The following is a 230,686-nucleotide window of genomic DNA, read 5'->3' on the forward strand; positions in this document are numbered from 1 at the left end:
GCGGACAGCCTTGAGCCAATGGAACGTCAGGGCGACGACGAGTATCCATCCGAGGACGAGGCCGATTCCGGGGCCGCTGCCGACGGAGTCGGCGGGCAGGGTCTGACGAGACCAGATGGACAGCATGCCGAAGACCGATGCCACTCCGGATCCGGCCAGTGCGATCCAGGCGAGGGCCCAGATTCGGGTGACGAGTGCGAGGACTGACATGACCACGGCGAACACGAGCACGAGCCAGACGTAGATCCGCGAGGGCAGTGCGATGGCGTCGGCGACGGCGGCGTCGTTTCCGGACAGTACGTCGAATCCGTTGACGGCGCCGGTGTGGGGCAGGGCCAGCGACAGCAACAGAAGCATCACCAGCGAGGCGACGACGACGGCGCGCACACCCGGGTCGATCTCCGAGTCGATCTGCTTTTCGGCTCGGTCGTAGTCCGGGGCCCGGTAGTCGTCGGTTGCGTGCTCGGGGTTCTTGTCGGCGTCGGTCATAGTGCGCATCCTGTCGTGGCGGGCAGCGGGGCGGGGGCGCCGATGGACGGCAACCCCAATCCGACGCCGATGGGTGCCGTCTTCGGCACGGTTCCTCGTTCGTAGGCATCGCCCGCGGCGGTCCGGCGGTGCGATGCGACGCCTGCGTCGGCGATGAGGTGATAGGGCGCGGCTGCGGTGATGGTGGTCGTCACCACGTCGCCCGGGCGGATTGCGGCGAGCTGTTCGGCTTCGCCGCTGAAGTGCACCAACCGTCCGTCCCGTGCCCGGCCGCTCTTGCGGTGGGTGGCTGCGTTCTTGCGGCCTTCACCGGTCGCGACCAGGATCTCCACGCCGGTGCCGATCAGCGCACGGTTCTCGCCGAGGACAATCTCCTCCTGCAGTGCGATCAGGCGGTTGTATCGCTCCTGCACCACTTCTTTGGGAATCTGCCCGTCCATGTCCGCGGCCGGTGTGCCCGGCCTCTTGGAGTACTGGAAGGTGTAGGCGTTGGCGAACTTCGCCCGGCGCATGACCTCGAGTGTCTGTTCGAAGTCCTCTTCGGTCTCGCCCGGAAATCCGACGATGATGTCGGTGGTGATCGCGGCGTGAGGCATCGCTGCACGCACCTTGTCGATGATTCCCAGGAACTTGCTCTGGCGGTAGGACCGGCGCATCGACTTGAGGATCCGGTCGGATCCGGACTGCAGCGGCATGTGCAGTGTGGGGCAGATATTGGACGTCGACGCCATCGCCTCGATGACGTCGTCCGTGAACTCGGCCGGATGAGGTGATGTGAACCGGACACGCTCCAGCCCGTCGATGGCTCCGCAGGCTTTCAGCAGAGCGGCGAACGCTCCGCGATCACGGGCCAGAGCCGGATCGGCGAACGACGCGCCGTACGCGTTGACGTTCTGACCGAGCAGTGTGACTTCGAGGACGCCCTGGTCGACGAGAGCCTGGACTTCGGCGAGAATGTCCCCCGGCCGTCGATCGATTTCCTTGCCACGCAGCGCGGGCACGATGCAGAAAGTGCAGGTGTTGTTGCAGCCCACGGAGATCGAGACCCATCCCGCGTACGGGGACTCACGCTTCGCCGGAAGGGTCGACGGGAACGCCTCGAGCGATTCCAGAATCTCGACCTGGGCTTCGTCGTTGTGTCGTGCGCGTTCGAGGAGGACGGGGAGGGATCCGATGTTGTGGGTGCCGAACACCACGTCCACCCAGGGAGCTTTCTTGACGACCGTGTCGCGATCCTTCTGAGCGAGGCATCCGCCGACGGCGATCTGCATCCGAGGGTTGCGCCCCTTGGCGGGCCGAAGCATTCCCAGGTTGCCGTAGAGCTTGTTGTCCGCGTTCTCGCGAACTGCGCACGTGTTGAAGACCACCAGGTCTGCGTCGGTCCCCGAGTCGGCCGGCACGTAGCCCGCCTCTTCGAGGAGTCCGGCGAGTCGCTCCGAGTCGTGCACGTTCATCTGGCAACCGTGCGTTCGTACCTCGTAGCTCCGAGCCTCGGACCGTGTAGCTTCTTCGTTCAACATCGACACACACCAGACTAACAGCGCCGTACCTCGTGCTCTGCGACGCCGGCGCGCATCGGGCCATGTCACACGTCACTCGGCACCTGGGGCGATACCGACCATCAGTAAAGTTTCCATTACATAATCCGAATCAGCGGGTGAAAACCGGTGAAGACGAGCAAACTACGAATAGGGTTCTGCTCTATGACGCACGCCACCGACGCGCCGGCTTCCGGTGCTCTTGCCGATCGACCCCCCATGATCTCTCTGAAATCGGTAGACAAGCATTTCGGTGATCTGCACGTTCTCAAGAACATCGATCTCGAGGTTCCCGCCGGACAGGTCGTCATCGTTCTCGGACCGTCCGGTTCCGGAAAGTCGACCCTGTGCCGAACGATCAACCGCCTCGAGCCCATCGACTCGGGGACCATCGAGGTCGACGGGTCCGTACTTCCCGCCGAGGGGAAGGCTCTTGCTGCCCTGCGCGCCGACGTGGGAATGGTGTTCCAGTCCTTCAATCTGTTCGCGCACAAGACGATTCTCGAGAACGTCATGCTCGCCCCGCAGAAGGTCCGCAAGCTCAAGAAGGACGAGGTACGCAAGTCCGCTCAGGCGCTTCTCGAGCGTGTCGGAATTGCCAATCAGGCCGACAAGTATCCCGCTCAACTCTCGGGCGGACAGCAGCAGCGTGTGGCCATTGCACGGTCGCTCGCAATGAACCCCAAGGTGATGCTGTTCGACGAGCCGACCTCCGCGCTCGACCCCGAGATGGTCAACGAGGTTCTCGACGTGATGACGTCCCTGGCCAAGGAAGGCATGACGATGCTCGTCGTCACGCACGAGATGGGCTTCGCCCGCAAAGCAGGTGACCGCGTCATCTTCATGGCCGACGGCGCCGTCGTCGAGGACACCGATCCCGAGACGTTCTTCACCGCCCCCGAATCCGAACGTGCCAAGGACTTCCTCGGCAAAATCCTCGGCCACTGACTCCGCTCGAAACACTGACTCCGTTAGAAACACTGACTCCGCTCGAAAACATCTTGACTCGAAACGCTCTCTCTGCTGGAACATTTCGCAGTACCAACCTCTGGAGGAACACAGTCGTGAAAATCAATCGCACACTCCGCGTCGCAGCAGGAATCGCAGCGCTCGCTGTCGTGGCCACCGCATGTGGTGGCAACGAAGAGCGCAGTGTGTCGTCGAGCGCGGAGGACGGCAACCTCATCGTCGGCATCAAGTACGACCAGCCGGGTCTCGGCCTGCGCAACCCCGACGGCACTTTCAGCGGCTTCGACGTCGAGGTCGCCAAGTACGTTGCCGGTCAGCTCGGTGTGTCCGAGGAGAACATCGAGTTCAAGGAAGCCCCGTCCGCTCAGCGCGAGACGCTGATCCAGAACGGCGAGGTCGACTACGTCGTCGCCACGTATTCGATCACCGATACTCGCAAGGAGAAGGTCGGTTTCGCCGGACCGTACTTCGTTGCAGGACAGTCACTGCTCGTCACGGACGCCAACACCGACATCACCGGTCCGGCATCGCTCGAGGGCAAGCGTCTGTGCTCGGTGTCCGGATCCACCCCCGCACAGAACATCGCCGACGAGTACCCCGGCGTTCAGCTGCAGAACTACGACACCTACTCCGCGTGCGTCGAGGGTCTGCGCAACGGTGCGATCGATGCCGTCACCACCGACGACATCATCCTCGCCGGTTACGCCGCCCAGTACCCGGGTGAGTTGAAGGTCGTCGGCGAGCCGTTCACGACGGAGAACTACGGCATCGGCTTGGCCAAGGACGACACCGAAGGCCGTAATCAGATCAACGACGCCATCGAAGAGATGATCTCGAGCGGCGCATGGGAGCAGGCGTTCAACGACACCGTCGGTGCGTCGGGGTACACGCTTCCGGCCGCGCCCACCGTCGACCGCTACTGACGCACCACCTACCTGCGGGGGCATCCGATCGTTCGGGTGCACCCGCAGGTGAGTCCGCTCCAGCCGATTGGACACCCCTGCCTTGAACCTATTGAGCAAGTACGGCGATCAACTCGTCGACGCGTTCATCATGACGATCAAACTGACGGTTCTGTCCGCGATCGGCGCCTTGATCCTCGGCACGATCATCGCCGCGATGCGCGTGTCTCCGATTCCTATCGCGCGTGCCATCGCGACCGGTTACGTCACCGTCTTCCGCAACACTCCTTTGACGCTGATCATCCTGTTCACGTCGTTCGGTCTGTACCAGACCATGGGCGTCGCCCTGGCTCCGCAGGATTCGCCGACGTTTCTCGTGGACAACAACTTCCGCCTGGCTGTGCTCGGTTTGAGCATCTACACTGCGTCGTTCGTCGCGGAGTCGCTCCGGTCCGGTATCAACACCGTCCCGGTCGGACAAGCCGAAGCCGGCCGTTCCCTCGGCATGACCTTCACCCAGAACATCACGATCATCGTGCTACCCCAGGCATTTCGTGCGGTGATCGGCCCGCTGGGCAGCGTGTTGATCGCGTTGACCAAGAACACCACCATCGCGTCGGTCATCGGTGTCGCAGAGGCGTCGTTGTTGATGAAGACGATGATCGAGAACGAGGCCGCCATCTTCGTCGTCGGTGGAATCTTCGCCCTCGGGTTCGTCGTCCTGACGCTCCCGACCGGACTGCTGTTCGGCTACCTCAGCAAGCGATTGGCGGTGAAGTGATGAGTGACGCCGTAGCCGTTCTCTACGATGTTCCCGGCCCCAAGGCCAAACTCCGGTACCGAATTCTGTCCGGTGTCGTCCTACTGGTCTCGCTGGGCATCGCCTACCTGATCTATCTCGCGCTCGATTCCAAAGGTCAGCTCACCGCGGACAAGTGGGACCCGTTCCTCGAATCCACCACGTGGACGACCTACCTGTTACCGGGCATCCAAGGGACGCTCGTAGCCGCAGCGCTGTCGATCGTGTTGGCGCTGATTCTCGGTGCGGTTCTCGGCATCGGGCGGCTCTCCGATCACCGCTCGGTACGCGTGATCAGCGGCGTCATCGTCGAGTTGTTCCGCGCCGTTCCCGTGCTGATCCTGATGATCTTTCTGTATGCGGTCTACGCCGAGTACGAAGTCTTCAAGGTCAAGTACCTGGCACTGGCCGCCGTGGTCACGGGCCTGACCCTCTACAACGGATCCGTCATCGCGGAAATCGTTCGTGCAGGCGTCAACTCGCTGCCGAAGGGTCAAACCGAAGCGGCGTCCGCCCTCGGCATGCGCAAGGGCCAGGTCATGAGTTTGATTCTGCTGCCGCAGGCCGTCACCGCGATGCTGCCCGCGATCATCTCCCAGATGGTCGTGGCATTGAAGGACTCGGCTCTCGGCTACCTGATCGGATACGTCGAGGTCGTCCGTGCCGGCCAGCAGGTCGGTGCGTTCTACGGCAACTACCTACCGTCGCTGATCATCGTCGCGATCATCATGATCGTGATCAACTCCTTGCTGACGAAGCTCGCGACCGTGGTCGAGGGTCGGATGCGACAGAAGAAGCGTAAGACCGGCGGTACCGTCGTACCGGCGGCCGACTTCGGCGGAGGACCCGCAGGCGCCGCCTGACCTCGCGTCGATCGGATACAAGACGAGGCCCGCAACACCATCGGTGTTGCGGGCCTCGTGTGTTCGACGGGATGCGCTGGTCACGGGTGGACGATCACCCGAGATCATCACCGTCGAAGTCTTCGGTTTCGGCTCCCAGACGGTCGAGCTGTTCCTTCACGACCGCAAATGCCATTCCCTGCGAGTAGCCGCGACGCGCAAGCATTCCAACGAGTCTGCGCACCACCTTGTCTCGCTCGGACCGCGCATCGGGACTCCCCGGCTCCGGGAGAGACATGGTCCGACACTTCTTCCGTACCAGTTCACTGGCGCGCTCGCGCTCGTCTTCGACATCGATCTGATCGAGTGCGATGCGAGCGAGGTCGTCGCTGACGCCCTTGGTGCGCAGTTCCCGACTCAGGACGTGTTTGCCTTTGCCGGAATACGTGTGCCGGGAATGCACCCACTGCTCCGCGAACGCTGCATCGTCGACCAATTTTGCTGTGGTCAGCCTGTCCAGCACTGCCGTTGCGACAGCGGGGGTGAATCCCTTCTTCGCCAAACGCGTTTCGAGTTCATGTCTGCTGCGTGCTCGGTCGGTCAGCAGCCGAAGGCAGACATCCTGCGCCTGCGCTTCGGTGCCACCACCTTCGCCTGAATCCACCGACAACTACCCAGACTTAGAACTCGACGGGCGCGGCTTCGTCGGTGGCCGTGACGTCGGCCCCGATCTGCAGCTTCTCCATGATCTTCTTCTCGATTTCGTCGCGGATGTCCGGGTTCTCGAGCATGAACTTACGAGCATTTTCCTTGCCCTGCCCGAGCTGATCGCCGTCGTAGGTGAACCAGGAGCCCGACTTGCGAATGAACCCGTGCTCGACGCCCATGTCGATGAGCGAGCCTTCACGGCTGATGCCCTTGCCGTACAGAATGTCGAACTCTGCCTGCTTGAACGGAGGCGCAACCTTGTTCTTCACGATCTTCACACGTGTGCGGTTGCCGACTGCGTCGGTGCCGTCCTTCAACGTCTCGATACGGCGAACATCGAGGCGAACGGACGAGTAGAACTTGAGTGCCTTACCGCCGGTGGTTGTCTCCGGGGAACCGAACATGACGCCGATCTTCTCGCGCAACTGGTTGATGAAGATGGCCGTGGTGCCGGAATTGCTGAGCGCACCGGTCATCTTTCGCAGCGCCTGGCTCATGAGGCGAGCCTGGAGACCGACGTGACTGTCTCCCATTTCGCCTTCGATCTCGGCGCGCGGCACGAGCGCAGCGACCGAGTCGATGACCAGAATGTCGAGCGCACCCGAGCGGATCAGCATGTCCGCGATTTCGAGCGCCTGCTCACCGGTGTCCGGCTGCGAGACCAACAGTGCGTCGGTGTCGACGCCCAGTTTCTGTGCGTAGTCCGGGTCCAGCGCGTGCTCGGCGTCGATGAACGCGGCGATACCGCCGTTGCGCTGCGCGTTGGCAACTGCGTGCAGTGCAACGGTGGTCTTACCCGAGGACTCCGGGCCGTAGATCTCGACGACTCGGCCACGCGGCAGTCCACCGATACCGAGCGCTACGTCCAGGGCGATCGACCCGGTGGGAATGACGGCGATCGGCTGACGAACCTCGTCACCGAGCCGCATCACCGATCCCTTGCCGAAGTTCTTGTCGATCTGCGCTAGTGCGAGATCGAGCGCTTTGTCGCGATCGTATGCAGGCATCGTGATCTCCTTGAGTGGTCTGTATCCGTGTGGTCTGTATCGGTGCGGTCTGTCAGCGTGGTTCGTAGTTCAGCGTGTTGTCGGTAACCGTAGAGCCACCCACCGACACGTTCGATCCAGCCGCACTCGACGAGCCCAACCGAATGACACCCAGCATAGGCGAACACGTGTTCGATTGCGTCATCCGACACGCGGAAAGGCCGAGAATTGTCACCAGCGACTACGCGGCACGTCGAACTCCTTGCACAAAGCGCGCCAGACCTCACGCGGATCGACCCCGGCCTCTATCGCCTCGGCGCCGGTGAGCCCGTCGATTCCGGTGATGACGTGATCGACCAGGATCGAGTCACCCCGAATCTGGCCGAACTCCTCGACGAGCAGTTCACGGAATTCAGTCAATCGCACCGCACAACCGTACCGAAACCGTGTCAGGCGAGAGCAGCGCGGCACACCTCGACCGCATCGTCGACGTCGTGCGCGCCTGCCGCAGCGTCAGCAGCAGCGCGGGCGTAGGACGGGCCCTCCAACACTGCCCGCACGGCGGATCCGATCGACTCCGGGGTCGGCGGACGAACCACGATGGCGCTTCCCTGACGCTCGGCGCGGTTGGCCAGCTCCCATTGATCCCCGCCGCCCGGGACCGCGACCACCGGAACACCGTGGATCAGAGCCTTCGACAGGAGACCGTGCCCACTACCGCACACCACGACGTCGGCTGCGCGCAACAGCGCGTCCTGACGCCCGAGACCAGCTACGGCCCACGTCGGCAACGACGACGGAGGGTCGTCGAGTATCGACGCCACCACGCGAGTACCGCTGCCCTGCATTCCTTCCAACGTCATCTCGAGCATTCCCACCGCTCCGGTGAACGCCGTCGACGGCGCCACCATCACGACCGGACCGTCGCCGGGCGGAGGTTCGAGAACCTCGTTGGTCGGCTCCCAGTGCAAAGGGCCCACGACATGCGCCTCCGACGGCCAATCCGGCCTCGGGACTTCGAGAGCGGGGATCGTGGCGATCAGTCTGGCCTTTGGCCCCGGATCCTCCGCGGGAAGTCCGATACCGACCCGAGCCGCACTGCGCTGCGCTCGGCCTTGTGCGATCGACCGTCCGGTCGCGGCGCGCATCATCCGATCGCGAAGCCTACCGCGGAATCCGACGCCACACGCGAGACCACTTCCGATGGGCGGCAACCCTTTCGACGGCGAGTACAGCGGGTGAGGTGAGAGCTCCACCCAGGGAACACCGAGTTTCTCGGCCGCCATACCGCCTCCGGCAGTCAGTATGTCGGAGACGACGAGATCGGCCGATACAGACCGAAGATCCGGAAGAAACTCCGTCGCGACGAATGCGGCGCGCGAGTGAATTCGCTGGCCCGCGTCCATGTCGTCGTCCTCGGGCCGCGGAGCGAGACCCTCGAGCAACCGGGTGTCCACTCCGGCTGCCCGCGCACCGTCGATCCACCTGGAACCGGTGAACAACACCGGCTCGTCCCCCGCCTCGACGAACTTCAGGCACAGAGCTATCGCAGGAAAAGCATGGCCTGGGTCGGGGCCTGCCACTACCGCTACGCGCACGGGTTCAGCGTGCCACAGATGTTCACCGACGCGTGTGCAGGAACTTCTCGAGCGCTCGCTCCGCGGAGTCCACGGCTCGCGCCCGATCGACGTCCACCAGCCCGATCCTCGTGCGTCGGTCGAGGAGATCGCCCACGGACCGAGCACCCTCGTACTGCACCGAGAAGGCCAACTCCGCCTCACAGATGTCGATCCCCTCCGCTACCGGTGCCCACCCACCAGGCATCCGGTCCGCGAGCGCTCGAACGAGCATGGCGTCGGCACCGAACCGCCGGACCACGGACACCGGGGCGTCGATGGCATCGAGGGTCTGCTGCGTCGCGGCCCCCACGAGCGGAATCGATGCCGTGCGCGAAGGTCCGAGCGTCTCACCGAGAGCCGTCGCCACCACGTCGACGGCCTGCTCGGCCATCAACCGGTACGTCGTCAGCTTGCCGCCGACCACACCGACGGGTCCGGCACCGTCGTCGAGCACGGCGTGCCGACGGGACAGGTCGGCCGAAGCGCCGTCACCCGAGGCCAGCAGCGGACGCAGCCCGGCGAAGGATCCGATGACGTCGGCGCGCGTCGGCGCCGGGTCGACGACGGTGCCGAGAACTGCGAGCAGGAAGTCCACCTCCGTGTCCGAGGCGACGGGGACATCCGGTACCGGGCCCGAGGTCGCCTCGTCGGTCAATCCGACGTACACGCGGCCGAGCGGCGCTGGAAGTGCGAACACGAAGCGGTTGCGCTCACCGGGTATCGGGATGGTGAGCGAACAGTTCAGCCCGCCGAACGTCGAATCGTCGAAGACCAGGTGCGTCCCGCGGCTGGGACGCAGGGTGATTCGGGAGTCGATCTCACCAGCCCACACCCCTGCGGAGTTGACGACGATCCGCGCCCTGATGCGAGTACTCTCTCCGGACTCGGTATCGGTGATCCGAGCCGACGTTCGGTCCACGTCGGATGCGCCGAGTCCGGTCAGGACGGAGGCCCCGTACGACGCGGCTGTACGCGCAACGGCCACGACGAGTCGGGCGTCGTCGACCAACTGCCCGTCCCAGGATCGTGCGCCGCCGCGCAGTCCGCGACGCCGAACAGTGGGCGCGGCGTCGACCACGCTGCCTGCTCCGATCAGATCTGCGCGTGGCAGCAACGCCGCGGGCGTCCCGGCGGCCGCTCTGAGTGCATCTCCTGCGGCCTGCCCAGCCCTGATCACGACGGCATCGACCCGAGAGACCGACTCGTGCAACGGAATGATCGTCGGGAGGCGCCGAACCAGATGCGGCGCTGTACGGGTCATCAGGATCCCGCGCTCCACCGCACTCTCGTGGGCGATCCCGACGTGGCCCGACGCTAGATACCGCAGGCCGCCGTGGACCAGTTTGGAACTCCACCGGCTCGTCCCGAACGCCAGATCGTGCTTCTCGACGAGAGCAACGCTCAGCCCGCGCGACGCCGCGTCGAGTGCAACGCCTGCACCGGTGACGCCGCCACCCACGACCAGAACGTCGACAACATGACCGTCCCAGAGCTTTTCGAGATCGTGTTCACGTCGAGCGCCGTTCAGCGCCGAACTGCCGGAGGGGGCCGAACTGCCGGAGGGTCTCACGGACCAGCCGGGCTGAGGTACGCGTCGACGGCGTAGGAGACTTCCGCGATCAACTCGTCACCGGGAATGCGCTGCGCGACCATGTTCGCCGATTGAACTGCGGACTGGACCATGAGAAGAACGACGGTCGCCAGATGAATCGTGTTTCCTGGGCGGATCGACGAGTCCCGTTGCCCTGCAGCCACGACGGGTGCGAGCGCGTCGATGATCAGCGACTGACTGGTGCCGAGCCGGTGGAGGATGTAGGTGGACAGGATGTCCGAGTCGGACTCGATGATCTTGACGAACAGCGGATGTGAACGCACCTTGTCCGCCACATCGCGTGCGGCGGAGGACACCTGTGGTCGGACAGGAGCGTCGAGATCGAACGACGGCATGACCGAACCGATCTCACGCGTCAGCAACGACGACACGACGGCCCGTGTGTCCGCCCAGCGCCGGTAGACCGTCGGCCGACTGACCCCGGCACGTCGAGCGATCTCGGCGAGAGTGGTGCGCCGGACACCGTGTTCGAGGATGCAGGAGCGCGCCGCGTCGAGCACCTGATCTTCGACGGAGGACGAATCCTTCACGGCAGACGAGCCTGCAACGGACTGGTCACTCACTGTCGGCACCTCGCTCGGTGGCCTCGAGAACTGATAACCGAGACCGGGTTACAAATATGCAAGCTGTGTAACACTATAGATCATGCAGGAACATCCCCCGGTGGAGCTGCCCGGCGCGTCGCCCTCGACGATGGTCTGGGATGCGTGGGGAACCGCTGAGAACAAGCGCGTTCTGCCGTCCGAGGTTCGAGACCTGCTGCAGTCCGCGCTGGGAATCTCCCCCGCACCGGATCGGCCCGAGCGGGAGGTTGCTCCGGTGCGGCTGACTCGGTCGCGCCTGACCGACGACCGACGCCGCGGTTTCGAGGACATCGTCGGTGCCGCATACATTTCCACCGACGACGATGTTCGACTTCGGTATCTCGGCGGCAAGAGCACGACCGATCTGCTGGCCCGGCGCCGCGGCGGGGTGCAGCACGCCCCGGACGCAGTCCTCTTCCCCGCGGATACGCAGCAGGTGGAATCCCTCCTCCGGTACTGCAGCGACTTCGCGATCGCCGTCGTTCCGTTCGGCGGTGGCACCAGCGTCGTCGGCGGAGTCGACCCGGTCCGCGAATGGTTCGACACCGTCGTCACGGTCAGCACACGTCGACTCGACGCACTGACCCATCTCGACGTCGAATCTCGCACCGCAACGTTGCTGGCGGGAGTCACCGGCCCGGAAGCCGAGGAGATGCTCGGCCGTCACGGCCTGACCCTCGGTCATTTCCCGCAGTCGTTCGCCTTCGCCAGCATCGGAGGATTCGCCGCGACGCGGTCGTCGGGCCAGTCGTCCTCGGGATACGGTCGTTTCGACGACATGGTCGAGGCGATGACCGTCGTCACCCCCGTCGGCACGACCGTCTGCGGACGAGCGCCTGCGTCGGCGGCGGGACCGGACCTGCGGCAGATCTTCCTCGGTTCCGAGGGCACTCTGGGAATCGTGACGTCGGTGACCGTACGAGTGCGGCCGATCCCTCGGTACACCGAGTATCGGTGCTGGCATTTTCCGGACTTCGCCTCCGGTCTCGAGGCACTGCGGAAGCTGTCGGTGGCACCGGGCAGACCGACGGTCGTGAGGCTGTCCGACGAAGCCGAATCCGCCATCGACGCCGCGCTGGCGGGACGGGCCGGGCAGGACGCAGAGCAGGGCGGGTGCACCGCCGTGGCGACGTTCGACTGCCCCGACGGCACAGCCGCCGCGATCGACGCTGCCGCGGCCGCAGACGTGGTGGTGATCGCCGCCGGCGGACGTGTGACGGACCCCGAGGGTGCCAGGCGATGGGAAGCGAAACGTTTCGATTCGCCCTATCTGCGTGACGCGCTGCTCGACGCGGGCGCTCTGGCCGAGACTCTCGAGACAGCGACGAGCTGGTCGAATCTGAGCGCGGTTCGCGCCCGGGTCACCACCGCTCTCGTCGAGGCGCTCACCGGGCTCGGCACTCCTCCGATCGTGATGTGTCATGTGTCGCACGTGTACGCCACCGGTGCGTCGCTGTACGTCACGGTGGTCTGCGCGGCAGCACCCGATGCGACGGCTCAGTGGACTACGGCGAAGCGTGCAGCGACGGCAGCCATCGTCGACAGTGGAGCGACCGTCACACACCATCACGCCGTGGGCCGCGACCACCGATCATGGATGCCCGACGAGATCGGACCTGTCGGGTCTGCTGTCCTTCGAGCAGTGAAGGTCGCCGTCGATCCCGCGGGAATTCTGAATCCTGGCAAACTGATTCCGTGACTGTCACGGTTCTGACGAACCCCACTGCAGGCCGTGGGCGCGGAGTCCGCGTGTCCACCGCCGTCGTTGCACGATTACGCGAGCGAGGCGTCGACGTCGTCACCATCGAGGGCAGAACTCCGGGCGAAGCACTCGATCAGGCCAAAAGAGCGGTCCGCACCGGGACCGACTGTCTCGTGGCCGTCGGGGGCGACGGACTGGTCAACCTCGCTCTGCAAGCAGTCGCCACGACCACGACCCCGCTGGCTGTCGCCCCTGCCGGGACGGGCAACGACTTCGCTCGCCTCGTCGGAGTCCCGCTGGACGACCCGGTGGCGGCGGCGGACATCGTCATCGACGATCGACGCCGATCGCTCGACCTCGGGCGGGTGGGCAACAGATGGTTCGCGACCGTCCTGTCGAGCGGATTCGACAGTCTGGTCACCGAACGCGCCAACGGGATGAAGTGGCCGTCCGGCCCGTCGAAGTACAACATCGCAATGCTGTTGGAATTGAGCCGGTTTCGGACCATCAGGTACTCGGTCGAGCTCGACGGACACTCGTCGGACATCGATGCGACGCTGGTGACGGTCGGTAACGGCCCGTCCTACGGGGGCGGTATGGCGATCTGTCCCGGCGCCGTCGCCGACGACGGACTGTTCGACGTGACCATCGTCAGAGCCTCCAGCCGCAGTCGGTTGGTCCGCCTCTCCCCCACGTTGTACAAGGGCACGCACGTCGACCTTCCCGATGTCGAGACCCACCGCGCGGCCCGGGTCCGCCTCAGCGCTCCCGGGATGGTCGCGTACGCCGACGGGGAGAGGTTCACTCCGTTGCCGGTGCAGATCGACTCGATCCCCGGAGCCGTCACCGCCCTCGTGGGAACTACAGCTTGGTCAGATCGCGCTGATCGCCCGCGGTGATCGCCTTGACCAACCAGTAGATGCCGAACACGATTGCCGCTGCCACCGCCACCCAGAACAAGCCCTTGATCACCGTGCCGAGAACGGCGAACGCGAGCCAGACCAGGACGATGATGCCGAGAACTTTCCAGAACATGTGATTCCCTTTCCTTGGTGTGCTTCCGATCCTGGCATGCCGTGGACGCGAAAACACCACTCCAGCAGGGAGTTCAGGGAAAGATGGGGGAATACCCTTAAGTCTCGGAACGCGCACCCGAGGGCGCGGAAGCCTCAGGAGTGCCGGCCTCTGATCGCTGCCAGTTCTGCGAGCGCGCTGGCCCACCCCTCGAGACGATCGGTGGCAGACAACAACTCGGCTTTGCGTAGTTCCACCGCACTGCCGGGCAGGCCGCCCGGGCTCGTCAGACGTGCGGCTGCGGCGACGAGGTCCTCGAATTGGTCGACGCCCTTGTCCAACTCGACTGCGGCCGACGAAATGGTGGGCGACAGGTGCGAGGCAGCTCGGGCGCTTCCCTCCGCCGCACGTTCCAACGACGAGATGTCCGCAGCCATGTCGCGCAGCGTACGGGCGGCGGCGTCGGCGACGTCCGTGATGTCGGATACCTCTGCCGAGTCGACGAACTCGGACCGAGTGAGGATCCCCACCAGCTCGTACAAGCTGTTCTGAGCGCCCACGAGCCTGCGCACGGGTTCGTAGGACGCGGACGACTTGGGCGGCAGCGTCGCTCTGCCAGGACGCGCTGCTGGAAGGGGCTGCGCGCGTAGACGCCGGTAACGACCGAACGCCAACACCGCCGGGACGGCGAGGACGGCCGCGCCACCTCCGCCGGCGAGCAATGTCCACTCGGGAGCCGAGGCAACGGCCAGACCCGCGGTCGACGCGGCGGACACACCGGACGCGCTACCCAACCACGTGCCCCGTCGACGAGCTCGCTTGATCCGTCGGAGATGTTTCTGCCGGGGATCGTTCCATCGACCGACCGCGTCGACGGCGGACTCGACGGACCGTCGAGCCGTGTCGGTGGCTGCACGCACCATCGACACGGACTCGGACACGGGCATGGCCGACCACTTTCGTGACCGGCCATGCTGTTCGTTCGTCACGAGCTACTGGTTCTGTGCCGGGGGCTCGGGGGTGGCGTTCGGAGCCTTCTGGATCGACGGCTTGGGCGCCGCTGCGGAATTGCCGGAAGGAAGGGAATCCCCCGCCATGGATGCGCGGATCTGCTCCAGACGGCTGTGTCCGGCCATCTGCACCGACGCCTGCTGGACCTCTATCATCCGACCGGACACGGAGTTCTGTGCAAGCTCGGCGGAACCGAGTGCATCTGCGTAGCGACGCTCGATCTTGTCGCGGACCGCATCGAGGCTGGGGGTGTTGCCCGGCGCCGACAGCGTGCTGTCCATGGAGCGCAGCGATTCGCTGACCTTCTCCTGCATCTTGGCCTGTTCGAGCTGGCTGAGAAGCTTGGTGCGCTCGGCGACCTTGGCTTGCAGCGCCATCGCGTTCTGCTCGACGGCCTTCTTGGCCTGCGACGCTGCCTGCAGCGACTGATCGTGCAGGACCTTGAGGTCCTCGACGCCCTGCTCGGCCGTGACGAGCTGTGCGGCGAACGCTTCGGCGGCGTTGGTGTACTGCGTTGCCTTGTCCACGTCACCGGCTGCCGCGGCCTGATCTGCCAACGTGACAGCCTGACGGGCGTTCGCGTTCAGCTTCTCGACCTCGTCGAGCTGACGGCTCAGCTTCATCTCCAGCTGACGCTGGTTGCCGATCACCGAAGCAGCCTGCTGGGACAGCGCCTGGTGCTGCCGCTGCGCGTCCTCGATGGCCTGCTGAATCTGAACCTTGGGGTCGGCCTTCTCGTCGATCTTGGAATTGAAGAGGGCCATCATGTACTTCCAGGCCTTGACGAAAGGATTAGCCATGGGTTGATCCTGCCTCCATATCGAGCGCCGGGTTCGCGCATAGGGGGTCAGCTGAGGTGTACAGCGACCGTCGAAGAACTGCCAGTGACACGAGAATACTGGTCTGGTCGGTTTGTCGTGAGTGTCGATTCCACCCTAGCGGTACCAAGCCTCATGTCTGCCGATCAGGCAGCGGCAAGAGCACGCGCGGGCGCAGGAATGACAACGCGAGTGTCGTCGGCAATCCGAGGCGACGCGGCGTCCACGCCTGCTGCCGCATCCACCCCCACGGCAGCATCCGCATCGGCGGCACGGGCTGCAAGCGTCGATTCCGACAGCGACTCGCTGACGTCGCTCATGACGTCGGCGAGGGGGACGGCCAACGCGTCGCAGATCGCGTTGAGCAGTTCACTCGACGCTTCCTTGCGGCCGCGTTCGACCTCGGAGAGGTAACCGAGGCTCACCCGTGCGGTGTTGGAGACCTCGCGCAGGGTCCGGCTTTGCGCAACGCGAGTGCGCCGCAGACTGTCGCCGAGTGCTTCACGCAATAGCAGCGCCATCTCGCTCCTCCTCGTTCTTCGTCATCTGTGATTCTTGTTCATCTGTACGTACGGGGCGTTCATCTTCAGCTACAACGAAGGACCGTGCTCGATTGGTTCCCGACCCTATACGGCCGTGTTCTCGATTACCCGTCGAAGCACCGACGACACACCTTTTCGGACCGTATTTCGAGCGAGGGCTACGTCAGCCCGGCTCAGGGGGTCGGTCACGAGGTGACGCCTCGCCTGAGCCTGATTGCCTGGACGATGTAGTCGAGGCCCGTGTACACGGTGAGCACGACGGCGGCGCCCATCAGTGTCACCGACACGAAGCGCACGTCATCCGGGAGAGGGAACAGATAGAACCCGATCGCGAAGCTCTGCACCAGGGTCTTGATCTTGCCTCCCCGCCCCGCCGGTATCACGCCGTGACGGATCACGATGAACCGGACGAGCGTGATCCCGATTTCGCGGGCCGCGATCACGATGGTCACCCACCAGGGCAGGTCTCCCAGAATCGAGAGGCCGACGAGGGCCGCGCCGATGAGGGCCTTGTCCGCGATGGGATCAGCCATCTTGCCGAAATCGGTCACCAGTCCGTACTTGCGCGCCAGCTGGCCGTCGATTCGATCGGTGATGGCAGCCACGGCGAACACGACGGTTGCCGCGATTCGCCACGTCGTGTCGTGACCGTCGCCGGCGAACAGCACGACGAGGAACACGGGGACGAGCGCGATGCGGAGAACAGTGAGGACGTTGGCGATGTTGAGGATCGGGACGACCTCGGTACTGCCGGTCGCAGAATTGCCGTGCGGCAACTGCGGCGTCGGTGGTACGCGTTCGGTCATGCCGTACCGATCCGTCGAAGTGCGTGCTGTCGAAGTGCGTGCTGTCGGAGTACGTGTCGGCACAGGTGTCCCGGTAGTGCGACGGCGAGTTCGGAGACGGACACACCAGAAGAATATCTGCTCACCTGTTGGCTACTGTTCACCACATGACTTCTGCGCCGAACCGGGCGAGTCGAGACGATCTCGACACCTCCTCGGACCCAGCCTCGAACACCGCACAGTCTTCCCACGGAGGCGACGATCTGGTGATTCGACGAGCACGGACGTCCGACATCCCGGAGGTCAAACGGCTGATCGACATCTACGCGGGCAAGATTCTCCTCGAGAAGAACCTGGTGACCCTGTACGAGGCGGTCCAGGAATTCTGGGTCGCGGAACGCGCGGGCACGGTCATCGGCTGCGGCGCGTTGCACGTGTTGTGGGCCGATCTCGGCGAAGTACGCACAGTCGCGGTCGACCCGTCGGCCAAGGGACACGGTGCGGGCCACCTGATCGTCGACAAGCTCGTGCAGGTCGCCCGCGAACTGTCGTTGCAGCGTCTGTTCGTCCTGACCTTCGAGATCGACTTCTTCGCCCGGCACGGGTTCGTCGAGATCGACGGCACGCCGGTCACCGCGGAGGTGTACGCCGAGATGTGCAGGTCCTACGACACCGGTGTCGCGGAGTTCCTCGACCTCAGCTATGTGAAGCCCAACACACTGGGCAACACCAGGATGCTGCTGTCTCTCTGACAGGATTTCATCGTCCCGCAGTTCGAAGACGAAGGAATCTCACATGGCACTGTTCGCCGTCCACTACACCTATTCGCCCAGCACCACCGACGGCCGCGACACCCACCGCGCGACGCATCGTGCGTGGCTCGCCGATCTGCTCGAGCAGAACGTGCTGGTGTCGTCCGGTCCGTACGTCGACGGTAGCGGCGCGCTCATCATCGTGGAGGGAACCGACACCGCGTCGGTGGCCACGCTGTTCGAGCAGGATCCGTTCGCCGTGGAGAACCTCGTGGAGACGTCCACGATCGTCGAGTGGAAGCCGGTCATGGGCGCCCTGTCCTGACACTGCGTCAGGACCCGCACGCTCCGCGTGCTCGGCACCCGGTGACGCGCCGTCAGTCCTCTGCCGGTGCGTCGTCCGGGTCGCCGCCCCTGATCGACCACAGCAAGCCGTCGAGCTCGTCGGGCTTGATCAACACCTCGCGGGCCTTGGAGCCTTCGCTCGGCCCGACGACGCCACGATTCTCCATGAGGTCCATCAACCGTCCCGCTTTGGCGAATCCGACGCGGAGCTTGCGCTGCAGCATCGATGTCGACCCGAACTGGCTGGTGACCACCAGCTCGACTGCCTGCAGCAACACGTCGAGATCGTCGCCGATATCCGGGTCGACGTCCTTCTTGTCCGACGCCTTGGCCGCGGTGACCGTCTCGTTGTACTCGGGCTCCGCCTGGTTCTTGGCGAAGTCGACGACGGCCGAGATCTCCTCGTCGGTGATGAACGCTCCCTGCAGCCGGGTCGGCTTGCCGGCACCCATGGGCAGGAACAACGCGTCGCCCATGCCGATGAGCTTTTCCGCACCCGCCTGATCGAGGATGACCCGCGAGTCGGTCAACGACGACGTCGCGAACGCCAGACGTGACGGCACGTTGGTCTTGATCAGACCCGTCACGACGTCCACCGACGGCCTCTGCGTGGCCAGCACCAGGTGGATGCCGGCAGCACGCGCCTTCTGGGTGATGCGGACGATCGCGTCCTCCACATCGCGGGGCGCCGTCATCATCAGGTCGGCCAGTTCGTCGACGATCGCGAGGATGTACGGGTACGGGCGGTACACCCGCTCGCTTCCCAGCGGTGCGGTGATCTCGCCCGAACGCACCTTCTTGTTGAAGTCGTCGACGTGGCGCACCTTGTTGACCTGCATGTCCTGGTAGCGCTGTTCCATTTCCTCGACCAACCACGCCAAGGCTGCCGCGGCCTTCTTGGGTTGCGTGATGATCGGGGTGATGAGGTGCGGAATGCCCTCGTACGGCGTCAACTCGACCATCTTCGGGTCGATCAGAATCATCCGAACCTCGTCGGGCGTGGCTCGCGCCAGCAACGACACGAGCATCGAGTTCACGAAGCTCGACTTACCGGAACCCGTCGAACCCGCGACCAACAGGTGCGGCATCTTCGCCAGGTTCGCGCTGACGAAATCGCCTTCGATGTCCTTGCCGAGGCCGATCACCAGAGGATGGTGGTCCTTGCGGGTCGACGGAGCGGTGAGCACGTCGGCGAGTCGCACCATCTCGCGGTCGGAGTTGGGCACCTCGATACCGACGGCGGACTTGCCGGGGATCGGGGCGAGCAGTCGGACGTTGTCCGTCGCGACTGCGTACGCGATGTTGCGGTGAAGGGCCGTGATCTTCTCGACCTTGACGCCCGGTCCCAGCTCGACTTCGTAGCGCGTCACCGTCGGACCGCGAGTGAATCCGGTGACGGCTGCGTCGATCTTGAACTGTTCGAGGACCTCGGAGATGGCCTCGATCATCGCGTCGTTCGCTTGACTGCGGGTCTTCGGCGGATCGCCGTCGATCAGCAGTGACAGCGACGGCAGCGTGTAATCGCCGTCGACGACGCGGTCGACGACGATCTTGTCCTCGTCCGCGGCGGGCTTCGGCTCGGCCGCCTTGACGACGGGCTTGGGCCGGGGCCGCGGTGGCGTCGGCGCCGTCGGTGGCTCGAGCGGAAGTTCGGGTTCCGACGCGACCGGTTCGATCACCTCGGTCGGCAGTTGCTCTGCGGCGGGCTTGCGGGCGCGGGATTTCTTGACCGGGATGTACTCCTCGGTCGGGTAGTTGCCGTAGGGGTCTCCACCGAGATGCCCGGCAGCGTTGTCCACGGGGTAGCCGTCGGCGTCGAAGGCCGCCGCGTCGTAGTCCCCGTATCGACCGTCGCCGTAGTCGTTGTCGCCGAACTCCGAACCGTAGTCGGCCGGGTCGTAGTCGCCGTACTCGTCACCGCGGCTGTCGGTCCCGAACAGCGACCGGAGGCGATCCGGAACGTCCCGCACGGTTGTCCCGGTCAGAAGCAGTACGCCGAACAGACCGGCCAACAGCAGCAATGGCACGGCCAGCCACACGGTCAGACCGTCGGCGATCGGTCCACCTGCGACGTACCCGACGAATCCTGCCCCCGACGCGCGACCCTCGGCGTCCGTCGGCGACCCCGCCGCCATGTGCCAGAGACCGAGGATCGGGAGAACCAGCAGGATCGAGCCCAGGACCAGTCGCGGACGGATGTCCGGATTCGGTTCGGTCCGCATGAGCAGTACGGCCACGCCGACACCGAGAACCGGCACGATGTATCCGGCGTCACCGACGATCGCTCGGACAGCTATCTCGATCCACTCGCCTACCGGGCCGCCGGCCGAGAACCAGACTGCCGCGGCAACGACGACGCTGACGGCGATCAAGCCGAGAGCAAGTCCGTCACGGCGATGACCGTGCTCGATGTCCTTGGCCTTGCTGACCGTACGGGTGGTGGCCCCTACCCCCCGGGCAGCCATCGACCACCCGGACGACATACCGCGCCCGACGGCGGACATCACTCCAGCCGACTTCTTCTTGGGCGGCCGCCTCGATCCCGATCCGCGCGGCGGCGCATTCCGTGGCGCTGCGTTTCTCGGCGCCGCCTTGCGGGGCGCTGTCGGCTTTTTCGGCGTGGTCACCGTGCGTGCGGTTCGCCCTCCGGACGGCTTGCGTGATCCCCCCGAAGCACGCGATGTCGACGAACCTCCGGCGCTGCCGGCGTTCGAACTCCGTGTGCTGGTCTTTCCTGCCATGGCCCCTAGGTTAGTCGCAAGGGCCCCTTCGAAACCATCCGCAACACGAGTAACAGCCCGTCAGAAACTTCGATCCAAGCCTTCGACGGCCTCGACGGACGACGCGTTTCCGGTCCTGTCGAGGTGAACCTCGCTTCGCCCGAACGCGTGAAGCAGCAGCTCCGACGGCCGACCCACCAGCACGACCTGTTCTCCCCCGCCTCGTTTCACCGTGACCGAGCGTCCGTCGAGGGTCTCGAGCACCACGCCTACCGGCGACCGCCGATACGCGAGGCGTCCCACGACCGTCGCGAGCCTCCACAGACGATTCTGGAGATCGGCGGACAGCAACCTGGGCGACCATCCGGACTGGGCGCGCCGGACATCCTCGTGGTGAACGAACATCTCACCGACGTTGACCAGGGGGTCCAGGATCTTGAACGGCGACCACACCGGTGGCCCGGCCGCGATCTCCGCCACGAGTTCGGAGAACGGCCGGCGTGCCACCTCGTTCTGAACCTTCTGCGTGTAGGAGTCGAACAGCGGCAGGAGTATCCCGGGCGCCGCATCCAACCTCCGCTCGCGGACGACGAGATGGGCCGCGAGATCCCGCGTCGTCCAGTCGCCGCACAGCGTCGGCGCGGACTCACCCGCTGCCGTCAAACTCAGTACCAGTTCTGCGCGTTCGTGCTGTGCAAGGGTCACATCGATCCACCGTACGTGCCCGCTGCCCTGCGCGGCCGTCACGGACCGTAATCTCGGATCGGTGCCGATCTCCGAAATTCTCGTCATTCTCGTTGCCGGCTTCGGCGCAGGTGCCATCAACGCCGTGGTGGGATCGGGGACGCTGATCACGTTTCCGACTCTGGTCGCTTTTGGTTACCCGCCCGTCGTGGCCACGATGTCGAACGCAATCGGGCTGGTCGCAGGGAGCGTATCGGGTACCTGGGGCTATCGACGGGAGCTCGCGGGTCAGTGGTCGCGGCTGCGATGGCAGATGCCTGCGTCGTTCTTCGGTGCGCTCGGTGGCGCGTGGCTGCTGCTTCACCTGCCCCCGTCGGTGTTCAGCGCTGTCGTTCCGGTTCTGCTGATCGGCGCACTCGTCCTGGTGGTGGCGCAGCCGAGCATCCAGGGGTGGGCCAGACGGCGTTCCGAGGCGGCGGGAGTCGCGGTGGACCACGTCAGCCGAACGAAGCTGACCCTGCTCACCATCGGGACGTTCGTGGTGGGAATCTACGGCGGCTACTTCACCGCAGCGCAGGGCATCCTCCTGATCGGCGTCATGGGAGTCCTTCTACCGGACTCGATGCAGCGCATGAATGCCGCCAAGAACTTGCTGTCGCTCATCGTGAACGTCGTCGCCGCGGTCACCTACACCATCGTGGCGTTCGACGACATCAGTTGGGCCGCGGCAGGATTGATTGCAGCTGGATCTCTCGTGGGCGGATCCGTCGGCGCACGCTACGGCCGGAAGTTGTCCCCGTGGGCGCTGCGGATCACCATTGTCGTGATCGGCCTCATCGGCCTGTGGCGGTTGCTGGCCTGACGCGTCCACGCGTCAGACCAGCAAGCGCCGGTGCAGATCGTACGAAGTGTCGTACGACGCTACTTCTGGCCGACCGCCATGACGGTCGGGACGATCATCGGCTTGCGACGGTACTTGTCGGCAACCCACCGACCGACCACGCGGCGAACTGCCTGCGCGATGCGGTGGGTGTCGGTGACCCCGTCGGACGCCAGTCTCTGCAGTTCCGCTTCGACGAGCTGAGCCGCTTCCTTGAGCGCAGCCGGATCGTCGGAGAAGCCGCGACCGGACACCTCGGGAGTCGTGATGGCACGGCCGGTCGTCGAATCGACGGCCACGGTGATGGCGATGAATCCACCCTCACCGAGCACGAGGCGGTCGGACAGGGTCGAATCGCCGACGTCTCCGACGGACAGGCCGTCGACGTAAACGTGACCGACGGGCACCTGACCGACGATGCGGGCCAGTCCGTCGACCATGTCGACGACGACGCCGTCCTCGGCCAGAACGACACGGTCCTCGGCGACACCGGTGGCTTTGGCGAGTGCAGCGTTGGCGCGCAGGTGTCGCCATTCGCCGTGCACGGGCATCGCGTTGGTGGGGCGCACCGCGTTGTAGAGGTAGAGCAGCTCACCCGCGGATGCGTGGCCCGAAACGTGGACCTTGGCGTTCTGCTGGGTCACGACGGTCGCGCCGCGCTTGGCGAGGCCGTTGACGACCGCGAAGACGGAGTTTTCGTTGCCGGGAATCAGCGACGACGCGAGAACCACCAGATCATTGGCCTTGACGTTGATCTGACGGTGCTCACCACGGGCCATGCGCGACAATGCCGACAGTGGCTCGCCCTGTGAACCGGTGGAGATCAGCACCAGGCGATCGTCGGGGAGCGTCGCTGCGGTGTCGATGTTCACCTCCAGGCCGTCGGGCACCCGCAGGTAGCCGAGATCCTGGGCGATCTGCATGTTCCGCACCATCGACCGACCGACGAATGCGACGCGACGGTTGTATCGCTCGGCGACGTCGATGACCTGCTGGATGCGGTGCACGTGGCTCGCGAACGACGCGACGATGACTCGCTGCTTGGCCTTGCCGATGACGGTGTCGAGTACGCCACCGATCTCACGCTCGGGCGTGACGAATCCAGGCACCTCGGCGTTCGTGGAGTCCACGAGGAACAGATCGACGCCCTCGTCGCCCAGCCTGGAGAAACCTGCGAGGTCGGTGAGTCGGCCGTCGAGCGGCAGCTGGTCGAGCTTGATGTCGCCGGTGTGCAGCGCGAGACCGGCGTCGGTGCGGATCGCGATGGCGAGCGCGTCGGGAATCGAGTGGTTGACGGCGAAGTACTCGCATTCGAAGGGCCCGTGCTTGGTCTTCTGGCCTTCGATGACCTCGACGAGGTTCGGGCGCAGGCGGTGCTCGCGACATTTGGCTGCGACCAGGGCCAACGTGAACTTGGAGCCGATGACGGGCAGGTCGGGCCGCAACCGGAGCAGGAACGGGACCGCGCCGATGTGGTCTTCGTGGCCGTGGGTGAGGACGACGGCTTCGACGTCGGCCATTCGGTTCTCGATGTGCCGGAAGTCGGGCAGGATCAGGTCGACGCCTGGCTGCTGGTCCTCGGGGAACAGGACGCCGCAGTCGATGATCAGGAGTTTGCCCTGATGCTCGAACACGGTCATGTTGCGACCGATCTCACCGATTCCGCCGAGGGCGACGATGCGGAGGCCCTTGAACGGGGCCTTGGGCGGCGTCCCGAGGCGGTCGGTCGGATCGACCTCACGGCGGGTGTCCGGGCGCTGTGTGCGCGCGGAATTCTGCACCACAGGTTTTCCTGCGGATTTGGCAGGCTGCGCCGGCCGTTCCGCAGGGGGGCCCGCGCTTCGGGTTGCGCGGCCTCGTGAACGTGCTGGTCTACTCATACAAGGACTCCTGCTGCCCGCAGATCTGCTGCGAGCAATTCGATTTGGTCGATGCTCGGTGGCACCTGGGGAAGTCTGGGATCACCGACGTCGAGTCCGATGAGGCGCAGCCCGGCCTTGGATGCGGTGACGCCACCGAGGCGCGCTACCGATCGAATGACGGGGATGAGGCTTGCGTTGATGGCGCGGGCGCGGGCGACGTCGCCGACCATGAACGCGGAGTGCAGTTCCCGCAGGCGTGCGGGAACGAGATGTCCGATGACGCTGACGAATCCGGTGGCACCGACGGACAGCCACGGCAGATTGAGCGGGTCGTCGCCCGAGTAGAACTGCAAGCCGGTGGTCGCGATGAGCTCCGCGCCCGCGTTCAGGTCGCCCTTGGCGTCCTTCACCGCGATGATTCTCGGGTGCTCGGACAGGCGACGCAACGTGTCCGTCTCGATGGGTACGACCGACCGGGGTGGAATGTCGTACAGCATGACGGGCAGGTCGGTCGCGTCGGCGACCGCGGTGAAATGGGCGTACAGCCCGGCCTGAGGCGGGCGCGAGTAGTACGGCGTCACGACGAGCAGGCCGTGCGCACCTGCGCGCGCGGCGTCGCGAGCCAGTTGGACGCTGTGCGCCGTGTCGTTGCTTCCGGCACCGGCGATGATCCGTGCACGATGGCCCACCGCGGCGATGACGGCCCGCATCAGTTCGAGCTTCTCGTTCTCGGTGGTGGTCGGCGACTCTCCGGTCGTGCCGGCCAGAACCAAGCCGTCGTGGCCTTGCTCCACCAGGTGGTGTGCCAACCGGACTCCGGCGTCGACATCGAGCTTTCCGTCGGCCGTGAACGGCGTCACCATTGCGGTGAGCACCGTGCCGAACGCCGGTAGTCCTCGAGGAGCGGCATCACCGTATGTCATGGTCAGAAAGGCTACCCGGTACGCGGAGCCCTACCTGCCGGTGGGACGGGAGTTCACTTCCGTGGCGTGGCATCACACCTCGGTGACGAACGGACTGTGCGCTACTTCCGAGCCGTCGGGCAGCGTCGCGATCTCGTAGTCACCGAACACGTCGGGTGCGACGGTGGTCAGTTGCCGCAGGCATTCCACGGCGACACGGCGAATTTCGACGTCGGCGTGCTCGGATGCGCGCATCGCCACGAAGTGACGCCAGGCTCGGTAGTTACCGGTGACGACGACCTTGGTCTCGGTGGCGTTAGGAAGTACCGAACGCGCGGCCTGCCGAGCCTGCTTGCCACGTAGAGCGGCGCCGGCCACGCCGTCCAACTTCTGTTCGAGTGCGCCGAGAAGCTCGACGTATGCTGCCCGGCTCTGTTCCGTCGCCTCCAGGAAAAGCGCTTCCAGCTCCGGATCACCGTCGATGGCCGGAGGCACGATCACCTTGGCCTCACGCTCGGGTACGAATCTCTGCGAGAGCTGGGAGTAGGAGAAGTGCCTGTGACGGATCAGCTCGTGGGTACACGAGCGCGAGATCCCGGTGATGTAGAAGCTCACCGACGCGTGCTCGAGAACGGAGAGGTGGCCGACGTCGAGCAGGTGCCGGAGGTAGGACGCGTTGGTCGCGGTCCGAGGATTGGGCTTGGACCAGCTCTGGTAGCACGCCCGGCCCGCGAACTCGGCAAGCGCTTGGCCGCCGTCGGCGTCGGTCTCCCACGGAATGTCCTCCGGTGGCACGAAATCGGTCTTCGCGACCAACTGCACCTTCAGTGACACCGTCTTCGACACGTCGGTTTTCCTTTGCTCGAACTGCACCGATACACCCGAACACTATCGATGCGTCACACTGACGCCTTGCATGACACCATTTCTGACGCCACAATGGCGTCATGGAACTCGACACGTACACCTCGTCCCTTCGAGCCGATCTACTTGCCGCGGCAGCGCTCGGCGACGAACACACCAGGAAGACCGCCGAGGCACTCGGATCCGCGGCGCAGGCGTCGGCCAGGCTCATGCTGCTGCAAGCACTGTCCGACTTCGCCGACGAGGTCACCGCACAGCTGAACGGCCCGACGGTGCATGTGCGCATCGCCGGTACGCAGGCGGTAGCCGATGTCACCGTGGCACCCGACACCGGCACGCCGGACGATCGCGCCGCCGCCGAGGACTATCCGACGATGGACGACGTCACCGGCGAGATGCGCCGGGTGACGCTGCGGGTGGTCGAGCAGGTGAAGGAACGCGCGGAGGAAGCCGCATCGATGAACGGCGTGTCGCTCAACTCGTGGCTTTCGCAGGCAGTTCAGGGAGCGCTGCGTGATCAGATGCGCAAGGACCGCCCCTTCTGATTCACGGTCGTTCGCGCCACGCCCGTTCGAAGGGCAGCCGCCAGGCGTTGGGTGCGATCAGCTGGTGGATTGCGTTGGGCCCCCACGATCCCGGTGTGTACTGACGAACCGGGGGCGGATCCGCGAGCAGCGGCGCGGACACCTCCCACAGTCGTTCGATCCCTTCGGCCGTGGTGAACAGCGTGTGATCGCCGTGCATGGCGTCGAGTATCAGCCGCTCGTAGGCTTCGAGTACGTCGCCGACGCGCTCGGTCTCGCCGATCGCGAACTGCATGCTCAGCTTGTCCAGACGCATGCCGGGGCCCGGGCGTTTGCCGTAGAACGACAAAGACACTTTCGAGGCGTCGGCCAGGTCGAACGTGAGGTGGTCGGGGCCGTGGGCGCCGACACCGGACCCGGCAGGGAACATACTTTTCGGTGGCTCGCGGAACGCGATCGAGATGATGCGCTGGCCTTCCGCCATGCGTTTGCCCGTCCGTAGGTAGAACGGCACTCCGGCCCAACGCCAGTTGTCGATCTCGCACTGCAGCGCGACGAAGGTGTCGGTGTCGGAATCCGGCGACACTCCGGGTTCGGTCAGGTAACCCGCGTACTGTCCGCGAACCACCTTGCGGGGATCGAGCAGCTTCATCGACCGGAACACCTTGTTCTTCTCTTCACCGATCGCGCGTGGTTCGAGGGCCGTCGGAGGTTCCATCGCCATGAACGCAAGGACCTGGAACAGGTGCGTGACCACCATGTCCTTGAAGGCGCCCGTCGACTCGTAGAAGTTCGCGCGTCCGTCGAGCGCCAGCTTCTCCGGGATGTCGATCTGGATGTGGTCGATGAAATTACGATTCCAGATAGGTTCGAACAAGCCGTTCGCAAATCTGAACGCCAGAATGTTCTGTGCCGGTTCCTTTCCCAGGAAGTGATCGATCCGGAAGATCTGGTCCTCGTCGAACGTCTCGTGCACGGTGGCGTTCAGTTCGATGGCACTGGCCAGGTCGGTACCGAAGGGTTTCTCCATGATGATGCGAGACCCCTTGACCAATCCTGCCGCGCCGAGCATCTCGACGACGGCCAGCGCGGCCTTCGGTGGCACGGACAGGTAGTGCAGCTTCCGAGTCCCCGGTCCGAGTTCCATCTCGGCGCGGGCGACGGCCTCGGCGAGCGCCGCCGGCCCCGCCTTCTGGGATACGTAACTGAGTTTTCCGGCGAATTGCCGCCACTGCTCGTCCGACACTTTCCGGCTGGAGAACTCGTCGATCGCTTCGAGCGCCATCTGCCGGAACTCGTCGCTGGACATCTCCTCGAGCGAGGTCCCGACGACGCGGATGCGCGGGGCGAGATCGGACAGCGCCAGGTGCATCATTCCGGACAGCAGCTTGCGTTTGGACAGATCACCGGTGGCACCGAAGAGCACCACGACCTGCGGAGGGAGTTCACTCTTGGGCGCGGTGGCCGACGTCGTCACAGTGAAGATAGTGGCACCGATACTCCCATCTCGCAGGCCGAGGCGCTGACCCTCGTCTCAGAGCGCGCGGGAGAGTGCACCCACGAGGTCCCCGCGTTCACCGACCACCACCGATTCGAGTTCGAGCCATTCGGCCATCTCCCGCAAGTGCGGAACGAGTCGATCGGCGATGGGTCCGGGATCGCGGTCCCCTTCGACGAACGCTCCGAGGACCTGCAGTTGCGACGCCGCACGGTCGCCCTTCAGGTCGACCCTGGCCACGAGGTCCCCGTCCATCAGGAACGGGAACACGTAATACCCGTGCACTCGCTTGTGCTGGGGTGTGTAGATCTCGATGCGGTAGTGGAAATCGAAGATCCGCTCGACGCGGGGACGAAAGAAGATCATCGGGTCGAACGGGCACAGTAGCGCCGATCCTGTTGCCGCTCTGGGGGTTCTGGCATCGGCGTGGAGGTATGCCGTCGCTCCCCAGCCCCGGACCGCGACAGGTTCCAGTGTGCCGTCCTCGACGAGATCGACAATGGCGGCCTTCGTCTGCTTCTGAGACAAGCGATAGTAGTCACGGAGATCGGGCTCCGTTCCGATTCCGAGCGCCGACGCCGACTGTGCGACCAACTGCCGTACGGCGTCGGGTTCCGACACCACCTGCGCTGCAACATGTTCGGGTACGACACGCTCGACCAGGTCATATCGCCGGACGAATCCGCTGCGGGTGGCGACCGACACCACACCCGCAGCGAACAGTTGCTCGACGACCACTTTCACGTCACTGCGGTCCCACCACGGGCCTTTTCGACCGGGACGCGGAGAGTCGAGGACTCGCTCGATGTCCCCGGCGCTCGACGGCCCCGCATCTCTCAAGACATCCAGGATGTCCTGCGACAGAGACGGATTACGCTCCAGAACGGTGTGTGCACCACCCCAACGCCCGTGCGCGTACAGCTCGGTGCGCCAGCGAAACAGTGGCCAGTCCTCGACCGGCACCAGGGCGGCCTCGTGCGCCCAGTACTCGACGAGCCTGCGCGGCCTTCGCGCGGTGTCGGTCCACGCCGCGGCGTCGAGCACCGATCGGTCGTACTTTCCGACCCGACTGAACAGTGGCGCGTAGTGGGCACGGACGAGCACGGACACCGAATCGATCTGCAGTAACCGATTTCGTTCGATGACCGTGTGCACCGCCCTCGACGACGCGCCCCGCTCCGTCACACGATGGGGGGACGCCAGACCTTGAGCCGCCAGGGCCGTACGCTTCGCCATCGCGGCACTCATCTCGCGCATGGCCCCACCCTGCCACGAAGGTCCGACAGATCGGTCAGCTCCGCCAGCCGTGCGTCCGGGCGAGGTCCTCCATCGTCGACACGAGCTGCGACAGGCCTGGTTCCTCGATCGGAAAGTGCCCGCATCCGTCGAGGTACACCAGAGTCGTGTCGGCGGCGATGCGCTCGAGGAATCGAACACTGATCTCCGGCGGAGTCCACCGATCCTCGGCGGGATGGACCAGTGTCACCCGGGGACCGCGGTACGTCTGCGGCGGCGTGTGCTCGAACGAGAAGAAGCTGCTCAGAAAGCCGAGGGGTACCGACACTCCCCCACCCAACGGATCGGATGCGCACAGCGCCGACAACTCCGGATCGGCGCTCATGTTGTCGATGTCGATCAACCATCGGATCGGTAGCCTCGTACGGCGGGACAGCCGAGCGCCGAGCTTCAGCAGCGCCGGTGACGGTCCGCCGAGGAAACCGAACCGCGCTGCCGCCGAACGCGCCTGTGGGTCGGACGGGTCGAGCAGACACGTCGCGACGACATCGGCGACCTCGCCGGTACGCGCGGCGACCTCGTAGGCCAGCATGCCGCCCATGCTGGCGCCGAACAGCACCAGCGGCCTCGGATCTCGTCGTCGTTCCGCCAGGACGAGATCGCACATCATGTCGATCCAGTCCTCGTACGTGACGCTTCCCGGATCCGGGACTGCGGTGCGGCCGTACAACGGCATGTCGGGAAACAACACTTCCGCTCCCCGGGTTGCCGCCAGCGCCGCGAACGGCCACAGCGCACCGGAATGTCCGCCCGCGCCGTGGACGGCGAGTACCTTCAGCGGCGCGTGCGCGTCGCCGGCACGGACGATGTGAACGTCGGAGTCGCGCCACTGCCATCTCGTCGAGACCGGCTGTTCGTTCGGCCGATACTTCTCGGGCAGGAACCTCGCATATCGGTCACCGGTCACGCGTGCCAGACTAGGCGAAAGACCCAGTCAGTTCATCAGAGTCGCGGCCACGGTTGCGCCGAGTTCGTAACACTTCTCCCGCGCAGTTCTGTCCACCGAGGTGATCCGGAGCGGTTGGGTGACCTTCTCCAGACTCCATCCGGTCGCGATCTTCTCGACAGCGGAAGTGGCACCGGCCGTGTCGTTGTTGCCGTGGACCCACAGCCCGTAGGGCCGACCGGCAACTGCGCCCAGGCACGGGTAGTAGGTGGTGTCGAAGAAGTGTTTGAGCGCCCCCGACATGTATCCCAGATTCGCCGGTGTTCCGAAGAGGAATCCGTCGGCTGCGAGAACATCCGGCACTGTTGCTGCCAACGCGGGCACGACCCGGGTGGTGACATTCTCGATGGCGGGGTCGGCTGCACCGGCGAGGACGGCCTCGAGCAGCTCCCGCGTCGGCGGCGACGGCGTGTGGTGCACGACGAGGAGGGTTGCCATCAGTTCGGGGTCGCCGTCATGACGAGGATTCCTGGCGCTCGAGCGCGACAGCTCGCTTCATGGTCTCGCGCGCCCGACCTCGGTCCCCCGCGTAGTCGTACGCCCTCGCCAGTCGGTAGGAGTTACGCCAGTTGTCCGGGTCCTTTTCCCATTCGGCCTTGATCGTCTGGAACAGCTCGTCCGCTGCCTCCCGGGAGATCCTGCCCGAGGGCATGCGCGGCAGGTCCGTCACGTCCAGTTCGAGGCCCTCGTCGTCGACGCGTTGCGCCAGGTGCTGATGGTCGAATCCGGCTTTGAGGGTTGCCCCGACGATCCAGACGCCGATGATCGGGAGGAGGAGCACTCCGATGCCGAGCCCGATGTTGACCGGTCCGCCCGTCTGGACGAGGGAGATTCCGCGGGTTCCGAGAAGGTAGAAGTAGAACCCGAGAATCAACACCATCACGCCGATGGTCAGCAGGACTTTCGTCGCTTTGTTCATGGTCTTACAGATCGAGGAAGGAATCGAGTCCGACGGTCAGCCCCGGCCGTCCGGCGATCTCGCGGACCCCCAGCAGGACGCCCGGCGCGAACGACGTGCGATCGAGCGAGTCGTGACGGATCGTCAGTGTCTCGCCGAGGGTGCCGAGCAGAACTTCCTGATGCGCGACCAGACCGGCGAGCCTGATCGAGTGGACGCGAACTCCGTCCACCTCGGCGCCGCGGGCACCGTCGAACTCCACCGTGGTGGCATCGGGGCTCTTCGGGGTCCCTGCCTTCGCGCGTGCTTTCGCGATGAGTTCCGCAGTGCGATAGGCGGTTCCCGAGGGCGCATCGGCCTTGTTCGGGTGGTGCAGCTCGATGACCTCGACCGAGTCGAAGAAGCGTGCGGCCTGCTCCGCGAAGCGCATGGTAAGGACTGCTCCGATGGCGAAGTTGGGGGCGATCAGCACACCGGTCCGAGGCGAGGACCCCAGCCACTCCGTCACCGACGCGAGCCGTTCCTCGTCGAACCCGGTCGTTCCGACGACGGCGTGGATTCCGTTCTCCACGAGGAACTGCAGGTTGGGCATGACGACGTCGGGATGAGTGAAGTCGACGACCACCTGGGTGGCCGAGTCGACGAACAGCGAGAGCGGGTCACCGGCGTCGACGGTCGCGACCAGGTCGAGGTCCGACGCAGCCTCGACAGCGGCGCAGATCGCCTGGCCCACCTTGCCGCGGGCACCCAGTACGCCGACTCGGATAGGTGCTTCTGAACTCACGTCTGCTCCACTCTCTTCTCACCGACACGATTGGTCGTGTGAAGCCTACTGACGACCTGCGAACGCAGACCACTCAGCTGCCGAAGAGATTCTTGGCTTTGAGGATCAGCTCGTAGAGCCCGTAGACGAACGGCACGGTCACCCACAGCCAGGCCACGATCATGACGGTGTGCTGACGTGTCGAGTTCATGCGTCGACCTCCGGTTCGTGGTACTTCGAGTTCACGGGCTTGATCAGTTCGTTCGCGACGAATCCGATGGCGAGCAGGGCGATCATCACGTAGAACGCCGGTAGGTAGCGGCCGACCTGACCGTCCTCTCCGGCGTCGGCGATGGCGTTGACGATCAGCGGACCGAGGACACCTGCGACCGACCACGCCGTCAGCAACCGACCGTGGATGGCGCCGACCTGGTAGGTGCCGAACATGTCTTTCAGATACGCGGGCATCGTCGCGAATCCCGCGCCGTAGAAGGACAGAATGAGCAGCGCCGAGACGAGAAACAGGACCTTGTTGGAGTTGGTGAACAGTGCGATGTAGAGATACAGCAGCGCGCCGACGCCGAGGTAGAGGCGGTAGATGTTCTTGCGGCCGACCAGGTCGGACACGGACGACCACACGAACCGTCCGATCATGTTGGTCAGCGACAGGAAGGCCACGAAACCGGCTGCAGCAGCCGCAAGTGATTCCGGGGAGGTGGCGTCGGGAAAGAAGTCCTGGTAGATCCCCGACGCGCGCTCCAGAATGCCGATTCCCGCGGTCACGTTGAAACACAGCACGATCCACAGCAGCCAGAACTGAGGCGTTTTGACCGCGTTCGCCGCCGACACGTTGTGAGTCGCGACCAACGGAGACGACGCCGAGGGGTTCCAGCCTGCGGGTTTCCAGTCGTCGGCCGGCACTCTGATCAGGACGACCCCCAGCGCCATGAACACGGCGTAGCCGACGGCCAGCACCAGGAACGTCTGTGCGATCGACGCGTCGGTGAAACCACCGAAGCCCGAAAGCAACTGGGTGGTCAACGGTGACGCGATGAGGGCACCGCCACCGAAGCCCATGATCGCGATACCCGTCGCCATCCCTGGCCGGTCCGGGAACCATTTGATCAGCGTCGAGACCGGCGAGATGTACCCGATGCCGAGTCCGATGCCGCCGACGAACCCGTACCCGAAGATCACCAGCCAGAACTGGTCGAGGCTCATTCCCAAGGCGGACAGCAACAGTCCGCTCACGAAGAAGATCAGGGACACGGTCATCGCCCAGCGGGGCCCGTTCTTCTCCACCCTGGTGCCGAAAACGGCTGCGGACAGACCGAGCATGACGATGGCGAGCTGGAACGGTATGGCCGTGACCGTGCCGCTGAGATCCATGGCGGTGGGTGCGGAGATGGCGTTCTTGAAGACGCTCCACGCGTATGCGGATCCGATCGCCAGATGGATCGACAGTGCTGCGGGTGGGATGAGCCATCGGCTCCATTCCGGGGTGGCAACGATGCGTGATCGTTCGAGTATCGCGAGAGTCATCGAGATCCCTTGTTCGGTGGCAACTAGTACAACTTTCCACTGACTTGGGTGAGTCAAACATCACACCCCGGGGGCCGATCACACCGGGTCCGACCGACGGCGCTAGCGTCCTGAAGGTGAGTGACGAAACCGGTGCCGTTCTCCGAGCGGATCACGTCGACCTGGTTCGAAACGGTCGCTTCCTGCTGCGCGACGCGTCCGTCAGCATCGCCGAAGGCGAGCACTGGGTATTGCTCGGCGCGAACGGCGCAGGTAAAAGCACGTTGTTGAGCCTTCTCGGGGCGTTCGTTCATCCCACGCACGGCACCGTGCACGTCCTCGGGCATCGGCTGGGTCGGGTGGACATGCGCGAACTCCGCACGCACATAGGCCACGTCGACCCGCGTCTGAACATGGAACCGTCACTGACACTGATACAGGCCGTGCTCACCGGGCTGACGAACACTCCGGATCTGATCCCCCGATGGTCGCCGTCGGACGGCGAGATGTCGCGCGCGCAAGGCCTGATCGAGTCCCTCGGCGTCGAGAACCGATCCTCGTCACCGTGGTACACGCTCTCTCAAGGCGAGCGGGGACGCGCACTCATCGCACGCGCACTACTGGCCGACCCCGCGCTGTTACTGCTCGACGAACCCGCCACCGGACTCGACCTCGCTGCACGCGAACAGCTTCTGACCGCGGTCGACAGTTTGCGACGCCAACACCCCTCGCTCGCAAGCATTCTGGTGACGCACCATCTGGAGGAGATCCCGACGTCGACGACGCATGCCGTCCTCATCCGGGACGGTCGGATCACGGCGAGCGGGGCCGTCGACGAGGTGATCACCACAGCCAACATCAGCGCGTGCTTCGATCACCCCATCGAGATCGACCGTCGAAGCGGCCGGTGGGTGGCAACCGCCGTTCAGAACGTGATCACCTGACGGATGGCTTTGCCGTCGGCCAACTCGTCCATTCCGCGATTGACGTCGGCCAGCCCGATCCGTGAGCTGATGAGCTTCTCCACCGGAAGCCGTCCCTCGCGCCACATCTGGGCGTAGAGCGGGATGTCCCGCGACGGCACCGCCGAGCCCAGGTAACTGCCGATGATCGTGCGTGCTTCGGCGACGAGACCCAACGGGGAGATCGACGACCGGGCGTCGGGCGCGGGTAGTCCGACGGTGACCGTCGTACCGCCGGGAGCCGTCGCCGCTACCGCGGCTTCGAATGCACGCGCGTTGCCGGCCGCCTCGATCACGATGTCGGCCTTGACGCCGCGTTCTTCTCGCTCTGCGGGCGAGAACGTCTGTGTTGCACCGAGTTCACGGGCGACGGCCAGTTTGTCCGGCACACCGTCGACGCCGATCACCTCACCTGCCCCCACCGACACGGCGGTCAGGATCGAGGCCATTCCGACGCCGCCGAGCCCGATCACCATCACCGATTGCCCCGGCCGCGGTCGGCCGGCGTTGAGCACCGCCCCTCCTCCGGTGAGTACCGCGCAGCCGAGCACTGCCGCGACATCGGCCGGGATGTCGTCGTCGACAGCGACGACGGACTTGCGACTGACGACGGCGTGGGTCGCGAAGCCGGAGACGCCGAGGTGGTGTTTCACCTCCGACCCGGCTCGGTCCAACCTGGCTCCACCGCCCAGCAGGGTGCCGGCGTTGTTGGCGGCACTGCCCGGGATGCAGGGCATCTGGCCGTCGGTCAGACATCCTGCGCAATCTCCGCATCGCGGCAGAAACGTCATGACCACTCGGGTCCCGACGGGCAGATCGTCGACACCGTCCCCGACGGTCTCGACTCGGCCCGCGGCCTCGTGGCCGAGCAGCATCGGTACCGGGCGAACTCGGTTGCCGTCGACGACGGACAGGTCCGAGTGGCAGAGCCCGGCTGCTTCGATCCGCACGAGCACTTCCCCCGGACCCGGTGGAGCCAGATCCAGCTCGGAGATGGAGATGGGCTTCGACTCGGCGAATGGCCGTGGTCGTCCGATTTCCTCGAGAACTGCGCCGCGGATCTTCATTCCCACACTCTAGGTGAGCGGAAATGCGCGCCCTGCCCTACTCGAGTACTCACAGGGGAAGGCGGGGCCGCAGCAGGTGCGCGACCAATCCGGTCCAGCCGGTCTGGTGGGACGCTCCGAGCCCCTCCCCGGTGTCGCCGTCGAAATACTCGTTGAACGTCGGGTGCACACTCCACAGAGGGTCGTCACTGGACTCGATGCGATCCCCGTCGGCCGGTCGTTTCCCGTCGACGGGCCGGAACAGAGCAGCCAGACCGTTGTCGATGAGATCCGCGGCGTCGGTCAGGGTGCAGTGGTTCCCCGACCCGGTGGGAATCTCGATGGCGAAGGAGTCGCCGTAGTGCCGTCCGTACGCCCGCAACTTGTCGGCCAGCAGGACGTTGACCGGGAACCAGATGGGCCCGCGCCAGTTCGAGTTGCCGCCGAACATCCCGGTGCGGGACTCCCCCGGCTCGTACTCGATCGACAGGCTCCGGCCGTCGATCTCGTACGTGACTCCGTCGCGGTAGGAAGCAGACAGTGAACGTATGCCGAACCGCGACAGGAACTCCTCGGAATCGAACATTCTGGCCAGCACACGCTTGAGACGCTCCGGTTCGACGAGCGAGAGCAGCACCCGTACTTCGTCTCCGTCCTTGCGTGCGAGCAGAGGACTGATCATCTCCGGCCTGCGTCGCTGCACCCACCGGAGCCGCGCCGTCAGGTCCGGGCACTCGTCCTCCACCCACGACGGAATCTCCGTCGCCCCCAGGATCGGCAGAAGGCCCACCATCGATCTCACGCGCAGCGGGACAGCGTCACCCTCGGGCGGAACGAGGACGTCGTAGAAGAATCCGTCTTCCTCGTGCCACAGCGAAATATGCTGCGATCCGAACGATTTCACAGCTTTCGCAATCGACAGGAAGTGCGCGAAGAACTTGGTCGCCACGTCGTCCCAGGCACTGTCGTGCCGCGCGAGCTCCAACGCGATCTTGAACATCTGCTGGCAGTAGAACGCCATCCAACTGGTGGCATCGGATTGCTCGAGCCGGAACCCCGGCGGAAGAGGTGCGGATCGATTGAACAACCCGATGTTGTCCATCCCGAGAAACCCGCCCTCGAAGATGTTCGATCCCTCGGAGTCCTTGCGGTTGACCCACCAGGCGAAGTTCAGCAGCAACTTGGTGAACACGCGAACCAGGAACTCACGGTCCCGGTAACCGTCGATCCGATAGACGTGCCACGCTGCCCATGCATGTACCGGCGGGTTGACGTCACCGAACTCCCATTCGTAGGCGGGCAGTTGGCCGTTGGGATGCATGGACCACTCGCGGCACATGAGCACGAGTTGTTCCTTCGCGAAATCCGGGTCGACGTGCGCGAGCGGAATCGTGTGGAACGCAAGGTCCCACGCGGCGAACCACGGATACTCCCACTCGTCGGGCATCGAGATGACGTCGGCGAGAGCAAGGTGACGCCAATGAGTGTTGCGACCACCGGGACCCCGACGCGATTCCGGTGCAGGCTCGCCCACCCGGTCGCCTTCGAGCCATTGTTCGACGTCGTAGCGGTAGAGCTGCTTGGTCCACAGCAGACCCGCGTAGGCGCGTCTCGCCACGTGCCGATCCTGCTCGTCGAGTTCGGGTCCGATGACGGTGGAGTAGAACTCGTCCGCCTCGGCACGTCGGTCCGCCACGACGGCGTCGAATCCGCGTCCGAATGTCTGCTCGTCGGGAATCCTCGTCGAGAGTCGGAGCTTGACCTCCACCGTCGCACCGGATGCGATGTCGTCGAACGAGAACCAGAACGCCGACTTCGTGCCGGACTTCTCCGGGTTGACCGCCTCCACGTCACCACCGACGACACGTCGGCCGATTCCGTCCTTGCTGAACGCGGAGCGGTTCTCCTGACCCCACAGTTCGGCCGCGTTGGTTTCGTTGTCGCAGAACAGGACTTCGGGGTGGCCCTCGGCGCTCAGATAGTACTTGCCGAGGAATCCGTGCTCGGCCTCGACGGCAGTCACCCCACCGACCTGCAGTTCCGGCGCTTCGACGGCCCGGAGCATCCCGGCCCTGTCGTCGCGGCCCCACGCCCAGGTGTTGCGTAGCCACAGATGGGGAAGCAAGTCGACCGACGCCGCGTCCGGTCCGTGATTGGTGATCGAGATGACGATGCACATGTCGTCCGGCGACGCCTTGGCGTAGGTCACCTGGACGTCGAAAAAGCGGTTGCCGTCCAGAATTCCGGTGTCGGACAGTTCGTATTCGCGTTCGTCTCGCCCGCGCGCCGCGTTCTCCTCACGCAACTGCCGGTACGGATATTCCGCGTGCGGATAACGGTAGAGCCACTGCATCCAACTATGGGTCGGAGTGCCGTCGACGACCCACCAGTACTCCTTGGCGTCCTCGCCGTGGTTCCCCTCGCCGTTGGTCAGCCCGAACAGCCGCTCCTTGAGAATCGGGTCCTTGCGGTTCCACAATGCGAAGGCGAAGTTGAGAAAGCCGAAGCGGTCGCTGATTCCGCCCAATCCGTCCTCGCCCCAGCGGTAGGCCCGGGCGTGCGCCTGGTCGAAGGGGAACGACTGCCACGCATCGCCGTCGGCCGAGTAGTCCTCGCGCACCGTCCCCCACTGTCGTCCCGCCAGGTAGGGACCCCACTGGCGCCACGGGCCCGACACACCGGGCGATTCGGCAAGGCGTGAGTGTTCGGCGGTCGAAGGTGTGTCAGCGTCGTCGGTCACGCGCCCAGTCTGCTATCTCGACGTCACGGACGCACGCCGACGTTGCTCGCGAGATATCCCACACGTCGCTGAACCGCTGCGATCTCGCGGACGCCGTCTCCGAGCACACTACGTTCGATCGCGGAGAGCTCTCCCATGACGAGTACGTCTCCCGGCGCAAGGCCTGCTTCGAGCTGTTCGATCTGATGTCCCAGCCGCAGGCGCTGCAACAGAGTGAACACCTCGGTCAGAATGTCGACGTCGCGATCGGCCAGAAACCCGTTTCCCGACGCCGCCGCCAGTCTCGCCGGGGTGGACGCGGAGGCCAGCCCGACGGACAGGCCGCCCCACCGCGCAAGATTGACGATCGGCGTGATCGCGTGAGCCTTGAGATCGAACGTGCCGCCTCGTCGTGCCAGTACGTCACGCAGCGATCGAAGCCGGGCACGCCCGGCCAGTGCGTCGCGCAGTTGAAGTCGAAGCGCGTCGGGATGATCCGCGGCCATCGTGCGGTACACGTCGGGCACCGTGTGCAGTTCGGGATTTCCCCACACCACTCGCCCGTCGACGAGTAGAGACGACATGATCAGGCCCGAATCCGACGACGGATTGCCCCGGTCACCGAAGGGGTTGCTCAGCCAGTGTCCCGCCGCGGATTGCCATTGGGTCGCCGATCTCGCAAACCTCGGCGAGCTCGCCACTGCACCGTTCGAGTCGGCCGGTAGACCGCATGCGGCAAGGGTCAGATGCACTCGCGCAGCGAGGTCCATCAGCGCGGTGTCCCGGGTTCGCCCTCCGCCCGACGGATCGGGCAGTAGATCGGACCAGGACAGGGCGCTGTCCACGTCCGAGGACGGCATCGCTTCCCGACGTGCGACGCTGCCGAGCGTCAACCATGCGACGTCGGACCGCGGAACTTCGGGGTCTGTTCCCCGCTCGAGCTCGAGCGCGCGTCGGACGACGCTGTCCAGGACGACCGAGAGGATGGCGCTCACCGCAGTCGGTTCCGTCCCACCACGGAACAGGTCGATCGCGAGACCGGGAATTCTCCGAGCAGCGTCGATCAGCTCGCCCGTGGTCGTGGCAAGCGCAACCGATCGTCGCAGCACGAAGCTCCGCCGGGTCGACGCCGCATGCAGTTCGGAGTCCTCGATGACGCCGATCATCTCGCCTCGCCCCGACAGCACCGGCATGTGCCGCAGACCTCGATCCAGCATGTCCACCAGCACGGTGGCAGCTAATCGGTCGGCGGTGACGGTCTCGGCAGGTGCGGTCATGACGGCGCAGATCGGTGTGTCGACGCCGATGTCGGCGGCGACGACTCGGATGCGGAGATCGCGGTCGGTGAAGATCCCGTAGCGGCCACGGCCCAGCTGCACCAGTACGCACGATGCCCCGCGTTCGGTCATGGCCCGCACTGCGTCGCGAACCGTGGTGTCCGCATCGACGACGATCGCTGGACCGGACACCAGGTCGCCGACGGTTCTGCGTGTGGTTCGGTCGGTCGGACCAGCCACAGCCGCAGTGGCGGTGGTCACCGCCTCGGCAAGGAACGCCAGGCCCGCGGGTTCGGAGAACAGCGGGCGCATGAGCGTCCCGGGCAGCTGGACGACGACGCTCGGTTCCGTCGTACGAGCGACGAAGCCGAACGTCGATCCGGTCAACATGGCCGAGAACCCGAACACACCGCCGACGTCGACCGTGTCGACGGGAACGGCCGTGAGCGCCGTGTCGTCCGGCTGCAGAATGACGACCCGACCGCGTCGGACCACCCACACCGAATCGACGTCGCGCATGTCGACGTCGAGAATGATTGCCCCGGTGGGGTACTCGACGCTCCGGGCCTCGGCGCTCAGCGCGCCCAATTCTCCGGGCGTCGCGGTCCGGAACGGAGGGTAGCGGGCGAGGAAGTCAGCTGTGTCGTCCACGGATCAGGTCCGCGCATTTCTCTGCCATGGTCATGACGGTGATGTTCGGGTTGACCGAGGGCAACTTGGGCATCGCCGATGCATCCACCACACGCAGGTTGCGTACGCCCTTGACCCTCAATTCCGGGTCGAGCACCGCCGTGACGTCTGCGGCGGACCCCATCCGTGCGGTGCCCGCCGGGTGATAGACGGTGTTGTGTGTCTTGTGCACGTACTCGAGCAGGTCGTCGTCGGTCACGGCGTCGGGTCCTGGAGCGAGTTCACGTTCGATCCAGGACGACAGCGGCCCTCGCGCGGCGATCTTCCTCGCCAGCTTCAGGCCGGCGAGCATGACTGCGTCGTCGTGTCCGTCCGGGTCGGTGAAGTATCGGGGGTCCACTTTCGCGCGGTCCCGGAAGTCACGGCTCCGTAGGCGTACCGTGCCCCGCGACCGGCCCTGAGTCACGTTGGGAGTCAGACAGAATCCGTTGTCGGTCGTCGGGTATCCCCAGCGGAGGGTGTTCATGTCGAACGGGACGCTGCCGTAGTGCATCATGACGTCGGGGTAGTCGAGGTTCGGTTCGGTCGCGGCGAAGATACCGATTTCCCACCACTGCGAGGACGTCGTCACCATGGGCCGTGACGCTTCCCAGAAGACGAGGCCTTCGACGTGGTCGTCGAGATTTTCACCGACACCGGGCGAGTCGACTCGCACATCGATTCCCATGGAGCGCAGATGATCCGCGGGTCCGATGCCGGACAACATGAGCAGTTTCGGTGTGTCGATCGCGCCTGCTGTGACAATGACTTCGCGGCGCGCGGTGATCGTGTCGTACCCCGTCAGATCAGGTCGTTGGCAGCGGATCCCGGTTGCGGTGAGTGCGTCGTCGATCAGAATCTCGCTGATCCAGCTGTGAGTCCGAACCTCGAGATTGGGGCGTGAGTCCAGAATCGGATGCAGATACGCGTGTGAGGTGGACATGCGCGTGCCGTCCTCGCCTGCGTTGATCTGAAACCACCCGGCACCGTCGATGACGGTGTCACCGCGGTTGAACTGCACGGTGGGCAGACCGACCTCGGCAGCGGACTCCAGAACCGCTGTCCCGCAGGGATCCACGGGAGGAATGTCGCGGATGCGCACGGGCCCGTCGTGACCGCGTCCGGTGTCGTTGTTCTCCACTCGCGCCACCAACGGCAGCACGTCCTTCGCTCCCCACCCCGTTGCGCCCGCGGCTTCCCAGTCGTCCAGCGTCTGCGCGGGCGGGTGAAATGCGATGCAGGAGTTGTGCGACGAACACCCTCCGAGCACTTTCGCCCGGGCATGGCGCATGAAACTGTTGCCCCGCTCCTGTGGTTCGACGGGATAGTCCCAGTCGTAACCGGAATCCAACAGGTGCATCCACTGCGACAGGTCGAGAATGCTGTCGTCGCCCACATCGGACGGACCAGCCTCGACGAGGCACACGGTCACGGACGGATCCTCGCTCAGTCTCGCTGCGAGAACACACCCTGCGGTACCGCCTCCTGCGATGACGTAATCGAATGCCGCGTCCGTCACGACGGACTCCTCTCCTCACCGGTGGATGCATGTGACTTCAACGTACCGATGTGGCGACGACCCGTCGTTCCGTACCAGGCCAGACCCAGCACCAGAATCACACCGATGTAGACGAACGCACCCCACGTGTTGTACCAGGGACTGCCGTACACCGCGACGCGCGGCCACGCCAGATTCAAGGCCATGCCTGCTCCCCAGACGACGGCGACCAGATTGACGATCAGGCCGGCTCTGCCCATCGTGAAGTAGCCGCCGGGTTTCAGGTCCTTCGGTGGCCATTCTCCTTTGAACCGCTTGACGAGCAGCGGACCGGTCACCATCAGATACGCGAGGTAGATCATGATGATCGCGATCGACGTCAGCACCGTGAAGATCTGCGGCTGACCGACGTTGACGACGAGGATCGCGATGGCCAGCACGCCGATCGTCACGGCAGGCACGACCGGAGTCTGGGTCTTCGGATTGACCTTGGCCAGGCTCTCGCCGAACGGCAATGCGTTGTCGCGTGCCATGGCGAACGTCAGACGGATCGCTGCGGTGTGGACGGCCAGTGAGCAGACGACGACGGCGACGACGATGCAGATCAGGAAGACCGTGCCGAGGGGACCCCACATCACCGATTCGACTATCGACTGAAGACTTCCCTCGGGGCTGCCGAGCGAGGGATCCTCCAGGTCGGGGGCTGCCATCACCGCGAACACGAGAATCGCCCCGCCGATGACGAACGACGCGAGAATGGCGCGCAGAATCGCCTTCGGTGCCGTCCGTCTGGGCTCGACGGTTTCCTCGCCGAGCGACGACGCGGTGTCGAATCCGTACATGACGTAGCCGGACGCAAGAGATGCGACGAGGAACGCGGCAAGGAAGCCGCCGCTCTCACCTGCTCCGTATCCGTTGGTGGAGAAGAAGACCTCGGGGCCTCGTGTGATGTTGGCCGCGAGAATGACGGCGATCAGCACTGCGGCGATCAACTCGATGAACACACCGGCACTGTTGATCATTGCCATCAACTTGACACCCAGCGCGTTGATGGTCGTGGTGATCGCGATCATGATTGCGCCCAACAGGACTGCGTTGGTCGCGAAATCGTTGTCTCCGCTGCCGTCGCCGATGATCTGGAAACCGGTCCAGATTCGCGGAAGATTCAATTGCAACGCGAGAACCACGGCCGACAGCGTGACGATCGACGCCGTCAGCATCAACCAGCCCGCAGACCACCCCACGATGCGCCGCCCCAGGAGCTTGGCCCAGTTGTAGACCGATCCCGCGACCGGATATTTGGCGGCGAGCTCCATGAAACACAGTGCGACGCAGAGTTGCCCGACGAACACTGCAGGCCACGACCACAGGTAGGCGGGCCCGGCCGTACCGAACCCGAAGTAGAACAGCTGGAACGTGCCGGTCAGAATCGATATGTAGCTCACACCTGCGGCGAAGCTGGCGAACTTTCCCAGACTTCGATCGAGCGATTCCTTGTAACCGAAATCGTCCATGCCGCTGTCGGAATCGACTGTCATACTCGTACTGCCTTTCGTCCGGCAGAACTCGTGGAATCTCAGGGGGTGCTGAACCACCCGGCCGCCGTGGGCGAGGTGTTGTGCCAGATATGCTTGGCTTCTTGATATTCGGACAATCCGGACGGGCCCAGTTCTCGACCGTTTCCGGATCGTTTGAATCCGCCCCATTCGGCCGCAGCAGTGTAGATGCCGAAGTCGTTGAGCCACACCGTTCCGTGCCGCAATCCGCGCACCATACGTTCGCCCCGCGCACTGTCCGACGTTCGGACACCCGCCGCGAGACCGTAGTTCGTGTCGTTGCCGAGACGCAACGCGTCCTCCTCGGTCGTGAAACGCTCAACAGTGAGTATGGGCCCGAACGTCTCGTCCTGCACGATTTTCATCGAGCGATCGCATCTGTCGAACACCGTGGGCAGAAAGAAGCTGCCGGCAGCAAGGCGCGGATCCTCGGGCCGTCTGCCGCCGACGACGAGCTCGGCACCTTCGGAAATCCCCAGTTCGACGAAGCCCTCGATCTTCTTCAGCTGCGCCTCCGACACGAGCGGTCCGGTCTCGGAGTTCTCGTCCAGGCCCGATCCCATCGTGATGTGGCCCGCGCGTTCGGCGAGTGCAGCGACGAATCGGTCCGCTACCGACTCCTCGATGATCAGCCGGGTCCCGGCAGAACACACCTGCCCCGAGTGCAGGAACACCCCGGTCAACACATGATCCACGGAGTTCGCGAACGCGTCGTCGTCGACGAGTGCATCGGCGAACACGATGTGCGGGTTCTTTCCGCCCAGCTCGACGGCAACCTTGGTCACGTTCGCGGCCGCCGCCGCCAGGATCGTTCGGCCCGTCGCCAGTCCCCCGGTGAACGAGATGAAGTCGACGTCCGGATCGGTCGTCAACGCCTCACCGAGTACGGCCCCGCTTCCCTGCACGAGGTTGACCACACCCGCAGGCACCCCTGCCTCTTCGACCAGTTTGGCGAACGCGATGGTGCTGAGCGGGGTCACTTCGCTGGGCTTGAGCACCATCGTGCACCCGGCCGCCAGCGCCGGTGCGATCTTCCAGGAGATCTGCAGAAGCGGATAGTTCCACGGCGCGATCATGACGCACACACCGATCGGCTCGTGTACGACGCGGCTGAGAATTTCGGGCCGTCCGACGTCGACGAGCCGGTCGCTGTGCACCGCCGCGAGTTCCGCGTAGTACCGGAACACCGATGTCACGTCGTCGATGTCGATTCGGCTCTCGGCCAACGTTTTACCGGTGTCGACGGTTTCCAGGTGCGCGAGTTGCTCCTTGTCCCGTTGCAGGAGATCCGCGATCGTACTCAGCAGCGCTGCCCGCTCGGAGACAGCCGTTGCCGGCCAGGCGCCGTCGTCGAAGGTTCGACGCGCCGCCGTGACAGCGTCTCGCGCGTCCGCGGGCGTCGCTTCGTCGACGACGACGACAACGCGTCCGTTCGACGGATCGACGATCTCCCGGGTGCCCCCGTCGGACGACTCCGTCCATCGTCCGTCGATCCACAACGACGGGCGCAGATTCGCTGTGTCGAGTGCTTCGTTTCCGGAGGTGGGCACGTCGGACTCCTTCTCGCTGACCGGATGACTCGTGATCAACCGTAAGCCCGCGAGGGGTCTTCGTGTGCCAGTGCCGTCAGGAGCAGGCTGCGAGCACCCGTGCGACGTCGACGTCGTCGAGTGCCGCGGGAGGATTACGGAGCAGAATTTCGCGCAGTCGGCCGACGAATGCCTGACGACTGACTCCGAACTCGTTCAACACGTCCTCGCTGGGCCCGTCGCCGTGCGGAAACTGGGCTGTCACATGATCGTGCATGGGCTTCCTCGCAGCTCGTCCGGGGTTCAGGGCTCCGGTGCGGTGCCTAGTCGGGGGTCTGCGGCACCGCGCTCCGGAGTTGCATGGTTAATCAGTCCAACGACTCGAACCGTTACACATCGATACTGAATGGAACGCAGGCATGCAGGTAGCGTGCACGTCATGGCCATCATTCACGCCGCAGAGTTGACGCCGAGCAAGCGCGACGCTCTCCGCGCCTGGCTACCGTCGCGTCCGTGGACGAGCAGCACGGATGTCGACATCCTCGGCGCGTACAGATTCGACGATCCCGCCGGTGCCGTCGGGATCGAGACATTCTTGATCTCGACCGGCGGCCGAGTACTGCAGGTCCCGCTCACGTACCGCGGCGCACCGTGGCCCGGGTCCGACGACGCCCTCGTGACGACGATGGAGCACTCGGTCCTGGGAACGAGATGGGCGTACGACGGTGTGGCCGATCCGGTGTACGTGACCGCGCTGGTAACTGCGATCCTGACCGGTGGAACCGAGGCCGCCCTGGTGTACGACTACGAGGAGTACGACTACGAGGCTCCGCCGGAGAAGCGGGCCGTCACCACCCGAGTCGTCGGCACCGGAACCCCGGGCACCCCGGTACCTGCCTTCGACTCGGTGTCGTCGATCGATTCCGACGACTCGACGACGATCACCGCCGGGGCGACGCGCATCGACCTCGTCCGTGTCGTCGACACCACTCGATCGACCGCAGCCGGCCCGTCCCTGACCGGCATCTGGCCCGGCCAGTCCGAGCCCGTCGTCCTGGCCTGGATCAGGCCGCACGAGGATTGACAGACGAGTACGGACTCGTTGTCGGACAGAGGTTTACCTAATTCTGCCGAACCGTACCCACGGCGATGGTTCGGACGTAGCATCGCTCACGTGACCGCCTCGCTGCGCATCCTCGTCTACAGCAGCAATGCGCACACGCGCGCCGACGTCACCTCGTCCATCGGACGACGCCCCGATCCATCGCTTCCGGATGTCGAATACCTCGAGGTCGCGAGCGAGCCCATGGTGGTGCATCACCTCGACGCAGGCGGTATAGACCTTGCGATCCTCGACGGAGAGGCAGCGCCGGCCGGCGGGATGGGTGTCGCCAAACAGCTGAGGGACGAGATCGAACACTGCCCGCCGCTGGTCGTTCTCACCGGTCGACCCGACGACAGGTGGCTGGCCGAGTGGTCCGGCGCCGATGCTGCGGTGTCGCAACCCCTCGACCCGTTCGTTCTGACGAGGGCAGTGACGGATTTACTGCGCACGTCGTCGAAATCTGTCGGTCACAACTGATTTCCTTCGCCGACTCGTGACGGCGCAAGATCAACTTTTCGACCGACACGCCGATCCGACTGGCCGAAAACCGAGACAAGTCGGGGCATCGCACCGGTAGGCTGTGTTTCAGCTCACAATTTCTGTTGGCTAAGGACCTCTTGGTCGGCAGAACTCCTCATTTGCTCACAAGGCAGGCACGGAGAGGCGACACAGGTTGAACCAGTACATCCCCATTCTGGTCCTGGGCGCTGTCGCAGTCGCCTTCGCCCTCGTGTCCGTCGTCATCGCAGCAGTTGTCGGGCCCAAGCGCTACAACCGCGCCAAGTTGGATGCCTACGAATGCGGAATCGAGCCGACCGCGCAGCCGATGGGAGCTGGTCGATACCCCGTCAAGTTCTACTTGACGGCCATGCTGTTCATCATCTTCGACATCGAGATCGTCTTCCTCTATCCCTGGGCTGTTCACTTCGACGCGCTCGGCATCTTCGGTCTTCTCGCAATGGGCATGTTCATCGTCAGCGCCGCCGTCGCGTACGCCTACGAATGGCGTCGAGGCGGCTTGAGCTGGGATTAGTCCGCCGATCGCGCGCCGAACAACAAGAAGGGTCCGACATGGGTCTCGAAGAGAAGCTCCCGAGCGGCTTTCTGCTGAGCACGGTGGAGGGGCTCGCCGGCTACGTTCGCAAAGGCTCGCTGTGGCCCGCGACGTTCGGACTCGCGTGCTGCGCGATCGAGATGATGGCCACCAGTTCGGGGCGGTTCGACATCGCACGTTTCGGCATGGAGGCGTTCCGCGCATCCCCTCGGCAGGCCGACCTGATGATCGTCGCCGGACGGGTCAGCCAGAAGATGGCACCGGTTCTTCGGCAGATCTACGACCAGATGGCCGAGCCGAAATGGGTTCTGGCAATGGGCGTGTGTGCATCCTCGGGCGGGATGTTCAACAACTACGCCATAGTCCAGGGCGTCGATCATGTCGTTCCGGTCGACATCTATCTGCCGGGCTGTCCGCCGCGGCCGGAGATGCTGCTCGACGCGATCCTGAAACTGCACGAGAAAATTCAGGAGATGCCGCTGGGCGTCGACCGAGAGACGGTAGCGCGTGCCGCCGAGGAAGCCGCATTGAACTCCAGGCCGACGATCGAGCTGAAGGGACTGCTTCGATGACGGTGGACAAGCGCGGGATGTTCGGCGTCCGCGGGACGGGCGACACCTCAGGGTACGGGCGGCTCGTGATACCGCCGCTGGTTCAGGGCAGCACCGAGCGGCCGTACGGAGGATTCTTCGACTCGGTCGCAGACGAACTCGCCTCCGCACTCCGAGACGACTTCGGTGTCGAGTTCGACGCCGCCGTCGAATCCGTCGTCGTCTTCCGCGGTGAATTGACCCTGCACGTCCGGCGCGAGCACCTGCGCGCAGTGGCGAGCACGCTTCGAAACGGTCCCGAGCTACGGTTCGAGATGTGCTTGGGCGTCAACGGCGTTCACTATCCACAGAACACCGGCCGGGAACTTCACGCGTGCTATCCCCTGCTCTCCATCACCCACAACCGTCGTGTTCGTCTGGAAGTGTCGGTGCCGGAATCGGATCCGCACATCCCGAGCCTCGTCGGTATCTACCCGACGAACGACTGGCACGAACGCGAAACGTTCGACTTCTTCGGCATCGAGTTCGACGGACACCCGTCGCTGACACGCATTCAGATGCCCGACGACTGGGTGGGTCATCCCCAGCGCAAGGACTATCCATTGGGTGGGATTCCCGTCGAGTACAAGGGCGCGAGCATTCCCCCACCCGATCGACGGCGGGAGTACAACTGATGACGGACACAGCAGGCCACGACACGTCGGCCCCTCCGGAGAAATCCTTCACCGTGTCCGGGCAGGACTGGGACGACATCGTGGCGGCAGCCGCCGACACGTCGACGTCGTCGGAGGAGCGGATCGTCGTCAACATGGGTCCGCAGCACCCGTCGACGCACGGTGTACTGCGTCTGATTCTGGAGATCGAAGCCGAGACCGTGACCGAGGCCAGATGCGGGATCGGCTATCTGCACACCGGGATCGAGAAGAACCTCGAGTTCCGAAACTGGACCCAGGGCGTCACGTTCGTCACGCGCATGGATTATCTGTCCCCTTTCTTCAATGAGGCTGCATATTGTCTGGGTGTCGAGAAACTCCTCGACATCACCGACGAGATTCCCGAGCGCGCGACCGTGATTCGCGTTCTGCTGATGGAACTCAACAGGATCTCGTCGCACCTCGTCGCGCTGGCGACGGGCGGGATGGAACTCGGCGCCGTGACTGCGATGCTGTTCGGATTCCGCGAACGAGAACAGATCCTCGACGTGTTCGAAACCGTCACCGGCCTCAGAATGAACCACGCGTACATCAGGCCCGGTGGTCTGGCGCAGGATTTGCCCGAGGGAGCGATCCAGAAGATACGCGATCTGCTGAAGACACTGCCGTCCGGATTGACCGACATGTCGAACATGTTGGACGACAACAGGATCTGGAAGGCTCGAACCAAGGGTATCGGTTATCTCGACCTCACCGGATGCATGGCGCTCGGGATCACGGGACCGATGCTCAGGTCCACCGGGCTGCCCCACGACCTACGCGTGTCGCAGCCGTACTGCGGTTACGAGAACTACGAGTTCGATGTGTGCACCGATACCGGGTGCGACGCGTACGGCCGCTACATCATTCGGGTCGCGGAGATGCGTGAGTCGTTGAAGATCGTGGAACAGTGCCTCGATCGGCTCCGGCCGGGACCGATCATGATCGACGACAAGAAGATCGCGTGGCCGGCCGACCTCTCCGTGGGGTCCGACGGAATGGGAAATTCCGCGGACCACGTCCGGGACATCATGAACACGTCGATGGAATCGCTGATTCACCATTTCAAGCTGGTGACCGAGGGGTTCCGCGTTCCGGCCGGGCAGGTCTACGTTGCCGTCGAGTCGCCGCGCGGCGAGCTCGGCGTGCACATGGTGAGCGACGGCGGAACTCGGCCGTTCCGGGTGCACTACCGGGATCCGTCGTTCACCAACCTCCAAGCCGTGGCAGCGACGTGCGAGGGCGGGATGGTTGCGGACGTCATCGCCGCCGTCGCCAGCATCGATCCGGTGATGGGCGGTGTCGACCGATGAGCGAGAAGGTCCACCTTCGACTCCGAACCCGCCCGGCCCCGTACCCGGACGATGTCCGGGTCCGCCTCGACGAGGACGCCAGGGCGATCATCGCGAGGTACTCGCCTCCGGACGCGCCGAACCCGGCGATGGCACGGTCGGCGCTGCTGCCGTTGCTCCACCTCGTGCAGTCCCAGGACGGGTATGTTTCCCCCACCGGAATCGAATTCTGCGCCGAGCACCTCGGGTTGACGGGTGCCGAAGTCACAGCCGTGTCGAGTTTCTACTCCATGTATCGGCGCGAGCCGACGGGCGACTACCTCGTCGGCGTCTGCACCAACACTCTGTGTGCCGTGATGGGCGGAGACGCGATCATGGACGCTCTGCGCGAACACGTCGACCCCGCCGATCCGGCCGTGACGCTCACGCACATCGAATGCAATGCGGCGTGCGACTACGCGCCGGTCGTCATGGTCAACTGGGAGTTCTTCGACAATCAGACACCGGAATCCGCTCGTGCACTGATCGATTCGCTCCGCTCCGGCAACGAGGTGGTTCCCACCCGTGGTGCATCGTTGTGCACGTTCCAGGAGACGGAGCGAATTCTCGCCGGTTTCCCCGACCAGCGGCTCGGCGCCGTGCACGCGGGTGGACGTGCGGGCGCGCCGACGCTGGCAGGTCTGCGGTTCGCTCGCGAGCACGGAATGAACGCGCCGACTGCGGACGAAGTGCGAGACAGTGGAGCCGCCCCGTTGGGCTCCGAGCAGGCCAACGCCGCCGAGACCACCAAGGACAAGCCCGCACCTGCACCGACGGAATCGGTTCCCCCCGAGAAAGGACCGTGACGTGGCGCTGACCCCTGTCCTGAGCAGTTACTGGGACGACCCCGAATCATGGACCCTCGAAACCTACGGACGCCACGGTGGCTACGACGGCCTCCGCCGTGCACTCGAGATGCCCGCGGCCGACGTGATCGCCACGGTCAAGGACGCGGGACTTCGGGGCCGTGGAGGAGCCGGATTCCCGACGGGGATGAAGTGGAGCTTCATCCCGCAGGGTGACGGCAAGCCGCACTATCTCGTGGTCAACGCCGACGAGTCCGAGCCCGGCACGTGCAAGGACATGCCGTTGCTTCTGGCGACGCCGCAAGTCCTGATCGAGGGAATCGTGATCGCGGCGTACGCAATTCGGGCGCACCGCGCCTACATCTATCTGCGAGGCGAGGTCGTCCCCGTGCTTCGACGTGTTCAGGCTGCAGTCGAGGAGGCCTATGCCTCCGGGTATCTCGGCAAGGACATCCTCGGCAGCGGATTCGATCTGGACGTCGTGGTGCACGCGGGCGCGGGCGCGTACATCTGCGGCGAGGAGACGGCTCAGCTGGACTCGCTGGAGGGTCGACGTGGGCAACCTCGACTACGGCCGCCGTTTCCTGCGGTGGCAGGTCTGTACGCGTGCCCGACGGTGGTCAACAACGTCGAGTCCATCGCGAGCGTCCCGTCGATTCTGCGCAACGGTGTCGACTGGTTCCGGTCCATGGGCAGCGAGAAGTCCCCGGGTTTCACGCTGTACTCGTTGTCGGGGCACGTGACGACTCCCGGACAGTACGAGGCTCCGCTCGGCATCACACTGCGGGAGCTTCTGGACTACGCGGGCGGTGTGCGCGAGGGTCATTCGCTGAAGTTCTGGACGCCAGGCGGGTCGTCGACGCCGATCTTCACTTCCGAGCATCTCGACGTTCCGTTGGACTACGAGGGCGTCGGTGCAGCCGGATCCATGCTGGGCACCAAGGCATTGCAGATATTCGACGAAACGACGTGCGTCGTACGTGCGGTACGGAGATGGACGGAGTTCTACGCCCACGAATCCTGCGGCAAATGCACGCCGTGCCGCGAAGGAACGTACTGGCTCGTGCAGATCTACGAGAGGCTCGAAACCGGCCGCGGAACGGAATCGGATCTCGACACGTTGCTCGACATCGCGGACAGCATTCTCGGCAAGTCCTTCTGTGCCCTCGGCGACGGCGCAGTCAGCCCGATCACGTCGTCGCTGAAGCATTTCAGAGACGAGTACGTGCAGCACATCGGCGCATCCTGTCCGTTCGATCCGCACCGCAGCACGCTGATGTCCGCCGAACTGACAGCGGGAGGGCTTTCGTCATGAGTACCTCGGTGGACACCGTCACCGTCAGCATCGACGGCCAGGAAATCCAGGTCCTTCCCGGCACCCTGGTGATACGTGCCGCGGAGCTGATCGGCATTCAGATTCCCAGGTTCTGCGACCACCCGCTCCTCGATCCGGTGGGGGCCTGCCGCCAATGTCTCGTCGAGGTGGAGGGCCAGCGCAAACCGTTGGCGTCGTGCACCACCATGGTGACCGACGGCATGATCGTTCGCACTCAGCTGAGCTCGCCGGTTGCTGCGAAGGCGCAGAAGGGCGTGATGGAGCTGTTGCTCATCAATCATCCGCTCGACTGCCCGGTGTGCGACAAGGGCGGCGAGTGCCCCCTGCAGAACCAGGCGATGTCGGCAGGCCGGTCCGAGTCACGGTTCGTCGAGGAGAAGCGCACGTATCCGAAACCGATTCCGCTGTCCACCGAGGTGCTGCTGGACCGCGAGCGGTGCGTGCTCTGCGCGCGGTGCACTCGATTCTCCTCGCAGATCGCGGGCGACCCGTTCATCGAGCTCGTCGAGCGAGGGGCGCTGCAGCAGGTCGGCATCTACGAGAACGAGCCGTTCGAGTCCTATTTCTCCGGCAACACCGTGCAGGTCTGTCCGGTCGGGGCACTGACCGGAGCGGCGTACCGATTCCGCGCTCGGCCCTACGACCTGGTGTCGACTCCGAGCGCCTGCGAGCACTGCGCCAGCGGGTGCGCGCAACGTACCGATCATCGCCGCGGAAAAGTGTTGCGCCGCCTGGCGGGAGACGACCCGACCGTCAACGAGGAATGGAACTGCGACAAGGGACGGTGGGCGTTCACGTACGCCACCGAGCCCGACAGGTTGACCACTCCGCTCGTGCGCACGGCAGACGGATCTCTGGAACCCGCGTCGTGGTCCGAGGCCATGGCAGTCGCGGCCGCGGGACTGAGCAAGGCCGATCGAGTGGGCGTGCTCGTCGGCGGCCGCGCAACCGTGGAGGATGCCTACGCGTATTCGAAGTTCACTCGGGTCACGTTGCGCACGAACGACATCGATTTCCGTGCTCGTGCACACAGCATCGAGGAGGCCGAGTTCCTCGCCTCGCATGTCGCCGGCGCCGACACGAACGTCACCTACGCGCGACTCGAGAACGCTCCCGCAGTGGTCCTGGTCGGATTCGAGCCCGAGGAAGAATCGCCCATCGTCTTCCTCAGACTGCGCAAAGCCGTCCGCACGAAGGGTCAGAAGGTGGCGGCCGTCGCGCCGTTCCTGTCGGCCGGGACGTGCAAGCTGGGCGCGTCGTTGATTTCCTGTGTGCCCGGCCAGGAGCCCGCGGCGCTCGCCGACCTCGGAGATCTGCCCGAGGGCAGTGTGATTCTGGTCGGCGAACGAGTGGCGGACACTGCTGGCGGCTACACGGCGGTCGTCGCCGCATCGCAGGAAACCGGTGCTGCCCTGGCCTGGATTCCTCGACGGGCAGGCGATCGTGGTGCGCTCGACATGGGAGCGCTGCCGACCCTTCTTCCCGGTGGGCGACCTGTCGGCGACGCAGGCGCGCGAACGGACCTCGCCGAGTTCTGGGGCACGACTGCAGTGCCCGACTCCGACGGGCTGGACACGACGGGAATCCTCGGCTCGGCGAGGTCGGGCGGCGCACTCGTGGTCGGCGGCGTCGAGCTCGCGGACCTGCCCGATCCCGCCGCCGCAGCAGCGGCGCTGAACAGCGCATCGTTCGTGGTCAGCCTCGAGATCCGCCACAGCAGCGTCACCGAACATGCGGACGTGGTGTTCCCGGTCGCTCCGGTGACCGAGAAGGCAGGGACCTATCTGGACTGGGAAGGCCGCTCGCGTTCCTTCGAGGCAGCGATTCCCGATTCGCGGTCGCTGACCGACGGCCGGGTACTCCATGCACTCGCCGCCCAGATGAACGCGCCCATCGGCCTTCCCGACGTCCAGAGCACGCGCAGCGAGATCGACAGGCTGGGATCCTGGACGGGCGCGCCTCCCCCAGCGCCGAGCCACGATCCATCTCCGGCCCCGACACCGAGCGTCGGCGAAGCCGTTCTCGCCACCTGGAGAATGCTGCTGGATGCCGGCCGCATGCAGGACGGTGAACCGCATCTCGCCGGTACCGCGCGCACCCCGGTGGTGCGGCTGTCCCCCGGCACGGCGGCAGAGATAGGCGTCTCCGAAGGTGATCCGGTGACGGTGTCGTCGGGCGGGGGATCGATCACCCTCCCGCTGGCGATCACCGACCTACCCGATCGGGTGGTGTGGCTGCCGATGCGCTCGACCGGGTCCGAGGTCAACTCGGCACTCGGAGTAGGCAACGGCGCCGTCGTCCGTGTCGAAGGCGCGTCGTCGTGAGCGGGACGTTCGGGACGGACCCGTGGTGGCTCGTGGTCGCGAAGTCGCTGGCGATCTTCGTCTTCCTGATCCTGACACCGCTCGTCTGCATTCTCGTCGAACGGAAGGTCATGGCGCGTATGCAGAACCGCGTCGGACCGAACCGAGTAGGGCCGGGCGGAATGCTCCAGAGCCTCGCCGACGGCGTGAAGCTGGCGCTGAAGGAAGGGATCGTCCCCAAGGGCGTCGACAAACCGATCTACCTTCTGGCTCCGGTGATCGCGACGGTGCCCGCGTTCATGGCCTTCGCCGTGATTCCCTTCGGACCCGAAGTGTCGATCCTCGGCCACCGGACTGCCCTGCAGCTGACGGACTTTCCGGTCGGAGTCCTGTACATCCTTGCCGTCACATCCGTCGGTGTGTACGGAATCGTGCTCGCCGGGTGGGCGTCGGGTTCGACGTACCCTTTGCTCGGAGGGTTGAGATCCACCGCGCAGGTCATCTCGTACGAGATCGCGATGGGCTTGTCCTTCACCGCGGTTTTCCTGTACGCGGGCACCATGTCGACATCCGGAATCGTTGCCGCACAGTCGAACACGTGGTACATCTTTCTGCTGTTCCCGTCGTTCGCGATCTATCTGACGTCCATGGTGGGTGAAACCAACCGCGCTCCCTTCGACCTTCCCGAGGCCGAGGGTGAGTTGGTCGGCGGATTCCACACCGAGTACTCCTCCCTGAACTTCGCGATGTTCATGCTCGCCGAGTACGTCAACATGGTCACGGTGTCCGCACTCGCGACAACACTGTTCCTCGGCGGATGGCATGCACCGTTCCCGATCAGCCTGTGGGACGGCGCGAATGCCGGGTGGTGGCCGGTTCTGTGGTTCACGCTGAAGGTGTGGCTCTTCCTGTTCGTCTTCATCTGGCTGCGAAGCACGTTGCCGCGACTGCGCTACGACCAGTTCATGAATCTCGGCTGGAAGGTTCTGATCCCGATCTCGTTGATCTGGATAATGCTCGTGGCCACCGTCCGCGCGTTCCGCATCGAAGGATACGGATCACTGGCTGTCGCGCTGGTCGTCGTCAGCGCCGTCGTGGCTCTGTCGGTAGCGGTCTTCGTCCGGCGCCGGTTGCACCGCGAGCCGGACGAGCCGTCCCCACCGTCCACGCACGACGAACCGTTCGATCCGTTCGCCGGCGGTTTCCCCGTCCCGCCGATGCCGGGACAGACACTGCCGACACCAGTGAAGGAGCGCAGCGATGCCTGAATTTCTCGGTCCGGTGGCAGGTTTCGGTGTCACGTTCTCGACGATGTTCAAGAAGCCGGTGACGGAGTTCTATCCCGAGGACAAGGTGCCGACCGCTCAGCGTTACCACGGCAGGCACCAGCTCAATCGTTACCCCGATGGCCTCGAGAAGTGCATCGGGTGCGAGCTGTGTGCTTGGGCGTGCCCGGCGGATGCGATCTACGTCGAGGGCGCGGACAACACCGACGAGGAGCGCTGGTCCCCCGGTGAGAGATACGGGCAGGTCTATCAGATCAACTATCTCCGCTGCATCGGATGCGGGCTGTGCATCGAAGCCTGCCCGACGCGCGCGCTGACCATGACCAACGAGTACGAGTTGGCCGACGACAACCGCGCCGACCTCATCTACGAGAAGGACCGCCTCCTCGCGCCGATGGAGCCGGGCATGGAACCCGCGCCACATCCCATGGCCGAGAACACGACTGCGGCCGACTACTACCGGGGGACGATCCGATGAGCACCGGAACCGCCGAGGCCGTCCAGTTCTGGCTGCTGGGCGGATTGGCGGTACTGGGTGCGATCGCGATGGTCTGCGCCACCAAAGCCGTGTACTCGGCTCTGTTCCTCGCGGTCACGATGATCATCCTGTCCGTGTTCTACATCGCGCAGGGCGCGGTGTTCCTCGGCGTCGTACAAGTCGTCGTCTACACCGGCGCGGTGATGATGCTGTTCCTGTTCGTGTTGATGCTCGTCGGGGTGGACTCGGCGGACTCGTTGACCGAAACGCTGAAAGGTCAACGGCCTGCCGCGATCGCCGCAGGCATCGGCTTCGGGCTCGTCGTCATCGGTGCGATCGGCAACGCATCGGTGGAGAGCGGGCGACCGGACTTCGTCGGACTCGACGCCGCCAATGCGGGCGGCAACGTCGAAGGCCTCGCCGAGCTCATCTTCGTTCGCTACCTCTGGGCGTTCGAACTCACCGGTGCGCTGCTGATCATCGCCACGGTCGGCGCGATGATCCTCGCCCACCGTGAGCGGTTCACCGAGCGGCAAGGTCAGCGCGAGCTGTCCGAGCAGCGCTTCCGCGACGGCACTCACGTCACGCCGATGCCGAGTCCCGGAGTGTATGCCCGGCACAACGCCGTCGACTGGCCCGCGCGTCTGCCCGACGGGTCACCGTCGGAGCTGTCCGTCAACCCGATGCACCGCGGTCACCGGGACGGTGAGATGTGAATCCCGAGAACTACCTGTATCTGTCGGTCCTCCTCTTCACGATCGGTGCGGCGGGTGTTCTGTTGCGCCGCAACGCGATCGTCGTGTTCATGTGCATCGAGCTCATGCTCAACGCCGCCAACCTCGCATTCGTGACGTTCGCCCGGATGCACGGCAATCTCGAAGGCCAGGTCTTCGCGTTCTTCACCATGGTGGTGGCTGCAGCCGAGGTGGTCGTCGGCCTCGCGATCATCATGACCATCTTCCGTGCCCGCCGCTCGGCCTCGGTCGACGACGCCAACCTGCTGAAGAACTGACATGGACGCCATCTGGCTGTTGCCGGCGCTGCCGCTGCTCGGCGCTGTCGTGCTGCTCGTCGGAGGCCGGCGAACCGATCGATGGGGACACGCGCTCGGAACCGTCATGGCCGCGGTGTCCTTCGGATTCGCCGTGGTCCTCTTCGTCGACATGCTGGGCCGGGCTGCAGACGACAGGGCCGTGACCACCACGCTGTTCAGCTGGGTTCCCGTCGAACAGTTGCAGGTGGACTTCGGCTTTCGCCTGGATCAACTGTCCATGTGCTTCGTACTTCTGATCACCGGTGTCGGCACGCTCATTCACGTCTATTCCATCGGGTACATGGCGGAGGACCCGGACCGGCGACGGTTCTTCGCGTACCTGAACCTCTTCCTCGCCGCGATGCTCCTCCTGGTGACAGCCGACAATTTCCTCGGACTGTACGTCGGCTGGGAAGGTGTGGGTCTGGCGTCCTACCTGCTGATCGGGTTCTGGCAGTACAAACCGTCGGCGGCGACGGCGGCGAAGAAGGCCTTCGTCGTCAACCGTGTCGGAGACATCGGACTGATGGTCGCGTTGATGATCATGTTCGCGAACTTCGGAAGCGTCTCGTTCACGGACGTCTTCTCCGGTACTGAGACTGCGTCCAGCGGAACACTCACCGCACTGGGCTTCGTTCTGCTCCTCGCAGCGTGTGGAAAGTCGGCCCAGGTGCCGCTGCAGTCGTGGCTCGGTGACGCCATGGAAGGCCCGACGCCGGTGTCGGCGTTGATCCACGCGGCGACGATGGTGACCGCCGGGGTGTATCTGATCGTCCGATCCGGACCCGTCTTCGAAGCAGCCCCCGCCGCGCAGACCGCGGTGATCGTCGTCGGTGCCGTGACACTGCTGTTCGGGGCCGTCATCGGTTGCGCGAAGGACGACATCAAGAAAGCGCTGGCCGCATCGACGATGAGCCAGATCGGCTACATGGTTCTCGCTGCCGGCCTCGGTCCGTCCGGCTACGCATTCGCGATCATGCTGCTTCTCGCCCACGGATTCTTCAAGGCCGGACTCTTTCTCGGTGCCGGTTCGGTGATGCACGGCATGAACGACGAAGTGAACATGCGCAAGTTCGGCGGCTTGAGAACCGTCATGCCCGTCACGTTCGTCACCTTCGGTCTGGGTTACCTCGCGATCATCGGTGTTCCCCCGTTCTCGGGTTTCTTCGCCAAGGACAAGATCATCGAAGTCGCGTTCGGTGCCGGTGGAGTACAGGGCGCCGTGCTCGGAATCGTCACGCTCCTCGGTGCAGGCCTGACCGCGTTCTACATGACCCGAGTCATGGTGATGACCTTCTTCGGCCAGAAGCGCTGGGAGCCCGGCGCGCACCCACACGAGTCGCCGTCGACCATGACCGTGCCGATGATCGTTCTGGCGGTGGGTTCGGTTGCGGCTGGGGCCCTGTTCACCGTCGGTGGCGCGCTGACGCACTGGCTGGAACCGGTCGTCGGCGAGGCCCAGGAAGCGCACGTCGTACCCGCGTGGCTGGTGACCGTGATGGCACTGACGGTCGTGGCCGTCGGCGTCGGGCTCGCGTATCGCCGCTACGCGAGAACTCCCGTACCGCCGATCGCGCCGACACCCGTCACCGCGCTGACGGCTGCCGCACGAGTCGACCTGTACGGAGACGCCGTCAACGAAGCGTTCCTGATGCGACCGGGTCTGAAGCTGGCCGAGGCCGCGCAGCGTTTCGACGACGTCGCCGTCGAGGGCGGAACCCGCACTCTTGCGGGCGGGCTGACGTCGCTGTCCGCTCGCATTCGTGGCACGCAGACCGGGTACGTGCGCTCGTACGCTCTGACGATGCTGGCCGGTACGGCGGTAGTCCTCGCGATGATGGTGGCGGTGATGGTGTGGTGACTACTCTTCCGTGGCTGACCGTGTTGTGGCTGCTTCCGGTGGCAGGTGCTGTCCTGACCCTGATTTTGCCTCGTACGAGGCCACAGCTCGCGAAGGTGTGCGCGCTCGCGACCTCGCTGCTGACTCTGGCGGTCGCAGTGGTGTTGTTCGTCGGCTTCGATCCGTCCGGTGACGAATTCCAGTTCGTCGAATCCCACTGGTGGATCGAGTCGTTCGGAGCTCGATACGAGCTGGGAATCGACGGCATCGCTCTGGTGCTCGTCCTGCTGACCACGGTCCTGCTTCCGATCCTGCTGGTAGCCGGATGGAACGACCCGCGCGTCGGGCAGTCCACGCACGTCTATGTCGCATCGATTCTGATCGTCGAGTCGATGGTCCTGATGTCCTTCTGTGCCCTCGACGTGTTGCTGTTCTACGTCTTCTTCGAGGCCATGTTGATCCCGATGTACTTCCTCATCGGAGGATTCGGCGGACCGGGACGCGCCGCCGCGGCCGTGAAATTCCTGTTGTACAACCTCGTCGGCGGTCTGGTGATGCTGGCTGCGGTCATCGGACTGTACGTCGTGGCGGGAACCTTCTCGTTCCGTGAGATCGCCGACACCGTTGCTCTCGGCGACCTCGGCGTCACCCCCGGAGTTCTGAACGCGTTGTTCCTCGGGTTCATGTTCGCTTTCGCCGTCAAGGCACCCCTGTGGCCGTTCCACTCGTGGCTACCCGATGCCGCCGTCGAATCCACCCCTGCCACAGCCGTTCTGATGATGGCCGTCGTGGACAAGGTGGGCACGTTCGCGATGCTTCGGTATTGTTTGCAACTCTTCCCCGAGTCGTCGTCGTACTTCGCGCCGGTCATCGTCACTCTCGCGGTCGTGGGCATCGTCTACGGCGCCGTACTGGCGATCGCGCAGACCGACGTGATGCGTTTGATCGCGTACACGTCGATCTCGCACTTCGGCTTCATCATTCTGGGAATCTTCGCCATGACCAGCCAAGGCCAGGCCGGTTCCGCGTTGTACATGGTCAATCACGGAATCTCCACGGCAGCACTGTTTCTCGTTGCCGGTTTCCTGGTCTCGCGTCGCGGCACCCGCGTCATCTCGCACTACGGTGGCGTCCAGAAGGTCGCACCGGTGCTGGCCGGCACCTTCCTCGTCGCCGGTCTGGCCACTCTGTCGCTACCGGGGCTCGCACCGTTCGTCAGCGAATTCCTGGTACTGATCGGCACGTTCGCGAAGTATCACGTCGCTGCCGTCGTGGCATCGATCGCGCTCGTGCTGTCCGCGATCTACATCCTGTGGCTGTACCAACGGGTCATGACGGGACCACGCCGCGCCGAGAACGACGGAATGAAGGATCTCGTACCGCGTGAACTCGCCGTGATGGGCCCGCTCATCGTGCTGCTCGTCGTACTGGGCGTGTACCCGAAGCCCCTGCTGGACATCGTTTCTCCTGCTGTGCAGTCGACAGTGACCACCGTGCAAGGCATCGACAACGTGGCCGACGTGCCGGAGGGACCCCGATGAACGACTCCGTCCTGACCGCGCCGAGCATCGAGTACAGCGTTCTGTCACCGATGCTGATCGTCTTCGCCGCAGCTGTTCTCGGCGTACTCGTCGAGGCGTTCGCACCGAGTGCCGCCCGTCGCCGCATCCAGACGACCCTCGCCCTGACTGCGACGACGGGGTCGCTGGTAGCGGTCGTCGTCCTGGCCGTGTCCGGCTCCAGCTCACCCGGCACCCGGGCCGTGATGGGCTCGGTCGTGGTCGACGGACCCTCACTGTTCCTCCAGGGCACCCTCCTGCTCGTAGCCGTGCCCTCGTTGCTCATGGTCGGGGAACGCTCACTCGAACGCACCCGGGTGGACTCCTTCGCCCCGCAGGCCTCCACCGTTCCCGGAAGTCTGTCCGAACGCCAGGCAGGCCAGGCAGGCGCGGCGCAGACGGAGGTGTTCCCGCTGACGATGTTCGCGATCGGCGGCCTTCTGCTGTTTCCCGCGTCGAACGATCTGCTCACGATGTTCGTTGCCCTCGAGGTGTTCTCGCTACCGCTGTACCTGATGTGCGGGTTGGCCCGTCGGCGCAGGCTCCTGTCGCAGGAAGCCGCGATGAAGTACTTCTTGCTCGGCGCGTTCTCGTCGGCGTTCTTCCTGTTCGGTACCGCGATGCTGTACGGGTACGCAGGCTCGCTCGAGCTCGGCCCCATCGGTGCTGCCATTGCTCTCGGCGACGGCAACGACGTGCTGGCCGTGCTCGGTACTGCACTCGTCGGTGTCGGCTTACTGTTCAAAGTCGGTGCGATTCCGTTTCATTCGTGGATTCCCGACGTGTATCAGGGTGCACCGACTCCGATCACCGCCTTCATGGCCGCCGCGACGAAGATCGCCGCGTTCGGTGCCATGCTCCGCCTGTTCTACATCGCACTGCCGGACCTGCGCGACGACTGGCGACCGGCGCTGTGGGCCGTCGCGATCGTCACGATGCTGGTGGGCGCTCTGCTCGCGGTCACTCAGACCGACATCAAACGGATGCTCGCGTACTCGTCGATCACCCACACCGGCTTCATTCTCACGGGCGTCGTCGCTCTGGACGCCGACGGGTTGTCCGCGACGATGTTCTATCTGTTCGTCTACGGGTTCAGCACAGTCTCGGCATTCGCCGTCGTCACCGTCGTGCGCGACGGCAACGGCGAGGTGACCGAACTGGCGCGATGGGCCGGCATCGGTCGTCGCTCCCCCGCGATCGCCGCCGTCTTCGCGTTGCTGCTGTTGTCGTTCGCGGGGATCCCGCTGACGGCTGGATTCGTCGGTAAGTTCGCAGTTTTCCAGGCTGCGGCCGGCAGCGGCGCGACCGCCCTCGTCGTCGTCGGGGTGCTCAGTAGTGCCATCGCCGCGATCTTCTACGTCCGCGTCATCGTTCTCATGTTCTTCGCCGAGCCCGTGGCCCCCACGAACGACAGTGACGACGGTGGGAGTCCCACCGTCGTCACTCCGGGTGTCGCAACAGCCGTGGCCATCGGCTTCGGCGTCGTCACGACTGTCGTTTTCGGTGTGTTTCCACAACCGCTGCTGGATCTCGCCGCGGGCGCGGCGGTCTGGTGAGTCCTACGGCGCCTTGACCGCCAGGACCGAGACCGGCGAGGTCAGCAGCAGACGCTGACTGACACTGCCGAGCAGGGCCTTTCCGACCCGGCTGCGCTTCCTTATTCCGATCACCAGACGCGTGACGTCGGGGAACACTTCCAACTCGTCGAGAACGGCGGCGACAGGGTCGCGGTCCTCACGCCCCTCACGTTCGACGACGGTGACCTTGCAGTCTTCCGGAAGCACGGAGAGGTCGAGCTTTCCCAGCGTCAGGTTGACCGCGATCAGATCGGTGCCGAGAAGCGCCGCCTCGTCCGCCGCGGCGGACAGCGAATGGATGCCCTCGGGGCTGTCGGTCACTGCAACCAGAACTGACATGAAATTACCTCTCTCGGTGTAGCGAACCTCTAGGAGTATTCCTTGCGGAACCGGTCTTCCAGTTCTTCCAGCGACTGACCGCGTGTCTCGGGGACCTGCGTGTAGATGAACACCAGCGCCAGGAGGCCGAGTACCACGAAGATGAAGAACGTCGGTGCGATCCCGAGGGCATCGACGACAGGCGGGAACAGGAGCGCCACAGCGGCATTCGCGATCCACAGCGCGAAGACACAGACACCGATCGCGAAGCTGCGGATCTTCAGCGGGAAGATCTCCGCCAGCATGAGCCAGACCAGAGGTCCGATGGTGCCCTGCATGCAGAAGACGAACAGCACGACGAAGACCAGGATGAAGTACGCCTTGACCGTGCCGTCGGGAAGCAGCAGTGCAGAGAGTCCGACCAAGAGATGGAACGTGGTGGTCAGAGCGAAACCACCGAGCAGCATCTTGCGACGATCCACCTTGTTCATCAGGTACAGGCCGACGGAGATACCGAGAACGCTGAACAGTCCGTTCAGGATGTTCGCGACGATGGCCGCGTTGGCGGAGAATCCGGCGTCACCGAGCAGCTGGGTACCGTAGTACATCACCGAGTTGATGCCGGTGAACTGCTGGAAGACACCGAGCCCGACGCCGATGTAGATCAGACGACGAATCCAGCGGACGGAAAGGTCGGTTGCACCGCCGGTCTTGGACAGCTTCTCTTCCTCCGCGAGCCGGTGGACCTCAGCCATTTCGGCTTCGGCGCGTTCGGGAGAGCGCACCTGCTTCAGGACCTCGAGTGCCTCGTCGTCGCGACCCTGCAGCACGAGCCAGCGCGGACTCTCGGGCATACGGAGCATTCCGACGAAGAGAACGATCGCGGGTGCAACGGCGACGAGGAGCATGAAGCGCCATACCGAGTCGTGTTCGCCCCAGACGTTGAAGATGATCGCGTTGATGATGAAGGCTGCGAACTGTCCGCTGACGATCATGACTTCGTTGCGGGTCACGACGCTGCCGCGCCGTTCGGCGGGCGAGATCTCGGAGAGGTAGACCGGCACCGTGGCCGACGCACCACCCACGGCCAAGCCGAGGATGAAGCGGAACAGCGCGAGAACCTCCCACGTGGGGGCGAGCACACAGCCGAGCGTTCCCACCATGAACACGATCGCGAGGAGGAGGATGTTGTGGCGACGTCCGAACTTGTCCGAGAGTCGGCCTCCGACGAGAGCGCCGATGGCGGCACCGAAGATCAGAATGCTGACGACGAAGCCCTCGGTGAACGTGCTGAGACCGAGGTCCTCCTTCAGGGGCTCAAGCGCTCCGTTGATCACTCCGGTGTCGTATCCGAAGAGCAATCCGCCGAAGGTCGCGATCACCGCGATGATGCCTAGCCGATGACTGTGTGTTCCTGCTGTGTCCGGTGGGAGAACTGCACCGGTCGATCCGTCACTACGGGTCATCTCGATCCAATCTTGTGTGCGTCCGAAGGAGTGTTCCTGCGACCGCATCCGATTCCTTGTACGTATGTCTTTACATATTTCTAGCCTGCTGAGAACTGGATCACAAGTTCCTCCTTCGAGGAAACTACTCACTGAATCGATCCGACCTGGGCCGACAGTATCGACTTTTGCCTGCAGCTACGCTGCGAATGTGCAACATGAAATGGCGAATTCCGCGCCGCCCACGCGTCGTCCTCGAGGTTGGCGAGTGGCCGCGGCCATCGTTGCCGCCTGCTGCGTACTGATCGGTGCGACGGGCGTCGTCGCCTACTTCACCGACACGCAGAACAGGTACGTAGTGGGGCTGGCGTCGTTCGCGCCGATCCTCATGGCGTTCTCCTTGCTCGGTATCGCCGCTGCCGCGGTGTCCCGACGCTGGATCCTGGCAACGGCATCGACCGCCGTGGCGGTGACGGCGTCGGCGCTGCTCGCACCGGTGTACATCGCAAGCGACCGAGCGGAGGCCGACACATCCGGCCAGGGGCAGGACATCGACGTTCTGCAAGCCAACCTGATGCTCGGGCTGGCCGATGCGGGCAACGTGCTGGACCTCGTCCGGTCACACGACATCGACGTCTTCACCGCACAAGAACTGACGTTCGACGCAGAGAGCGCGCTCGACGCCGCCGGAATCGCCGAGCTGCTGCCGTACCGCTACACCAGGCCGACACCGGGCGGCGGCGGAGGTACCGGCATCTTCAGTCGATTCCCGATCTCCGGAGAGCGCGAGCTCCCGGTGTTCACTCTGTCCAACCTGGCGGTCGATCTGGACGTCGGTACCGACGACCCCGTCCGTGTCTACTCGGTCCATCCGGTACCGCCCTACCCGTCGCCGACCCCACTGTGGGCATCGGAGATGGACATGCTGCGATCCGAGGTGTCGACGGCAACGTCGATGTCCACCGTGATCGTCAGCGGCGACTTCAATTCCACCAGATCTCACAGCAAGTTCAGGCACATCCTCGACGCCGGGTACGAGGACGCAGCGGACACCACGGGTAGCGGCTTGATACCGACGTACCCCACCGACAAGTCGTATCCACCTGTCGTCGGGATCGACCACGTCCTGACCCGTGGCGCACACGCCACCACACTGGAACGAGTGGCGATCGTCGGGTCGGATCATCACGGATTGATCGCCCGGATCCACGCACGATGATCGTGTTCGATCGCCGTTTCCAACCGATCAGTATCCTCGTCTGATTAGATAAACTGTCAACTATCTGCGGGTCGGTCATGTACGGGATGTAGAGGTCCTTGGAATGAGTTCGCTGCACGAGTGGTGGTCGCAACGGACCGACTACGTGTGGAACGTCGCCTACTCGCAGAGCCACCCGATCCTCCGCCAGAGTCGCGTCGCAATCGGATTGTGCTGTTGGTTCTACGGGCTGATCTGTCTGCTCGCGATCGCCACGCCGATCGTCTCCGACCATGTGGACATCGCCGTGATCGGAACGTTCGGGGCCAGTTCGGCAGTCGTCGGCTGCCTGTGGATACGCGGACCCTGGCCGACCTACCGGCACTCCTTGCTCTTCGTTGCGTTCGCCGAGATCGGCGTCGCCAGCGTTTTGTTCAGCATCGACGACAGACCGGTCGCATTGCTGTGTGCAGCATTGTTCGGCGTCATGGGCCAGTACGTCTCCGCGTACCACGACACGACTGTTTTCGTCGCACACCAGGTGTGGGCATTGTGCACCTGCGCCGGTCTGTACGCCCTGGCGATCTCCTACTCCGACGCCGATTTCGCGCAGATGACGGCGTATCTCATCGTTCTCGTCATGGTTCTGGTGTCGTCCCCTATCCTCACTCAGGCGTACCTGACGTTTCTCAAGAGGGATGCCGCCGTCGCACACTTCGACCCGTTGACCGGCCTGCGGAACCGTCGCGGACTCGACTCGGCTGTCGGTGTGATGGCCGACGGAGCAGCGGGCGTCGCGGTCCTCGTCGCAGATCTGGACAACTTCAAGGCGGTCAACGACGGATTCGGTCACAGCTTCGGCGACGATGTTCTGCGCAAGACAGCCCAGGCCATCAACGCGAATTTTCCTCTACCGGCCGTGACCGCTCGCACCGGCGGTGAGGAATTCGTCGTGGTCTCCGCCGGACCGCTGTCGGAGATGTCCCGGGCGGCCGAAGCGCTGCGCAATGCGATTCCGGCCTGCAATTCCGCAGGCGTGACCACCACGAGCATCGGCATCCACTATCGGGAGATCGCGATCCAGGCCGTCCCCGAACTACTCGACGAGTTGCTCGACAGCGCCGACACCGCGATGTACCGAGCCAAGAGCCACGGCGGCAACTCGGTGGAGATCGACGTCTACGACGGTGACATCAGGACCGGTTCCTGATGGCATCATGAGCGAATGAGTTCCAACGATCTCTTCGGAGGCCCACGGAGATTGGCGGCTGTCGTGGCTGTCATCGTCGTCGTCGCACTTCTCGCTCTCGGAGCCACTCTTCTCGTTCGCCATCTCCTCGGACCACCGGAAGGTCCGTCGCCGTACGACACTCCTGCGTCCTCGGAGGTGTCGACTCCGTGACCGAACCGGACCGCGCGCATCGACAGTTCGCGTGGACGGTTCGGTTCGACTGGGGCACCTCGGGCGCATCGGCAATCGCTTCCGGCGCGGACGTTGCCGTCGTCGTCGACGTTCTGTCGTTCACCACCACGTTGACCGTCGCCGCCGATGCCGGTACCGCGGTGGTGCCCTGGGCCGTCGGGCAGGATTCGGCCGCCGAGTACGCCCGCCGCACCGGTGCCGTCATGGCGGTACGGCGGCGCGATGCGGGCCAGGGCGACATCAGCTTGTCCCCGGCCACGCTCCGATCGGGGACGCCGCCACACCGGCTCGTGCTGCCGTCGCCGAACGGGTCGACGATATCCGCGCAGCTGGCTTCGGAAGTACCGGTGTGTACCGGGGTCTCGCTTCGCAACGCACCGGCTGCGGCGCAGTGGATCGCCGCGACCACCGATACCGACGCCGTCGTTGCGGTGATCGCCGCCGGAGAACACTGGCCGAACGGTGCCCTGCGACCGAGCGTCGAGGACCTGTGGGGAGCTGGATTGCTCCTCGCGGAACTGGCCGACAGGCGCCCGGACTGCAGTCTGTCGCCGGAGGCAGAGATGGCCCGCGACGCGTGGAAGGCCGTGTCCGGTCGGCTCCCCCACGCTCTGGCCGAATCGGCGTCAGGACGCGAACTGATCGACTCGGGGTACGAGATCGACGTCACGATCGCTGCGGAAGTCGGCTCCTCGCGATCCGTGCCCGTACTGACGTCAGGAATGTTCGTCGACGCGGCATCGCACGACGACGCTGTGTGACCGGCGCAACATTTCACTGTCCCGCCCGAGCCCCGGAACTGCGAAAACGTCGACGACGTGCGGACACGAGGCTGTCCGTTATTTGGTCTTTGATACCCGATCACGGATCATACGAGCGTGAGCATTCCGAACGTCGCCCCGAAGACGACCGTTGTCGTACCCACGTACAACGAACGCGAGAACCTCCCGAAGCTCGTCGAGCTTCTCGCCGGTCTGGAACTCGAGAACCTTCATGTGCTCGTGGTCGACGACAACTCCCCCGACGGCACGGGCAAGCTCGCCGACGAACTCGCCGAGACAGGGCCTTTGCCGGTGACGGTTCTGCACCGCACCGAGAAGAACGGGCTCGGCCGGGCGTACGTGGCCGGCATGAGCCGCGCACTCGACGACGGTGCGGACATCGTCGTCCAGATGGACGCGGACCTGTCCCACCCCGCCGACGTCATCCCCACGATGGTGCGCACGCTCACGACGACGGACGCAGCCGTTGTACTGGGTTCGCGCTACGTCCCGGGCGGCGCCGTGGCCAGCGATTGGCCCTGGCATCGGAAGGCACTGTCTGCATGGGCCAACTTCTACGTCAACGCGATTCTTCGGTTGAAGGTCAAGGACGCGACCGCGGGCTTCAAAGCCTGGCACGCTGCGACGCTGCGGGCGATCGACGTGAAGTCGGTCGAGAGCAACGGCTATGCGTTCCAGGTGGAGATGAACCACCGCACCGTCCGACGCGGCTTGAAAATCGCCGAGGTCCCCATTCGCTTCGAGGAACGCAACGACGGCGAATCCAAGATGAGCCTCGCCGTGCAGCTCGAATCCGCAGCCGTACCGTGGAAGTTGCTCTTCGGAGTCAGGCGGCCTTGACCTTCGCCGCGTAGGTGTCGACGTACTCCTGGCCCGAGAGCTCCATCAGCGAGTACATCACCTCGTCCGTCGCGGACCGCACGACGGCGTGGTTGCCCGCGTGCTCTCGGTATCGAGCGAAGTCGATGGGCGCGCCGAACTTCACGACGATCTTCGCCGGTCGCCACATCTTGCTGCCGACCGGATTGAATTTCTCGGTACCGAACATGACCACGGGAACGACGGGCGCCCCGGATTCCAGCGCAACTCTCGCCATTCCTGTCTTCCCCTTGTACAGCCTGCCGTCCGGAGACCTCGTCCCTTCGGGGTAGATGGCCCATATTCCGTTGTCGGCAAGTATTTTTCGTGCTGCAGCCAGGGCTGGATCGCCCGCCCCTGCACCGGAGCGGTCGACGGGGACCTGACCTGCACTCGTGTAGAACCAGCACAGCACCCGACCCTTGAGGCCCGATCCCGAGAAGTACTCGCTCTTGGCGATGAAACGGATTCTGCGCCTGACGACCAACACCAGGAAAAACGAGTCGACCACCGTCAGGTGGTTACCCGCAAGAATGACGGGGCCGGACTGCGGCAGATGCTCCATGCCCTCGATGCGTGGTCTCCCCAGCAATCGCAGAACAGGGCCGATCAGAACGTATTTGAACATCCAGTACCACATGAGCGGTGCACTCCCTCGAGTCTGCCGAAAACAACGAGTCGTGGACATCGTCTCCGTCCATAGTAGACACTGTCTACTATGGACGGGCACGAAACGCCCGCCGCGCGTTTGATCGACGCGGCGGAGACGCTGTTGGAGACCGAAGGAATTTCAGGGGTGACGGTCCGATCCGTCGCACGGGCCGCGGGACTGTCGCACGGCGCACCACGGCGCTACTTCCCGACCCTCGCAGCTCTGCACGCAGCCGTAGCGCAGCGGGGCCTGCACGACCTCCGCCGGAGAATCGAACTCGAAGTAGGCGCCAACACCGACCCCGCGCCGCGATTGAAGGCCGCGGCCCTCGCCTATGTGCGCTACGCCGTCGAACGACCCGCCATGTTCGCACTCGTGTTCCGTCACGACGTTCTCGCGAACTCGGGAATGCATCTTCGCGGAACGTCGTTGCCGCTGTTCGCGTTCGTCACCGACCTCGTCGAACCGTTGGCAGGCACCGACGCTCACGTCCGAGCAGTACAGGTTTGGACGGCGGTCCACGGAATCGCTGCGCTGAGCTCGACGACCGCACTGTCGGTGGTCACCGAGGTCGACTCGACCGCTCTGGTGAATGCAGCGGTCGAGTCGATCGTCGACGCACGCCGAAGCGACGCCATCCGAGCCGACGAGAATCAGCCGGCTATGGATTTCACCGACGCGGGCAGCTGACGGACGCTCGTGTACGGGCCGACCACCGCAGCACCGAAAGGCCGCGACAACAGGACCCGAGCCACGTCGCGCACCTCGCTCACGGTCACCTGATCGATCCGGGCCAGGGTCTCCGAGATGTCCCGATGATTGCCGTAATTGAGCTCGCTGCGGCCTATCCGGTTCATCCGTGACCCCGAATCCTCCAGCCCGAGGACGAGTCCGCCGCGCAACGAGCCCTTCGCTCGCGCGCACTCCTCCTCGGTGATGCCGTCGGAGGCGACCTGCGCGAGAACCTCACGCACCACCGTCGTCACCTCGGCGAGGTTCTCGGGCTGACACCCGGCGTACACCGAGAAGGCCCCGGAATCGGAGAAGGTGTCCACCGACGAGTAGACCGAATAGGCCAGCCCGCGCTCTTCACGGATCTCCTGGAACAGGCGCGACGAGAGCCCGCCTCCCACAGCCGCATTGAGTACGGACAGCGCCCACCGGTGTCCCTCGTGCCTACCGAACGCGCGCACCCCGAGCGACAAGTGAGCCTGTTCGCTGTCTCGTCGTTCGAAACGAAGTTCGGGACGATGACGAAGTCTCGCCAGACCGTCGCGCCGGGGAGCAGGCTTGACGCCCTTGTGCAGATGACCCGCGAATGCGCGTTTGACCAACGCCACCGCCTGGCGGTGATCGACGTTGCCCGCCACCGCCACGACCATCCGCTCCGGTGTGTACCGACGCGTGTGGAAGGAACGCAGCTGAGCGCGCGTCATGTCCTCGATGGATTCCACGGTCCCGATGACGGGCCGGCCGAGCGGATGATCACCGAACATCGCCTCGATGAACAGATCACCGAGGAGATCCTCCGGATCGTCGTCGCGCATCGAGATCTCCTCGAGAACGACCTGACGCTCGACGTCGACATCACTTGCACGACAACGCCCGCGGAGGACGACATCACTGACGAGGTCGATTGCCAAACCGAGATCGTCGTCGAGGACGTGAGCGTAGAAGCACGTGCTCTCCTTCGAGGTGAACGCGTTCAGTTCACCGCCGACCCCGTCCATGACCTGAGCGATCTGCAACGCGCTCCGCGTCGGCGTCGACTTGAACAGCAGATGCTCCAGGAAATGAGCGGCACCGGCCACCGACGGACCCTCGTCCCGCGAACCCACGCCCACCCATACACCGACCGACGCCGACCGAACTCCCGGCACGAACTCGGTGACCACACGAAGACCACCGGGCAGCGTGGTGCGTTCGACACCCAGGTTCTGCCCGGCGGGATCCGAAACGGCAGAACGGTACGTCCCGTAGGAACGTACCGTTCTGCCTTGTTGCTTCTTACTCAGCGTTTGCCTCGGCAGGTGCGTCGGCCGGAGCCGAATCGGACGAGCCTGCAGCAGCTGCTCCCTCTTCCTCGACGGGAACGAGGCTGATCTTGCCGCGGTTGTCGATATCGGCGATCTCCACACGAAGCTTCGATCCGACGCTCACGACGTCCTCGACCTTGTTGATGCGCTTGCCGCCGCCGAGCTTCGAGATGTGCACCAAGCCGTCGCGGCCGGGAAGCAGCGAAACGAATGCACCGAAAGCCGTTGTCTTGACGACGGTTCCGAGGAAGCGCTCGCCGACCTTCGGCAACTGCGGATTGGCGATGGCGTTGATCTTGTCGATCGCGGCCTGAGCGGACGGACCGTCCGCTGCACCGACGTAGACGGTGCCGTCATCTTCGATCGAGATGTTGGCGCCGGTCTCCTCGGTGATGGAGTTGATCATCTTGCCCTTGGGTCCGATGACCTCACCGATCTTGTCGACGGGAACCTTGATGGCCGTGACACGAGGTGCGTACGGGCTCATCTCGTCCGGCGCGTCGATGGCCTCGGCCATGACCTCGAGGATCGTGGTGCGTGCGTCCTTCGCCTGCGACAGCGCGCCTGCCAGAACCTTCGACGGGATTCCGTCGAGCTTGGTGTCCAGCTGAAGTGCCGTGACGAAGTCCTTGGTACCAGCGACCTTGAAGTCCATGTCGCCGAAGGCATCTTCGGCGCCGAGGATGTCGGTCAGTGCAACGTAACGGGTTTCGCCGTCGACCTCGTCGGACACCAGGCCCATGGCGATGCCCGCGACGGGAGCGCGCAGCGGCACACCGGCATTGAGCAAGGACAGCGTCGACGCGCAGACCGAACCCATCGAGGTCGAGCCGTTGGAGCTCAGCGCCTCGGAGACCTGGCGGATGGCGTACGGGAACTCGGCCTGGCTCGGCAGAACCGGCAACAGCGCGCGCTCGGCGAGCGCACCGTGGCCGATTTCGCGACGCTTCGGCGATCCGACGCGACCGGTCTCACCGGTCGAGTACGGCGGGAAGTTGTAATGGTGCATGTAGCGCTTGGACGTCTCGGGTCCGAGCGAGTCGACCTGCTGCGCCATCTTGACCATGTCGAGTGTCGTGACACCGAGGATCTGCGTCTCGCCGCGCTCGAACAGCGCCGAGCCGTGGGTACGCGGAATGATCGCGACCTCGGCGGACAGCGAACGAATGTCGGTGACGCCACGGCCGTCGATACGGAAGTGGTCGGTCAGGATGCGCTGACGCACCGACTTCTTGGTCAGCGCGCGGAACGCGGCACCGATTTCCTTCTCACGACCCTCGAACGAGTCGGAGACCTGCTCGAGTACCTGAGCCTTGACCTCGTCGAGCTTGTTCTCGCGCTCGGCCTTGCCTGCGATCGTCAGTGCCTCGCTCAACGGGATCTGAGCTGCATTGGCGACGGCGTCGTAGACGTCGGACTGGTACGGCGGGAACAGGGGGAAGTCACCGGTCGGCTTGGAGGCCTTGGCGGCGAGCTCCTGCTGTGCGGTACACAGCGCAGCAATGAACGGCTTCGAGGCTTCGAGCCCCTCGGCCACGATGGATTCGTTCGGTGCCTGTGCGCCGCCCTCGATGAGCTCGATGACGTTCTCGGTGGCCTCGGCCTCGACCATCATGATCGCGACGTCGGCGTCGGCGCCGGAGCCCGAGACGATGCGTCCCGCGACGACCATGTTGAAGACGGCCTTCTCGAGCTGCTCGACCGTCGGGAACGCGACCCACTGCTTGTCGATGAGCGCGACACGCACACCACCGATGGGGCCGGAGAACGGCAGGCCTGCGATCTGCGTGGACGCGGATGCCGCGTTGATGGCCACGACGTCGTAGAGATCGGCCGGGTTGAGGCTCAGGACGGTGATGACGACCTGGATCTCGTTGCGGAGACCGTCGACGAACGTCGGGCGCAGCGGCCGGTCGATGAGGCGGCAGGTGAGGATGGCGTCGGTGGAGGGGCGACCCTCACGACGGAAGAACGATCCGGGGATGCGTCCGGCGGCGTACATCCGCTCTTCGACGTCGACCGTCAGCGGGAAGAAGTCGAACCCTTCGCGCGGGCTCTTGCCTGCCGACGTGGCGGACAGCAGCATGGTGTCCTCGTCGAGGTAGGCAGCGACGGCGCCGGATGCCTGCTGGGCGAGGCGACCGGTCTCGAACCGGATGCTGCGCTTGCCGTAGGTGCCGTTGTCGATGACGGCAGTTGCTTCGTAGACGCCTTCTTCGACGTCCAGGTTGGTGGTGTCTGTCATTCTCTTCTTCTCGTCCTCTCGTCTTTGCCGTGCGCGCACCGACGGACCACTGGCCCCGCTGCCATGTGCAGGCAGGGCTGCGGTCGCTGTTGCTCGGGGGCGGCCATCGATCGAAGCCCTGGGGACGAGAGCTTCGTCCGCCAAGGCCACTACCGAAGACCGACACCCTGGGTGCATCGGGCGATCACGGCGATGTGCGAACACCCATGTGTTCGCTTGTCTTGCTGGCGTGCCAAACACAGATAGCCAACGAGGAACAGTCTAAGCACTGCCTCGTTGGCTACTGCATATTTCGAAGACGGCCCACTTTCGCGGGCGCGTCGGCGCCGATGTTATCGACGCAGTCCCAGACGCTCGATGAGCGAACGGTACCGGGTGACATCCACCTTCGCGATGTACTTCAGCAGGCGACGACGACGTCCCACCAGCAGCAGCAGGCCGCGGCGGGAGTGGTGGTCGTGCTTGTGCTTCTTCAGGTGCTCGGTGAGGTCGGTGATGCGCTTGGTGAGCATCGCGACCTGCGCCTCGGGCGAACCGGTGTCGGTCGGGTGCAAGCCGTACTCGCCGAGAACGGCCTTCTTCTGTTCGGTGGTCAATGCCACTGGTACTACTCCTGATCACTGACGTCCGCGGGAAAGGAAAGCGGCGCAGCCACCACGGACCGCAGCATGCACCGAGAAGGCAGCCTACCAGGAGAGGCAGCCGGTCACGAAAGTCGGTCGGTCAGGGCGGCGCGGGCCTTCTCCGCGTCCCGACCCATCTCCTCGATCAAGTCGTCGATCGATTCGAACTTCTCCATTCCGCGAATCCGCTCGACGAAATCGACCGCGACGTGCTGTCCGTAGAGGTCACCGTCACTGTCCAACACGAACGCCTCGACCGTCCGGGTCCGACCCGAGAACGTCGGGTTGGTGCCGACGGACACGGCAGCACGGTGACGTTCACCCGGAGTCACGGTGCCGATGACCGGGCCGGGACCGAGCACGGTGAACCACGCCGCATAGACGCCGTCCGCCGGGATGGCCGAATACATCGGCGGCGCGACGTTCGCCGTCGGATATCCCAGTTGGCGTCCGCGCCCGTCACCGTGCACGACGACGCCCTCGACGCGGTGAGGACGCCCCAACGCCGCAGCAGCCGCGGACACGTCACCCGCGTCGACACACGAACGGATGTACGTGGACGAAAAGGTGACCGCATGCTCGGCCAGAAGATTGACGCCGTCGACGGCGAAACCGGATCGGTCGCCGACCTTGCGCAGCAACTCGACGTTGCCGAGCGCCTTCTTGCCGTAGGTGAAGTTCTCCCCCACCACGACCTCGGCGACATGCAACCGCTCCACCAGTATCTCGTGGACGTAGCGCTCCGGCGTCAGCTTCATCAGTTCGGGAGTGAACGGCATCACACAGAACACGTCGATGCCCAATTCTTCCGCCAGCTCGGCCCGACGCGTGAGCGTCGTCAGCTGCGCCGGATGCGTTCCGGGCCGCACCACTTCCATCGGGTGCGGATCGAAAGTCATGAGCACACTGGGTATTCCACGCTCCTCGGCCGACGTCACCGCACGGCTGATCAACTGGGCGTGACCACGGTGGACGCCGTCGAATACGCCGATCGTGAGAACACAACGACCCCAGTCGGCAGGTACATCGTCGAGACCTCGCCATCTCTGCACGAGGAGAAGCCTACGGCCCGCGTCGGCGTGGGTCACTTCCGGATGGACATGTCGCGGCGAACAGCAGTGGACAAACCTGCAAACACTCTGCCAAGATTTCGGCGTGCCGAACTTATTTCTTCGACGCATCGCAGCCGTCCTGCTCGGCGTTGCGATTCTGGCGGGCTGCGCCCGCTCCGTAGGCGACGACGAACCGATCATCGCCGACGACGGGCGCCCGCTCGTCCTCACGACGTTCACGGTGCTTGCAGACATGGCACGCAATGTCGCCGGGGACCACCTGCGCGTCGAGTCGATCACCAAGGCCGGCGCCGAGATCCACGGATACGAGCCGACGCCGGGAGATCTGCGGACGGCAGAGGGAGCCGAGCTCATTCTCGACAACGGCCTGGGACTCGAATCGTGGTTCGAGAAGTTCGTCGAACGAGTTCCCGCACCGCACGCCGTCGTCAGCGCTGGTGTCGAGCCCGTGTTCATCCGTGACGACGCGTACGCCGGGAAGACCAACCCACACGCCTGGATGTCTCCCGTCGTCGCCGAGACCTACGTGGACAACATCGCCGCGGCGTTCGTGCGCCTCGATCCGGCCAACGAGTCGGACTACCGCGCCAATGCCGAGAGCTACAAGCTCGAATTGCGCGCTGTCGGCGACGAGCTGAAGCGCGATCTCGATCGGCTGCCCGCCGAGCAACGTGCCCTCGTGTCGTGCGAGGGTGCGTTCAGCTATCTCGCCCGGGACTTCGACCTGCAGGAGGCCTACCTCTGGCCGGTCAACGCCGAGCAGGAAGGCACGCCGAAGCAGGTGGTGTCCGCGATCCGGTTCGTCGAGGACAACGACGTACCCGCGGTGTTCTGCGAGTCGACCGTGTCCGACAAGGCACAGCTGCAGGTAGCCGAGGACACCGGAGCACGCTTCGGCGGCAAACTGTTCGTCGACTCGCTCAGTGGTCAGGACGGTCCCGTACCCACCTACCTCGACCTTCTCGCATACGACGCTCGCACCATCACCGACGCACTACTCGGAAAGCCGGAATGACCACCATGACACCAGCACTGGACATCGTCGGAGTCTCCGTCGCCTACCGTGAGGTGACCGCGCTGAGCGACGCCTCCCTCACCCTCGAATCCGGCCGCGTCTGCGGCCTCGTGGGCATGAACGGATCCGGCAAGTCGACCCTGTTCAAAGCGATCATGGGCGTCGTCCGACCGAACACCGGATCCATTCGAATCCATGGAGGGGCGCCCGCCGCCGCCCGCAAGAACGGGACGGTCAGTTATGTCCCGCAGAGTGAGTCGGTGGACTGGACGTTCCCCGTCAGCGTCCGAGACGTGGTGATGATGGGTCGCTACGGGAAGCAGAATTGGATGCGCTCACCACGTGCACGGGATCACGACGCCGTCGACGCCGCCCTGGACCGAGTGAACCTCACCGACCTCGCGGATCGCCAGATCGGCCGACTGTCGGGCGGCCAGCGCAAACGAGCGTTCGTGGCGCGAGCCATCGCCCAGGAGGCGTCACTCCTGCTGCTCGACGAACCGTTCGCAGGGGTGGACAAGCGCACCGAGGCCACCATCACTCGGTTGCTGAAGGAAATCGCGGCGGCCGGCTCGACGATCCTCGTCTCGACGCACGACCTGCACGCTCTCCCGGATCTGTGCGACGAGGCCGTCCTGCTTCAACAGCGGGTCCTGATGCACGGAGATCCCCGAGAGGTTCTGAAACCGGACAACCTGGCATTGGCCTTCGGCGTCTCGACCACATCGGAAGCGAGCTGACCATGGTTCTCGTCGACATCATCGTCGAACCTCTGCAGTACACCTTCATTCAGCGTGCGCTGCTCGTGACGGTCGTCGCATCGATCGTGTGCGCGGTGTTGAGCTGCTGGCTCGTGCTGATCGGATGGTCGCTCATGGGCGACGCCGTCTCGCACGCCGTCCTTCCCGGCGTGGCGCTGTCCTATCTACTCGGCGCACCGTTCGCGATCGGCGCACTGCTGTTCGCACTGATCGCCGTCGGAGCGATCGGCGTCGTCCGCAACACCACCTTGGTGAAGGAGGACGCCGCGATCGGGGTGGTGTTCACCACTCTGTTCGCGCTCGGTGTCGTGTTGATCTCGAAGTTTCCGAGCCAGATCGACCTCAATCACATACTGTTCGGCAACCTCCTCGGAGTGTCACGCGGCGACATGTGGCAGGTGATCGTGCTCGGCGGTCTCGCGTTCGGCGTGATGGTCGCCAAGCGCCGGGACTTCACGCTGTTCGCGTTCGACCGCACGCAGGCTCAGGCCGTCGGCATCTCCCCGACCGTGCTCTCGGGTCTGATGTTGACGCTGCTCGCCCTCACCACCGTCGTCGCGCTTCAGGCCGTCGGAGTGATCCTCGTGGTCGCCATGCTCATCACGCCAGGCGCCACCGCGTACCTGCTGACCGATCGCTTCGGGCGGATGCTCGTGCTCGCGCCGACCATCGGCGTCGGCTGCGCCGTGGTGGGCATCTACGTCAGCTTCTACCTCGACGTGTCGTCAGGCGGCATGGTTGTGCTGGCACAGGGACTGGTGTTCCTGCTCGCGTACCTGTTCAGCCCGAGCCAGGGTCTGGTGACTCGCGCGGTGCGCAGGCGCACGGAGGTCGCGGCCTGAACGCGCCGGAGGCAACGTGTCATTTCCGAGTGGATTGCCTAAGCTCGCTTTCGTGGCGGAAAGAACCGGTGAACCTATCGCGGCCGAAAACGTGCAACTGTCGGCCGTTGCACAGGACTACCTGAAGGTCATCTGGACAGCCAGCGAGTGGAGCGAGGACTCGGTCAGCACCAAGATGTTGTCGGAGCGCATCGGAGTGTCCGCATCCACGGTGTCCGAGGCAATCCGCAAGCTGGCCGACCAGGGCATGGTCGACCACGCGCGCTACGGCGCGATCTCGCTGACCGAACGCGGACGCACCGCGGCGATCGCGATGGTGCGTCGTCACCGCCTGATCGAGACCTTCCTCGTTCGCGAACTCGGTTACGGATGGGACGAGGTGCACGACGAAGCCGAGATCCTCGAGCACGCGGTCTCGGATCTCATGATGGCGCGGATCGACGCCAAACTCGGCTTCCCCGAACGCGATCCGCACGGCGACCCGATCCCGTCCGTCGACGGCGACATCGCCTCACCGGAAGCAACGCGCCTGAGCGACTACGTGGACGGGCAGTGTGGCCGCGTTGCCCGCATCTCGGATTCCGATCCGGCGATGCTTCGCTACTTCGACTCCGTCGGTATCACCCTCGACCTGTCGATCACCGTCGTCGAGCGCCGTGACTTCGCCGGAACGGTCGCCATCGAACTCGGCAAGACCGAGAGCGCAGGCCCGATCGACCTCGGCCAACGGGCCGCCGAGGCGATCTGGATGATCCCCGCCTGACGACGGTGCCCTACAGGCCGCGCAGTGTCGCCGGCCTCACGACCATCACCGAACTTGCACGCTTGCCCTTCTCCTGCAACAGGGCGATGGTGTGACCGGTCGGATCGATCGCCGCATACACCCCCGACAGACCGATCGGATCGAGCCACCGCCCCTGGCTGATCGACTCTGCTTCCTCCGCACTGATCTCACGGTGCGGAAACGCCGTCCTCGCGGCCTCGTCGATATCCAGGCTGACCGACGGTGATTCGGCAAGGTCCTCCAGCGTGCGCGCATGTTCGAGAGTGAAGGGACCGACTCTCGTGCGGCGCAGCACCGTCAGGTGGCCACCCACCCCCAGCGCGTCGCCGAGATCACGCGCCAGAGCACGCACGTAAGTTCCGGACGAACAGTCGACCTCCACGTCGAGATCGACGAAACCGCCGTCCGGCACGTCCTGTCGGCCCACGACATCGAACCTCGTCACCGTCACTCGCCGTGACGGAATCGTGAAGTCCTCGCCGGCCCGCACCAACTTGTGCGCGCGCTGACCGTCCACCTTGATGGCGCTGACACTGGACGGGACCTGATCGATCTCACCGGTCAACACGGCCACGTGCCGAGCGACCGCCTCGTCCGTCACTGCCGACGCGTCGACGTCGAGGACGGTGTCCCCTTCGGCGTCATCGGTGGTCGTGGTACGCCCGAGCCGGATGGTCGCGGTGTACGCCTTGGTCGTCAACGCCAGCAGACCGAGCATCTTCGTCGCCCGTTCGATTCCCAACACGAGCACCCCCGTGGCCATCGGGTCCAAGGTCCCCGCATGCCCGACCTTGCGGGTGTTCAGCAACTTTCGGCACGACGCGACCACGTCGTGGCTCGTCACCCCGGCTTCTTTGTCGACGATCAACAACCCGGCGCCGACGAGGCCGGACGACAACTTCCCACGTGCAGACACGGGAGTTCATTCTGCCAGGAGGCAGGTCAGGTCACTGCAATCGCCGTGACGATCAGTCCGTCGGAGACGAGCCATCTACCGTCGAACGAGCTCAGCGGGGGTCCACTGATCGTGGTGCCCGGCACCAGAAGGTTCGAGTGGAACGTTCCGGACAGATCGGTTCCCGTACCCGTTCGCTCGAACGTGATGTGGGCGTCCTCGAATCCGAGCCATCTGCCCGTCAGCGGCTCCCACGCCTTGTAGGTGGCTTCCTTGGCGCAGAACAGAAGCCGATCCCAGTGAAGACTGGAATCCGCCCCCGACAGCCACTCACGTTCCTTGTCCAGGCTCACGGCATCGAGAACCCCGTCGGGTAGAGGGCCGTGAGGTTCGGCGTCGATACCCACCGAGCGGATCTGCAGGGCGTGCGCCAGGACGGCACCTCGATACCCGTCGCAATGCGTCAGCGAGCCGACGACACCCTTGGGCCATTGCGGCGCACCGGACTTGCCGCGCAGGATCGGAGCCGGCTCGACACCGAGCTTGTCCATCGCAACGCGGGCGCAGTGACGGGCCGACGTGAATTCACGCTTGCGTTTGTCCACCGCCTTCGCCACGAGCGGCGCCTCGAGCGGATGCGGTTGCAGCCCGGGCGGATCTTCGAAGAGTTCTGCAGCGACGACACCGTTCGGCAGGATCGACTCGATCACTTGTTCGCCCTCATCTTCTCTACTTCCGCCTCCATTTCGGGAGTCACCGTGAAGTGACCGCCCCATTTGTTCAGCGTGCCCTCGGGGTACTCGGGAACCGGGAGAATCTGACGCAGCACGTTCGACGGCAGACCACGTCGCTGCCACTCTCGCGGGTAGCCGACGGACACCTCCTCGAACCGCACCCCGTCGTAATATGTCGTCCGCGGAATGTGCAGATGCCCGTAGACCGAGCAGATCGCGTTGTAACGGGTGTGCCAATCCGCGGTCAGCGTCGAGCCGCACCACAAAGCGAACTCCGGATAGAACAGAACGTCGGTCGGCTGCCGAACCATCGGGAAGTGATTGATCAAAACCGTGGGAACGGAAGTGTCGAGCGCGTCGAGTCGTGCACGAGTGCTGTCGATTCGAGCCCGGCACCAAGCGTCCCTGGTGGCGTACGGCTGGGGCGAGAGAAGGAATTCGTCCGTTGCGACGACGTTCTTGTCCCGCGCGATCTTCAGTCCGTGCTCCTTGTCGATCGCACCTCGCGGCAGAAACGAGTAGTCGTAGAGGAGGAACATCGGTACCAACGTCGCCGGTCCCCCTTCGCCCTCCCAGACCGGGTACGGATCCTCCGGTGTCACGACGCCGATCTCGCGACACAGGTTCACCAGGTACTCGTAGCGTGCAACGCCGTGGATCTGAACCGGATCCTTCGCCGTGGTCCACAACTCGTGATTTCCCGGCACCCAGATCACCTCGGCGAACCTGCTGCGCAGCAGTTCCAGCGCCCATCTGATGTCGTCCGTCTTCTCGGAGACGTCACCGGCGACGATGAGCCAATCCTCGGGAGACTCGGGATGAATGTCCTCGGTGACCGGCCGATTACCGCGGTGGCCGACGTGGATGTCGCTGACTGCCCAGAGCTTGGCTGTCACAGGCCAGAAGTCCTTCCGATCACGGTGTGGTTGCGTCCTCGATGCAGAACCAACGCGTGGTTGACCCCTGCCATTCCTGATTGTCCCCTGCCACTACCGGCGACGCGCGCTCGACCCACGGCGTCGGCCGGATGCGAGAATCGGACACATGGGAAACAAGAGCGCGCTCCGGGCGGGTCTGATTCTGTCGGTCATGGCCGCGTTCCTCGCCGGAATCGCCTCCGACAACTTCGTGACCGGGTTCGCGATCACCGCGGTCGTCTGCATCGTCGCGTTGCTCGCGGCTCACTTCGCCGCGCAGAGGGTGATCTCCCGACGAAACCGATGATCGACGCAGTGGATCCGCATCTGCTGGTCTAAAGTCTCATTCATGCCGCAATCACGGATTCGGGTACGCGACGCCGCCGCCCTGCTCGGCGTGAGCGACGACACGGTGCGCCGATGGATCGACAGCGGAGCCCTACCCGCAGGCAAGGACGAGGCGGGCCGCAAGGTCGTCGACGGCGCCGTGCTCGCCACGTTCGCCCGAGACCACGCGTCGCCGCCGCCGGACCCGACGGGCACCGAGAGTTCGGCGCGGAACCGGTTGGTCGGACTCGTCACCAAGGTCACCTCGGACACCGTGATGAGCGAAGTCGAAATGCAGTGCGGACCGTTCACCGTCGTCTCGCTGATGAGCACGGAATCGGTACGCACACTGGGGCTCGAACCGGGGAAGATCTCCGTCGCCGTCGTGAAAGCAACCACCGTCATCGTCGAAGCGCCCTGAACAGGCCATTTCTCGTGGAGGAAGACCATTGAAGCGATCACTCGTCACTACTCTCGTCGCAGTCGGATCGTGCGCCGCACTTCTGTCCGCATGCTCGAACGCCGACGATTCGGACGCGCTGATGGACTCGACCGAGCCCACCAGCGCGTCCGAATCTTCGTCGGGATCCGACGTCACCGGTGACATCACCGTGTTCGCAGCCGCGTCACTGAAGGCCACGTTCACCGAGCTCGGCGAGACGTTCGAGGCCGAGCACCCCGGCGCCACCGTCGAATTCAATTTCGCCGGATCGTCCGACCTGGTGAACCAAATCGCTCAGGGCGCTCCCGCCGACGTCTTCGCCTCGGCCGACACCAACAACATGACCAAGGCGGTGGAAGGGAATCTCGTCGACGGGGACCCGGTGGACTTCGCCACGAACACACTCACCATCGTCACTGCTCCGGGCAACCCCAAGAACGTGACGTCGTTCGCGGACCTCGCGAACCCGGACGTACTGACGGTCGTCTGCGCACCCCAGGTTCCATGCGGAAGTGCCACCCAGAAGGTCGAGGACGCTACCGGAACCACGATCCCCGCGGTCAGTGAGGAGTCCGCCGTCACCGACGTACTCGGTAAGGTCACCTCGGGCCAGGCCGACGCGGGCCTGGTCTACGTCACGGACGCCGCGGGCGCCGGCGATCAGGTCACCGCGGTCGAGTTCCCGGAGGCGTCGGGTGCCGTCAACACCTACCCGATCGTGGTGCTGAAGAACAGCGACAACGCCGCCACCGCAGCCGCATTCGAAGCCCTCGTCACCGGAGAGCAGGGCCGGAAAGTTCTGGCCGAGGCAGGATTCGCCGCACCGTGATCTTTACGCGCCGCGGGAACGACGTCCGACTCGGCCTACCGGGCTGGATCTTCGTCCCCGCGGCAGTCGGCGCAGTGTTCGTGGTCCTTCCACTCGTCGCGATTCTCCTTCGAATCGAGTGGACCGACTTCGTTCCGCTCGTCACGTCGGAGTCGTCGCGGACGGCCCTGCTGCTCAGCATGAAGACCGCCGCGATCAGCACGCTGCTGTGCGTCGTGTTCGGAGTTCCGATGGCGCTCGTCCTCGCACGGACGGAATTCACCGGTCTGTCCGTCCTTCGTGCGCTGGTCTTGCTCCCCCTCGTGTTGCCTCCCGTCGTCGGCGGGATCGCCCTGCTCTACACGTTCGGTCGTCTCGGATTGATCGGTGAACATCTCGAAGCATGGGGTATCTCGATTGCCTTCTCGACGACGGCAGTGGTCCTGGCGCAGACGTTCGTGTCTCTGCCTTTCCTCGTGGTGAGCCTCGAAGGCGCACTGCGGACTTCGGGCCGCGACTACGAAACAGTGGCCGCCACTCTCGGTGCCAAGCCCACCACGGTGCTGCGCCGGGTCACCGTTCCGTTGGTGTTGCCCGGCCTCGTGTCCGGCGCGGTTCTCGCATTCGCCCGTGCCCTCGGTGAATTCGGTGCCACGCTGACGTTCGCGGGATCGCTGGAAGGAAGAACGAGGACTCTGCCGCTGGAGATCTACCTCCAGCGTGAAACCGATGCCGACGCTGCCGTCGCACTGTCCCTGCTGCTGATCGTGGTCGCCGCCGTCATCGTCGTCGCAGCACGCGGTCGCCGGGTCGCCGGCGCATTGTGAGGGGGCCTGTGCTGTGAGTTCGATACACCTGAGCGCCGACGTCGCCGCCCGCGGCGTGGACATACAGTTCGACGCCGACGACGGCGAGACGGTCGCTGTCCTCGGGCCGAACGGAGCAGGCAAGTCCACCTTGCTCTCGCTGATAGCAGGCCTGCTCAGACCGGATACAGGACGTGTCGTGCTGGGGCCGGACGTCGTGACCGACACCAGCACTGGGACATTCGTCCCCGCTCATGCACGTGGCGTGGCGAGCCTTACGCAGAAGCCACTGCTGTTTCCGCATCTGTCGGTCGAGGCCAACGTCGCGTTCGCGCCGCGCAGCCGAGGAGCCGGGCGACGTCAGGCGCATACGACGGCCCGTACGTGGCTCGGCGCGGTCGACGCGTTGGAGCTCGCCGACCGCCGACCGAGAGGGCTCTCGGGCGGACAAGCCCAGCGAGTAGCCATCGCACGAGCGCTCGCGGCCGACCCGCGGGTTCTTCTTCTCGACGAGCCGATGGCCGCCCTCGACATCGACACTGCGCCTGCGGTGCGCCGCTTGCTCCGCACCGTCCTGCGCGAGCAGAGACGCACCGCCGTCGTGGTGACCCACGACCTGCTCGACGCACTGGCACTCGCGGACACCGTCGTCGTCGTCGAGAAGGGAAGGATCGTCGAGCGGGGCCCGACGACCGAGGTACTCACCGCGCCTCGCAGCGCATTCGCCGCCAGGATAGCCGGGGTGAACCTGGTCGCCGGGACCGCGGACAGCGCAGGCTCGCTGACGACCGCCTGGGGTTCGACGGTCCACGGTCACGGGGAGTCCGTGGCCGGCGGTGCCGTCGCCGTGTTCGCGCCGTCGTCGGTCGCCGCCCACATCGAAGCCCCACATGCAAGTCCGCGCAACGTCTTTCCGGTGACGATCGCCGAGATGGACGTCCACGGCGCCACCGTTCGACTACGTGCGGCCAAGCATTCGGACGGCAGCCCCGGCATCGCCGCGGATGTGACGCCTGCTGCCGTCGCGGAATTGCACCTCGAACCTGGGATGGACGTGTTCTTCGTCGTCAAGAGCCAGGAAGTGACGATTCATCCGGCCTCACGCTGAATGTCGGCGCCGACCAGTGCCCACTTGCCGGACAGTGTCCTCACCACGACCGCGATCATGCGCAGGGTGACGAACACGCCGAGCCCGAACCAGATTCCGCGCAGTCCCCAGTCGAAGGCCAGGGCCATCCAGATCGCGGGTAGGAATCCGATCAGAGCGCACGCCAGTGTGGCCGTGCGGAGGAATGCTGCGTCGCCTGCGCCGAGGAGCACCCCGTCGAGGGCGAACACCACACCGGCGATCGGAACGATGACGACGAAGATCCACCAGATCGAGTGCATCTCGGCCACGACGCCGCCGTCCGTAGTGAATAGAGCCGGTATCACCGGACGTCCTACCGCGAACACGCCCGCAAGGACCGCGGCGAAGATCGTGGACCACACCGTCAGTCGCCATCCGAGGCGGGTGGCACCGCGCACATCCCCTCTACCCAGCGCCGCGCCCACCAAGGTCTGCGCGGCTATGGCAAGAGAGTCGAGCGTGAGGGACACCAGGTTCCACATGTGCAGGACCACCTGATTGGCGGCGACCGACGCGGCACCGAATCTCGACGCCACGGCCGCGGCCGACAGGAAGCACGCTTGGAATGCCAGGCTGCGGAGGACGAGGTCGCGACCCAGTACCAACTGTGCGCGCATGATCGACCACGACGGTCGCAGCGGCACGCCGGAACGCACCACCGCGGCCACGAAGAACGCGCCCGACACAGCCTGGCCGACGACGTTTGCCACTGCGGATCCGACGAGGCCGAGATCGGGGAACCCCGCGAGTCCGTGCACCAGCAGTGGGCACAACACAGCGGACAGGCCGAGCCCGACCAGGACGAATCGAAGAGGCCTCACCGTGTTCTGGACACCACGCATCCACCCGTTCCCGGCAAGTGAGACGAGAATGAACGGCACGCCGAGCACCGCGACGCGGAACCACTGCACTGCCTGGGCCGTGATGTCGCCGCCGCCGCCGATGACGGTGAGGATCGGTACGCACAGCATCTGCATGACGCCCACGATGACTGTTCCGAGTATCAGTGCGAGCCAGGTCGCCTGCGCGCCCTCGCCCACGGCGTCACGTTCACGACCCGCTCCGTGCATGCGGGCAGCGCGGGCAGTCGTGCCGTAGGACAGGAACGTCAATTGGGTACTGACCTGGGCCAGTACCAGGCCGCCGACCGCCAGCCCGGCAAGGGCCGCTGCTCCGAGCCTACCTACGACAGCCGCATCGAACAGCAGGTACAACGGTTCCGCAGCGAGAACACCGAGCGCGGGAAGCGCAAGCCCGAGTATCCGACGAGGTGACGCATCCTGGGAGGCGTCGACGTCACCCGAGGGCATCTGTCAGAGTCTCGATCACGTCCGATTTCGAGCCGAAAGCAGTGAAGCCGGCAGCGTTGCGATGGCCGCCGCCGCCCAGAGTTGCTGCCACCGCGGACACGTCGACCGATGCCTTCGACCGAAGCGACACCGTCCATTCGTCGCCCGCCTGCTGCTTCAGTACCGCCGCTACTTCTGCCTCCGTAGTGGTTCGGACGATGTCGATGACACTTTCGATCTCCTCGGACCGAAGCCCTTCGGAGTTCTCACGAAGGATCGCCGCGTACACCAGGCCACGACCGCCGACTGCGTCGGGCACCAGCGTTGCCGAACCGAGGACGGAACCGAGCATGGGCAGCCAACCGAAGGGATGACTGTCGAGAAGTTTGCGTGCGATGGCACCACCGTCGATACCCGTCGCGAGCAAGCGCTCGGCCAGCAGATGCGAGCCGGGACGGACCCACCGGAACGAGCCTGTGTCGGTCACCAGGCCCGCGAACAGGCAGTGCGCCAACTCGGCATCGATGTCGACGTTCCAAAGATCGAGAAGGCGGGTGATGACGGCTGTCGTGGACTCGGCGTCGGCATCGACCACGTTCAGCGATCCGAATCGAGTGTTGGAACGGTGATGGTCGATCACCAGGGACGCGCGCGCCGAGTCGATCCGACTCGCCAAGCTACCGAGACGCTCGCGGCTGCCCGCGTCGACCGTCACCACCAAGTCCACCTGAGACCGGACTTGGTCCGACGGGACGAGCAACTCGCACCCAGGCAGCTCGTTCATGGACTCGGGAAGCGTGTCGGGGACGGCGAACGACACCTGTACCGGGACGCCTCGGCGATGCAGGACCAGAGCAAGGGCCAAGCCGCTCCCGATCGTGTCGGCATCCGGGTGCACGTGGCAGAGCACGGTCACGCTCTGCGCGGTTTCCAGCAAGGACACAGCCGAGGTGAGCTCGGTCTCCACCGACTCGATGCCGGGTGTCGTCGTCACGTCGATCAGTCCAGGTCGGCGTTCGGGTCCGACGATGCTTCGCGCGGAGCCTTGTACGGATCCGGGTCACCGGCCGGCTTGGCGGAGGCTGCGACCCTGGCGACTTCGCTGTCCGCTTCGCGCGCGCGGGCGAGCAGTTCCTCCATGTGCCGCGCCGTGTCCGGAACGGTGTCCGTCACGAACGTCAACGTGGGGGTGAACCGCACTCCTGTACCTGCGCCGACCTTCGACCGGAGAACGCCCTTCGCCTTCTCCAGACCGGCGGCTGCACCCTCGAGATCAGGTGCGGTGTCCAGGTCCTCACCCATGACGGTGTAATAGATCGTCGCATCGTGCAGGTCAGCCGTGACCTTGCAGTCGGTGATGGTCACGAACGCCAACCGCGGGTCCTTGACCTCGTGGTCGATGGCCGTCGCAACGATGGCGGCAATTCGCTTGGAGAGCCGCCGAGCTCTCGCCTGATCCACCATGAACTCCACGCTCCTCACACACGGTGCCCGAGTCAGTCCTCGGGACCGAAGATTCTTCTTCTTACTGCCAACAATTCCAGATCGTGACGTTCGGCGACGTGCCGCTCGCATTCGTCCAGCTTGTCGTGCAGACCGTCGACATCCGATCCGACCGCGGCTATACCGAACAGCGAGCGCCGAAATCGGTCACGTTCACCCGTCTCCGCCGCGGACACACCGAACCGCTGCAGTTCCGACAGGACCGGTTCCACGGTCGACCGCTTGTCGGCGAGCGAACGTATGTCCCCCAGCAGTACGTCCAGCTCCAGAGCACCCAGGTACACGAGGCCTTCCTTCGATCGGTTCGCGTGAGACGCTCCGGCGGCGGTACGTGTGCCGTACCGCCGCCGAAGCAGAACTCAATGCAGTGCCACTCCCCTACTCACCACTGCCACCAGTGACCACGTCACTAGTCGCGAGGCTTCTCACGAAGCTCGTACGCCTCGATGACATCTCCCACCTTGATGTCCGAGTACGTCACCGTGAGACCACATTCGTATCCCTCGCGCACCTCGACCGCGTCGTCCTTCTCGCGGCGAAGCGAGGAGATGGTGACGGTCTCCGCGACCACTGCGTTGTCACGCAGCAACCGAGCCTTGGCATTGCGACGGATCGTACCGGAGGTGACGAGGCAACCTGCGATGTTTCCGACCTTGGAGGAACGGAACAGCGCGCGGATTTCGGCCTGACCCAGTGCCACCTCTTCGTAGATCGGCTTGAGCATGCCCTTGAGGGCCTTCTCGATTTCGTCGATCGCCTGGTAGATGACGGAGTAGTACCGGATGTCGACGCCCTCGCGGTTGGCCAGCTCGGTGGCCTTGCCCTCCGCGCGCACGTTGAAGCCGATGATGATCGCGTTGGATGCCGACGCCAGGTTGACGTTGGTCTCCGTGACGCCACCGACACCGCGGTCGATGACGCGCAGTTCGACTTCGTCGTCGATCTCGATACCGAGGAGAGCCTCTTCGAGGGCCTCCACCGTTCCGGAGTTGTCACCCTTGAGGATCAGGTTGAGCTGCGAAGTCTCCTTCAGAGCTGCATCGAGATCGTCGAGGCTGATGCGCTTGCGACTCTTCGCGGCGAGCGCGTTGCGCTTGCGTGCGTTGCGTCGATCGGCAATCTGACGGGCGATGCGGTCCTCGTCGACGACGAGGAGGTTGTCGCCTGCTCCGGGCACCGAGGTGAAGCCGACGACCTGAACCGGCCGCGACGGCAGTGCCTCGGTGACATCGGCACCGTGCTCGTCGACCATGCGACGAACACGTCCGTAGGCGTCACCCGCCACGATCGAGTCGCCGACGCGGAGCGTTCCGCGCTGGATGAGCACGGTCGCCACCGGTCCACGACCGCGGTCGAGGTGTGCCTCGATGGCAACACCCTGAGCGTCCATGTCCGGGTTGGCCCGCAGGTCGAGAGCAGCATCCGCCGTCAGCAGCACCGCTTCGAGGAGGGCATCGATGTTGGTGCCCTGCTTGGCGGAGATGTCGACGAACATTGTGTCGCCGCCGTACTCCTCGGCAACCAGTCCGTACTCGGTCAGCTGCTGCCGGATCTTGTCCGGGTTCGCGCCTTCCTTGTCGATCTTGTTGACCGCGACCACGATCGGTACATCCGCAGCCTGCGCGTGGTTGATGGCCTCGACCGTCTGCGGCATGACGCCGTCGTCGGCCGCGACGACCAGGATTGCGAGGTCGGTGGCCTTGGCACCGCGAGCACGCATGGCCGTGAAGGCCTCGTGACCGGGGGTGTCGATGAAGGTCACGAGACGCTCGTTGCCTTCGAGCTCGGTCAACACCTGGTAGGCACCGATGTGCTGCGTGATTCCGCCGGCTTCGCCCTCACGAACGGCCGTGTTGCGGATCGAGTCGAGCAAGCGGGTCTTACCGTGGTCGACGTGGCCCATGACGGTGACCACAGGAGGACGCTGTTCGAGGTCTTCCTCGCCACCCTCGTCCTCGCCGTAGGTCAGGTCGAAGCTGTCGAGCAGCTCGCGGTCCTCGTCCTCCGGGCTGACGACCTGGACGACGTAGTTCATCTCGCCGCCGAGCAGTTCCAGCGTCTCGTCGTTGACCGACTGAGTGGCCGTCACCATCTCGCCGAGGTTGAACAGGGCCTGCACGAGTGCCGCCGGGTTCGCGTCGATCTTCTCCGCGAAATCGGACAGCGACGCACCGCGGGCAAGGCGAATCGTTTCGCCGTTGCCGCGTGGCAGCCTGACGCCGCCGACGGCGGGCGCCTGCATGGAGTCGTATTCCTGCCTCTTCTGACGCTTCGACTTACGTCCACGCCGAGGAGCACCACCTGGACGCCCGAAGGCACCGGCTGCTGCACCGCGCTGGCCTGGACGACCGCCACCACCTGGGCGACCGCGGAATCCGCCTGCGGGAGCTCCACCTGCAGGAGCACCACCGGGCGCGCCGGGTGCGCCGCCGCCGCGGTAGCCACCGCCACCACCCGGACGACCGCCTGGAGCGCCGCCTGGGCGGCCCGGGCGACCTGCTGCAGGTCCCGGACGTGCCGAACGAGTAGGCATTGCACCCGGGTTCGGGCGCGGAGGCATGGAACCGGGGCTCGGACGTGGGCCACCCTGGCCCGGAGCCGGACGGGGACCGCCCTGGCCGGGTGCCGGACGGCTACCCGCCTGGGGCGCAGCCGGGCGAGGTCCACCCTGACCGGGTGCCGGACGACCGCCGCCGGGGCGAGGTCCGCCCGGTGCGGGGCGCGGTGCCGGACGCTCGGCCGGAGCCGACGAGTACGGGTTGTTGCCGACACGGGGCGCCTTGGGACCGGGCTTCGGGCCGGGTGCGCCCGGCTTGGGTCCTGCGGGAGCCGCCGGCGCAGCAGACGCGGCTGGAGCCGCCGGTGCTGCGTTCTCGGTCGCCGGAGCCTGCGCCGCGGGGCGAGCAGGAGCCGGAGTGGGACGCGACGGCGCCGGAGCAGCCGGGCGTGCCGGAGCGGACGGCTGGGGTGCCGACTGCTGGGGTGCCGACTGCTGAGGGGTGCTCTCCGGAGCCGGAGCCGATGCCGCCGGAGCGGACGGGGCCGGAGCTGCCGGGCGTGCCGCGGGCTTCGGGCCCGGACGGGGTCCCGCACCGGGCTTGGCGGACGGTGTCGGCTTGGGCGAGCCGTTCGACGCGCCTGCGGCGGGAGCCGAGTCCGATGCTCCGGACGGAAAGGATTCACGAAGTCGACGCGCCACCGGCGCCTCGACGGTGGATGATGCGGACTTCACGAACTCGCCCTGCTCCTTGAGCCGTGCGAGTAGTTCTTTACTGGTGACACCGAGTTCTTTGGCCAACTCGTGCACGCGGGCCTTGCCTGCCACTGCTCTCCTCACTGAGAGGCCGAGCGAGGCATGGTGCCCGCACGACCTCGGGTTATCTCCGATGGACGTTCATCGTTGGTGCTTCACGGTGTGCTCATCAGTGCTGTTGCCTGTTCTTCTCGACGGGTGTAGCTCTGCATTCACTGCTCTGTATTCGGAGCCACCGGTCCCTCGGTGTCTGCCTCCACACCGTTTCCGATGAAGGCTTTCACCGCGGTCACGTCGACCACTCCTTGTACTCGTAGTGCTCTGCCGAATGCTCGGCGTCGTTCCGCATTGACCAGACATTCCGAGACGGGATGCAGCCACGCGCCCCGACCTGGAAGCCTGCGGTGGACGTCCGGGACGATCACGAATTCCGAGGAATCCGAATCACCCGTCCGACCGACCACGACTCGCAGCAGATCGACTGCCGGAACCCGCTCCTTGCATCCGACACAGGTGCGCACCGGCAGACGTGTAGGCGTCGAACCGGTGCTCCCATGACGGAAGGGCGTGGAGTTCAATTCCGAACCACCGACTACTCTACCGCTGTATTGCCCCGAACCCCGCATTCTGTCTTTACCCGCTGGTCGCCTCGGGTGCCACGGCAGCGTCGCTGCGGATATCGATTCTCCATCCGGTCAGACGGGCAGCCAATCGAGCGTTCTGCCCTTCCTTGCCGATCGCCAGAGACAGCTGGTAATCGGGGACGATGACGCGTGCGGCACGAGCGGCCGCGTCGACCACCGTCACCGATACAACCTTCGACGGCGACAGAGCATTCCCGACGAAGCGGGCGGGGTCCTCGTCGAAGTCGATGATGTCGATCTTCTCCCCCGCCAGCTCGCTCATCACGTTGCGCACACGCTGACCCATCGGACCGATGCACGCGCCCTTGGCGTTGAGGCCGGACACCGTGGAGGTCACCGCGATCTTCGACCGGTGACCGGACTCGCGAGCGACGGCGATGATCTCGACGGAACCGTCCGCGATCTCGGGCACCTCGAGGGCGAACAACTTGCGCACGAGATTCGGGTGGGTTCTCGACAGAGTGATCTGAGGTCCACGGTTTCCGCGCGCGACGCCCACGACGTAGCACTTGATGCGTTCACCGTGCTCGTACGACTCGCCCGGAACCTGCTCGGCGGGAGGCAACAGTCCGTCGGCGCCGTTGGCGTCGCTTCCGATCCGGACGATCACGGTGCCTTTCGCGTTGGCACGCGTGTCTCGCTGGATGACGCCGCCGACGATCTCGCCTTCGTGCGTCGAGAATTCTCCGAAGGAGCGCTCGTGCTCGGCGTCACGCAGACGCTGGAGAATGACCTGGCGAGCAGTGGTCGCTGCGATGCGGCCGAATCCCTCGGGAGTGTCGTCCCACTCCGAGATCGTGTTCCCGTCCTCGTCGATCTCCTTGGCCATCACCTTCACCGAGCCGCTCTTGCGGTCGACGTCGATCCAGGCGTGCTGCTGATGACCTTCCGTGTGGCGGTATGCGGTCAACAGAGCGGTCTGGATGGTCGAGATGACCGTCTCGATCGAGATACCCTTGTCCGCCTCGATGGCGCGCAGCGCGGCAATGTCGATATTCACTTGTCGGACCCTTCTTCCGGTTCTTCCACGTTCACGGTGTTCTCGGCGTCAGCCGGCGCCGGCCGGCCGTCCACGACACCGCCCGCCAATTCCATCTCCTCGGGCTTTGGCCGCGAGAATTCCACCTGCACAACTGCTTTCACGACGTCCGTCAGCGCCACCCGGCGCGTCGACAGAACACCCTTCGTCTTCGTCACGACCGTCACGACGCCCGTGTCGAGTGCGCCGATCCTGGCGTCGAACTTCTCGTCCGGCAACTCGATCCGTACCGCTCGACCCCGTGCCCGACGCCAATGCCGTTCCAGCGTCAGAGGTCGGTCGATTCCGGGAGTGGTGACTTCGAGTGTGTACGGCGCCTCGCCGAAGTCCGACACCCCGTCGAACACGTCGGAGATCTCACGGCTGAGCGACGGCAGAGTGTCGAGATCGATTCCCTGTTCACGGTCGACCATGATCCGAACGGCACTGTGCTTGCCGGCTGCGACGACGGTGACGTCCTCGAGGTCGAAACCGTGTGCGTCGATCAGGTCGGACAGGAGCTCGACGACCCTCTCCTTGGACGGAACAGGCATCGTGGTGTGCACTCCTCGTGAAGTTGTGGGCGGATCGGTTCCTCAGACGGTGAACGTACAGCCTAGCGCCCATCGCGGCGGCCCGTGACCAGGTGCGGGTGCGCACCGGCAAAGTGAGACCTGGCAGCATGGACGCGTGCTGACGCCCGCGCTATCTCGCCCACTCACACGTCGCGCGTCGTTTCGACTGGTAGCGGGGGCGGCCCTCGCGGCGGCCGGGCTCACCTCGGTCACGGCCTGCACGCCGGGCGAGGACACCGCCGAGACGGTGGACACACTCACCACCCACCTGCGGCAGGCTCGTCAGGACGCGCGATCGGCCGCGGCACTCGCCGCCTCGATCCCGGATCGTGCTGCTGCACTGTCGGTCGTGGAACTCGAGCGCACCGCGCATGCCGACGCATTGGCGACGGAGATCGACCGCGTCGCAGGCGGGTCGACGACCACGCCTGCGACCTCCACCACGACCGATGGCCCGACTCCGACGTGGGACGAACTGGTGGCGGCCCTCACCGATTCGGCACGCAGCGCCGCTGATTCGGCACGCAACGAATCCGGCTTCCGCGCCGGCCTGCTGGGATCGATCAGCGCCGCGTGCACGACCTCGGTGAAGGTGGTGTTGGCGTGAACGAACTCGGTGAAGAGCAGCAGGCGCTCGTCGATGCGCTGGAGGCCGAGTACGCCGCGGTGTTCGCCTACGGGATCGTCGGGGCATTTTCCAATCCTGCGCGGGCGGAACTGGTGGCGACCTACGCGGCGGCTCATCGGGCGCGACGTGACGCCACCATCGACGCGTTGACTGCGGCGAGCGTCACCCCGCCGCAGCCCGCGACCGCGTACGCGACGCCGTTTCCGGTGACCGACCCCGTCACCGCGGCCCAATTGGCGGCTCAGGCCGAGGCGGACACGTCCGTCGCGTGGCGCTCGGTGATCGAGCGCAGCCGGTCCGGCCCCACGCGCGAGATCGGAATCACTGCACTCACCGAAGCTGCGCTGCGACTTGCGAACTGGCGGACGATCCTGGGAGTGGTTCCGTCGACGGTGGCGTTTCCGGGTCAGCCGTAGGCGTCGTCGCGCCGATGCCCGAGGGCATGAACAGTGCGGCCAGAATTCCGACCGCGACTGCTGCGGCGCCGACCAACAGCGCGGGCGCCAGCGCATCGGTGTATCCGGTGGGAGTCAACGATCCCCCGCTGCCCAGGAAGACCGCTGTGAGAACAGCGATTCCGAGCGCGATACCGATCTCGCGAATGGTCGAGTTGGTGCTGCTGGCCGTGGCGTGATCGACGTCGGCCATGTCGGTGAGCACCGCCGTCGCCGACGGCGCGAACGTGAGGCCCATTCCGATTCCGGCCATGGCCAGGGCGGGAACCATGCTGATGTACGTCGTTCCCGGTTCCAGTATCGCCGCCATCCACACCAAGGCTCCGGACTGCAACGTCAGACCTGCGACGAGCAGCGTCCGTAGACCCAGCCGGGGTGCCAACACACCTGCGAGGGGTGCCACGATCATCGGGGCAGCCGTCCACGGCAACGTCCGCAGTCCTGCTTGGAACGGTGTGTATCCCATGACGATCTGCAGATACTGAGACAGAAGGAAGACCGCGCCGAACATCCCCAGAGTGAACGACACACCGATGATGTTGGCGACGGAGAAACTGCGAGAGCGGAACAACCGAAGTGGAACGACCGGATGTTCCGTCGACCTCTGACGTAACACGAACGCCACCATGGACACCGCCGATCCGACGAACGAGAGAAGCACCGTCGTCGAGGCCCAGCCGTCCTCGTTTCCGTGCACCACCGCCCACACCAGCAGGAAGACACCCGCGCCCGCGAGCAGGATTCCGACGAGGTCCAGCGGCTGACGATGTCCGTAGGACTCCTTCAGCGCCACGAGGGCGAGTGGCACCGCGACGAGTGCCACGGGGACATTGATCCAGAAGATGGCCTCCCACGAGATGCCGTCCACGACCGCGCCGCCGACGACCGGACCGAGCGCGACACCGAGACCGGACACTCCGCCCCAGATCCCGATGGCCAGTGCACGTTTCGCGGCGGGTACGACTCCGGCGAGGAGCGTCAGCGACAGCGGCATGATCGCGGCGGCTCCCACGCCCTGAATCGCTCGGGCGGCGATGAGCATCGCCGGTGTCGTCGCAAGTGCGGAACCGATCGAGGCGATCGTGAACACGGCGATGCCCCCGAGGAAGACGTTGCGGCGGCCCCACCGGTCGCCGAGCGTCGCGGCCGCGAGCATCAACGTCGCGAAGCTGAGCGTGTACGCGTTCATGAACCACTGCAGTTCTCCGACCGAGGCCGACAGGTCTGCCTGGATCACCGGGAGCGCACTGGTCATCACCAGGTTGTCGAGGGTCGCCATGAACATCGGTAGCGACGCGGCGAGAATCCCGACCCAGATCGGAATTCGCCGTTCGGTATCGATCCGTGGCGGAGCTGTCTTCGTGGACATGAGAAAGCCTCCGAGTTATGTAAGCATCGAATGATTACTTGGATCGGAACGCTAGTTATCAACTGATAACCTGTCAACATGCCAGCGCCGAAGACCACCCGCATGGACGCAGCCGATCGCCGTGAATTGGTGCTCGACGCTGCCACTCGAGCATTTGCCCGGGGCGGCTACGCCGGAACCAGCACCGACGCCGTCGCCAAGGAAGCGGGCGTGTCTCAGCCCTACGTCGTCCGGATGTTCGGCACCAAGAGCGAATTGTTTCGCCTCGTGTTCCAGCGCGCGATCGACGGGATCATGCGCGCGTTCGATCGCGTTCTCGACGAGTCACCGTCGGAGTCCGACGTCTGGCCCGCACTGGGTCGGGCGTACGCGGCTCTCGTCACCGACCGAGACCTTCTGCTGGTCATGATGCACGGTTTCACCGCGAGCACCACACCGGAGATCGGGACCCAAGCGCGTGACGGCATGTCCGCGATCTACACCCAGATACGCGGACGCACCGGGTGCACGCCCGACGAGGCCCGCGACTTCATCGCGCACGGCATGTTGCTCAACTGCCTGCTGGCCATCCAGGCAGTCGAACACTCGACCGAGGAGTCTCCCCTCGCCGAACTCGCCGATTGCGCGTTCGGGCCGAAGCTGGCCCAGTTCGTCAAGACCTCGGGCTAGGGCCGCATCTCGTAGACCCCGTCGTACGCCAGAACCTCACCCCACACCGCGTCGAATCTCGCGGCGTTCACGACGGGTTTGCGCAGCGCGCCGACAGCCCATGCCTGTTGCGCCTCCGTCGAGGACGGCTTGCTGTACAACGCAACGGCATACGCAGAGAAATCGCGTACCTGAAAGTCGAAGATCTGATCGAGAACTTCGGTCGACACCGCGTCCGCGCTCTCGAGAATCAAGTGACCGTAGACCACGAGCGAGAACAGATGCCCGACGTTCAGCAGGAAATCGAGATCACGCTGCTGCTCCTCGTTGGGCGCCGACTCGGTCAGAAACTGCCTGAACGCCAACACCTGCTCGTAGAAACGCCCGACGTTGGGCACGGCCGAGTATTTCTCGTACACGGGCACCCAGTCCTGGAACCGGACCTTGCTCGCGCCGCGCGCCGGTCCCTGAGCGAAGAAGAAGGCGTCGTCCGACGCGTCGTCGCGAACCTCGACCGCCGGAAACTCCGTGGGCGCGAACATGTACGCCGGCATGAACTTGAGCATCAACGCCACGTTGACGTGGACCGTGCCTTCGAGTTTGGGCAACGTACCGATCAGTTGCGCCGCCTCCCTGAAGTACGTGTTCTTCTCGTACCCCTTCGCCGCGATGACGTCGTGCAGTGTACGAACCACGGTTTCGCCCTCCGACGTGACCTTGGCCTTGGTCATCGGATTGAACAGGAGATACCGACGGTCCTCCGCCGACGCGGATCGGAAGTAATCGAGGGCACGAGCGCTGAACAGTTTCATGGCGATCAGCCGCGCGTACGCATCGACGAAACTTGCTTTCACGTGCGGAAATTCGGTGACCCGGTTGCCGTAGAGGATACGATTGTGCGCGTGGGTGATTGCCTCGTGAAAGGCGTGCTCGCAGATGCCGATCGACCCCGTGCACAGGTTGAACTTGCCCACGTTGACGGTGTTCAGCGCCGCGGAGAACGCGTCGGCGCCGGTGTGCAGAATGTCCTCGGCACGGACCGGGTAGTTCTCGAGCGCGAACGTGCTGACGAACATCTGACCGTGAACCACGTTGTCTCGCAACACGTATCCGTCATGGCCACTGTCCGCAACGAAGAAGACGTACGCTTCGGGACCCTCGACATCGGTGCGACGACCGAACACGGACACCGTCCCTGCCACATTGCCGTTGCCGATGTAGTACTTCTCGCCCGACGCCGTGAACTCGACCCCGTCTCCCCCGCCCGGAGCCAGAAGCATGTCGGTCGAATAGACGTCGGCACCGTGTGCCCGCTCGGACAGACCGAACGCGGCGACGCCGCCCTCGTCCAGCAACGCAGCGGCCCGACGCTTGGCTGCGTCGTTGTCGCTCATCCAGACAGGACCCAGCCCGAGGACGGTGACCTGCCACGCATACCAGTAGGACAGGCCGTAGAAGCCGAGGATCTCGCTGAGCACCGCGTTGCGCGACGCATCCCACCGCTTGTTCGGATCACCGTCCGCATACGCAACAGGCGTGCAGAACGTGGCGAACAGCTTCTCCTTCGCGACGAACGCGAGGAAGTCCGCCGTCCAGACCGCGTCGAGGTCGTCGGAGAGCAACCTCGCCTTACCTCGATCCTCGAACCAGTCGATCAGAGACCGAAGTTGCCGCGCTGACTCGTCGTCGAGTGTCGACGTGTCCAGCTTCGTGGGATCGAACAAAGAAACCTGCGACGCCATCGTTATCTCTCCCTGGTCGGTTAGCTAGAAGCTACCAGCGAGTAACCGACCAGGGTGGCGAATCAGTCTCTACGGCGAACAGCCTTCACGATCTCGGCAGCGGCCGTCGCCTTGTCCAGCTCGACGCTCTCGCCGGTGAAGCGGTCGCGCATCTCGACCTTGCCGTCGGCCCATCCTCGGCCGACGACGACCACCAGAGGCATGCCGAGCAGCTCGGAGTCCTTGAACTTGACGCCGGGCGACGCTTTCCTGTCGTCGAACAGGACGTCGAGTCCCTGCAGGTTCAACTCCGACGCGATCGCCTCGGCACCGTCGCGCGCAGCCTCGTCCTTGTTCGCGATGACCAAGTGAACGTCGTACGGCGCGATCTCCGCAGGCCAACGCAGGCCCTTGTCGTCGTGCATCTGCTCGGCCACCACGGCTACGGCACGCGTGATACCGACACCGTAGGAACCCTGTACGAGCCGCACCGGCTTGCCGTTCTCACCGAGAACGTCCACTGTGAACGCGTCGGTGTACTTGTAGCCGAGCTGGAAGATGTGGCCGATCTCGATTCCGCGCGCGCTGACGAGCGGTCCGCGTCCGTCCGGCGACATGTCACCGTCGCGCACCTCGGCCGCCTCGATGGTCCCGTCCGGAGTGAAGTCGCGGCCGGCCACGAGGTTCGCCACGTGCTTGCCCTTGACGTCCGCGCCGGTGATCCACGACGTTCCGTCGACGATCCTGGGGTCGACGAGATACCGAACACCGTTGGCCTGCAGGCCACGAGGCCCGATGTACCCCTTGACCAGGAAGGGGTTGGCCTCGAAGTCCGCGTCGGTGAGCAACTGGTACTCGGCGGGCTCGAGCGACGCCTCGAGACGCTTCTCGTCCACCTCGCGGTCTCCGGGGACGCCGACGGCGAGCAGTTCCCACTCACCGTCGGGCTGGCGCACCTTGAGCAGAATGTTCTTCAGCGTGTCAGCGGCGGTGACGGTCCGGCCGAGATCTGCACTGTTGGCCCAGTCGACCAGTGTCGCGATGGTCGGGGTCTCGCCGGTCTCGTAGTCGACCGCCTCGGGCTGACCCTCGATGGGCAGCGAGTCCGGGCGGGCGGTGGTGACGGCTTCGACGTTGGCTGCATAGCCGGACTCGATGCAACGAACGTAGGTGTCCTCACCGACCTCGCTCTCGGCGAGGAACTCCTCGGAGGCACTGCCGCCCATCGCGCCGGACGTGGCCGCGACGATGACGTACTTGATACCGAGCCGCGCGAAGATGCGCTGGTAGGCCTCGCGGTGGGCGTGATAGGACGCCTTCAACCCGTCCTCGTCGAGGTCGAAGGAGTACGAGTCCTTCATGATGAACTCACGACCACGCAGAACGCCTGCGCGGGGACGCTCCTCGTCGCGGTACTTGTTCTGAATCTGGTACAGGGTGACCGGCAGGTCCTTGTAGGAGTTGTACTCACCCTTGACCGTGAGCGCGAACAGTTCCTCGTGCGTCGGACCGAGCAGCATGTCGTTGCCCTTGCGGTCCTTCAGCCGAAACAGCGCGTCGCCGTACTCGGTCCATCGATTGGTGGACTCGTACGGTTCACGAGGCAGCAGGGCAGGCAACGAGATCTCTTGTGCGCCGATCGCATTCATCTCTTCACGGACGACGTTCTCGATCTTCCGGAGCACCTTCAGACCCAGCGGCAGCCACGAGTAGACACCCGGCGCGATACGACGGACGTAGCCGGCACGAACCAGAAGCTTGTGGCTGTCGACCTCGGCGTCGGCGGGGTCGTCGCGGAGGGTACGAAGGAACAACTGCGAAAGACGGGTGATCACGGGGTACGAGCGTAGTCGGTGCCCAGCGAAACGGTAACGTTGCTCCCCGTGCTCATCCTGCTCCCACCTTCCGAAACCAAGTCCGACGGCGGTGTGGGATCACCTCTCGACCTCGACGAGCTGTCGTTGCCGGATCTCACCCCGTTGCGGCAGAAACTCGCGGATGCCCTGGTCGAGTTGGCTGCGGACGTCGAGGCCTCGAGCGCAGCCCTCGGACTCGGTCCGACCCAGGCCGACGAGATCCAGCGCAATGCGGCGCTGTGGACGTCGCCGACCGCTCCTGCTCTCAGCCGCTACACCGGCGTGCTGTACGACGCACTCGACGCCGGTTCGTTCACGCGTGCAGGCCGCGCCCGGGCCGCGGCACGCCTGTGGATCGGCTCCGCCCTGTTCGGAGCGGTGCGCGCGACCGATCCCATCCCGTCGTACCGCTTGTCCGGCGGGTCGAAGATTCCCGGATTCGGCACGCTGCGCTCACTGTGGAAGCCGGACCTGACCGAGGCACTTCTGGCCGAGGCCGACGATCTGGTGGTCGACCTTCGATCCGGGACGTATCAGCAGCTGGGTCCGGTCCCAGGGGCGGTCACGGCGACCGTTCTCACCGAGAAGCTCGACGGCACCCGGTCCGTCGTCAGCCACTTCAACAAGCACCACAAAGGCCTGCTGGCGCGCGCACTGACGCTGACGACCGCCGAACCGAAGGACGTCAAGGGAGTGGCACGGGTCGCAGCGAAGTCCGGGCTTCGCGTAGAGGTCGCCTCGCCGACCGAGTTGATCGTGCTCACCGAATGAACCCGGTTCCTTCGCTGCTGCGGCAGGGCGCCGACGCTTCGTACGGCCGCAGCAAGGACCTGCGACTCGTCGACGACATCGCCGACCGGTTGATCGCGCTCGACGAGTTCGACCCGCAGGCACTCGGGTCGCTGGCGCTCACCAACATGATCCAGACGATGTACGAAGCAGGATGGCAACCGTTCGACCTGCTGCACATCGTGCGACGCCAACAAACCGTCGCTGTGTCTTCGCTTGCGGCAGCGGCAATTCTGCACCAATCGGATCTGACCGACGCCGACGACCGTGCGCCGCAGAGCTGGGTCGATCAGCTCTCGGAGATCTGTGCCGCGTATCCCAAAGCTGCGGCCCGAGTCGAAGCGTCTCCGAGCTTCCTGGCGGCACAGTTGTCGGCGAGCGGAAAATCGGACTACATCGCTGCCAGTGATCAATGGATCGCGGTGCTCGCGCTTCTGGGGCAGTGGCAACAATTGCCGAGATGGCCGCAGATCGGGCCGCTGCCCTCACAGTGGCCACGCAAGCGTGCTCCTCGCATGGACCGCGGCGTGACGACCGGTGAATCACCGAACGGCAAGGTGCTCGGCAGGATCCGCGGACTGCTCGCGAAGGCGGACGCCACCGACTTCGAAGAAGAAGCCGAGACCCTGACCGCCAAGGCGCAGGAACTGATGACGCGGTACTCGATCGACTCGCTGCTGTTGACCGAAGGCAACGTCGACGTGATCAGCCGTCGACTCCACGTCGACAACCCTCATGCACCTGCGAAAGCACAGCTGCTGCACGCCGTCGGCGACGTCAATCGGGTCAAGTCCATCTGGGATCCCGAGTTCGCCGTCGCTACTCTCGTCGGCTCCCCCGTCGACGTCGAGCAGACCGAACTGCTGTTCACCTCGTTGCTCGTCCAGGCGACGCGGGCACTGTCGCACTCGCCGAAAGCCAAGCGACGCAAAGGGGCTGCATCCGCAGCGTTCGGCAAGGCGTTTCTGTTCGCCTATGCCGTCAGGATCGGCGAGCGTCTCGCCGACGTCGGCGCACTCGCCCTCGAGGAGGCGACAGAACAGTCGGGAAGCCTGCTCCCGATGCTCGCCACACAGACTGCGGCCGTCGAAGAGGAATTCGATCGGTTGTTCCCCAACGTCAGGGCGATGCGGGGGCCACGACTCGACGCCGAAGGATGGCACTCCGGCCAGGCTGCCGCCGACGAGGCCCATCTGTCGTAGCCGCGCCGATTCCCGCCGAGTAGTTCCACAACCATTCGATCGGCCCACGTCGGTGGCGCCGCAGCCACAGGTGTGCGAACAGGCTCACGATCGACACCGTCACCACGTAGATCGCGACCGTACCGAGGACCTTCTGCGCGGGCGAATCGAGTTCGGCCGCGATCCCGAACCCCCACCCGTAGCACAGAATCGAGGCCACCACGTTCTGGAGAACGTAGCTCGACAATGCCATCCGTCCGATCTCGGTGAGCCGCGCGGTCACGAATCCGTCGCGATCACCGCGAAGGTACAAGCCGGCCACGAATGCCAGAATCCCCAGGGACACCAACGGTGCCGTCAGGTATCGAGACACGATGATTCCGAGGTCTTCGCCCACCAGTCCGAGCGCGAAATCGACAGGCAGCGCGACCGTTCCGAGAACCATCATCCGCCGTCGGAGAATTCTCCCCGATCCGGACAACACTCCCGCGCGAAACAGGCTTGCCCCCAACAAGAACAGTGCAAACGACATCGGAAGAATCAACACCGTCTCGGAGCGGAACACTACTGCGTTGTCGATTCGGAACACCACCAGATCCCAGAACGAGCCGTCCGCATACGGATTGGGCTGGAGCGGTTCCGTCGATGTACCGTTCGGTGCTGCGGCCAGCAGCGCTGCGATCGCCGAGATCATCACGACGTGCACGCCGGCGGCGCCGATCATCCACCGCCGCTGAGCACGTTCCCCTCCGACGAGAACGTACGCGACGACGAAACCGGTGACGGCATACCCCATCAGCACGTCGAACTCGGTGAACAGCAGGAAGTGCAGTAGCCCGTCGACGAAGAGCAGTGCCGCCCGGATGAGGTATCGACCCGGCCACGGTTCCCCTCGCGTCGACGCCGATCGCTGCTGGATCGCAAGCCCTATACCGAACATGACGGTCAGGAGACCGAGGAACTTGCCCTGCGCCAGCTGTTGCAGAATTCGTTCGGCCAGGCCCCACCCACCGTCACCTTTCCCGACACCGTCGAGATATCCGACGAGCCCGGATCCGCTGGTGAAGATCCAGACGTTGGTGCCGAGCGTGCCTGCAATCGCGATGCCGCGCAACACATCCAATGATCGATACCGTTCGAGGGCCGCCATGGTTCAACGGTAACGACATCGATGCGTTCATCGCGTCCTCCTTTCGACGGACCCCGAAGGGAAGCAGCCCACGCGGTTCCGCTCGGTGCACTCGGCACAATGGACGAGTGCACCACACTCTCGACGACGTCATCACCCGCTCGACGGAACTGCTTCGCGCGAAAGATCTCGCCGGCATGTCCCAACTCGTCGCGGACCTGCCGCCTGCCGACGCAGCGCGGATTCTCGAACGTACGGACTCGGCCGAACGCGCGGTGCTGTACCGATTGCTGCCGAAGGATCGCGCACTCGATGTGTTCGAGCAGTTCGACGCATCGGTCCGCAGCGAACTCGTCACCGCGCTGCGAGACGACGACGTCGTCACCCTCTTCGCCGAACTGGATCCCGACGATCGCGTCGAACTCGTCGACGAACTTCCCTCCAATGTGGCGCACCGGTTGATGCAAGGACTTTCACGGACGGAGCGTGAGCTCACCGCGCCGATGCTCGGCTACGCGAAAGGGTCCGTCGGACGACGGATGAGCCCCGAGTACGTCCGTGTCCGCCCCACCACGACGGCGGACGAGGCCCTGGCTCAGGTGCGGGCGATCGGAGCCGGTGCCGAGTCCGTCTATCTGCTTCCGATCACCGACGACAGCCGACGGCTCGTCGGCGTCGCGACGCTCGCCGACGTTGCCACCGCCGACCCCGCGACGGTCGTCGAGAACCTCTCGACGAGCCGGCCCGTCGTCACGGCCGACGTCTCCGCCGAGGAAGCCGCCCGTTCGTGCCTCGACCATCGAAGCCCAGCCGTCGTGGTCGTCGATTCGGAGAATCGCTTGATCGGCATCCTCACCATCGACCAGGAATCACGCATTCTCGAAGATGCCGAGGACGAAGATGCGGCTCGTGCCGGCGGCACCGAGCCTCTACGCCGGCCGTACCTGGCCACTCCGGTGCTGAGCATCGTGCGATCGCGTGTGGTGTGGCTGCTTGTCCTCGCGCTGTCCGCCATTCTCACCGTGCAAGTACTCGAAATCTTCGAGCATGCGCTGGCTGCGGTGGTGACGCTCGCACTGTTCATTCCGCTGCTCACCGGAACCGGTGGCAACACCGGATCCCAAGCCGCCACCACGGTGACTCGTGCACTTGCCGTCGGCGACGTACGCCCACGCGATATCGGCGCGGTACTGTTCCGCGAAATTCGCGTGGGCGCAACGATGGGCGCGATGCTCGGAACGCTCGGATTCGTGATCGCAGGCCTTGTCTACGACTGGCATCTCGGCCTGGTCATCGGATCCACCCTCCTCGCGATCTGCACTCTGGCAGCTACTGTCGGGGGCGCGATGCCACTGTTGGCCAAGAAGATCGGCGTCGACCCTGCCGTGTTCTCGACGCCGTTCATCTCGACGTTCTGCGACGCAACGGGATTGATCGTCTACTTCGCGATCGCGAAGCTCGTGCTGGGCGTCTAGGCCGCTGGGGTGTCTAGGTCGATTGGGCGTCTTCCTGCGCGGCCTGGGCCTGGGCGACCTGTTGGGGGGTGAAGCGAATGAAGAATGCCGCGAGACCTGCCACGACGGCGAGGATGGAGCAGCAGAAGAGCGCGAACATGTAGCCCGAGCTGAGGGCGCCGAGCTGAACTTCGTTCATCAAGGTCGCCGGGCCTGTGGTGCCCCCCAGTGACAGCGTGCGGGACGTGACCAGCGCGCCGACGATCGCGAGTGCCACCGGGCCGCCGAGTGTCTGCGCGACGAGGGCGATGGCGGTCAAGGGGCCGATTTCGGTGGCCTGCACCCCGGCGATCGCGCACAGTGGAAGAGGGATCGACGCCATGCCGACGCCGAATCCGATGCCGATGACAGGGAAGAAGATGCCGGGGAAGTACGACGAATCGGCGTCCATGGTGGCCACCGAGAACAGAAGCCACCCGATCATGATCAACGCACCGGTCATGACCAACCATCGCGGTTGAATACGTACGACGAGTTGAGAGGTGATGAACGCGGCAGCGCCCAGTCCGAAGGCGAACGGAACGAACGCGAGGCCCGCCGCCAACGGGCTGTAGCCCAGGATGTCCTGAACGAACAGGGCGACGAACGCGGCCAGGCAGAACATGACGCCGCCGGCGAAGAAGATCGCCACGAAGGTGGCGACTCGGTCTTTGCTCGCGAACAGAGAAAACGGGAGCAGCGGGTTGTCCGCTCGGCGCTCGACGACGAGGAACAGACCCAGCAGGATCAGACCCGCGACGAGCGAACCGACCACCAGTGGACTGAGCCACCCCAGTTCGGTGCCTTCACTGAGCGCGAGGACCACACCGGTACAGCCGAGGGTGCCGAGTATCGCTCCGGGGAAATCGAGGGCCAAGCGGACGCCTGCGGTTTCCTTCAGTGACACCACCGCGAGGATCACGATCAGGATGCCGATCGGCACGTTGATCAGAAAGATCCAGCGCCAGGACACCTGAGTGAGCGCACCGCCGATGATGAGTCCGGCGATGGAACCGACACCGGTCATCGCGGCGTAGATGGCGATGGCCTGATTTCGCACCGGGCCCGGTGCGAAGGTCGTCGCCACGAGCGCAAAGGCCGTCGGCGACGCCACTGCCGCACCCACGCCCTGCAGTGCGCGCGCGGCCACCAACGTCGCTTCGTTGACGGCGAGCCCGCACAACAGCGACGCGATGGTGAACAGCACGACGCCACCGAGGAACATCTTCTTGCGACCGAACGCATCGCCGAGGCGCCCGCCCAGAAGCATGAGGCCGCCGAACGCCAGTGCGTACGACGTCAACACCCAGTTGCGACCCGCGTCGCTCAATCCCAGATCCGCCTGCAGCGGCGCCAAAGCCAGATTGGCCACCGTCCCGTCGAGAACCACCATGAGCTGCAGTCCGCTCAGAACAATGATCGCCAGACCGAATGCCCTGGTGGTGACCGGGTAGACGATCTGCGTCGTGGGCGCTGCGGGCTGCGTGTGATCAGGCACGGGGGTTCACGTTACCGAGAGTTCACAGAAAAACCAGCAACGGTTCCGATTACGACGATCGCAGGTGGACGTATGCCCTCGTCCTTGACCTTCTGGGCCACTGTGGAGAGGTCCGCCCGTACCTCACGTTGGGTACGCATCGTCCCCTCCTGGACCACGAGGACCGGCGTCGACGCGGCTCGTCCGCCGTTCATCAGCACCGCCGCGAATTTGTCGATCCGCTCGACGGCCATCAGGAGCACGATCGTGCCCTTGAGTCGCGCCAGTGCGTCCCAGTCGACGAGAGAGTCGGGGTGGTCCGGCGCGACGTGTCCGCTGACGACGACGAATTCGTGAGTCACACCTCGATGCGTCACCGGCACGCCCGCAGCGGACGGCACGGAGATCGCACTGGTGATTCCCGGCACGACGGTGACCGGGATTCCCGCGTCGGTGAGAGCTTCGAGTTCCTCGTAACCACGGCCGAAGACGTACGGGTCCCCGCCCTTGAGCCGGACGACGAACTTCCCTGCCTTCGCTCCGTCGATCAGCGCCTGGTTGATCGCCTCCTGGGCCATCGCGCGTCCGTACGGAATCTTCGATGCGTCGATGACCTCGACGTGTGGGCCGAGCTCGGCCAGCAACTCCGGCGGCGCGAGTCTGTCGGTGACCACGACGTCGGCATAGGTCAACAGACGACGCCCGCGAACGGTGATGAGGTCGGGATCACCCGGGCCGCCGCCGACGAGTGCGACGCCGGTGTGCGGGGCGTGTGCGGCGTCGGTGACGACACCGGACTGCAGAGCTTCGAGCACCGCGGTCCTCACCGCAGCCGACCTACGGTGCTCTCCCCCGGCCAGCACACCGAGCGTGAGTCCGTCGTAATCCGCCGACGCCGGGGTGACCGCGGTGCCGTCGCGCGCGACGTCCGCGCGAACGCAGAAGATTCTGGCCCGTTCGGCCTCGGCGACGATGGCCGCGTTGGTCTCGGCCTCGTCGGTGCACGCGATCGCGTACCACGCGTCCGCGATGTCTCCGTCGCGATAGTCCCGCAGGTCCAGCGTCACCTGACCAGCCGTCGCCCAGCCCTCCACCGCGGGTGTCGCCTCACGAGTGATGACATGAACCACCGCACCCGAGGAGATCAACAACGGCAGCCGACGCTGCGCGACAGTGCCACCGCCGACGACGACAACACGCCGTCCGGACAGATTCAGGCCGACCAGATAGGGAGAATCGGTCGCGTCGGACTCACTCGATGTGGAGACATTCACGGTACGAAACGCTACCGCGTTGCCCTGGGTGCTCGCTCCCGCAGGCCTCGCGGGCGCTCGACCCGTGTTTCGTCCCAGACGGGCTCACTCGATTCGCGGACCTGCCCGTCGGATCCGAAGACGAGGAACCGGTCGAAGCTGCGCGCGAACCATCGGTCGTGGGTGACGGCGACGACCGTTCCCTCGAATGCTGTGATGGCGTCCTGCAGCGAGTCCGCGGACACCAGGTCGAGGTTGTCCGTCGGTTCGTCGAGGAGCAGCAGGGTGGCGCCGGACAGTTCCAGCAGCAGGATCTGAATCCGTGCCTGTTGCCCACCGGACAGGTTGTCGTACAACTGCTCTGCGGCGAGTGACAGGCCGTAACGATCGAGTGCACGGCTCGCGGCTTCGCGACCCATTCCGTCACGGTGCTCGTTGCCGAGATGCAGGATGTCCAGCAACGTCTTGCCGTGGAGATCCGGCCTGCTGTGAGTCTGCGCGAACAATCCTGGCCGCACCCGCGCACCCAACACGGCGGTGCCGCTGTGCGGTACGGGCGCGATCTCGAGTTCCTGGACCGGGAGGTGCTCCCGCTCGGGGTCGGTACCGCCCGCCGCCAGCAGCCGAAGAAAGTGCGATTTGCCGGATCCGTTGGAACCGAGCACGGCCACCCGATCACCGAACCAGATCTCCGTGTCGAACGGCTTCATCAACCCGGTCAGCTCCAGTCCGGTACACACCAGCGCGCGTTTCGCGGTGCGCCCACCGTGCAGCCGTACCGTCACCTTCTGCTTCAGGGGAACCGCCTCGGGAGGGCCCGCGTCCTCGAACCGCGTGAGCCTCGTCTGCGCTGCCTGATAGCGAGCGGCGATGCCGTCGTTGAACTTCGCTTTCTCCCGCAAACGGAGAACGAGCGCCCGCAGTTTCACTCGTTCCTCGTCCCAGCGGCGGCGAAGTTCGTCGAGCCGGGCGTTCCGGTCCTCGCGCGCGTCGTAGTAAGTGGCGAAGCCTCCGCCGTGGACCCAGGAGGTGGCCCCGTTGAATCCCGGTTCGAGAGTGACGATGCGGGTGGCGGCATTCGCGATGAGCTCGCGGTCGTGGCTGATGAAGAGCACGGACTTGTCCGACTCACGAATCGTCTTCTCCAGCCACCTCTTACCGGGAACGTCCAGGTAGTTGTCCGGTTCGTCGAGCAGAAGCAACTCGTCGGAACCGGCGAACAACGCCTCGAGCACGACACGCTTCTGCTCGCCACCGCTCAGAGTCGACACATCACGCCACTTCGCGACGTCGAACGGTGCACCGAGCGCCGCCATCGTCACCTTGTCCCAGAACGGTTCCAGATCGTATCCTCCGACATCGCCCCAATCGGACAGCGCAGCAGCGTAGTTCATCTGCGTCTTCTCGTCGTCCGCCTCCATCATCGCGTTCTCGGCCTCGTCCAGAGCCTCGGCGGCTCGGCGCACCGCGAGCGAGGACACCGACAGCAACAGATCCAGAACCGTCGTTCCGCCGGCTCCACTCCCGACCCCACGGGTCGCTCCGCCGGCTCCACTCCCGACCCCATGGGTCGCTCCGCCGGCTCCACTCCCGGCCCCACGGGTCGCTCCGCCGGCTCCACTCCCGGCCCCACGGGTCGCTCCGCCGGCTCCACTCCCGACGAACTGACGCATGACTCCGAGCGCACCCGATCGGGTCACGGCGCCGTCCTCGGGCTCGATATCGCCGGAGACGATGCGAGTCAACGTGGTCTTGCCTGTGCCGTTCGGTCCGATCAACGCCATCTTGGCGCCGTCACCGACACGGAATCCGACGCCGCTGAGAAGCTGCCTGCCGTCGGGCAGGAAGTAGTCGATGTCGGTCAGTTCGAGGTGAGCCACGCCGACAAATCTATGTCAGGGAGTCAACGTCATTTTTCGAGTGGTGGTCAGGGTCTGTCGGCCGACGGGATCGACGTGCGCATGCTCGACGCTCACCCGCGCCGTCTCCCCCTCGGTCGTGAGAAGCATGACGCCGTTGTCGAACCACGGCCCGGCCTCGGCTTCCCAACTCACGTCGGGCGGCGGCACCTTGGCTCCCCGTGCGAGCGAAGCCAGTACCCGCGCGGCCGGACGTTTGATCGCCAGCCGGTTCACGGCACGAATCGGTAGGTTCAGCGGGTTGCGGAACGGCGACATCGTCAACTGGTACGTCGCCGGAACGTCGCCGCCCACCCCGAACTCGGCTCGCGCGACGTACGAGCAGTGCACGTCGCCGGAAAGCCACATGATGCTGGCGGGTGCGTCGTCGCTTCTGGAGATCTCGCGCACCAGCGTCGCCATGTCCAGGAACGACTTTCCGAACGCGGCCCAGTGCTCGAGATCCAGGTCGATTCGGAGCTTCTCCCCTACTCGCGCCGCGAGCTTGCCCCAGCTCCCCTGTGCCACAGCCTCGTTCCACTGTTCGAGATGATGCAGTGCGGGCAGCATCAGATACGGCAGTGACGAGCCGAAGAGCAGGTGCCGCGGAGACTTCTCGAGCGCTCGTTCCCTGACCCACGCCCACTCGACGTCGTCGACCATCGCGCGCCGGCTCGGATCGAGGTCACGCGAGCACCGGGAGTCGATCATGATCAACCGAGTGTCACCGAAGTCCCGGTAGAAACTCCACCGGCCGGTCTCGGGCACCTCGTCGACTCGCAGCGAGAACTCGCAGAGCAGGCGTTCACGATCCTCGTCGGTCGCAGCGGCCTTCACCTGTGCGTACAGCTCGTCCCGACCGAGCTCGTCGGGCGAGAGATTGCCGAGGTGCTGATACACCCAGTACGACGAGAACGCACCTACGACACGGTCCTTCCACCAGGGCCTGGTCTCGATGTCGGCGCGCCACGACGCCGACGAGTTCCAATCGTCACGCAGGTCGTGATCGTCGAGAATCATGCACGACGGCACGCTCGCGAGCAGCGTCCTGACCGGCTCGACTCCCCACGACTCGTGGTAGAGCCACGAGTACTCCTCGAAGTCGCAGATCTCGTCGGCCGCGTCGGTGTCGCGGGCACTCGCCGGACCGTCGCCCGCGGCTCGTCGAGCGCGCAACTTCTCGATGATCTCCGGCGACGGGTCGTCGGCGTAGACCTGGTCGCCGAGCAGGAGCAGCGCCTGCGGCCACTCCTCCGGTCCCTGCCCGGCCATGCGGGTGCCGAGGCCCGCGAGCGCATCCGCGCCGATTCGCTGTAGGGATTCGTCGCTGTAATTGTCTCCGCGCCTGCAGGATCCGAACGCGAAGGTCACCGGACCGTGCCGGTCGATGGTATGAATCGCCGCGGTTGCACCCGGTTCGGGCCAGACGACGCGGCCGTCGAACGTCGAGTCGTAGGTGATGGCGGTGTCGGCAGGCAGATCGGTGAGCGCGACGAGCGCGTAATGGTGACCGTGAACGCCCCACGTCGAAGCCTCACCGTGCACACCGGTGTCGGTGGTCACTCGGACGGTCCCCGGCCGGTCGAACTCGAACCAGAACGTTGCATCGTGCGCACCGACATAGCGGACGAGAGGACCGAGTACGAGCGGTGAAGACGTCATCGTCACCACGATGCCCTGAGTCCGCTCGACGCGCCACTGTGGCCGGTCACAGCAGCGCTGCAGCGACCGTCACACCCCGGGCACTCGTCTTCGCGAGTACGAGGCGTCCTTCGGTTGCGCGCAGCGCCGCCGCCTCCGCGACACTGGGCGTTCCGGTGGCGGCCCGCGTCCGAGCGGACGGTTCGGTGACCGTCACCGCCGCAAGTTCCTCCGCGGACCACAGGTGCAGCGTCACACCGAGGGACTCGGCGACGGGCAGCATCTGAGCGTCCTTCGACTCCAGCGTGGACAACGCCACGATCGTGAACGTCGTCGGTACGACGTCACGCAGGACGGCGAGGCAATCCGCCACCGACGCCGTCGACGTCGCTCCGATACCCACGACCACGTGCGTGGCCGCCGGCGTCACGCGCCCGCTCTGGTCTCGTGGGTACGCGCGGCGGCGAACGTTGCGCAGGCACCGACGAAACGACGGACCGACTCCGGGCTGCCCGCCGGGTGCGTGTGCAGGTACGACGCGTGTACACCGCCGCGCACGAATCCTTCCTGTACGAACGCCCGATCCGCTGCCACGCTGGGGTTCCGCCACCCCCACGCGGAGTGCAGGTCGGTCGAGGGCGCCTGATCCACGAGCCTGGTCCGATGGAACTCGTGCCCGCTCACTCGTTGCCCGGCGTCGAACAGAACGGACGTCTCCAACGCCACCGCATCGCGATAACCGAGAGTGAGCGACGTGCCGAAACGTGCTTCGATGTCGAGCACTCCGGCCATCGAGTGCCCGTCGAGTTCGCGCGCCAGGTACAGGAGCCCGGCGCATTCCGCGTGGATCGGAATGCCGCGGTCTGCCGCGGCGCGGACGTCGGCGAGCAACGCGGTGTTCGACGCCAGCTGTTCGGCGTGCTCCTCCGGAAAGCCTCCGGGGACGACGACTCCGGAGGTGCCGTCGGGCAGCCCGTCCGTCAGTGGGTCGAACACGGCGACATCGGCTCCCGACGCTCGGAGAAGTTCGATGTGTTCGGCGTACCCGAAGGTGAAGGCGGGCCCTCCCGCCATCGCCACCACGGGACGGGTCTCGTAGTGCCTGCCCACCTCGCCCGCGGGGTCCCACGGTAGATCCTGCACCGCCGAGCGGGCCAGTGCGACGATCGCGGCGTAGTCCACGTGCGCGGCGACGAGGTCGGACATCGCATCGACGGCCGCCCGTGCCCGGCCTCCGTGCTCCAGCGCGGTGATCAGTCCGAGATGCCGGGACGGCACGGCCAGTTCCGCCATCCGGGGCAGCGACCCGAGAACCGGCACGCCGACACGTTCGCACGCTTGACGGAGCACCTCCTCGTGGCGAGGACTTCCCACTCGGTTCAGGATCACGCCGCCGATGCGAACGGACGTGTCGAACGTCGAGAACCCGTGCAGCACAGCGGCCAGACTCTGACTGTGGCCTCGTGCGTCGACGACCAGTACGACCGGCGCACCGAGCATGGCTGCGACGGCGGCCGTGGAGCCCTCGGCTGTGGCGGCGCCACCACCGGACATGTCGATCTTGCCGTCGAACAGGCCCATGACGCCTTCGACGACGGCGATGTCGCAGCCCGCGCTTCCGTGTCGATACAGCGGACCTATCCGCTCGGCGCCGACCATGACCGCGTCGAGATTGCGGCCCGGAAGCCCGGTCGCAAGTGCATGATAGCCGGGGTCGATGTAATCGGGGCCGACCTTGAACGGTGCGACACGACGCCCGGCGCCACGCAGCGCACCCATCAAACCCGTTGCCACCGTGGTCTTCCCGCTCCCGGATGCCGGGGCGGCGATGACGACGGCGGGAACGGAGGTGGTCACCATTCGATTCCGCGTTGGCCCTTGCGGCCCGCGTCCATCGGATGTTTGATCTTCGCCATTTCGGTGACCAGATCGGCCGCGTCGATCAGCGCTGCAGGTGCATCGCGGCCGGTGATGACGACATGCTGATTACCCGGCCGACTCCGAAGCACGTCGACGACCTCGTCGACGTCGACCCATCCCCACTTCAACGGATACGTGAATTCGTCCAGGACGTAGAACCGGTGCGTCTGCTCCGAGAGTCTCCGCGCGATCTCCGCCCACCCGTCGGCAGCGGCTGCAGCGTGGTCCACCTCGGACCCCTTCTTTCGGGTCCAGGACCAACCTTCGCCCATCTTGTGCCATTCGACAGCGCCGCCGACACCCGAAGATTCGTGGAGTTCGCCCAGCATCGTGAAGGTCGCTTCCTCACCGACCTTCCATTTGGCGCTCTTGACGAACTGAAACACACCCACGTCGAAACCCTGGTTCCACGCGCGTAACGCCATCCCGAACGCAGCGGTCGACTTCCCCTTGCCCGGCCCGGTGTGCACGGCCAGTACCGGTTGATTGCGACGCTGCCGGGTGGTCAATCCGTCCTGCGGTACCGATCCCGGAAGCGGAACTCCCTGAGGCATGCTTCTCGCCTTCCTACGCGGCCGCACGTACGACGGCGGCGACGCGCTCGGCCGACAGATCGGCCAGACGGACGTACCCGCCCTGCAGGTGGCGGGCGAACTCGGCGGCCAATCCGAGCCGAACCATCCCCGACTCGCAATCGACGACGACGGAACCGATGTGATCACCCGCGATGCGGGATGCCGCTGTGCGCGCGCGACCCACCGGATCCGGTCCGCCCGTCGCGCGCCCATCGGTCATCGCCACCACGAGGGCACGGCGCAGCGGGTCGCGAACCTTCTCACGCAGAACAACGTCGCGCGCCGTGACGAATCCCTGAGCAAGCGGTGACCTGCCGCCGGTCTTCATTCTTCGCAGTCGTGTCGCGGCGACGTCGACGCTCGACGTCGGGGGCAGCACCAACTCGGCGTCCCGACCGCGAACAGTGATGACCGCGACCTTGTCTCGTCGCTGGTACGCGTCACGCAGCAACGACAGAACTGCACCGGTGACCGCGGAGAGACGATCCCGTGCCGCCATGGAACCGGATGCATCGACGACGAAGACGATGAGGTTGCCTTCGCGGCCCTCACGCACCGCACCCCGAAGGTCGGACGGCTGCAACACGAATCGGCCGGACTGTCGACCTCGCGCGACCTGAGACTCCGCGGCAGCGAACAATGTCCCCACCAGGTGTAGTCCCTCGCCCGGCTCCGTCGTCGACCGCACGACGCGTCCCTGCGGGGAGCGCGCCCTGGACCTGCGACCCGGGGCTCCCTCCCCGACGCCGGGAACCTCGATCGATCGCGCACGAAACTTCTCGCCGGGTGTTGCGGCGTCTCGCTCACTCGCCTGTTTCTCGGGGGCGTCGGGCTTGTCCGTCGACGACGTGCCGGTCTGTGGCCCGGGATCGGGCTGCGGTTCGCCGCCACCGTCGTCTCCGCCCCCGTCGTCTCCGCCACCGTCTCCACCTCCGTCGTCGTCGGGTCCTGGATCCGACTCGGCGGAGGACTCCGCCTGCTCGGCGGCATCCCGCATCGCGTCGTCGAGGGCCGACTCGTCGATACCCGGTTCGTCGAAGGGATCTCGCCGACGCCGGTGCGGCAGTGCGAGTTCCGCGGCGACCCGGACATCGGATTCGTCGACGGCGTCGGCGCCGCGCCAGGCGGCGTGCGCCGTGGCCGTGCGAGCCACGACCAGGTCGGCTCGCATACCGTCGACGTCGAAAGCGGCACAGAGAGCGGCGATTCGGCGCAGCTCGGTGTCGTCGAGCACCACATCGGCCAGCGCCTCGCGTGCATGCACGATCTTCCGTGCAATCTCCGCGTCGGAGTCGGCGTACTCGGCCGCGAACTCCTCGGGATTCCGTTCGTAGTTCAGGCGGCGCCTCACCACGTTCATCCGGGTGTCGACATCGCGGGACGCGGTGACCTCGACCGCCAGTCCGAATCGGTCCAGCAGCTGAGGCCGAAGCTCTCCCTCTTCCGGGTTCATGGTCCCGACGAGCACGAACTGCGCTAAGTGCGAATGAGATACACCGTCACGCTCGATGTGCACGCGGCCCATCGCGGCCGCGTCGAGCAGGACGTCGACGAGGTGGTCGTGCAGCAGATTGACCTCGTCGACGTAGAGCACTCCACGGTGCGCCGCCGCCAGCAGACCCGGCTGAAACGCGCGTTCACCGTCGCGTAGCACTTTCTCGAGATCGAGCGAGCCCACCACTCGATCCTCGGTTGCACCGACGGGCAGCTCGACGAGTCGTGCAGGCCTGGTGACGCCCTCGTCGTCGACGGCAGGCAGCAGCGCTGCCAATGCCCGGACGACGGTGGATTTGGCGGTCCCCTTCTCGCCGCGCACCAACACACCACCGATGCCGGGGTGGACTGCGCAGAGGATCAGGGACAACCGCAGCTGCTCCTGACCGACGATCGCACTGAACGGATAGCCGGGCTGCTGCACGAGAGAACTCCTTCGTCCCGGCGGACTCCGCGCCGGAGAGGTGACGAGCCCGCCGATCCGGCGGGCGTACTGCGAAGTTGTGCGGTGATCTGACTTCGGTGCTTCGGCCCCTCGGGACCGAAGCACCTACACAGTGGCGGGACCGTGCCTGATTCACACAGGACTTCCCCGCATCAACTCCCTGGTCGTCGAACGACCGGTCCGATTACGCCTCGCTCCATGGAGTTCCGCCCCCACGACGCATGGGGGTGTGCGGAATTCCGTCCTCGAGCACTTCCTCCCCGTCGGGCAGGAATCCGTGCTTGGCGTACATGTCGACGAGGTAGCTCTGTGCATTGATGCGGCACGGTGCCGAACCCACCTCGGCGAGCGCTGCGCGCAGGATGCGAGTGGTGTGGCCCTGCCCGCGCGCAGACCGCTGTGTGCAGAGCCGACCGATGCGGAACGCTTTCTCGCCGTCGTCGTGCTCTTCCAGCAGGCGCAACGTGCAGACGACCTCGCCGTCTCGTTCCAGCCAGAAGTGCCGGGTCTCGGAGAGGAGGTCTCGACCGTCGAGCTCAGGGTAAGCGCACGCCTGCTCGACGACGAACACCTCGACACGCAACTTCAACAGGTCGTACAACGTCTTGTTGGACAGGTCCAGAGCCCAGGAACGCTTCAGGGCAGCAGCTTGCGTAGTCATCAGCTCTTGCTATCACACGCCGCTGGGCTGTGCGACCTGGGTGGTCTGCCCGAGTTCGAGGCGAGCCGACGTCCAATCGAAGACCTCGCGGAACAACGCCCGGTCCTCGGCGAGCTTCTTGCCGAGCGAGGGCACCATCTCCTTCAGCTTCGGCTGCCAACCGTCGTAGCGGTCACCGAAGCAGCGCTGCAGCACGTCGAGCATCGCCGGCACCGCGGTGGACGCACCCGGCGACGCGCCGAGCAGACCCGCGATGGAGCCGTCGGCCGCGTTGATGACAGCCGTTCCGAACTCGAGCACTCCGCCGCGACCCTTCTTGCGAATCACCTGCACACGCTGACCGGCCGTGACGAGCTCCCAGTCCTTACCGACGACCTGGGGCGCGAACTCACGCAGGGTCTCGACGCGATCGGCTGCCGACTGCGCGAGCTCGCCGACGAGGTACTTCACCAAACCGAGCTCGGTCACACCGACGCCGAGCATGGACATCAGGTTTCCCGGCTTGACCGAGCTGGGGAGATCCGTGAACTTGCCCTGCTTCAGGAACTTCGGCGACCACCCTGCGTACGGGCCGAAGAGGAGTCCGGGCTTACCCCCGATGACGCGTGTGTCGAGGTGCGGCACCGACATCGGCGGCGCACCGACGGACGCTTTGCCGTACACCTTCGCCGAGTGCTGGGCGATTAGGTCCGGGTTGGTGCAGCGCAGCCATTCGCCGCTGACGGGGAACCCACCGAAGCCCTTGATCTCGCTGATCCCGGACTTCTGCAGCAGATGCAGAGCACCGCCGCCTGCTCCGACGAAGACGAACTTGGCGTTGACGGTCTTCTTCTCACCGGTCCGCAGGTTCGCGATCTTCACGTTCCACGTGCCGTCGGACTGCTTGGTGATGTTGGTGACGTCGGTGCCGAAGTGGACGGTGCCCCCGGACCCGGAGATGTAGTTGAGCAACTGACGGGTCAGCGCGCCGAAGTCGACGTCGGTGCCCTCGTCGCTCCAGTTCAGAGCGACAGGGTCGGAGAAATCGCGGCCCCCGCCCATCAGTGGCAGCCGCCGGGTGAACTCGTCCGGACTGTCGATGTACTCCATGCCCTCGAACAGCGGGTTCGACGCCAGTGCGTCGTACCGAGCGCGGAGGTACTTCACGTTCGACTCGCCGTGGACGAAGCTGACGTGAGGAATGGGGTTGATGAAGTTCTTCGGGTCGCTCAGCACGCCGGATTCGATGCTGTGCGCCCAGAACTGACGCGACACCTGGAACTGTTCGTTGACGTTCAGCGCCTTGGCGATGTCGACGGAACCGTCTTTGTTCTGCGGGGTGTAGTTCAGCTCACACAGAGCGGAGTGGCCGGTGCCGGCGTTGTTCCACGCGTCGCTGCTCTCGGCAGCGGCCGCGTCGAGTCGCTCGTACACGTCCAGCGACCACTCGGGTTCGAGCTGCTTCAGCAAAGCCCCGAGGGTGGCGCTCATGATTCCGGCGCCGACGAGAACCACGTCGGTCTTGACCTGCTGTTCTTTTGACACTGGAGAATCGACTTCCTTGTCCGTGAGTTCTCGCTCGGCGACTGACTGCTTCGACTGTTCAACTTTTCGGTGGCGGTTACGTTACCCGTCCGTACGTACCCGATTCGACGCGCCTGAAAAGCCCTGCTCCGATTGTGCTCCTCGTACGCCGCCCGACGCTCCTACTACAGTTGTGATCTGTGACTACCTGGGTGCCCGATGTCCTCGGCGACGGCTACGAACAGACCACCATCACGCTCGGCGACGACCCCGACGGCGAGGGGACGGTCGAAGCGACCCTCGTGCGGTATCAACCGTCGGGGACGGATTCTGCTCGTCGCGCGGTGATCTACGTGCACGGGTACACCGACTACTTCTTCCAGCAACACCTCGCCGAGCATTTCGCGGCCAAAGGATTTGCGTTCTACGCGCTCGACCTGCGTAAATGCGGACGTTCCTTGCGCGAGGGACAGACGCCGCACTTCGTGACCGACCTCGAGATGTACGACGCCGAACTCACCGAAGCTCTGTCTCTGGTTCGCCAGGACACCGGAGGCGGGTCGGTACTACTGACCGCACACTCCACCGGAGGACTGATCCTTCCGCTGTGGCTGGACAGGCTCAATCGCAGGAGCGGCGGGACAGCCGCGCAGGGAATCGACGGAGTCGTGCTCAACAGCCCGTGGTTCGACCTACAGGGACCGTCTGCGATCAGAAGCGTCGGAACGACCGCGATCGACGTCATCGGCCGGGTGAAGGCGAAGACTCCCGTGCCGGGCACCGGCCTCGACACCTACGGCGTGTCGCTCGCCGCGTCGGAGCAGGGCGAATGGGAGTACAACCTCGACTGGAAGCCGCTGGCCGGGTTCCCCGTCACGTTCGGCTGGATCCGAGCGATCCGGCACGGACACGCGACACTGCACCGCGGCCTCGACATCGGCGTTCCGTCGCTGATTCTCCGCTCCAAGGTCACGCATTTCTCGCGGAAGTACAGCTCGCAGACCGACGCGGCCGACGCCGTTCTCGACGTGCGTCAGATCGCACGGTGGGCCGGATGCCTCGGCGACCGGACCACCATCGTTCCCATCGAGGGGGCTCGTCACGACGTCTTTCTGTCCAAGGAGACGCCCCGGAAGCAGGCGTTCGACGAGATGAACGAGTGGATCGACTGGCTGTACCGCAGCGCCCACATAGACCGCGAATCCGGACAGAACCACAGCGAGATCGGAACCATTCGATGACCACACCCGAGCACTTCGACATTGCGATCATCGGATCGGGGTCGGGAAACTCCATTGCCGACGAACGCTTCGCCGACCTGAAAGTCGCGTTGTTCGAGGAGCATTCGCCGTTCGGGGGCACCTGCCTCAACGTCGGGTGCATTCCCACCAAGATGTTCGTGTACGCCTCCGAGGTCGCACAGACCATCCGTGATTCCTCGCGTTACGGCATCGACGCGTCGATCGACAAGGTGCGCTGGCCGGACATCGTCGACCGCGTGTTCGGCCGCATCGACCCCATCGCCGCCGGAGGCAAGGACTACCGCGAGAACGGCAGCCCCAACGTCACCCTGTTCAGCAGTCACGCCACGTTCGTCGGTCCCCGCACGATCGACACCGGAACCGGCTCGGTCATCACGGCCGATCAGGTCGTCGTCGCCGCCGGGTCCCGTCCGGTGATTCCCGACGCGGTCGCCGAGTCCGGCGTCCGCTACTACACCAACAGCGACGTCATGCGGCTCCCCGAGCTCCCCGAGCACCTCGTCATCCTCGGATCCGGCTACATCGCAGCCGAATTCGCTCATGTCTTCGGCGCACTCGGTTCGAAGGTGTCGATCGTGGCCCGCAAGAACGCCTTGCTGCGCGGGCTGGACGTCGACGTGTCCACCCGATTCACCGAGCTGGCGCAGCGAAGCTGGGACGTCCACCTGGACTCGGGCGAGGTGTCCGCAGTCTCGGACGGCGAGCGCGTCGGCCTCGAGCTGAAGGACGGAACCCGTGTGCTGGGCGACGTCCTGCTCGTCGCCGTCGGGCGTGAGCCCAACGGCGATCGACTGGGCGCGGAGGCAGGAGGCATCGAGCTCGACGACGAAGGACGGATCGTCGTCGACGAATTCGGCCGCACCACCGCAGACGGCGTGTTCGCCCTCGGCGACGTGTCGTCGGAGTACCAGCTCAAGCACGTCGCGAACCACGAAGCCCGAGTCGTTCAGCACAACCTCCTGCAGCACGAGTGGAACGACACCTCGTCGCTGCGTGCCTTCGACCACCGATTCGTCCCCGCCGCGGTGTTCACGCACCCTCAGATCGCCGAGGTCGGGCTCACCGAGGAGCAGGCGCGCGACGAAGGGTTCGACATCGCCGTCAAGATTCAGGACTACGGCGACGTCGCATACGGCTGGGCGATGGAGGATCGCGACGGATTCTGCAAGATCGTCGCAGAGAAGAAGACGGGTCGAATTCTCGGCGCCCACGTCATCGGTGCCCAGGCTCCGACGGTGATCCAACCACTCATCCAGGCCATGAGTTTCGGCACCACCGTCTCCGACATGGCACGAGGCCAGTACTGGATCCACCCGGGCCTGCCCGAGGTGGTCGAGAACGCGCTCCTCGGCCTGGACATCTGATTCGTTAGGTCACCAGGGGCTGGTGCGCAGCACGATCTCCGTGGCGAGCTCGGCCGACGCGGCCGAGGGAATGTTGTCCACACCGTCGAGTCTGACGACACGGAAATCGCCGTAGACGAGGCGGCCACTGGCGTCGGCCCCCGGCGCCTTGGTCGACCTGCCGATCACGAGTGTCGTCGGGATCTCCACGGCCGGGCAGTCGGCTGCGCGCACGGTTCCGTTCTCGTCGGCGATGGCGGGGTGGGTTCGGTCGCACACCACCAGTGACGTGAACTTTCCGAACGTGCGTGCTGCGAGGCCCCAGGCCAGCTCCGCGCCCACTCCGCTGCCGACGAGGTGCACCCAGGGCAACCCGAGTTCGGTCAGCAACTCGAGCACTCCATCGTGGTCGAGCCCGTCGATGTCCTCCACCGCAACGGTTTTGAGGTCCGAGTTGTGCAGCCGCTCGGCTACGCCGTCGTACACATCGGGGGCATCGCCTGCGTCGGGGAGCAGCAGCACGACGTGCCGCGATTCCGGACCGGCGATGCGCAGGGTGCAGCTCCCGCCGCGGGCTGCAACGTGCTTGTGATCCATGGGATACGACGCTACTGCACCCCGATGCCGCCGATCCACAACGGACCACTTTGCTCCTCGCTGTTGCGTTACCCCGATCCGGGTTCTATGGTTAGTTACATGAGTAACGAACCACTTAACCACCCGGGCTCATGGAGCTCGCACTGATGGACGAAGGTCGCCCGCTCTTCATCCAGATCGCCGAGATGGTGGAGAACTCGATCATCGACGGCGGACTCGCCGAGGAGAGCCAGGTCCCCTCGACCAACGAGCTGGCTGCCTTCCATCGCATCAACCCCGCAACCGCAGGCAAGGGTCTGGCCAAGCTGGTCGCCGACGGAATCCTCTACAAGAAACGAGGGATCGGCATGTTCGTCACCACCGGCGCCCGCGACGCATTGAGATTTCGTCGCCGAGACGATTTCGCCGATCAGTTCATCAGACCGTTGGTCACCGAGGCACGCAAGCTCGGCGTGACCGTCGACGAACTCAAGTCCATGCTCGACAACTGGGAGGAAGCACCATGAACGCCCGTCACGACCTCACCGTGGTCGACGACACTCCAGTCATCGCTTCGGTCCGCAACCTCACCAAGACCTACGGGGACTTCACCGCAGTCGACGGTGTCGACTTCGACCTGCACGCCGACAAGATCTACGGTCTGCTCGGTCGCAACGGCGCAGGCAAGACGACGGTCATGCAGTTGCTCACGGCGCAGAATCGCCAGAGCGCGGGCACCGTCGAGGTGTTCGGGATGCCGCCGTTCGAGAACGGCGCGGTCTCGGCCGACGTCTGCTTCGTCAAGGAAAGCCAGAAGTACCCCGACGACTTCAAGGTCCGTCACGTACTCACCTGCGCTGCACGGCTTCTCCCACACTGGGATCAGGCCTTCGCCGACGACCTGGTCCGCGATTTCGACCTGCCGCCGTCGCGCAAGGTCAAGAAGCTCTCACGCGGTATGACCTCCGCGCTCGGAATCGTCATAGGGCTGGCGTCACGTGCACCGCTGACGTTCTTCGACGAACCGTACCTGGGACTCGACGCTGTCGCGAGACACATGTTCTACGACCGCCTGTTGGCCGATTACGCCGAGAACCCGCGCACGATCGTGCTGTCGACCCACCTGATCGACGAGGTGAGCGACCTGATCGAGCACGTGCTGCTGATCGACAAGGGGCGGATCGTCATCGATGCCGACGCCGACGCTCTACGCCACAGCGCATTCGTGATATCGGGCGCCGCGGACGCCGTCGAGAAGTTCGTCGCTAATCACACCGTGCTGCACCGAGAGTCACTCGGGTCCATGGCCAGGGTCAGTATCGACGCTGCCCTCACCGACGCGCAACGAGCACACGCATCCTCGCTCGGCCTCGCCGCCGAACCACTGTCGCTGCAGCAGTTGGTCATTCGGAACACCACCGCGTACGGCCGGGGCGCCTCCCTCACATCCGATCACGCCACCAAGGAGTCGGTCTCATGAAACGAACGTTCGACGTCGCTCGTCTGCACACGGTCGCATGGCCGCTGATCATCGGCTGGCCTCTCGGAATCCTCGCCATCTCGTTCGCCATCTGCTACGTCATCTTCGCGTTGATACCCACCACCGACAGCGACTACAACTTCACCGGTGCGCTGTTCTCGATGTACGGATTTGCGGTGGGGTTCTATCTGCAGGCCGTGACCCAGACGTTCCCGTTCGCGCTCGGAATATCTGTGACCAGACGCGAATTCTTCTCCGCCACGGCACTCGTCGGCGTCGTTCAATCTGCAGTACTGGCGACCGTCGTGTGGATTCTGTCCGCCGTGGAATCCGCCACCGGAGGCTTCGGCGTCAAACTGCGCATGTTCGGAATCGTCCGATACGTGACGGACAATCCAGCCGTGCAGTGGTTCGGCTTGTTCGCGACGCTGCTGCTCGTCGCCGCGATCGGATTGTTCCTGGGAGTCGCCTATCAGCAATACCGAGTGAACGGAGTCCTCGCCATCGGCCTGGGCACCGTCGTCCTCGTCGGAGGTGGCGCCATCCTCGTCACATGGCAACGCTGGTGGCCGCAGGTAGGACGGTTCTTCCTCGACACGCCTGCGCTCGTACTGCTGGGCGTCGTACCTCTGGTTCTCGCCGGACTGTTCGCGGTCACCGGCTGGGCAGGGTTGCGGTCGGCAACACCCTGAAAAAACGTCGGCACTCAGGCGTCGACGCCTCGCTCGATGACACCGAGCAGGGCGTCGACGTCGACGTTCTGCTCGACGAGATCCGCCAGCAGATCCAGTTGTTCCTGACGAAGCTGCCCGACGCTGGTGGCCGGCGACACCGTGAACCCCGACCGCCCGGAGAGTCGAGCCGCCCAGCGCAGAAACTCGCGACGGAAGTGGTCGGACTCGAGCACTCCGTGCCAGTGAGTACCCATCACCGACCCGCGCACACTGCCCTCGGATGTACCGTCGGCGTACGTCAGCAGCGGCGAATCGCCGGTACGTACGACGCGGCCGTGGTGAATCTCGTAGCCCGACACGGCCGAATCCGCGAACCGAGCCGACGAACCCTCCACACGTGCCAGCACCTTGTCCGCACGGAATTCGACGTCGAGATCGAGAAGGCCCAATCCGTCCACCTTCTCGACGTCGGATTCGATTCCGTCCGAAATGGTCTGCCCCAGCATCTGATACCCGCCGCAGATGCCCAGAACGGGCCGACCGGTGCGGCCACGTTCCTCGAGCGCCTCCGCCAGACCTGTCCTGCGCAACCACGCGAGATCGGACAACGTCGCCTTGCTTCCCGGCACGACCACAAGATCGGCGTCGGGCAGCCGCGACGGCTCCGTCACCCACTGAACCGAGACGCCTGGCTCGCATGCAAGCGCCTCGACGTCCGTCGTGTTGGATATGCGGGGCAGCCGGATCGCCGCCACCCGCAGCCATTGCCCGCCCACCGGACGCGACGGACGCCCCACCGGCGCGTCGGCAACCACCCCGAGCGAATCCTCGGCGTCCATCCACAGTTCTTCGCAGTACGGCACGACACCGAACGTCGGCCTGTCCGTGAGCGATCGAAGTTGGTCCAGTCCCGGCTGCAGCAACGCCGGATCACCTCGGAACTTGTTGATCACGAACCCCTTGATCAACGCCTGATCCTCGGGCGACAGTACCGCGACCGTTCCGTAGAGATGAGCCAGCACTCCGCCGCGATCGATGTCGCCGATTATCACCACCGGTATCGAAGCAGCGGTGGCCAGCCCCATGTTCGCGAGATCGGTTGCACGTAGGTTGATCTCCGCAGGCGACCCCGCACCCTCGCAGATCACCACGTCGAAATCGCGGCGAAGGGACTCGAGCTCGGCGGCGACGACAGTACGTAAGGCCTGCCGGTGCTCGATGTACGTGGACGCGGACACCTGCGCCACCGCGCGTCCACGCACCACCAACTGCGACGTCCGATCACTTCCCGGTTTCAGCAGAACCGGATTGAACCGCACGCTCGGCTCCAGACCGCACGCCGCAGCCTGCAGTGCCTGCGCCCGCCCGATCTCCCCGCCGTCGAGCGTCACCACCGAGTTGTTGGACATGTTCTGCGCCTTGAACGGCGCCACGGACACACCGCGACGCGCCAACATCCGGCACAGGCCCGCCACCAACACACTCTTGCCCGCATCGGACGTCGTACCCGCAACCAGTAGCGCACCGCCCAGAGTCGTCACAACCCGAACTTCGTTCCGCAGGCGCTGCTCGGAGCCTTCACAACGAGGTTCGTTCCGCAGGCTCCACTCAGAGCCCTCACAACGAGGTTCGTTCCGCGGGCTCCACTCAGAGCCTTCACAACGAGGTTCGTTCCGCAGGCTCCACTCACGGCAGAGTGAGAATTTCGCAGCCCGTGTCCGTGACGACGAGGGTGTGCTCGAACTGCGCGGTCCACTTGCGGTCCCGTGTCACCACCGTCCAGCCGTCGTCCCACATCTCACCGTCGATGGTGCCCAGGTTGATCATCGGCTCGATCGTGAAGGTCATGCCCGGCTCGATGATGGTCTCCACCGACGGCTGGTCGTAGTGCAGCACCACCAGGCCGTTGTGGAACGTGGTGCCGATGCCGTGGCCGGTGAAATCCTCCACGACGCCGTAACCGAAACGATGCGCGTAGGACTCGATGACGCGGCCGACGACGTTGAGCGCGCGCCCCGGCTTGACTGCCTTGATGGCACGCATCGTCGCTTCGTGCGTGCGTTCGACGAGCAACCGCGCCTCCTCGGAGACGTTCCCGGCGAGGAATGTTGCGTTGGTGTCCCCGTGAACACCGTCGATGTAGGCAGTCACGTCGATATTGACGATGTCACCGTCCTGAACGACGGTGGAATCGGGGATGCCGTGGCAGATCACCTCGTTGAGGGACGTGCAGCACGATTTCGGAAATCCCCTGTAGCCCAACGTCGACGGGTACGCACCGTGGTCGATCATGTACTCGTGCGCGATGCGGTCGAGTTGGTCGGTCGTCACACCGGGTGCAACGGCTTTACCCGCTTCCTGGAGCGCGCGAGCGGCGATGGTGGACGCGACCCGCATCTTCTCGATCACCTCGGGCGTCTGAACCCACGGCTCGCTGCCTTCGTTCGCAGTCGGCTTCCACGCGTACTCCGGTCTTTCGATCGACGCGGGAACGGACAGAACCGGTGATACGACACCCGGCACGAGTGGCTGGCGCGGCTTGCTCTCGGCGGTCACAGACATGCGTCCAGGGTAGTCGGTGAGCCTCGAACCCGATCGTCACGGCCCGATACCCCACCCGCTATGATGCAGGTCACAGGACCCCGAGGAGCCCGACGTGTCGACCGACGAAATGCCACGCCCCCGCACACGTGACGGCGTTCTTCGTCCACGTGACGGGGATGCGCTGCGTGCCGAACTGAGGCACATCGCCGACGCGTCGGGAGTCCCGGTCGTGTTCGGCGGTGAAGTCGACTCGCACACACTGTGTCTCAGCCACTTCCACGGCACCAGAACACGAGGTCTCGACGGACTCGTCATTCCGAGCAGGTCCGGCCTCGGCGGCCGAGTGCTGGATCAACGTCGTCCCGCCGCGGTCAGCGACTACCGAGCGTCGATGTACATCACCCACGATTACGATCAGCCGGTCCTCGGCGAGGGTCTGCAATCGATTCTGGCTGTTCCTGTCGTCGTCGCGGGAGCGTCACGGGCGGTGATGTACGCAGCGATCCGAGAACGCGGACCCATGGGCGACCGCGTGGCGGACAGCATGATCCGCGCATCGAAGCGGCTGGCGCAGGAAATCGCCGTCCGCGACGAAGTCGACCGTCGGTTGCGCCTGATGGACAGCGTCGCCGCACACCCCGCTGCGCCCTCGACGTCGGCGACGGAGACCCTGCGCGAGATCCACGCCGAATTGCGCACCCTATCGGGATCCGACATCGACGAAACCGTGGCAGCACGGCTCGTGGAACTGTCCGACCGCATCGCAGGCTCGTTGCGCGGTCCCGACGTGGAATCGGACGTGACACTCTCCGCTCGCGAAACCGACGTTCTCGCGCAGATAGCACTGGGCTGCACCAACGCGGAGGCAGCCGCGAGGCTGTCACTCAAGCCGGAGACGGTCAAGTCCTACCTTCGGTCGATCATGAGCAAGACCGGCACGCGCACACGCCACGAATCGGTGGTCGCCGCACGCCGGTTGGGCCTTCTCCCCTAGTAACCGGCGGGCAACTGCTCGAACATCTGGCGCGTGACCGCCACCGCGTTATCCGAGCTACCGCCGCGTACCACCAGGGTCGCGAACGCCAGATCACCTCGGTAGCCGACGAACCACGCGTGCGATCCACCGTCGACCTCGGCCTCACCCGTCTTCCCGTAGACCTCCCCCTGGTCGGCGATCCGCTCGGCCGTTCCGCTGGTCACCACCGAGCGCATCATGCCGCGAAGACCGTCGACCATCGCAGGTTCGATCTGCGGGTGCTCCCCCTCGATCGTGGTCTCCCGACCGACGATGAGAGTGGGCACCGGCGTCGAGCCGTTGGCCACCGTCGCCGCCGCCAACGCCATGCCGAAGGTGGACACCACCACCTTGCCCTGGCCGAAACCGTCCTCGGTGCGCTGCACCAACTCCTCGGCCGGCGGTACCGAACCGGAGTCCGTCGGCAGTCCGACCACGTCGTACTCGGGTCCGACGCCGAATTGCGACGCCGCCACCGTCAACGCGTCCGGCGCCATCTCGCTCGCCAACTTCGCGAACGACGTGTTGCAGGAGCGCGTGAACGCCGTTCCCATGGAGACGTTTCCGAGCGAGAACTCGTTGTAGTTCGGGATGCTGCGTTCGCCGATCTCGATGCGACCGGGGCACGGAACCGTGGTCTCCGGGCCCGCGAGCCCGTTGGAGATGGCGGCACCGGCAGTGATGATCTTGAAGGTCGATCCCGGCGGGTACAGGCCGGCGGATGCAACGGGTCCGTCCCTGTCCGCTTCCTTGTTCTGGGCGACGGCGAGAACGGCACCGGTCGACGGCTGGATCACCACCATCATCGCCTGTTCGGCGCGTGCATCGACCGCGTTCTGTGCCGCGACCTGGATGTTGCGATCGAGACTGATCGAGAACGACGGCGCGGGTTCGGGCGGCGTGTCGGTCAACACGTCGATGTCCACGCCGTTCCGGTTGACCGTCACCACACTCCACCCGGCCTTGCCGTCGACCTCGTCGATGACGGATTTCTTGACCTGGGAGACCAGGTCGGGAGCGAAGTCCCTGTCGGTGGACAGCAGATCCGATTCGTCCGACGCCGATACTCCCGACAGTCCGGAGAGTGCCGCCGCGACTGTTCGATAGTCCTCGTCTCGGAGCAGCGCAACCGGGTACGCACCGTCGACGGACGTCGCGGACTCGACGATGCTCTGCGCCGAGATGCTGGAGTCGAACGGAGCGAGAAGGCGGGCGAGGTTCGTGGCCGTCGCGACGATGTTGTCCGACTCGTCGGCGGTCACCTTGATGCGATGCACGACGCCCGGAACCAACACGTCGGTGCCGGAGCGCTCGTTCACCCGCGCACGCGGCGGTGCCGTCGACCGCAGAGCCATCGTCTGCGTTTCGCCCAGGCCTGGATGAATGTCGGTGGAAGTCCACCGCACACCCCACTGCCCGTCGGTGCGTCCCATACGGAGTTCACCGTCGTACGTCCACACCCGTTCCTTCGGCAGTTGCCACTCGTAGGTGTAACCGACGGTGGCCGTGTCCCCGTCGACGCGAACCGAAGTGGTTGTGGCATGCAAAGATTCAGCTTGCAGGTTGTTCCATGCATCCGACAGCGCGGCGGACGCGACGTCCGGACGGTCGGTGTCCGCGGCCGCGGCGTCGATGTCCTGGGAAGAGAACGCATCGAGGAATGCCTGCGCCGCAGGCTCGGGTCCCGCCGGGCTCGGCGTGCACGCCACTGCAGATCCCGTCACCACGACACACGCAGCCGCGACCACGAGGCAACGACGAAGACCCGAGAATTCCATTGCGCCCATCGTAGTTCGGCGACGCCCGGGTCCCCGGCAACGAATCGCTGTCAGTCGAGAAGGACCGTCGTGAACGTCGCAACCTGAGTGAGGCCGATCCGCGCGTACGCACGACGGGCGGGGAAGTTGAAACTGTTGACGTAGAGGCTGGCCACGCGCCCGCTCCGCACCACCGCGTCGACGACGGTTGCCGTTCCCGCCGACCCGAGACCGCGGCCTCGGTAGAGAGGATGCACCCATACGCCTTGGATCTGGCCCACGGTGGCCGAGCGTGAACCGATCTCGGCCTTGTACACGACCTGGCCGTCCTCGAAACGCGCCCATGCCCGGCCCGCGGCGATGAGACTTGCGATCCGACGACGGTAGCCACGGCCGCCGTCGTTGGCACGTGGATCCACACCGACTTCCTCGATGAACATCGCCACAGCGGCCGTCAGGTAGACGTCGAGTTCGTCGGCGCGCACCAACCGGACTTCGGGGTCCGGTGGAAACTCCGAGAGTTGTGACGTGGCGAGGAGCGGTTGCTCGCTCCGCAACTCACGCGGCGCTCCCCAGTCGGCTTCCAGCATTTCCCACAGCGGAAGCGTCAACTCGGCGCGCCCGACGAGCGAGGAACACATACGTGGGCCTCGGCAGGCGCGGTCCGCGAACGACCGCAGATCGTCGACGTCGCCGAGCAGTGGAACCAGGTTGGCACCGTAGAAGCACAGAGACTCCTGCGGTCCCCCTCGACTCCACATCTCTCCGTGGAACGACCGTGGGTCGAGCCCGGATTCCTGCACACGCGCCGCGATCATGCACGTGGCAATGGGATCGGCGTCGAGCACACGGAGAACACTGGCAGTGTCCTTGTTGCTCAGTGGCTTCGCGCCGAGGAGCTTGAGCACCGTCCGTCACCTCCCGAGCTACGCGCGTCCACCGTCATGGACATAGATTGCCAGATCGACGCATGCATCGGGGACTTTACGGGTGGGACATTCGGCCCCACTTCGAGTGGTTACCCGACGGTGACGACCGGCGCTCCCGAGTCGGCGCCCTCACCCTCGTCGAACTCCTCGGCGATGCGCATCGCTTCCTCGATGAGCGTCTCCACGATCTGGGCCTCGGGCACGGTCTTGATCACCTTGCCCTTGACGAAGATCTGGCCCTTGCCGTTTCCGGACGCCACACCGAGATCCGCGTCGCGCGCTTCACCCGGACCGTTGACGACGCATCCCATCACGGCGACGCGCAGCGGGATCTCCATACCTTCGAGACCCGCGGTGACCTCGTCGGCGAGCGTGTAGACGTCGACCTGCGCGCGACCGCAGGACGGGCACGACACGATCTCGAGCTTGCGTGGCCGCAGATTGAGCGACTGCAGGATCTGGTTTCCGACCTTGATTTCCTCGGCGGGCGGCGCGGACAGCGACACTCGGATGGTGTCGCCGATGCCGCGCGACAGGAGCGACCCGAACGCCACGGCGGACTTGATGGTGCCCTGGAACGCCGGCCCCGCCTCGGTCACACCGAGGTGAAGCGGGTAATCGCACTGCGCCGCCAACTGCTCGTACGCCGCGACCATCACGACCGGGTCGTTGTGCTTGACCGAGATCTTGATGTCACCGAAGCCGTGCTCCTCGAACAGGCCTGCTTCCCACAATGCGGACTCGACAAGCGCTTCGGGGGTTGCCTTGCCGTACTTGTCCATCATCCGCTTGTCGAGCGATCCGGCATTGACGCCGATACGGATGGGGATGCCTGCATCGCCCGCGGCCTTCGCGACCTCTTTGACTCGGCCGTCGAATTCCTTGATGTTGCCGGGGTTCACGCGGACCGCCGCGCAGCCGGCGTCGATCGCGGCGAAGATGTACTTGGGCTGGAAATGGATGTCCGCGATGACGGGGATCTGGCTCTTCTTCGCGATGATGGACAGCGCATCCGCGTCGTCCTGTGTGGGGCATGCCACACGCACGATGTCGCATCCGGACGCCGTCAGCTCGGCGATCTGCTGCAGGGTCGCGTTGATGTCGTGAGTCTTGGTGGTGGTCATCGACTGCACCGAGATGGGGTGGTCGCTGCCGACACCGACGGTGCCGACCTGCAGTTGACGAGTCTTACGGCGAGGTCCGAGTACGGGAACCGGCGGTGCCGGCATTCCCAATCCGACTGACACAGTCACTTCGTTGCCTTCTTCCGGTGAGCTTCACCCATGAGTCTACTTAGAACAACTGGATCGGGTTCACGATGTCTGCTGTGAGCGTCAGCAACATGTACGCGCCGCCGATCACGATCACCACGTAGGTGACGGGCATCAACTTCATGTAGTCGACCGGTCCGCCGTTCGGCAGCCCGCGTCTGTTGCGGAAGAAGTTGCGGATCCGCTCGTAGATCGTCACCGCCATGTGCCCGCCGTCGAGTGGGAGCAACGGCAGCAGATTGAAGATGCCGAGGAAGAAGTTCAAACTCGCGAGCAGCAGCACGAACACCGGCCACATGGACCGCTCCACCAACTGTCCACCGATCACCGACGCACCGACCACGCTGATCGGAGTCTCGGCGTCACGCTCACCGCCGGTGATGGATGTCCACAGATCCGCTACCTTGCTCGGCATCTGCACCAGTCGATGCGCGGTCTCGACGAACATGTCGCCAGTGAACGCGAACGACGCGGGAATCGCGGCGAGGGCGTTGTACTGGGTCGGCAGGAACCGTTCCATCGACACTCCGACCGCGCCGACCGTCGCCGACCGTCGGCCGGTTTCCGTACCGTCGGACACCCAGCGCTGCACCTGCTGGACCTGGACGGGGAACGTCAACTCGGCGCCGTCACGTTCGACGACGAAGGTCGCTGTGCCGGACAGAGGCTGGGTCGCCGCGACGACGTCCGTGAACTCGGGTGTCTCGGTGCCGTTCACCGACACGATGACATCGCCCTGCCGAATGCCTGCCTGGAACGCCGGGCTAGGTCCGCTGCACTCCGGGAAAGTCAGATCGTCGTTCTGCGTCGGCGGAACGCACTGCATCTCCCCGACCATCGCGCCGGCCGGCGGGTTCAGATTCGGTAGTCCCCACCCGACGGCCAAGGTGAAGATCAGCACGAAGCCCAGAACGAAGTTCATCCCGATGCCGCCCATCATGACGACGAGCCTCTTCCAGGTCTTCTGGCGGTACATGGCACGGTCGATCTCGTCGGGAGCGAGTTCGTCGATCGCGGTCATGCCGGCGATGTCGCAGAACCCGCCCGCCGGAATGGCTTTCAGGCCGTACTCGGTCTCACCTCGACGGAACGAGAAGACCTTGGGACCGAAACCGATGAAGAAGCGGCGCACCTTCATTCCCGTCGCGCGGGCGGTCCACATGTGCCCCGCCTCGTGCAGCGCGATCGACACCGTGATTCCGAGGGCGAACAGGATCACCCCGAATACGAACACCATCCGGCTCAGTCCTTCTGGTTCAGGAGTTCGCGGGCGTGGGCGCGGGCCCACGAATCTGCAGCGAGGACGTCACCGACGCTGGTGGGTTCGGAGGTCCACTGCCCGGTGCCTGCGTCGAGTACCTGTCCGACCGTCTCCACGATCTGCGGGAAATCGATCCGTCCCGCCAGGAATGCTTCGGCAGCAACTTCATTGGACGCGTTGTAGACCGCCGTCATGCACCCACCGAGCACCCCGGCTTCGCGGGCGAGTTGAACCGCGGGAAACACCCGGTCGTCGAGTGGCTCGAAATCCCACGTGAACGACGTGGTGAAATCGATCGCTCGAGCCGCGTCCCGCACGCGGTCGGGCCATCCGAGGGCGAGCGCGATGGGCAGGCGCATGTCCGGCGGGCTGGCCTGAGCGATCGTCGACCCGTCGAAGAACGTGACCATCGAATGGACGATGGACTGCCGGTGAACCGTCACGTCGATGCGGTCGTACGGAATGTCGAACAACAGATGGGTCTCGATGAGTTCGAGCCCCTTGTTGACCAGCGTTGCCGAGTTGAGGGTGTTCATCGGCCCCATCGACCACGTCGGGTGTGCAGCGGCCTGCTCCGGCGTCACCGATTTCAGTTCCACCTCGGACCATCCCCGGAACGGGCCACCCGAGGCGGTGAGGATCAGGCGATCCACTTCCGCCGCGCGGCCTCCGCGCAGACATTGAGCCAGCGCGGAATGCTCGGAGTCGACGGGCACGATCTGGCCGGGAGCGGCCGCGGACGTCACCAGCGAGCCGCCCGCCACCAGTGATTCCTTGTTGGCGAGGGCGAGCGTTGCACCCGACTTCAGAGCGGCCAGGGTCGGTTCGAGGCCGCGCGACCCCACCAGCGCGTTCAGCACGATGTCTGCCTGCACCGATTCCACGAGGTCTGTCACAGCTCGGTCGCCCGTGAGAATGTCCGGCAGGTTCAGCTCGGCGCCGGCCGTGGGGTTCGCCACCGCGACGGAGTCGACGCCCGTGGCGTCGATCTGCCGACGCAGCACGTCGATGTTTCCGCCCCCGGCCGCAAGCCCCACCACCTCGAACTTGTCGGGGTTGGCCGCGATGACGTCGAGCGCCTGGGTCCCGATCGATCCGGTACTACCCAGCAACAGCACCCTCTTGGGTCTGCCCGACGGTGAATCTTCGACTCGCAGTGGCTCTGGCACTCGTCCATTGTTCCTGATCGTGTCTGAGAGTTCGCTATGCGTGTGCCGTCCCTAAGCTGACACCGTGCCGTTGCCGACCCTTGTGACCGATCTGATCAGCTACGAACTGCTGTTGTCCGTGGCAGAACTCGGCAGCATCGGACGCGCCGGGGAGGCCCATGGAATGTCTCAACCGGCCGCCAGCTCGCGGCTGGCAGCTCTGGAGCGACGAGTGGGCGTGCCACTCCTCGAACGGACGCCCCGCGGCGCCACCCTCACCGCGACCGGAGAACTGGTGGCGAGCTGGGCCGAGCGCGTCGTCGTCGAAGCCGCGCGCCTCGCGACGTCCATCGAATCACTTCGGACCGACCGGAACAGCCACGTGAGAGTCGCGGCCAGCCTCACGATCGCCGAGTACCTCGTCCCCCGATGGCTGATCACGCTGCGCGCTCAGGAGCCGTCGGTCACGCCGTCGCTGTCGTCGGGCAATTCCGCCGATGTCTCCGCCGCCGTTCTCGCCGGCCGCGCGGACATCGGTTTCGTCGAGAGCCCCGACGTGCCCAACGGACTCGAGCACTGCGACATCGCGCACGACGAGCTGGTCGTGGTCGTCGCCCCGGGCCACGAGTGGGTGGGCCGCTCGATCACCGCACGAGAACTGGCGTCGACGCCGTTGGTCACCAGAGAACCCGGCTCGGGCACCCGCCGCGCCCTCGAACGAGCGCTCGAGAGCACCGACTCGGCCCCGCCGTTGCTCGAAGTGTCGTCCACCACGGCGATCAAGGCCGCGGTCGGGGGCGGAATGGCGCCCGCAGTGCTCAGTTCACTCGCCGTGTCCGCCGAGCTGGCGGCAGGCACGCTGGTCCGCGTCCGCACGGACGGGCTGGATCTGCGCCGCTCCCTCCGTGCCGTGTGGCCCACGGGAACCCGCCCGAACGAGCCGTCGTCGACGTTGGTGACCATCGCCATAGCGGCCACCGAGTCATAAGCCGAGGTTTGGACGCGATAGGCAATCGACGTCTACCGTCGCCGCCCACGGCCGGGCACCGTGAGTGTCATGACCACGATGCTCCTCGCGAACGTACCCGCCACCCGACGAGGTTCCGGCGCCTCCACCGCGATATTCCGAGACGTCACCCCGAATCTGTTCACCACGGTGATGGGGACGGGCATCGTCGCCACCGCGGCGGCGACGCTCCCCGTCCAGTTCGTCGGGCTGCGGGTGTTCGCGACGATCGTGTGGGCCTCGGCTGCGTTCGTCATGATCGCGCTGACGGTCGCGCTGGCCGTCCACTGGACCGTGCACCGCGTGCACGCCCTGGCTCACGCGGCGAATCCGGTGACGGTGCAGTTCTACGGCGCTCCCCCGATGGCTCTGCTCACTGTCGGTGCGGGCGCGGAACTTCTCGGCGGCGACATTCTGGGCAACGCGACGGCGACGGCCGTCTTCGCGACGTTGTGGACGGCCGGGACCGTGCTCGGGGTCCTCGCCAGCGTGACTGTTCCGTACCTCATGATCACCACGCACGACCACACCGACGTGGCTGCTCTACCAGCGTGGTTGATCCCCGTCGTTCCTCCGATGGTGTCCGCGTCCACCGGCGCGTTACTACTCCCGCACGTCGCACCCGGCCAGGGGCGGTCGGCCATGCTCGTCGGGTGTTACGCGCTGTTCGGGCTTTCGCTCGTCGTCGGCATGCTGACCGTGGCCCTGGTGTACGGGCGTCTGCTCCACCGCGGTGCACCCGCTGCTCAGGCCGCCCCCACGATATGGATCACCCTCGGGATCGTGGGCCAATCCGTCACGGCGGCAGTGCTTCTCGGCAACGACGCAGCGCTGGTGTTCACGGGCGACGACGCGACGATCGCCACAGGTCTACGGGTGTTCGGGATTGTCCACGGGCTGGTGATGGGCGGCTTCGGAGTGTTCGTGTTCGCCCTCGCCGCGGCCGTGACAATGCGCTCCCTGCGTCGTGAACCAAGCTTCTCCATGAGCTGGTGGTCGTTCACGTTCCCGATCGGAACGTGCGTCACCGGCGCGACCGCGCTCGGCGGCGCTCTCGGCTCCGCAGCTGTCGACGCCGTGGCCGTCGTCCTCTACGTGGTGCTGGTCTCTGCCTGGGCGGTGGTCGTCGCCCGCACCGTCTGTTCCCTCACGTCCACCCGTGCGCCGCGGGAGGGTGCTCGGCGATCCAGTGCCGGGCGATGTCGACACGTCGAGCGATCCACACCTTCTCGTGCGACTGGACGTGGTCGAGGAAACGCTCCAGCGCCCTGATGCGGGCCGGACGTCCGACGAGTCGGCAGTGCAACCCCACCGACAGCATCTTCGGTGAACCGGCTTCACCCTCGGCATACAGAACGTCGAACGCATCGCGGAGGTGCGCGAAGAACTCCTCCCCCGTCGAGAATCCACCGGGCGACGAGAAACGCATGTCGTTGGTGTCGAGCGTGTACGGGACGACGAGGTGGTCCACGGTGTCCGACCCGCGATCCACCCGGGCCCAATACGGCAGGTCGTCGGCGTAGGAATCCGAGTCGTACAGAAATCCTCCGTGCTCGACGACGAGCGACCGGGTGTTGGGTGAGTCGCGGCCGGTGTACCACCCGAGCGGAGCCGATCCCGTCAGCTCGGTCAAGATCTCCATGGCTTCGGCCATGTGTTCACGCTCGACGTGCTCGTCGATCAGTTGATAACCGATCCAACGCAATCCGTGACTCGCGATTTCGTGCCCTTGTTCGACGAAGGCGGCCACCGCGTCCGGATTGCGCTGCATCGCACGGGCGACGGCGAACACGGTCAACGGCAGTCCGCGACGCTCGAACACACGAAGCACTCGCCATACGCCGGCACGAGATCCGTACTCGTACAACGACTCCATACTCATGTGCCGGTTGGGAAACGCCTGAGCTCCGATCATCTCGGACAGAAAGGTCTCCGATGCCGTATCACCGTCCAGAACGTTGTTCTCGGACCCTTCTTCGTAGTTGAGCACGAACTGAACGGCGATCCGTGCCCCACCCGGCCACCGCGGATCAGGAGGATGCGCGCCGTAACCGACCATGTCGCGCGGGTAGGGCACACGGGAGTGGGACAGTCGTTCCGAAGTCACGAAAGTCGAGTCTTCCAGCAATCGCGCCGCCGCGCCGAGGATACGGACCCTGGTGGCTACGACGGACGGTCGTATGCAAATATTGACGAAGACGAGCGCGCCTGCCGACGGCGTGAGACATGACCCGAGAGGATCGACCGGTGGCACAAACCGAGCTGAACCCCGCTTCGTACGACCCGGTCGAGTACACCCACGAGGACATCGCCGAGGTCCCGTCCGCCGAGTGGGGATGGAGCGGTGAGTCCGGCAAAGCCATGCGCATCGCGGCGATCGTCGTTGCGGCCATGCTGCTGTTCATGATTCACGGCAACCACACGGGCCTGGTCGAGGACCTGTGGCTCATCGGCTTCGCGATCGCGCTGGTCGGCATCGTGGTGCGCGACGTGATCGTGCGCCGCAAGCCTCGCTGACGAACTTCCCAGGTCTTCCTTCGTCGCAGGTCTTCCTACTTACGTCGAATGCCCGGTACGACTCGAAGTCGTACCGGGCATTCGCGTTTTCGGGAAGCAGCGCGCCTAGTTCTCGGCAGCGAGCTGCCCGCACGCAGCGGCGATTTCCTGCCCGCGAGTATCGCGGACCGTGCAGGACACACCTTGGGCGATGACTCGTCGCACGAATTCACGCTCGACGTCCTTCGGGCTCGCGTCCCACTCGCTGCCCGGCGTCGGGTTGAGCGGAATCAGGTTGACGTGCACTCGCGAACCCAGTGCCTTGTGCAGCTTCTTGCCGAGCATGTCGGCCCGCCACGGCTGGTCGTTGACGTTCTTGATCATCGCGTACTCGATCGACACACGGCGACCGGTTCGGTCTGCGTAGTAGCGAGCCGCCGACAGGACCTCGGCCACGGACCACCGATTGTTCACCGGCACCAAGGTGTCGCGTAGCTCGTCGTCGGGAGTGTGGAGCGACACTGCGAGGGTCACCGACAACCCCTCGTCGGCGAGCTTGCGGATCGCCGGCGCCAGTCCGACGGTCGACACGGTCACCGACCGCTGGGACAGACCGAGCCCGTCCGGCGCGGGCGAGACGATCTTGCGGACGGCTGCGACGACGCGCTTGTAGTTCGCGAGAGGCTCGCCCATACCCATGAACACCACGTTGGACAGCCGGCCTTCGCCACCGGCGACCACGCCGTCACGCAGATCCGCCGCCGCCGAACGCACCTGGTCCACGATCTCGGCTGTGGTCAGGTTGCGGTCGAGACCACCCTGTCCCGTTGCGCAGAACGGGCACGCCATTCCGCAGCCCGCCTGACTGGAGATGCACAGTGTCGCGCGGTCCGGGTACCGCATCAGGACACTCTCGAGCAGGGTGCCGTCGTTCGCCTTCCACAGCGTTTTGCGTGTGTCGCCGTCGTCGCACGCCAGGTGTTTGATCGGCGTCAACAGTGTGGGGAACAGGTCGGCGCCGACCTTCTCACGCACAGCGGCGGGAAGGTCCGTCATCTTGCTCGTGTCCGCTTCGAGGCGGCTGTAGTAGTGCCTGGCCAACTGGTCGGCACGGAATGCAGGCAATCCGAGTGCCTTCACCGCGTCCTTGAGGCCGTCACGATCGAGATCCGCCAGGTGACGCGCAGGCATTCCACGCTTCCGATCCGCGAACACCAGCGGAAGCGCGGCCCTCGTCGGTGTGGACGTGCCCTCGGCCGAGTCCGGCGAGGGAGCAGTCCCGGTAGCAGCGTGTGCGTCGGAAACGGAAGCGGAGTCACTCATAGTGCCTCCAGTGTCCCACTCCTGCGCACCGACGCCTATTCAGCACGGTTCACCGTCGCCGCCGTCCGTTTCCAGCTCGATGCGGAGGGGTAACCGAATCGACAGCAGATACGCGTGCATTCCCGCCTCGCGTACGAAAGGATCGAACAATGTCCACACCAGCAGGAGATCGCAACGACGGCTCGTTTCCGGACGCGTCGGCACCGTACGAGGACTCGGGTTCGTCGGCGATCACGACGCCGGATTCGGACCAGCACAGCGCACCCGATCCGGAGGCCGTTCGCGATACGAGACCTGCCGTCGGGACGGCGCCGGACGGTATCGCGCACACCAAAGCCGCAGCTACGTGGACCGGCCTGGTGGTCGGCGCGATCGTACTGGTGATCCTTCTCATATTCATCTTGCAGAATCTCGACGCCGTGCCTGTGGAAATATTCGTGTGGACGTTCGAGCTTCCGCTCGGCGTGAGTATGTTGCTGGCCGCGATTGCCGGTGCCCTCGTGATGGCCCTGGCGGGCGGAGTCCGAATTCTTCAGATTCGGCGTGCGGCAAAACGCAAATAACGGATCGAACCGGTGAACAGTATGCACACAAGCTGGCGTAGTCGAACTGAATCGATAATGCTGGTAGTGCCCGATTTCACCACAAGGAGCCTTTTGTGACCACTTTCATGGAGACACCCGTGACGTCTGGCGTCGCGCCCGAGCGTGCACGCTCGTGGCTGTTGGTACCCGCCACCAAACCCGACACGTTCACCGCAGCCGCCGAGTCCGAAGTCGATGCCGTCATTCTCGACATCGAGGACGCCGTGGCACCCGGCGCGAAGCCCGCCGCCCGCGACGCTGTCGTCTCCTGGCTGGAAGCCGGAAACTCCGCCTGGGTACGAGTGAACGACGCGACCACGAGCTTCTGGGCCGACGACCTCGCCGCCCTGTCCGGCCTGAAGGGCCTCGCAGGCATCATGCTGGCCAAGACCGAAAGCGGAAGCCAGGTCGAGGCAACCGCGTCGCGCCTGGCCGAGGGAACGCGCATCCTCGCACTCGTCGAATCCGCCATGGGTCTCGAAGCAACACCCGAGATCGCGCGCGCGGACTCCACGTTCCGGCTGGCGTTCGGCAGCGGCGACTTCCGGCGCGACACCGGAATGAGCGACGAGCCCCTGGCCATGGCGTACCCACGTTCGAGGCTCGTCGTGTCGTCACGAGCGGCACGCCTCCCCGGTCCGATCGACGGTCCAACCCTTACCGCGAACGAGAGCATCCTCTCGCGCGACTCGGCCCTGACGGTGTCGATGGGCATGACCGGCAAACTGTGCATGCACGCCGAGCAGGCTCCTACCGTCAACCGTGAGCTCGCACCGTCGCCGTCCGACGTGACCTGGGCCGACGAGGTCGTCGACGCACTCGGCGCCGACGGAGCACGAGTGAAGGACGGCAGCGACCTTCCACGTCTCGCCAAAGCGTTGAAAATTCGCGACGCCGCCGAGATTTTCGGAGTTCGCGCCGGGTGAGCCGAACGGTCAGGCCAGTTCGATGCCGGCAGGTTTGTGCCGGACATGGACCCGGTACCTGACATCGAAGCCAAGGCCAGGGATGCTGCGTGCAGCCCTGGCCGCTGTGCGTCGGGTGAACTCGATCCCCAGAACCTCCCGCATCGTCCGGCGATCCGAGAACTTCCACCGGGTGTCGACACGCGTCAACGCGAATCCTTGCGCCTCGAAGAATGCTTCCACGGCGCTGCAGTTGTACTTCGGCAGGTCGGCGCGCATCCAGTCTCCGTAGGGCGACGACGAGACGTCGAGATCCACCACGACGAGACTTCCACCCGGAGTGAGCACTCGCAGCGCTTCGGTGATCCCCGGCCCCGCCCCGACGCCGAAGAAGTAGGCCGTTCGGGCGTGCACCAGATCCACGGACGAGTCCGGCAACGGTAACGATTCCGCGTGACCCGCGACCACCTCGACGTTGTGCAGGCCGCTCACTCGTGTCGCAGCCGCCTCCCGGAGTGGCTCGTGCGGCTCGACGCCGATGACCCGACTCGCGTCGGCCGCGAAGTCCGGCAGATGGAATCCTGTTCCGCATCCGACGTCGACCACGACGCGGCCGGCCCAAGGAACCACCGCACGCAGATACCGTGGGATGTTTCCGTCTGCGTCCTGCGCCAGATTCTCCGCCTCGTAGATCTCCGGCCAGTGCCAGATGTTCGGGCTGGGGATGGTGCGGGGATCCGTCACAGCAGGATCGCGAACACCAGCCACGCTACGAAAGCCGACGGAAGCAACGAGTCCAGACGATCCATGATGCCGCCGTGACCCGGTAGCAGCGTACCCATGTCCTTGATCCGGAGATCGCGCTTGACCTGAGATTCGATGAGGTCGCCGAGCGTACCCGTCACCACGAGCACGACGCCGAGGAGAACGCCGATCATGGAGTTGGCGTCGAGGATGAGTGTGACCGTCAGAAGGCTGCCGATCACGCAGAACAGTAACGACCCGGCCAGACCTTCCCAGGACTTCTTGGGACTGATCGCCGGGGCCATCGGGTGCTTGCCGAACAGCACCCCGGCAACATATCCGCCGACGTCGGAGCAGACGACCGCGATCAGGAACACCAGAACCCGTCCCGCACCGTTCTCTTCCAGCACCATCAGCACGGCGAACGAAGCCAGAAGCGGTAGCCAGCAGGCCACGAGAACGGTGACGGCGAGTTCGCGCAGGTAATTCTTCGGTGCCGATCCAAGCCCCTGCTGCAGCAGCAGCCAGACCATGCACACCAGCACGGTCGCCGCCGTGGCACTCAGCACACCCGTCGTACCCCACGGCCATCCGGACCAGATGATCGCTTGACCACCGGCGATGAGCGGGATACGCGGAACCAGAATGCCCGCCTCACGAAGACGCTTGGACACCTCGTAGGTCGCGACCGCCAGCGCGACGGCGACCACTCCTATCCACACCCGCGGCGCGAACACCATGATCAGGATCAGCGATATCCCCAGACCACCACCGACGCCGATGGCGGCGGGAAGATTACGGCCGGCCTTGCCGGGCGACTTGGCAGCTGCACTGCCCGTACCGTTCGGGTCGGGTGCGGCAGACCCCAGTGGTCGTTCCGTACCCGCCACGACGCTGTCTCCTTGCTTCACGTGTTCCACTTCGGTTCCGCGAGGACCCGACCTCCGCAGCGCGGAAGGTCAGACCTCCATCAAATCCGCTTCCTTACGCTTGACGAGCTCGTCGATCGCGGCGGTGTACTTCGACGTCGTCTTGTCGAGCTCGTTCTCGGCCCTGACGACCTCGTCCTCGCCTGCCTCGCCGTCCTTCTGGATGCGCTTGAGCTCTTCCATGGTCTTGCGTCGGACGTTGCGGATGGACACCTTGGCGTCCTCGCCCTTGCCCTTGGCCTGCTTGACGAACTCGCGGCGTCGTTCCTCCGTCAACTGGGGCACCCCGATGCGGATCAGGTTGCCGTCGTTGGTGGGGTTCACGCCCAGGTCGGAGTTCCTGATCGCGGTCTCGATGGGGCCGAGCTGAGCAGCCTCGTACGGCTTGATGACGACGAGCCGAGCCTCGGGGACGTTGATGCTCGCGAGCTGGGTGATCGGGGTGGGCGCCCCGTAGTACTCGACGACGATGCGATTGAACATGCCGGGATTCGCGCGGCCGGTACGGATGCCCGACAGATCGTCGCGGGCGACGGTGACAGCCTTCTCCATCTTTTCTTCTGCGTCGAAGAGCGCTTCGTCGATCACGGTCTGTCCTCCATAGTTCTTGCCGGCATCCCGGCTCCTCGTTCGTCGGTCACGTCGTTCACGACTTGACCAAAGTACCGATGCTCTCGCCTGCAACCGCACGCGCGATGTTGCCCTGCGTCAACAGGTTGAACACCATGATCGGCATCTGATTGTCCATACACAGGCTGAAGGCGGTGGCGTCGGCGACCTTCAGTCCCTTCTCGAGCACCTGCCGATGCGTGATGGAGTCGTACATCGTTGCCTCGGGATCGAGCTTCGGGTCGGCGGAGTACACCCCGTCGACGGCCTTGGCCATGAGCAGCACTTCCGCGCCGATCTCGAGTGCACGCTGAGCGGCCGTGGTGTCGGTGGAGAAGTACGGCATTCCCATCCCGGCACCGAAAATGACCACTCGGCCCTTCTCGAGATGACGCCGTGCGCGTAACGGGAGGTACGGCTCCGCCACCTGCCCCATGGTGATCGCGGTCTGCACACGGGTCGCGACGCCCTGCTTCTCCAGGAAATCCTGCAGTGCGAGGCAGTTCATGACCGTACCCAGCATGCCCATGTAATCGGAGCGCGAACGATCCATACCGCGTACCTGAAGCTCTGCTCCGCGGAAGAAGTTTCCACCGCCGATGACGACGGCTACCTGGACGCCCGTGGAGACCACTTCGGCAATCTGTTCGGCTACGTTGTTGACGACATCCGGGTCCAGGCCGACCTGGCCTCCTCCGAACATCTCACCACCCAGCTTCAGCATCACTCGCTTGAATCCGGGGCGGTCGGTGGCGGGATCGGTCATTGCTCTCCTCGGTTCTCGCCTTCTCGAATGCGCACGGTGAAAAAGGCACTTCGAAGCACCTACGGTCTCATCCTGCCCTATCGGCAGCGTCGCGGGCGACACCGCCCACGACGCGTCGGCACTCGGCCACGCCGGTCCCGACACGGACGATGCCGCCCGCTCGACGTGTGTCGAGCGGGCGGCATCGCAGGTGACCGATTTCGTCGACTCACGAGAAGTCGATCAGTTCGCCCCGACCTCGAAGCGTGCGAAACGCACCAGCGTCACGCCTGCCTCGTCGAGGATGGCCTTCACGGACTTCTTGGAGTCCTGGACCGAGGACTGCTCGGTCAGCACGACGTCCTTGAAGAATCCGTTGACACGGCCTTCGATGATCTTCGGCAGAGCCTGCTCCGGCTTGCCTTCCTCGCGTGCGGTCTCCTCGGCGATACGACGCTCGGACGCGACGATCTCCTCGGGAACCTCGTCACGCGTGACGTACTTGGCCTTGAGTGCGGCAACCTGCATGGCTGCGCCGCGAGCGGCCTCGGCTGCGGCTTCGCCCTCGCCGGTGTACTCGACGAGAACGCCGACGGCGGGGGGAAGATCTGCGCTGCGCTTGTGCAGGTAGGTGGCCACGGGTCCGTCGAAGGACACGACGCGACGGATCTCGAGCTTCTCACCGATCTTGGCCGAGAGCTCCTGCAGGGCGGTGTCGACGGTCTTGCCGTCCAAGTCGAGTGCCTTCAGCGCGTCGACGTCGGCGGGCTTGCCTTCGGCGGCAACAGCGGCGACGGAATCCGCGAACGCCTGGAACTCCTCGTTCTTTGCGACGAAGTCCGTCTCGGAGTTGATCTCGACGAGGACGCCACCCTTGGCGACGACCAGGCCTTCGGCGGTGGATCGCTCGGCGCGCTTGCCGACGTCCTTCGCGCCCTTGATGCGCAGCTGCTCGACGGCCTTGTCGAAATCTCCGTCGGTCTCGGCGAGTGCGTTCTTGCAGTCCATCATTCCGGAGCCGGTGAGCTCACGGAGCCGCTTGACGTCAGCGGCGGTGTAGTTCGCCATGTTGAGCGAGCCTCCTCGAATGCTGTGGGTATGGGTCGTCACGCGCGAAGGGCCCTGGGCGGGGTGTATCCCCCGGCCCAGGACCCGTTCGATCAAGCCTGTGTTGCAGGTGCTTCCGCAGCAGGCGTCTCGGCCGGAGCCTCGGCAGCTGCTTCCTGCGTAGCCTCGGCAGCGGGCGAAGCCTGAGCGAGCTGCTCGAGCTCCCACTCGGCGAGGGGCTCGCCTGCGCCGACCTCGGGCTTCGCGTCGGTCGAGGTGTTCTGGCCCGCGCGAGCCTGGACACCCTCGGCCACTGCAGAGGCGACGACCTTGGTCAGCAGGGCTGCGGAACGAATTGCATCGTCGTTGCCCGGGATCGGGTAGTCGACGACGTCGGGATCGCAGTTGGTGTCGAGGATCGCGATGACCGGGATCTTCAGCTTGCGAGCCTCACCGACGGCGATGTGCTCTTTGTTGGTGTCGACGATCCAGATGGCCGAGGGAACCTTGGCCATGTCACGGATACCACCGAGGGTGCGGTCCAGCTTGGTCATCTCACGCGTGAGCATGAGAATTTCCTTCTTGGTGCGTCCCTCGAAGCCACCGGTCTGCTCCATCGCCTCGAGCTCCTTGAGGCGGAGAAGGCGCTTGTGGACCGTCTGGAAGTTGGTGAGCATGCCACCGAGCCAGCGCTGGTTCACGTAGGGCATTCCCACGCGGGTCGCCTCGGCGGCGATGGACTCCTGCGCCTGCTTCTTGGTGCCGACGAACAGAACCGTGCCACCGTGAGCGACGGTTTCCTTGACGAACTCGTACGCCTTGTCGATGAAGGTCAGAGTCTGCTGCAAGTCGATGATGTAGATGCCGTTGCGGTCGGTGAAGATGAATCGCTTCATCTTCGGGTTCCAGCGACGGGTCTGGTGTCCGAAGTGTGTGCCGCTGTCGAGCAGCTGCTTCATGGTTACTACAGCCATGGCTGAATAACTCTCTTTCGATTGCCGGTTGACGCAGAGTGCCGTGTGACCTCTGCCCTGGCGACCGCTGGCTGCCGGACCCGCTCGCATCGATGCGGGACCGCCGACAACCGGTTACGAAGTACGTGCCACCGAGGTGGATACTTGCGTTACGCGGACGCGCGAAGTCGACCCGTGCAGGCACAGGTCGCTCACACAGTGTACGACGTCCGCGCCCCTGGTCATAACCGGCCTCCGACGACAGTCGCATGCGAGCCTGTGGACGAAGGATTTCGCTATCCACAGGCAGAGCCTCACGGCGTCGGTCGGCGCTGCCCTGTCGTGCACGCTGAAGCGATGCGAAAACTCGTCGGTCGTTCAGCGACAACTCTTCTCGTCACCATCGCCCTCGTGGTCGCCGTCCTTCCACCGGTAGGCGCAGCGCCGGCCCGTGCCGGCGGCACGGGATTCACGTGGCCGCTGGCACCCCGCCCGCACGTCCTCCGCGCGTTCGACCCACCCGAGCACGACTGGTTACCCGGTCACCGGGGTGTCGATCTCGCGGGCGTGGACGGACAGAACGTTCTGGCTGCAGGCGAAGGAATCGTCGTCTTCGCCGGAACCGTCGCGGGCAAGCCCGTGGTGTCTCTCGATCACCCGAGTGGCCTGCGGACCACGTACGAGCCGGTGCGTGCGGCGACGTCCGCGGGTACCCGGGTCGGACGCGGCGACGTGATCGGGGTTCTGGAAGCGGAACACCCCGGCTGCGATGCAGCATGCCTTCACTGGGGGGTGCGTCGCGGACGCGACTATCTGGATCCGACCGTCCTCGTCGAACGTGCACCCGTCCGGCTCAAGCCGCTGACGTCCTAACGCCAGCTCGGTCCGGAATGACGGCCCGACGCAGCGGGGAAATCATCCGCGACCATTGCCGCGAGTTCGACGAAGGCAGCCCTGGTCTGAGGTCGCAACAGATCGAGGTCCACGACAGCGCCCTCGGCCAGGTGCTCGTCGAACGGCACGACGAGCACGGCACGACACCGTTCCAGAAAGTGCTGGGTCAACAAGTTCATGTCGACGGCAGACGAACCGGGACGGACCGAACTGATGACGACGACGGTGCGCTCGACGAGGTGGCCGTACCCGTGCAGCTGCAGCCAATCCAGGGTGGCGGCGGCGCTCCGAGCACCGTCCACGGCCGGTGAAGACACGAGCACGAGCGCGTTGGCGAGCTGAAGCACACCGTTCATCGCCGAGTGCATGATCCCGGTACCGCAATCCGTCAGAATCAGGTTGTAATACACCTGCAGCATCTCGATGACGGACCGGTAGTCCTGCTCGCCGAACATCTCCGACGCGGCAGGATCACGTTCTCCGGCAAGGACTTCCAACCGACTGGGAGCCTGCGACGTGTGTGCACGAATATCCGAGTACCGGCGGATGTTCGGCGCGTCCGCCAACAGATCGCGCACGGTGGACGACGTCTGCCTCGGAACCCTCTCGCCGAGCGTGCCGAAATCCGGATTCGCGTCCACGGCGATCACACAATCCCCGCGGAGCGACGCGAAGGTGGCACCGAGACCCAGCGTGGTGGTCGTCTTGCCGACGCCGCCCTTCAAGGAAAGGAAGGCGATGCGGTAGTCACCGAGCACGGGCTGCCGAATGCGTTCCACCTGGTTGCGGTAGCGCTCCTCGGCAGTCGACTCGCCTGGATTGATGACGCCGCCGGTGAGCCGGTGAACGCCCCGGCGCCACCCGGAGGTGGACGCACGTTTGGGTCGGCGGAGCAAACTGTCTGGGGCGAGATCCTGACTGGTCGGCTGAAAGCGAGGGTCGTGCGGCTGGCCTCCGGGGAACCCACCGCGATCGCGGTCGTCGGAAGTACCGGCCGGGCCCGGCGCCCACGGCGGGGTCCATTCCTCCGGACGCGGGGTGCCCGCGGACGGTCTCGCAGCGGGCGGTCTGTCAGCGGGCGGCGCAGGTGCGTCGGGCTGGGACGGCGACGTGAACCTGGGCGGCGCGGGCTGCCGTTCCGAACCGCGCGGAGTCTGCCAGGGCGGCGCTTGACGTTCCCCGTTCATCGACGTCCCGGTGAACGGAGCCTGGTGAGCGGTGCGTACCGGCTCGACGGGCGTGGTGCTGGGTCGAGCTGCACCGTTCGAGCCGGTCTGGGCACGTATCGACCACGCCGCCGATGCGCCGTGCGTGTGCTCGCGGTCCACGGTCCCCCCGTCTCCACAATCATGGGCATGTTCTGTGTCACTCACGGCAGTGCCGGAAGGACACCGGATATCCGAACACGACATCTCTTCGAGCCCGGAATACTTCGCAAGCGGTCTGTTTCCTACGACGCTACCAAACACTTGCGAATCAGCATGTGGCAGCGCTCACGCGGCGAGCAGGTCACGCCCGCGGATGCGCCCTGTCGTGGACCGCGCGCAGACGGTCGACCGACACGTGGGTGTAGATCTGAGTGGTGGCGAGTGACGAGTGCCCGAGAAGTTCCTGCACCACCCGCAGGTCGGCTCCCCCTTCGAGAAGATGGGTAGCTGCAGAATGCCTCAACCCGTGCGGGGCGAGGTCAGGTGCACCCGGCACGGAGGCCAGGACCTCGTGCACGGCCGTGCGGGCCTGACGCGGATCCAACCGTCCCCCACGACGTCCCAGCAGGAGCGCGCCGCCGGACCGCTCCGTGGCGAGCTCCGGGCGTCCGTGCGCGAGCCACTGGTTCAACGACTCCGCCGCCGGCCCACCGAACGGCGCGGACCGCTCCTTGTCCCCCTTTCCGATCACGCGGACCACCCGACGCTGATCGTCGACGTCACCGATGTCGAGTCCGCAGAGCTCGCTGACGCGGATTCCGGTGGCGTAGAGCAGCTCCACGACGAGCCGGTCCCGCACGGCGATCGGATCGAGTTCCTCGGCTCCGACCTTCGCCCACGACATCGCTTCGTCGGCTTGGTTCTGCTTCAGAACGGACGGAAGATGCCTCCCTGCCCGGGGGGCCGACAGTCGCAGCGCTGGATCCGTGTTCATTCGGCCTGTTCCGACGCACCAGGCCGTGAAGGATTTCGCCGACGACGTCCGTCGAGCCAACGACGTTCTGGCCGCCCCGCTTCGGGCCTGCGAGGCCAGCCAGGATCGAAGCACCTGCAGGTCGAGCCCACTCAGTTCACTCGTCTCGTTCACGCCGACGACGTAGTTCAGCAGCGATTCGGCGTCGCGCAGGTAAGCACGGACCGTGTGCGGCGAACGGTCGCGACCCAGTGTCAGATACTCCGCGTACTCGTCGAGATGGACTCTCAGAGTCGTCGGCAAGGCATCCATACCCGTAAGACTCTCCGCCGCGGCGCCCGTCGGCAAGCGGACGCGCGGGCGTCAGGCAGATGCGCCGGACTCGGCCTGAGCCAACTCGCGCTTCCACTCACGGAACTTCTCTTCGGTCCGTCCTCGACGCCAGTACCCGGAGATCGACGCCCAGTCGGCGGGCACTCCGCGTTCCTTGCGGACGTATCCACGCAGGTTGTGCATCACGGCCTGCGCCTCGCCGTGAATGAAAACCTGGGCGCGGCCCGGCAACCACTCCGTCGATTTCACGGCCTCGATCAGCGGAGCGTTGTCCCCTGCCTTGTCGTCCTCCACCTCGTTGGACGGGGCGCCCCGATGCACCCAGGTGACGTCGACGACGGCCAGCGTCTCGAAGTAGATCTCGTCCTTGCGGTCTGCGACCTCGACGAACACCTTGGCAATCGCGTCCTCGGGAAGCGATTCGACCGCCGCGGCGATCGCCGGGATCGCGGACTCGTCACCGGCGAGTAGGTGCCAGTCCGCCTCGGGCTTCGGACGGTAGGCCCCGTTCGGGCCGTACACACCGATCTGTTCCCCGGGCTGCACGCGTGCTGCCCATGGACCGGCAACACCCTCGTCACCGTGCACGACGAAGTCGATCGCGATCTCGCGCTTCCGAGTGTCGACCGATCTGACCGTGTAGGTCCTGAGCACCTCGTCGTCACCCTGAGCGAAGATCAGCTTGACGTAGGAATCGGTGAAGTCGGTCGGCGTGAATCCGTCGAAGCCCGGGTCGCCGAGGTAGACCCGATGCATGTGGGGCGTCAAGGCCTCGGTACGGAGGACGGTCAGAACAGTTTTCTCGCGTGCCACGTGGTTTCAGCCTTTCCGAGCTGTCTCGTGCGATCGGTGAGTAAGTATTACCTAAATAGGCTACCGGTCCCGACGTCGTCATGGCCGCACCAGCCGGAACCAGCCGGTGTCGTCACTGGAGACGAAACCCTCGAGTTCGAGCAGCGGCAGCACCGATCGCACCTTCGCGACGGGCACGGACGATGCCTCCGACAACTCCTGCGGGGAGCGCGTTCCTGTTGCGGGCAGCGCTTCGTACACCAGCAAGGCGTTGTCGGACAACGCGTCGAGGTCACGAAACATCGAGGGACGACCTTCTCCGACTTCCCCGGACGGCCCGGCTTCGGCCACGACGTCGTGGGCGTCGGCCACGAGGCGCGCCTCACCTTCGCGAATCATCCGGTGGCACCCCTTGGACGACGCGGAGGTGACGGGTCCTGGCACCGCCAGCACCGGCTTTCCGAGTTTGTGCGCCCAGGCTGCGGTGTTGCGTGCACCGCTCCTCCACCCCGCTTCCACGACGACGACCGCGGATCCGAAAGCAGCGACGATCCGGTTGCGTGAGAGGAAGCGATGGCGAGCCGGGGTAGTACCGGGCCCGTACTCGCTGATGACCGCACCACTGTCGGCGATCCTCTGCAGCAACCTCGAATGCCCCGATGGATAGGCACGGTCGACGCCGCAGGCCAGTACGGCGACCGTTCTGCCGGACACGCCGAGGGCAGCACGATGCGCGGCTGCGTCGATTCCGAACGCGGCACCCGACACGATGGTCCACCCGTCGACGGCAAGATCGCCCGCGATCTCGGCGGTGACGTGTTCCCCGTATGCCGTCGCCGCTCGGGTGCCGACGATCGAGACGGCCCGCTCCACGAGTTCGTCGACGGGTGTGGCGCCGAGGACCCACAACGCGCACGGCCCGCACCGATCGGCACCCTCGCCGAGTCCGGCGCCGTCGAACGCCAGCAGTCGCCACATCGGCCATTCCGGATCGTCCGGAGTCACCAATCGTCCACCCAGTGTGTCCATCAGGTCCAGGTCGGCGGCTGCCGTGTCGACGTGCGACCGCACGGCGAGCCGCTCACCCAACGCGCCGCCGACGACCGCCGCTCGAGCCTCCTCGGGTCCGGCGGACAGCGCGAAGTCCAGCAGCGGACGGTGTGGGCCCTGCGCGGCCCGAGACAGGTACGCCCAGGCCAGTTTTCGCGGATCGTGCGTCCTCACGAGATACCCCTGTCCCTGAAATCCAATGCCGCTCCTACTTCTTCCAGGCCCGGCGCGTCGCTCCCCGCGAGATCGCTGAGCGTCCACGACACTCGAAGTGCTCTGTCGGCCCCTCGCGCCGTCAACGATCCGGTGCGCAGGGCGCGTTCGAGAGGTCGCAGCGCGGCGTTGCTCAACCTGAACTTCTGCCGCAGTGCGGGCCCGGGTACCTCGGCGTTGGTCGTCCATCCGAATTCACGCCATCGCTCCGCTGCGGCGTCTCGCGCACCCGTCACACGTGATCGAACCGCGTCGGTCGACTCGCCCACGTCGTCCACCAACGCACCCGTCGCCACCGCCTGCATCGCGATGCGTAGATCCACCCGATCCATCAGAGGCCCGGAAAGTTTTCCCAGATACTTTCGCCGAATCGTGGGTGCGCAGACACAGTCGGCACTTCGGGCGGGCGCACACGGACATGGGTTGGCCGCGAGAATCAGCTGGAACCGTGCAGGGTAACGAGCAACTCCGTCGCGTCGCGCGATCCGGATCTCCCCGTCTTCGAGCGGAGTTCGCAGCGCTTCCAACGTCTTCGCGCCCATCTCGGCGCATTCGTCCAGGAACAACACTCCCCTGTGTGCGCGGCTGACGGCGCCGGGTTTGGCCATTCCCGTGCCACCGCCGACCAGCGCACTCACGGTGGTCGAGTGGTGAGGTGCGATGAACGGCGGCGCCGTGATCAGCGGCCGATCCCCCGTCAACGTTCCTGCCACCGAGTGGATTGCCGTGACCTCCAGCGACTCCGCATCGGTCAGCGGAGGAAGGATGCCGGGAAGTCGTTGCGCCAGCATCGTTTTGCCGATACCCGGAGGACCGGTCAGCATGATGTGGTGCGCGCCTGCTGCGGCGACCTCCAGTGCCCACCGCGCCTCCTCCTGCCCCACGACCTCGCTCATGTCCGGGTACACGGCATCGTCGCTCGGCACCGACGGAACACCCCGATCGAGCACCGTCTCGCCGCGAAGCCACGCGACGACCTCGGTCAACGACGACGCGCCCAGAACCTCGATTCCCTCGACCAGACTGGCTTCGGCCAGTGCGGACGACGGTACGACCACCCGTTGCCACCCGGCCCGTTCGACGGCCATGACGGCGGGAAGTACTCCGCGCACGCCTCGTAGTCGACCGTCGAGCGCCAACTCCCCGAGAAAGACCGCACTTTCCGAGGATCGCCGTGGGATCTGCTTCGCCGCATCGAGAACCGCCAGAGACAGTGCCAGGTCGTACACGGATCCGACTTTCGGCAGCGTCGCCGGCGACAACGCCAACACGACTCGCGTGTCCGGCCAGGTGGCACCGGAGTTGCTGACCGCGGCCTTCACACGGTCCCTGGATTCGTTCAGTGCCGTATCCGGCAGCCCGACGAGGTGAATTCCCGGCAAGCCGCGTCCGATGTCTGCTTCGATCTCGACCACTTGACCGTCCACGCCGCTGACGGCCACCGAGAATGCGCGCCCCAACGCCATCAGAACACCCCGCGCAGATGCGAGACCGCGGGATCACCGTCGTTGCTCATCACGATCGCGACCACATCGAACCGGATACGCACCCATGGGCCGCCGCGTTCGTCGAGCCATGCGAGAGCCAACCGTCTGATTCGCTGCTGTTTGGTGTAGGTCACCGACTCTGCGGGAGTCCCGAATCCGGTACCCGACCTCGTCTTCACCTCGACGAAGACCGTGACGTCCCCGTCACGGGCGACGATGTCGAGTTCACCGTGTCTGCACCGCCAGTTTCGGTCGATCAGCTCCATCCCGTTGTCGACCAAATGCAGCGCGGCCAAGGCCTCACCGCGCGCCCCCAATTCCTGATTCGACACTCGTCCCCCTCGCGGTCGTCGGTTCGCCGAGTGGGCAGAACCTGATGGAACGATGCACGAAGGGACGATCGACGGAACGGTGAATTCCCACGTCGAATTCTGCCCTGTGGAATTCACGAGAACTGTGGATGACGGACGTGCCCGAGACCGAGATACTCGGGATAGTGTCGGTCTCGAATGGTAAGGCCGAACGCGGCGCCGAATAGTGCCCGGACACGACGATGCCCCCGCTGTTGCACAGCGGGGGCATCCGAAAGACACCAGGTGGCGACGCTAGTGCGCGGCCTCGTACGCAGCCTGAACGTCCTGGCTGATTCGTCCGCGAGCACTCACTTCGTGACCGTTCTCCCGCGCCCAGGCTCGGATGTCCTGAAGATCGGTCTTGGCGCGGGAAACGGACCCGGATCCCTTACGAGGTTTACGACCGGACACCTTTTCTGCGTGCTCGATCCAGAACGCAAGTTGTTCGTGAAGTTCGTTTGCGTGCTTCAGGTTCAAATCGATCCGGTACTGGTTGCCACCGATTCCGAATTCGATGGTTTCCCCTTGCCCCTCTTTGATGACCGATCCGTCGACATCATCGATCATTTGGACGAGAGTCTTGCGCGCCATGTCCGAACCTCTAACCGTCAAAGGAATATGCTGATCGATTCTTTTTACCACCGTGTATCGCCGGTTTCAAAAGAATGAGGGCGATTCACAGCACGGTGTCAGGAAAGGAGAAATCGAGATCGTCACGCGTTTTACGCATAGAATTCTTCGATCTGTTGCACCACAACGCAATCCGACATCGAACGAAACTGCACGCGATCTAGGGATCGAGTAACTGCCAAGCGACCTGACCGACCACCAAGCACACCGCAGCGACGCCGATCAACTGCGCAACGACCATTACGTTCCGTCGGCGCCGACGGCGGCCGAAGAGGTACACGATCGCCGCGAGCACCAACAACCAGACGGTGACCGACACCGAATGGCCCCGCTACTCGGGCAGCCGGAGGTCCGGCTTTTCGAGTTCCTCGATGTTGACGTCCTTGAACGTGATCACCCGGACGTGCTTGACGAAACGGGCCGGGCGGTACATATCCCACACCCAGGCGTCGGACATACGAAGTTCGAAATAGATCTCACCGTCCGCGTTGTGCGGAATCAGCTCCACCGAATTGGCGAGATAAAAGCGTCGTTCGGTTTCCACGACGTAGTTGAACTGCCCGACGATGTCCCGGTACTCCCGGTACAACGAGAGCTCCATCTCGGTTTCGTACTTTTCGAGATCTTCGGCACTCATCGGTTTTCTCTCATCCTCGTTCTTGCTCGACGTCGAAGGTTCATCATCGCGCACTCCGCTCGTCCAGGTCCATTCGGCCCAGCACGGATGCAACCGCGTCGGCGCCCCTCTTCGCTGCGGACACGTTCGCGTACGACATTCGATGCTCAGCGCACGGGCCGAGCTCGGTCATCGCTGCCGCATGAACCTTCGTGCTGTATCCCTTGTGCACCGCGAAACCATATCCGGGAAACCGCGAGTCCATGTCGACCATGACCCGATCCCGGGACACCTTGGCCAGGACGCTTGCCGCGGCGATGCAGGCGGCAGTCGCGTCTCCGCCGATCACCGGAAGCGATGGAGCCGGCAGGCCCGGCACCCGGAACCCGTCGGTCAACACGTAACCGGGAGTCGTTCCCAGACCTGCCACGGCGCGACGCATCCCCTCGATGTTGGCGACGTGGACGCCGATCCGATCGATTTCCTCGGCCTCGATGAACACGACACTCCAGGCGAGGGCCAACCGGGTGATCTTGGGGAACAGTTCCTCGCGGCGTTTCTCGGTCAGCTTCTTCGAATCGTTCAGGTCGGCCAGCGACGCGTACGGTTTGGGGCCCAGGATGCAGGCTGCAACGGTCAGCGGACCCGCACACGCGCCTCGACCCGCCTCGTCGACGCCCGCTACCGGTCCCAGACCGCCTCGATCGAGGGCCGACTCCATCGTTCGTAGGCCCGAGGACCTACGAATGACAGGGCGGGGTGGCCACGGCGGGCGGCCACGCGATCGACTGGTACTGACCATCGGTGCTGTCGGCTCACTGCCCCTGGATGTCCGGGGAGTCCAGGGTCCCCCAGCGCGAGGGTGGAAGTGCGATCAAGAACGCCTTGCCGATGACGTTGTCGACGGGAACCGTGCCCATCAGTTCGTCGGATACGTGAAACCTGGAGTCGGCGGAGTTGCTTCGGTTGTCTCCCATGACCCACAGGTTGCCTTCGGGGACCGTCACCGCGGGGAAACAGCGTCCGGATTTCAATTCGGTGTCACACGTCAACGTCCCTGGTGTGAACGGGAAATCCATTTGTACGTACGGCTCGTCCAACGGTTTGCCGTCGACGAGAACCCGTCCCTGATCATCGCAGCACTCGACTGTTTGGCCACCGGTCGCGATGACTCGCTTGACCAGATCGTTCTCGTCCGGAGCCACTATGCCGATGAGCGAACCCACTTCCTGGGCCCCGCGGACGATCGTGTTGTCCGATCGCGTGGACACGAAGTCGCTGTTCCACGAATCCGGCCCACGGAAGACGACGACATCTCCTGGTTTCGGATCGCCGAAGCGGTAGCCGATCTTCTCCACGACGATCCGGTCCCCGGTGCATCCGGCACAACCGTGCAGCGTCGGCTCCATCGACTCGGAGGGAATCAGATACACGCGTGCGATGAATGTCTGCAGCAGAAAACTCAGGACCAGAGCGACCAGAACGAGGATCGGCAGTTCACGCCAGAACGAACGCTGCTTCTTCTTTTCCTTACGGGGTGCAGTCGGCTCCTCGGAGCGCGACTCGGATCGATCGTGTGGATCCTGCGGGGCATCTGACACCGCACCAGATTAGCCGCACCCGGTTTCCGCGATCGACCGGTACACCGAAAGCACGACAGCCGCACCACCCCTGACGGGGCGATGCGGCTGTCGTGTCAATACGGCCGGACGCGCTTACTTCAGCGCTTTTCCTTGATCTTGGCGGCCTTGCCACGCAGATCGCGGAGGTAGTACAGCTTGGCGCGACGAACGTCACCGCGGGTGAGGACGTCGATCTGCGCGATGTTGGGGCTGTGGACCGGGAAGGTGCGCTCTACACCGACGCCGAACGACACCTTACGAACGGTGAACGTCTCACGAACGCCACCACCCTGGCGGCGAATCACGACGCCCTTGAAGATCTGCACGCGCTCTTTCGAGCCTTCGATAACCTTGACGTGCACGTTGAGCGTGTCGCCGGGGCGGAAGTCAGGAATGTCGCTGCGCAGCGACTGCTTGTCCAAGAAATCCAGAGTGTTCATCGGTGTGGCCATCCTTGCGTTCTTCGCACGAGTAGAGGAACCGAGCGGTACCGCACGTTCGGAAAGAAATCCGACTACACGGAACTCGGCTGGTTCGTACTCCGATTAGGTCTGTGCCTGGTACAGGCAACCCGACCATTGTGCCAGACCACCGACGGTAACGCGAAATCGCCTCGGCGACCGCCGGCGGGCGTTCCGGTGTCACTCGGTCGGGGCAGGCGCCGCCTGAACTGTCCGGTCCAGTTCGTCCTCCGTCGCCGCGAGCGCGTGGTCGATGCTGGGCTTTCCTGCCACCAGATCCTGCAGGTAGATCTTCGCGCGAATCGCCGGACGACGAATGGTGCGTTCTCGCCGCAACGAGCGTTCCATCTTCCGGGGTCGGCGGGTGTAACGCCACCGCGCCCACGGCGAGCCCGGCCTGCCCAGACGAAGGGCGCCGACGAACAGGATGGGAGCGAAGAACAACCCGATCAATCCGGTCCAGATCTTCCCCTTCGCCAGCACGACAGCGCACAGTGCGAGATGGGCCAACGCCAGTGCAACGAAGCCCGCCCGGACCACCGGGTCGGCGTCCGCGCGGATATCGGCGATGTTCAGCAGCGCAAGCGGGTGAAAACCGAGCAGCAGCAACCCCGTCCCCGCGACGGCGACGAACACGGCGTCGACGGACGCTCGGCCCTGCTCGGACCAGTAGACGTCCTTCAGATAGAACACCAGCGCGAACTCGTCGAGAACGAGTGCAGCGCCCACGCCGAACAGGGCTGCGAGGACGGCTCCCGTCTCCCGAGTGCCGTCCTCGAACACCGCAACGAGCGAGATGCCGGACACGAGCATGAGCACGATCCCGAAGACGACGTGGTGGATGTGCTGGCCCCCGGGAGTGATGTTGCCCGGCCACCACTTCACCTGAGCCCGAATCATCCTGACGCTGAGCCTGATCAGCAGAAACCCGGCGAGGAAGCCGAGGAGGAAGCAGAGCAACGGCAGTCGTCCGTGCGCGACGATCTCGCGATCCAACCAACTCACCGCTGCATCGTGCTCCTCGTGGACGGGCGTGCCACCCGTCGCATGCTACTTACCGAATCCGGCCTTGCGCAGCGCATCGGCCATCGACCCACCGGCAGGCGCGGCGGCCTGCCGTCCACCGCGGTTCTCCCGCCGGGGCTGCTGACGCCGGTCCTGGCCGTCACCACCGCGTGGAGCGCCCGCGCCGCGGGAACCACCACCGCGGGGACCACCGGTGCTGCGCGGCTTGTCCTTAGCGGACGCACCCGGCTCGTCGTCGAGGCGCAGACTCAGCCCGATGCGCTGGCGCGGAATGTCGACCTCCATGACCTTGACCTTCACGACGTCGCCGCTCTTGACGACTTCCCTGGGGTCCTTGACGAAATTGTGCGACATCGCGGAGACGTGAACGAGCCCGTCCTGGTGCACACCGACGTCGACGAATGCGCCGAACGCCGCAACGTTGGTGACCACGCCCTCCAGAGTCATCCCGGGCCGAAGATCCGCGACCTTCTCGATTCCGGCCGCGAAAGTGGCCGTCTTGAATTCGGGGCGCGGGTCACGGCCGGGCTTCTCGAGTTCGGTGATGATGTCGCTGACGGTCGGGATTCCGAACCGGTCGTCGGCGAAGGTCCGTGGGTCGAGTCCGCGGAGCAGCGACGTGTTGCCGATGACCTCGCGTACGCCGACTCCTGCCGAATCGACGATCTTGCGCACCACGGGGTATGCCTCGGGGTGGACACTCGAACGGTCGAGCGGATCGTCCCCGCCGGAGATACGGAGGAAGCCCGCGCACTGCTCGAATGCCTTGGGGCCCAGGCGCGCAACATCCTTCAGTTTGGATCGGCTGGCGAACGGACCGTGTTGATCGCGGTGCGCCACGATACTTTCCGCCAAGGACCCGGCGATGCCGGACACACGGGACAACAGCGGCACCGAAGCCGTGTTGACATCCACACCCACCGCGTTCACCGCGTCTTCGACGACGGCCCCTAGCGAGCGCGCGAGAAGGGACTCGGAGATGTCGTGCTGATACTGGCCGACACCGATGGATTTGGGATCGATCTTGACCAGCTCGGCCAGCGGATCCTGGAGACGACGCGCGATCGACACCGCACCGCGGATGGACACGTCGAGCTCGGGAAGCTCGCTCGATGCGTAGGCCGAAGCGGAATAGACCGACGCGCCTGCCTCGGACACGACGATCTTGGTCAGACCTGCCGCCGGGTACTTCGCGATCAGCTCCGCCGCCAACGAATCGGTCTCGCGTGACGCAGTGCCGTTGCCGATGGCGATGAGCTGCACGGAATGCTTGGCCGCCAACGCTGCCAGGGTGGCCAGAGCCTGATCCCACTTGCCCTGCGGCTTGTGCGGATAGATCGTGTCGTAGTCCACGACCTTTCCGGTGGAATCCACGACGGCGACCTTGGTTCCGGTGCGGAACCCCGGGTCGAGCCCCATCGTCGCGCGGTTGCCTGCCGGTGCCGCGAGCAACAGGTCCTTCAGGTTGGAGGCGAACACGTCGACGGCGTCCTTCTCCGCGGACTGACGCAGTCGCATGCGAACGTCGATCGCGAGCGTCACCACGAGCTTGGTTCGCCACGCCCACCGGACGGTGTCGAGCAACCAGCGGTCCGCGAGACGACCACGATCCGCGATGCCGAACTTCGCGGCGATTCGACCTTCGTACACCGTCGGGACGCCGGGGGCCTGCTCCTCCTGCTCAGGTTCGAGGCCGAGCGAGAGCACCTCCTCCTTCTCTCCACGCAGTGCAGCGAGAATGCGGTGCGACGGCAGGGTCGTGAACGGCTCGGAGAATTCGAAGTAATCGGCGAACTTCGCGCCCTCGTCTTCTTTGCCCTTACGCACCGTCGAGGTCAACTGACCACGGGTCCACATGAGTTCACGAAGCTCACCGACGAGATCGGCGTCCTCGGCGAACCGCTCGACCAGAATGGCCCGCGCACCGTCGAGTTGCTCGGTGTCGAACGACGCAGGATCGGTGTCGGGGTTCGAGATGAGTGCGTCGGCGACCGGTTCGTGGCCGGCTTCGCGAGCGATCTGAGCCTTGGTGCGCCGCTTCGGCTTGAACGGCAGGTAGATGTCTTCGACACGGGCTTTGGTCTCGGCGAGCATCAACGACTGTTCGAGCGCCTCGTCCAGCTTTCCCTGCGAGCGAATGGACTCGATGACTGCGTCACGACGCTCGTCGAGCTCACGCAGGTAGCGCAGGCGCTCTTCGAGTTGCCGCAGTTGCGCGTCGTCGAGCATGCCGGTGACTTCCTTGCGGTACCGGGCGATGAACGGGACCGTCGATCCGCCGTCGAGAAGGTCCACCGCTGCGGCGACCTGACCCTCGCGGACGTCGAGTTCCTCGGCTATGCGCTTGTTCACAGTTTTCAGAGCAATCGTCACGGCGCACGACCCTACAGCTAGTGTGGGACATGTTGTTCGACGGACCAGTGTGGGAGAACTCGAGATGTCCAGGCCGATGCAAGTCCTGGCAGTTTCCTGCGCCGCACTCGTCGCCGCGATAACGGTTCTGTTCTCGGGCTGCAGCGTCCCCGAGGACTCGGCCGTCAGCGGCACCCCGAGCACGAGCGAATCACCATTTCCCGATACCGAGGTCGTCGACGACCTCGACCTCGACTCCCGCATCCCCGAAGCACTCCGTTCCTCCGCCGAACGCGGCGCCGACGTGGACTTCGCGTTGTTGGATCGCGTGACCGGAGAATACTTCGCCGCCGGTGACACCGAACAGATCGAGACGGCGTCGGTGTCGAAGCTCTTCATCGCGGACGACGTACTGAAGGGCGCGGAACTGGCAGGCGTACCGGTCGCCGCCGACGACCTGGAGGCGATGACGACGATGCTCGAGTCGTCGGACGACAACGCCGCGAACACCCTCTGGTACAAGTACGGCGCGGGTGACATCGTCACGCGCATCGCGCAGCGATACGGGCTGACCGTAACGGCGCCGCCGTGGGACGGCCAGTGGTGGAACACGACGACGACGGCCGCCGAACTCGTGCGCTACTACTCTGCGGTGCTCGACGGGTCCGGTGGGCTGTCCCCCGCGTCGACCTCGCTCATGATCGGCCTTCTCCGCGAGTCGACTCCCGTGGCCACCGACGGTTATCACCAGCATTTCGGCATCGTGGACGGACTTCCCGGTGAGCCGGTGCACGCCATCAAGCAGGGGTGGATGTGTTGCATCGCGGATCGCTGGCTGCATCTGTCCACCGGCACCGTGGGCGTCGACAACCGCTTCGTGGTGGCCATGATCTCGCGGGAAGAGATCCACTACGACGACGACATGGATCACTACCCCGATACCGCCGTGGTGGACGTGACCGACGACAGCAGCGCTCAGCATGCGCGTGACACACTCACCGGGTTCGTGACGATGTTGTTCCCGGACGGGAAGGTCGACTGACCGGGCTTCTACAGGTCGGACTGCCCGTCCGAATCGGCGAGCAGGTCCGGTCGTCGTTCCCGCGTCCGGGCAAGGGACTGCTCGCGCCTCCACGCCGCGATTCTGGCGTGGTCACCGGAGAGCAGAACGTCGGGGACGTCGTGCCCTCTCCACGTCACCGGTCGCGTGTAGCTCGGCCCTTCCAAGAACCCGTCGGAGAACGAATCCTCCTGATGGGATTGTTGGTTTCCGAGTACGCCCGGCATCAGTCTCACGACGGCTTCGCTCATGACGAGCACGGCGGCCTCACCGCCGATGAGCACGTAATCGCCGATGCTCACTTCCTCGACGCGTACACGCGTCGAGGCTTCGTCGAATACCCGTTGGTCGATACCCTCGTAACGTCCGCACGCGAACACCAGATGCTGTTCCCGAGACCATCTTTCGGCTGTGCGCTGCGTGAACGGCACGCCGGCAGGGGTGGGAACGACCAGAAGAGACTCCGGCGTCAGAACGTCGTCGAGCGCATCACCCCACACCGTGGGCTTCATGACCATTCCCGGTCCACCGCCGTACGGAGAATCGTCGACGGCCTTGTGCACGTCGTGGGTCCAGGCGCGCAGATCGTGCACATCGACGGACACGAGACCCTTGTCGATTGCCTTGCCCAGCAACGCTGTTCGAAGCGGCTCCAGATACTCCGGGAAGATGGTCACCACGGAGAGGCGCATCACGGCTCCGGATCCAGCAAACCCTCGGGTGGATCGATCACGACACCGTCGGTCAGTGATACTGACGTGACGATCGCCGCGACGAACGGGACCAGAATCTCGGCGCGGGATCCGTCGGCCGGTGAGATCGACAGCAGCTCTCCCGCGGCGGAGTGGAGCACTTCCTTCACCGTCCCGACCTCGGTGCCGTCGACGTGGCGGACCGACAGTCCTTCCAGTTCGTGGTCGTAGAATTCGTCCGGATCGTCGGACGGGGGCAGGTCGTCCGACTCGACGAAGAACAGGGTGCCGCGAAGGGCATCGGCCGCCGTCCGGTCCGCGATGCCCTTCAAGCGCAGCAGAAGCCGCCCGGAGTGTTCCCGGGCGGCTTCCACTGTGTAGGACATCGTGTCGGTTCGGTTACGTGGTGCACGTCCGCGAAGCTCCGAGCCGACGGCGAAGCGGGCATCGGGATCGTCGGTGCGAACCTCGACGACCAGCTCCCCTTTGACGCCGTGCGACTTCGCCACACGACCGACTACGAGTTCCATCGTCGGTTCTTATTGATCGGTGTCGACGACGTCGACGCGGATTCCGCGTCCGCCGATACCGGAGACGAGCGTACGCAGCGCGGTGGCCGTGCGGCCGCCGCGTCCGATCACCTTGCCGAGATCGTCGGGATGCACGTGCACCTCGACGGTGCGCCCGCGGCGTCCGGTGATCAGCTCGACGCGTACGTCGTCAGGATTGGCGACGATGCCGCGAACGAGATGTTCGACGGCATCGGCGACAACTGCACTCACTTCTCAGCAGCCTCGGCGGCCGGCGCGTCTGCCGTCTCGGTGGCAGCGGCGTCGTCGGCCTTTGCAGCGTCGTCGGCCTTGGGGGCCTTCTTCTTCTTGGCCGTGGTTGCGTCACCGAGCGGCTCGGCGTCGGCCTGAGCGAGTGCTGCGTTGAACAGGTCCAGCTTGGACGGCTTGGGCTCTGCGACGCGCAGGGTGCCCTCGGCGCCGGGGAGGCCCTTGAACTTCTGCCAGTCACCGGTGATCTTCAGCAGAGCCTCGACGGGCTCGGTCGGCAGAGCACCGACGCCCAGCCAGTACTGTGCGCGCTCGGAGTCGATGTCGATGATGCTGGGGTCCTGCTTGGGCTCGTACTTGCCGATGGTCTCGATCGCACGGCCGTTGCGGCGGGTGCGAGAGTCGGCGATGACGACGCGGTAGTGCGGGGTGCGAATCTTGCCGATACGCATGAGCTTGATCTTGACAGCCATGAAGGTGAAGCCTCTTTCGTTGTGGTCACGGCGCAATTCAGCGGTGCGCACGGACTGCGCACCCGGTTTTGCGTTGATGGGGGTGTTGTGACCGCCGTACGGTACGTAACCGGTGACGGGCGAACAGCGTCTTATTGTGCCAGACGCGCCCCGATGTCGGTTAATCGGTGTCAGGCGACGAGCAGAATCGCCAGCGCAGGGAGCGCATTGTTGGTCGAGTGGGCGATCGTCGACGACATCACCGAGCCGGATCTCATGCGTGCGATACCGATGGCCAGGCCTCCCCACACGAGAATCACGAGCCGCCATCCCTCCCGGTGCCAGAGCGCGAACGCAACAGCGGTGACGACGAGAATCACCCACTTGTTTCCCAGCCACGCACCCCGCATCGGGGGTACACGCCGTTCGAGAGCGCCCCAGGCCATGCCGCGGAACATCACCTCCTCACAGAACGGTGCACCGAGCCAGATCCACAGAGCCAGAACGATTTTCCACGTCGGCGACAACACCCCGAGCCCGGCGAGGGGCACCTGGTCCCCCAGGTCCGTCTGCGACAGAACGACCAAGGCCAGCACGATCGCGCCCGCCAACGCTGCAAGACCCCAGATCAGACCCGTTCTGAGTTGGTTGCCGAACTCCGTCGCGGAGGTGGGAAGGCCGAAGTCGACGACGGGCCCGTTGCCGCGCCTCCAGCTGATCGCGAGCGACAACGTCAGGGCAGCCAGGCTCGGAAGCATGATCGCCATCACGTAGACGCCCGGCACGTCGGTGTCGAACACCAGGGGCGCGAGAAGGAAGCCCGCGAGGTTGACGAGCAGTACCGTCGATGCCGCCGGGATTCCCCACCGACCACGCGGCCGTCGGCGCGCGGCGGCCTCCTCGGCTCGCCAGTACGAGGCAGAACCGGAACTGTCGTGGTGCACCGCATTCATCGGTGCCATTCCCGTCCAGCTGGGCTCGCCGGTCCGGTCGGGGCCGGTGCGCGGGTCGGGTCCGAAGGGTGATGTCACGCTGGGCGCTTGGTCGGAATTCCGCGCAATACGATCACGTCGGGCGAGGACAGTACATCCGGCCCGGTTCGTGGGTCCTCGGAGTACACGAGCAGATCGGCCGGCGCCCCGTGCTCGAGACCGGGGTGGCCGAGCCAGGTCCGCGCGTTCCAACTGGCAGCGCCGAGTGCGTCGGTGGGAGACATCCCGATACGGGTGAGTGCATGGACCTCGTCGGCGATCCGGCCGTGCCGAATCGATCCGCCTGCGTCGGTGCCCGCGAAGATGGGCACACCCGCGTCGTGCGCGCGACCCACCGTGTCCGCGACGCGAGAATGCAGGTCGCGCATGTGGCGTGCGTACACCGGATACTTCGTCGCGGAATCGGCGATCGACGGAAAGGTCTCGATGTTGACGAGTGTCGGTACCAGCGCGGTCCCGTGCTCGACCATCATGTCCACGGTCTCGTCGGTCAGCCCGGTCCCGTGCTCGATGCAGTCGATGCCCGCACCGATCAACCCGGGCAGCGCATCCTCACCGAACACGTGCGCGGTGACGCGTGCACCCTCCTCGTGGGCGGCGTCGATCGCTGCCTTCAAGATCTGTTCGTCCCACAGCGGGCGCAGATCCCCGACACTGCGGTCGATCCAGTCCCCCACGAGCTTGACCCAACCGTCCCCGAATCGGGCTTGCTGACGGACGGCGTCGGGTAACTGCGATTCGTCCTCGATGTCCACCGCCAGACCGGGGATGTACCGCTTCGGCGACGCTATGTGCCGTCCCGCCCGAATGATTCGCGGCAGGTCCTCGTAGTCGTCGAGGACACGCGTGTCCACCGGTGATCCGGCGTCGCGCAACAGCAGAGCCCCCACGTCACGTTCGGTGCGGGCCTGCTCGATCGACCCCGCCAGATCCTCGTGGCCGCCGCCGTACTTGATGCCGACGTGGCAGTGCGCGTCGACCAGCCCGGGAAGGATCCAACCGTCGTCCGCAAGCGTGTCGGCTCCCGCGACGGGCTCCGACGACACCGCGCCGTCGACTATCCAGATCTCGACGAGGCTCTCGGACGGAAGTGCCCGTCCTCGTACCCGATACGCGGCCACGGCCGATCTACTTCTTCGGCAGCTTCAGCTGTGACAGGTCGATGCCTTCGAGTCCCGGAGGAAGCTGGTCGAGCCCTTTGGGCATGGACGACAGGTCCGGCATGCCCGCAGGCATACCTCCGGGCATGCCCGGGAAGCCGCCGCGGATCTTGGGCTGAGTCGGCCCCCGACCGCCCTTCTTGCCTTTCTTGCCCTTCTTGTTCCTGACCTGCTTGCGCGCGCCCGGCATGCCCATCCGGCCTGCCATGGCGGACATCATCTTTCGAGCTTCGAAGAAACGATCGACGAGTTGGTTGACGTCGGAGACCTTCACGCCCGAGCCGTTGGCGATACGCAGACGACGTGACGCGTTGATGATCTTGGGGTCGGTGCGCTCCTGCGGCGTCATGCCGCGAATGATCGCCTGCACTCGATCCAACTGCTTCTCGTCGACGTTGGCCAGTTCTTTCATCTGGCCGGCGCCGGGCAGCATGCCCAGGAGATTGCCGATGGGGCCCATCTTGCGAACGGCCATCATCTGTTCGAGGAAGTCGTCGAGCGTGAGCTGGCCGGAGCCGATCTTGTTGGCCGTGGCCTCGGCCTGCTCGGCGTCGAAATGCTGCTCGGCCTGCTCGATCAGGCTGAGTACGTCACCCATACCGAGGATGCGGCTGGCCATGCGGTCGGGGTGGAAGACGTCGAAGTCCTCGAGCTTCTCACCGGTCGACGCGAACATGATGGGCTCGCCGGTCACCTCGCGGACGCTCAGTGCCGCGCCGCCGCGTGCGTCGCCGTCGAGCTTGGTCAGTACGACACCGGTGAATCCGACGCCGTCCCGGAAGGCCTGCGCGGTGCTGACCGCGTCCTGGCCGACCATCGCGTCGAGGACGAACAGTGTTTCGTCCGGCTGAACCGCGTCGCGAATACCCGCGGCCTGGTTCATCAGGTCGGTGTCGATACCTAGGCGGCCTGCGGTGTCGACGATGACGATGTCGAATTGTTTGGCGCGAGCCTCGGCGACGCCTGCGCGTGCGACCTCGACGGGATCGGCTGCCGAGATGCCGAGCGCGTTCTCCCCGCCGCCGATGGACGTTCCCGGGTGCGGCGCGAACACTGTTGCGCCTGCTCGTTCACCGACGATCTGCAGCTGGCTGACTGCGCCCGGGCGCTGGAGGTCGCACGCGACGAGCAAGGGTGTGTGCCCCTGGTCCTTCAGCCACCTGGCCAGCTTGCCCGCCAGCGTGGTCTTACCCGATCCCTGAAGACCGGCGAGCATGATCACCGTCGGCGGGGTCTTCGCGAACTGCAGGCGGCGGGTCTCGCCTCCGAGGATCCCGACGAGTTCCTCGTTGACGATCTTGACGACCTGCTGCGCAGGGTTGAGAGCACCCGAGACCTCCGCGCCCTTGGCGCGCGTCTTGATGCGGGTGATGAACTCGCGGACGACGGGCAGAGCCACGTCGGCCTCGAGCAACGCGAGCCGGATCTCACGGGCCGTGGCGTCGATGTCGGCACCGGAGAGCCGCCCCTTGCCCCGCAGGTCCTTGAGGGTTCCGGTCAACCTGTCGGAAAGGGATTCGAACACCGATTGCACTCCTGAGCCGATAGCGAGTATTAGCCGACAGCGGGTCGAGCCTGCCGCCCCGCCACGTACGTCGCACCCAGCCTAGCGCCCGCGGCGGTGAGGCGTGGACAGCGCGTGCTCGGTCAAGCGTTGCGCGCGGTGTCGTTCCACGTGACGGACACTCCCCGCGTGGCCAGCCAGACGGACGGATCGGTCTTGATCCCGGATGCGTCGTGCACCTCGAAGTGAAGGTGCGGGCCGGTGGACTGGCCGCGATTTCCGACCGTCGCGATCTGCTGACCTGCGGCGACCTGCTGCCCTTCGGCGACCTCGTAGGTGTCCACGTGGCCGTAGACCGTCTCGGTCCCGTCGGCGTGCAGCACTTTGACCCACAGACCGAAACCGGACGCAGGTCCCGCGGCCGTCACCACTCCGTCGGCGGCTGCGAGTACCGGCGTGCCGATCGGGGCAGCGATGTCGATCCCGCCGTGGTGCGTACCCCAGCGCTGACCGAACGTGGAGGTCAACACTCCGGACACCGGCTGCACTGCTTTGTCCTTGAGAGGTGCAAGCCCCTGCAGCAGATCCTGCGCCGCGGCACCGACATCGGGAAGACCCAGTGCGGGCAGATCAGAGGTGTCCGGGATCTCGACACCCGGCGGCAACTGGAAGCCCTCCGGAATCAGGTTCTCCGGCAATTGAACTCCGGCGGGCAACTCGAAGCCCGCGGGAAGCAGATTCTGCGGAATCCCGAAGGCTTGACTCGCCGCGGGGGCGTCGGGCAGCGGAGCCGGAGCCGCCGTGGCGGTCCCGGTTCCCAGTTGCGCCGCACCGGCGACGATCGCACCTGTTGCGGCGACGATGGTCGCCGTCTTGATTCCCGAATCCTTCGAATCGTCCTGAGCTCTGTGACGCCCGCGTGGTGTCGTCGAATCTGTCGTGGTCGGAACATAAATGTTCGACCGCCGGTGGGCTCCCACAGTCAGTACCTCATCAGTCGTCGGCGAGGCATGGAAAAACGCCCCGAGCAGGGCTGTTTCGCATGCATTGCGCTCTCGTTCACAAGTTGTTCCTGTGGCGAGAAACGTAACAAAACGATCTCGCCCGCAGACACCGTAACCGAATCTTTATGAAAACTCACAAGCGCAGTCGGAACGGCGCGTCGATCGGTACGCCGGGTCAGGTTCCTTCCGGCTTTTCCGGAGGTTTCGGTGGTTCCGGAGCGGGGACCACCGCGAGCAGCGCTCGCTCGATGTCCTCCCTCGTCGCCCGCGTGTCGGTTCCCGACAGATCGATGCAGAACGCATCGACGACGGACGTACCGAGCGTGGCCACCCGCGCCCATCTCACGTCCGCGCCCAGCTTCTCCAACGCAGTCGCAAGACGGCACAGCAGCCCGAGCCTGTCCTCGGCTCTGAGCTCGAGCACCACCTGCCCCGAGTCCGACCCGTCGAACCACAGCACCCGCGGAGGCGCTTGCGCGTACACGACAGGAACTGCCGAGTCGTCCTCCGGCTCGGTCGACTCCCCGGCCCGATCGTCCAGCGGAATCGGCTGAGCGTCCCGTTCCTTGGCATCGAGCAACGCGATCAGGTCCAGTTCACCCGCCTGGGCACGAATGATCTCCTGACGCAGCAGCCCAGCTTGAGGCGGCGTCCCGAACAGCGGCGCGACGGCGAACGAATTGACCGCCGAACCGTCGTGACTGCCCAGCGACGCCGACAGCACGCGCAGCGAGTGCAGCGCGAGCACACCGGCAGCGTCGGACAGCAGACCCGGTGTGTCCGGAGCGACGACGGTCACGACATAGGTGTGCATACCGTCGGTCGGCTGCAGATCGACGTGTACGCCGCCCTTCTCCGCCAGAGCGATGTGCGCGGGATCGAGCGGGTCGGGCGTCGGCAGGCTTTCGCCCGCCATCACCATGCGGCATCGGCGCACGAGTTCCCGGATCAACGACGCCTTCCAGTCACCCCATACTCCGGGCCCGGTCGCGAGGGAATCGGCTTCGGCGAGTGCATGCAGCAGTTCCAGCAGAACCGTGTCCGCACCGAGAGTGTTCACGACGGTCTCCACCGTCGCCGGGTCGTCGAGGTCGCGGCGGGTCGCGGTCTCCGGAAGGAGAAGGTGATAGCGAACCATTGCACTGAGCAATGCGACGTCCGACGGCCACAGCCCCAGCCTGTTTCCGATCTGCGTGGCGAGTTCCGCGCCGACCACACTGTGGTCTCCCCCGCGTCCCTTTCCGATGTCGTGGATCAAAGCGCCGAGCACCAGAAGATCCGGGCGAGCCACCCGTGTCGTCAGAGCACTTGCGTACGCGGCGGTCTCGACGAGGTGCCGATCCACCGTCCAGGTGTGCACGGCGTCGCGGGGCGGAAGATCCCGCACCGCACCCCATTCGGGAATCAACCGACCCCACAACCCTGTTCGGTCAAGCGCCTCGATCGCGGCAATGGCGCGACGTCCGGAACCGAGCAGAACGAGCAAGTCGTTGAACGCTTCCTTCGGCCACGGCTCGCGCAGTTCGGGGGCGCTGTCGGACAATCGATTGAGCGTCGACGCCGACATCGGCATCCCCGTCTGCGCCGACGCGGCGGCCACTCGCGTGATCAGTCCGGGATCCTTCCCCGGACGTGCATCGCGCGCGAGCACCACTTCACCTGCATGCTCGACGACTCCCTCGTCCAGCGGGCGACGGACCGGTGCGCGGCGCAGCCGCGAGAGCCCGCGTCGTGGAAGGGAGTTCCCCGCAGTACGCAAACCCACGTCCACGGAATAGCTGATGGTTCGGGCCGAGTCGCTGAGAACGCGCGCGAGATCGAATCGATCGCCGATACGCAACGCGGCACCGATCTCGTCGGCGTCCTGTGCCCGCAGTTGATCGCGCGCTCGACCGGCGACACGGTGAAGTTCGGTGCGGACATCGAGAAGTCGACCGTGCGCGAAGGCCAGTCCGCCGCCGGGAGACGACGGGCCGAGACCGGGCATACCGTCGGTCAGTTGCGCGATGGCGAGGGCGTCGAGGAGCTGGACGTCGCGGAGCCCGCCCCGGCCACTCTTGAGATCAGGTTCGGCGCGGTGGGCGATTTCACCGCTTCTGGACCACCGCGAGGAGGTCTGGGTGATGAGTTCGTCGAAGCGCGACCGAATTCCGGTACGCCACTCCCTACGTACCCCGCCGATCAGCAAATTGCTCAGTTCCACGTCACCGGCGATGTGACGAGCTTCGAGCATCCCGAGCGCCGCGGTCATGTCCGTCGCGGCGACCTGCAGTGCCTGCGGCACCGTCCGCACGCTGTGGTCGAGCTTGATGTGCGCGTCCCACAACGGATACCAGAGTTTGTCGGCGACCTCGGCGACGATCTCGGGGCTCATGTCGTCGTGCAGCAGAATCAGGTCGAGATCGGAGTACGGAAGCAGTTCGCGCCGCGCGAGGCCACCGACAGCCACGATCGCGAATCCCGAATCGGGTTTGATTCCCAGCTCGGATCCCTTGGTGGTGAGCCAGAACTCGTGTAGATCGACGAGGGCTTGCCGCAGCGAGGGCGCATCGAGTCGACGGTTGCGTGCCCCGCCGTCGAGCAGCTGTTTCCTGGCGCGCGCGAGGTCGGCGGCCGCGCCGGACCTGTCGTTCGACGCCGAGCCCTTCGGTGTGGAGCCCTTCGAGACCGACGGCCCCGATCCCCCGGCGTGAGCCGAGGAATCGAGGCCGCCTGTCCGAGACCCGTGTGGGTCAGAGCGCATCGGCGCCACGTTCTCCGGTACGCACTCGGATGACCGAGTCGACCGGCGAGACCCATACCTTGCCGTCGCCGATCTTGCCGGTGCGAGCGGCTTCGACGATGACCTCGACGACCTTCTCGACCGCCGCGTCGTCGACGACGACCTCGACGCGCACCTTCGGAACGAAGTCCACGGAGTACTCGGCGCCGCGGTAGACCTCGGTGTGGCCCTTCTGGCGCCCGTATCCCTGAACTTCACTGACCGTCATGCCAAGCACGCCGGCCTGTTCGAGGCCCGTCTTGACGTCCTCCAGCGTGAACGGTTTGACGATTGCCGTGATCAGCTTCATTGTTCTGCTTCCCTTCACAAGCTCTTGATGTGCCCGGTTGCATGCGGAGCGAGGGTTCTCGCTCTTATCTCTACCTTGTCAGGCGAAGTCGTACGCGGTCTCGGCGTGTTCTGCCTCGTCGATTCCGTTGGCTTCTTCCTCGTCGGACACACGCCACCCGAGCGGCTTGAGAGCAAAGGCGATGACCGCGGTGACGATGGCGGTGAAGATGAGTGCGAACAGCGCGATCACGATCTGCACGACGAGCTGCTTGTAGTCACCACCGTAGAACAGGCCGGTCTCGGAACCGAGGAAGCCGATCGCGATGGTGCCCCAGAGGCCGGCGACGAGGTGCACGCCGACGACGTCGAGCGAGTCGTCGTAACCGAACTTGAACTTCAGGCCGACAGCAAGTGCGGAGAGGACACCTGCGATGACGCCGAGGATCATCGAGCCGACAGGCGTGAGTGCTCCCGCGGCGGGGGTGATGGCCACGAGGCCTGCGACGATGCCCGACGCGGCACCGAGGCTGGTGGCGTGTCCGTCGCGGATGCGCTCGGTGATGAGCCAGCCTGCGATGGCGGCCGCGGTGGCGGCAGTGGTGTTGACCCAGGCGAGTCCGGCTGCGCCGTCGGCAGCGAAGGCGGAACCGGCGTTGAAGCCGAACCAACCGAACCACAGGAGTGCCGCACCGAGCATGACGAACGGGAGGTTGTGCGGCCGGAAGGCGATCTTGCCGAAGCCGATGCGCTTGCCGATGATGAGGGCCAGGACGAGGCCTGCGATGCCGGCGTTGATGTGAACGACCGTGCCTCCGGCGAAGTCGATCGGCGCGACCGAGGCAACCAGTCCGCCTTCTCCGTCGTCGGTGGTGCCGAAGATCTTCGCGGCGAGCCCGTCCTCGGAGCCCGAGAGCAGTCCGCCACCCCACACCATGTGTGCGAGCGGGAAGTACGCGAGGGTGACCCAGATACCTGCGAACGCGAGCCACGTTCCGTACTTGACGCGGCCTGCGATGGAGCCGGAGATCAGGGCGACGGTGATGATCGCGAAGGTGACCTGGAATGCAACATCGATGATGTTGGCGTATCCCCACGCTCCGGCGATGAAGTTACCGTCGGCGTCGGTGATGGAATCCTTGAGACCGAAGAACTCGAAGGGGTTGGCGAACAGGCCGCCGATGTCCTCGGTTCCGTACGACATCGACCATCCCCACAGGAAGTAGATGATCGCGACGACGGTCATCGACCCGAACGACATCATCATCATGTTCAGGACGGATTTCTGCTGCGACATTCCGCCGTAGAAGAACGCCAGGCCCGGCGTCATCAGCAGCACCAGTGATGCTGCGATCAGCATCCAAGCGGCGTTGCCGGAGTTGGCCAATACATCCTCGGGACTCACGTACACCCTCCATTTCTCCTGCGCTACCGGTCGGTGCGCCGTCAAGAACAAAGAGTGGTTTTAAGAAGTTTCATCGATGACACTCTGGTGTTTCGCTCATGTGAACGCATCGGCGAAATCTGTTGCCAATACGTTTCGTCCAGGCCATTCGTATTTTTCGCAATCCCGCGCTCACCCGATTTCGGACGGCGTGAGCCCTCACGCGGTCCGAAATCAGGGGGCGGAATCAGCCGAGCAACGCGTCGACGAATGCCTCCGGCTCGAAGGGCGCGAGATCGTCCGCACCCTCGCCGAGACCGACGAGTTTCACTGGCACACCGAGCTCACGTTGCACCTGGAAGACGATGCCGCCCTTCGCCGTACCGTCGAGCTTGGTGAGCGCGACGCCGGTGATGTTCACCACTTCTGCGAACACCCGGGCCTGGGTCAACCCGTTCTGGCCGACGGTGGCGTCGAGCACGAGGAGCACGTCGTCGACCCGCGCGCGCTTCTCGATCACGCGCTTCACCTTGCCGAGCTCGTCCATCAACCCGGACTTGGTGTGCAACCGACCCGCCGTGTCGACCACGACGACGTCCACGCCCTGCTCGATACCCTTGGTCACGGCATCGAACGCGACTGCGGCCGGATCAGCGCCTTCCTTGCCCCGCACGACGTCGGCACCGACTCGCTCGGCCCAAGTCTGCAACTGGTCCGCAGCGGCAGCACGGAACGTGTCCGCCGCGCCGAGCAGAACTCGACGACCGTCCGCCACCAGCACGCGCGCAAGCTTGCCCGTCGTGGTCGTCTTACCGGTGCCGTTCACTCCGACCACCAACAGAACCGCAGGGGTTCCTTCGTGTGGCAGGGCCTTGATGGAGCGATCGAGCTCGGGGCGCAGCTGAGACACCAGAATCTCCTTCAGCAACGCCCGCGCGTCGGCCTCGGTTCTGATGCTCCTCGCTGCCATCTGCTGCCGCAGTGCCGTCATGATTTCCTGCGTCGTGGTCGATCCGAGGTCCGCGATCAGCAGCGTGTCCTCGACCTCTTCCCACGAGTCCTCGTCCAGGTCTCCACCGCCGAGCAGGCCCAACAGGCTCTTGCCCACGGCGGACTGCGACCGTGACAACCGGCCGCGAAGTCGATCGAGCCGCCCGTCGGTGGGCGCGATGTCGTCGAGGACTCGGCCGGCCGGCTCGGGCTCCGGTGTCGGCTGGGGCTCCGGTGTCGGCTCGGGCTCCGGTGTCGGCTGGGGCTCCGGTGCCGGCTCGGGCTCCGGTGTCGGCTGGGTCTCCGGTGCCGGCTCAGGCTCGGGAGTCGGCTCCGGCGTCGGCAGTGGCTCGGGTGACGGCTCGACGACTGGTTCGGGCCTGACGACGGGCTCGGGTCTGACGACGGGCTCGGGCTCGGCGGTTGCGGTGCCCTGGCTGAAGGAGAATCCACCGCCCGCCTTGTACCCACCGGAACGGTCTTTCTGCTCCTCGATCGTCGGGGTGTCGGACGACTTCAACGAGACACGGCGCCGACGGGACAGCACCAGCCCGGTGACGAGTGCGACGACAAGGACGGCCAGAACGGCCGCGAGGATGATCCACGCTTGGCTACTCACGTGTCCATCTTGTCAGGGCGGCGGGCTCTTCGAGTGCGCGGGCGTGCGCTGCGCCACTCCGTCAGGGGGTGGGCGCGGCCGCTGTTTCCTCGTCCGGCGCGGTCACGCTGCCGATCGTCTCCACACGGTCGCGGTTGAGCCGCTGCGAAATGACGGTCGTGATGCCGTCGCCCCGCATCGACACTCCGTAGAGAGCGTCGGCCACCTCCATCGTCGGCTTCTGGTGGGTGATCACGATCAGCTGAGACTTCTCCCGCAGTTGTTCGAACAAGCCGATCAAGCGCCGAAGGTTGGTGTCGTCGAGTGCGGCCTCCACCTCGTCCATGACGTAGAACGGGGACGGTCGGGCACGGAAGATCGCCACCAGCATGGCCACGGCAGTCAGGGACTTCTCGCCACCCGAGAGCAGCGACAACCTCTTGACCTTCTTGCCAGGCGGACGTGCCTCGACCTCAATTCCGGTCGTGAGCATGTCTCCGGGCTCGGTCAGGATCAAACGTCCCTCGCCTCCCGGAAACAGCTTTGCAAAGACCTGCGTGAACTCCCGCTCGACGTCGAGCCAGGCATCGGTGAAGACCTGCAGGATGCGCTCGTCGACGTCCGCGACGACGTCCAGCAGATCCTTCCGAGCCGATTTCACGTCCTCCAACTGGGTGGACAGGAAGTTGTAGCGCTCCTCCAGTGCGGCGAACTCCTCCAGTGCGAGGGGGTTCACCTTGCCGAGAGTCGCCAGGTCACGTTCGGCTCGCTTCGCTCGCTTCTCCTGAGTGAGGCGGTCGAACCGCATCGGGGCCGGTGCGACCACTTGCTCACCGCGTTCCTTCGCGGCTTCGTACTCGGACATCTCCAGCTCGGTCGGCGCGAGCGCGACATCGGGTCCGTACTCGGCGACCAGATCGTCCAGGCCGATTCCGTGCTGCTCGAGAATCGTCGACTCCAGCTGTTCGATGCGAAGCGCCGCCTGCGCACGCGCCACCTCGTCACGGTGAACGGCGTCCGTGATGGACGCCAACTGGCCCTGCAGTGCACGGACCTGTTCTTTGACGCGTTCGAGTTCTGCCGTGGTGTTGGCGCGCTGTTCGGCCAGTTCGTCCCGGCGGGCTGCGGCGGCTGAGACGACATCGGCGAGTCGGGTCGCCACCCGCTCCCCTGCCGTGGCAACCGATTCCGCGACGGCAGCGGCGTGACGTCGAGCGATCATCTCCCGTTCCGCACGGGCCCGAGTCTCGCGCTCGGCCCGCGCCGCGCGACGCAAGGAATCGGCCTTTCCGCGTAGTGACTGAGCTCGTTCCTCGGCGGTGCGTACGTTCAGCCGTGCCTCCACCTCGACCGATCGCACCTCGGCCAGCGCTGCAGCTGCTGCCTCGCGCGCGTAGGTGGAGTCCTCCGAGTCGGGAGCGTCGGACGATTCCGACTGCTCGTCCTCGGCAAGACGGAGACGTTCCTCGAGCTCGGCGAGTGCCTGCAGCGCGTCCTCGCGACCGCTCTCGGCCTTGGCTCGCTGATCGGACAACCGCGCGGACTCCGCGTGCGCCGATCTCGCCAGCTGGCCCAACCGGCCGAGTTGTTCGTAGACCGCGGACATCGCCGCGTCGGATTCGTTCAACGCCGCCAGTGCCTGCTCGGCGGACTCACGCCGATCGGACTGCTCTGCCAGTGCACCCGACAGCGCTGCTTCCAGTTCGGCGGATCGACGTTCCGCTGCGGCGAGTTCGACGGTCGACGTGTCGATCGCTGCCTGCACTTCCAGCGTGCTCGGTCTGCGGTCGGATCCGCCCGACACCCAGCCGGAGTCGATGTAATCGCCCGCAGTGGTCACGGCGCGGACACCGGACACGGTGCCCATGACCGACTGCGCGTCGTCGAACGACGAGACGATCACGACGTCCCCGAGCAGCGACTGCATGGCCGACGCCAGCGGCTCGGGGTAGTCGACCACGTCCAGTGCCCACCGCGCACCGTCGGGCAGGACCCCCGGCTTCGGGCGCTCGGCCGAACCCGATTCGAAGACCAGCACGGCGCGACCGCCGTCGGCTTCGTGCAATGCACGGACCGCGTCGCGAGCGACCTCGTACGAGTCGGCGAACACTGCGTCGGCGGCGGGCCCCATCGCCACGGCGACGGCCACGTCGAACCCGTCTTCGACGGTGATGCGCTCGGCCAGTAGCCCTGCAACGCCGGCCTGGCCGCGAGAGGTGAGCCAGCCCGCGCCGTCCTTGCGCTCGAGCCCCATGGTCAGAGCTTCGATGCGAGCCTGGTACGACGCCACTTTCTTGCCTGCGACACGGTCCTCGTTCTGCAATTCCGTGACACGAGCGTCTGCGCTGCGCAGCGCGGCGACGGCGCGCTCGTAGTGCGTGTCGAGGCTCAGCTCACTCGCGTCGAGACCGGAGATCTGGTCCTGGACGCTTTCGAATTCTTCCTGTGCCCGGTCACCTCGTTCGCGTGCCTCGTCGATCGCGACGGAGAGCCGGGCGACTTCGGCGTCGATGGATTCCGCCTTCGTTCGGAAAGTGTCGACCTGGCCCGACAACCGCGCGAACCCCTCACGACGGTCGGCGACGGCACGAACGGCCGCCATGTGTGCTCGTTCGGCCTCCGCGGCGGCGGACTCGCGCTCGGCCAGTTGATCGCGTGCCACTTCGAGATTTTCACGAGCGATCTCGACGGCCTCAACGAGCTCGAGCTCCTCCTCCGCCACGCGGTCGGCCTGTTGCTCGAGTTCGTCGGGATCCTGACCGCGGCCTCCTGACGGAGCCGAGTCGAGATGGCGGGCGCGCTCCTTCGCGATCCTGATGGTCGCGTTGACGCGCTCGGACAGCGCAGACAGCTGAAACCAGGTCTGCCCGGCAGCCTCGGCGCTCGGCGTGAGTCTCGCTACCGACTGTTCCAGTTCACCGAGCGCGACGTTGCCTGCTTCCAGGGTGTCCTGGACGGCTGCGTACTGTTCCCGCGCGGCGGCTTCGTCCTGCGTCTGGTTGGCGAATTCCTCACGGCGGGCGACCAGATCGTCCGCCGCGAGCCGCAGCCGCGCGTCGCGCAGGTCGGCTTGCACGGTCTGGGCTCGTCGGGCGACCTCGGCTTGTCTGCCGAGCGGTTTGAGCTGACGCCGCAGCTCGGCCGTCAGGTCCGTCAACCGCGCGAGGTTGGCCTGCATGGCATCGAGTTTGCGTACGGCCTTTTCCTTGCGCTTTCGATGCTTGAGGACACCAGCGGCTTCCTCGATGAACGCACGTCGGTCCTCGGGACGCGATTCCAGGATCGCCGCCAGACGACCCTGTCCGACGATAACGTGCATTTCACGTCCGATACCCGAGTCGCTCAGCAGCTCCTGTACGTCCATGAGGCGGCACGAGTTGCCGTTGATCTCGTACTCACCGGCACCGTCGCGGAACATGCGCCGCGTGATGGAGACCTCGGTGTAGTCGATGGGAAGTGCGCCGTCGGAATTGTCGATGGTCAACGTCACCTCGGCACGACCGAGCGGTGCGCGCCCGGATGTGCCGGCGAAGATGACGTCTTCCATCTTTCCGCCGCGTAGTGCTTTGGCGCCCTGCTCGCCCATGACCCAGGTCAACGCGTCGACGACGTTGGACTTACCCGACCCGTTGGGTCCGACCACGCAGGTGATTCCCGGTTCGAATCGAAGAGTCGTCGCCGAAGCGAAGGACTTGAAGCCCTTCAGCGTCAGACTCTTGAGATGCATGGCGTTTGACAGTACCGGGTCGCACCGACGCGCGGGCACACGCACATCGCGTCACACGCGCGTCGGATCACCCCGGCGCGTCAGCGTTCGACGAAACCGATGATTCCGCCCCGGGGCGGGTCCCAGCTCTCGACGACGAGCGAGACCGACCCGGGCGTCGCGCCGCCGCGGAGAAGTGCCAGCAAGCTCTCCAGCCGGTCTCTCGGGCCTTCCGCGACCACCAGGACGCGGCCGTCGGACTGGTTGGTCGCCGATCCGATCAATCCCAGCTCGAGTGCGCGAGATCGCGTCCACCATCGAAATCCGACGCCTTGCACGTGTCCATGTACCCAAGCCGTCAATCGCTGGTCCGTCACGGCGTCAGCTTTCGCACGGATCCGTCGAAGCTCGTTGCGTACAAAGAATTGTCGTCCCAGCCCGGTCCACCGAACTCCACCGAGGACGTGAGCGGCACACCTGTGCCGACCACGCACGACGAACCCGTGGCGGGATCGACACGCAGAACGCGTCCGGCGAGATTCTGAGCCAGGTAGATCATGCCGTCGGGCCCGACGGTCATGTCGTCCGATGCAGTGAACGGACCGAACCCGTCGACGGGCAAGATTCTCGCCGGGCCGGCTGGATCGTCGACGTCGAGTGCGGTGATGCGCAACGACGGTTCGAACGTGTCGGCCACGTACAGCGCGTCTGCGTCCACCGCGATGCCGTTGGCGGTGCCGAGGTCGGTGCGGACGACCGACGGCACGTGCGGTGAGGCCGACGGAACGACGGTCAGACCTGTCGTGAGTCCGAGGTTGCGCGTGGTGAACAAAGTTCCGTCGTCCGTCCGTGCGAGACCGTTGGGCATCACGAGACCGGCGGCGTACGTGGAACGGACCCCCGACGACAGGTCCAGCATGTCCACGGTGCCGTCCGGCGTGTCGAAAAGACCTGCTGCGGTGCCGTTTCCGGTAGTGAAGTACAGCACCGAGCCATCGACGACCAATCCCCCGGGCGACGTCACGTCGTCCACGGCGACGGACCTGAGGCCGTCCTGCGAGAGCGCCTGGATCCGCCCGGGACCGAGAGGGGACGTCTCGGACAGGTACATCGTGCCGTTCTCGCCGAACGCGAGGTTCTCGAGCATGCCGTAGCCGGTGGCCACGGTACTGACCGACCACTCCGTGCACGCAGGCGCTGCGCTCGCGGCGGGAGCGGTCACCAGCAGTCCTGCGGCCAGCGTGCCTGCTACTACCGCAGCCCCGACCGTCGTGTCAGGCGTCCACACGTCAGTGGTCGATCTCGATGGCGAGACCGACCGTGGTGCCGGCCTTCAGGGTGCGACCGACGGTGCACACCCTGTCGATTGCGCGTTCGACGACGGTCAGGAGGCGTTGCTGAGCCTCCGGATCCAGTTCGCTCAGGTCGACCTTCAGGATCTCGTTCAGCTCCGGATACAGCTCGTTCTCGCGGTCGGCGGCACCGGATACTTCGACGGTGGCGTCGTAATTGTCGCCCAGTCTGCGGGACAGCGGCAGATCCGAGCTCATTCCGGTGCAGGCCGCGAGTGCAATTTTGAGCAGTTCGCCGGGCGTGAACACGCCGTCGACCGACTCCGATCCGATCAGAACCTCGGCACCGCGTGAACTCTTGCCGGTGTATCGGCGGGTTCCGGTGCGTTCGACCCAGAGTGAAGTAGGAGTGCTCGTCTCAGCCATGAGAGCCGATTGTAGGGGCCTAGCTCACCAGTCGGGTCGTGCGCGGTCGAGGTTGGCACTTGGGGCAGCTGTACGAGCTGCGGTTCATGAACTTCTCACGACGGATGGGGCTTCCGCACCGTGAGCACGGCAAGCCTTCCTGCCCGTACGCGTCGAGGGAGCGATCGAAGTATCCCGATTCGCCGTTGACGTTCACGTACAGGGCGTCGAACGACGTTCCGCCCTGCGCCAACGCTTCGCCCATCACGGCGTGCGCTGCAGTCAACAACCGACGCAACGCCGGCCTGCTCAAGGTCTCGGCGATTCGGTTTCCGTGAATCTTGGCCCGCCACAATGCTTCGTCCGCGTAGATGTTTCCGACACCGGACAGAACGGTCTGATCGAGGAGCGCTCGCTTGATCTCGGTGTGTTTGCCTCGCAGGACGTTCACGACCGACTCCGCGTCGAACAGCGGATCGACCGGATCCCGGGCGATGTGCGCGACCGGTTCGGGAACGATGGTCCCGTCGACATCCGTCAGTGGTGCAATTGCCCAACCCCCGAACGTGCGCTGGTCGACGAAACAGAGATCTGCCCCGTTGTCCAGGCGTGCGCGGATGCGAAGGTGCTTCTCGTCCGGCACCGTCGGTGGCTGTACGAGCATCTGACCGCTCATTCCGAGGTGCACGACGACGGCGATGTCGCATGGTTCGAGAGGAAGCCACAGATACTTGCCACGACGCTCGACGGCCGCGATGCGACGTCCGCGCAGCTGTCCGACGAAATCCCGTGACCCGGGGAGGTGCCTGCGAATCGCGCGTGGGTGCAGCACGTCGACCGATTCGATCGTGGAGCCGACCACGTGCGCGGCCAATCCGAGTCGGACTACCTCGACCTCGGGAAGCTCAGGCATTCACGTCGGGGTCGGTGTCGGTGTCGACGGACAGTGCATTCCAGGCAGTGCTGGCCGCCTTCTGCTCCGCTTCTTTCTTGTTGCGGCCGACACCGACACCGAGTGCACGGCCACCGACCAGAACGGTGGCGGTGAATTCCTTGTCGTGATCGGGGCCGGTCGACGAGATCTCGTACGCAGGTACCCCGAGCGACTGTTCTGCCGTCAGCTCCTGCAGGCTCGTCTTCCAGTCGAGTCCGGCACCCAGTCGCGGTGCCCGCTCGAGCAACTCCGCGAAGAGTCGGAGAACGACTTCCCGCGCGGTGTCGATACCGTGCTGAAGGTGAATAGCACCCAGTAGCGATTCCATGCCGTCGGCCAGAATGCTCGCCTTGTCTCGGCCGCCGGTCTGCTCCTCGCCCTTGCCGAGCAGGAGGTGTGCGCCGAGACCGCCGTCGCCGAGGCCGCGCGCGACCTCGGCGAGTGCATGCATGTTGACCACGCTCGCTCGGATCTTCGCGAGCTCACCTTCGGACTTCGCCGGGTGAGCCAGGTACAGCCGCTCGGTGATGGTCAGGCCGAGGACGGAATCTCCGAGGAATTCGAGTCGTTCGTTTGTGGGCAGACCTCCCCGCTCGTACGCATACGAACGGTGTGTCAGTGCCAAGGTGAGGAGTGATTCCTCCAGAACAACGCCGAGAGCGGCGAGGAGTGACCCTCGGTCGTCCTCGCCGCTACCGGCTGTTGCACTCTTCTTCGTAGCTGAGCTACGTACAGCTGGGCTGCTTTTGTCGATCACAGCGCGTCCGATCCCGAGAAAGATCAGACTGCTGCTGCGACCTGGCGGCCCTTGTAGGTGCCGCAGGACGGGCACGCAATGTGGGGCAGGGTCTTCTCGCCGCAACCACGGTTGGGGCAGGTGACGAGGGTAGGCGCAGTGGTCTTCCACTGTGCACGACGCGACCTCGTGTTGGAACGCGACATCTTGCGCTTCGGGACAGCCACTTACTTCTCCTCGACTTCGTTGTTCACAAGTTCTGTGCTCGGTTCTGAATCCACGCCAAATTTGGCTGCAAGACCAGCCCAGCGAGGATCAAGTATGTCATGACTGTGGCCGGATTCCGCAATCGCCAGGCGAACGCCGCATTCGGGGCACAATCCCTCGCAGTCCTCGCGGCAGACGGGGTGCAGCGGAAGCTCCAGCCCGACGGAATCCACGATGACCGGTTCGAGGTCGATCCGATCGTCGAGAACGCGGTGAATCTCGTCCTCGTCGGTCGTTTCTTCCGTGACGCTGTCCGGATAGGCGAACAGCTCGGTGAGGTACAGATCCACCGAACCGGTGACCGGCTCCAGACAGCGGGTGCATTCGCCCGCAGTGTCGGCGCGGACGGTGCCGGTCACCAGCACGCCCTCGGACACTGCTTCGAGCCTCAGATCGAGTTCGACGGGAGTACCGGCTTCGATTGCGATTGCATCGAGTCCGATTCGGGTCGGCGCGGCCACCGTGCGCTGGATCTCCTTCATCGACCCCGGCCGACGGCCGAGGTTGTCGATATCCAGAGCGAAACCCGAGCCCGCGGAGGAACTGGGGGTACTGCGACGGGTAGACACAACGATTCTTTCTTCTCGAAAACATGGGAACGACATCACGACAAGTCGTCACCTACTACCGTCGAGACGGGAGCGGGCAACCACTCAACGATACGCACGCACGCATATGTGGGCAAACTCGGGGGCGATCACGCCCCGACCGAAGTCCGATTCAGGCCCGATTCAGCGGCGTGGTCGACGAAAGTCGTCCGCCGTATCGGATCCGTAATCGGGGACCCCGGATCCGGTACGCAGTTGCTGACGACCGCGCCCGACGGATCGGATGGTGCCGGTGAGGAACTCCTCGAATTCCGCCAGCTTCGTGTCGACGTACACGTCGCATTCGCTGCGCATGCGGTCGGACTCGGCGTGGGCGCTGTCTATCACCCGTGCGGACTCGGCGTGCGCAGCCTGCACCACCTCTGTCTGTGCGACGAGTCGTGCCTGCTCCTCGGTCCCGTCGGCGACGGACCGATCGTAGGAGGCCTGGCCGGCCTCGATCATGCGATCAGCCTCCGACCGTGCCCTGCTCGTGAGGGCGTCGTATTCCTGCTGTCCCTGCTCGACGGTACGTTCGGCAGAGTCGGTGGCGTCGTCGACGAGCTGTTCCGCGTGCGCCTTCGCTTCGGCGACCATGCGATCGGCCTGAGCTTTGGCGTCGGCGAGAATGCGGTCGGCAGAGTCGCGAGCATTCTCGACCGTGTCCTGCGCCTCGTTGTTCGCGGACGTGACGGTCTTCTCCGCCGTCGCCCGCGCGTCGCCGACCAACTTGTCCTTGTGGTCGAGAACATCCTGGGCGTCGTCGAGTTCTCCGGGAATGGAGTCGCGAACGTCGTCGAGAAGTTCCAGCACATCGCCACGAGGTACGACGCAGCCGGCAGTCATGGGAACTCCGCGCGCCTCCTCGACGATGGCAACGAGTTCGTCGAGTGCCTCGAATACGCGGTACACCGCCCACCCCAATCGTCTAGGTACTTCTAGGTACTGGCCGTGGTCGGTCCAGTGACTGCCAGTTTGCCTGGTGATCGCCACGTCTGCGAAACACCGACGTCGGTGTGTCGCTCGATGTGGGCGGCGCGGCCGCACGTGGCGGCCGCCGTGCTCACTCGGCCGCGCGCTCCGCGATCCTGGCCAGCAATCGTGTGTGCACGTGCTCGGGCACCATGTCCGCGACGTCACCGCCGAACGTCGCCACCTCCTTGACCAACGAGCTCGACAAGAAGCTGTACGTCGGGTTGGCCGGGATGAACAGCGTGTCGACACCCGAGAGCTTCTGGTTCATCTGAGCCATCTGCAGTTCGTAGTCGAAATCGTTCGCTCCGCGCAGTCCTTTCACGATCGCGGTGTACCCCTGCTCCTTGGCGTAGTCCACCAGCAATCCGTACCACGACGCGATCCGTACGTTGTCCAGATGCGCTGTCGCTTCGGCGATCATCTCGATGCGCTCGTCCACCGTGAAGAGTCCACGCTTGCTCTTGTTGATCATCACGGTCACCACGATCTCGTCGAACTGCGCTGCAGCTCTTGTGATGACGTCGAGGTGACCGTTGGTCACCGGGTCGAAGGATCCAGGGCACACCGCTCCAGTCATGGCTGCACGCTATCACCGGCGGGTTCGTCGTCCGTGGTGGCGATCTCGATGCGCGTCTCGCCGTATTTCTTGACCTTCGCCGGCAGCAACCCAGGGGGCCACACGGTTTCGGCCGAGCGACTCGATCGCTCGAGGACGACGACGGCGTCGTGTGCCAGCCATCCTCCCTCCACGAGGGCTTCGAGCATGTGTCCGACGGCGGCGTCGGTCACCGCGTAGGGCGGGTCGGCCAGCACCAGATCGAACGCGGTGTCCGCCGACCCTGCCAACACCGACGCGACCGGCGCACAGCGGACCGATGCCCCGGCGATTCCCACCGCTGCGGCGTTCTCACGGGCCACTGCCGCGGCACGCGCGTCGGACTCGACCAGCACCACTTTGTCGGCCCCGCGGGAGAGCGCTTCGAGTCCGAGCGCTCCGGATCCGGCGAACAGGTCGAGCACCGAGGCGCCCTCGAGATCCATTCGGGCACCCAGTGAACTGAACACCGCCTCGCGCACTCGCTCCGATGTGGGGCGAGTGCCGCGAGGCGGCACCTTCAGCTTCCGGCCTCCCGCGATGCCTGCGACGATCCGAGTCATCCACGGGAGTTTACTCATCCGGCGTTCACGGCTAGTCCGCCGAATCACCGCCGATGACGATGAGTAGGTCGCCGCCTTCGACCTGCTGGACACCACCGATCGCGAGCCGCGAGACGACACCGGCCTTGGGAGCGGTGATCGCCGCTTCCATCTTCATGGCCTCGATCGTGGCGACGACGTCGCCTGCTGAAACGTTGTCGCCCTCGGACACCGACAGCGTCACCACTCCGGCGAACGGTGCGGGCACGTGACCCGAGTTGGCTTTGTCCGCCTTCTCGACCGACGGAACGTCCGAGCTGATCGAGCGGTCGCGGACCGACACGGGCCGCAACTGTCCGTTCAGAATGCACATCACCGTGCGCATTCCGCGCTCGTCGGCGTCGGATATCGCTTCGAGACCGATGAGCAGCTCCACGCCCTTCTCGAGCTTGACTCGGTGCTCCTCGCCCTGGCGCAGACCGTAGAAGAACTGATTGGCGGACAATCTGGAAGTGTCGCCGTACTTCTCGCGGTGCGCAGCAAGCTCGGCGGTCGGACCGGGAAACAGCAAGCGGTTGAGCGTGTCTCGGCGCTGCGCCGAGGTTCCGTCCAACGCCTTCTCGTCCTCGGCCGAGACGGGGGTTTCCTCCTTGGGCTCCGACCGTCCCTCCAATGCCTTGGTCCGCAAGGGCTCCGGCCAACCACCGGCAGGTGTGCCGAGCTCGCCGCGCAGGAAGCCGACGACCGAGTCGGGGACGTCGTACTTGCGCGGATTCTCCGCGAACTCCTCCGCCGAAGCGCCCGCGCCGACCAGAGCGAGCGCCAGGTCGCCGACGACCTTCGACGACGGGGTGACCTTGACCAGACGGCCCAGCATCCGGTCCGCCGCAGCGTAATTCGCCTCGACGGTCTCGAACCGGTCGCCGAGACCCAGCGCGATCGCCTGCTGACGGAGGTTGGACAGCTGGCCTCCTGGGATCTCGTGGGTGTACACACGGCCGGTGGGCGCCGGGAGTCCGGACTCGAACGGCGCGTAGACCTTTCGCAGCGCTTCCCAGTAGGGTTCGAGATCGCACACTGCTTGCAGATCGAGGCCGGTGTCGTACTCGGAATGTGCCGCGGCAGCGACGATCGCGGACAGCGCGGGCTGACTCGTCGTACCTGCCATCGCGGCGCTGGCACCGTCGACCGCGTCGGCTCCTGCTTCCCACGCCGCGAGATACGTCGCCAGCTGACCACCAGGGGTGTCGTGCGTGTGCACGTGCACCGGCAGATCGAAGTTGGACCGCAGCGCCGTCACCAGAGTCTTCGCTGCCGGGGCTCGCAGCAGACCAGCCATGTCCTTGATGGCGAGCACGTGCGCACCGGCGTCGACGATCTGCTCCGCGAGCTTCAGGTAGTAGTCCAGCGTGTAGAGCGACTCGTTCGGATTCGACAGATCACCGGTGTAGCTCAGCGCCACTTCCGCTACGGCCGTTCCGGTTTCACGGACGGCGTCGATGGCGGGACGCATCTGATCGACGTTGTTGAGCGCATCGAAGATCCGGAAGATGTCGATACCGGTGTCGGTGGCCTCGGCCACGAACGAACGCGTCACCTTCTCCGGGTACGGGGTGTACCCGACGGTGTTCCGCCCGCGTAGCAACATCTGCAGCGCGATGTTCGGTACCGCTTCGCGCAGCGCTGCGAGCCGCTCCCACGGATCCTCGTGCAGGAACCGCAGCGCCACATCGTATGTCGCTCCGCCCCACGCCTCGATGGACAGCAGTTCCGGGGTGGTGCGTGCCACGTAGGGCGCCACCATCAACAGACCCGACGTGCGCACGCGAGTGGCGAGCAGCGACTGGTGCGCGTCACGGAACGTCGTGTCGGTGACGCCGACGGCCTTGCGGTTACGCAGGTCCCGGGCGAAGCCCTCGGGTCCGAGCTCGAGGAGACGCTGGCGGCTGCCGTCGGGAATCGGTGCCGAGAAATCGACCTCGGGCAGCTTGTCCTGGGGGTAGACCGTGGAGGGCCGCTCTCCGTGCGGCTTGTTGACCGTCACGTCGGCGAGGTACGTCAGGATCTTGGTACCGCGGTCACCGGATGTGCGGGCGGTCAACAGCTCCGGGCGTTCCTCGATGAACGAGGTCGTCACCCGTCCGGCCGTGAAGTCCGGGTCGACGAGCACGGCCTGCAGGAACGGGATGTTGGTCGCGACGCCGCGGATACGGAATTCGGCGACGGCCCGACGCGCACGCGCGACGGCAGTGTCGAAATCGCGTCCTCGACAGGTGAGCTTGACGAGCATCGAGTCGAAGTAGGCACCTACCTCGGCACCGAGGGTGGTGCCGCCGTCCAAGCGAACACCCGCGCCGCCCGGTGTGCGGTAGGCGGTGATGCGGCCGGTGTCGGGGCGGAATCCGTTGGCTGGGTCTTCGGTGGTGATGCGGCACTGCAGCGCGGCGCCGCGCAACGCGATGTTGTCCTGGCTCAGGCCCAGATCGGCCAGGGTCTCCCCCGACGCGATTCGGAGCTGGGACTGTACGAGGTCGACGTCGGTCACTTCTTCGGTGACCGTGTGCTCGACCTGGATTCGCGGGTTCATCTCGATGAAGACGTGGTTACCGCGGGTGTCGAGCAGGAACTCCACCGTTCCCGCGCAGGAGTACCCGATCTCTTTCGCGAAGGCGACGGCATCCGCGCAGATCTTCTCTCGAACACCGTCGGGCAGGTTGGGCGCGGGAGCGAGCTCGATGACTTTCTGGTGACGACGCTGCAGGCTGCAGTCGCGCTCGAAGAGGTGGACCACGTTGCCCTGGCCGTCGGCGAGGATTTGCACCTCGATGTGGCGCGGATCGATGACGGCCTGCTCGAGGAAGACAGTGGGGTCGCCGAAGGCGGATTCGGCCTCACGAGCAGCGGCCTCGATCGACTCACGCAACTGAGCAGGCTCGGCGACGCGGCGCATTCCGCGGCCACCACCACCGGCGACTGCCTTGACGAACACCGGAAACGTCATCGATTCCGACGCCGCGACCAACTCGTCGACGTCGCTCGACGGCTCCGACGACGCCAGCACCGGCAGGCCTGCACGTTTGGCGGCCGCGATGGCCCGTGCCTTGTTGCCCGTCAGCTCCAGCACCTCGGACGACGGACCGACGAACGTGATGCCCGCCTCGGCACATGCGGCCGCCAGATCCGGATTCTCCGAGAGAAAGCCGTAGCCGGGGTACACCGCGTCGGCGCCGGAGCGTTTGGCGGCAGCGACGATTTCGTCGACGGACAGGTACGCGCGAACGGGGTGACCCTTCTCGCCTATCTCGTATGCCTCGTCGGCCTTCGTCCGATGAACCGAGTTACGGTCCTCGAACGGGAAGACGGCCACGGTAGCGGCACCCAACTCGTACGACGCGCGGAACGCACGGATGGCGATCTCACCGCGATTGGCAACCAACACTTTGGAGAACATTGGCCAAACCTACCGCCGAAGATCACCGCCGATGGGCAACCCGTCTCGAAATGTGGGATGAAAAGCCCAACTGCAGCATCTGAAACGGTGCAGTCCCGAAAATGCCGGAGCTCGTACCCCTCCGATCCGGCTCCGTTTCAGGATTTGTCGAGATACTCCGCTCGGTCCGATCGCCACGCGGACTTCATCATCGACGCGATCCCGGGATGGCGTTCCAGGTCGGGATCGCCGTCGAAGATGGTGCGCGCGCAGGAGTGCGCGTCGTCGATGACGTCCTCGTCCTCGATCAGTGACAGCAAGCGCATGCTGCTGACGGTTCCGGACTGTGCCGCACCCAGGACGTCGCCTTCCTTACGAGTTGCGAGGTCGAGATTGGCCAGTTCGAATCCGTCGTTGGTCGAGGCCACGGATTGAAGACGGGAGAAGGACTGCCCGTGCGGACTGAGCTGGCTGATCATGATGCACAGACCTTGGTGGCCGCCACGCCCGATTCGGCCGCGGAGCTGATGCAACTGGCTGATCCCGAAACGGTCCGCGTCCTCGATGACCATGACCGTCGCGTTGGGGACGTCGACGCCGACTTCGACGACCGTGGTGCACACGAGAACGTCGATCTCGCCTGCATTGAATGCGGACATGGCTGCGTCCTTGTCGTCCGGGTGCATACGCCCGTGCAGAAGGCCTACTCGGAGATCGGCCAGGGGCCCGGTGCTCAGCAGCTCGTACATCTGAAGCGCCGACTTGGTCTCCGGGAGGTTCGGACCGTCCGTCATCGCGCTCCTGGTCCGTCTCTTCTCCAGCTGCTTTTCCTCGTCGTCGCCGATTCGCGAGCACACGACGTAGGCCTGCCTGCCCTGGGCGACCTCCTCACCGATGCGTTGCCATGCCCGATCGACCCACGCAGGTTTCTCTGCGGAGGAGACGACACTGCTGACGATGGGGGAACGTCCGCGCGGCAATTCGTCGAGGATCGAGGTCTCCAGGTCGCCGAGGGACGCGAGCGCGATGGTGCGCGGAATCGGCGTCGCCGTCATGACGAGCAGATGCGGACTGATGCCGTCCTTCGCCTTACCGCGCAGCGCGTCGCGTTGCTCGACGCCGAAGCGGTGCTGCTCGTCGACGACGACCATGCCGAGATCCATGAACGACACCCGGTCCTGGATCAAGGCGTGGGTTCCGATGACGATGCCCGCGTCACCGGTCACGACGTCGAGCAGCGCCTTCTTCTTCGCCGCCGTTCCCATCGACCCGGTCAGCAACGTGACCCGGGTGGCGAGGTCGTCCGCACCCAGTTCACCGGCGCCCGCGAGGGTGCCGAGCATCGAGGTGATCGAGCGCGCGTGCTGAGACGCGAGAACTTCGGTCGGAGCCAGCAGTGCGCACTGATGGCCTGCGTCGACCACCTGCAACATCGCCCGCAGCGCGACGATCGTCTTTCCCGAGCCGACTTCACCTTGCAGCAGCCGCGACATGGGGTGCCCACCGGACAGGTCGGCGGAGATCTCGCCGGCGACCTTGCGTTGACCCTCGGTGAGGGTGAAGGGCAGCCGACGCTCGAACTCGGCTGCGATCCCGTCCTCGCGTGCGACACATACCGGGGCGGTCCGGGTCGACACGTCGCGCCGCCTGGCGGCGAGTACCAATTGCACCGCCAGTGCTTCGTCGAACTTGAGGCGATCCCTGGCGTGCTTCTTCTCTTCGACCGAATCCGGAAAGTGAATCCAACGGAGCGCGGTGTCCAGGGAGACCAGACCTCGCTCGGCCAGCACGACGTCGGGAACCGGGTCCTCGACCGGGGCAAGTCTGTCGAGAACCCACCGGACGCCCCGCATGAACGTCCAACTCTCGACGTCCTTGGATGCCGCGTACAGCGGTACGAAACTGCGCTCGAAGATCGTCATGTCGACACTGCCGGAGTCGTCGACGGCGCCCCGCGCCACGCCTGCCAGCGCGCCGCCGCCGACGATGCGACCGGAGGGAACGACGGCTCCGTCCTCGTCGTCACCGCCGAGGATCACGTAACCGGGGTGCGTGAGGTTCCACTTGCGGCCGAAATACTTGACCTTTCCCGAGAACATGCCTTTTTTGCCGGGCAGCAGCACGTGCTTCAGCTTGTGCGGGCTGAAGAACGTCGCGTCGATGACCTGCCCTTCGGCGGCCAAGGACACCGCGAGGAATTGGCCTCTTCTCGCTTTCATGTCCTTCAGAACCGCGGAGGTGATGGTCGCGACGATGGTGATGTGCTCACCCTCGGGCGGCTCCTTCTCGGTGAGCTCGGCGCCCTGGGTCATGTACCGGATCGGGTAGTACCTCAGCAGATCTTCGACGGTGTGCAGGTCGAAGTGCTGGGCGAAAGGTTCGGCGACCTTCGTGCCGAGGACCGCGTCGAGGCGATCTGCCATGTCCACCATCGTCGTTACCTACCCGACCCTCTCTCGTTCACTCCACGCCCAACTGGACCACGTCGCCGGGTTGCCCTCCCGTGTAGAGCATCACCTCGACCCCGGGGTGCCGATCCGCGACATGGCGAGCGAGCACATCCACGACGTCGTGTTCTTCGTCGCCGGTGCCGGGCGCACCGCGCAGCATCGTCACCATCTCACCTCCCACCGACAGAAGTTGGTCCAGCAGTACTCGTCCGGCAGAGATCACATCTGCGCCGATCACGACGACGTCGTGTCCGACCAGACCGAGGCCGTCACCGGGCTCGCACGTCCCCACCCAGGTCAGAGACCGTTCTTCGGCAATCCTGAGCGAAGCCCACCGAGTGCCCGCTGCAGCCTCGGACATCGCGTAGGCATCGTCGACGGCCGCGCGGGCTGGATTGTGCACGGCGAGCGCGGCCAACCCCTGCACCATCGACGACGACGGCAGCATCAGGACCTCCTTCCCTGCCGTGCGGGATGCGATGGACACCGACACCAGTTCCTGGGCGGACAACGCGCCGTTCGGCAGAACCAGCACCTCGGTGTGCGGGGCTCCGACGATTGCGGCACACAGTTCCGCCGGACCCACCTCGGCGGTGTCGCAGCGCAGTACCGCGGCTCCTTCGACGCTGTACAACTCTTCCGCTCCGTCGCCTGCGACGACCGCGAGAATGTCGCGTCCGCGGACGCCTCCCGGGTGGTCACCGTCGGTTCCGTGGCTGTCGGCGTGGGAACCCCCTGCGTCGAGTACCTCGATTCGAACGTTCTGCAGTTGCCCGAACTGCAGTCCTGCCTCGACTGCGAGGCCTGCATTCGCCGTGTGCACGTGCGCGGTCCACGATCCCGCGCCGTCGCCTGCGACCACGACCGAATCGCCGAGTTCGCCGAGGGCGGTGCGCAATCTCGGCACATCGTGATCGTCCATACCGCGGATGGAATAGAGCACTTCGAAACCCAGGGCGGGCCGTGCGAGGCGATGTACGGGGACGACCGTGGCGTCGACAGCAGGTCGCACGGTTCCGAGCTCGGTTCGGTGGTATCGCCGACGCGTCACCTCGGTGCCGGTCACGATCGACGCGAGCGCGTCGAGCATCACGACGAGACCGAGTGCACCCGCGTCGACGACTCCGGCGACGTCCAGGGCAGGTAGTTGGGTGCGGGTTGCCTCCAGAGCCGACGCCGCGGCCTCCGATGCGCTCGACGCGACCGCCTCCAAGTCGCCGGGCGGGCGGGACTGCGCTGCCGTCGACGCAGCCGCGAGGACGGTCACGATGGTGCCTTCCATCGGAACGCTCACCGCTTCGAGAACCAGGTCTCCCGCACGGGCCAACGCAGCCTGCACTCCTGCGCCGTCGAGGGCACCTGCGGCGCACTGCTCGGCGACCGCCCTCAGCACCTGGGACACGATGACACCGGAGTTTCCGCGCGCCCCGGACACGGCTCCGCGGGCGAGAGCCGCGGCCGCCTCGGACAGCGTGGCGTCGGCTCCGACGGTGCGCATGCACTCGACGGCCGAGCGGACGGTGAAGACCAGGTTGGTCCCGGTGTCCGAATCGGGGATCGGGAAGACGTTGAGTTCGTTCATCTCGTCACATCGATCGCTCAGTCCGTCGACGCACCGATAGGCCCACTGCTTGATCAGGTCGACGGTGAGCTCGGTGTGCGGTCGACGAATCCGGCCGCCGGACTGCTCACCCATCTGCGCCGCTCCCCCGATTTCGCCTGCTTCGTCCCGAGCAACAGTAGACTCGAAGTACCCGCGAGTGCCGGTCAGGCACCGACGGTGGGCTGGCGGTTTGGTTAATCTGCACCGCGCCGCTATTCTTGCAGGGTTGCCCGATGAGGAGCGGCGTGTTCTTGCACGTCGAGGTTCGTCGGGCGTACGTCCCACTGTTAACGATCAATCATCTATCAAGGAGTTCGCGACTATGGCTGCCGTCTGCGACGTATGCGCCAAAGGGCCCGGCTTCGGTAAGTCGGTCTCGCACTCGCACCGACGGACCAACCGTCGTTGGAACCCGAACATCCAGACCGTTCACGCCCAGGTTGCCCCCGGTAACTCGAAGCGTATGAACGTCTGCACCTCGTGCCTGAAGGCCGGCAAGGTGGTTCGCGGCTGATTTCAGCCCCCGAGCAACGAGAGAGCCCCCGCCACCGAAATCGGTGGTGGGGGCTTTCTCGCGCGGTGAGAACTTGCGCCGAGAACGTGCACCGAGAGGACGTGGACCAACAAGTGCGGATCCACCCACCGCGATGTATGTGGACGAGCACGGCCGCGTTACAGTGCGAAGCGTGATCGAAACCGAAAGTACCGGCCACGTGGAACTACTCGACGGTGTACTGCACATCACCGTGGCGACAGACGCTGCAGGTACCTCGCTGGACGGCAACGCCATGGTTGCCGGTGCGGACGCACTGCATGCTCTCAACTCCGGTGAGCTTGCTGCGGGAAGCGTCCTTCTCGTCGGCTCCGGGAAGAATTTCTGCGCGGGTGGAAACGTCCGTGCTTTCGCTTCCGCGCCCGAACGCGGCGCGTACGTGCGCACCGTCGCCGACGCGTTCCACCGCTTCGTGCTCGAGCTCGCCGCTGCCACCGTGCCAGTCGTGGCCGGAGTCCAAGGCTGGGCAGCAGGCGCGGGTATGAGTCTGGTGTGTCACGCCGACGTGGCCATCGGCGGCCGCGCCACCAAACTTCGTCCCGCCTACCCCGGCATCGGGTTCACTCCCGACGGCGGACTGACGTGGACACTTCCTCGCATCGTCGGCCCGGCACGAGCACGCGACATTCTGCTGAACGATTCGATCCTGAACGGAGAGGAGGCAGTTCGCCTCGGCATCCTCAGCAGGCTCGTGGGTGACGACATCATCGGAAGCGAAGCCGAACGTCTTGCACGAACCCTCGCGGCCGGGCCGACCCAGGCGTTCCGCGGAACCAAGGCATTGCTTCAGAACTCGGAAACCAACACTCTCGCAGAGCAACTGGAAGCCGAAGCCGCATCGATCTCGGCTGCTGCCGACGGACCGACGGGACGAGAAGGAGTGGACGCGTTCGTGGAGAAGCGCCGCCCCGACTTCAGCTGAGGCAGAGCACCGTCACGGCAGCGCCCAGTCGATCGGCTCGTGTCCGGCTGCGTCGAGTATGTCGTTCACTCGGCTGAACGGCTTCGAGCCGAAGAAACCGCGGGAAGCGGACAGCGGAGACGGATGCACCGATTCGACGACGGGTGTGCGGCCGAGCATCGGCTTCAACGTAGCCGCATCTCGGCCCCACAGGACTGCGACCAGTCCGGCCGAGTCCTTCTTCTCCTCCCGTTCCACCAGCGCTCGTATTGCCTGCTCCGTCACAGGTTCCCAGCCCTTGCGGCGATGCGACGCCGCGGCACCCGGCTCGACCGTGAGCACACGGTTGAGCAACAACACTCCCTGATCTGCCCAGGGGGACAGATCACCACTGGTGGGAGTCGGCAGACCCAGATCTTCCGAGTACTCCTTGAAGATGTTGGCGAGACTTCGCGGTACCGGCCGAACATCCGGCGCCACCGAGAAGCTGAGCCCGACGGCATGTCCGGGCGTCGGGTACGGATCCTGGCCGACGATCAACACTCGAACGTGGTCGAAGGGTCGAGTGAAGGCCCGTAGAATCTTCTCACCGGACGGCAAGTACGAACGGCCGGCGTCCATTTCGTCTCGGAGCCACTGTCCCATGCGGGCGATGTCGTCCCGCACCGGATCGAGCGCTGCGGCCCATCCGGGGTCGACGAGGTCCTCGAGTGGCCGTGCTGTCATCGACATCTCCTGTTCTCGTGTGTCCCGCTGTGTCCTCCGTCGACGGGGGTCAGGCACCGAAGCTCGACCACCCGGCGGTGCCGGCGAACGGTACCCCGTCGACGGTGACGCGCTGAGTGGCCGAGCCGTCGGACCGTGCTGCACCGACGCGGCCGATCACCGTCCAGCCCGCCGGCACGGTAGCGGCGTCGGCGAACGTGGCCGCGAACGCGTGATCCTCACCGCCGCCGAGCACCCACGCCAATGCCGACGCTCCCAGTTCTTGTGCGGCGGAACGAAGATCGGCGCCGATGTCGAACGCGTGCGCATCCAGATCCATGGTGACCGACGACGCCACGGCGACATGCCCGAGGTCCGCGACGAGTCCGTCGGAGATGTCGGTGAGCGACGTGGCGCCGGCGAGTGCGGCCGTCCGACCCTGCTCGTAGTCGGGACTCGGCACCCGGTGTGACGACACGAGACCGTCGTGCCCCGATATCCCGGCGCGGATCACGTCCAGTCCGGCTGCCGACCGACCGAGATCGCCGACGACGGCGACGACGTCGCCGACGGATGCGCCGGACCGCAGCACAGCCGACCGACCTTCCAGATCTCCGAGCGCCGTGATGGATATCACCACATCGTTCGTTCGCACGAGATCGCCACCGATGATCGATGCACCCGCGCGCTGCGCCTCGCCCCACAACCCACGGTAGAGGCCGTCCAACACAGCCACATCGGTGTCGGACGGGCATCCGAGGGCAACGAGAAAGCCTGTGCATCGTGCGCCCATCGCTGCGATGTCGGCAGCATTCTGGGCGATGGCCTTACGTCCGACGTGCTCCGGCGAGGACCAGTCGAGCCGAAAGTGCCTGCCCTCGACCAACATGTCCGTCGCCGCGACGACTCGGCCGTCGCTCGCGGTGACGATAGCGGCATCGTCGCCCGGTCCGAGGACGGTGTATGAGGACTGCGTCCACCCGGAGGTGATGCGGTCGATGACGCCGAATTCGCCGACGTCGGCAACAGTCGAACCGGGAGCGCCGGGTTCGGTACGGGATCCGATCGTCTTCCTCTTTTCCGTCTGCGCGGAGCACGGTTCGACACTGCGGTACCTTCTTACCGACCGGTGAGCGTCCAGAACAGGACGACATGCTCCGGCCGGACAGCACGCAATGTGATTCAACCGACCTTACCTTCGGGTGCGGCGGGGACGAAAGGAAAGGGCCGACCATGGTGCACGCCTTCATCCTGGTACAGACCGAAGTGGGACGTTCGGCTCTTGTGGCGGCTGCGCTTCGCGACGTCCGCGGGGTCGAGTCCGCGGAGGCCGTTCTCGGCCCGTACGACGTCGTGGTCCGTGTCGCAGCCGAGAACGACAGCACACTCGCAGTCGTCGTCGGCGAGATCCAGAAGGCCGACGCGATCACGCGGACGCTGACCTGCCAGATCGCGGACACCCCCGCCTGAGCGCGGGCACCGCCAGGAAGTCACACTCGAAACGATGACCAGCGAACCGAATTCGATCGAACCCGCTTCCACGGACACCGATACGCCCGAGCAGCGACGCCACCCGGCCGTGATCGCGACCGCCGTCGCGCTACCGGTCGCGCTGCTGATCGGCGTGATAGTCGCGGCCGTGACCGTCTCCGGCTCGTCGACTCGTCCGCCGGAAGCATTGGGGCCGGTCGACGCCCCGTCCGCCGAGAGCGCCGACTGCACCGCGGTGCTCGATGCTCTCCCCGATTCGCTGGGCGATTACGCCCGCGCCGAGCTGGTCGATCCGGCACCGGTCGGCGCCAGGGCATGGGCACCGGACGACGACGTGTCCGAGCCGATCGTGTTGCGCTGCGGACTCCCCCGCCCGCTCGGGTTCGACGTCGCGTCGTCGTTGCAGGTGATCAACGGGGTGCAGTGGTTCGAGGTCTCCGGCGCGGACTCCGGTCTCGATGCGAGCACCTGGTACACCGTCGACCGTCCGGTGTACGTGGCGCTGACGGTTCCCGGCGGCTCCGGACCGACGCCGCTCCAGGACGCGTCGGACGCGATTTCCTCGGCCTTGCCCCAAACGCCGCTGGACCCGGCGCCCCTCGAGTGACGCGTCGGATCTCGATCGTCAGCGCAGGCCCGTTCCTCGGGCCTGCGCGGTCTCGATGAGGGTGTCGATCAGCGCCGTGTAGTCCAGCCCGGTGGCGCCCCACATCTTGGGGAACATCGATATCGACGTGAATCCGGGCATGGTGTTGATCTCGTTGATGACCGGTCCGTCGTCGGTGACGAAGAGGTCGACGCGCGCGAGTCCTTGGCAGTCGAGCGCACGGAACGAATCCACGGCGATCCGGCGGATCTCGTTACTCGTCTCCTCGGAAAGCACTGCGGGGACGTCGAATTCGCACACATCGTCGAGGTACTTGCTGTCGAAGTCGTAGAACGAGTGATCGTCGGCCGGTGCGTCCGGCAACCGGATCTCGGCGACCACACTCGCGCGCACAGTGCCGTCGGGGAATTCGAGAACTCCACATTCGACCTCGCGACCGGTGATGGCGCCTTCCACGATCACCTTCGGGTCGTGGGAGCGGGCGTGAGCGATCGCGTCGGCGAGTTGATCCCACGAGGTGATCCGCGTGATGCCGATCGACGAGCCTCCGCGGGCGGGCTTCACGAACGCAGGCAACCCGATGTAGTCGCGCTGCTCGGGAGTCGCGGTGTCGTCGCCGCGCCGCAGCACGATCTGCCGTCCGACGGGCAATCCGTCGGCCGCCAGTAGTTTCTTGGTGAATTCCTTGTCCATCCCGGCCGCACTCGCGAGCACGCCCGGGCCGACGTAGGGAACTCCGGCGAGTTCGAGGAGGCCCTGGATGGTGCCGTCCTCGCCGTAGGCGCCGTGGAGAAGTGGGAACACCACGTCGACCGACGACAGCACGGCTCCGGCGTCGTCGGCGTCGAGGGAGAGCAGGTCGCCCGCGCGCGACGGGTCCGTCGACAGAGCGAGCGCGCGGGAATTCCGGTCCACGCTCGGCAGAACCCGGCCGTGAATGGCCAGTTCTTCGAGGTCGGACGGACCGAGAACCCAGGCGCCCTCCGACGTGATCCCGACGGGCACCACGTCGTAGCGCTCCCGATCGATGTGCCGGAGGACACTTCCTGCGGAGACGCAGGACACCGCGTGCTCGTTGCTTCGTCCGCCGAACACCACGGCGACTCTGGTACGCGTTTGACTCACGGTCATCCACCGTACCGTCCGCGCATTTCAGTGCGTGGACCCTCACATGCTTTGCGCGCTATTCGGGCTTGATACGACGTCCGAGCAGATGACCGACGGCGTCGGGAACGGACAGTCCCGCATGGCAGACGCGGTGAACGGCATCGGTCAGCGGCATCTCGACGTCGTAGCTCTCGGCGAGGGCGCGCACCGACGTACACGATTTCACGCCCTCGGCTACCTGACCGTGTGCCGCCTCCTGAGCACTCTCCATCGACCCGCCCGCACCGAGCCGCTCACCGAAGGTGCGGTTCCGCGACAGAGTCGACGAGCACGTCGCGACGAGATCGCCGACGCCCGCGAGCCCGGCGAGGGTTGCGGGTTTCGCGCCCAGCGCGGTTCCGAGTCTGATGATCTCCGCAAGGCCCCTCGTCATGATCGACGCGAGCGTGTTCTCGCCGTACCCGACTCCGCTGGCCATGCCACAGGCGAGTGCGATGACGTTCTTGCATGCCCCACCGATTTCGCATCCGATCACGTCGGTATTGGTGTAAGGGCGGAAATAACCTGTGGCACATGCCTTCTGAACTTCGAGGGCGCGGCGCGAATCGGAGCATGCGATGACGGTTGCCGCGGGTTGACCCTCCGCGATGGGGCGCGCGAGGTTCGGCCCGGACAGCGATGCGATACGGCTCGGATCCGCTCCCGTGACCTGAGCGATGACCTGGCTCATCCGCAGGAGAGTGCCGGTCTCGATCCCCTTGGCCAACGAGAGCAACGTGGCCTGCGCGGGTATCGCGTCCGTCCAGTCCTGGAGATTGGCGCGCAACGACTGCGACGGAACTGCGAGAACGACGATGTCGGCGCCGTCGAGTGCACGCGCGGGATCACTGGTGGCAGTGATGTTCTCGGGAAGCCTGATGTCGGGGAGGTAGTCGGAGTTGACGTGTTCGGACGCGATCGTGTCCGCGAGTTCGGACCGCCTCGCCCACATCGTCACGTCGGTTCCGGCGTCCGCCAGCACCTTCGCGTATGCGGTCCCCCAAGACCCTGAACCGAGTACCGCTGCTCTCGTCATCGCTGGCCACCTTCTTGATCCGTTTCGGAACGTCTCGATCACACTCGTGCGGCCCGCGCGCGCCGCCGCCTCACACTAACGTCCGGTCGTTGCCCGCGTAGTTCGATCGCGCCGGAGAGGTCGAACGGCCTCGCTGCCGGTGACGCTGGCAGGATCGAGGTCATGAGTAGCGCGCACGTGGTGATTGCAGTCAAGGATCTGGCCGCAGCCAAGACCCGCTTGGCCGATGCATTCGCCGACGCCGACCGCGCCCGTCTGGTCGTTGCGATGTTTCGAGACACCGTCGTCGCAGCCCGGGCAGTCGATCAGGTCGCTGCCGTCACCGTGGTCACTCCCGATCCATCCATCGCCGACGCCGCCCGGAGTCTCGGCGCCCGGGTCGTCGGTGAACCGTGCGATCAGGATCCGCTCGATTCGGTGGCACGACTCAACTCCGCGTTCGAGGCTGCCGCTTCCCTGGTGCGTCAGGAGGGGAAGGACGACATCATCGCCCTGCAGGCCGATCTGCCGGCCTTGCGCACGTCCGAACTCGCCGAGGCGTACATGATGTCCTCGGGTCATTCCCGGTCGGTGGTCAGCGACCACCACGGCACGGGAACCGCCGTGTTGATCGTCGACGGTGCCGCGACCGATTTCAGTCCGCTCTTCGGCCCGGCGTCCGCGAAGCGACATCTGGAATCGGGTGCTTTCGATCTGACCGGGGTGTGGCCGGGGCTTCGACTCGATGTCGACACGATCGACGACGTCCGGGCCGCGCACCGACTCGGTGTCGGTCCTGCGACCGGTGAGGTACTGCGTTCGCTCGGCTGGAACTAGATTCGTCGGCCGCTCGTTCCTTCCACGAGATTCGCCGATCCGAGTTTCACCCGACACCGCAATAGGGGATGATCGAGCCGTGAGCAACAGCGAAACCGAGACCGACGCAGCCTCCCCGTCAGGGCAACCATCCGGTACCGAGGAGCGCCCGGTGGTTCCACCGCCGGCGACCTCGCCCTCGGGCAGCCCGGCGGCGTTGCCCGCAGCCACCGAGCCGCATGCCCCGAACGCCAAGGATTCGCTTCCCGAGAACCGTTACCTGAACCGCGAATTGAGTTGGCTGGACTTCAATTCGCGTGTTCTCGCTCTCGCCGAGGATTCGTCGCTCCCGTTGCTGGAACGCGCGAAGTTCCTGGCGATCTTCGCATCGAATCTGGACGAGTTCTACATGGTTCGTGTTGCGGGGCTCAAGCGTCGCGACGAAACGGGCTTGTCCGTCCGTTCCGCCGACGGCCTCACTCCTCGCGAGCAACTGGCTCTCATCGGCGAACGCACTCAGGAGTTGGCGCGCCGACACGCGCGTGTCCTTCTCGATTCGATCCTGCCGGAGCTCACCTCGGTGGGGATCGAGATCATCCGCTGGTCCGACCTCGACGCGGACGAGCGTGAACGCCTGTCCACATACTTCCACGAGCAGGTCTTCCCCGTCCTCACACCGCTGGCCGTCGACCCGGCGCACCCGTTCCCCTACATCAGCGGGCTCAGCCTCAATCTGGCTGTCACGGTGAAGGATTACGCAACGTCGGGTGAACACTTCGCGCGCGTCAAGGTCCCCGACAACGTGGACCGCTTCGTTCGCGTCCGACGCGGTGACGGCGGCCAGAGCGTGGACGCCTTCCTGTCCATGGAAGAGGTCATCTCCGCTCACCTCGACGTTCTCTTCCCGGGCATGGACGTGGTGGAGAGTCACGCGTTCCGCATCACGCGCAACGCGGATTTCGAGGTCGAGGAAGATCGCGACGAGGATCTGCTCCAAGCATTGGAACGCGAGCTGGCTCGTCGTCGGTTCGGCTCACCGGTGCGCCTCGAGATCGCCGACGACATGACCGAGCACATGCTCGAACTCCTGCTGCGTGAACTCGACGTCGACCCCGGCGACGTGATTCAGGTGCCGGGCCTGCTCGACCTGTCCTGCCTGTGGCAGGTGTACGGCGTGGATCGGCCCAACCTGAAGGACGCACCGTTCGTTCCGGCGACGCACCCCGCCTTCGGCGAGCGCGAGACTCCGAAGAGCGTGTTCTCCACGCTGCGCGACGGCGACGTGCTGGTGCATCACCCGTACGATTCCTTCTCCACGAGCGTTCAGCGCTTCATCGAGCAGGCCGCGGCCGACCCTCAGGTCCTGGCGATCAAGCAGACTCTGTATCGCACGTCCGGTGATTCACCGATCGTCAACGCTCTGGTCGACGCCGCGGGTGCGGGCAAGCAGGTCGTCGCGCTGGTGGAGATCAAGGCCCGATTCGACGAGCAGGCGAACATCGAATGGGCACGCAAACTCGAGAAAGCGGGCGTCCATGTCGTCTACGGTCTCGTCGGCCTGAAGACACACTGCAAGACGTGCCTCGTGGTGCGGCGCGAAGGCTCGGTCATTCGTCGCTACTGCCACATCGGAACCGGAAACTACAATCCGAAGACTGCCCGGATCTACGAGGACGTCGGCTTGTTGACCTCTTCCCCGGAGATCGGCGCCGACCTGACGGATCTGTTCAATTCGTTGACCGGCTACTCGCGGAAGACCAGTTACCGCAACCTTCTCGTCGCACCGTACGGGGTTCGCCGTGGAATCATCGAGCGAATCGAAGCGGAGGTGGAGCACCACCGCAACGGACGTGACTCCGGAATCAGGCTGAAGGCCAACGCCTTGGTCGACGAGCAGGTGATCGACGCGTTGTATCGAGCATCGGCAGCCGGTGTCCCCGTGCACGTCGTCGTCCGAGGGATCTGCGCGTTGAAGCCGGGAGTACCGGGGCTCAGCGAGAACATCGAGGTCCGTTCCATTCTCGGTCGATTCCTCGAACACTCGCGTGTCCTGCATTTCCGGGGTTCCGACGAATTCTGGATCGGCAGTGCGGACATGATGCACCGCAATCTCGATCGACGGGTGGAAGTGATGGCTCAGGTGAAGGATCCACGCCTCACCGGTCAGCTGAACGAGATCTTCGAATCGGCTCTCGACCCGACGACACGATGCTGGATCCTCCGCCCCGACGGCGGATGGGCAGCGTCACCAGCACAGGGCGAGACCGTCCGCGAGCACCAGGTGGAATCCATGCGACGCCGGCGGAATCAAGGCTCCTGATGTCGGGTTCCGACAACTCGTTGCGCGCCAACATCTTCGCTGCGGGCGCGGTTCTGTGGCGTCACACACCCAACCGCGCCGGCGAGATCTCCGTCGCACTGGTCCACCGTCCCAAGTACGACGACTGGTCGTTCCCCAAGGGCAAGCTCGACCCGGGTGAGACGACGGTCGGCGCGGCGGTGCGAGAAGTGGCGGAGGAGACCGGATTCGACGTACGCCTCGGTCGCTACCTCTCTAAGGTCACCTACCCCATTCCCGGCCACCGCAAGTTGAAGAAGGTGGACTACTGGGCGGCCGAAGCCATCGGAGGCGAGTTCGAACCGAACTCCGAGGTCGACGAACTTCGCTGGGTCACCCCGTCCGACGCGGCGGACCAGTTGTCGTACCCGATGGATCACAAGATCCTTCGTCGTTTCCTCAAGCAGCCGGCGGACACCGACACCGTGCTGCTGGTTCGTCATGCCAAGGCCGGTCGACGATCACGATATCGAGGAGACGATGCACTTCGCCCCCTCGATGCCGTCGGAGAGACACAGGCTGCGGCGCTCGTGCCGTTGTTGTCCGCGTTCGGGGCCGACAAATTCCACGCCGCGAATCGTCGGCGCTGTGTATCGACGATTCAAGCCTCGGCGGACGAGAAGGGAGAGCAGATAACCCTCGAACCGCTGCTGTCCGAGGAGGGCTACTGGGCCGAGTTGCACGATGCTCGTCGCCGCGCGGTCGCCATCTCCGCTCTCGGTGGCGTCCGCACCATCTGCAGCCAAGGGAAAGTCATCCCGGATCTGCTGCAGTGGTGGGCGGACAAGGACGGTGTCGCACTACCGCCCAACCGTAATCGCAAGGGCAGTGTGTGGGTTCTGTCGTTCCACGACGGCACGATGATCGCCGCGGATCACCTTGCGAGTCCGCTGCCGGTCATTCCCGCGGACGGTTGATGTTCGCCGACAGTTGATGTTCGCCGACGGTTGATGTTCGCCGACGGTCGACAGAGCGCACGACGAGGGCCCCGGACGTGTCGTACGTCCGGGGCCCTTACCGATCCGCGAGAGTACTGCTGTGCGAGATCTCTGCTGTGCGAGATCTCTGCTGTGCGAGATTACTTGCGTGCGGTGCGCTTTGCCGGAGCCTTCTTGGCCGCGGTCTTCTTTGCTGCAGTCTTGGCCGGAGCCTTCTTGGCTGCTGCAGCGGTGGTCTTCTTCGCTGCAGTCTTGGCCGGAGCCTTCTTGGCTGCTGCCGCAGTGGTGGTCTTCTTCGCTGCGGTCTTGGCCGGAGCCTTCTTGGCCGCAGCAGTGGTCTTGCGAGCAGTCGTCTTCGCCGGAGCTGCCTTCTTGGCGGGAGCTGCTGCCTTGCGCGCAGTCGTCTTGGCCGGAGCTGCCTTCTTGGCGGCGGCGGTCGTCTTACGAGCGGTGGTCTTGACGGCCGCCTTCTTGGCTGCGGTCTTCTTTGCTGCCGCAGTCTTCTTGGCGGGCGCGGACGCCGAGCCGCGCTTGACGGCAGGTCCGGTGGCGGGGAGCTTCTGTCCACCGGCGATGACTGCCTTGAACTGAGCACCCGGGCGGAATGCCGGGACGTTCGTCGGCTTCACGCGGACGGTCTCGCCGGTACGGGGGTTACGAGCCACGCGGGCTGCGCGACGCCGCTGTTCGAACACACCGAATCCGGTGATGGTCACGCTCTCGCCACGGTGAACCGCGCGCACGATGGTGTCGACGATGTTCTCGACAGCCTCTGTGGCGCTCCTCCTGTCAGACCCCAACTTCTCGGTCAGGGCGTCAATCAGCTCTGCCTTGTTCATGGATTTCCTCCGCAATATTGTGGCCCATCGTCGGACCGACTACTACAACGGTAAACCCCAAGGCGTCAAGAGTCTATGAGCCACGCCAATTCTCATCCGGCGTGGCGGAAAGATTCACGGGCTCAATGCGTGTCGAAGGCCGTTTTCGCTACCCCTCGGACGGCTCCTCGATGCGCGCCGGGAGGGTTGTCGGTTTCCATGAAGGCCTTGACTTTTCATACTCGGCAATGGCCTCTACCTGGCGTAATGTCAATCCGATGTCGTCGAGACCCTCGAGCAGACGCCATCTCGTGTAGTCGTCAATGGCGAAGCGCACCACCAAGGTTCCAGCGGTCACCGTCTTCGATTCCAGGTCGACGAGAATTTCCAATCCCGGCTGCTCTTCGAGTGCTTTCCAGATCAATTCGACGTCACTTTGGTCGACTTCGGCGGCGAGCAGACCGGCCTTGCCCGCGTTGCCGCGGAAGATATCGGCGAACCGCGACGCGATCACGACCCGAAATCCGAAGTCCGATAGCGCCCACACCGCGTGCTCGCGGGACGACCCCGTTCCGAAGTCGGGTCCGGCAACCAGGACCGAGCCCTTGTCGTACGGGGCGACGTTGAGCACGAAGTCCGGATCGTTGCGCCATGCCGAGAACAGACCGTCCTCGAACCCGGTGCGAGTCACACGTTTCAGGTACACGGCAGGAATGATCTGATCCGTGTCCACGTTCGAGCGACGCAGCGGGACGCCGATTCCTTTGTGGCGGGTGAAGGGTTCCATCGAAAAATCTCCTAAGAAGTACAGATTTCGGAAAGACTTGATCGGGCGACGCCGGTTCAGGCTCCGGAGCTAGGGGCTGCTGGGCGCGTCCACGAGATCGGCGGGCGACGACAGAGTTCCGCGCACCGCGGTGGCAGCGGCCACCAACGGTGAGACGAGGTGCGTCCGGCTTCCCTTGCCCTGACGGCCTTCGAAGTTTCGGTTCGAGGTCGATGCCGACCGCTCCCCCACAGCAAGCTGATCCGGGTTCATTCCCAGACACATCGAGCACCCGGCCTGACGCCACTCCGCTCCCGCTGCCGTGAAAATGTCGCCCAGTCCCTCTTTCTCGGCCTGCGCACGAACGCGCATCGACCCGGGGACGATCAGCATCCGAACACTGTCGGCGACCTTCCGGCCTTCCAGAACCTCGGCCACGGCGCGCAGGTCCTCGATACGCCCGTTGGTGCACGAGCCGACGAACACCGTATCCACCGCTACCTCACGCAACGGCGTACCCGCCTCGAGTCCCATGTACTGCAAGGCTTTCTCGGCAGCGACCTTCTCGCTCTCGTCGACGATGTCGGCGGGATCGGGCACCCGCTCGCCGAGAGGGGCACCCTGACCGGGGTTGGTTCCCCACGTGACGAACGGCGTGAGCGTCGAGGCGTCGATGTGCACTTCGTTGTCGAACACGGCGTCGGGGTCGGTCTTCAACTCTTCCCATGCTGCAACCGCGGCATCCCAGTCCTCGCCCTGCGGCGCATGGGGGCGTCCCTTGATGTACTCGTAGGTGATCTCGTCGGGGGCGATCATTCCGGCGCGCGCCCCCGCCTCGATCGACATGTTGCAGATGGTCATTCGAGCCTCCATCGACAACTTCCTGATGGCTTCGCCGCGGTACTCGAGCACGTACCCCTGGCCGCCACCGGTTCCGATCTTGGCGATGACCGCGAGGATGAGGTCCTTGCTCGTCACTCCGGGCGCCAGGTCACCGTCGACCGTGATGGCCATCGTCTTGAACGGACGAAGCGACAGCGTCTGCGTCGCCATCACGTGTTCGACCTCGCTGGTGCCGATTCCCATCGCGATGGATCCGAACGCACCGTGCGTGGAAGTGTGACTGTCTCCGCACACCACCGTCATTCCCGGCTGCGTCAATCCCAACTGGGGGCCGATGATGTGGACGATGCCCTGATCCAGGTCGCCCATGGGGTACAGGCGAACACCGAACTCCTCGCAGTTCCGCCGCAGCGTGTCCACCTGAGTGCGCGACACGACGTCCGCGATCGGAGCGAAGATGTCCGCCGTGGGGACATTGTGGTCCTCGGTGGCGATCGTCAGATCGGGCCGACGCAGTGGACGGTCGGCCAACCGCAGACCGTCGAATGCCTGAGGGCTGGTGACTTCGTGGATCAGGTGGAGATCGATGAAGATCAGATCGGGCTCGCGCGAGGCACCCTCGCCTCCGCCCCGAACCACTACGTGCTGATCCCACACCTTTTCCGCCAGGGTGCGTGCTGTGCCGGCCATAAGAACACCAACCATTCCTCGTGTGCGTCGCGCCGGTGGACTACGGGCTGGCCCACGTCGCGTGTACGGTGCCGAGACGTAGCGCGGCGACCCGAATCCCCGACGGACGGATCCGCGAGGCGACCCAGAATCGTGATCTCATAATGCGAGACGCTAGTATCGACCTATGGGACAGCATAGCGGCATCGGCGTTCTCGACAAAGCAATGGGTGTCTTGTACGCAGTCGCGGAGGAACCGTGCACGTTGAACGATCTGTGCACCCGCACCGGCCTTCCGAGAGCGACAGCGCACCGTCTGGCTGTCGGCCTCGAGATCCATCGGTTGCTGGCGCGCGATTCCAACGGACTGTGGCGGCCGGGCCCAGGCCTCGCCGAACTCGCATCGACCGCGTCGGACACCCTGGTCGAGGCCGCGGCCTCGGTCCTGCCCCGGCTCCGCGAGATCACCGGAGAAAGCGTCCAGATCTTTCGCTGCGAGGGCACGGTTCGCGTGTGCGTCGCGTCGATGGAACCCCCGACCGGGCTTCGAGACACCGTCCTCGTCGGTGCGCGTCTTCCGATGACGGCCGGCTCGGGTGCCAAAGTCCTACTGGCGTGGGCCGATACGAACACCCAACGAGCAATCCTTCCCGACGCCGAGTTCGGTGAACGAGTCCTCGCCGAGGTTCGGCGACGCGGGTGGGCCCAGAGCGCCGGGGAACGCGAGCCCGGCGTGGCCAGCGTGGCCGCACCCGTTCGCGATGCGACGGGCAATGTCGTTGCAGCAGTGTCGGTTTCGGGACCGATCGACAGAATCGGACGCCGCCCCGGTGTGCGGTGGGCCGCCGACCTCCTGGCCGCTGCCGAAGCCTTGCACAAGAGACTCTGAGCGCGCGCCTGCCCGGAAGCACCGCGGGCGCGGCACCGACTCTGATAGAGAAGACGGCGTGGGAATCAACCAGCGCGCACAGATAACGATGACCGACGACGAGATCGCGACATTTCTGGACAGAAGCCGAATCGCGAACCTTGCGACCATCGGCCGCGACGGAACGCCTCACCTCGTCGCGATGTGGTACGCCCTCGTCGACGGCGAAATATGGTTCGAGACCAAAGCGAAATCGCAGAAGGCCGTCAACCTACGGCGAGATGCGCGGGTCACCGTACTGATCGAGGACGGCTTGACCTACGACGCGTTGCGCGGAGTCTCCATCGAGGGACGGGCGGAGATCGTCGACGACGCCGACGCGGTCGCCAAGGTCGGAATCAGCGTGTGGGAGCGCTACACCGGCCCGTACAGCGACGAGGTCCGCCCCCTCGTCGACCAGATGATGAACAAACGCATCGCGGTCCGGGTCGTCGCCGACAGGACCAGGTCGTGGGACCACCGCAAGCTCGGCCTCCCGGCGATGCCTCCGGGTGGTACGACGGCGGAGTTCCTGTCGAAAATCGAGTGAAACGCGAGCGTCGGGTGCGGTACGTTGCCTTCACCCTGTGTGAGGAGCGATCATGACCGAACCGACCAACGACGATCTGAAGAAGAAATTCCGCGAAGCGCTCGACAAGAAGAACCACCGTGCGACGCAGTCCGTCGACCACAAGGACGGCACGTCCAAGGTGAACAACGCTCACGGACCCGCCGATCATCAGAAGATGTTCCGACGTAAGAGCGTGTAGATCGACCGAAAACGAAAATGGGCTCCCATCGCGAACGATGGGAGCCCATTTTCTACGTAGCCCCGACGGGATTCGAACCCGCGCTACCGCCTTGAGAGGGCGGCGTCCTAGGCCGCTAGACGACGGGGCCAGGAACTTGCACTGTACTTCTGGTAAATATTCTTGCTCTTCCGAAGAAGCTCGACAAGCTTAACCGGAAGGCGCTCGGCGACCAAATCGCTTCCGAACGCTTGCTGGGGTACCAGGACTCGAACCTAGAATGGCGGTACCAGAAACCGCTGTGTTGCCAATTACACCATACCCCAATGACCTTCACCGTGATCCACATCAGCTGCTGTGTGCACCGCGTTTCGAGCCGGGATAGAGACTATCAAAGGACACCGGTGTTTCTCCAAATCGCCAGGTCAAACGGTCCGCAAGCACCGGGTGAACCCGTCGGACAACCCCGATGGAGCCGCCGACCGGCGGCTGGCGCAGACTTTCACTCGATGAGAACAACGAACCACAGCCGGTGAGGGTCGTCGTCGCCCCGACGGGCAATTCGACCGTGCTCGTCGAACTCGCCGACGACGGGACACCGGCGGGACCTCCCACCGAACTCGTCGACGCAGTCGACACCATCGCTCGGCTCGAGACCGACCGACATCCGCGATGGGTCTGGGAGAGTACGGCCCGCACCTATCCCACGCTGCTGCGGGCAGGGGTTCGCGTCGACCGGTGTCACGATCTGTCTCTCACCGAGGCGCTGTTTCGAATGCGGCAGGGCGAGCTCTACGTTCCCCAGGCCGCAGTATCGGACGACGAGTCGACCCTGTTCGACGCATACCGTTATCCCACCGTCGATTCCGTCGTCGCCTGGTATCGAGACCACGAATCTCGAATCGGAGACTCACGTCGGCTACGCCTGCTGACGGCCGCCGAATCCGCGGGCGCACTCGCCGCGGCCGAGATGTCCTACACCGGACTGCCGTTCTCGAGCTCGATGCACGAGGCCCACCTCCGCCAAGCACTCGGTCCACGGCCGGCCGACGGCGACAGACCTGCCGAGATGCTCGCACTGGAGGACGAGATCAGCGACGCGTTCGGCCGACGCGTGAACCCGAACTCGCCGCCCGAGGTCCTCGCCGCGTTCGCGCGAGCAGGTGTCGAGGTAACCTCGACGCGCGCCCATGTGCTCCGGACCGTCGACCATCCCGCGGTTGCTCTCCTGCTGCGACATCGAGACCTGGCCAAACTGTTCAGCACCAACGGATGGTCGTGGGCGGACACCTGGGTGCGCGACAACCGGTTTCGTCCGGTCTACGTACCGGGTGGCGTCGTGTCCGGGCGCTGGGCGAGCCGGGGCGGCGGAGCGCTCCAGATTCCCAAGCCGCTGCGCGGTAGCGTCGTTGCCGACCCTGGACACGTACTCGTCATCGCCGACGCCGGGCAATTGGAGCCCCGGATTCTCGCGGCGCTGTCCGGAGACCCGAACATGATCGACGCAGCGGGAGCGGACGATCTGTACGCGCCGGTCGCCGCTGCGGCTTTCGCCGGGGATCGCGCCAAGGCCAAGGTAGCCGTTCTCGGAGTCCTGTACGGGGCGACAGCCGGCGAAGCCCGGTCGCTGCTCGCCATGCTGCGCAGGCGGTTCCCCGTCGCGGTGGAGTACGTGGAACGCGCCGCCCGGGCGGGTGAGCGCGGGGAAATCGTGCACTCGCACCTCGGACGCGCGTGCCCTCCCCCGACCCCGGAGTGGTACGCCCACGGTGACGCACACGCGCGAGGACGATTCACGCGCAATTTCGTCGTGCAGGCCACCGCGTCGGAGTGGGCCCTGTGTCTGCTGGCCGATCTGCGCCGTCGGTTGGCGGACGACCCAGGGTCGGGCGAATTGGTGTTCTTCCAACACGACGAGGTGGTCGTGCACACACGGCACCCCGAGCGCGCGACGGATCACGTCGTGGCGGCCTCGGACACGGCAACCAGACTTCTGTTCGGAGACACGCCGGTTCGATTCCCTCTCGATCTCGCCACCCGGGAATGCTACGCGGAGCCGGACTTCTCGTCACCCGCGTGATCGTTGCCCCGGGGGCCGTCGAACGTCACCTCGATCTCCTCGAACCCCTTGCTTCGCTGCGCCTCTGCCTGCCCGGTGTAGGTCAACCTGTCCCCCTCGGTCAGCTGGACGTCGTCGGTGAACGGTGTGAGAAGTGCACGGGGGTAGAGCTTGTCGACTCTGACCACGTTGATCTCGACGGCGATGACGACGAGAACCGCCGCGATGTACATGAACGCGAGCACACCCAGGACAACTGCAAACACACCGTTGGTGACCGACGCCCGCGACACGACGTACTTGATGTAGACGCCGCCGAACGTCTGCAGCAGCTGCCAGATCACCCCGGCGACGATCGCACCGGGCAGCACGTCGGTCAGTGACAACGAGCGCGCCGTGGCCAGACGGAATGCGACGACGAACACCCCGACATTGAGCACCAGCACGGCCCCGAGCACGACGACGCCGCTGATTCGGCCGAAGTATCCTGCCGAACTGGCGACGTTGACTGCCGTGATCGCCAGTACGGCAACGCCGACGGTACTCAATAGCGCCAGACCACGCACTCGAGCGAAGATCGGATCGGGACGAAGGTTCTTCGGCACGGCCCAGGCCGTGTTCATGGCGTTCTGAACCGCGACGGCCACCCCCAGTCCGCCGTAGAGCGAGCCGAGCACACCCACCACCAAGCCGAGTGTTCCGCCACCGATCCGTTCTGGTTCACCGACGTCCTGTCCGATGATCGGAATCTGGCTGAGAGCGGAGTCGAGGATCTGCTGCTGCAACTCCGGATTGCCCGCCAGCACGATTCCCAGAATCGTCGACGCGAGCAGCAACAGCGGAAACAGCGACACGAACGCGTAGTACGCGATCAACGCAGCGAGGTAGCCGCCCTGATCGTCGACGAACTTGTAGATCACGGCAAGCGGGAAACCCAGGACCGGATGTCTGCGTTGCATCCGGTCCATCCGCGCGGTGACGCTCACCGGAACATGTCGGTCAACCGACCGTTGCCCGCGCTGCAGCGAGCCTGGCCAGAGTTTTCTTGCGCCCGAGCAGTTCCATCGACTCGTACAGCGGAGGGCTGATGTGCGAGCCGGTCAGCGCGACGCGCACCGGAGCGAACGCCTTGCGCGGTTTCAGCTCCAGACCGTCGATGAGGGCAGATTTCAGCGACTCCTCGAGGTCGGCCGTCCGCCATTCCGGCAGGGCCGTCAACGCTGCGATCGTCGCATCGAGCACCGGACCGGCGTCGGCGCCGAGGTTCTTCGCGGCAGCCGCGGGGTCGATGTCGAAATCGGCGTCGGAAACGTAGAGGAACTTCAGCAATCCCCACGCATCCGACAACACGACGATTCGGGTCTGCACGAGGTCCGCCGCGACGGCGAACTGCGCCTCGTCGATCTCGGCGGGCAGGTGCCCCTGCTCGGTGAGGAAAGCGCGGAGCCGCGCCGCGAAATCGGCAGGCTCCAACAGCCGAATGTGCTCGGCGTTGATCGCGTCGGCCTTCTTCTGGTCGAATCGGGCCGGGTTGGAATTGACCTTCGAGATGTCGAACGCGGCCACCATCTCGTCCAGCGAGAACACGTCGTGGTCGTCGGAGATGCCCCAACCGAGCAGGGCGAGGTAGTTGAGCAGGCCCTCGGGCAGGAATCCGCGGTCGCGATGAATGAACAGGTTCGACTCGGGATCGCGCTTGGACAGTTTCTTGTTGCCCTGCCCCATCACGAACGGTAGGTGACCGAACTCGGGGGCCTTCTCCGCTACCCCGATGCGGACCAACGCCTCGTACAACGCCAGCTGACGCGGCGTCGAGGACAGCAGATCCTCGCCGCGCAACACGTGGGTGATCTTCATCGACGCGTCGTCGACCGGATTGACCAAGGTGTACAAAGGGATTCCGTTTCCGCGCGTGAGCGCGAAGTCAGGCACGGTACCGGCCTTGAAGGTGGTTTCCCCGCGCACGAGGTCCACCCAGGACAGGTCGTGACTCGGCATCCGAAGCCGCACAACAGGTTTACGCCCCTCGTCGAGAAAAGCCTGCTTCTGCTCCGCGGTGAGGTCTCGGTCGAAGTTGTCGTACCCCAGCTTCGGATCCCGGCCCGCCGCCTTGTGCCGCGCCTCGACTTCCTCGGGCGTGGAGAAGCTCTCGTACGCCTCGCCGGCGTCGAGCAACTGTTGCACGACGCCGAGATGCAGATCCCTGCGCTGCGACTGACGGTACGGCTCGTACGCACCGCCCACCTCGGGGCCCTCGTCCCAGCTCAGACCGAGCCAGCGCAGTGCGTCGAGGATTGCCGCGTAGGACTCCTCGGAATCGCGGGCCGCGTCGGTGTCCTCGATCCGGAAGACGAACTTCCCACCGTGATGACGTGCGTACGCCCAGTTGAACAGCGCGGTTCGAATCAGGCCGACGTGGGGCGTGCCCGTCGGCGACGGGCAGAATCGGACGCGTACTTCGGTGGAGGTCATGTTCTCGCTCACGTTCGATCGGTGGTGTGGTTCTCTAGTTCTTCGCTGCGACGGGGTTGGTCAGAGTTCCGATGCCCTCGACCGTGATCGACACGGACTGGCCGGCCGTGATCGGCCCGACGCCCTCCGGAGTGCCGGTGAGGATCACGTCACCCGGCAACAACGTCATGACTGCCGAGACCCATTCGATGATCTTCGGAATGTCGTGCAGCAGCAGCGACGTCCGGCTGCGCTGTTTCACCTCGCCGTCGACCTCGGTCTTGATCTCCACGTCCGACGCGTCGAGCGACGTCTCGATCCACGGGCCGAGCGGGCAGAACGTGTCGTGGCCCTTGGCCCTCGTCCACTGACCGTCCTGGCGCTGGTGATCGCGCGCCGACACGTCGTTCGCGACGGTGTATCCGAGCACCACATCGAGAGCCTTCGCCGCCGGCACGTCCTTGCACGGCCGACCGATGACCACCGCGAGCTCGCCCTCGTAGTGCACCTCGTCGGATGTCGGAGGCAGGACGATCGGCGCGCCGGGCCCGACGATGGAGGTGTTGGGCTTGATGAAGATGACCGGAGACTCCGGAGCCTGGCCACCCATCTCGGCTGCGTGGGCAGCGTAGTTCTTGCCGATGGCGATGACCTTGCTCGCCAGAATCGGCGCCAGGAGACGAACATCGGCCAGGGGCCACGAACGACCGGTGAAGGTCGGTGTGCCGAAAGGATGTTCGGCGATTTCCTTCGCCGTCTGCTGGTCACCTTCCCCTTCGATACTCACGAATGCCACACCATCAGGACTTGCAATTCGACCGAGACGCATGTCGAAAGTCTATCGACCCACCTTCGAGCCCTCGGCACGCCCGTCCGATCCCGACCGGACAGCAGGTGTAGCATCGTCTTTCGAGTTCACGATGCAAGACAAAAATTCCACATGATGGGATTTACCACAGTGAGACGGCTACGCGAATGACGACTACCGAAGACACGACACACACAGCCGGTGCCCGCAAATGGGTCATGCTCGCACTTGGAATGCTCGCTCAGACCTCCGGTGCTGTATTCATCAACGGCGCAGCATTTCTCATCCCGTCGCTCCACGAAGATCGCGGGTTGAGCCTCGCCGCAGCCGGACTCGTCGTGGCCATGCCGACGGTCGGAATCATGCTGACACTCATCGCCTGGGGTGTTCTCGTGGACAGGATCGGCGAAAAGCTGGTGCTCGCCATCGGGCTTGCCCTCACCGCGGCGGCCAGCTTCGCCGCCGTGTTCACGACGTCGGTCGTCGTTCTCGGTCTGTGCCTGCTCCTGGGTGGAATGGCTGCCGCGAGCGCCAACAGCGCCTCGGGGCGCGTCGTCGTCGGTTGGTTCCCGCCGGCACGGCGCGGACTGGCCATGGGAATCCGGCAGATGTCCGTTCCACTGGGCGTCGCCATCGGTGCACTGCTCATCCCACCGATCGCACGCGATCACGGCGTCGGTGCTGCTCTCCTCGTACCCGCGATCATCTGCGCCGTCACGGCAATCGCCTGCGTAGGCATCATCGACCCACCGCGGCCCGACCGCGCAGCCGCGGAACGAGCCGGTCTGCTGGCCAACCCGTACCGCACCAGCAGCCAACTGTGGCGCATCCACTCGACGTCGGTTCTACTCGTCGTCCCTCAGTACGTCGTGTGGACCTACGCTCTGGTGTGGTTGATGTCGGACCGAGGGTGGTCCGCCGCATCCGCGGGCATCCTCGTCACCCTGACGCAGATTCTCGGCGCCTTCGGACGCATCGGCGTCGGCGCACTGTCGGACACGCTCGGTAGCCGCATGCGACCGCTCCGGTGGGTCGCCGTGTCCACGACGGTGACCATGGTGGTCCTAGCGGTCACCGATTGGTTCGACTCCCCGGTGTCCATCGCGGTGATGGTGATCGCGTCGGTCGTCACCGTCGCGCCGAACGGCCTGGCGTTCACGGCAGTCGCCGAAGTCTCCGGCCCGTACTGGAGCGGACGCGCTCTCGGCGCTCAGAACACCGGACAATTCATCGCCGCGTCCATGGTTCCGCCCGCATTCGGCGCACTCGCGGCCATCAGCTTCCCCCTGGCGTTCGCCGTGTCCTCGGTATTCCCCGCCCTCGCCGTTCCGGTCATCCCCGACGACCAGCAATCGCCGGACACCTAGAACCGAGCGTGCCGTGCCCCCCATTTTCGGAGCGAAAGTGCCGTTCGGTCAGTCAGACTGACCGAACGGCACTTTCGCTCCGAAGACGGGGGGGTAACAGCCGCTACAGCGCTGCTGCGATTCTGGCTCCGATGTCGGCGGTGCTTGCTGCGGCCGAACCTCGGGAGGCGAGGTCGGCGGCGACGGCGGCTTCGACGCGCTCTGCATTTGCGGTGTCGCCGAGGTGTGCCAGCAGCAGGGACACCGACAGGATGGCTGCGGTCGGGTCGGCTTTGCCCTGTCCTGCGATGTCGGGCGCGCTGCCGTGGACCGGTTCGAACATCGACGGGTTGGTTCGCGTCGCGTCGATGTTTCCGCTGGCGGCCAGGCCGATGCCGCCGCTGACTGCAGCGGAGAGGTCCGTGACGATGTCACCGAAGAGGTTGTCGGTGACGATGACGTCGAACCGGCCCGGGTCGGTGACCAGGTGGATCATCGCAGCGTCGATGTGCTGGTAGGCGACCTCGACGTCCGGGAATTCCGTGGAGACTTCCTCGACCGTACGTGCCCAGAGGCTGCCGGCGAACGTCAGCACGTTGGTCTTGTGCAGCAGCGTGAGGTGCTTCCTGCGTGCCACGGCCCGCGCGAATCCGTCACGGACGACGCGTTCGACGCCGTAGCGGGTGTTGACGCTGACCTCGGTGGCCACCTCGTGCGGGGTGTTCACCCGGAGCGCCCCGCCGTTTCCGGTGTAGGGACCCTCGGTGCCTTCACGGACGACGACGACGTCGATGTCCTTGTTGCCCGCGAGCGGCCCGGTCACGCCGGGGTACAACTTTGCCGGACGCAGGTTGATGTGGTGATCGAGCTCGAACCGTGCACGAAGCAACAGTCCGCGCTCGAGCACGCCGCTGGGGACCGACGGATCTCCGATGGCACCCAACAGGATTGCGTCGTGGCCTCGGATCTCGTCCAGCACGGAGTCCGGAAGAAGCTCGCCGGTCGCGTTGTAGCGGCGTGCACCGAGGTCGTACTCGGTCTTCTCGACTCCGGGGACGACGACGTCGAGCACCTGCAGTGCTTGGTCGACGACCTCGGGGCCGATTCCATCTCCGGCGATGACGGCGAGCTTCATGTACTCCTCGTTCTTGTCGAGCGATCAGGGGTGAGAGACGGTCAGGAAAGATCCACGAGTTCGATGGTCGACGCACCCACGGCCGACGCGATGCTCGAGCTGAGCTCGGACGGTACGTCCTTGTCGACGCGGAGCAGGATGGTCGCGCCGTCACCCTCGGAGTCCTGGCTCAGTGCTGCCGCCTGGATGTCGATGCCTGCGTCGCCGAGCAACGTGCCGATACGGCCCAGGCTGCCTGGCTGGTCGGTGTAGTTGACGATGAGGTTCTTGCCCTCGGCGCGAAGGTCGAAGTTGCGTCCGTTGATGTTGACGATCTTCTCGACCTGTGTGGTGCCGGTGAGCGTTCCTGCGACGTTGAGGACGGATCCGTCGCCGTAGACGGCGCGGATGTCGACGACGCTGCGGTGGTTCTCGCTCTCGGGTGCCTTGGTGACCTCCGCGGTGACGCCGCGCTCCTCGGCGAGCGAGGGAGCGTTGACGAAGGTGACGGAGTCCTCGATCACGGCGGAGAACAGTCCACGCAGCGCCGAGAGCTTCAGGATCTCGACGTCCTCGGCAGCGAGTTCTCCGCGCACGTCGACCGACAGCGACGCCGGAAGTTCGTCGGACAGGGCGCCGAGCAGCACGCCCTGCTTGCGAACGATCTCGAGCCACGGCGAAACCTCTTCGCCGACGGCGCCGCCCTTGACGTTGACGGCGTCGGGGACGAATTCCCCTGCGAGAGCGAGCAGCACGGATTTGGCGACGTCGGTGCCGGCACGGTCCTGAGCCTCGGTGGTCGACGCTCCGAGGTGCGGGGTCACCACGACCTGCGGGAGTTCGAACAGCGGGCTGTCCGTGCACGGTTCGGAGGCGTAGACGTCGATGCCTGCGGCGAAGACGTGGCCGCTGGTGATGGCGTCGGCCAAGGCCTGCTCGTCGACGAGTCCGCCGCGCGCTGCGTTGACGACGATGACACCGGGCTTGGTCTTCGCGAGAGCTTCCTTGCCGATGATTCCCTTGGTCTCGGGGGTCTTCGGCAGGTGCACGGAGAACATGTCGGCGCGAGTCAGCAGTTCGTCGAGGCTGACGAGCTCGATGCCGAGCTGCGCGGCACGAGCAGCGGAAACGTAGGGATCGTAGGCGATGATGTGGGTCTCGAACGCGGCGAGACGCTGCGCGAAGAGCTGACCGATACGGCCGAGTCCGACGACACCGACGGTCTTGCCGAAGATCTCGACGCCGTTGAACTTGCTGCGCTTCCACTCGTGCTGACGGAGGGTGGCGTCGGCCGCGGGAATCTGGCGGGCGGCGGACAGCAGCAGTGTGACGGCGTGCTCGGCGGCGGTGTGGATGTTGGACGTCGGTGCGTTGACGACGAGTACTCCGCGCTCGGTGGCTGCGGGTACGTCCACGTTGTCCAGGCCGACGCCTGCGCGAGCAACGATCTTCAGGTTGGTGCCGGCTGCGAGCACTTCCGCGTCGACCGTGGTCGCGGAGCGGACGAGAATCGCGTCGGCATCGGGGACCGCGGCGAGCAGTGCCGGGCGGTCCGGGCCGTCGACCCAGCGAACCTCGACGCCGTCGCCGAGTGCCTCGACAGTGGACTGCGCAAGTTTGTCGGCGATCAGAACGACAGGACGGCCTGGCTGGCTCACGTGAAGAACTCCCTAGATAGGTCGAGGTGACGGTAGCGGTCGATCGGGTCTTGCGTGTGCGGTGCGGGACAAGTTTAGAGGCCGAGGGGAACCGAGTGGGGTTCACCCTCGTCGAACGAGTGAAGGGCACCCTCACGGATGCCCTTCACTCGGGTTACATCGGATTCGACGTCGGATCAGGCCGTCTCGGTGATCGGGCGGTCGACCCAGCTCATCAGGTCGCGCAGCTTCTTGCCGGTGACCTCGATGGGGTGCTCGGAGTTGGCCTTGCGCAGGCCTTCGAGCTCGGTGTTGCCGTTCTCGACGTTGGCGACGAGACGACGGGTGAACTCACCGGACTGAATATCGGCGAGGATGGCCTGCATCCGCTTCTTGGTGTCGGCGTCGATGACACGAGGCCCGGACAGGTAGCCACCGAACTCCGCGGTGTCCGACACCGAGTAGTTCATGCGTGCGATGCCGCCTTCGTAGATCAGGTCCACGATCAACTTCAGCTCGTGCAGCACCTCGAAGTACGCCATCTCCGGCGCATAGCCGGCCTCGACCATGACCTCGAAGCCCGTCTTGATCAGCTCTTCGGTACCGCCGCACAGCACAGCCTGCTCACCGAACAGGTCGGTCTCGGTCTCTTCCTTGAACGTGGTCTTGATGACGCCGGCGCGAGTGCCACCGATGCCCTTGGCCCACGACAGTGCCAGCGCCTGACCCTCACCCTTCGGGTCCTGATCGATCGCGATGAGCGCGGGAACACCCTTGCCGTCGACGAACTGACGACGCACGAGGTGGCCCGGCCCCTTGGGAGCGACCATGCCGACCGTGACGAACTCGGGAGCCGTGATCAGATCGAAGTGAATGTTCAGGCCGTGACCGAAGAACAGCGCGTCGCCGTCCTTCAGGTTCGGCTCGATCTCTTCCTTGAAGATCGACGCCTGCGCGGTGTCCGGTGCCAGCACCATGATCACGTCGGCCCACGCGGAGACCTCGGCGGGGGTGCCGACCTTCAGGCCCTGCTCCTCTGCCTTGGCGCGGGACTTCGATCCCTCTTTCAGGCCGATGCGGACGTCGACGCCCGAGTCGCGCAGGCTCAGCGAGTGCGCGTGGCCCTGGCTTCCGTATCCGATGACGGCGACCTTGCGGCCCTGGATGATCGTCAGATCAGCATCGTCGTCGTAGAACATCTCGACTGCCACTGGTTAATACCTTTCCTCTTGTTTGAGCATGTTCATCACATGTGGTCGCTAACGCGACGCAGTGATCGATTTCGGTCCACGTCCGACGGCAACGACTCCCGACTGAACTATTTCTCGAATTCCATAGGGGTCCAACATCTTCAGCAGCGCATCCAGCTTGGAGCGCGTACCCGTGGCCTCGACCGTGACAGCCTCGGGTGACACGTCGATCACCTTGGCGCGGAAGAGGTTCACGGTCTCGATGACCTCGCTGCGTACGGTCGAGTCGGCGCGCACCTTGATGAGCACCAATTCGCGGGCAACCGACGAGTCGTCGTCCTGCTCGACGATCTTGATGACGTTGATCAACTTGTTCAGCTGCTTCGTCACCTGCTCGAGCGGGAACTCGTCGACGGTGACGACGATCGTCATTCGGGAGATCCCCGCGATCTCCGTGCCGCCGACCGCAAGTGAGGAGATGTTGAATCCGCGACGCGAGAAGAGTGCGGCGACGCGTGCCAGAACACCTGGCTTGTCCTCGACGAGGACGCTGAGGGTGTGGCTGGTACTCACTTGTCGGTGCCTTTCTCGTGCAGGGCGTTGCCGTGTGCCTGCTCGCGTGCCATTGCCTCGTGGATGACGGCGGGTTCGGCCACCGAGGCCTCGTCCTCGTCGAACAGAGGTCGGATTCCGCGGGCGGCCATGATCTCGTCGTTACCGGTGCCTGCGGCGACCATGGGCCAGACCTGCGCGTCGGCGCCGACGATGAAGTCGATGACGACGGGACGGTCGTTGATCGCGCGAGCCTGTGCGATGACCGCGTCGACGTCTTCCTCACGCTCGCAGCGAATTCCGACGCAGCCCAGGGCCTCGGCCAGCTTGACGAAATCGGGGATGCGCTGGGCGCCGTGGGTTCCCAGATTGGTGTTGGAGTACCGCTCCTCGTAGAACAACGTCTGCCACTGACGGACCATGCCGAGGTTGCCGTTGTTGATGAGTGCGACCTTGATCGGGATTCCCTCGACCGCGCAGGTGGCGAGTTCCTGGTTGGTCATCTGGAAGCAGCCGTCGCCGTCGATCGCCCACACCTCGGCGTCGGGAAGGCCCATCTTGGCGCCCATCGCCGCCGGAACGGCGTAGCCCATGGTGCCGAGTCCACCCGAGTTGAGCCACGTGCGCGGCTTCTCGTAGTTGATGAACTGCGCGGCCCACATCTGGTGCTGGCCGACGCCTGCGCAGTAGATCGCGTCGGGTCCGGCGAACTTGCCGACCGAGGAGATGACGAACTCCGGCGACATGCTTCCGTCGCTGGGGCGGTCGTAGCTCAGCGGGTACGTCTTGCGGATTCCGTCGAGGTAAGCCCACCAGTCGCCGAGGTCGACGGTGGTGCCCGTGGCGCGATCGGCACGAAGCGCCTCGATCAACTCGACGATGACCTCTTTGCAGTCACCGACGATCGGCACATCCGCATAACGATTCTTGCCGATCTCGGCAGGATCGATGTCCGCGTGGATCACCTTCGCGTTCGGCGCGAACGACGAGAGCTGTCCGGTGACGCGGTCGTCGAACCGGGCGCCGAGCGTGATCAACAGATCGCTGCGCTGCAGGCCGGCCACAGCGGCGACGGTGCCGTGCATGCCCGGCATACCCAGATTGAGCTTGTGGGTGTCGGGGAACGCTCCGCGCGCCATCAACGTGGTGACGACGGGGATGCCGGTCAATTCCGCGAGTTCGAGCAGTTCTGCCGACGCGTTGGCCTTGATGACACCGCCACCGACGTACAGGACGGGTTGCTTGGAGTCGGCGATGTACCGAGCTGCCTCACGAACCTGCTTGCCGTGCGGCTTGGTGACCGGACGGTATCCGGGCAACCGCATCTCCGGTGGCCACGAGAACGTGGTCTGTGCCTGCAGGATGTCCTTGGGGATGTCGACGAGGACCGCACCCGGACGACCGGAGGACGCGATGTAGAACGCCTCGGCCATGATGCGTGGGATGTCGACGCCGTCGGTGATCAGGAAGTTGTGCTTGGTCACGGGCATCGTGATGCCGGAGATGTCGGCTTCCTGGAACCCGTCGGTGCCGATGAGACTTCTCGCGACCTGGCCGGTGATGGCGACAACGGGAACGGAATCCATCTGGGCGTCGGCGAGCGGTGTGACGAGGTTCGTCGCTCCTGGGCCGGAGGTCGCCATGCAGACGCCGACGCGGCCAGTGGCCTGCGCGTACCCGGTGGCTGCGTGCCCGGCGCCCTGTTCGTGACGAACGAGGACGTGGCGAACCTTCTTGGAGTCGAAGAGTGGGTCGTACACCGGAAGAACGGCTCCACCCGGAATGCCGAATACCGTGTCGACGTCGAGTTCCTCGAGTGCTCGGACGACGGACTGTGCGCCGGTCACCTTCTCGGGTGCGACGTGGCGACGCGATCCGTCGACGGCGCCGTTGATGTCCGGTGCCGACGAGCTGGCGTTTGCTCCCGACTTACGAGTCGAGGGCCCTGGGCGTGCGGTTGGTGCGCTCACTAGTGCTTCCTCAGGATGAAAGATGTAGCTGGGCGATCTCTGGGCAAGAAAAAACCCCCGTCAGCCGAGGCTGTACGAGGGTGGCGCGTCGATGCGAGTTGGTCGAGAACCGGCTCAGGCGTTGACGCGCCGGCCGATTACGAGTATCCAATTCCGCTTCACGCGCTCGACGGTAGGCGCGCGCATAGGGAAGAGTCAAACTCGTCACGACGCAATCCCATTATGTGAGATCGCGTAGGTGCAATGCGAAGATGAAGGGGTGTCGTCTTCGCAGCAGTCCGAACCACCGGATACATCATCCCATACGCCCGTTCCCGCGCCGCAGGTCATCCGTATCTCGCGCCTGTCGCTGGTAGGAGTCGGCATGCTGTTCATCGGCGTGGCCTTCCCCGCCGCCAGTTGGCCCGCAGCGTTCGGATGGCTCGTGCTGATCCCGATCATCGCTGCCGTGTGGGTGTTGCGCGTTCGTACCGTCGTCAGCTTCGACGGTCTCGCGATACGTAGATTGTTCGGCTCCGAGTTCGTCGCGTGGGAAAACGTGCGCGGCATTCACTTCCCGAACCGGCGATGGGCGCGCGTGGTCCTGACCGATAAGTCCGAGAAGTCGCTGCCGTTGGTTCGCTTCGACCGACTTCCGGTTCTCGCGGCGGCGAGCGGCGGGCGAATCACCGATCCCTATGCGGCCGCAGCCGAAGCCGACAGGACGGCAGAAAAGGAACAAACAGCGGACGCGGACCGAGAAGCCGAGCCAGGCGCCTCGACTTCCTGAGCCGGGAGTAACCTCGATCGGGCGAGAAACCGCTATTGATCGAGGAAGAGAAGCCATGCCGCCGCTACGGTCACGAGTTACCACTGTCGGACGCAACGCCGCGGGCGCACGCTCGCTCTGGCGCGCCACCGGAATGACGGATTCGGATTTCGGCAAACCGATCGTGGCAATTGCCAACTCCTACACGCAGTTCGTGCCCGGGCACGTGCACCTGAAGAACGTCGGTGAGATCGTCGCCGACGCCGTACGTGCCGCGGGCGGCGTACCGCGCGAGTTCCACACCATCGCCGTCGACGACGGTATCGCCATGGGGCACGGCGGCATGCTCTATTCGCTTCCGAGCCGCGAGATCATCGCCGACTCGGTCGAATACATGGCCAACGCACACACCGCCGATGCTCTCGTGTGCATCTCCAACTGCGACAAGATCACGCCGGGAATGCTCAATGCCGCGATGCGACTGAACATTCCGGCCGTGTTCGTCTCGGGTGGGCCGATGGAAGCAGGCAAAGCCGTCGTCGTAGGCGGCGTCGCGCAGGCACCGACGGACCTCATCACCGCGATCTCGGCCAGTGCGAACGACGCCGTGTCCGAGGAAGGCCTGGACGAGGTCGAGCGCAGTGCGTGCCCGACGTGCGGTTCGTGCTCGGGCATGTTCACCGCCAACTCGATGAACTGCCTCACCGAGGCCCTCGGACTGGCACTGCCCGGCAACGGATCCACGCTCGCCACGCACAAAGCCCGGTACGCGCTGTTCGAGCGCGCAGGCACCACCATCGTCGAGGCCGCGACCAAGTACTACCGCGACGGTGACGAGTCCGTTCTGCCGCGCAACATCGCAACCCCTGCGGCGTTCCGCAACGCCATGGCACTCGATGTCGCGATGGGCGGGTCCACCAACACGGTGCTGCACACCCTCGCCGCGGCGCAGGAGGGCGAGGTCGACTTCGATCTCGACACCATCGACGCCATCAGCCGCAAGGTTCCGTGCCTGTCCAAGGTGTCCCCCAACTCCGATTACCACATGGAAGACGTGCATCGGGCAGGCGGAATCCCCGCGCTGCTGGGCGAACTCCGCCGCGCGAACCTGCTCGAGACCGACGTCTCCACCGTGCACACGAAGAGCTTCGACGAGTGGCTGGACACGTGGGACATTCGCTCCGGCACGGCGTCGGACGAGGCGTTGGAGCTGTTCCACGCGGCGCCGGGCGGCGTTCGGACCACCGAGCCGTTCTCCACCGAGAACAGGTGGTCCTCGCTCGACACCGATGCCGTCGGCGGCTGCATCCGCGACAAGGAACACGCGTACACCGTCGAAGGTGGTCTGGTCGTCCTGCGCGGAAACATCGCACTCGACGGGGCGATCCTGAAGACCGCGGGCATCGACGAGGAACTGTTCTCGTTCCAGGGCCCGGCACTGGTCGTCGAGTCTCAGGAAGAAGCGGTGTCGGCGATCCTGCAGAAGAAGATCCAGCCCGGTGACGTCCTCGTCGTCCGATACGAGGGCCCCAAGGGCGGACCGGGCATGCAGGAAATGCTGCACCCGACGGCGTTCCTCAAGGGAGCCGGACTCGGCAAGCTCTGTGCTCTCGTCACCGACGGACGCTTCTCCGGTGGCACGTCCGGGCTGTCCATCGGCCACATCTCCCCCGAGGCGGCCGCGGGCGGAGTCATCGGACTGGTCGAGAACGGTGACCAGGTGCGTATCGACGTCGCCTCCCGCACCCTCGAGATCCTCGTCGACGACGCCACCCTGGAGACCCGTCGGGCCAAGATGGAGGCGTCGGAGCGGCCGTGGCAGCCGGTGGATCGTCAGCGCACGGTCACCACGGCACTGCGTGCCTACGCGGCACTGGCGACCTCCGCGGACAAGGGCGCGGTTCGGTACGTCCCCTGACCTCACGTGCGTGGAAATGTAGGTCCTGGGGCAGGAGCGGCGCCTGCGGAGCGACCCAGTAACACTGCCATTTCCACTCACAGCGGGATCAGGTCGCGATCGGGTTGGCCCCGTTGAGGAAGATCCACAGGCAGACCCCGGCGGCGATACCCAGGATCAGCGCGACGAAGGATCCGAAACGTGGACGCGTCGCCCACCCTCGCCGTCCGTCGAAGGCGATCTTTCCCGGCCCGGTGAGGATGATCGCCGCGGCGGCGACTCCCAGTACCGTCTCGTACTCGACTCCTGTCGGCGCGAAGAACTGCAGCCCCGGCTCGGCGGCCTGCTTGAACAGCCACGCGTTGATGATGACGCTCAGCACCGCGGCGCCGGCGAACGGTGTCGCCAGACCGAGGATCAGCAAAGCGCCACCCGCGGTTTCACCGACGGCCCCGGCGATGGCCAGGATGTCCGCGCGGTCGTAACCGGTGTCTTCGAGCAGTGAGCGGAACCCGTCGAGACCGGGTCCGTTCCACACACCGGTCAGTTTCTGCAGGCCGTGCACGAGGAAGATTCCGCCGACTACGAGACGCAGGAGAAGCAAGCCGAGATCCGTCGTACCGCGCCGGGCCGGAATTTCGACCGTCTCGGTGCGCACGACCGGTTCCGGCGCGTTCTGATCCGCCGCGAACCGATCCGACGAGCCGGTGCCGTACCCCGCCGCGGCAGGGGTGGTCGGCAGGAATTCGGTGGGCTTGTCGGAGTAGGCGGTGCTGCTGTCGGGCGCGATCGGCTCGTCGAAACGTGAGGGACGAAACGACGAGGGGATCTGTTCGGTCGGGTACGCCCCGGATCCGCTCTTCCCGAAGTCCAATTCGTCCTCGGTCCGAGGCTGGAGTTTTTCGGTCGGCTGGTCGTATGGGCTCGACGCGGGCTCGTAGCCGGTGTCGGGCCGCTCTTCGTCGCGAGGCTTGTCGGTCACAGCTTCAACAGTAGAGCGAGTCGGTGCCGATTCAGCCGTATTGAGCCCGGGCGCGGCGCCTCGAGTAACGTTTCGTACATGAAGTTGGTGCGAGCGTCGTCCCGAACCGCAACTACCGTCGCCGTCCTGACGATGACCGTGGCCCTGGCGGCCGGATGTGCTCGGTTCGACGATTCCACGGCCAGCCCGTTCACCCCCGAACCGTCGTTCGGCGCCGCCGAGATCGATCCCGCGGATCCGGACGCCCCACCCACCTCGACGACACCGAGCGGTCCGCAACCGCAGCCGGGTCCCTGCATCGATCTGGACCCGAACGTCATCGCGACGTGCCTCGACCCGACGGGTGGGCTCGTGATGCTTCCCGGTGGCGCCTCCGCATTGGTCGCCGAACGCCTCACCGGACGGATCATGCAGGTCACCCAGGGCCAGTCCCCCGTCGAGATCGCGCGCCTCGACGTCGACGCCGGCAGCGACGGGGGCCTGCTCGATCTCGCGTTGTCGCCGAGCTTCGCCGAGGACGGTCTGATGTACGCGTACATCACGACTGCATCGGACAACAGAGTCGTGCGCATCGCGGCAGGCGACACACCCAAGAACGTGTTGACCGGAATCCCCCGGGGTGCACAGGGGAACCGCGGCGCGTTGGATTTCCTCAACCCAGGTCAGCTGTTGGTGCTGACCGGTGACGCCGGAAACCCAGCATCCGCAGCCGATCCGGCGTCGCTCGCAGGCAAGCTTCTGCGGGTCGACTCGCTGGTCCCCGGCCAGAGCGGTCCACCCCCGCAGGTCGCCCTCAGTGGCATCGGAACCGCGGGAGACGTGTGCATCGATCCGTCGGGCGGAATCTGGGTCACCGACCGGACAGCAGTGGAGGATCGGCTCCAGCGCATCGATCCTCTCGGCGCGGTCGTGTCGCCGGTGTGGACGTGGCCGGATCGACCGGGCGTCGCCGGCTGCGGCGCAGGGGACGGGGCGGTTGCCATCTCCCTGACCGACGCCAAGGCCATGGCCGTCCTCGTCACCGACCCCGACACGGGAGCAGTCACCGCGGCACCGTCGCTGCTCGTCCAGGACCGCTACGGCCGTCTCAACGGCGCTGCGATCGCACCCGACGGCCAGATCTGGGCGGGCACCGTGAACAAGAACGGTGATGCACCGGGCCCCAACGACGACCGCGTCGTCAAGATTCCGGTCCCGGCGGGCGGCGGCGGATTCGACTAGAGCCGAACGGCCCCGGCGGCGAGCACCGCGGGGGCCGTTCGATCACGTCCTTGAATCAGCTGCACGCAGCGAGGACCAGTTCCTTGACCCTGGCCGCGTCGGCCTGACCGCGAGTGGCCTTCATGACGGCGCCGACGATCGCGCCCGCGGCTTGAACTTTGCCGGCGCGAATCTTGTCGGCCACACCGGGATTGGCAGCGAGCGCCTCGTCGACTGCAGCCTGCAACTTGGTGTCGTCCTTCTCGACGACGAGCCCGCGTGCCGCCATGACCGCAGCAGGCTCACCTTCACCGGCGAGGACGCCGTCGACGATCTGACGCGCGCCGTTGTTGTTGACCTTGCCGTCGGCGACGAGGCCGGCCACTTCGGCCACCTGTGCAGGCGTGATCGCCAGAGCATCCAGTTCGACGCCCGCGACGTTCGCCTTCTGAGCCAGGTAGGAGACCCACCACGAGCGCGCAGCCTGCGGCGTCGCACCGGCGTCGACCGTCGACGCGACCAGATCCAGCGCGCCGGAGTTCACGAGGTCGCGCATCTCCTCGTCGGAGACACCCCAGTCCGCTTGGATGCGCGCCCGGCGCAGCCACGGGAGCTCGGGAAGCGTCGCGCGGAGTTCCTCGATCCAGGCCGCGTCGGGAGCGACGGGCGCGAGGTCGGGCTCCGGGAAGTACCGGTAGTCCTCGGCAGATTCCTTCTTCCGGCCCTTCGACGTGGTGCCGTCGGACTCCTGGAAGTGCCGTGTCTCCTGCACCACCTCGCCGCCGGACTGCAGAACGGCCGCCTGCCTGCGCATCTCGTAACGCACGGCTACCTCGACGCTCTTGAGCGAGTTGACGTTCTTCGTCTCGGTGCGGGTACCGAACTCCGACGCCGACTTCTCCATCAGCGACACGTTCGCGTCGCAGCGCAACGAACCCTGGTCCATGCGAACGTCGGACACGTCGAGCGCTTTCAGCAGATCCCGCAACGCCGTCACGTACGCGCGGGCGACCTCAGGGGCGCGTGCACCGGTGCCGGTGATGGGCTTGGTCACGATCTCCACCAGCGGAACACCGGCACGGTTGTAGTCGAGCAGCGAGTGGCTCGCGCCTTCGATCCGTCCGGTCGCGCCGCCGACGTGCGTCGACTTACCCGTGTCCTCCTCCATGTGCGCCCGTTCGATCTCGACGCGGAACGTACTTCCGTCGTCGAGCAGTACGTCGAGGTATCCCTCGGTGGCGATCGGTTCGTCGTACTGCGAGATCTGGTAGTTCTTCGGCTGGTCCGGGTAGAAGTAGTTCTTCCGCGCGAACCGGCCCCACGGGGTGATCGAGCAGTTCAGTGCGAGACCGATGCGGATGGCGGACTCGACGGCCGCGGAGTTCACCACCGGCAGTGCACCGGGAAGGGACAGGCAGACCGGGCACACCTGCGTGTTCGGCTCGGCCCCGAACGCCGTCGGGCAGCCGCAGAACATCTTGGTGGCTGTGCCCAGCTCGACGTGGACCTCCATGCCCAGAACTGGGTCGAAACGGGCAAGCACGTCGTCGTAATCGATCAGATCGACCAAGGCAGCAGTCATGCACACGAGTTTATGCGCTGGCAAGAACGCGCGAGTAACCAGTGGTGCTCGCTACGGTTGGCCGGTGACGGACACCTCGAAGCAGACGCTGTACATGACCGTGCTGATGACACCCGACATGGCGAACTTCTCCGGCAACGTTCACGGCGGGACGATTCTGAAATTCCTGGACCAGGTGGCGTACGCCTGCGCGAGTCGGTACGCGCAGGCGTACGTCGTCACCCTGTCGGTGGACCGCGTGGTGTTCCGCGAACCGATCCATGTCGGCGAACTCGTGACCTTCTCCGCGTCGGTCAACTACACCGGACGTACATCCATGGAAGTCGGCATTCGCGTCGAGACCGAGAACATCCAGCGCGGCGAAACCCGTCACACGAACAGCTGCTACTTCACCATGGTCGCCGTCGACGACACGGGCACACCGCTCGAGCTTCCGCCGCTCGAACCGTCGACCGCTCTCGGACGGCAGCGCTTCGAGGCGGGCCGACGCCGCCGCGATCTTCGTCGCGACAACGAGCACCGCGAGTCGCAGATCCGACAGGAAGCCGGCCGCCTCTGAAGATCAGCCGAAGAACGCCGCCGCGTCGACGTAGCGGCTCTCCGGTACGCGCTTGAGTTGCTTGACCGCCTCGGCGAGCGACACCAAACCGATCTCGGCGCCGCGCAGGGACACCATCTGACCGAAGTCACCTGCATGCGCTGCGTCGGCTGCATTGACCCCGAATCGGGTGGCCAGCACCCGGTCGTACGGAGTCGGGGTTCCGCCGCGCTGAACATGCCCCAGCACCGTGGTTCGTACTTCCTTGTTGATGCGACGCTCGATCTCCTGGCCGAGCTGATGCGCCACCCCGGTGAACTTCACGTGACCGAACTCGTCGATGCCGCCGTCGCGCAACGCCATCGACCCTTCCCGCGGCTTCGCACCCTCGGCGACGACGCAGATGAAATGCGAGTCACCGCGCTGGAAGCGCTTGCGCACCAGATCGCAGACTTCCTCGACGTCGAACGGATGCTCGGGAATCAAGGTCATGTGCGAACCCGACGCCAGACCGGCATGCAACGCAATCCATCCCGCGTGCCTGCCCATCACTTCCACCAACATCACACGCTGATGTGACTCGGCGGTGCTGTGCAGCCGGTCGATCGCGTCGGTCGCGATGGTGAGTGCGGTGTCGAATCCGAACGTCACGTCCGTGCAGTCGATGTCGTTGTCGATCGTCTTCGGTACCCCGACGACGGGCACACCTTCCTCGGACAGCCAGTTGGCCGCCGTCAACGTTCCCTCGCCGCCGATGGGGATGAGGACGTCGATCCCGTTGTCCTCCAGCGTTTCCTTGATCCTGTCGAGACCGGCCCGGAGCACCTCCGGATTGGTGCGTGCCGTACCGAGGATCGTCCCGCCCTTGGTCAGCAGTCGATCGTTGCGATCGTCGTTGCGCAACTGAATCCGGCGGTTCTCCAGCAGACCACGCCACCCGTCCTGGAATCCGACGACGGTGGAGCCGTACCGCGCATCCGCCGTCCGAACCACCGCACGGATCACCGCATTGAGCCCGGGGCAATCACCGCCGCCCGTGAGAACTCCGATGCGCAATTTTTCGCCTCTCGTCGGTTCCATACTCACACCGTAATCCGGCTGGGCTATCTGGTCATTTCGCAGCGCCGCCGCTCACCCGGGTGTGACGACTCCGCTCTCGTACGCCAGCACCACTGCCTGGGCGCGGTCTCGGAGATCGAGTTTGCCGAGCACTTTGCCCACATGGGTCTTGACGGTCTGCTCGGCGACGAACAGAGTTGCGGCGATCTCGGTGTTCGACAGGCCCTTGGCGATCAGCTCGAGCACTTCGCGTTCGCGCGGGGTGAGTACCGACAGCTGTGCCGGCGGCTGCTTGGCCGTGCCGCGACGTGTGGTGACGTCGGCGATCAACCGGCGTGTCACCGACGGCGCCAGCAACGCCTCACCCGAGGCGACGACGCGCACTCCCCGAATCAGTTCGTCGGCGGGTGCGTCCTTGAGCATGAACCCACTGGCTCCGATGGTCAGCGCCTCGTAGACATAGTCGTCGATGTCGAACGTGGTGAGCATCAGGATGCGGACGGGAGGATCGAGCGACGCGCGGAGTATCGCGCGTGCGGCGTCGAGTCCGTTCATCTGCGGCATACGGACGTCCATGAGAACGACGTCGGGGCGCAGTCGCTTCACCTCGGTGACTGCGGTGGCGCCGTTGTCCGCGTCTCCCACGACGCTGATGTCCGGTTGAGCGGCGAGCAAGGCACCGAAACCCTGCCGCACCATTGCCTGATCGTCTGCGATGAACACGGTGATGGCCACGGATGACACCCTATGTCCTGACGTAGTCGGTGGGCCGGATCAGAATGGGGCCCGATCAGAATGGGCCACGATCAGACTGGGCCACGATCAGACTGGGGCCGATCAGGCGGCGGGCCCGGTGACGGGAAGCGCGGATGCCCCGAGAGGAACCGTCTCCGCTTTTCCCGGAAGCCGAGCGATGACCTCGAATCCGCCGTCGGACCGAGGGCGGGCGTCGAGCCAACCGGACACTCCGACCGCGCGATCGCGCATCCCGGTGATGCCATGACCTCCCGTGCCGCTGCTTCCGTCGCTCGCGCCGGCGCCGTTCGAGTCGACGGCCCGATCGTTGATCACTTCGAGGTAGGTGACGTCCGGTGCGTAGTGGAGTCGTACTCGAACCTCGCTACCGGGAGCGTGCCGAGAGGCATTGGACAACGATTCCTGCACGATCCGATACAGCGCGAGTCCTGTGGTCGCCGACACCGCGTCGGCACCGCCGAGGATCTGCCAGCTGAGCCGAACCCCTGCGCGCTGGGTGTTCTCGAGCAGCGTCGTGATGTCTCCTGCCCCGGGCGCAGGCGCGTCGTCGGCCACCACTCCGTCACTGCGCAGAACCCCGAGCATTCCGCGGATCTCGTTCAGCGCCTCCCGTGCAGTTGCCCCGATCGATTCGAATTCCGCAGCCGCCGAGGGCGATACGTCGTCGACTCGGTACGGAGCGCTCTGCGCCTGCACCACCACCAACGACATATGGTGGGCAACCACGTCGTGAAGATCGCGTGCGATCTTGGCCTTCTCCTCGAGAATCGTTCTGCGCGCACGTTCGAGCTCGCTGACCTCCTCCTGCTTGGCCAGTTGCCGCCGCGACAGGACCAGCCAGCGAATCAGCAGGCCGAACACCACGATCGCGGTCAGTCCGACACCCCACCCTATTCCGTCGTTGCCCGGTGCGTATCCGAGAAACAGCAGGACGGTCGCAACCCAGGTGACCGCCACGACCGGTAGTGCGCACCGAAGACTGACGGAAAGTACGAGCGCGAGAAGCACGAGGAGGTGTGTCACCTGCCACGGAAAGTCGTACCCCGGCAAGCGATCGAACGCAACCGGGATCACTACGGCCGAGCCGGCCGAAACAGCCCATCCGAGAGCGGGATTCGCACGGACGAGCACGAAGGGAAACACGGCGAGAGCAGACACGATCGGCATGATCGGAACCGGCACGTCGTGAGTGACGTGCAACGTCGGCCACGCGATGGAGTACAGAATCGCGGTCACCGCGAGGATGGTGACGTCGACGCCGCGTCCTGGCGGAACCAGCCGTCGAAATCGTGTCGCCTTCTCGGTCCTACTGAATATGCCCACGAGAAGAACAGTAGGAACTCGCGAGCGAAAAGTCATCGTACCGAGGGGTGAGATCGACCTACCCCCGCGGTAGCACTTCGCGCAGCCGTCACGCACCACGACGGCACGTCGAAACGGCACTTCGGGGCGATTACCGATTCGGTGTTCGATTCCTAGCGTTCGTAGCCATGACAGCGAGAGCGAAGTACGTCGTCGGCACCGTGGTGGTCGGAACCATGCTGGGCATCGGAGTCGGCACGGCGATGCCGGTCGCCGACGCAGACATCTCGGCACCTCGCAGGACCGCGGCGACCGTCGCCATCGAGGCCCTGGTCGACGACGACGCAACGGCCGCCATCGGTGCGATACCGATCGGGTTCGAGAACGAGTACTACCGCCCCACGCTCGAGGACGGGAGGGCAGTGGCACCGGACGGGGACTGCTCGTCGCCCGTCCCACTACCCACAGACTTCGAATCCGCCTGCAAAGCACACGATCTGGGGTACGACCTGCTGCGGTTCGGCGCGGCGCACGGCGCGCCTGCATCCCCCGACGCCCGTACACGCCTCGACGCCGCGTTGAGCACGTCGATGGACGACGCCTGCGACGGCAGACTCGGAACCTGGTCCCGCGCGAGCTGTTTCGTGATGAGCGATATCGCAAGCACTGCAGTCGACTTCAACTCCTGGCGCCAGAACTACCGATCGCCGGCGCCGGAGCCCGCCCTGCCTTTCCTGATCACCGGTGGCGTCCTGACGACGGCCGCCGCCGCCGCGACGACCGTCGCCGGTGCCGTTCTGCGCCGTCTTAGCCCGGAGGTACTCGCATGACGTTCGTACTTACGCCCACGACAACGACCCCGCCGGCACCGACGAACCTGCATGCTGTTCCCGCGGTTCCTCGGGTGAGCACGTCGCTGCTTCTTGCACTGTCCGTCGCGGCATCCCTGTCGCCGTCGTTGCTGCCCCGAGCGTCTCTGGTCCAGGCGGTGGTGACCGGCTTGTTCGCCGCGGCAGCATTGGTCGTCTCCGCGGTAGCGCACCGGATCACGTCCCGGGTGCACCGGACCTGTCCGCGACCGCGAGCTCGCCGCGTAGCCCTCGGCCTGGCACTGCTCACCGTCGGTGCGGTCGGGATCGCCGACGCGCAGTGGCAGAACGGAGTGCGCGAGTCCTGGGGAGTCCCTCGTGTGGGTCCGATGTACTGGATCGAAGTCGTCTGCGGTTCGGTCTCGGTCTGTGCTCTTCTGGTCGTCATCGGAATCGGCTCGGCCCGCGGAGCGGGCAAACTCGGGGCGATGCGACTGCTGGCAACGACAGCCGTCGCGGCCGTTGCGGTATCGGTCTTCGGATTCGACTGGGCACGTGAGTCTTTCGCTCAGCGATATGCGCAGGCGGACCTCGTATCGAGCACAGTTCAGGAGCACGCGGTCGACCCCGTCGGTGGTGTCTCGGTCGGGGTGCAGGGTCAGCGGTTCCTCGCGGGAGGCGAGGGCAGCACGGCCGTGCGCACGTACGTCGGGCTGCGTGCCGCTCCGACGTACGGCGAACGCGCAGAATTGGCTGCGGACGAACTGGAGCGGTCCGGCGGTCTGGCCAAGGCGCACGTCGTGATCGCCGTGCCCACCGGATCGGGATGGGTCGACGAGAACGCGGTCCGGGGGTTCGACGAACGATTCGGTGGTGACGTCGCGACAGTCGCTCTGCAGTACTCGGACCAACCGAGCTGGGCGACGTTCCTGTTCGCGGAGGACGCTGCGATCGAATCCACCCGAGCCCTGCGTGTGGCCGTGGAAGCGAAGCTGGCTGCGCTCGACGAGGACCGCAGACCGAAGCTGCACATCTACGGCCAGAGCCTCGGCTCGGTGGCAGGGAGCGCTGCGCTGCAGCCGGATTCGTCGGCGGTCTGCAGCACACTGTGGGCCGGTCCCCCGGCGAACAAGGTGGATACCGGACAAGGCGTCGTTCTGGCGAACACATCCGATCCGGTGGTGTGGTGGTCGAGCGAGCTGATCTTCTCACCACCGGATCTGACGAAGGCACGAGTCGACGCACCGGTGCCACAGTGGATTCCGTTGGTCTCCTTTGCACAGACGTCGGTGGATCTGCTCTTCGCGCTCGATGCGCCTGCGGGCCACGGCCATCGGTACGGGGAGGATCAGGGAACAGGCCTTCTCGATTGTGGGTAGATCTACAGTCCCATTCGGGTCCCGAGCCAGTCCATTTCACGTTCCAGGGCCGGTGCCCACACATCCATGGAATGGCCGCCGGGAAGTTCGGAATACTGGACGGACAGCCCGTCCGCGGCCGCAGCGGCGAACAGTTCGCGAGTCTGAGGCTCGAACTCCGTGTCCTCGGAGCCGACGACGAACGCGCCGGAGGAGTTCGGAAACGTCTTCTCGCGCAGCAGAGTCAGCGGAGTCCACTGGTCGAAACGTCGAGTCGACTCGGCGCTACCGTCTCCGAACGCAGCGGTGATCGAGTCCTCGCGCGTGCCTCGGCGGGGTTCGTCCTCACCGGAGATGTCCAGAAACGTCGGGTAGATCCCCGGGGCGGTCAGAGCCGTTTGCACGGCGCAGGTGCCGCCGTAGGAGTAACCGCCGATTGCCCACGCGCTCGGATCCGTGTCCACCCGCATCGTGTGCCGGATCCATGCGGGCACGTCCACCGACAGATACGTGGAGACGTTGCCCAGATGCGAGTCCATGCACATCGGGTTGGGAGTGGGCTCGCCCCATTCGTCGACGGAGCCCATGGGGTCGGACTCGCCCAGCGCGTCGGCCACCACCACGACGGGCGCATGGCCGTCGTGGGACGCTGCGTAGGTATCCATCGTGTCGGCCAGGTGTCCGCCGTCGATCCAGTCGACGACATGACCCGGTTGGCCGGTCAGCAGGACGAGCACCGGCGGAGCCGCGTCGCCGGGAGTTCCGTAGAACGGAGGGGTGTAGATCGCAGCCGGACGTGCATGAAACCCGGAGGTCTCACCCGGAATCACCGCGCCCGTCACGGTGCCCCTGGGCGGATGCCCGAGTGCTGCCGCGAGCGTGGGCGTATGCCAGATCTGAGTGTTCAGCGCAGCGAGTACGCCGCAGACGAGTGCTGCGGACAGCGGGATCAGCATCACACGTCGCCGCAACAGAATCCACCCCAGCGTGCACACCAGCGCCAGGACCAGAGCAGGCAGGATCACGGTGTCGATTCGAAGGTGCACGACGCCCAGGGCGGCGTCGTGCACCGAACGAATCGTCACGTGAGTCAGCGCAGCGCGCCGCGCGCAGTCTCGTAGGCCGCGCCGATGCGGTACAGCCTGTCGTCGGCGAACGCCGGTGCCATGATCTGCAAACCGACGGGCAGTCCGTCCTCGGAGGCAAGACCCGACGGCACCGACATCGCACAGTGGCCGGCGAGGTTCGTCGGCAACGTGCAGAGGTCGTTGAGGTACATGGCAATCGGGTCGTCGACCTTGTCCCCCAGAGGGAACGCCGTCGTCGGAGTGGTCGGCGACACCAGCACGTCGACCTTCTCGTACGCGTTGTCGAAATCGCGAGCGATCAGAGTCCGCACCTTCAGCGCCTGACCGTAGTACTCGTCGTAGTACCCGGCGGACAGCGCGTAGGTGCCGATCATGATGCGGCGCTTCACTTCCGCGCCGAACCCTTCTGCGCGCGTGATCGCCATGACCTGCTCGGCACTGTGCTTACCGTCGTCGCCCGCACGAGCTCCGTAGCGCATGCCGTCGAACCGGGCGAGGTTGGAGGACACCTCCGAAGGGAGGATCAGGTAGTACGCCGCGAGCGCGTGAACGAAGTTGGGGCACGAGACCTCGACGACCTCCGCACCGAGCGACGTCAACGTCGCCACGGCGGCATCGAACGAGGAGATGACCCCGCTCTGATAGCTGTCGGAGTGCAGTTCCTTGACCACACCCACACGCACACCCTTCAGGTCGCCGCCCGCTCCTTCGCGTGCGGCGGCCACCACGGACGCCACCGAGGTGTCGACGGACGTCGAATCCCGGGGGTCGTGACCGGCGATGACCTCGTGCAGAAGCGCGGTGTCCAACACCGTGCGCCCGCAGGGCCCGCCCTGGTCGAGCGACGACGCACACGCGATCAGGCCGTACCTGGACACCGTGCCGTAGGTGGGCTTGGTGCCGACGGTGCCCGTCAACGCTGCAGGCTGGCGAATGGATCCACCGGTGTCGGTTCCGATCGCCAGCGGAGCCTGATGCGACGCCAGCGCGGCAGCACTGCCGCCGCCGGATCCACCGGGAATGCGTGTGGTGTCCCACGGGTTCTTGGTCGGACCGTAGGCGGAGTTCTCCGTGGACGAACCCATCGCGAACTCGTCCATGTTCGTCTTGCCGAGCAGCGGAATTCCC

Annotated in this window: 220 protein-coding genes, 2 tRNA genes, 2 pseudogenes and 1 riboswitch (1 of these 225 cut by a window edge); of the genes and pseudogenes, 79 read left to right on the forward strand and 145 right to left on the reverse strand. The window is 65.3% G+C overall.

Annotated features, from left to right (window positions below; translation table 11 throughout):
* Both CH289_RS23840 and miaB read right to left on the reverse strand, forming a co-directional pair.
* Positions 1 to 489: Rv2732c family membrane protein (locus tag CH289_RS23840; RefSeq protein WP_094728813.1), on the reverse strand; the 489-nt coding region annotated here is incomplete at its 3' end.
* Complete coding sequence (gene miaB, locus CH289_RS23845) at positions 486 to 2,009, reverse strand: tRNA (N6-isopentenyl adenosine(37)-C2)-methylthiotransferase MiaB (protein ID WP_027498549.1); 1,524 nt, start codon at positions 2,007 to 2,009, stop codon at positions 486 to 488. The genes miaB and CH289_RS23840, both read right to left, overlap by 4 nt.
* 237 nt (positions 2,010 to 2,246) lie before the next feature.
* Here miaB and CH289_RS23850 point away from each other — a divergent pair, with 237 nt between their 5' ends.
* From CH289_RS23850 to CH289_RS23865, 4 genes are all read left to right on the forward strand, one after another.
* Positions 2,247 to 2,975, forward strand: coding sequence for an amino acid ABC transporter ATP-binding protein (locus CH289_RS23850; RefSeq protein ID WP_170947588.1), 729 nt, complete (start codon positions 2,247 to 2,249; stop codon positions 2,973 to 2,975).
* A 116-nt stretch (positions 2,976 to 3,091) separates the two neighbouring features.
* A complete protein-coding gene (locus CH289_RS23855; RefSeq protein ID WP_019664106.1) occupies positions 3,092 to 3,919 on the forward strand; it encodes a glutamate ABC transporter substrate-binding protein in 828 nt (275 codons plus the stop codon).
* Positions 3,920 to 4,001: 82 nt separating this feature from the next.
* Positions 4,002 to 4,679 (forward strand): amino acid ABC transporter permease, encoded by a 678-nt coding sequence (locus CH289_RS23860; RefSeq protein ID WP_026347608.1) that lies wholly within the window; start codon positions 4,002 to 4,004, stop codon positions 4,677 to 4,679.
* Complete coding sequence (locus tag CH289_RS23865) at positions 4,679 to 5,560, forward strand: amino acid ABC transporter permease (protein WP_019664108.1); 882 nt, start codon at positions 4,679 to 4,681, stop codon at positions 5,558 to 5,560. The genes CH289_RS23860 and CH289_RS23865 overlap by 1 nt, the downstream gene beginning before the upstream one ends.
* 94 nt (positions 5,561 to 5,654) lie before the next feature.
* On the opposite strand, the gene CH289_RS23870 is transcribed toward CH289_RS23865, so the two are convergent.
* The 6 genes from CH289_RS23870 to CH289_RS23895 all read right to left on the reverse strand — a co-directional run bounded on the left by CH289_RS23870 (position 5,655) and on the right by CH289_RS23895 (position 11,027).
* Complete coding sequence (locus CH289_RS23870) at positions 5,655 to 6,203, reverse strand: regulatory protein RecX (protein ID WP_019664109.1); 549 nt, start codon at positions 6,201 to 6,203, stop codon at positions 5,655 to 5,657.
* A 16-nt stretch (positions 6,204 to 6,219) separates the two neighbouring features.
* Entirely contained in the window at positions 6,220 to 7,254 is a 1,035-nt protein-coding gene (gene recA / locus CH289_RS23875) for a recombinase RecA (RefSeq protein WP_019664110.1), read from the reverse strand.
* Positions 7,255 to 7,464: 210 nt separating this feature from the next.
* Positions 7,465 to 7,659 (reverse strand): DUF3046 domain-containing protein, encoded by a 195-nt coding sequence (locus CH289_RS23880; protein ID WP_019664112.1) that lies wholly within the window; start codon positions 7,657 to 7,659, stop codon positions 7,465 to 7,467.
* Between the two features lie 23 nt (positions 7,660 to 7,682).
* Positions 7,683 to 8,831, reverse strand: a complete 1,149-nt coding sequence (locus CH289_RS23885) for a glycosyltransferase (RefSeq protein WP_027498550.1) — start codon at positions 8,829 to 8,831, stop codon at positions 7,683 to 7,685.
* 22 nt (positions 8,832 to 8,853) lie between these two features.
* Positions 8,854 to 10,422 (reverse strand): glycerol-3-phosphate dehydrogenase/oxidase, encoded by a 1,569-nt coding sequence (locus CH289_RS23890; protein ID WP_094728741.1) that lies wholly within the window; start codon positions 10,420 to 10,422, stop codon positions 8,854 to 8,856.
* Positions 10,419 to 11,027 (reverse strand): TetR/AcrR family transcriptional regulator, encoded by a 609-nt coding sequence (locus CH289_RS23895; protein ID WP_020110215.1) that lies wholly within the window; start codon positions 11,025 to 11,027, stop codon positions 10,419 to 10,421. Before CH289_RS23895 ends, CH289_RS23890 begins: the two co-directional genes overlap by 4 nt.
* Before the next feature lie 130 nt (positions 11,028 to 11,157).
* Here CH289_RS23895 and CH289_RS23900 point away from each other — a divergent pair, with 130 nt between their 5' ends.
* Together CH289_RS23900 and CH289_RS23905 are read left to right on the forward strand one after the other, a co-directional pair.
* Positions 11,158 to 12,747 (forward strand): FAD-binding oxidoreductase, encoded by a 1,590-nt coding sequence (locus CH289_RS23900; RefSeq protein WP_094655890.1) that lies wholly within the window; start codon positions 11,158 to 11,160, stop codon positions 12,745 to 12,747.
* On the forward strand, positions 12,744 to 13,649 hold the full coding sequence (locus tag CH289_RS23905) for a diacylglycerol kinase (protein WP_170949236.1): 906 nt from the start codon (positions 12,744 to 12,746) through the stop codon (positions 13,647 to 13,649). The genes CH289_RS23900 and CH289_RS23905 overlap by 4 nt, the downstream gene beginning before the upstream one ends.
* On the opposite strand, the gene CH289_RS28385 is transcribed toward CH289_RS23905, so the two are convergent.
* From CH289_RS28385 to pgsA, 5 genes are all read right to left on the reverse strand, one after another.
* Positions 13,612 to 13,785 carry a hypothetical protein gene (locus tag CH289_RS28385; protein ID WP_019664118.1) on the reverse strand — a complete coding sequence of 58 codons (174 nt, stop codon included), beginning with the start codon at positions 13,783 to 13,785 and terminating at the stop codon, positions 13,612 to 13,614. The two genes, CH289_RS23905 and CH289_RS28385, sit on opposite strands and share 38 nt — an antisense overlap.
* Before the next feature lie 134 nt (positions 13,786 to 13,919).
* Positions 13,920 to 14,711, reverse strand: coding sequence for a phage shock envelope stress response protein PspM (gene pspM / locus CH289_RS23910; protein ID WP_052059972.1), 792 nt, complete (start codon positions 14,709 to 14,711; stop codon positions 13,920 to 13,922).
* Between the two features lie 45 nt (positions 14,712 to 14,756).
* Positions 14,757 to 15,575, reverse strand: coding sequence for a PspA/IM30 family protein (locus CH289_RS23915; RefSeq protein WP_094724952.1), 819 nt, complete (start codon positions 15,573 to 15,575; stop codon positions 14,757 to 14,759).
* A 164-nt stretch (positions 15,576 to 15,739) separates the two neighbouring features.
* Positions 15,740 to 16,114: a helix-turn-helix domain-containing protein gene (locus CH289_RS23920; protein ID WP_019664121.1), complete on the reverse strand. Its 375-nt coding sequence runs from the start codon at positions 16,112 to 16,114 to the stop codon at positions 15,740 to 15,742.
* 206 nt (positions 16,115 to 16,320) lie between these two features.
* Positions 16,321 to 16,941, reverse strand: coding sequence for a CDP-diacylglycerol--glycerol-3-phosphate 3-phosphatidyltransferase (gene pgsA / locus CH289_RS23925; protein WP_019664122.1), 621 nt, complete (start codon positions 16,939 to 16,941; stop codon positions 16,321 to 16,323).
* A gap of 146 nt (positions 16,942 to 17,087) precedes the next feature.
* Here pgsA and CH289_RS23930 point away from each other — a divergent pair, with 146 nt between their 5' ends.
* Together CH289_RS23930 and CH289_RS23935 are read left to right on the forward strand one after the other, a co-directional pair.
* Positions 17,088 to 17,672 carry an amino-acid N-acetyltransferase gene (locus CH289_RS23930; RefSeq protein ID WP_020110219.1) on the forward strand — a complete coding sequence of 195 codons (585 nt, stop codon included), beginning with the start codon at positions 17,088 to 17,090 and terminating at the stop codon, positions 17,670 to 17,672.
* A gap of 43 nt (positions 17,673 to 17,715) precedes the next feature.
* Positions 17,716 to 17,997 (forward strand): YciI family protein, encoded by a 282-nt coding sequence (locus CH289_RS23935; RefSeq protein ID WP_019664124.1) that lies wholly within the window; start codon positions 17,716 to 17,718, stop codon positions 17,995 to 17,997.
* Positions 17,998 to 18,049: 52 nt separating this feature from the next.
* Here CH289_RS23935 and CH289_RS23940 read toward each other — a convergent pair whose 3' ends face one another.
* Together CH289_RS23940 and CH289_RS23950 are read right to left on the reverse strand one after the other, a co-directional pair.
* Positions 18,050 to 20,521, reverse strand: a complete 2,472-nt coding sequence (locus CH289_RS23940; protein WP_019664125.1) for an FtsK/SpoIIIE family DNA translocase — start codon at positions 20,519 to 20,521, stop codon at positions 18,050 to 18,052.
* Positions 20,522 to 20,818: 297 nt separating this feature from the next.
* Positions 20,819 to 21,442, reverse strand: coding sequence for a TIGR03085 family metal-binding protein (locus CH289_RS23950; protein ID WP_026347613.1), 624 nt, complete (start codon positions 21,440 to 21,442; stop codon positions 20,819 to 20,821).
* Between the two features lie 61 nt (positions 21,443 to 21,503).
* Here CH289_RS23950 and CH289_RS23955 point away from each other — a divergent pair, with 61 nt between their 5' ends.
* Positions 21,504 to 22,283 (forward strand): sulfite exporter TauE/SafE family protein, encoded by a 780-nt coding sequence (locus CH289_RS23955; RefSeq protein ID WP_019664127.1) that lies wholly within the window; start codon positions 21,504 to 21,506, stop codon positions 22,281 to 22,283.
* Between the two features lie 59 nt (positions 22,284 to 22,342).
* Here the strand turns inward: CH289_RS23955 and CH289_RS23960 are convergent, their stop codons facing one another.
* The 3 genes from CH289_RS23960 to thyX all read right to left on the reverse strand — a co-directional run bounded on the left by CH289_RS23960 (position 22,343) and on the right by thyX (position 25,911).
* A complete protein-coding gene (locus tag CH289_RS23960; RefSeq protein ID WP_026347614.1) occupies positions 22,343 to 24,181 on the reverse strand; it encodes a ribonuclease J in 1,839 nt (612 codons plus the stop codon).
* The gene (gene dapA, locus CH289_RS23965) at positions 24,178 to 25,086 is read right to left on the reverse strand and encodes a 4-hydroxy-tetrahydrodipicolinate synthase (protein ID WP_019664129.1); all 909 of its coding nucleotides are present in this window, start codon (positions 25,084 to 25,086) and stop codon (positions 24,178 to 24,180) included. The genes CH289_RS23960 and dapA overlap by 4 nt, the downstream gene beginning before the upstream one ends.
* 72 nt (positions 25,087 to 25,158) lie before the next feature.
* The gene (thyX, locus tag CH289_RS23970) at positions 25,159 to 25,911 is read right to left on the reverse strand and encodes an FAD-dependent thymidylate synthase (RefSeq protein ID WP_179276866.1); all 753 of its coding nucleotides are present in this window, start codon (positions 25,909 to 25,911) and stop codon (positions 25,159 to 25,161) included.
* 101 nt (positions 25,912 to 26,012) lie between these two features.
* Here thyX and CH289_RS23975 point away from each other — a divergent pair, with 101 nt between their 5' ends.
* The gene (locus CH289_RS23975) at positions 26,013 to 26,474 is read left to right on the forward strand and encodes a toxin-antitoxin system HicB family antitoxin (protein ID WP_019664131.1); all 462 of its coding nucleotides are present in this window, start codon (positions 26,013 to 26,015) and stop codon (positions 26,472 to 26,474) included.
* 1 nt (position 26,475) lies between these two features.
* Here the strand turns inward: CH289_RS23975 and zwf are convergent, their stop codons facing one another.
* The 8 genes from zwf to CH289_RS24010 all read right to left on the reverse strand — a co-directional run bounded on the left by zwf (position 26,476) and on the right by CH289_RS24010 (position 33,396).
* The gene (gene zwf / locus CH289_RS23980) at positions 26,476 to 27,930 is read right to left on the reverse strand and encodes a glucose-6-phosphate dehydrogenase (protein ID WP_019664132.1); all 1,455 of its coding nucleotides are present in this window, start codon (positions 27,928 to 27,930) and stop codon (positions 26,476 to 26,478) included.
* A 57-nt stretch (positions 27,931 to 27,987) separates the two neighbouring features.
* The gene (locus CH289_RS23985; RefSeq protein WP_094724953.1) at positions 27,988 to 29,208 is read right to left on the reverse strand and encodes a winged helix-turn-helix domain-containing protein; all 1,221 of its coding nucleotides are present in this window, start codon (positions 29,206 to 29,208) and stop codon (positions 27,988 to 27,990) included.
* A 34-nt stretch (positions 29,209 to 29,242) separates the two neighbouring features.
* Positions 29,243 to 30,154: an alpha/beta hydrolase gene (locus CH289_RS23990; RefSeq protein ID WP_094728745.1), complete on the reverse strand. Its 912-nt coding sequence runs from the start codon at positions 30,152 to 30,154 to the stop codon at positions 29,243 to 29,245.
* A 27-nt stretch (positions 30,155 to 30,181) separates the two neighbouring features.
* A complete protein-coding gene (locus tag CH289_RS23995; protein ID WP_094728747.1) occupies positions 30,182 to 30,631 on the reverse strand; it encodes a flavodoxin family protein in 450 nt (149 codons plus the stop codon).
* 16 nt (positions 30,632 to 30,647) lie between these two features.
* A complete protein-coding gene (locus tag CH289_RS24000) occupies positions 30,648 to 31,112 on the reverse strand; it encodes a hypothetical protein (RefSeq protein WP_020110224.1) in 465 nt (154 codons plus the stop codon).
* Between the two features lie 4 nt (positions 31,113 to 31,116).
* Positions 31,117 to 31,875 (reverse strand): 4-hydroxy-tetrahydrodipicolinate reductase, encoded by a 759-nt coding sequence (gene dapB, locus CH289_RS24005; RefSeq protein WP_212669368.1) that lies wholly within the window; start codon positions 31,873 to 31,875, stop codon positions 31,117 to 31,119.
* A 73-nt stretch (positions 31,876 to 31,948) separates the two neighbouring features.
* A complete protein-coding gene (locus tag CH289_RS29070; protein ID WP_019664138.1) occupies positions 31,949 to 32,065 on the reverse strand; it encodes an MFS transporter small subunit in 117 nt (38 codons plus the stop codon).
* Positions 32,062 to 33,396: an OFA family MFS transporter gene (locus CH289_RS24010; RefSeq protein WP_019664139.1), complete on the reverse strand. Its 1,335-nt coding sequence runs from the start codon at positions 33,394 to 33,396 to the stop codon at positions 32,062 to 32,064. The genes CH289_RS29070 and CH289_RS24010 overlap by 4 nt, the downstream gene beginning before the upstream one ends.
* Positions 33,397 to 33,512: 116 nt before the next feature.
* Between CH289_RS24010 and CH289_RS24015 the strand changes: the two genes are divergently transcribed.
* On the forward strand, positions 33,513 to 34,319 hold the full coding sequence (locus CH289_RS24015) for an ABC transporter ATP-binding protein (protein WP_033189624.1): 807 nt from the start codon (positions 33,513 to 33,515) through the stop codon (positions 34,317 to 34,319).
* Here CH289_RS24015 and CH289_RS24020 read toward each other — a convergent pair.
* From CH289_RS24020 to CH289_RS24050, 7 genes are all read right to left on the reverse strand, one after another.
* Positions 34,301 to 35,404, reverse strand: coding sequence for an alcohol dehydrogenase catalytic domain-containing protein (locus CH289_RS24020; RefSeq protein ID WP_033189729.1), 1,104 nt, complete (start codon positions 35,402 to 35,404; stop codon positions 34,301 to 34,303). The genes CH289_RS24015 and CH289_RS24020 overlap by 19 nt on opposite strands.
* 49 nt (positions 35,405 to 35,453) lie before the next feature.
* Positions 35,454 to 38,123: an MGH1-like glycoside hydrolase domain-containing protein gene (locus tag CH289_RS24025; RefSeq protein WP_094728749.1), complete on the reverse strand. Its 2,670-nt coding sequence runs from the start codon at positions 38,121 to 38,123 to the stop codon at positions 35,454 to 35,456.
* 23 nt (positions 38,124 to 38,146) lie between these two features.
* A complete protein-coding gene (locus CH289_RS24030; protein WP_037181422.1) occupies positions 38,147 to 40,030 on the reverse strand; it encodes a putative nucleotidyltransferase substrate binding domain-containing protein in 1,884 nt (627 codons plus the stop codon).
* Complete coding sequence (locus CH289_RS24035) at positions 40,014 to 41,567, reverse strand: GMC family oxidoreductase (protein WP_020110231.1); 1,554 nt, start codon at positions 41,565 to 41,567, stop codon at positions 40,014 to 40,016. The genes CH289_RS24030 and CH289_RS24035 overlap by 17 nt, the downstream gene beginning before the upstream one ends.
* Entirely contained in the window at positions 41,564 to 43,084 is a 1,521-nt protein-coding gene (locus CH289_RS24040; protein WP_019664145.1) for an APC family permease, read from the reverse strand. The genes CH289_RS24035 and CH289_RS24040 overlap by 4 nt, the downstream gene beginning before the upstream one ends.
* A 38-nt stretch (positions 43,085 to 43,122) precedes the next feature.
* Positions 43,123 to 44,652, reverse strand: coding sequence for an aldehyde dehydrogenase family protein (locus tag CH289_RS24045; protein ID WP_179276867.1), 1,530 nt, complete (start codon positions 44,650 to 44,652; stop codon positions 43,123 to 43,125).
* Between the two features lie 76 nt (positions 44,653 to 44,728).
* The gene (locus tag CH289_RS24050; protein ID WP_019664147.1) at positions 44,729 to 44,908 is read right to left on the reverse strand and encodes a hypothetical protein; all 180 of its coding nucleotides are present in this window, start codon (positions 44,906 to 44,908) and stop codon (positions 44,729 to 44,731) included.
* A 162-nt stretch (positions 44,909 to 45,070) separates the two neighbouring features.
* Between CH289_RS24050 and CH289_RS24055 the strand changes: the two genes are divergently transcribed.
* The 16 genes from CH289_RS24055 to nuoN all read left to right on the forward strand — a co-directional run bounded on the left by CH289_RS24055 (position 45,071) and on the right by nuoN (position 61,561).
* Positions 45,071 to 45,715, forward strand: a complete 645-nt coding sequence (locus CH289_RS24055; RefSeq protein WP_176458844.1) for a CG0192-related protein — start codon at positions 45,071 to 45,073, stop codon at positions 45,713 to 45,715.
* Positions 45,716 to 45,805: 90 nt separating this feature from the next.
* A complete protein-coding gene (locus CH289_RS24060) occupies positions 45,806 to 46,213 on the forward strand; it encodes an Rv3143 family two-component system response regulator (protein WP_020110236.1) in 408 nt (135 codons plus the stop codon).
* A 196-nt stretch (positions 46,214 to 46,409) separates the two neighbouring features.
* On the forward strand, positions 46,410 to 46,769 hold the full coding sequence (locus CH289_RS24065) for an NADH-quinone oxidoreductase subunit A (RefSeq protein WP_094728753.1): 360 nt from the start codon (positions 46,410 to 46,412) through the stop codon (positions 46,767 to 46,769).
* A 38-nt stretch (positions 46,770 to 46,807) separates the two neighbouring features.
* Positions 46,808 to 47,362 (forward strand): NuoB/complex I 20 kDa subunit family protein, encoded by a 555-nt coding sequence (locus tag CH289_RS24070; RefSeq protein ID WP_019664151.1) that lies wholly within the window; start codon positions 46,808 to 46,810, stop codon positions 47,360 to 47,362.
* Positions 47,359 to 48,015, forward strand: a complete 657-nt coding sequence (locus CH289_RS24075; protein WP_019664152.1) for an NADH-quinone oxidoreductase subunit C — start codon at positions 47,359 to 47,361, stop codon at positions 48,013 to 48,015. Before CH289_RS24070 ends, CH289_RS24075 begins: the two co-directional genes overlap by 4 nt.
* Entirely contained in the window at positions 48,015 to 49,346 is a 1,332-nt protein-coding gene (nuoD, locus tag CH289_RS24080; RefSeq protein WP_094728755.1) for an NADH dehydrogenase (quinone) subunit D, read from the forward strand. Before CH289_RS24075 ends, nuoD begins: the two co-directional genes overlap by 1 nt.
* Positions 49,343 to 50,170: an NADH-quinone oxidoreductase subunit NuoE gene (gene nuoE / locus CH289_RS24085; RefSeq protein ID WP_094728757.1), complete on the forward strand. Its 828-nt coding sequence runs from the start codon at positions 49,343 to 49,345 to the stop codon at positions 50,168 to 50,170. The genes nuoD and nuoE overlap by 4 nt, the downstream gene beginning before the upstream one ends.
* A 1-nt stretch (position 50,171) precedes the next feature.
* A complete protein-coding gene (gene nuoF, locus CH289_RS24090; protein ID WP_094728759.1) occupies positions 50,172 to 51,485 on the forward strand; it encodes an NADH-quinone oxidoreductase subunit NuoF in 1,314 nt (437 codons plus the stop codon).
* Positions 51,482 to 53,830, forward strand: coding sequence for an NADH-quinone oxidoreductase subunit G (locus CH289_RS24095; protein WP_094728761.1), 2,349 nt, complete (start codon positions 51,482 to 51,484; stop codon positions 53,828 to 53,830). The genes nuoF and CH289_RS24095 overlap by 4 nt, the downstream gene beginning before the upstream one ends.
* The gene (nuoH, locus tag CH289_RS24100; RefSeq protein WP_019664157.1) at positions 53,827 to 55,077 is read left to right on the forward strand and encodes an NADH-quinone oxidoreductase subunit NuoH; all 1,251 of its coding nucleotides are present in this window, start codon (positions 53,827 to 53,829) and stop codon (positions 55,075 to 55,077) included. The genes CH289_RS24095 and nuoH overlap by 4 nt, the downstream gene beginning before the upstream one ends.
* Positions 55,070 to 55,573 carry an NADH-quinone oxidoreductase subunit NuoI gene (gene nuoI, locus CH289_RS24105; RefSeq protein ID WP_019664158.1) on the forward strand — a complete coding sequence of 168 codons (504 nt, stop codon included), beginning with the start codon at positions 55,070 to 55,072 and terminating at the stop codon, positions 55,571 to 55,573. Before nuoH ends, nuoI begins: the two co-directional genes overlap by 8 nt.
* Positions 55,570 to 56,289, forward strand: coding sequence for an NADH-quinone oxidoreductase subunit J (locus CH289_RS24110; RefSeq protein WP_094728763.1), 720 nt, complete (start codon positions 55,570 to 55,572; stop codon positions 56,287 to 56,289). The genes nuoI and CH289_RS24110 overlap by 4 nt, the downstream gene beginning before the upstream one ends.
* Positions 56,286 to 56,585 carry an NADH-quinone oxidoreductase subunit NuoK gene (nuoK, locus tag CH289_RS24115; protein WP_020110242.1) on the forward strand — a complete coding sequence of 100 codons (300 nt, stop codon included), beginning with the start codon at positions 56,286 to 56,288 and terminating at the stop codon, positions 56,583 to 56,585. The genes CH289_RS24110 and nuoK overlap by 4 nt, the downstream gene beginning before the upstream one ends.
* Position 56,586: 1 nt before the next feature.
* Entirely contained in the window at positions 56,587 to 58,467 is a 1,881-nt protein-coding gene (gene nuoL, locus CH289_RS24120; RefSeq protein ID WP_037181424.1) for an NADH-quinone oxidoreductase subunit L, read from the forward strand.
* Positions 58,461 to 59,987, forward strand: coding sequence for an NADH-quinone oxidoreductase subunit M (locus CH289_RS24125; protein WP_094728765.1), 1,527 nt, complete (start codon positions 58,461 to 58,463; stop codon positions 59,985 to 59,987). The genes nuoL and CH289_RS24125 overlap by 7 nt, the downstream gene beginning before the upstream one ends.
* Positions 59,984 to 61,561, forward strand: a complete 1,578-nt coding sequence (gene nuoN, locus CH289_RS24130; RefSeq protein ID WP_037181427.1) for an NADH-quinone oxidoreductase subunit NuoN — start codon at positions 59,984 to 59,986, stop codon at positions 61,559 to 61,561. The genes CH289_RS24125 and nuoN overlap by 4 nt, the downstream gene beginning before the upstream one ends.
* Before the next feature lie 3 nt (positions 61,562 to 61,564).
* On the opposite strand, the gene CH289_RS24135 is transcribed toward nuoN, so the two are convergent.
* On the reverse strand, positions 61,565 to 61,921 hold the full coding sequence (locus CH289_RS24135) for a universal stress protein (protein WP_019664164.1): 357 nt from the start codon (positions 61,919 to 61,921) through the stop codon (positions 61,565 to 61,567).
* 29 nt (positions 61,922 to 61,950) lie between these two features.
* Positions 61,951 to 63,414 (reverse strand): sugar porter family MFS transporter, encoded by a 1,464-nt coding sequence (locus CH289_RS24140; RefSeq protein WP_020110246.1) that lies wholly within the window; start codon positions 63,412 to 63,414, stop codon positions 61,951 to 61,953.
* A 199-nt stretch (positions 63,415 to 63,613) separates the two neighbouring features.
* Here CH289_RS24140 and CH289_RS24145 point away from each other — a divergent pair, with 199 nt between their 5' ends.
* From CH289_RS24145 to CH289_RS24160, 5 genes are all read left to right on the forward strand, one after another.
* Complete coding sequence (locus tag CH289_RS24145; protein WP_019664166.1) at positions 63,614 to 64,564, forward strand: endonuclease/exonuclease/phosphatase family protein; 951 nt, start codon at positions 63,614 to 63,616, stop codon at positions 64,562 to 64,564.
* Positions 64,565 to 64,667: 103 nt separating this feature from the next.
* Positions 64,668 to 65,753, forward strand: a complete 1,086-nt coding sequence (locus CH289_RS24150; protein ID WP_019664167.1) for a GGDEF domain-containing protein — start codon at positions 64,668 to 64,670, stop codon at positions 65,751 to 65,753.
* A gap of 15 nt (positions 65,754 to 65,768) precedes the next feature.
* Complete coding sequence (locus CH289_RS28390) at positions 65,769 to 65,945, forward strand: hypothetical protein (protein ID WP_019664168.1); 177 nt, start codon at positions 65,769 to 65,771, stop codon at positions 65,943 to 65,945.
* Complete coding sequence (locus CH289_RS24155) at positions 65,942 to 66,727, forward strand: 2-phosphosulfolactate phosphatase (RefSeq protein WP_094728767.1); 786 nt, start codon at positions 65,942 to 65,944, stop codon at positions 66,725 to 66,727. Before CH289_RS28390 ends, CH289_RS24155 begins: the two co-directional genes overlap by 4 nt.
* Before the next feature lie 123 nt (positions 66,728 to 66,850).
* Positions 66,851 to 67,588: a polyprenol monophosphomannose synthase gene (locus CH289_RS24160; protein ID WP_026347621.1), complete on the forward strand. Its 738-nt coding sequence runs from the start codon at positions 66,851 to 66,853 to the stop codon at positions 67,586 to 67,588.
* Here the strand turns inward: CH289_RS24160 and CH289_RS24165 are convergent.
* Entirely contained in the window at positions 67,575 to 68,246 is a 672-nt protein-coding gene (locus CH289_RS24165) for a lysophospholipid acyltransferase family protein (RefSeq protein WP_094724970.1), read from the reverse strand. The genes CH289_RS24160 and CH289_RS24165 overlap by 14 nt on opposite strands.
* Positions 68,247 to 68,324: 78 nt before the next feature.
* Here CH289_RS24165 and CH289_RS24170 point away from each other — a divergent pair, with 78 nt between their 5' ends.
* Positions 68,325 to 68,948, forward strand: a complete 624-nt coding sequence (locus CH289_RS24170) for a TetR/AcrR family transcriptional regulator (RefSeq protein WP_094724971.1) — start codon at positions 68,325 to 68,327, stop codon at positions 68,946 to 68,948.
* On the opposite strand, the gene CH289_RS24175 is transcribed toward CH289_RS24170, so the two are convergent.
* The 4 genes from CH289_RS24175 to CH289_RS24190 form a co-directional block, all read right to left on the reverse strand.
* A complete protein-coding gene (locus CH289_RS24175) occupies positions 68,912 to 70,192 on the reverse strand; it encodes a M16 family metallopeptidase (RefSeq protein WP_230594250.1) in 1,281 nt (426 codons plus the stop codon). The genes CH289_RS24170 and CH289_RS24175 overlap by 37 nt on opposite strands.
* A gap of 73 nt (positions 70,193 to 70,265) precedes the next feature.
* A complete protein-coding gene (locus tag CH289_RS24180) occupies positions 70,266 to 72,539 on the reverse strand; it encodes a polyribonucleotide nucleotidyltransferase (protein WP_020110252.1) in 2,274 nt (757 codons plus the stop codon).
* A gap of 332 nt (positions 72,540 to 72,871) precedes the next feature.
* Complete coding sequence (gene rpsO / locus CH289_RS24185) at positions 72,872 to 73,141, reverse strand: 30S ribosomal protein S15 (protein ID WP_020110253.1); 270 nt, start codon at positions 73,139 to 73,141, stop codon at positions 72,872 to 72,874.
* 104 nt (positions 73,142 to 73,245) lie between these two features.
* A complete protein-coding gene (locus CH289_RS24190; RefSeq protein WP_026347622.1) occupies positions 73,246 to 74,214 on the reverse strand; it encodes a bifunctional riboflavin kinase/FAD synthetase in 969 nt (322 codons plus the stop codon).
* Between the two features lie 103 nt (positions 74,215 to 74,317).
* On the opposite strand from CH289_RS24190, the gene CH289_RS24195 reads away from it, so the two are divergent.
* The 4 genes from CH289_RS24195 to CH289_RS24210 are packed head-to-tail and all read left to right on the forward strand — an operon-like array spanning position 74,318 to position 77,616.
* On the forward strand, positions 74,318 to 75,250 hold the full coding sequence (locus CH289_RS24195) for a metal ABC transporter substrate-binding protein (RefSeq protein ID WP_037162919.1): 933 nt from the start codon (positions 74,318 to 74,320) through the stop codon (positions 75,248 to 75,250).
* Entirely contained in the window at positions 75,247 to 75,990 is a 744-nt protein-coding gene (locus CH289_RS24200; RefSeq protein ID WP_019664178.1) for a metal ABC transporter ATP-binding protein, read from the forward strand. Before CH289_RS24195 ends, CH289_RS24200 begins: the two co-directional genes overlap by 4 nt.
* A 2-nt stretch (positions 75,991 to 75,992) precedes the next feature.
* Complete coding sequence (locus CH289_RS24205; RefSeq protein ID WP_019664179.1) at positions 75,993 to 76,853, forward strand: metal ABC transporter permease; 861 nt, start codon at positions 75,993 to 75,995, stop codon at positions 76,851 to 76,853.
* Positions 76,854 to 76,905: 52 nt separating this feature from the next.
* Positions 76,906 to 77,616 (forward strand): metal-dependent transcriptional regulator, encoded by a 711-nt coding sequence (locus CH289_RS24210; RefSeq protein WP_019664180.1) that lies wholly within the window; start codon positions 76,906 to 76,908, stop codon positions 77,614 to 77,616.
* Between the two features lie 10 nt (positions 77,617 to 77,626).
* Here the strand turns inward: CH289_RS24210 and truB are convergent, their stop codons facing one another.
* Genes truB through CH289_RS24225 form a run of 3 tightly spaced genes read right to left on the reverse strand, consistent with a single transcriptional unit; the run spans position 77,627 to position 80,162 of the window.
* On the reverse strand, positions 77,627 to 78,553 hold the full coding sequence (gene truB, locus CH289_RS24215; protein WP_033189606.1) for a tRNA pseudouridine(55) synthase TruB: 927 nt from the start codon (positions 78,551 to 78,553) through the stop codon (positions 77,627 to 77,629).
* Between the two features lie 26 nt (positions 78,554 to 78,579).
* Positions 78,580 to 79,242 carry a 4'-phosphopantetheinyl transferase Npt gene (gene npt / locus CH289_RS24220; protein ID WP_094728769.1) on the reverse strand — a complete coding sequence of 221 codons (663 nt, stop codon included), beginning with the start codon at positions 79,240 to 79,242 and terminating at the stop codon, positions 78,580 to 78,582.
* A complete protein-coding gene (locus tag CH289_RS24225) occupies positions 79,239 to 80,162 on the reverse strand; it encodes a metallophosphoesterase family protein (protein ID WP_019664183.1) in 924 nt (307 codons plus the stop codon). The genes npt and CH289_RS24225 overlap by 4 nt, the downstream gene beginning before the upstream one ends.
* 148 nt (positions 80,163 to 80,310) lie before the next feature.
* Here CH289_RS24225 and CH289_RS24230 point away from each other — a divergent pair, with 148 nt between their 5' ends.
* From CH289_RS24230 to CH289_RS24250, 5 genes are read left to right on the forward strand one after another with little or no spacing between them, the layout of a single operon-like run.
* Positions 80,311 to 80,490 (forward strand): hypothetical protein, encoded by a 180-nt coding sequence (locus CH289_RS24230; protein WP_020110256.1) that lies wholly within the window; start codon positions 80,311 to 80,313, stop codon positions 80,488 to 80,490.
* 42 nt (positions 80,491 to 80,532) lie between these two features.
* Positions 80,533 to 80,931: a TOBE domain-containing protein gene (locus tag CH289_RS24235; protein WP_020110257.1), complete on the forward strand. Its 399-nt coding sequence runs from the start codon at positions 80,533 to 80,535 to the stop codon at positions 80,929 to 80,931.
* A gap of 28 nt (positions 80,932 to 80,959) precedes the next feature.
* Complete coding sequence (gene modA, locus CH289_RS24240) at positions 80,960 to 81,781, forward strand: molybdate ABC transporter substrate-binding protein (protein ID WP_037142506.1); 822 nt, start codon at positions 80,960 to 80,962, stop codon at positions 81,779 to 81,781.
* Positions 81,778 to 82,587: an ABC transporter permease gene (locus CH289_RS24245; protein WP_019664187.1), complete on the forward strand. Its 810-nt coding sequence runs from the start codon at positions 81,778 to 81,780 to the stop codon at positions 82,585 to 82,587. The genes modA and CH289_RS24245 overlap by 4 nt, the downstream gene beginning before the upstream one ends.
* 13 nt (positions 82,588 to 82,600) lie before the next feature.
* Positions 82,601 to 83,674 carry a sulfate/molybdate ABC transporter ATP-binding protein gene (locus tag CH289_RS24250; RefSeq protein WP_026347623.1) on the forward strand — a complete coding sequence of 358 codons (1,074 nt, stop codon included), beginning with the start codon at positions 82,601 to 82,603 and terminating at the stop codon, positions 83,672 to 83,674.
* Here CH289_RS24250 and CH289_RS24255 read toward each other — a convergent pair.
* The 8 genes from CH289_RS24255 to rimP all read right to left on the reverse strand — a co-directional run bounded on the left by CH289_RS24255 (position 83,656) and on the right by rimP (position 91,956).
* Positions 83,656 to 85,005, reverse strand: coding sequence for an MATE family efflux transporter (locus tag CH289_RS24255; RefSeq protein WP_037142514.1), 1,350 nt, complete (start codon positions 85,003 to 85,005; stop codon positions 83,656 to 83,658). The two genes, CH289_RS24250 and CH289_RS24255, sit on opposite strands and share 19 nt — an antisense overlap.
* Positions 84,992 to 85,978: a DHH family phosphoesterase gene (locus CH289_RS24260; RefSeq protein WP_094728771.1), complete on the reverse strand. Its 987-nt coding sequence runs from the start codon at positions 85,976 to 85,978 to the stop codon at positions 84,992 to 84,994. Before CH289_RS24260 ends, CH289_RS24255 begins: the two co-directional genes overlap by 14 nt.
* Before the next feature lie 5 nt (positions 85,979 to 85,983).
* Entirely contained in the window at positions 85,984 to 86,448 is a 465-nt protein-coding gene (gene rbfA, locus CH289_RS24265; protein WP_026347625.1) for a 30S ribosome-binding factor RbfA, read from the reverse strand.
* Positions 86,449 to 86,480: 32 nt separating this feature from the next.
* Complete coding sequence (locus CH289_RS24270; RefSeq protein ID WP_019664192.1) at positions 86,481 to 86,771, reverse strand: DUF503 domain-containing protein; 291 nt, start codon at positions 86,769 to 86,771, stop codon at positions 86,481 to 86,483.
* A 125-nt stretch (positions 86,772 to 86,896) separates the two neighbouring features.
* The gene (gene infB / locus CH289_RS24275; protein WP_094728773.1) at positions 86,897 to 89,812 is read right to left on the reverse strand and encodes a translation initiation factor IF-2; all 2,916 of its coding nucleotides are present in this window, start codon (positions 89,810 to 89,812) and stop codon (positions 86,897 to 86,899) included.
* A 140-nt stretch (positions 89,813 to 89,952) separates the two neighbouring features.
* On the reverse strand, positions 89,953 to 90,261 hold the full coding sequence (locus CH289_RS24280; protein ID WP_020110262.1) for a YlxR family protein: 309 nt from the start codon (positions 90,259 to 90,261) through the stop codon (positions 89,953 to 89,955).
* A 112-nt stretch (positions 90,262 to 90,373) separates the two neighbouring features.
* Positions 90,374 to 91,384 (reverse strand): transcription termination factor NusA, encoded by a 1,011-nt coding sequence (nusA, locus tag CH289_RS24285; RefSeq protein WP_019664195.1) that lies wholly within the window; start codon positions 91,382 to 91,384, stop codon positions 90,374 to 90,376.
* Positions 91,381 to 91,956 (reverse strand): ribosome maturation factor RimP, encoded by a 576-nt coding sequence (gene rimP / locus CH289_RS24290; protein ID WP_027498559.1) that lies wholly within the window; start codon positions 91,954 to 91,956, stop codon positions 91,381 to 91,383. Before rimP ends, nusA begins: the two co-directional genes overlap by 4 nt.
* 136 nt (positions 91,957 to 92,092) lie before the next feature.
* Here rimP and CH289_RS24295 point away from each other — a divergent pair, with 136 nt between their 5' ends.
* Together CH289_RS24295 and CH289_RS24300 are read left to right on the forward strand one after the other, a co-directional pair.
* On the forward strand, positions 92,093 to 92,584 hold the full coding sequence (locus CH289_RS24295) for a hypothetical protein (protein ID WP_019664197.1): 492 nt from the start codon (positions 92,093 to 92,095) through the stop codon (positions 92,582 to 92,584).
* Positions 92,581 to 93,021: a ferritin-like domain-containing protein gene (locus CH289_RS24300; protein ID WP_019664198.1), complete on the forward strand. Its 441-nt coding sequence runs from the start codon at positions 92,581 to 92,583 to the stop codon at positions 93,019 to 93,021. The genes CH289_RS24295 and CH289_RS24300 overlap by 4 nt, the downstream gene beginning before the upstream one ends.
* Here CH289_RS24300 and CH289_RS24305 read toward each other — a convergent pair.
* Entirely contained in the window at positions 92,936 to 94,429 is a 1,494-nt protein-coding gene (locus CH289_RS24305) for a DHA2 family efflux MFS transporter permease subunit (protein ID WP_019664199.1), read from the reverse strand. The two genes, CH289_RS24300 and CH289_RS24305, sit on opposite strands and share 86 nt — an antisense overlap.
* 78 nt (positions 94,430 to 94,507) lie before the next feature.
* Between CH289_RS24305 and CH289_RS24310 the strand changes: the two genes are divergently transcribed.
* A complete protein-coding gene (locus tag CH289_RS24310; protein WP_020110266.1) occupies positions 94,508 to 95,098 on the forward strand; it encodes a TetR/AcrR family transcriptional regulator in 591 nt (196 codons plus the stop codon).
* Here CH289_RS24310 and CH289_RS24315 read toward each other — a convergent pair.
* Both CH289_RS24315 and CH289_RS24320 read right to left on the reverse strand, forming a co-directional pair.
* Positions 95,095 to 96,819 (reverse strand): acyl-CoA dehydrogenase family protein, encoded by a 1,725-nt coding sequence (locus tag CH289_RS24315; protein WP_094711156.1) that lies wholly within the window; start codon positions 96,817 to 96,819, stop codon positions 95,095 to 95,097. The genes CH289_RS24310 and CH289_RS24315 overlap by 4 nt on opposite strands.
* 62 nt (positions 96,820 to 96,881) lie before the next feature.
* Positions 96,882 to 98,633 carry a proline--tRNA ligase gene (locus CH289_RS24320; RefSeq protein WP_019664202.1) on the reverse strand — a complete coding sequence of 584 codons (1,752 nt, stop codon included), beginning with the start codon at positions 98,631 to 98,633 and terminating at the stop codon, positions 96,882 to 96,884.
* A 48-nt stretch (positions 98,634 to 98,681) separates the two neighbouring features.
* Here CH289_RS24320 and yaaA point away from each other — a divergent pair, with 48 nt between their 5' ends.
* Both yaaA and CH289_RS24330 read left to right on the forward strand, forming a co-directional pair.
* Positions 98,682 to 99,425, forward strand: a complete 744-nt coding sequence (yaaA, locus tag CH289_RS24325) for a peroxide stress protein YaaA (protein WP_019664203.1) — start codon at positions 98,682 to 98,684, stop codon at positions 99,423 to 99,425.
* Positions 99,422 to 100,645 carry a DUF2786 domain-containing protein gene (locus CH289_RS24330; protein ID WP_019664204.1) on the forward strand — a complete coding sequence of 408 codons (1,224 nt, stop codon included), beginning with the start codon at positions 99,422 to 99,424 and terminating at the stop codon, positions 100,643 to 100,645. The genes yaaA and CH289_RS24330 overlap by 4 nt, the downstream gene beginning before the upstream one ends.
* Here the strand turns inward: CH289_RS24330 and CH289_RS24335 are convergent.
* Entirely contained in the window at positions 100,563 to 101,774 is a 1,212-nt protein-coding gene (locus CH289_RS24335) for a DUF418 domain-containing protein (RefSeq protein ID WP_094728775.1), read from the reverse strand. The genes CH289_RS24330 and CH289_RS24335 overlap by 83 nt on opposite strands.
* Positions 101,775 to 101,881: 107 nt before the next feature.
* Between CH289_RS24335 and mgtE the strand changes: the two genes are divergently transcribed.
* A complete protein-coding gene (mgtE, locus tag CH289_RS24340; RefSeq protein ID WP_094728777.1) occupies positions 101,882 to 103,228 on the forward strand; it encodes a magnesium transporter in 1,347 nt (448 codons plus the stop codon).
* A gap of 13 nt (positions 103,229 to 103,241) precedes the next feature.
* On the opposite strand, the gene CH289_RS24345 is transcribed toward mgtE, so the two are convergent.
* The 10 genes from CH289_RS24345 to mqo all read right to left on the reverse strand — a co-directional run bounded on the left by CH289_RS24345 (position 103,242) and on the right by mqo (position 116,134).
* Positions 103,242 to 104,744, reverse strand: a complete 1,503-nt coding sequence (locus CH289_RS24345) for an MFS transporter (protein ID WP_019664207.1) — start codon at positions 104,742 to 104,744, stop codon at positions 103,242 to 103,244.
* Between the two features lie 11 nt (positions 104,745 to 104,755).
* Positions 104,756 to 105,997, reverse strand: a complete 1,242-nt coding sequence (cobA, locus tag CH289_RS24350) for a uroporphyrinogen-III C-methyltransferase (RefSeq protein ID WP_019664208.1) — start codon at positions 105,995 to 105,997, stop codon at positions 104,756 to 104,758.
* A gap of 11 nt (positions 105,998 to 106,008) precedes the next feature.
* On the reverse strand, positions 106,009 to 107,856 hold the full coding sequence (locus CH289_RS24355) for an ATP-binding cassette domain-containing protein (RefSeq protein ID WP_094728779.1): 1,848 nt from the start codon (positions 107,854 to 107,856) through the stop codon (positions 106,009 to 106,011).
* Positions 107,857 to 107,871: 15 nt separating this feature from the next.
* Entirely contained in the window at positions 107,872 to 109,536 is a 1,665-nt protein-coding gene (locus CH289_RS24360; RefSeq protein ID WP_249277232.1) for a DUF7800 domain-containing protein, read from the reverse strand.
* A gap of 46 nt (positions 109,537 to 109,582) precedes the next feature.
* Complete coding sequence (locus CH289_RS24365; protein WP_019664211.1) at positions 109,583 to 109,945, reverse strand: cobalamin biosynthesis protein; 363 nt, start codon at positions 109,943 to 109,945, stop codon at positions 109,583 to 109,585.
* Positions 109,942 to 111,375 (reverse strand): cobyrinate a,c-diamide synthase, encoded by a 1,434-nt coding sequence (locus CH289_RS24370; RefSeq protein ID WP_026347627.1) that lies wholly within the window; start codon positions 111,373 to 111,375, stop codon positions 109,942 to 109,944. The genes CH289_RS24365 and CH289_RS24370 overlap by 4 nt, the downstream gene beginning before the upstream one ends.
* On the reverse strand, positions 111,369 to 111,989 hold the full coding sequence (cobO, locus tag CH289_RS24375) for a cob(I)yrinic acid a,c-diamide adenosyltransferase (protein ID WP_019664213.1): 621 nt from the start codon (positions 111,987 to 111,989) through the stop codon (positions 111,369 to 111,371). Before cobO ends, CH289_RS24370 begins: the two co-directional genes overlap by 7 nt.
* 13 nt (positions 111,990 to 112,002) lie before the next feature.
* Positions 112,003 to 113,928 (reverse strand): magnesium chelatase subunit D family protein, encoded by a 1,926-nt coding sequence (locus tag CH289_RS24380; protein WP_094728781.1) that lies wholly within the window; start codon positions 113,926 to 113,928, stop codon positions 112,003 to 112,005.
* A gap of 44 nt (positions 113,929 to 113,972) precedes the next feature.
* Positions 113,973 to 114,122, reverse strand: a riboswitch (adenosylcobalamin (AdoCbl) riboswitch).
* An 11-nt stretch (positions 114,123 to 114,133) separates the two neighbouring features.
* Positions 114,134 to 114,610 (reverse strand): GNAT family N-acetyltransferase, encoded by a 477-nt coding sequence (locus tag CH289_RS24385; RefSeq protein WP_019664215.1) that lies wholly within the window; start codon positions 114,608 to 114,610, stop codon positions 114,134 to 114,136.
* 12 nt (positions 114,611 to 114,622) lie between these two features.
* Complete coding sequence (mqo, locus tag CH289_RS24390; RefSeq protein WP_033189594.1) at positions 114,623 to 116,134, reverse strand: malate dehydrogenase (quinone); 1,512 nt, start codon at positions 116,132 to 116,134, stop codon at positions 114,623 to 114,625.
* A gap of 179 nt (positions 116,135 to 116,313) precedes the next feature.
* Between mqo and CH289_RS24395 the strand changes: the two genes are divergently transcribed.
* Together CH289_RS24395 and mtr are read left to right on the forward strand one after the other, a co-directional pair.
* On the forward strand, positions 116,314 to 117,354 hold the full coding sequence (locus CH289_RS24395) for an alpha/beta hydrolase (protein WP_026347628.1): 1,041 nt from the start codon (positions 116,314 to 116,316) through the stop codon (positions 117,352 to 117,354).
* Complete coding sequence (gene mtr / locus CH289_RS24400; RefSeq protein ID WP_019664218.1) at positions 117,351 to 118,739, forward strand: mycothione reductase; 1,389 nt, start codon at positions 117,351 to 117,353, stop codon at positions 118,737 to 118,739. Before CH289_RS24395 ends, mtr begins: the two co-directional genes overlap by 4 nt.
* Positions 118,740 to 118,748: 9 nt before the next feature.
* Here the strand turns inward: mtr and CH289_RS24405 are convergent, their stop codons facing one another.
* Entirely contained in the window at positions 118,749 to 119,315 is a 567-nt protein-coding gene (locus CH289_RS24405; RefSeq protein ID WP_019664219.1) for an alpha/beta fold hydrolase, read from the reverse strand.
* Between the two features lie 143 nt (positions 119,316 to 119,458).
* On the opposite strand from CH289_RS24405, the gene CH289_RS24410 reads away from it, so the two are divergent.
* The 3 genes from CH289_RS24410 to CH289_RS24420 are packed head-to-tail and all read left to right on the forward strand — an operon-like array spanning position 119,459 to position 121,466.
* Entirely contained in the window at positions 119,459 to 119,821 is a 363-nt protein-coding gene (locus tag CH289_RS24410; protein ID WP_026347629.1) for a GntR family transcriptional regulator, read from the forward strand.
* Positions 119,818 to 120,774 carry an ABC transporter ATP-binding protein gene (locus tag CH289_RS24415; RefSeq protein WP_019664221.1) on the forward strand — a complete coding sequence of 319 codons (957 nt, stop codon included), beginning with the start codon at positions 119,818 to 119,820 and terminating at the stop codon, positions 120,772 to 120,774. Before CH289_RS24410 ends, CH289_RS24415 begins: the two co-directional genes overlap by 4 nt.
* On the forward strand, positions 120,771 to 121,466 hold the full coding sequence (locus CH289_RS24420) for a hypothetical protein (protein WP_033189593.1): 696 nt from the start codon (positions 120,771 to 120,773) through the stop codon (positions 121,464 to 121,466). Before CH289_RS24415 ends, CH289_RS24420 begins: the two co-directional genes overlap by 4 nt.
* Before the next feature lie 14 nt (positions 121,467 to 121,480).
* Here CH289_RS24420 and CH289_RS24425 read toward each other — a convergent pair whose 3' ends face one another.
* Both CH289_RS24425 and map read right to left on the reverse strand, forming a co-directional pair.
* A complete protein-coding gene (locus tag CH289_RS24425; RefSeq protein WP_179276872.1) occupies positions 121,481 to 122,980 on the reverse strand; it encodes a cobyric acid synthase in 1,500 nt (499 codons plus the stop codon).
* Positions 122,981 to 123,134: 154 nt separating this feature from the next.
* Positions 123,135 to 124,010: a type I methionyl aminopeptidase gene (gene map / locus CH289_RS24430; protein WP_019664224.1), complete on the reverse strand. Its 876-nt coding sequence runs from the start codon at positions 124,008 to 124,010 to the stop codon at positions 123,135 to 123,137.
* A 109-nt stretch (positions 124,011 to 124,119) separates the two neighbouring features.
* Between map and CH289_RS24435 the strand changes: the two genes are divergently transcribed.
* Positions 124,120 to 124,986: a LuxR C-terminal-related transcriptional regulator gene (locus tag CH289_RS24435; protein ID WP_026347632.1), complete on the forward strand. Its 867-nt coding sequence runs from the start codon at positions 124,120 to 124,122 to the stop codon at positions 124,984 to 124,986.
* Here CH289_RS24435 and CH289_RS24440 read toward each other — a convergent pair.
* The 5 genes from CH289_RS24440 to dxr all read right to left on the reverse strand — a co-directional run bounded on the left by CH289_RS24440 (position 124,983) and on the right by dxr (position 131,394).
* Positions 124,983 to 126,785, reverse strand: coding sequence for a penicillin-binding transpeptidase domain-containing protein (locus CH289_RS24440; RefSeq protein WP_094728783.1), 1,803 nt, complete (start codon positions 126,783 to 126,785; stop codon positions 124,983 to 124,985). The two genes, CH289_RS24435 and CH289_RS24440, sit on opposite strands and share 4 nt — an antisense overlap.
* A 50-nt stretch (positions 126,786 to 126,835) precedes the next feature.
* Entirely contained in the window at positions 126,836 to 127,672 is an 837-nt protein-coding gene (locus tag CH289_RS24445) for a GNAT family N-acetyltransferase (RefSeq protein ID WP_019664227.1), read from the reverse strand.
* A gap of 110 nt (positions 127,673 to 127,782) precedes the next feature.
* Positions 127,783 to 128,922, reverse strand: coding sequence for a flavodoxin-dependent (E)-4-hydroxy-3-methylbut-2-enyl-diphosphate synthase (ispG, locus tag CH289_RS24450; protein ID WP_094728785.1), 1,140 nt, complete (start codon positions 128,920 to 128,922; stop codon positions 127,783 to 127,785).
* 64 nt (positions 128,923 to 128,986) lie between these two features.
* Positions 128,987 to 130,201, reverse strand: a complete 1,215-nt coding sequence (locus CH289_RS24455; RefSeq protein ID WP_019664229.1) for a M50 family metallopeptidase — start codon at positions 130,199 to 130,201, stop codon at positions 128,987 to 128,989.
* Between the two features lie 5 nt (positions 130,202 to 130,206).
* A complete protein-coding gene (gene dxr / locus CH289_RS24460) occupies positions 130,207 to 131,394 on the reverse strand; it encodes a 1-deoxy-D-xylulose-5-phosphate reductoisomerase (RefSeq protein WP_371828075.1) in 1,188 nt (395 codons plus the stop codon).
* Positions 131,395 to 131,458: 64 nt separating this feature from the next.
* Between dxr and CH289_RS24465 the strand changes: the two genes are divergently transcribed.
* A complete protein-coding gene (locus CH289_RS24465) occupies positions 131,459 to 132,361 on the forward strand; it encodes a LysR family transcriptional regulator (protein ID WP_230594233.1) in 903 nt (300 codons plus the stop codon).
* Positions 132,362 to 132,439: 78 nt separating this feature from the next.
* Positions 132,440 to 133,507 (forward strand): annotated as a pseudogene (locus CH289_RS24470) (TDT family transporter); the annotation flags it as partial.
* 19 nt (positions 133,508 to 133,526) lie between these two features.
* On the opposite strand, the gene puuE reads toward CH289_RS24470, so the two are convergent.
* A complete protein-coding gene (gene puuE / locus CH289_RS24475) occupies positions 133,527 to 134,438 on the reverse strand; it encodes an allantoinase PuuE (protein ID WP_020110283.1) in 912 nt (303 codons plus the stop codon).
* A gap of 188 nt (positions 134,439 to 134,626) precedes the next feature.
* On the opposite strand from puuE, the gene CH289_RS24480 reads away from it, so the two are divergent.
* Positions 134,627 to 134,896 (forward strand): DUF2631 domain-containing protein, encoded by a 270-nt coding sequence (locus CH289_RS24480; protein WP_019664234.1) that lies wholly within the window; start codon positions 134,627 to 134,629, stop codon positions 134,894 to 134,896.
* A gap of 105 nt (positions 134,897 to 135,001) precedes the next feature.
* Here the strand turns inward: CH289_RS24480 and rlmN are convergent, their stop codons facing one another.
* On the reverse strand, positions 135,002 to 136,066 hold the full coding sequence (gene rlmN / locus CH289_RS24485; protein ID WP_051104840.1) for a dual-specificity RNA methyltransferase RlmN: 1,065 nt from the start codon (positions 136,064 to 136,066) through the stop codon (positions 135,002 to 135,004).
* Positions 136,067 to 136,347: 281 nt separating this feature from the next.
* Here rlmN and CH289_RS24490 point away from each other — a divergent pair, with 281 nt between their 5' ends.
* Both CH289_RS24490 and CH289_RS24495 read left to right on the forward strand, forming a co-directional pair.
* Positions 136,348 to 136,761: a LapA family protein gene (locus tag CH289_RS24490; protein ID WP_019664237.1), complete on the forward strand. Its 414-nt coding sequence runs from the start codon at positions 136,348 to 136,350 to the stop codon at positions 136,759 to 136,761.
* A gap of 107 nt (positions 136,762 to 136,868) precedes the next feature.
* The gene (locus CH289_RS24495; RefSeq protein ID WP_020110286.1) at positions 136,869 to 137,708 is read left to right on the forward strand and encodes an HpcH/HpaI aldolase/citrate lyase family protein; all 840 of its coding nucleotides are present in this window, start codon (positions 136,869 to 136,871) and stop codon (positions 137,706 to 137,708) included.
* Positions 137,709 to 137,717: 9 nt separating this feature from the next.
* Here CH289_RS24495 and CH289_RS24500 read toward each other — a convergent pair whose 3' ends face one another.
* From CH289_RS24500 to rpsB, 6 genes are all read right to left on the reverse strand, one after another.
* Positions 137,718 to 138,431, reverse strand: a complete 714-nt coding sequence (locus CH289_RS24500) for a class I SAM-dependent methyltransferase (protein WP_019664239.1) — start codon at positions 138,429 to 138,431, stop codon at positions 137,718 to 137,720.
* Positions 138,428 to 139,300, reverse strand: coding sequence for a phosphatidate cytidylyltransferase (locus tag CH289_RS24505; RefSeq protein WP_051104842.1), 873 nt, complete (start codon positions 139,298 to 139,300; stop codon positions 138,428 to 138,430). The genes CH289_RS24500 and CH289_RS24505 overlap by 4 nt, the downstream gene beginning before the upstream one ends.
* 90 nt (positions 139,301 to 139,390) lie before the next feature.
* Positions 139,391 to 139,948: a ribosome recycling factor gene (gene frr / locus CH289_RS24510; protein ID WP_019664241.1), complete on the reverse strand. Its 558-nt coding sequence runs from the start codon at positions 139,946 to 139,948 to the stop codon at positions 139,391 to 139,393.
* Between the two features lie 58 nt (positions 139,949 to 140,006).
* Positions 140,007 to 140,735: a UMP kinase gene (gene pyrH, locus CH289_RS24515; RefSeq protein ID WP_019664242.1), complete on the reverse strand. Its 729-nt coding sequence runs from the start codon at positions 140,733 to 140,735 to the stop codon at positions 140,007 to 140,009.
* Between the two features lie 222 nt (positions 140,736 to 140,957).
* On the reverse strand, positions 140,958 to 141,782 hold the full coding sequence (tsf, locus tag CH289_RS24520; RefSeq protein ID WP_019664243.1) for a translation elongation factor Ts: 825 nt from the start codon (positions 141,780 to 141,782) through the stop codon (positions 140,958 to 140,960).
* Between the two features lie 92 nt (positions 141,783 to 141,874).
* On the reverse strand, positions 141,875 to 142,735 hold the full coding sequence (rpsB, locus tag CH289_RS24525; RefSeq protein ID WP_019664244.1) for a 30S ribosomal protein S2: 861 nt from the start codon (positions 142,733 to 142,735) through the stop codon (positions 141,875 to 141,877).
* Between the two features lie 336 nt (positions 142,736 to 143,071).
* On the opposite strand from rpsB, the gene CH289_RS24530 reads away from it, so the two are divergent.
* Positions 143,072 to 143,587, forward strand: coding sequence for a M23 family metallopeptidase (locus tag CH289_RS24530; RefSeq protein WP_019664245.1), 516 nt, complete (start codon positions 143,072 to 143,074; stop codon positions 143,585 to 143,587).
* Here the strand turns inward: CH289_RS24530 and CH289_RS24535 are convergent.
* The 14 genes and pseudogenes from CH289_RS24535 to CH289_RS24595 all read right to left on the reverse strand — a co-directional run bounded on the left by CH289_RS24535 (position 143,584) and on the right by CH289_RS24595 (position 156,685).
* Complete coding sequence (locus tag CH289_RS24535; RefSeq protein ID WP_033189586.1) at positions 143,584 to 144,936, reverse strand: MinD/ParA family ATP-binding protein; 1,353 nt, start codon at positions 144,934 to 144,936, stop codon at positions 143,584 to 143,586. The genes CH289_RS24530 and CH289_RS24535 overlap by 4 nt on opposite strands.
* A 181-nt stretch (positions 144,937 to 145,117) precedes the next feature.
* The gene (locus tag CH289_RS24540; protein WP_019664247.1) at positions 145,118 to 146,041 is read right to left on the reverse strand and encodes a tyrosine recombinase XerC; all 924 of its coding nucleotides are present in this window, start codon (positions 146,039 to 146,041) and stop codon (positions 145,118 to 145,120) included.
* Positions 146,042 to 146,092: 51 nt separating this feature from the next.
* Positions 146,093 to 146,875: a siderophore-interacting protein gene (locus tag CH289_RS24545; protein WP_019664248.1), complete on the reverse strand. Its 783-nt coding sequence runs from the start codon at positions 146,873 to 146,875 to the stop codon at positions 146,093 to 146,095.
* A gap of 78 nt (positions 146,876 to 146,953) precedes the next feature.
* Entirely contained in the window at positions 146,954 to 148,078 is a 1,125-nt protein-coding gene (dprA, locus tag CH289_RS24550; protein ID WP_020110290.1) for a DNA-processing protein DprA, read from the reverse strand.
* Complete coding sequence (locus CH289_RS24555) at positions 148,075 to 149,583, reverse strand: YifB family Mg chelatase-like AAA ATPase (protein ID WP_094728787.1); 1,509 nt, start codon at positions 149,581 to 149,583, stop codon at positions 148,075 to 148,077. The genes dprA and CH289_RS24555 overlap by 4 nt, the downstream gene beginning before the upstream one ends.
* Entirely contained in the window at positions 149,583 to 149,936 is a 354-nt protein-coding gene (locus CH289_RS24560; RefSeq protein WP_020110310.1) for a YraN family protein, read from the reverse strand. The genes CH289_RS24555 and CH289_RS24560 overlap by 1 nt, the downstream gene beginning before the upstream one ends.
* 273 nt (positions 149,937 to 150,209) lie before the next feature.
* Complete coding sequence (locus tag CH289_RS24565) at positions 150,210 to 150,548, reverse strand: histone-like nucleoid-structuring protein Lsr2 (RefSeq protein ID WP_094728789.1); 339 nt, start codon at positions 150,546 to 150,548, stop codon at positions 150,210 to 150,212.
* A 199-nt stretch (positions 150,549 to 150,747) separates the two neighbouring features.
* Complete coding sequence (locus CH289_RS28395) at positions 150,748 to 150,906, reverse strand: hypothetical protein (RefSeq protein WP_167336898.1); 159 nt, start codon at positions 150,904 to 150,906, stop codon at positions 150,748 to 150,750.
* A 12-nt stretch (positions 150,907 to 150,918) separates the two neighbouring features.
* Positions 150,919 to 151,224, reverse strand: coding sequence for a DUF2469 domain-containing protein (locus CH289_RS24570; protein ID WP_019664254.1), 306 nt, complete (start codon positions 151,222 to 151,224; stop codon positions 150,919 to 150,921).
* A gap of 43 nt (positions 151,225 to 151,267) precedes the next feature.
* Entirely contained in the window at positions 151,268 to 152,005 is a 738-nt protein-coding gene (locus CH289_RS24575; RefSeq protein WP_080738245.1) for a ribonuclease HII, read from the reverse strand.
* A 13-nt stretch (positions 152,006 to 152,018) separates the two neighbouring features.
* Entirely contained in the window at positions 152,019 to 152,804 is a 786-nt protein-coding gene (gene lepB / locus CH289_RS24580) for a signal peptidase I (protein ID WP_019664256.1), read from the reverse strand.
* Between the two features lie 119 nt (positions 152,805 to 152,923).
* Positions 152,924 to 153,265 carry a 50S ribosomal protein L19 gene (gene rplS / locus CH289_RS24585; RefSeq protein ID WP_026347639.1) on the reverse strand — a complete coding sequence of 114 codons (342 nt, stop codon included), beginning with the start codon at positions 153,263 to 153,265 and terminating at the stop codon, positions 152,924 to 152,926.
* Between the two features lie 106 nt (positions 153,266 to 153,371).
* Positions 153,372 to 154,291: pseudogene (locus CH289_RS24590) on the reverse strand (hypothetical protein); the annotation flags it as partial.
* 45 nt (positions 154,292 to 154,336) lie between these two features.
* The gene (locus tag CH289_RS24595) at positions 154,337 to 156,685 is read right to left on the reverse strand and encodes a Tex family protein (RefSeq protein ID WP_179276868.1); all 2,349 of its coding nucleotides are present in this window, start codon (positions 156,683 to 156,685) and stop codon (positions 154,337 to 154,339) included.
* A gap of 64 nt (positions 156,686 to 156,749) precedes the next feature.
* Here CH289_RS24595 and CH289_RS24600 point away from each other — a divergent pair, with 64 nt between their 5' ends.
* On the forward strand, positions 156,750 to 157,706 hold the full coding sequence (locus CH289_RS24600; protein WP_256977506.1) for a class A beta-lactamase-related serine hydrolase: 957 nt from the start codon (positions 156,750 to 156,752) through the stop codon (positions 157,704 to 157,706).
* 8 nt (positions 157,707 to 157,714) lie between these two features.
* On the opposite strand, the gene trmD is transcribed toward CH289_RS24600, so the two are convergent.
* From trmD to CH289_RS24730, 26 genes are all read right to left on the reverse strand, one after another.
* Entirely contained in the window at positions 157,715 to 158,416 is a 702-nt protein-coding gene (trmD, locus tag CH289_RS24605; protein WP_094728797.1) for a tRNA (guanosine(37)-N1)-methyltransferase TrmD, read from the reverse strand.
* A complete protein-coding gene (rimM, locus tag CH289_RS24610) occupies positions 158,416 to 158,946 on the reverse strand; it encodes a ribosome maturation factor RimM (protein WP_019664262.1) in 531 nt (176 codons plus the stop codon). Before rimM ends, trmD begins: the two co-directional genes overlap by 1 nt.
* Before the next feature lie 9 nt (positions 158,947 to 158,955).
* Positions 158,956 to 159,198 carry an RNA-binding protein gene (locus CH289_RS24615; protein ID WP_003939023.1) on the reverse strand — a complete coding sequence of 81 codons (243 nt, stop codon included), beginning with the start codon at positions 159,196 to 159,198 and terminating at the stop codon, positions 158,956 to 158,958.
* On the reverse strand, positions 159,195 to 159,668 hold the full coding sequence (gene rpsP, locus CH289_RS24620; protein ID WP_019664263.1) for a 30S ribosomal protein S16: 474 nt from the start codon (positions 159,666 to 159,668) through the stop codon (positions 159,195 to 159,197). Before rpsP ends, CH289_RS24615 begins: the two co-directional genes overlap by 4 nt.
* A gap of 170 nt (positions 159,669 to 159,838) precedes the next feature.
* The gene (locus CH289_RS24625; RefSeq protein WP_094728799.1) at positions 159,839 to 160,678 is read right to left on the reverse strand and encodes a CPBP family intramembrane glutamic endopeptidase; all 840 of its coding nucleotides are present in this window, start codon (positions 160,676 to 160,678) and stop codon (positions 159,839 to 159,841) included.
* On the reverse strand, positions 160,675 to 161,760 hold the full coding sequence (locus tag CH289_RS24630; protein WP_019664265.1) for an amidohydrolase family protein: 1,086 nt from the start codon (positions 161,758 to 161,760) through the stop codon (positions 160,675 to 160,677). The genes CH289_RS24625 and CH289_RS24630 overlap by 4 nt, the downstream gene beginning before the upstream one ends.
* Positions 161,761 to 161,767: 7 nt before the next feature.
* The gene (ffh, locus tag CH289_RS24635) at positions 161,768 to 163,324 is read right to left on the reverse strand and encodes a signal recognition particle protein (protein WP_026347641.1); all 1,557 of its coding nucleotides are present in this window, start codon (positions 163,322 to 163,324) and stop codon (positions 161,768 to 161,770) included.
* A 122-nt stretch (positions 163,325 to 163,446) separates the two neighbouring features.
* A complete protein-coding gene (locus CH289_RS24640; protein WP_020110317.1) occupies positions 163,447 to 164,283 on the reverse strand; it encodes a M23 family metallopeptidase in 837 nt (278 codons plus the stop codon).
* A gap of 199 nt (positions 164,284 to 164,482) precedes the next feature.
* Positions 164,483 to 167,050 (reverse strand): [protein-PII] uridylyltransferase, encoded by a 2,568-nt coding sequence (locus tag CH289_RS24645; RefSeq protein ID WP_026347642.1) that lies wholly within the window; start codon positions 167,048 to 167,050, stop codon positions 164,483 to 164,485.
* Complete coding sequence (locus tag CH289_RS24650) at positions 167,040 to 167,378, reverse strand: P-II family nitrogen regulator (RefSeq protein ID WP_019664269.1); 339 nt, start codon at positions 167,376 to 167,378, stop codon at positions 167,040 to 167,042. The genes CH289_RS24645 and CH289_RS24650 overlap by 11 nt, the downstream gene beginning before the upstream one ends.
* Before the next feature lie 78 nt (positions 167,379 to 167,456).
* Positions 167,457 to 168,716: an ammonium transporter gene (locus CH289_RS24655; protein ID WP_170947592.1), complete on the reverse strand. Its 1,260-nt coding sequence runs from the start codon at positions 168,714 to 168,716 to the stop codon at positions 167,457 to 167,459.
* Between the two features lie 271 nt (positions 168,717 to 168,987).
* A complete protein-coding gene (gene ftsY / locus CH289_RS24660; protein WP_094728801.1) occupies positions 168,988 to 170,349 on the reverse strand; it encodes a signal recognition particle-docking protein FtsY in 1,362 nt (453 codons plus the stop codon).
* A 61-nt stretch (positions 170,350 to 170,410) separates the two neighbouring features.
* Positions 170,411 to 174,055 carry a chromosome segregation protein SMC gene (smc, locus tag CH289_RS24665; RefSeq protein WP_094620651.1) on the reverse strand — a complete coding sequence of 1,215 codons (3,645 nt, stop codon included), beginning with the start codon at positions 174,053 to 174,055 and terminating at the stop codon, positions 170,411 to 170,413.
* Between the two features lie 80 nt (positions 174,056 to 174,135).
* Positions 174,136 to 174,411 (reverse strand): acylphosphatase, encoded by a 276-nt coding sequence (locus CH289_RS24670; RefSeq protein ID WP_019664273.1) that lies wholly within the window; start codon positions 174,409 to 174,411, stop codon positions 174,136 to 174,138.
* On the reverse strand, positions 174,408 to 175,322 hold the full coding sequence (locus CH289_RS24675; RefSeq protein ID WP_019664274.1) for an SMP-30/gluconolactonase/LRE family protein: 915 nt from the start codon (positions 175,320 to 175,322) through the stop codon (positions 174,408 to 174,410). Before CH289_RS24675 ends, CH289_RS24670 begins: the two co-directional genes overlap by 4 nt.
* A gap of 1 nt (position 175,323) precedes the next feature.
* On the reverse strand, positions 175,324 to 175,752 hold the full coding sequence (locus tag CH289_RS24680) for an OsmC family protein (RefSeq protein WP_019664275.1): 429 nt from the start codon (positions 175,750 to 175,752) through the stop codon (positions 175,324 to 175,326).
* A gap of 19 nt (positions 175,753 to 175,771) precedes the next feature.
* Complete coding sequence (gene mutM / locus CH289_RS24685) at positions 175,772 to 176,644, reverse strand: bifunctional DNA-formamidopyrimidine glycosylase/DNA-(apurinic or apyrimidinic site) lyase (RefSeq protein ID WP_094728803.1); 873 nt, start codon at positions 176,642 to 176,644, stop codon at positions 175,772 to 175,774.
* The gene (rnc, locus tag CH289_RS24690) at positions 176,637 to 177,422 is read right to left on the reverse strand and encodes a ribonuclease III (protein WP_019664277.1); all 786 of its coding nucleotides are present in this window, start codon (positions 177,420 to 177,422) and stop codon (positions 176,637 to 176,639) included. The genes mutM and rnc overlap by 8 nt, the downstream gene beginning before the upstream one ends.
* Positions 177,423 to 177,445: 23 nt before the next feature.
* Positions 177,446 to 177,628 carry a 50S ribosomal protein L32 gene (rpmF, locus tag CH289_RS24695; protein WP_080733022.1) on the reverse strand — a complete coding sequence of 61 codons (183 nt, stop codon included), beginning with the start codon at positions 177,626 to 177,628 and terminating at the stop codon, positions 177,446 to 177,448.
* Complete coding sequence (locus CH289_RS24700; protein WP_179276873.1) at positions 177,629 to 178,273, reverse strand: YceD family protein; 645 nt, start codon at positions 178,271 to 178,273, stop codon at positions 177,629 to 177,631.
* A gap of 126 nt (positions 178,274 to 178,399) precedes the next feature.
* Entirely contained in the window at positions 178,400 to 179,167 is a 768-nt protein-coding gene (locus CH289_RS24705; protein WP_019664279.1) for a DivIVA domain-containing protein, read from the reverse strand.
* Positions 179,168 to 179,318: 151 nt separating this feature from the next.
* Positions 179,319 to 179,807, reverse strand: a complete 489-nt coding sequence (coaD, locus tag CH289_RS24710; RefSeq protein WP_026347645.1) for a pantetheine-phosphate adenylyltransferase — start codon at positions 179,805 to 179,807, stop codon at positions 179,319 to 179,321.
* Positions 179,804 to 180,388: a 16S rRNA (guanine(966)-N(2))-methyltransferase RsmD gene (rsmD, locus tag CH289_RS24715; protein WP_179276869.1), complete on the reverse strand. Its 585-nt coding sequence runs from the start codon at positions 180,386 to 180,388 to the stop codon at positions 179,804 to 179,806. The genes coaD and rsmD overlap by 4 nt, the downstream gene beginning before the upstream one ends.
* 31 nt (positions 180,389 to 180,419) lie before the next feature.
* Complete coding sequence (locus tag CH289_RS24720) at positions 180,420 to 183,818, reverse strand: pyruvate carboxylase (protein ID WP_033189931.1); 3,399 nt, start codon at positions 183,816 to 183,818, stop codon at positions 180,420 to 180,422.
* A 137-nt stretch (positions 183,819 to 183,955) separates the two neighbouring features.
* Positions 183,956 to 186,229, reverse strand: coding sequence for an ATP-dependent DNA helicase RecG (gene recG / locus CH289_RS24725; RefSeq protein WP_033189932.1), 2,274 nt, complete (start codon positions 186,227 to 186,229; stop codon positions 183,956 to 183,958).
* Between the two features lie 28 nt (positions 186,230 to 186,257).
* On the reverse strand, positions 186,258 to 187,943 hold the full coding sequence (locus tag CH289_RS24730; RefSeq protein WP_033189933.1) for a DAK2 domain-containing protein: 1,686 nt from the start codon (positions 187,941 to 187,943) through the stop codon (positions 186,258 to 186,260).
* A 229-nt stretch (positions 187,944 to 188,172) separates the two neighbouring features.
* Here CH289_RS24730 and rpmB point away from each other — a divergent pair, with 229 nt between their 5' ends.
* Together rpmB and CH289_RS24740 are read left to right on the forward strand one after the other, a co-directional pair.
* Positions 188,173 to 188,364 carry a 50S ribosomal protein L28 gene (rpmB, locus tag CH289_RS24735; RefSeq protein WP_008717389.1) on the forward strand — a complete coding sequence of 64 codons (192 nt, stop codon included), beginning with the start codon at positions 188,173 to 188,175 and terminating at the stop codon, positions 188,362 to 188,364.
* 172 nt (positions 188,365 to 188,536) lie between these two features.
* Positions 188,537 to 189,325 carry an enoyl-CoA hydratase-related protein gene (locus CH289_RS24740; RefSeq protein WP_371828047.1) on the forward strand — a complete coding sequence of 263 codons (789 nt, stop codon included), beginning with the start codon at positions 188,537 to 188,539 and terminating at the stop codon, positions 189,323 to 189,325.
* A 12-nt stretch (positions 189,326 to 189,337) separates the two neighbouring features.
* Here the strand turns inward: CH289_RS24740 and CH289_RS24745 are convergent, their stop codons facing one another.
* Positions 189,338 to 190,030, reverse strand: a complete 693-nt coding sequence (locus CH289_RS24745) for a uracil-DNA glycosylase (RefSeq protein ID WP_179276870.1) — start codon at positions 190,028 to 190,030, stop codon at positions 189,338 to 189,340.
* Positions 190,031 to 190,079: 49 nt separating this feature from the next.
* The gene (locus CH289_RS24750) at positions 190,080 to 191,195 is read right to left on the reverse strand and encodes a thiamine-phosphate kinase (protein ID WP_019664288.1); all 1,116 of its coding nucleotides are present in this window, start codon (positions 191,193 to 191,195) and stop codon (positions 190,080 to 190,082) included.
* Positions 191,196 to 191,242: 47 nt separating this feature from the next.
* Between CH289_RS24750 and CH289_RS24755 the strand changes: the two genes are divergently transcribed.
* Positions 191,243 to 191,479, forward strand: a complete 237-nt coding sequence (locus tag CH289_RS24755; protein WP_020110330.1) for an Lrp/AsnC ligand binding domain-containing protein — start codon at positions 191,243 to 191,245, stop codon at positions 191,477 to 191,479.
* A 34-nt stretch (positions 191,480 to 191,513) separates the two neighbouring features.
* Positions 191,514 to 192,107 (forward strand): DUF3515 domain-containing protein, encoded by a 594-nt coding sequence (locus CH289_RS24760; RefSeq protein ID WP_019664290.1) that lies wholly within the window; start codon positions 191,514 to 191,516, stop codon positions 192,105 to 192,107.
* An 18-nt stretch (positions 192,108 to 192,125) separates the two neighbouring features.
* On the opposite strand, the gene CH289_RS24765 is transcribed toward CH289_RS24760, so the two are convergent.
* Positions 192,126 to 193,232: a D-alanine--D-alanine ligase family protein gene (locus CH289_RS24765; protein WP_026347648.1), complete on the reverse strand. Its 1,107-nt coding sequence runs from the start codon at positions 193,230 to 193,232 to the stop codon at positions 192,126 to 192,128.
* Positions 193,233 to 193,290: 58 nt separating this feature from the next.
* Positions 193,291 to 194,289 carry an NAD(P)H-dependent glycerol-3-phosphate dehydrogenase gene (locus tag CH289_RS24770; protein WP_019664292.1) on the reverse strand — a complete coding sequence of 333 codons (999 nt, stop codon included), beginning with the start codon at positions 194,287 to 194,289 and terminating at the stop codon, positions 193,291 to 193,293.
* Between the two features lie 162 nt (positions 194,290 to 194,451).
* Between CH289_RS24770 and cofC the strand changes: the two genes are divergently transcribed.
* From cofC to CH289_RS24785, 3 genes are all read left to right on the forward strand, one after another.
* Positions 194,452 to 195,105, forward strand: a complete 654-nt coding sequence (cofC, locus tag CH289_RS24775; RefSeq protein ID WP_306427529.1) for a 2-phospho-L-lactate guanylyltransferase — start codon at positions 194,452 to 194,454, stop codon at positions 195,103 to 195,105.
* A 151-nt stretch (positions 195,106 to 195,256) separates the two neighbouring features.
* Positions 195,257 to 197,404, forward strand: a complete 2,148-nt coding sequence (locus CH289_RS24780; protein WP_371828940.1) for an RNA degradosome polyphosphate kinase — start codon at positions 195,257 to 195,259, stop codon at positions 197,402 to 197,404.
* On the forward strand, positions 197,404 to 198,339 hold the full coding sequence (locus tag CH289_RS24785; RefSeq protein WP_094711168.1) for an NUDIX hydrolase: 936 nt from the start codon (positions 197,404 to 197,406) through the stop codon (positions 198,337 to 198,339). The genes CH289_RS24780 and CH289_RS24785 overlap by 1 nt, the downstream gene beginning before the upstream one ends.
* Before the next feature lie 161 nt (positions 198,340 to 198,500).
* On the opposite strand, the gene CH289_RS24790 is transcribed toward CH289_RS24785, so the two are convergent.
* The 3 genes from CH289_RS24790 to leuC form a co-directional block, all read right to left on the reverse strand.
* Positions 198,501 to 199,199, reverse strand: coding sequence for an HU family DNA-binding protein (locus CH289_RS24790; RefSeq protein ID WP_019664298.1), 699 nt, complete (start codon positions 199,197 to 199,199; stop codon positions 198,501 to 198,503).
* Between the two features lie 148 nt (positions 199,200 to 199,347).
* Complete coding sequence (leuD, locus tag CH289_RS24795; protein ID WP_019664299.1) at positions 199,348 to 199,965, reverse strand: 3-isopropylmalate dehydratase small subunit; 618 nt, start codon at positions 199,963 to 199,965, stop codon at positions 199,348 to 199,350.
* Between the two features lie 69 nt (positions 199,966 to 200,034).
* Positions 200,035 to 201,477 (reverse strand): 3-isopropylmalate dehydratase large subunit, encoded by a 1,443-nt coding sequence (leuC, locus tag CH289_RS24800; protein ID WP_020110334.1) that lies wholly within the window; start codon positions 201,475 to 201,477, stop codon positions 200,035 to 200,037.
* 166 nt (positions 201,478 to 201,643) lie between these two features.
* On the opposite strand from leuC, the gene CH289_RS24805 reads away from it, so the two are divergent.
* Genes CH289_RS24805 through CH289_RS28400 form a run of 3 tightly spaced genes read left to right on the forward strand, consistent with a single transcriptional unit; the run spans position 201,644 to position 203,133 of the window.
* Positions 201,644 to 202,345 carry an IclR family transcriptional regulator gene (locus CH289_RS24805; protein ID WP_019664301.1) on the forward strand — a complete coding sequence of 234 codons (702 nt, stop codon included), beginning with the start codon at positions 201,644 to 201,646 and terminating at the stop codon, positions 202,343 to 202,345.
* Positions 202,346 to 202,403: 58 nt separating this feature from the next.
* Positions 202,404 to 202,913: a pyridoxamine 5'-phosphate oxidase family protein gene (locus tag CH289_RS24810; RefSeq protein WP_019664302.1), complete on the forward strand. Its 510-nt coding sequence runs from the start codon at positions 202,404 to 202,406 to the stop codon at positions 202,911 to 202,913.
* A 52-nt stretch (positions 202,914 to 202,965) separates the two neighbouring features.
* Positions 202,966 to 203,133, forward strand: a complete 168-nt coding sequence (locus CH289_RS28400) for a DUF5302 domain-containing protein (protein ID WP_020110335.1) — start codon at positions 202,966 to 202,968, stop codon at positions 203,131 to 203,133.
* 57 nt (positions 203,134 to 203,190) lie between these two features.
* Here CH289_RS28400 and CH289_RS24815 read toward each other — a convergent pair.
* Both CH289_RS24815 and CH289_RS24820 read right to left on the reverse strand, forming a co-directional pair.
* Positions 203,191 to 203,263, reverse strand: a tRNA-Glu gene (locus tag CH289_RS24815).
* Positions 203,264 to 203,366: 103 nt separating this feature from the next.
* Positions 203,367 to 203,438: transfer RNA gene (locus CH289_RS24820), tRNA-Gln, on the reverse strand.
* Positions 203,439 to 203,644: 206 nt separating this feature from the next.
* Here CH289_RS24820 and CH289_RS24825 point away from each other — a divergent pair.
* Complete coding sequence (locus CH289_RS24825; protein WP_026347651.1) at positions 203,645 to 205,192, forward strand: bifunctional 3'-5' exonuclease/DNA polymerase; 1,548 nt, start codon at positions 203,645 to 203,647, stop codon at positions 205,190 to 205,192.
* Here CH289_RS24825 and CH289_RS24830 read toward each other — a convergent pair.
* The 3 genes from CH289_RS24830 to CH289_RS24840 are packed head-to-tail and all read right to left on the reverse strand — an operon-like array spanning position 205,159 to position 208,451.
* Positions 205,159 to 206,139, reverse strand: coding sequence for a YihY/virulence factor BrkB family protein (locus CH289_RS24830; RefSeq protein WP_019664305.1), 981 nt, complete (start codon positions 206,137 to 206,139; stop codon positions 205,159 to 205,161). The genes CH289_RS24825 and CH289_RS24830 overlap by 34 nt on opposite strands.
* A gap of 31 nt (positions 206,140 to 206,170) precedes the next feature.
* Positions 206,171 to 207,643 (reverse strand): glutamate--tRNA ligase, encoded by a 1,473-nt coding sequence (gene gltX, locus CH289_RS24835; RefSeq protein ID WP_094728815.1) that lies wholly within the window; start codon positions 207,641 to 207,643, stop codon positions 206,171 to 206,173.
* 34 nt (positions 207,644 to 207,677) lie between these two features.
* Positions 207,678 to 208,451, reverse strand: a complete 774-nt coding sequence (locus tag CH289_RS24840) for a fumarylacetoacetate hydrolase family protein (protein ID WP_026347653.1) — start codon at positions 208,449 to 208,451, stop codon at positions 207,678 to 207,680.
* 146 nt (positions 208,452 to 208,597) lie between these two features.
* On the opposite strand from CH289_RS24840, the gene CH289_RS24845 reads away from it, so the two are divergent.
* Entirely contained in the window at positions 208,598 to 209,797 is a 1,200-nt protein-coding gene (locus tag CH289_RS24845; protein ID WP_019664308.1) for an MFS transporter, read from the forward strand.
* A 103-nt stretch (positions 209,798 to 209,900) separates the two neighbouring features.
* Here the strand turns inward: CH289_RS24845 and CH289_RS24850 are convergent, their stop codons facing one another.
* From CH289_RS24850 to CH289_RS24870, 5 genes are all read right to left on the reverse strand, one after another.
* A complete protein-coding gene (locus CH289_RS24850) occupies positions 209,901 to 210,911 on the reverse strand; it encodes a 3-isopropylmalate dehydrogenase (protein ID WP_020110337.1) in 1,011 nt (336 codons plus the stop codon).
* A gap of 41 nt (positions 210,912 to 210,952) precedes the next feature.
* Positions 210,953 to 212,548: a phosphoglycerate dehydrogenase gene (gene serA / locus CH289_RS24855; RefSeq protein ID WP_020110338.1), complete on the reverse strand. Its 1,596-nt coding sequence runs from the start codon at positions 212,546 to 212,548 to the stop codon at positions 210,953 to 210,955.
* Positions 212,549 to 212,724: 176 nt separating this feature from the next.
* Positions 212,725 to 213,726 carry a ketol-acid reductoisomerase gene (ilvC, locus tag CH289_RS24860; RefSeq protein WP_179276874.1) on the reverse strand — a complete coding sequence of 334 codons (1,002 nt, stop codon included), beginning with the start codon at positions 213,724 to 213,726 and terminating at the stop codon, positions 212,725 to 212,727.
* A gap of 60 nt (positions 213,727 to 213,786) precedes the next feature.
* A complete protein-coding gene (gene ilvN, locus CH289_RS24865) occupies positions 213,787 to 214,290 on the reverse strand; it encodes an acetolactate synthase small subunit (protein ID WP_019664312.1) in 504 nt (167 codons plus the stop codon).
* Complete coding sequence (locus CH289_RS24870) at positions 214,287 to 216,239, reverse strand: acetolactate synthase large subunit (RefSeq protein ID WP_019664313.1); 1,953 nt, start codon at positions 216,237 to 216,239, stop codon at positions 214,287 to 214,289. The genes ilvN and CH289_RS24870 overlap by 4 nt, the downstream gene beginning before the upstream one ends.
* A gap of 259 nt (positions 216,240 to 216,498) precedes the next feature.
* Here CH289_RS24870 and CH289_RS24875 point away from each other — a divergent pair, with 259 nt between their 5' ends.
* Positions 216,499 to 217,008, forward strand: a complete 510-nt coding sequence (locus CH289_RS24875; RefSeq protein ID WP_027498571.1) for a PH domain-containing protein — start codon at positions 216,499 to 216,501, stop codon at positions 217,006 to 217,008.
* Between the two features lie 55 nt (positions 217,009 to 217,063).
* The gene (ilvD, locus tag CH289_RS24880) at positions 217,064 to 218,905 is read left to right on the forward strand and encodes a dihydroxy-acid dehydratase (protein WP_033189943.1); all 1,842 of its coding nucleotides are present in this window, start codon (positions 217,064 to 217,066) and stop codon (positions 218,903 to 218,905) included.
* 88 nt (positions 218,906 to 218,993) lie between these two features.
* Here ilvD and CH289_RS24885 read toward each other — a convergent pair whose 3' ends face one another.
* Positions 218,994 to 219,866 carry a DoxX family protein gene (locus CH289_RS24885; RefSeq protein WP_019664316.1) on the reverse strand — a complete coding sequence of 291 codons (873 nt, stop codon included), beginning with the start codon at positions 219,864 to 219,866 and terminating at the stop codon, positions 218,994 to 218,996.
* Between the two features lie 78 nt (positions 219,867 to 219,944).
* On the opposite strand from CH289_RS24885, the gene CH289_RS24890 reads away from it, so the two are divergent.
* Positions 219,945 to 221,087 carry a PQQ-dependent sugar dehydrogenase gene (locus tag CH289_RS24890; protein WP_019664317.1) on the forward strand — a complete coding sequence of 381 codons (1,143 nt, stop codon included), beginning with the start codon at positions 219,945 to 219,947 and terminating at the stop codon, positions 221,085 to 221,087.
* Positions 221,088 to 221,142: 55 nt separating this feature from the next.
* Here the strand turns inward: CH289_RS24890 and gatB are convergent, their stop codons facing one another.
* The gene (gene gatB / locus CH289_RS24895; RefSeq protein ID WP_094728811.1) at positions 221,143 to 222,648 is read right to left on the reverse strand and encodes an Asp-tRNA(Asn)/Glu-tRNA(Gln) amidotransferase subunit GatB; all 1,506 of its coding nucleotides are present in this window, start codon (positions 222,646 to 222,648) and stop codon (positions 221,143 to 221,145) included.
* Between the two features lie 94 nt (positions 222,649 to 222,742).
* On the opposite strand from gatB, the gene CH289_RS24900 reads away from it, so the two are divergent.
* Entirely contained in the window at positions 222,743 to 223,207 is a 465-nt protein-coding gene (locus CH289_RS24900) for an acyl-CoA thioesterase (protein WP_208601162.1), read from the forward strand.
* A gap of 3 nt (positions 223,208 to 223,210) precedes the next feature.
* Here CH289_RS24900 and CH289_RS24905 read toward each other — a convergent pair whose 3' ends face one another.
* The 3 genes from CH289_RS24905 to CH289_RS24915 form a co-directional block, all read right to left on the reverse strand.
* On the reverse strand, positions 223,211 to 224,242 hold the full coding sequence (locus CH289_RS24905) for an ATP-dependent 6-phosphofructokinase (RefSeq protein WP_026347655.1): 1,032 nt from the start codon (positions 224,240 to 224,242) through the stop codon (positions 223,211 to 223,213).
* A 75-nt stretch (positions 224,243 to 224,317) separates the two neighbouring features.
* Complete coding sequence (locus CH289_RS24910) at positions 224,318 to 224,980, reverse strand: response regulator (RefSeq protein WP_019664321.1); 663 nt, start codon at positions 224,978 to 224,980, stop codon at positions 224,318 to 224,320.
* A 102-nt stretch (positions 224,981 to 225,082) separates the two neighbouring features.
* Positions 225,083 to 226,324, reverse strand: coding sequence for a sensor histidine kinase (locus CH289_RS24915; RefSeq protein WP_019664322.1), 1,242 nt, complete (start codon positions 226,322 to 226,324; stop codon positions 225,083 to 225,085).
* A 167-nt stretch (positions 226,325 to 226,491) separates the two neighbouring features.
* On the opposite strand from CH289_RS24915, the gene CH289_RS24920 reads away from it, so the two are divergent.
* Positions 226,492 to 227,133 carry a hypothetical protein gene (locus CH289_RS24920; protein WP_020110344.1) on the forward strand — a complete coding sequence of 214 codons (642 nt, stop codon included), beginning with the start codon at positions 226,492 to 226,494 and terminating at the stop codon, positions 227,131 to 227,133.
* Positions 227,130 to 228,491, forward strand: coding sequence for an alpha/beta-hydrolase family protein (locus CH289_RS24925; protein WP_027498572.1), 1,362 nt, complete (start codon positions 227,130 to 227,132; stop codon positions 228,489 to 228,491). The genes CH289_RS24920 and CH289_RS24925 overlap by 4 nt, the downstream gene beginning before the upstream one ends.
* A 2-nt stretch (positions 228,492 to 228,493) precedes the next feature.
* On the opposite strand, the gene CH289_RS24930 is transcribed toward CH289_RS24925, so the two are convergent.
* A complete protein-coding gene (locus CH289_RS24930) occupies positions 228,494 to 229,555 on the reverse strand; it encodes an alpha/beta hydrolase (RefSeq protein ID WP_020110346.1) in 1,062 nt (353 codons plus the stop codon).
* A 5-nt stretch (positions 229,556 to 229,560) separates the two neighbouring features.
* Positions 229,561 to 230,686: the 3' portion of an Asp-tRNA(Asn)/Glu-tRNA(Gln) amidotransferase subunit GatA gene (gene gatA, locus CH289_RS24935; RefSeq protein WP_020110347.1), read on the reverse strand. The gene runs 347 nt beyond the window's last position; the window shows 1,126 of its 1,473 coding nt (coding positions 348-1,473); the start codon falls outside the window, past its right edge; its stop codon occupies positions 229,561 to 229,563.

This window comes from Rhodococcus sp. RS1C4 (assembly GCF_002258225.1).
GTDB classification, from domain to species: domain Bacteria; phylum Actinomycetota; class Actinomycetes; order Mycobacteriales; family Mycobacteriaceae; genus Rhodococcoides; species Rhodococcoides fascians_E.

What these genes read in the sequence shown, in the direction of transcription:
- ispG (WP_094728785.1), bottom strand. Translation starts at nt 128,922, where the DNA reads ATGCCGGCACCGCCGGTTCCCGTACTCGGACCTCGCCGTAAGACTCGT.
- recG (WP_033189932.1), bottom strand. Translation starts at nt 186,229, where the DNA reads ATGGTGGACATGGCAGATCGCCTCGACGCGGTCCTCGGCACGAAGGTC.
- rpsP (WP_019664263.1), bottom strand. Translation starts at nt 159,668, where the DNA reads ATGGCTGTCAAGATCAAGCTCATGCGTATCGGCAAGATTCGCACCCCG.
- puuE (WP_020110283.1), bottom strand. Translation starts at nt 134,438, where the DNA reads ATGGTCGGTTACGGCGCGCATCCTCCTGATCCGCGGTGGCCGGGTGGG.
- pspM (WP_052059972.1), bottom strand. Translation starts at nt 14,711, where the DNA reads ATGCCCGTGTCCGAGTCCGTGTCGATGGTGCGTGCAGCCACCGACACG.
- CH289_RS24135 (WP_019664164.1), bottom strand. Translation starts at nt 61,921, where the DNA reads ATGTCAGTTCTGGTTGCAGTGACCGACAGCCCCGAGGGCATCCATTCG.
- CH289_RS23985 (WP_094724953.1), bottom strand. Translation starts at nt 29,208, where the DNA reads ATGCGCGAGATGAGTGCCGCGATGGCGAAGCGTACGGCCCTGGCGGCT.
- CH289_RS24790 (WP_019664298.1), bottom strand. Translation starts at nt 199,199, where the DNA reads ATGAACAAGGCAGAGCTGATTGACGCCCTGACCGAGAAGTTGGGGTCT.
- CH289_RS23850 (WP_170947588.1), top strand. Translation starts at nt 2,247, where the DNA reads ATGATCTCTCTGAAATCGGTAGACAAGCATTTCGGTGATCTGCACGTT.
- CH289_RS24900 (WP_208601162.1), top strand. Translation starts at nt 222,743, where the DNA reads ATGACCGTGCTGATGACACCCGACATGGCGAACTTCTCCGGCAACGTT.
- CH289_RS24890 (WP_019664317.1), top strand. Translation starts at nt 219,945, where the DNA reads ATGAAGTTGGTGCGAGCGTCGTCCCGAACCGCAACTACCGTCGCCGTC.
- CH289_RS23940 (WP_019664125.1), bottom strand. Translation starts at nt 20,521, where the DNA reads ATGTCCGCCGTCGGGCGCGGTATGTCGTCCGGGTGGTCGATGGCTGCC.
- rpmB (WP_008717389.1), top strand. Translation starts at nt 188,173, where the DNA reads ATGGCTGCCGTCTGCGACGTATGCGCCAAAGGGCCCGGCTTCGGTAAG.
- CH289_RS24570 (WP_019664254.1), bottom strand. Translation starts at nt 151,224, where the DNA reads ATGAGTGCCGAAGATCTCGAAAAGTACGAAACCGAGATGGAGCTCTCG.
- leuD (WP_019664299.1), bottom strand. Translation starts at nt 199,965, where the DNA reads ATGGAACCCTTCACCCGCCACAAAGGAATCGGCGTCCCGCTGCGTCGC.
- CH289_RS24650 (WP_019664269.1), bottom strand. Translation starts at nt 167,378, where the DNA reads ATGAAGCTGATCACGGCAATCGTCAAACCGTTCACGCTGGAGGACGTC.
- CH289_RS28385 (WP_019664118.1), bottom strand. Translation starts at nt 13,785, where the DNA reads ATGTTCTGGAAAGTTCTCGGCATCATCGTCCTGGTCTGGCTCGCGTTC.
- cofC (WP_306427529.1), top strand. Translation starts at nt 194,452, where the DNA reads ATGAGTAGCGCGCACGTGGTGATTGCAGTCAAGGATCTGGCCGCAGCC.
- CH289_RS23900 (WP_094655890.1), top strand. Translation starts at nt 11,158, where the DNA reads ATGGTCTGGGATGCGTGGGGAACCGCTGAGAACAAGCGCGTTCTGCCG.
- CH289_RS23935 (WP_019664124.1), top strand. Translation starts at nt 17,716, where the DNA reads ATGGCACTGTTCGCCGTCCACTACACCTATTCGCCCAGCACCACCGAC.
- pgsA (WP_019664122.1), bottom strand. Translation starts at nt 16,941, where the DNA reads ATGACCGAACGCGTACCACCGACGCCGCAGTTGCCGCACGGCAATTCT.
- CH289_RS24020 (WP_033189729.1), bottom strand. Translation starts at nt 35,404, where the DNA reads ATGAAGATCCGCGGCGCAGTTCTCGAGGAAATCGGACGACCACGGCCA.
- rlmN (WP_051104840.1), bottom strand. Translation starts at nt 136,066, where the DNA reads ATGCCTGCGCGTCACCTGGCGGATCTCGATCGTGACGGCCTCAAGGAC.
- CH289_RS24435 (WP_026347632.1), top strand. Translation starts at nt 124,120, where the DNA reads ATGCCACGCCCCCGCACACGTGACGGCGTTCTTCGTCCACGTGACGGG.
- CH289_RS24255 (WP_037142514.1), bottom strand. Translation starts at nt 85,005, where the DNA reads ATGCCCTCGGGTGACGTCGACGCCTCCCAGGATGCGTCACCTCGTCGG.
- rimM (WP_019664262.1), bottom strand. Translation starts at nt 158,946, where the DNA reads ATGGAACTCGTAGTCGGTCGTGTGGCGAAGTCGCACGGCGTCAAAGGG.
- CH289_RS24565 (WP_094728789.1), bottom strand. Translation starts at nt 150,548, where the DNA reads ATGGCGCGCAAGACTCTCGTCCAAATGATCGATGATGTCGACGGATCG.
- CH289_RS24455 (WP_019664229.1), bottom strand. Translation starts at nt 130,201, where the DNA reads ATGGTGTTCGTATTCGGGGTGATCCTGTTCGCCCTCGGAATCACGGTG.
- CH289_RS23975 (WP_019664131.1), top strand. Translation starts at nt 26,013, where the DNA reads ATGGAACTCGACACGTACACCTCGTCCCTTCGAGCCGATCTACTTGCC.
- CH289_RS24720 (WP_033189931.1), bottom strand. Translation starts at nt 183,818, where the DNA reads ATGTTCTCCAAAGTGTTGGTTGCCAATCGCGGTGAGATCGCCATCCGT.
- CH289_RS23960 (WP_026347614.1), bottom strand. Translation starts at nt 24,181, where the DNA reads ATGAGTAGACCAGCACGTTCACGAGGCCGCGCAACCCGAAGCGCGGGC.
- CH289_RS24370 (WP_026347627.1), bottom strand. Translation starts at nt 111,375, where the DNA reads ATGGTGACCACCTCCGTTCCCGCCGTCGTCATCGCCGCCCCGGCATCC.
- smc (WP_094620651.1), bottom strand. Translation starts at nt 174,055, where the DNA reads ATGCATCTCAAGAGTCTGACGCTGAAGGGCTTCAAGTCCTTCGCTTCG.
- CH289_RS24730 (WP_033189933.1), bottom strand. Translation starts at nt 187,943, where the DNA reads ATGGGTGAGCAGTCCGGCGGCCGGATTCGTCGACCGCACACCGAGCTC.
- rplS (WP_026347639.1), bottom strand. Translation starts at nt 153,265, where the DNA reads ATGAACACTCTGGATTTCTTGGACAAGCAGTCGCTGCGCAGCGACATT.
- CH289_RS24385 (WP_019664215.1), bottom strand. Translation starts at nt 114,610, where the DNA reads ATGACTACGCAAGCTGCTGCCCTGAAGCGTTCCTGGGCTCTGGACCTG.
- CH289_RS24205 (WP_019664179.1), top strand. Translation starts at nt 75,993, where the DNA reads ATGGTTCTCGTCGACATCATCGTCGAACCTCTGCAGTACACCTTCATT.
- CH289_RS24415 (WP_019664221.1), top strand. Translation starts at nt 119,818, where the DNA reads ATGAACGCCCGTCACGACCTCACCGTGGTCGACGACACTCCAGTCATC.
- CH289_RS24405 (WP_019664219.1), bottom strand. Translation starts at nt 119,315, where the DNA reads ATGGATCACAAGCACGTTGCAGCCCGCGGCGGGAGCTGCACCCTGCGC.
- CH289_RS24840 (WP_026347653.1), bottom strand. Translation starts at nt 208,451, where the DNA reads ATGCGTCTCGGTCGAATTGCAAGTCCTGATGGTGTGGCATTCGTGAGT.
- ilvD (WP_033189943.1), top strand. Translation starts at nt 217,064, where the DNA reads ATGCCGCCGCTACGGTCACGAGTTACCACTGTCGGACGCAACGCCGCG.
- CH289_RS24755 (WP_020110330.1), top strand. Translation starts at nt 191,243, where the DNA reads ATGGTGCACGCCTTCATCCTGGTACAGACCGAAGTGGGACGTTCGGCT.
- tsf (WP_019664243.1), bottom strand. Translation starts at nt 141,782, where the DNA reads ATGGCGAACTACACCGCCGCTGACGTCAAGCGGCTCCGTGAGCTCACC.
- CH289_RS24530 (WP_019664245.1), top strand. Translation starts at nt 143,072, where the DNA reads ATGCGAAAACTCGTCGGTCGTTCAGCGACAACTCTTCTCGTCACCATC.
- CH289_RS24235 (WP_020110257.1), top strand. Translation starts at nt 80,533, where the DNA reads ATGCCGCAATCACGGATTCGGGTACGCGACGCCGCCGCCCTGCTCGGC.
- cobO (WP_019664213.1), bottom strand. Translation starts at nt 111,989, where the DNA reads ATGCCTCAGGGAGTTCCGCTTCCGGGATCGGTACCGCAGGACGGATTG.
- CH289_RS24680 (WP_019664275.1), bottom strand. Translation starts at nt 175,752, where the DNA reads ATGGCTGAGACGAGCACTCCTACTTCACTCTGGGTCGAACGCACCGGA.
- recA (WP_019664110.1), bottom strand. Translation starts at nt 7,254, where the DNA reads ATGCCTGCATACGATCGCGACAAAGCGCTCGATCTCGCACTAGCGCAG.
- nuoD (WP_094728755.1), top strand. Translation starts at nt 48,015, where the DNA reads ATGACGGACACAGCAGGCCACGACACGTCGGCCCCTCCGGAGAAATCC.
- gatB (WP_094728811.1), bottom strand. Translation starts at nt 222,648, where the DNA reads ATGACTGCTGCCTTGGTCGATCTGATCGATTACGACGACGTGCTTGCC.
- CH289_RS24495 (WP_020110286.1), top strand. Translation starts at nt 136,869, where the DNA reads ATGGAGACACCCGTGACGTCTGGCGTCGCGCCCGAGCGTGCACGCTCG.
- CH289_RS29070 (WP_019664138.1), bottom strand. Translation starts at nt 32,065, where the DNA reads ATGAACTCGACACGTCAGCACACCGTCATGATCGTGGCCTGGCTGTGG.
- CH289_RS24655 (WP_170947592.1), bottom strand. Translation starts at nt 168,716, where the DNA reads ATGCTGATCGCAGCATCACTGGTGCTGCTGATGACGCCGGGCCTGGCG.
- CH289_RS24490 (WP_019664237.1), top strand. Translation starts at nt 136,348, where the DNA reads ATGTCCACACCAGCAGGAGATCGCAACGACGGCTCGTTTCCGGACGCG.
- CH289_RS24645 (WP_026347642.1), bottom strand. Translation starts at nt 167,050, where the DNA reads ATGCGCTCTGACCCACACGGGTCTCGGACAGGCGGCCTCGATTCCTCG.
- CH289_RS24305 (WP_019664199.1), bottom strand. Translation starts at nt 94,429, where the DNA reads ATGTCCACGAAGACAGCTCCGCCACGGATCGATACCGAACGGCGAATT.
- CH289_RS24315 (WP_094711156.1), bottom strand. Translation starts at nt 96,819, where the DNA reads ATGGCGTCGCAGGTTTCTTTGTTCGATCCCACGAAGCTGGACACGTCG.
- CH289_RS24000 (WP_020110224.1), bottom strand. Translation starts at nt 31,112, where the DNA reads ATGAACAAAGCGACGAAAGTCCTGCTGACCATCGGCGTGATGGTGTTG.
- CH289_RS28400 (WP_020110335.1), top strand. Translation starts at nt 202,966, where the DNA reads ATGACCGAACCGACCAACGACGATCTGAAGAAGAAATTCCGCGAAGCG.
- CH289_RS24330 (WP_019664204.1), top strand. Translation starts at nt 99,422, where the DNA reads ATGAACCCGGTTCCTTCGCTGCTGCGGCAGGGCGCCGACGCTTCGTAC.
- rpsB (WP_019664244.1), bottom strand. Translation starts at nt 142,735, where the DNA reads ATGGCTGTAGTAACCATGAAGCAGCTGCTCGACAGCGGCACACACTTC.
- CH289_RS24760 (WP_019664290.1), top strand. Translation starts at nt 191,514, where the DNA reads ATGACCAGCGAACCGAATTCGATCGAACCCGCTTCCACGGACACCGAT.
- CH289_RS24920 (WP_020110344.1), top strand. Translation starts at nt 226,492, where the DNA reads ATGACAGCGAGAGCGAAGTACGTCGTCGGCACCGTGGTGGTCGGAACC.
- CH289_RS24850 (WP_020110337.1), bottom strand. Translation starts at nt 210,911, where the DNA reads ATGAAGCTCGCCGTCATCGCCGGAGATGGAATCGGCCCCGAGGTCGTC.
- nuoI (WP_019664158.1), top strand. Translation starts at nt 55,070, where the DNA reads ATGCCTGAATTTCTCGGTCCGGTGGCAGGTTTCGGTGTCACGTTCTCG.
- CH289_RS24010 (WP_019664139.1), bottom strand. Translation starts at nt 33,396, where the DNA reads ATGACTCTCGCGATACTCGAACGATCACGCATCGTTGCCACCCCGGAA.
- pyrH (WP_019664242.1), bottom strand. Translation starts at nt 140,735, where the DNA reads ATGACCGATCCCGCCACCGACCGCCCCGGATTCAAGCGAGTGATGCTG.
- CH289_RS24785 (WP_094711168.1), top strand. Translation starts at nt 197,404, where the DNA reads ATGTCGGGTTCCGACAACTCGTTGCGCGCCAACATCTTCGCTGCGGGC.
- rimP (WP_027498559.1), bottom strand. Translation starts at nt 91,956, where the DNA reads ATGCCTGTTCCGTCCAAGGAGAGGGTCGTCGAGCTCCTGTCCGACCTG.
- CH289_RS24140 (WP_020110246.1), bottom strand. Translation starts at nt 63,414, where the DNA reads ATGCGGTCGCAGGAACACTCCTTCGGACGCACACAAGATTGGATCGAG.
- CH289_RS24700 (WP_179276873.1), bottom strand. Translation starts at nt 178,273, where the DNA reads ATGTCGTTCCCATGTTTTCGAGAAGAAAGAATCGTTGTGTCTACCCGT.
- CH289_RS24440 (WP_094728783.1), bottom strand. Translation starts at nt 126,785, where the DNA reads ATGGAATTCTCGGGTCTTCGTCGTTGCCTCGTGGTCGCGGCTGCGTGT.
- rbfA (WP_026347625.1), bottom strand. Translation starts at nt 86,448, where the DNA reads ATGGTGGATCAGGCGAGAGCTCGGCGGCTCTCCAAGCGAATTGCCGCC.
- CH289_RS24230 (WP_020110256.1), top strand. Translation starts at nt 80,311, where the DNA reads ATGGGAAACAAGAGCGCGCTCCGGGCGGGTCTGATTCTGTCGGTCATG.
- CH289_RS24360 (WP_249277232.1), bottom strand. Translation starts at nt 109,536, where the DNA reads ATGACGTCTTCACCGCTCGTACTCGGTCCTCTCGTCCGCTATGTCGGT.
- CH289_RS24925 (WP_027498572.1), top strand. Translation starts at nt 227,130, where the DNA reads ATGACGTTCGTACTTACGCCCACGACAACGACCCCGCCGGCACCGACG.
- CH289_RS24070 (WP_019664151.1), top strand. Translation starts at nt 46,808, where the DNA reads ATGGGTCTCGAAGAGAAGCTCCCGAGCGGCTTTCTGCTGAGCACGGTG.
- CH289_RS24180 (WP_020110252.1), bottom strand. Translation starts at nt 72,539, where the DNA reads ATGACAGACACCACCAACCTGGACGTCGAAGAAGGCGTCTACGAAGCA.
- CH289_RS24200 (WP_019664178.1), top strand. Translation starts at nt 75,247, where the DNA reads ATGACCACCATGACACCAGCACTGGACATCGTCGGAGTCTCCGTCGCC.
- CH289_RS24040 (WP_019664145.1), bottom strand. Translation starts at nt 43,084, where the DNA reads ATGACAGTCGATTCCGACAGCGGCATGGACGATTTCGGTTACAAGGAA.
- CH289_RS28390 (WP_019664168.1), top strand. Translation starts at nt 65,769, where the DNA reads ATGAGTTCCAACGATCTCTTCGGAGGCCCACGGAGATTGGCGGCTGTC.
- CH289_RS24095 (WP_094728761.1), top strand. Translation starts at nt 51,482, where the DNA reads ATGAGTACCTCGGTGGACACCGTCACCGTCAGCATCGACGGCCAGGAA.
- CH289_RS23920 (WP_019664121.1), bottom strand. Translation starts at nt 16,114, where the DNA reads ATGGCGCTGCTATTGCGTGAAGCACTCGGCGACAGTCTGCGGCGCACT.
- coaD (WP_026347645.1), bottom strand. Translation starts at nt 179,807, where the DNA reads ATGACTGGAGCGGTGTGCCCTGGATCCTTCGACCCGGTGACCAACGGT.
- map (WP_019664224.1), bottom strand. Translation starts at nt 124,010, where the DNA reads ATGTCTGTGACCGCCGAGAGCAAGCCGCGCCAGCCACTCGTGCCGGGT.
- mtr (WP_019664218.1), top strand. Translation starts at nt 117,351, where the DNA reads ATGACCACACCCGAGCACTTCGACATTGCGATCATCGGATCGGGGTCG.
- ilvC (WP_179276874.1), bottom strand. Translation starts at nt 213,726, where the DNA reads ATGTTCTACGACGACGATGCTGATCTGACGATCATCCAGGGCCGCAAG.
- CH289_RS24050 (WP_019664147.1), bottom strand. Translation starts at nt 44,908, where the DNA reads ATGCACGATCATGTGACAGCCCAGTTTCCGCACGGCGACGGGCCCAGC.
- CH289_RS24805 (WP_019664301.1), top strand. Translation starts at nt 201,644, where the DNA reads ATGGGACAGCATAGCGGCATCGGCGTTCTCGACAAAGCAATGGGTGTC.
- CH289_RS23865 (WP_019664108.1), top strand. Translation starts at nt 4,679, where the DNA reads ATGAGTGACGCCGTAGCCGTTCTCTACGATGTTCCCGGCCCCAAGGCC.
- CH289_RS24075 (WP_019664152.1), top strand. Translation starts at nt 47,359, where the DNA reads ATGACGGTGGACAAGCGCGGGATGTTCGGCGTCCGCGGGACGGGCGAC.
- dapA (WP_019664129.1), bottom strand. Translation starts at nt 25,086, where the DNA reads ATGACATACGGTGATGCCGCTCCTCGAGGACTACCGGCGTTCGGCACG.
- mutM (WP_094728803.1), bottom strand. Translation starts at nt 176,644, where the DNA reads ATGCCTGAGCTTCCCGAGGTCGAGGTAGTCCGACTCGGATTGGCCGCG.
- CH289_RS24170 (WP_094724971.1), top strand. Translation starts at nt 68,325, where the DNA reads ATGGACGGGCACGAAACGCCCGCCGCGCGTTTGATCGACGCGGCGGAG.
- nuoN (WP_037181427.1), top strand. Translation starts at nt 59,984, where the DNA reads ATGAACGACTCCGTCCTGACCGCGCCGAGCATCGAGTACAGCGTTCTG.
- CH289_RS24110 (WP_094728763.1), top strand. Translation starts at nt 55,570, where the DNA reads ATGAGCACCGGAACCGCCGAGGCCGTCCAGTTCTGGCTGCTGGGCGGA.
- CH289_RS24575 (WP_080738245.1), bottom strand. Translation starts at nt 152,005, where the DNA reads ATGGTCAGTACCAGTCGATCGCGTGGCCGCCCGCCGTGGCCACCCCGC.
- CH289_RS24055 (WP_176458844.1), top strand. Translation starts at nt 45,071, where the DNA reads ATGGCCATCATTCACGCCGCAGAGTTGACGCCGAGCAAGCGCGACGCT.
- CH289_RS23995 (WP_094728747.1), bottom strand. Translation starts at nt 30,631, where the DNA reads ATGGCAACCCTCCTCGTCGTGCACCACACGCCGTCGCCGCCGACGCGG.
- CH289_RS24310 (WP_020110266.1), top strand. Translation starts at nt 94,508, where the DNA reads ATGCCAGCGCCGAAGACCACCCGCATGGACGCAGCCGATCGCCGTGAA.
- CH289_RS24745 (WP_179276870.1), bottom strand. Translation starts at nt 190,030, where the DNA reads ATGACAGCACGGCCACTCGAGGACCTCGTCGACCCCGGATGGGCCGCA.
- rsmD (WP_179276869.1), bottom strand. Translation starts at nt 180,388, where the DNA reads ATGACTCGGATCGTCGCAGGCATCGCGGGAGGCCGGAAGCTGAAGGTG.
- CH289_RS24420 (WP_033189593.1), top strand. Translation starts at nt 120,771, where the DNA reads ATGAAACGAACGTTCGACGTCGCTCGTCTGCACACGGTCGCATGGCCG.
- CH289_RS24150 (WP_019664167.1), top strand. Translation starts at nt 64,668, where the DNA reads ATGAGTTCGCTGCACGAGTGGTGGTCGCAACGGACCGACTACGTGTGG.
- CH289_RS24165 (WP_094724970.1), bottom strand. Translation starts at nt 68,246, where the DNA reads ATGTGGTACTGGATGTTCAAATACGTTCTGATCGGCCCTGTTCTGCGA.
- CH289_RS24770 (WP_019664292.1), bottom strand. Translation starts at nt 194,289, where the DNA reads ATGACGAGAGCAGCGGTACTCGGTTCAGGGTCTTGGGGGACCGCATAC.
- CH289_RS24600 (WP_256977506.1), top strand. Translation starts at nt 156,750, where the DNA reads ATGTCCAGGCCGATGCAAGTCCTGGCAGTTTCCTGCGCCGCACTCGTC.
- CH289_RS24335 (WP_094728775.1), bottom strand. Translation starts at nt 101,774, where the DNA reads ATGGCGGCCCTCGAACGGTATCGATCATTGGATGTGTTGCGCGGCATC.
- CH289_RS24845 (WP_019664308.1), top strand. Translation starts at nt 208,598, where the DNA reads ATGACGACTACCGAAGACACGACACACACAGCCGGTGCCCGCAAATGG.
- leuC (WP_020110334.1), bottom strand. Translation starts at nt 201,477, where the DNA reads ATGGCCGGCACAGCACGCACCCTGGCGGAAAAGGTGTGGGATCAGCAC.
- CH289_RS24540 (WP_019664247.1), bottom strand. Translation starts at nt 146,041, where the DNA reads ATGGATGCCTTGCCGACGACTCTGAGAGTCCATCTCGACGAGTACGCG.
- nuoE (WP_094728757.1), top strand. Translation starts at nt 49,343, where the DNA reads ATGAGCGAGAAGGTCCACCTTCGACTCCGAACCCGCCCGGCCCCGTAC.
- nuoL (WP_037181424.1), top strand. Translation starts at nt 56,587, where the DNA reads ATGGACGCCATCTGGCTGTTGCCGGCGCTGCCGCTGCTCGGCGCTGTC.
- CH289_RS24830 (WP_019664305.1), bottom strand. Translation starts at nt 206,139, where the DNA reads ATGGACCGGATGCAACGCAGACATCCGGTCCTGGGTTTCCCGCTTGCC.
- CH289_RS23915 (WP_094724952.1), bottom strand. Translation starts at nt 15,575, where the DNA reads ATGGCTAATCCTTTCGTCAAGGCCTGGAAGTACATGATGGCCCTCTTC.
- trmD (WP_094728797.1), bottom strand. Translation starts at nt 158,416, where the DNA reads ATGCGCCTCTCCGTGGTGACCATCTTCCCGGAGTATCTGGAGCCGCTT.
- miaB (WP_027498549.1), bottom strand. Translation starts at nt 2,009, where the DNA reads ATGTTGAACGAAGAAGCTACACGGTCCGAGGCTCGGAGCTACGAGGTA.
- CH289_RS23930 (WP_020110219.1), top strand. Translation starts at nt 17,088, where the DNA reads ATGACTTCTGCGCCGAACCGGGCGAGTCGAGACGATCTCGACACCTCC.
- CH289_RS24555 (WP_094728787.1), bottom strand. Translation starts at nt 149,583, where the DNA reads ATGGCGTTGGGGCGCGCATTCTCGGTGGCCGTCAGCGGCGTGGACGGT.
- gltX (WP_094728815.1), bottom strand. Translation starts at nt 207,643, where the DNA reads ATGACCTCCACCGAAGTACGCGTCCGATTCTGCCCGTCGCCGACGGGC.